General features: G+C 42.8%; 208 protein-coding genes, 1 tRNA gene, 4 pseudogenes and 1 riboswitch (2 of these 214 running past the window's edge). Of the genes and pseudogenes, 141 read left to right on the top strand and 72 right to left on the bottom strand.

The annotated features are described in order from the left end of the window. From I1A42_RS06485 to I1A42_RS06500, 4 genes are all read right to left on the bottom strand, one after another. Positions 1-905, bottom strand: partial view of an MFS transporter gene (locus tag I1A42_RS06485; protein WP_230389345.1) — the 5' portion only. Its footprint begins 292 nt before the window's first position; only the first 905 of its 1,197 coding nucleotides appear in the window; the start codon lies at positions 903-905; its stop codon lies beyond the left edge, outside the window. A 229-nt stretch (positions 906-1,134) separates the two neighbouring features. Beyond that, complete coding sequence (locus I1A42_RS06490; protein ID WP_161156068.1) at positions 1,135-1,659, bottom strand: chromate transporter; 525 nt, start codon at positions 1,657-1,659, stop codon at positions 1,135-1,137. A gap of 3 nt (positions 1,660-1,662) precedes the next feature. After that, complete coding sequence (locus I1A42_RS06495; protein WP_196122960.1) at positions 1,663-2,226, bottom strand: chromate transporter; 564 nt, start codon at positions 2,224-2,226, stop codon at positions 1,663-1,665. Between the two features lie 40 nt (positions 2,227-2,266). Next, positions 2,267-2,935, bottom strand: coding sequence for a GntR family transcriptional regulator (locus tag I1A42_RS06500; RefSeq protein ID WP_161156064.1), 669 nt, complete (start codon positions 2,933-2,935; stop codon positions 2,267-2,269). Between the two features lie 154 nt (positions 2,936-3,089). Here I1A42_RS06500 and I1A42_RS06505 point away from each other — a divergent pair, with 154 nt between their 5' ends. The 9 genes from I1A42_RS06505 (at position 3,090) to I1A42_RS06545 (ending at position 13,300) form a co-directional block, all read left to right on the top strand. Continuing rightward, on the top strand, positions 3,090-4,136 hold the full coding sequence (locus I1A42_RS06505; RefSeq protein ID WP_196122961.1) for an ABC transporter ATP-binding protein: 1,047 nt from the start codon (positions 3,090-3,092) through the stop codon (positions 4,134-4,136). Beyond that, positions 4,126-5,190 carry an ABC transporter ATP-binding protein gene (locus I1A42_RS06510; RefSeq protein WP_196122962.1) on the top strand — a complete coding sequence of 355 codons (1,065 nt, stop codon included), beginning with the start codon at positions 4,126-4,128 and terminating at the stop codon, positions 5,188-5,190. Before I1A42_RS06505 ends, I1A42_RS06510 begins: the two co-directional genes overlap by 11 nt. A gap of 36 nt (positions 5,191-5,226) precedes the next feature. Beyond that, the gene (locus I1A42_RS06515) at positions 5,227-6,732 is read left to right on the top strand and encodes an ABC transporter substrate-binding protein (RefSeq protein ID WP_230389346.1); all 1,506 of its coding nucleotides are present in this window, start codon (positions 5,227-5,229) and stop codon (positions 6,730-6,732) included. Positions 6,733-6,803: 71 nt separating this feature from the next. Further along, on the top strand, positions 6,804-7,757 hold the full coding sequence (locus I1A42_RS06520; RefSeq protein ID WP_161156058.1) for an ABC transporter permease: 954 nt from the start codon (positions 6,804-6,806) through the stop codon (positions 7,755-7,757). Next, complete coding sequence (locus tag I1A42_RS06525) at positions 7,757-8,635, top strand: ABC transporter permease (protein WP_161156056.1); 879 nt, start codon at positions 7,757-7,759, stop codon at positions 8,633-8,635. Before I1A42_RS06520 ends, I1A42_RS06525 begins: the two co-directional genes overlap by 1 nt. Before the next feature lie 15 nt (positions 8,636-8,650). Further along, on the top strand, positions 8,651-10,270 hold the full coding sequence (locus tag I1A42_RS06530) for a gamma-glutamyltransferase family protein (RefSeq protein WP_196122963.1): 1,620 nt from the start codon (positions 8,651-8,653) through the stop codon (positions 10,268-10,270). A gap of 193 nt (positions 10,271-10,463) precedes the next feature. Next, a complete protein-coding gene (locus I1A42_RS06535) occupies positions 10,464-11,387 on the top strand; it encodes a helix-turn-helix domain-containing protein (RefSeq protein ID WP_161156052.1) in 924 nt (307 codons plus the stop codon). A gap of 147 nt (positions 11,388-11,534) precedes the next feature. Continuing rightward, on the top strand, positions 11,535-12,416 hold the full coding sequence (locus I1A42_RS06540) for an arginase family protein (RefSeq protein WP_196122964.1): 882 nt from the start codon (positions 11,535-11,537) through the stop codon (positions 12,414-12,416). A 251-nt stretch (positions 12,417-12,667) separates the two neighbouring features. Next, entirely contained in the window at positions 12,668-13,300 is a 633-nt protein-coding gene (locus I1A42_RS06545) for a flavin reductase family protein (RefSeq protein WP_196122965.1), read from the top strand. 29 nt (positions 13,301-13,329) lie between these two features. Here the strand turns inward: I1A42_RS06545 and I1A42_RS06550 are convergent, their stop codons facing one another. Continuing rightward, positions 13,330-14,289, bottom strand: a complete 960-nt coding sequence (locus I1A42_RS06550; protein WP_196122966.1) for a transposase — start codon at positions 14,287-14,289, stop codon at positions 13,330-13,332. Positions 14,290-14,809: 520 nt separating this feature from the next. Here I1A42_RS06550 and I1A42_RS06555 point away from each other — a divergent pair. The 5 genes from I1A42_RS06555 to I1A42_RS06575 all read left to right on the top strand — a co-directional run bounded on the left by I1A42_RS06555 (position 14,810) and on the right by I1A42_RS06575 (position 20,511). After that, a complete protein-coding gene (locus tag I1A42_RS06555) occupies positions 14,810-15,583 on the top strand; it encodes a hypothetical protein (protein ID WP_196122967.1) in 774 nt (257 codons plus the stop codon). 441 nt (positions 15,584-16,024) lie between these two features. Then, positions 16,025-17,524 carry a sugar ABC transporter ATP-binding protein gene (locus I1A42_RS06560; protein WP_196122968.1) on the top strand — a complete coding sequence of 500 codons (1,500 nt, stop codon included), beginning with the start codon at positions 16,025-16,027 and terminating at the stop codon, positions 17,522-17,524. After that, positions 17,521-18,519 (top strand): ABC transporter permease, encoded by a 999-nt coding sequence (locus I1A42_RS06565; protein ID WP_230389347.1) that lies wholly within the window; start codon positions 17,521-17,523, stop codon positions 18,517-18,519. Before I1A42_RS06560 ends, I1A42_RS06565 begins: the two co-directional genes overlap by 4 nt. A gap of 4 nt (positions 18,520-18,523) precedes the next feature. Beyond that, the gene (locus I1A42_RS06570; RefSeq protein WP_196122969.1) at positions 18,524-19,495 is read left to right on the top strand and encodes an ABC transporter permease; all 972 of its coding nucleotides are present in this window, start codon (positions 18,524-18,526) and stop codon (positions 19,493-19,495) included. A 29-nt stretch (positions 19,496-19,524) separates the two neighbouring features. Continuing rightward, positions 19,525-20,511, top strand: a complete 987-nt coding sequence (locus tag I1A42_RS06575) for a sugar ABC transporter substrate-binding protein (protein WP_196122970.1) — start codon at positions 19,525-19,527, stop codon at positions 20,509-20,511. 80 nt (positions 20,512-20,591) lie between these two features. On the opposite strand, the gene I1A42_RS06580 is transcribed toward I1A42_RS06575, so the two are convergent. From I1A42_RS06580 to I1A42_RS06590, 3 genes are all read right to left on the bottom strand, one after another. Continuing rightward, the gene (locus I1A42_RS06580) at positions 20,592-21,521 is read right to left on the bottom strand and encodes a helix-turn-helix domain-containing protein (protein ID WP_196122971.1); all 930 of its coding nucleotides are present in this window, start codon (positions 21,519-21,521) and stop codon (positions 20,592-20,594) included. A gap of 316 nt (positions 21,522-21,837) precedes the next feature. Continuing rightward, on the bottom strand, positions 21,838-22,521 hold the full coding sequence (locus tag I1A42_RS06585; RefSeq protein WP_196122972.1) for a cyclase family protein: 684 nt from the start codon (positions 22,519-22,521) through the stop codon (positions 21,838-21,840). 57 nt (positions 22,522-22,578) lie between these two features. Beyond that, positions 22,579-23,502 (bottom strand): DMT family transporter, encoded by a 924-nt coding sequence (locus I1A42_RS06590; protein WP_196122973.1) that lies wholly within the window; start codon positions 23,500-23,502, stop codon positions 22,579-22,581. A gap of 498 nt (positions 23,503-24,000) precedes the next feature. On the opposite strand from I1A42_RS06590, the gene I1A42_RS06595 reads away from it, so the two are divergent. After that, complete coding sequence (locus I1A42_RS06595) at positions 24,001-24,951, top strand: helix-turn-helix domain-containing protein (protein ID WP_196122974.1); 951 nt, start codon at positions 24,001-24,003, stop codon at positions 24,949-24,951. Positions 24,952-25,092: 141 nt separating this feature from the next. Here I1A42_RS06595 and I1A42_RS06600 read toward each other — a convergent pair whose 3' ends face one another. Further along, on the bottom strand, positions 25,093-25,473 hold the full coding sequence (locus I1A42_RS06600; protein WP_161158405.1) for a DUF4168 domain-containing protein: 381 nt from the start codon (positions 25,471-25,473) through the stop codon (positions 25,093-25,095). A 236-nt stretch (positions 25,474-25,709) separates the two neighbouring features. On the opposite strand from I1A42_RS06600, the gene I1A42_RS06605 reads away from it, so the two are divergent. Together I1A42_RS06605 and I1A42_RS06610 are read left to right on the top strand one after the other, a co-directional pair. After that, positions 25,710-27,158 carry a sensor histidine kinase gene (locus tag I1A42_RS06605; RefSeq protein WP_196122975.1) on the top strand — a complete coding sequence of 483 codons (1,449 nt, stop codon included), beginning with the start codon at positions 25,710-25,712 and terminating at the stop codon, positions 27,156-27,158. Continuing rightward, positions 27,158-28,498 carry a sigma-54-dependent transcriptional regulator gene (locus I1A42_RS06610; protein ID WP_196122976.1) on the top strand — a complete coding sequence of 447 codons (1,341 nt, stop codon included), beginning with the start codon at positions 27,158-27,160 and terminating at the stop codon, positions 28,496-28,498. The genes I1A42_RS06605 and I1A42_RS06610 overlap by 1 nt, the downstream gene beginning before the upstream one ends. 23 nt (positions 28,499-28,521) lie before the next feature. Here I1A42_RS06610 and astA (I1A42_RS06615) read toward each other — a convergent pair whose 3' ends face one another. Beyond that, positions 28,522-29,535 carry an arginine N-succinyltransferase gene (gene astA, locus I1A42_RS06615; protein ID WP_196122977.1) on the bottom strand — a complete coding sequence of 338 codons (1,014 nt, stop codon included), beginning with the start codon at positions 29,533-29,535 and terminating at the stop codon, positions 28,522-28,524. Between the two features lie 287 nt (positions 29,536-29,822). Between astA (I1A42_RS06615) and I1A42_RS06620 the strand changes: the two genes are divergently transcribed. From I1A42_RS06620 to I1A42_RS06645, 6 genes are all read left to right on the top strand, one after another. Next, positions 29,823-31,061: an MFS transporter gene (locus I1A42_RS06620; RefSeq protein WP_196122978.1), complete on the top strand. Its 1,239-nt coding sequence runs from the start codon at positions 29,823-29,825 to the stop codon at positions 31,059-31,061. Beyond that, entirely contained in the window at positions 31,058-31,732 is a 675-nt protein-coding gene (locus I1A42_RS06625; protein WP_196122979.1) for a peptidoglycan DD-metalloendopeptidase family protein, read from the top strand. The genes I1A42_RS06620 and I1A42_RS06625 overlap by 4 nt, the downstream gene beginning before the upstream one ends. 195 nt (positions 31,733-31,927) lie before the next feature. Next, complete coding sequence (locus I1A42_RS06630; protein WP_196122980.1) at positions 31,928-32,338, top strand: ACT domain-containing protein; 411 nt, start codon at positions 31,928-31,930, stop codon at positions 32,336-32,338. 2 nt (positions 32,339-32,340) lie between these two features. Beyond that, a complete protein-coding gene (locus I1A42_RS06635; protein ID WP_196122981.1) occupies positions 32,341-32,886 on the top strand; it encodes a nucleotidyltransferase family protein in 546 nt (181 codons plus the stop codon). 182 nt (positions 32,887-33,068) lie between these two features. Further along, positions 33,069-33,144 (top strand) — tRNA-Thr (locus tag I1A42_RS06640). A gap of 153 nt (positions 33,145-33,297) precedes the next feature. After that, positions 33,298-34,548, top strand: a complete 1,251-nt coding sequence (locus I1A42_RS06645) for a DEAD/DEAH box helicase (protein ID WP_196122982.1) — start codon at positions 33,298-33,300, stop codon at positions 34,546-34,548. A gap of 93 nt (positions 34,549-34,641) precedes the next feature. Here I1A42_RS06645 and I1A42_RS06650 read toward each other — a convergent pair whose 3' ends face one another. Then, positions 34,642-35,298 (bottom strand): porin family protein, encoded by a 657-nt coding sequence (locus I1A42_RS06650; RefSeq protein WP_196122983.1) that lies wholly within the window; start codon positions 35,296-35,298, stop codon positions 34,642-34,644. A 187-nt stretch (positions 35,299-35,485) separates the two neighbouring features. Beyond that, complete coding sequence (locus tag I1A42_RS06655; protein ID WP_196122984.1) at positions 35,486-35,854, bottom strand: winged helix-turn-helix transcriptional regulator; 369 nt, start codon at positions 35,852-35,854, stop codon at positions 35,486-35,488. A 75-nt stretch (positions 35,855-35,929) separates the two neighbouring features. On the opposite strand from I1A42_RS06655, the gene I1A42_RS06660 reads away from it, so the two are divergent. Next, positions 35,930-36,682 carry an SDR family oxidoreductase gene (locus I1A42_RS06660; RefSeq protein WP_196122985.1) on the top strand — a complete coding sequence of 251 codons (753 nt, stop codon included), beginning with the start codon at positions 35,930-35,932 and terminating at the stop codon, positions 36,680-36,682. A gap of 62 nt (positions 36,683-36,744) precedes the next feature. Here the strand turns inward: I1A42_RS06660 and I1A42_RS06665 are convergent, their stop codons facing one another. Genes I1A42_RS06665 through I1A42_RS06680 form a run of 4 tightly spaced genes read right to left on the bottom strand, consistent with a single transcriptional unit; the run spans position 36,745 to position 39,260 of the window. Continuing rightward, positions 36,745-37,371, bottom strand: a complete 627-nt coding sequence (locus I1A42_RS06665) for an HvfX family Cu-binding RiPP maturation protein (RefSeq protein WP_230389348.1) — start codon at positions 37,369-37,371, stop codon at positions 36,745-36,747. A 21-nt stretch (positions 37,372-37,392) separates the two neighbouring features. Continuing rightward, positions 37,393-38,109, bottom strand: a complete 717-nt coding sequence (locus tag I1A42_RS06670; protein WP_196122986.1) for an HvfC family RiPP maturation protein — start codon at positions 38,107-38,109, stop codon at positions 37,393-37,395. Then, on the bottom strand, positions 38,087-38,950 hold the full coding sequence (locus tag I1A42_RS06675; protein ID WP_196122987.1) for an HvfB family MNIO-type RiPP peptide maturase: 864 nt from the start codon (positions 38,948-38,950) through the stop codon (positions 38,087-38,089). The genes I1A42_RS06670 and I1A42_RS06675 overlap by 23 nt, the downstream gene beginning before the upstream one ends. A 55-nt stretch (positions 38,951-39,005) precedes the next feature. Further along, complete coding sequence (locus I1A42_RS06680) at positions 39,006-39,260, bottom strand: HvfA family oxazolone/thioamide-modified RiPP metallophore (protein WP_161156507.1); 255 nt, start codon at positions 39,258-39,260, stop codon at positions 39,006-39,008. A 470-nt stretch (positions 39,261-39,730) separates the two neighbouring features. Here I1A42_RS06680 and I1A42_RS06685 point away from each other — a divergent pair, with 470 nt between their 5' ends. The 3 genes from I1A42_RS06685 (at position 39,731) to I1A42_RS06695 (ending at position 43,768) form a co-directional block, all read left to right on the top strand. Next, the gene (locus tag I1A42_RS06685) at positions 39,731-41,683 is read left to right on the top strand and encodes a PhoX family protein (RefSeq protein WP_196122988.1); all 1,953 of its coding nucleotides are present in this window, start codon (positions 39,731-39,733) and stop codon (positions 41,681-41,683) included. Between the two features lie 185 nt (positions 41,684-41,868). Continuing rightward, positions 41,869-42,681 carry a heparin lyase I family protein gene (locus I1A42_RS06690; protein WP_196122989.1) on the top strand — a complete coding sequence of 271 codons (813 nt, stop codon included), beginning with the start codon at positions 41,869-41,871 and terminating at the stop codon, positions 42,679-42,681. Positions 42,682-42,835: 154 nt separating this feature from the next. Continuing rightward, positions 42,836-43,768: a ketopantoate reductase family protein gene (locus I1A42_RS06695; protein ID WP_196122990.1), complete on the top strand. Its 933-nt coding sequence runs from the start codon at positions 42,836-42,838 to the stop codon at positions 43,766-43,768. 42 nt (positions 43,769-43,810) lie between these two features. Here the strand turns inward: I1A42_RS06695 and I1A42_RS06700 are convergent, their stop codons facing one another. Next, entirely contained in the window at positions 43,811-44,329 is a 519-nt protein-coding gene (locus I1A42_RS06700; RefSeq protein WP_196122991.1) for a ferritin-like domain-containing protein, read from the bottom strand. 239 nt (positions 44,330-44,568) lie between these two features. On the opposite strand from I1A42_RS06700, the gene I1A42_RS06705 reads away from it, so the two are divergent. The 3 genes from I1A42_RS06705 to I1A42_RS06715 all read left to right on the top strand — a co-directional run bounded on the left by I1A42_RS06705 (position 44,569) and on the right by I1A42_RS06715 (position 46,423). Continuing rightward, the gene (locus I1A42_RS06705; RefSeq protein ID WP_196122992.1) at positions 44,569-45,186 is read left to right on the top strand and encodes a LysE family translocator; all 618 of its coding nucleotides are present in this window, start codon (positions 44,569-44,571) and stop codon (positions 45,184-45,186) included. Between the two features lie 19 nt (positions 45,187-45,205). Beyond that, positions 45,206-45,808: an alpha/beta hydrolase gene (locus tag I1A42_RS06710; protein ID WP_161156520.1), complete on the top strand. Its 603-nt coding sequence runs from the start codon at positions 45,206-45,208 to the stop codon at positions 45,806-45,808. Positions 45,809-46,075: 267 nt separating this feature from the next. Continuing rightward, entirely contained in the window at positions 46,076-46,423 is a 348-nt protein-coding gene (locus tag I1A42_RS06715) for a nitroreductase (protein WP_196122993.1), read from the top strand. A gap of 14 nt (positions 46,424-46,437) precedes the next feature. On the opposite strand, the gene I1A42_RS06720 is transcribed toward I1A42_RS06715, so the two are convergent. Beyond that, positions 46,438-47,064 (bottom strand): 3'-5' exonuclease, encoded by a 627-nt coding sequence (locus I1A42_RS06720; protein WP_196122994.1) that lies wholly within the window; start codon positions 47,062-47,064, stop codon positions 46,438-46,440. 348 nt (positions 47,065-47,412) lie between these two features. On the opposite strand from I1A42_RS06720, the gene I1A42_RS06725 reads away from it, so the two are divergent. The 4 genes from I1A42_RS06725 to I1A42_RS06740 all read left to right on the top strand — a co-directional run bounded on the left by I1A42_RS06725 (position 47,413) and on the right by I1A42_RS06740 (position 52,546). Then, entirely contained in the window at positions 47,413-49,329 is a 1,917-nt protein-coding gene (locus I1A42_RS06725) for a methyl-accepting chemotaxis protein (RefSeq protein WP_196122995.1), read from the top strand. Positions 49,330-49,459: 130 nt separating this feature from the next. Beyond that, a complete protein-coding gene (locus I1A42_RS06730) occupies positions 49,460-50,305 on the top strand; it encodes a DMT family transporter (RefSeq protein WP_161156528.1) in 846 nt (281 codons plus the stop codon). 22 nt (positions 50,306-50,327) lie between these two features. Then, positions 50,328-50,897: a GNAT family N-acetyltransferase gene (locus I1A42_RS06735; protein WP_196122996.1), complete on the top strand. Its 570-nt coding sequence runs from the start codon at positions 50,328-50,330 to the stop codon at positions 50,895-50,897. A gap of 80 nt (positions 50,898-50,977) precedes the next feature. Beyond that, positions 50,978-52,546, top strand: coding sequence for an EAL domain-containing protein (locus I1A42_RS06740; protein ID WP_196122997.1), 1,569 nt, complete (start codon positions 50,978-50,980; stop codon positions 52,544-52,546). Between the two features lie 6 nt (positions 52,547-52,552). On the opposite strand, the gene I1A42_RS06745 is transcribed toward I1A42_RS06740, so the two are convergent. After that, positions 52,553-53,440, bottom strand: coding sequence for a LysR substrate-binding domain-containing protein (locus I1A42_RS06745; RefSeq protein WP_161156534.1), 888 nt, complete (start codon positions 53,438-53,440; stop codon positions 52,553-52,555). A 214-nt stretch (positions 53,441-53,654) separates the two neighbouring features. Between I1A42_RS06745 and I1A42_RS06750 the strand changes: the two genes are divergently transcribed. Genes I1A42_RS06750 through I1A42_RS06760 form a run of 3 tightly spaced genes read left to right on the top strand, consistent with a single transcriptional unit; the run spans position 53,655 to position 56,504 of the window. Next, complete coding sequence (locus tag I1A42_RS06750) at positions 53,655-55,157, top strand: UbiD family decarboxylase (RefSeq protein ID WP_196122998.1); 1,503 nt, start codon at positions 53,655-53,657, stop codon at positions 55,155-55,157. Between the two features lie 30 nt (positions 55,158-55,187). Next, a complete protein-coding gene (locus I1A42_RS06755) occupies positions 55,188-55,781 on the top strand; it encodes a UbiX family flavin prenyltransferase (RefSeq protein ID WP_161156536.1) in 594 nt (197 codons plus the stop codon). After that, positions 55,782-56,504, top strand: a complete 723-nt coding sequence (locus tag I1A42_RS06760) for a DUF554 domain-containing protein (RefSeq protein WP_161156538.1) — start codon at positions 55,782-55,784, stop codon at positions 56,502-56,504. A 75-nt stretch (positions 56,505-56,579) separates the two neighbouring features. Here the strand turns inward: I1A42_RS06760 and I1A42_RS06765 are convergent, their stop codons facing one another. Together I1A42_RS06765 and I1A42_RS06770 are read right to left on the bottom strand one after the other, a co-directional pair. Then, positions 56,580-56,741 carry a hypothetical protein gene (locus I1A42_RS06765; protein ID WP_196122999.1) on the bottom strand — a complete coding sequence of 54 codons (162 nt, stop codon included), beginning with the start codon at positions 56,739-56,741 and terminating at the stop codon, positions 56,580-56,582. Between the two features lie 36 nt (positions 56,742-56,777). Then, complete coding sequence (locus tag I1A42_RS06770) at positions 56,778-57,680, bottom strand: LysR family transcriptional regulator (protein ID WP_161156540.1); 903 nt, start codon at positions 57,678-57,680, stop codon at positions 56,778-56,780. Between the two features lie 90 nt (positions 57,681-57,770). Here I1A42_RS06770 and I1A42_RS06775 point away from each other — a divergent pair, with 90 nt between their 5' ends. After that, positions 57,771-58,553 (top strand): NAD(P)H-dependent oxidoreductase, encoded by a 783-nt coding sequence (locus I1A42_RS06775; protein WP_161156542.1) that lies wholly within the window; start codon positions 57,771-57,773, stop codon positions 58,551-58,553. A 52-nt stretch (positions 58,554-58,605) separates the two neighbouring features. On the opposite strand, the gene I1A42_RS06780 is transcribed toward I1A42_RS06775, so the two are convergent. The 4 genes from I1A42_RS06780 to I1A42_RS06795 all read right to left on the bottom strand — a co-directional run bounded on the left by I1A42_RS06780 (position 58,606) and on the right by I1A42_RS06795 (position 64,669). Next, complete coding sequence (locus I1A42_RS06780) at positions 58,606-59,928, bottom strand: glycoside hydrolase family 5 protein (protein ID WP_196123000.1); 1,323 nt, start codon at positions 59,926-59,928, stop codon at positions 58,606-58,608. 273 nt (positions 59,929-60,201) lie between these two features. Further along, on the bottom strand, positions 60,202-61,566 hold the full coding sequence (locus I1A42_RS06785; RefSeq protein WP_196123001.1) for a sensor domain-containing diguanylate cyclase: 1,365 nt from the start codon (positions 61,564-61,566) through the stop codon (positions 60,202-60,204). Between the two features lie 189 nt (positions 61,567-61,755). Then, positions 61,756-63,102, bottom strand: a complete 1,347-nt coding sequence (locus I1A42_RS06790; protein WP_161156548.1) for a sensor domain-containing diguanylate cyclase — start codon at positions 63,100-63,102, stop codon at positions 61,756-61,758. A gap of 226 nt (positions 63,103-63,328) precedes the next feature. Further along, positions 63,329-64,669, bottom strand: a complete 1,341-nt coding sequence (locus I1A42_RS06795; protein WP_196123002.1) for a sensor domain-containing diguanylate cyclase — start codon at positions 64,667-64,669, stop codon at positions 63,329-63,331. A 358-nt stretch (positions 64,670-65,027) separates the two neighbouring features. Here I1A42_RS06795 and I1A42_RS06800 point away from each other — a divergent pair, with 358 nt between their 5' ends. From I1A42_RS06800 to I1A42_RS06815, 4 genes are all read left to right on the top strand, one after another. Then, positions 65,028-65,819, top strand: a complete 792-nt coding sequence (locus tag I1A42_RS06800) for a class I SAM-dependent methyltransferase (RefSeq protein ID WP_196123003.1) — start codon at positions 65,028-65,030, stop codon at positions 65,817-65,819. A 397-nt stretch (positions 65,820-66,216) separates the two neighbouring features. After that, complete coding sequence (locus I1A42_RS06805; protein ID WP_196123004.1) at positions 66,217-66,552, top strand: hypothetical protein; 336 nt, start codon at positions 66,217-66,219, stop codon at positions 66,550-66,552. A gap of 198 nt (positions 66,553-66,750) precedes the next feature. After that, on the top strand, positions 66,751-68,016 hold the full coding sequence (gene codB, locus I1A42_RS06810; protein ID WP_196123005.1) for a cytosine permease: 1,266 nt from the start codon (positions 66,751-66,753) through the stop codon (positions 68,014-68,016). Between the two features lie 176 nt (positions 68,017-68,192). Then, positions 68,193-68,561: a hypothetical protein gene (locus tag I1A42_RS06815; protein WP_161156561.1), complete on the top strand. Its 369-nt coding sequence runs from the start codon at positions 68,193-68,195 to the stop codon at positions 68,559-68,561. Positions 68,562-68,760: 199 nt separating this feature from the next. On the opposite strand, the gene I1A42_RS06820 is transcribed toward I1A42_RS06815, so the two are convergent. After that, on the bottom strand, positions 68,761-68,979 hold the full coding sequence (locus I1A42_RS06820) for a CCE_0567 family metalloprotein (protein WP_196123006.1): 219 nt from the start codon (positions 68,977-68,979) through the stop codon (positions 68,761-68,763). A 354-nt stretch (positions 68,980-69,333) separates the two neighbouring features. Next, the gene (locus I1A42_RS06825; protein ID WP_161156565.1) at positions 69,334-69,864 is read right to left on the bottom strand and encodes an inorganic diphosphatase; all 531 of its coding nucleotides are present in this window, start codon (positions 69,862-69,864) and stop codon (positions 69,334-69,336) included. 720 nt (positions 69,865-70,584) lie between these two features. On the opposite strand from I1A42_RS06825, the gene I1A42_RS06830 reads away from it, so the two are divergent. The 3 genes from I1A42_RS06830 to I1A42_RS06840 all read left to right on the top strand — a co-directional run bounded on the left by I1A42_RS06830 (position 70,585) and on the right by I1A42_RS06840 (position 75,139). Then, entirely contained in the window at positions 70,585-72,585 is a 2,001-nt protein-coding gene (locus I1A42_RS06830; protein WP_196123007.1) for an ATP-dependent endonuclease, read from the top strand. Between the two features lie 2 nt (positions 72,586-72,587). Then, a complete protein-coding gene (locus I1A42_RS06835) occupies positions 72,588-74,354 on the top strand; it encodes a UvrD-helicase domain-containing protein (protein WP_196123008.1) in 1,767 nt (588 codons plus the stop codon). Between the two features lie 434 nt (positions 74,355-74,788). Beyond that, entirely contained in the window at positions 74,789-75,139 is a 351-nt protein-coding gene (locus tag I1A42_RS06840) for an SH3 domain-containing protein (RefSeq protein WP_230389349.1), read from the top strand. A 183-nt stretch (positions 75,140-75,322) separates the two neighbouring features. On the opposite strand, the gene I1A42_RS06845 is transcribed toward I1A42_RS06840, so the two are convergent. Beyond that, positions 75,323-75,823 carry a GNAT family N-acetyltransferase gene (locus tag I1A42_RS06845; RefSeq protein WP_196123009.1) on the bottom strand — a complete coding sequence of 167 codons (501 nt, stop codon included), beginning with the start codon at positions 75,821-75,823 and terminating at the stop codon, positions 75,323-75,325. Positions 75,824-76,247: 424 nt separating this feature from the next. Between I1A42_RS06845 and I1A42_RS06850 the strand changes: the two genes are divergently transcribed. The 9 genes from I1A42_RS06850 to I1A42_RS06890 all read left to right on the top strand — a co-directional run bounded on the left by I1A42_RS06850 (position 76,248) and on the right by I1A42_RS06890 (position 88,921). Next, a complete protein-coding gene (locus tag I1A42_RS06850) occupies positions 76,248-77,591 on the top strand; it encodes a cytochrome ubiquinol oxidase subunit I (protein WP_196123010.1) in 1,344 nt (447 codons plus the stop codon). Next, positions 77,588-78,580, top strand: coding sequence for a cytochrome d ubiquinol oxidase subunit II (locus I1A42_RS06855; protein WP_161156284.1), 993 nt, complete (start codon positions 77,588-77,590; stop codon positions 78,578-78,580). The genes I1A42_RS06850 and I1A42_RS06855 overlap by 4 nt, the downstream gene beginning before the upstream one ends. 745 nt (positions 78,581-79,325) lie before the next feature. Next, positions 79,326-80,093, top strand: a complete 768-nt coding sequence (locus I1A42_RS06860) for a substrate-binding domain-containing protein (RefSeq protein ID WP_161156285.1) — start codon at positions 79,326-79,328, stop codon at positions 80,091-80,093. Positions 80,094-80,142: 49 nt separating this feature from the next. Next, on the top strand, positions 80,143-82,125 hold the full coding sequence (locus I1A42_RS06865; RefSeq protein ID WP_196123011.1) for a methyl-accepting chemotaxis protein: 1,983 nt from the start codon (positions 80,143-80,145) through the stop codon (positions 82,123-82,125). 112 nt (positions 82,126-82,237) lie between these two features. Continuing rightward, entirely contained in the window at positions 82,238-82,720 is a 483-nt protein-coding gene (locus tag I1A42_RS06870) for a GNAT family N-acetyltransferase (RefSeq protein ID WP_161156291.1), read from the top strand. Positions 82,721-82,959: 239 nt separating this feature from the next. Next, positions 82,960-85,128: a catalase/peroxidase HPI gene (katG, locus tag I1A42_RS06875; protein ID WP_161156293.1), complete on the top strand. Its 2,169-nt coding sequence runs from the start codon at positions 82,960-82,962 to the stop codon at positions 85,126-85,128. Positions 85,129-85,339: 211 nt separating this feature from the next. After that, positions 85,340-86,578, top strand: coding sequence for a ribokinase (gene rbsK / locus I1A42_RS06880; protein WP_161156295.1), 1,239 nt, complete (start codon positions 85,340-85,342; stop codon positions 86,576-86,578). 16 nt (positions 86,579-86,594) lie between these two features. Beyond that, positions 86,595-87,527, top strand: coding sequence for a dihydrodipicolinate synthase family protein (locus I1A42_RS06885; protein ID WP_161156297.1), 933 nt, complete (start codon positions 86,595-86,597; stop codon positions 87,525-87,527). A gap of 83 nt (positions 87,528-87,610) precedes the next feature. Then, positions 87,611-88,921 carry an MFS transporter gene (locus I1A42_RS06890; RefSeq protein WP_196123012.1) on the top strand — a complete coding sequence of 437 codons (1,311 nt, stop codon included), beginning with the start codon at positions 87,611-87,613 and terminating at the stop codon, positions 88,919-88,921. Positions 88,922-89,311: 390 nt separating this feature from the next. On the opposite strand, the gene I1A42_RS06895 is transcribed toward I1A42_RS06890, so the two are convergent. Further along, positions 89,312-89,698, bottom strand: a complete 387-nt coding sequence (locus I1A42_RS06895; RefSeq protein WP_161156301.1) for a thiol-disulfide oxidoreductase DCC family protein — start codon at positions 89,696-89,698, stop codon at positions 89,312-89,314. Positions 89,699-89,899: 201 nt separating this feature from the next. On the opposite strand from I1A42_RS06895, the gene mtgA reads away from it, so the two are divergent. Then, positions 89,900-90,577, top strand: a complete 678-nt coding sequence (gene mtgA / locus I1A42_RS06900) for a monofunctional biosynthetic peptidoglycan transglycosylase (protein WP_329604826.1) — start codon at positions 89,900-89,902, stop codon at positions 90,575-90,577. 90 nt (positions 90,578-90,667) lie between these two features. Here mtgA and I1A42_RS06905 read toward each other — a convergent pair whose 3' ends face one another. Further along, positions 90,668-91,312, bottom strand: coding sequence for a DUF2628 domain-containing protein (locus I1A42_RS06905; RefSeq protein WP_161156306.1), 645 nt, complete (start codon positions 91,310-91,312; stop codon positions 90,668-90,670). Positions 91,313-91,703: 391 nt separating this feature from the next. Between I1A42_RS06905 and I1A42_RS06910 the strand changes: the two genes are divergently transcribed. The 4 genes from I1A42_RS06910 (at position 91,704) to I1A42_RS06925 (ending at position 95,635) form a co-directional block, all read left to right on the top strand. Next, positions 91,704-92,261: a sugar O-acetyltransferase gene (locus tag I1A42_RS06910; RefSeq protein ID WP_161156383.1), complete on the top strand. Its 558-nt coding sequence runs from the start codon at positions 91,704-91,706 to the stop codon at positions 92,259-92,261. 119 nt (positions 92,262-92,380) lie between these two features. Then, on the top strand, positions 92,381-93,403 hold the full coding sequence (locus I1A42_RS06915; RefSeq protein WP_161156385.1) for a sensor histidine kinase: 1,023 nt from the start codon (positions 92,381-92,383) through the stop codon (positions 93,401-93,403). Positions 93,404-93,405: 2 nt separating this feature from the next. Beyond that, positions 93,406-94,086, top strand: coding sequence for a response regulator transcription factor (locus tag I1A42_RS06920; protein ID WP_196123013.1), 681 nt, complete (start codon positions 93,406-93,408; stop codon positions 94,084-94,086). 67 nt (positions 94,087-94,153) lie between these two features. Beyond that, on the top strand, positions 94,154-95,635 hold the full coding sequence (locus tag I1A42_RS06925; RefSeq protein WP_196123014.1) for a TrkH family potassium uptake protein: 1,482 nt from the start codon (positions 94,154-94,156) through the stop codon (positions 95,633-95,635). 86 nt (positions 95,636-95,721) lie between these two features. On the opposite strand, the gene I1A42_RS06930 is transcribed toward I1A42_RS06925, so the two are convergent. Continuing rightward, positions 95,722-96,921: a CobW family GTP-binding protein gene (locus I1A42_RS06930; protein WP_196123015.1), complete on the bottom strand. Its 1,200-nt coding sequence runs from the start codon at positions 96,919-96,921 to the stop codon at positions 95,722-95,724. A gap of 250 nt (positions 96,922-97,171) precedes the next feature. Here I1A42_RS06930 and I1A42_RS06935 point away from each other — a divergent pair, with 250 nt between their 5' ends. The 11 genes from I1A42_RS06935 to I1A42_RS06985 all read left to right on the top strand — a co-directional run bounded on the left by I1A42_RS06935 (position 97,172) and on the right by I1A42_RS06985 (position 109,573). After that, positions 97,172-97,612: a hypothetical protein gene (locus I1A42_RS06935; protein ID WP_161156313.1), complete on the top strand. Its 441-nt coding sequence runs from the start codon at positions 97,172-97,174 to the stop codon at positions 97,610-97,612. Between the two features lie 68 nt (positions 97,613-97,680). Further along, on the top strand, positions 97,681-99,054 hold the full coding sequence (locus I1A42_RS06940) for a TolC family protein (RefSeq protein WP_161156315.1): 1,374 nt from the start codon (positions 97,681-97,683) through the stop codon (positions 99,052-99,054). 16 nt (positions 99,055-99,070) lie between these two features. Then, entirely contained in the window at positions 99,071-100,783 is a 1,713-nt protein-coding gene (locus tag I1A42_RS06945) for an efflux RND transporter periplasmic adaptor subunit (RefSeq protein ID WP_196123016.1), read from the top strand. Beyond that, positions 100,783-103,923, top strand: coding sequence for an efflux RND transporter permease subunit (locus tag I1A42_RS06950; RefSeq protein WP_161156319.1), 3,141 nt, complete (start codon positions 100,783-100,785; stop codon positions 103,921-103,923). The genes I1A42_RS06945 and I1A42_RS06950 overlap by 1 nt, the downstream gene beginning before the upstream one ends. Before the next feature lie 11 nt (positions 103,924-103,934). Then, positions 103,935-104,438 (top strand): cupredoxin domain-containing protein, encoded by a 504-nt coding sequence (locus I1A42_RS06955; RefSeq protein ID WP_196123017.1) that lies wholly within the window; start codon positions 103,935-103,937, stop codon positions 104,436-104,438. A 413-nt stretch (positions 104,439-104,851) separates the two neighbouring features. Beyond that, positions 104,852-106,036 carry an ROK family transcriptional regulator gene (locus tag I1A42_RS06960; RefSeq protein WP_161156322.1) on the top strand — a complete coding sequence of 395 codons (1,185 nt, stop codon included), beginning with the start codon at positions 104,852-104,854 and terminating at the stop codon, positions 106,034-106,036. Between the two features lie 120 nt (positions 106,037-106,156). Next, a complete protein-coding gene (locus I1A42_RS06965) occupies positions 106,157-106,981 on the top strand; it encodes a shikimate 5-dehydrogenase (protein WP_161156324.1) in 825 nt (274 codons plus the stop codon). 62 nt (positions 106,982-107,043) lie between these two features. Continuing rightward, entirely contained in the window at positions 107,044-107,418 is a 375-nt protein-coding gene (locus I1A42_RS06970; protein WP_196123018.1) for a nuclear transport factor 2 family protein, read from the top strand. A gap of 205 nt (positions 107,419-107,623) precedes the next feature. Then, on the top strand, positions 107,624-108,211 hold the full coding sequence (locus I1A42_RS06975; RefSeq protein WP_196123019.1) for a hypothetical protein: 588 nt from the start codon (positions 107,624-107,626) through the stop codon (positions 108,209-108,211). A gap of 237 nt (positions 108,212-108,448) precedes the next feature. Then, entirely contained in the window at positions 108,449-108,772 is a 324-nt protein-coding gene (locus I1A42_RS06980; protein WP_161156338.1) for a thioredoxin family protein, read from the top strand. Positions 108,773-108,979: 207 nt separating this feature from the next. Continuing rightward, a complete protein-coding gene (locus tag I1A42_RS06985) occupies positions 108,980-109,573 on the top strand; it encodes a TetR/AcrR family transcriptional regulator (protein ID WP_161156340.1) in 594 nt (197 codons plus the stop codon). A 157-nt stretch (positions 109,574-109,730) separates the two neighbouring features. Here the strand turns inward: I1A42_RS06985 and I1A42_RS06990 are convergent, their stop codons facing one another. Beyond that, on the bottom strand, positions 109,731-110,939 hold the full coding sequence (locus I1A42_RS06990) for an MFS transporter (protein ID WP_230389350.1): 1,209 nt from the start codon (positions 110,937-110,939) through the stop codon (positions 109,731-109,733). Positions 110,940-111,036: 97 nt separating this feature from the next. Between I1A42_RS06990 and I1A42_RS06995 the strand changes: the two genes are divergently transcribed. The 22 genes and pseudogenes from I1A42_RS06995 to I1A42_RS07105 all read left to right on the top strand — a co-directional run bounded on the left by I1A42_RS06995 (position 111,037) and on the right by I1A42_RS07105 (position 133,691). After that, a complete protein-coding gene (locus tag I1A42_RS06995) occupies positions 111,037-111,867 on the top strand; it encodes an AraC family transcriptional regulator (RefSeq protein ID WP_196123020.1) in 831 nt (276 codons plus the stop codon). 115 nt (positions 111,868-111,982) lie between these two features. Further along, on the top strand, positions 111,983-112,435 hold the full coding sequence (soxR, locus tag I1A42_RS07000; RefSeq protein WP_196123021.1) for a redox-sensitive transcriptional activator SoxR: 453 nt from the start codon (positions 111,983-111,985) through the stop codon (positions 112,433-112,435). 246 nt (positions 112,436-112,681) lie between these two features. After that, on the top strand, positions 112,682-113,548 hold the full coding sequence (locus I1A42_RS07005; RefSeq protein ID WP_196123022.1) for a GlxA family transcriptional regulator: 867 nt from the start codon (positions 112,682-112,684) through the stop codon (positions 113,546-113,548). Between the two features lie 189 nt (positions 113,549-113,737). Beyond that, a complete protein-coding gene (locus tag I1A42_RS07010; RefSeq protein WP_196123023.1) occupies positions 113,738-114,955 on the top strand; it encodes a bifunctional succinylornithine transaminase/acetylornithine transaminase in 1,218 nt (405 codons plus the stop codon). Between the two features lie 2 nt (positions 114,956-114,957). Further along, positions 114,958-115,971 (top strand): arginine N-succinyltransferase, encoded by a 1,014-nt coding sequence (locus I1A42_RS07015; RefSeq protein ID WP_196123024.1) that lies wholly within the window; start codon positions 114,958-114,960, stop codon positions 115,969-115,971. Positions 115,972-115,989: 18 nt separating this feature from the next. Further along, positions 115,990-117,024, top strand: a complete 1,035-nt coding sequence (gene astA, locus I1A42_RS07020; RefSeq protein ID WP_196123025.1) for an arginine N-succinyltransferase — start codon at positions 115,990-115,992, stop codon at positions 117,022-117,024. A gap of 3 nt (positions 117,025-117,027) precedes the next feature. After that, complete coding sequence (gene astD, locus I1A42_RS07025; RefSeq protein WP_196123026.1) at positions 117,028-118,515, top strand: succinylglutamate-semialdehyde dehydrogenase; 1,488 nt, start codon at positions 117,028-117,030, stop codon at positions 118,513-118,515. 8 nt (positions 118,516-118,523) lie between these two features. Continuing rightward, positions 118,524-119,867 carry an N-succinylarginine dihydrolase gene (gene astB / locus I1A42_RS07030; RefSeq protein WP_196123027.1) on the top strand — a complete coding sequence of 448 codons (1,344 nt, stop codon included), beginning with the start codon at positions 118,524-118,526 and terminating at the stop codon, positions 119,865-119,867. A gap of 6 nt (positions 119,868-119,873) precedes the next feature. Next, positions 119,874-120,860, top strand: a complete 987-nt coding sequence (gene astE, locus I1A42_RS07035) for a succinylglutamate desuccinylase (protein WP_196123028.1) — start codon at positions 119,874-119,876, stop codon at positions 120,858-120,860. A gap of 398 nt (positions 120,861-121,258) precedes the next feature. Beyond that, positions 121,259-121,786, top strand: coding sequence for a Crp/Fnr family transcriptional regulator (locus tag I1A42_RS07040; RefSeq protein ID WP_196123029.1), 528 nt, complete (start codon positions 121,259-121,261; stop codon positions 121,784-121,786). 70 nt (positions 121,787-121,856) lie between these two features. Further along, positions 121,857-122,456: a cysteine hydrolase gene (locus I1A42_RS07045; RefSeq protein WP_196123030.1), complete on the top strand. Its 600-nt coding sequence runs from the start codon at positions 121,857-121,859 to the stop codon at positions 122,454-122,456. A gap of 152 nt (positions 122,457-122,608) precedes the next feature. Continuing rightward, positions 122,609-123,551: pseudogene (locus I1A42_RS07050) on the top strand (alpha/beta hydrolase). A gap of 324 nt (positions 123,552-123,875) precedes the next feature. Next, positions 123,876-124,289, top strand: coding sequence for a GNAT family N-acetyltransferase (locus tag I1A42_RS07055; protein WP_329604806.1), 414 nt, complete (start codon positions 123,876-123,878; stop codon positions 124,287-124,289). A 419-nt stretch (positions 124,290-124,708) separates the two neighbouring features. Then, positions 124,709-125,264, top strand: a pseudogene (locus I1A42_RS07060) (recombinase family protein). A gap of 169 nt (positions 125,265-125,433) precedes the next feature. Further along, entirely contained in the window at positions 125,434-126,102 is a 669-nt protein-coding gene (locus I1A42_RS07065) for a hypothetical protein (protein WP_196123032.1), read from the top strand. 637 nt (positions 126,103-126,739) lie between these two features. Continuing rightward, positions 126,740-127,729 (top strand): hypothetical protein, encoded by a 990-nt coding sequence (locus I1A42_RS07070; RefSeq protein WP_196123033.1) that lies wholly within the window; start codon positions 126,740-126,742, stop codon positions 127,727-127,729. Between the two features lie 390 nt (positions 127,730-128,119). Beyond that, positions 128,120-128,269 (top strand): hypothetical protein, encoded by a 150-nt coding sequence (locus I1A42_RS07075; RefSeq protein ID WP_196123034.1) that lies wholly within the window; start codon positions 128,120-128,122, stop codon positions 128,267-128,269. Between the two features lie 65 nt (positions 128,270-128,334). After that, positions 128,335-128,877 (top strand): RBBP9/YdeN family alpha/beta hydrolase, encoded by a 543-nt coding sequence (locus tag I1A42_RS07080; protein ID WP_196123035.1) that lies wholly within the window; start codon positions 128,335-128,337, stop codon positions 128,875-128,877. Between the two features lie 374 nt (positions 128,878-129,251). Continuing rightward, a pseudogene (locus I1A42_RS24665) lies at positions 129,252-129,743 on the top strand (GlcG/HbpS family heme-binding protein). 80 nt (positions 129,744-129,823) lie between these two features. Continuing rightward, on the top strand, positions 129,824-130,021 hold the full coding sequence (locus I1A42_RS07095) for a hypothetical protein (RefSeq protein WP_161156371.1): 198 nt from the start codon (positions 129,824-129,826) through the stop codon (positions 130,019-130,021). 145 nt (positions 130,022-130,166) lie between these two features. Further along, a complete protein-coding gene (grpM, locus tag I1A42_RS07100) occupies positions 130,167-132,707 on the top strand; it encodes a glycyl radical diol dehydratase GrpM (RefSeq protein ID WP_196123037.1) in 2,541 nt (846 codons plus the stop codon). A 66-nt stretch (positions 132,708-132,773) separates the two neighbouring features. Then, complete coding sequence (locus I1A42_RS07105; RefSeq protein WP_196123038.1) at positions 132,774-133,691, top strand: glycyl-radical enzyme activating protein; 918 nt, start codon at positions 132,774-132,776, stop codon at positions 133,689-133,691. A 33-nt stretch (positions 133,692-133,724) separates the two neighbouring features. Here I1A42_RS07105 and I1A42_RS07110 read toward each other — a convergent pair whose 3' ends face one another. From I1A42_RS07110 to I1A42_RS07120, 3 genes are all read right to left on the bottom strand, one after another. Then, on the bottom strand, positions 133,725-134,774 hold the full coding sequence (locus I1A42_RS07110) for a response regulator (RefSeq protein WP_196123039.1): 1,050 nt from the start codon (positions 134,772-134,774) through the stop codon (positions 133,725-133,727). A 21-nt stretch (positions 134,775-134,795) separates the two neighbouring features. Continuing rightward, positions 134,796-136,037: a sensor histidine kinase gene (locus I1A42_RS07115; RefSeq protein ID WP_196123040.1), complete on the bottom strand. Its 1,242-nt coding sequence runs from the start codon at positions 136,035-136,037 to the stop codon at positions 134,796-134,798. Positions 136,038-136,434: 397 nt separating this feature from the next. Further along, positions 136,435-137,178: a class I SAM-dependent DNA methyltransferase gene (locus tag I1A42_RS07120; RefSeq protein WP_196123041.1), complete on the bottom strand. Its 744-nt coding sequence runs from the start codon at positions 137,176-137,178 to the stop codon at positions 136,435-136,437. Between the two features lie 178 nt (positions 137,179-137,356). Between I1A42_RS07120 and I1A42_RS07125 the strand changes: the two genes are divergently transcribed. The 11 genes and pseudogenes from I1A42_RS07125 to I1A42_RS07170 all read left to right on the top strand — a co-directional run bounded on the left by I1A42_RS07125 (position 137,357) and on the right by I1A42_RS07170 (position 146,735). After that, positions 137,357-137,512, top strand: a complete 156-nt coding sequence (locus I1A42_RS07125) for a hypothetical protein (protein WP_196123042.1) — start codon at positions 137,357-137,359, stop codon at positions 137,510-137,512. Positions 137,513-137,583: 71 nt separating this feature from the next. After that, a complete protein-coding gene (locus I1A42_RS07130) occupies positions 137,584-138,375 on the top strand; it encodes a helix-turn-helix transcriptional regulator (RefSeq protein WP_161158488.1) in 792 nt (263 codons plus the stop codon). A 98-nt stretch (positions 138,376-138,473) separates the two neighbouring features. Continuing rightward, positions 138,474-139,712 (top strand): M20 family metallo-hydrolase, encoded by a 1,239-nt coding sequence (locus I1A42_RS07135; RefSeq protein ID WP_196123043.1) that lies wholly within the window; start codon positions 138,474-138,476, stop codon positions 139,710-139,712. Further along, positions 139,709-140,614, top strand: coding sequence for a dimethylarginine dimethylaminohydrolase family protein (locus I1A42_RS07140; RefSeq protein WP_196123044.1), 906 nt, complete (start codon positions 139,709-139,711; stop codon positions 140,612-140,614). Before I1A42_RS07135 ends, I1A42_RS07140 begins: the two co-directional genes overlap by 4 nt. 42 nt (positions 140,615-140,656) lie before the next feature. After that, positions 140,657-141,460, top strand: a complete 804-nt coding sequence (locus tag I1A42_RS07145) for an ABC transporter substrate-binding protein (protein ID WP_230389351.1) — start codon at positions 140,657-140,659, stop codon at positions 141,458-141,460. A gap of 21 nt (positions 141,461-141,481) precedes the next feature. Beyond that, positions 141,482-142,132 (top strand): annotated as a pseudogene (locus I1A42_RS25425) (amino acid ABC transporter permease); the annotation flags it as partial. A 78-nt stretch (positions 142,133-142,210) separates the two neighbouring features. Further along, a complete protein-coding gene (locus I1A42_RS25430) occupies positions 142,211-143,020 on the top strand; it encodes an amino acid ABC transporter ATP-binding protein (protein ID WP_456243422.1) in 810 nt (269 codons plus the stop codon). 338 nt (positions 143,021-143,358) lie between these two features. Continuing rightward, on the top strand, positions 143,359-143,763 hold the full coding sequence (locus I1A42_RS07155; protein ID WP_202436565.1) for a Rid family hydrolase: 405 nt from the start codon (positions 143,359-143,361) through the stop codon (positions 143,761-143,763). 45 nt (positions 143,764-143,808) lie between these two features. After that, positions 143,809-144,114, top strand: coding sequence for a (2Fe-2S)-binding protein (locus I1A42_RS07160; protein WP_196123047.1), 306 nt, complete (start codon positions 143,809-143,811; stop codon positions 144,112-144,114). Next, the gene (locus I1A42_RS07165) at positions 144,107-145,501 is read left to right on the top strand and encodes an FAD-dependent oxidoreductase (RefSeq protein WP_196123048.1); all 1,395 of its coding nucleotides are present in this window, start codon (positions 144,107-144,109) and stop codon (positions 145,499-145,501) included. The genes I1A42_RS07160 and I1A42_RS07165 overlap by 8 nt, the downstream gene beginning before the upstream one ends. Positions 145,502-145,604: 103 nt before the next feature. Then, positions 145,605-146,735 carry an NAD(P)/FAD-dependent oxidoreductase gene (locus I1A42_RS07170; protein ID WP_196123049.1) on the top strand — a complete coding sequence of 377 codons (1,131 nt, stop codon included), beginning with the start codon at positions 145,605-145,607 and terminating at the stop codon, positions 146,733-146,735. A gap of 75 nt (positions 146,736-146,810) precedes the next feature. Here I1A42_RS07170 and I1A42_RS07175 read toward each other — a convergent pair whose 3' ends face one another. The 3 genes from I1A42_RS07175 to I1A42_RS07185 form a co-directional block, all read right to left on the bottom strand. After that, complete coding sequence (locus tag I1A42_RS07175; protein WP_196123050.1) at positions 146,811-147,002, bottom strand: hypothetical protein; 192 nt, start codon at positions 147,000-147,002, stop codon at positions 146,811-146,813. 34 nt (positions 147,003-147,036) lie between these two features. Continuing rightward, the gene (locus tag I1A42_RS07180; RefSeq protein WP_161158490.1) at positions 147,037-147,300 is read right to left on the bottom strand and encodes a hypothetical protein; all 264 of its coding nucleotides are present in this window, start codon (positions 147,298-147,300) and stop codon (positions 147,037-147,039) included. A gap of 246 nt (positions 147,301-147,546) precedes the next feature. Beyond that, positions 147,547-148,377 carry a CPBP family intramembrane glutamic endopeptidase gene (locus tag I1A42_RS07185; protein WP_196123051.1) on the bottom strand — a complete coding sequence of 277 codons (831 nt, stop codon included), beginning with the start codon at positions 148,375-148,377 and terminating at the stop codon, positions 147,547-147,549. A gap of 509 nt (positions 148,378-148,886) precedes the next feature. On the opposite strand from I1A42_RS07185, the gene I1A42_RS07190 reads away from it, so the two are divergent. From I1A42_RS07190 to I1A42_RS07205, 4 genes are all read left to right on the top strand, one after another. Continuing rightward, a complete protein-coding gene (locus I1A42_RS07190) occupies positions 148,887-151,961 on the top strand; it encodes a LodA/GoxA family CTQ-dependent oxidase (protein ID WP_196123052.1) in 3,075 nt (1,024 codons plus the stop codon). Positions 151,962-152,017: 56 nt separating this feature from the next. Further along, a complete protein-coding gene (locus I1A42_RS07195) occupies positions 152,018-153,142 on the top strand; it encodes an NAD(P)/FAD-dependent oxidoreductase (protein ID WP_196123053.1) in 1,125 nt (374 codons plus the stop codon). Between the two features lie 150 nt (positions 153,143-153,292). After that, entirely contained in the window at positions 153,293-153,793 is a 501-nt protein-coding gene (locus I1A42_RS07200; protein ID WP_196123054.1) for a flavodoxin family protein, read from the top strand. 215 nt (positions 153,794-154,008) lie between these two features. Then, a complete protein-coding gene (locus tag I1A42_RS07205; protein WP_196123055.1) occupies positions 154,009-155,958 on the top strand; it encodes an LTA synthase family protein in 1,950 nt (649 codons plus the stop codon). Between the two features lie 56 nt (positions 155,959-156,014). Here the strand turns inward: I1A42_RS07205 and I1A42_RS07210 are convergent, their stop codons facing one another. After that, complete coding sequence (locus I1A42_RS07210; protein WP_196123056.1) at positions 156,015-156,887, bottom strand: dimethylarginine dimethylaminohydrolase family protein; 873 nt, start codon at positions 156,885-156,887, stop codon at positions 156,015-156,017. 102 nt (positions 156,888-156,989) lie between these two features. Next, positions 156,990-157,688, bottom strand: coding sequence for a GGDEF domain-containing protein (locus tag I1A42_RS07215; RefSeq protein WP_196123057.1), 699 nt, complete (start codon positions 157,686-157,688; stop codon positions 156,990-156,992). A 585-nt stretch (positions 157,689-158,273) separates the two neighbouring features. Between I1A42_RS07215 and I1A42_RS07220 the strand changes: the two genes are divergently transcribed. The 16 genes from I1A42_RS07220 (at position 158,274) to I1A42_RS07300 (ending at position 171,946) form a co-directional block, all read left to right on the top strand. Further along, complete coding sequence (locus tag I1A42_RS07220; protein WP_196123058.1) at positions 158,274-158,720, top strand: hypothetical protein; 447 nt, start codon at positions 158,274-158,276, stop codon at positions 158,718-158,720. An 85-nt stretch (positions 158,721-158,805) separates the two neighbouring features. Continuing rightward, positions 158,806-159,834, top strand: coding sequence for a Gfo/Idh/MocA family protein (locus tag I1A42_RS07225; protein WP_196123059.1), 1,029 nt, complete (start codon positions 158,806-158,808; stop codon positions 159,832-159,834). A 208-nt stretch (positions 159,835-160,042) separates the two neighbouring features. Then, entirely contained in the window at positions 160,043-160,483 is a 441-nt protein-coding gene (locus I1A42_RS07230; protein WP_161155287.1) for a hypothetical protein, read from the top strand. Between the two features lie 172 nt (positions 160,484-160,655). After that, a complete protein-coding gene (gene treA, locus I1A42_RS07235; protein ID WP_196123060.1) occupies positions 160,656-162,341 on the top strand; it encodes an alpha,alpha-trehalase TreA in 1,686 nt (561 codons plus the stop codon). 248 nt (positions 162,342-162,589) lie between these two features. After that, complete coding sequence (locus I1A42_RS07240; RefSeq protein WP_196123061.1) at positions 162,590-163,018, top strand: gamma-glutamylcyclotransferase family protein; 429 nt, start codon at positions 162,590-162,592, stop codon at positions 163,016-163,018. A gap of 63 nt (positions 163,019-163,081) precedes the next feature. After that, positions 163,082-163,723 carry a glutathione S-transferase family protein gene (locus I1A42_RS07245; RefSeq protein WP_196123062.1) on the top strand — a complete coding sequence of 214 codons (642 nt, stop codon included), beginning with the start codon at positions 163,082-163,084 and terminating at the stop codon, positions 163,721-163,723. Between the two features lie 491 nt (positions 163,724-164,214). Beyond that, entirely contained in the window at positions 164,215-164,940 is a 726-nt protein-coding gene (locus tag I1A42_RS07255; RefSeq protein ID WP_196123063.1) for a riboflavin synthase, read from the top strand. Positions 164,941-165,111: 171 nt separating this feature from the next. Next, complete coding sequence (locus I1A42_RS07260; RefSeq protein ID WP_196123064.1) at positions 165,112-165,528, top strand: GNAT family N-acetyltransferase; 417 nt, start codon at positions 165,112-165,114, stop codon at positions 165,526-165,528. 118 nt (positions 165,529-165,646) lie between these two features. Continuing rightward, complete coding sequence (locus tag I1A42_RS07265; RefSeq protein WP_196123065.1) at positions 165,647-166,066, top strand: DUF4174 domain-containing protein; 420 nt, start codon at positions 165,647-165,649, stop codon at positions 166,064-166,066. 202 nt (positions 166,067-166,268) lie between these two features. Then, a complete protein-coding gene (locus I1A42_RS07270; RefSeq protein WP_230389352.1) occupies positions 166,269-166,787 on the top strand; it encodes a GNAT family N-acetyltransferase in 519 nt (172 codons plus the stop codon). Between the two features lie 246 nt (positions 166,788-167,033). Then, the gene (locus tag I1A42_RS07275; RefSeq protein ID WP_161155254.1) at positions 167,034-167,243 is read left to right on the top strand and encodes a hypothetical protein; all 210 of its coding nucleotides are present in this window, start codon (positions 167,034-167,036) and stop codon (positions 167,241-167,243) included. A gap of 243 nt (positions 167,244-167,486) precedes the next feature. Further along, positions 167,487-167,900, top strand: coding sequence for a GNAT family N-acetyltransferase (locus I1A42_RS07280; protein WP_161155252.1), 414 nt, complete (start codon positions 167,487-167,489; stop codon positions 167,898-167,900). 45 nt (positions 167,901-167,945) lie between these two features. Next, positions 167,946-168,575 carry a LysE family translocator gene (locus tag I1A42_RS07285; RefSeq protein WP_196123789.1) on the top strand — a complete coding sequence of 210 codons (630 nt, stop codon included), beginning with the start codon at positions 167,946-167,948 and terminating at the stop codon, positions 168,573-168,575. A 163-nt stretch (positions 168,576-168,738) separates the two neighbouring features. Continuing rightward, a complete protein-coding gene (locus I1A42_RS07290; RefSeq protein WP_196123066.1) occupies positions 168,739-169,248 on the top strand; it encodes a GNAT family N-acetyltransferase in 510 nt (169 codons plus the stop codon). Then, entirely contained in the window at positions 169,238-169,762 is a 525-nt protein-coding gene (locus I1A42_RS07295) for a GNAT family N-acetyltransferase (protein WP_196123067.1), read from the top strand. Before I1A42_RS07290 ends, I1A42_RS07295 begins: the two co-directional genes overlap by 11 nt. A gap of 438 nt (positions 169,763-170,200) precedes the next feature. Further along, positions 170,201-171,946: a SulP family inorganic anion transporter gene (locus tag I1A42_RS07300; RefSeq protein WP_196123068.1), complete on the top strand. Its 1,746-nt coding sequence runs from the start codon at positions 170,201-170,203 to the stop codon at positions 171,944-171,946. 228 nt (positions 171,947-172,174) lie between these two features. Here I1A42_RS07300 and I1A42_RS07305 read toward each other — a convergent pair whose 3' ends face one another. Continuing rightward, entirely contained in the window at positions 172,175-172,345 is a 171-nt protein-coding gene (locus I1A42_RS07305; RefSeq protein WP_196123069.1) for a hypothetical protein, read from the bottom strand. A 1-nt stretch (position 172,346) separates the two neighbouring features. Next, on the bottom strand, positions 172,347-173,957 hold the full coding sequence (locus I1A42_RS07310) for a sugar porter family MFS transporter (RefSeq protein ID WP_196123790.1): 1,611 nt from the start codon (positions 173,955-173,957) through the stop codon (positions 172,347-172,349). 836 nt (positions 173,958-174,793) lie between these two features. Between I1A42_RS07310 and I1A42_RS07315 the strand changes: the two genes are divergently transcribed. Continuing rightward, positions 174,794-175,123, top strand: a complete 330-nt coding sequence (locus I1A42_RS07315; RefSeq protein WP_161155242.1) for a hypothetical protein — start codon at positions 174,794-174,796, stop codon at positions 175,121-175,123. A 49-nt stretch (positions 175,124-175,172) separates the two neighbouring features. Next, complete coding sequence (locus I1A42_RS07320) at positions 175,173-175,793, top strand: class I SAM-dependent DNA methyltransferase (protein ID WP_196123070.1); 621 nt, start codon at positions 175,173-175,175, stop codon at positions 175,791-175,793. A 92-nt stretch (positions 175,794-175,885) separates the two neighbouring features. On the opposite strand, the gene cspE is transcribed toward I1A42_RS07320, so the two are convergent. Continuing rightward, on the bottom strand, positions 175,886-176,098 hold the full coding sequence (cspE, locus tag I1A42_RS07325; RefSeq protein WP_161155238.1) for a transcription antiterminator/RNA stability regulator CspE: 213 nt from the start codon (positions 176,096-176,098) through the stop codon (positions 175,886-175,888). 629 nt (positions 176,099-176,727) lie between these two features. Here cspE and I1A42_RS07330 point away from each other — a divergent pair. From I1A42_RS07330 to I1A42_RS07345, 4 genes are all read left to right on the top strand, one after another. Then, positions 176,728-177,174, top strand: a complete 447-nt coding sequence (locus I1A42_RS07330; RefSeq protein WP_196123071.1) for a GNAT family N-acetyltransferase — start codon at positions 176,728-176,730, stop codon at positions 177,172-177,174. A 387-nt stretch (positions 177,175-177,561) separates the two neighbouring features. Next, positions 177,562-177,756 (top strand): YqaE/Pmp3 family membrane protein, encoded by a 195-nt coding sequence (locus tag I1A42_RS07335; protein ID WP_196123072.1) that lies wholly within the window; start codon positions 177,562-177,564, stop codon positions 177,754-177,756. 557 nt (positions 177,757-178,313) lie between these two features. Beyond that, positions 178,314-178,499 carry a hypothetical protein gene (locus I1A42_RS07340; RefSeq protein WP_161155233.1) on the top strand — a complete coding sequence of 62 codons (186 nt, stop codon included), beginning with the start codon at positions 178,314-178,316 and terminating at the stop codon, positions 178,497-178,499. A gap of 380 nt (positions 178,500-178,879) precedes the next feature. Next, positions 178,880-179,998 carry an adenosylhomocysteinase gene (locus I1A42_RS07345; RefSeq protein WP_196123073.1) on the top strand — a complete coding sequence of 373 codons (1,119 nt, stop codon included), beginning with the start codon at positions 178,880-178,882 and terminating at the stop codon, positions 179,996-179,998. 36 nt (positions 179,999-180,034) lie between these two features. Here I1A42_RS07345 and I1A42_RS07350 read toward each other — a convergent pair whose 3' ends face one another. The 7 genes from I1A42_RS07350 to I1A42_RS07380 form a co-directional block, all read right to left on the bottom strand. Further along, positions 180,035-181,048 carry a HoxN/HupN/NixA family nickel/cobalt transporter gene (locus I1A42_RS07350; protein WP_329604808.1) on the bottom strand — a complete coding sequence of 338 codons (1,014 nt, stop codon included), beginning with the start codon at positions 181,046-181,048 and terminating at the stop codon, positions 180,035-180,037. Positions 181,049-181,334: 286 nt separating this feature from the next. Beyond that, on the bottom strand, positions 181,335-181,796 hold the full coding sequence (gene nikR / locus I1A42_RS07355; protein WP_196123074.1) for a nickel-responsive transcriptional regulator NikR: 462 nt from the start codon (positions 181,794-181,796) through the stop codon (positions 181,335-181,337). 17 nt (positions 181,797-181,813) lie between these two features. Further along, positions 181,814-183,178, bottom strand: coding sequence for a type III glutamate--ammonia ligase (gene glnT, locus I1A42_RS07360; RefSeq protein ID WP_196123075.1), 1,365 nt, complete (start codon positions 183,176-183,178; stop codon positions 181,814-181,816). Between the two features lie 84 nt (positions 183,179-183,262). Further along, positions 183,263-184,003 carry a creatininase family protein gene (locus tag I1A42_RS07365; RefSeq protein WP_196123076.1) on the bottom strand — a complete coding sequence of 247 codons (741 nt, stop codon included), beginning with the start codon at positions 184,001-184,003 and terminating at the stop codon, positions 183,263-183,265. 10 nt (positions 184,004-184,013) lie between these two features. Beyond that, positions 184,014-184,922, bottom strand: a complete 909-nt coding sequence (locus I1A42_RS07370) for an ABC transporter ATP-binding protein (RefSeq protein ID WP_196123077.1) — start codon at positions 184,920-184,922, stop codon at positions 184,014-184,016. Positions 184,923-184,942: 20 nt separating this feature from the next. Then, positions 184,943-185,905, bottom strand: coding sequence for an ABC transporter permease (locus I1A42_RS07375; protein ID WP_161155220.1), 963 nt, complete (start codon positions 185,903-185,905; stop codon positions 184,943-184,945). A gap of 31 nt (positions 185,906-185,936) precedes the next feature. Then, complete coding sequence (locus I1A42_RS07380; RefSeq protein WP_196123078.1) at positions 185,937-186,941, bottom strand: ABC transporter substrate-binding protein; 1,005 nt, start codon at positions 186,939-186,941, stop codon at positions 185,937-185,939. A 476-nt stretch (positions 186,942-187,417) separates the two neighbouring features. Next, positions 187,418-187,518: riboswitch (guanidine-I (ykkC/yxkD leader) on the top strand. 341 nt (positions 187,519-187,859) lie between these two features. On the opposite strand from I1A42_RS07380, the gene I1A42_RS07385 reads away from it, so the two are divergent. The 4 genes from I1A42_RS07385 to atzF all read left to right on the top strand — a co-directional run bounded on the left by I1A42_RS07385 (position 187,860) and on the right by atzF (position 194,747). Then, entirely contained in the window at positions 187,860-188,600 is a 741-nt protein-coding gene (locus I1A42_RS07385) for an urea amidolyase associated protein UAAP1 (protein ID WP_196123079.1), read from the top strand. 12 nt (positions 188,601-188,612) lie between these two features. Continuing rightward, positions 188,613-189,251, top strand: coding sequence for an urea amidolyase associated protein UAAP2 (locus I1A42_RS07390; RefSeq protein ID WP_196123080.1), 639 nt, complete (start codon positions 188,613-188,615; stop codon positions 189,249-189,251). 109 nt (positions 189,252-189,360) lie between these two features. Beyond that, a complete protein-coding gene (uca, locus tag I1A42_RS07395; protein ID WP_196123081.1) occupies positions 189,361-192,969 on the top strand; it encodes an urea carboxylase in 3,609 nt (1,202 codons plus the stop codon). Next, a complete protein-coding gene (gene atzF, locus I1A42_RS07400) occupies positions 192,969-194,747 on the top strand; it encodes an allophanate hydrolase (RefSeq protein WP_196123082.1) in 1,779 nt (592 codons plus the stop codon). Before uca ends, atzF begins: the two co-directional genes overlap by 1 nt. Positions 194,748-194,816: 69 nt before the next feature. Here atzF and I1A42_RS07405 read toward each other — a convergent pair whose 3' ends face one another. The 14 genes from I1A42_RS07405 to I1A42_RS07470 form a co-directional block, all read right to left on the bottom strand. Then, a complete protein-coding gene (locus I1A42_RS07405; protein ID WP_196123083.1) occupies positions 194,817-195,560 on the bottom strand; it encodes a 5'-nucleotidase, lipoprotein e(P4) family in 744 nt (247 codons plus the stop codon). 178 nt (positions 195,561-195,738) lie between these two features. After that, positions 195,739-196,767 carry a methyl-accepting chemotaxis protein gene (locus I1A42_RS07410; protein WP_408063525.1) on the bottom strand — a complete coding sequence of 343 codons (1,029 nt, stop codon included), beginning with the start codon at positions 196,765-196,767 and terminating at the stop codon, positions 195,739-195,741. Between the two features lie 214 nt (positions 196,768-196,981). Beyond that, on the bottom strand, positions 196,982-197,362 hold the full coding sequence (locus I1A42_RS07415) for a response regulator (protein ID WP_161155204.1): 381 nt from the start codon (positions 197,360-197,362) through the stop codon (positions 196,982-196,984). Position 197,363: 1 nt separating this feature from the next. Beyond that, positions 197,364-197,612: a hypothetical protein gene (locus I1A42_RS07420; RefSeq protein ID WP_196123085.1), complete on the bottom strand. Its 249-nt coding sequence runs from the start codon at positions 197,610-197,612 to the stop codon at positions 197,364-197,366. Beyond that, positions 197,602-199,878, bottom strand: coding sequence for a chemotaxis protein CheA (locus I1A42_RS07425; protein ID WP_196123792.1), 2,277 nt, complete (start codon positions 199,876-199,878; stop codon positions 197,602-197,604). The genes I1A42_RS07420 and I1A42_RS07425 overlap by 11 nt, the downstream gene beginning before the upstream one ends. Before the next feature lie 8 nt (positions 199,879-199,886). After that, positions 199,887-200,258: a response regulator gene (locus I1A42_RS07430; RefSeq protein WP_161155200.1), complete on the bottom strand. Its 372-nt coding sequence runs from the start codon at positions 200,256-200,258 to the stop codon at positions 199,887-199,889. Then, positions 200,255-201,103, bottom strand: coding sequence for a CheR family methyltransferase (locus I1A42_RS07435; protein WP_196123086.1), 849 nt, complete (start codon positions 201,101-201,103; stop codon positions 200,255-200,257). The genes I1A42_RS07430 and I1A42_RS07435 overlap by 4 nt, the downstream gene beginning before the upstream one ends. A gap of 10 nt (positions 201,104-201,113) precedes the next feature. Further along, a complete protein-coding gene (locus I1A42_RS07440; RefSeq protein ID WP_196123087.1) occupies positions 201,114-201,761 on the bottom strand; it encodes a HEAT repeat domain-containing protein in 648 nt (215 codons plus the stop codon). Beyond that, positions 201,748-202,833, bottom strand: coding sequence for a chemotaxis protein CheB (gene cheB, locus I1A42_RS07445; protein WP_196123088.1), 1,086 nt, complete (start codon positions 202,831-202,833; stop codon positions 201,748-201,750). Before cheB ends, I1A42_RS07440 begins: the two co-directional genes overlap by 14 nt. Positions 202,834-202,877: 44 nt before the next feature. Continuing rightward, the gene (locus tag I1A42_RS07450; RefSeq protein WP_196123089.1) at positions 202,878-204,443 is read right to left on the bottom strand and encodes a chemotaxis protein CheW; all 1,566 of its coding nucleotides are present in this window, start codon (positions 204,441-204,443) and stop codon (positions 202,878-202,880) included. Positions 204,444-204,455: 12 nt separating this feature from the next. After that, a complete protein-coding gene (locus I1A42_RS07455) occupies positions 204,456-206,369 on the bottom strand; it encodes a methyl-accepting chemotaxis protein (RefSeq protein ID WP_196123090.1) in 1,914 nt (637 codons plus the stop codon). Positions 206,370-206,669: 300 nt separating this feature from the next. Next, positions 206,670-208,088 carry a DHA2 family efflux MFS transporter permease subunit gene (locus I1A42_RS07460; protein ID WP_196123091.1) on the bottom strand — a complete coding sequence of 473 codons (1,419 nt, stop codon included), beginning with the start codon at positions 208,086-208,088 and terminating at the stop codon, positions 206,670-206,672. Position 208,089: 1 nt separating this feature from the next. Next, positions 208,090-209,046, bottom strand: coding sequence for an aldo/keto reductase (locus tag I1A42_RS07465; protein ID WP_196123092.1), 957 nt, complete (start codon positions 209,044-209,046; stop codon positions 208,090-208,092). Positions 209,047-209,179: 133 nt separating this feature from the next. Then, positions 209,180-209,974 carry an SDR family NAD(P)-dependent oxidoreductase gene (locus I1A42_RS07470; protein WP_161155184.1) on the bottom strand — a complete coding sequence of 265 codons (795 nt, stop codon included), beginning with the start codon at positions 209,972-209,974 and terminating at the stop codon, positions 209,180-209,182. Positions 209,975-210,121: 147 nt separating this feature from the next. Between I1A42_RS07470 and I1A42_RS07475 the strand changes: the two genes are divergently transcribed. Further along, complete coding sequence (locus tag I1A42_RS07475; protein WP_196123093.1) at positions 210,122-211,033, top strand: LysR family transcriptional regulator; 912 nt, start codon at positions 210,122-210,124, stop codon at positions 211,031-211,033. 129 nt (positions 211,034-211,162) lie between these two features. Here I1A42_RS07475 and I1A42_RS07480 read toward each other — a convergent pair whose 3' ends face one another. Next, on the bottom strand, positions 211,163-212,356 hold the full coding sequence (locus I1A42_RS07480) for a class I SAM-dependent methyltransferase (protein ID WP_161155180.1): 1,194 nt from the start codon (positions 212,354-212,356) through the stop codon (positions 211,163-211,165). A 418-nt stretch (positions 212,357-212,774) separates the two neighbouring features. Here I1A42_RS07480 and yccX point away from each other — a divergent pair, with 418 nt between their 5' ends. After that, entirely contained in the window at positions 212,775-213,044 is a 270-nt protein-coding gene (gene yccX / locus I1A42_RS07485) for an acylphosphatase (RefSeq protein WP_161155178.1), read from the top strand. 169 nt (positions 213,045-213,213) lie between these two features. Here yccX and I1A42_RS07490 read toward each other — a convergent pair whose 3' ends face one another. From I1A42_RS07490 to I1A42_RS07515, 6 genes are all read right to left on the bottom strand, one after another. After that, positions 213,214-213,543: a TusE/DsrC/DsvC family sulfur relay protein gene (locus tag I1A42_RS07490; RefSeq protein WP_161155176.1), complete on the bottom strand. Its 330-nt coding sequence runs from the start codon at positions 213,541-213,543 to the stop codon at positions 213,214-213,216. A gap of 150 nt (positions 213,544-213,693) precedes the next feature. After that, a complete protein-coding gene (locus I1A42_RS07495; RefSeq protein ID WP_161155174.1) occupies positions 213,694-214,356 on the bottom strand; it encodes a Bax inhibitor-1/YccA family protein in 663 nt (220 codons plus the stop codon). A 559-nt stretch (positions 214,357-214,915) separates the two neighbouring features. Beyond that, entirely contained in the window at positions 214,916-215,671 is a 756-nt protein-coding gene (locus tag I1A42_RS07500) for an amino acid ABC transporter ATP-binding protein (RefSeq protein WP_161155172.1), read from the bottom strand. 21 nt (positions 215,672-215,692) lie between these two features. After that, the gene (locus I1A42_RS07505; RefSeq protein WP_161155170.1) at positions 215,693-216,799 is read right to left on the bottom strand and encodes an amino acid ABC transporter permease; all 1,107 of its coding nucleotides are present in this window, start codon (positions 216,797-216,799) and stop codon (positions 215,693-215,695) included. A 1-nt stretch (position 216,800) separates the two neighbouring features. After that, positions 216,801-218,006: an amino acid ABC transporter permease gene (locus tag I1A42_RS07510; protein ID WP_161155168.1), complete on the bottom strand. Its 1,206-nt coding sequence runs from the start codon at positions 218,004-218,006 to the stop codon at positions 216,801-216,803. A gap of 137 nt (positions 218,007-218,143) precedes the next feature. Further along, entirely contained in the window at positions 218,144-219,175 is a 1,032-nt protein-coding gene (locus tag I1A42_RS07515) for an amino acid ABC transporter substrate-binding protein (RefSeq protein ID WP_161155166.1), read from the bottom strand. Positions 219,176-219,634: 459 nt separating this feature from the next. Between I1A42_RS07515 and I1A42_RS07520 the strand changes: the two genes are divergently transcribed. Further along, positions 219,635-220,573, top strand: a complete 939-nt coding sequence (locus I1A42_RS07520; protein WP_161155164.1) for a precorrin-2 dehydrogenase/sirohydrochlorin ferrochelatase family protein — start codon at positions 219,635-219,637, stop codon at positions 220,571-220,573. Positions 220,574-220,641: 68 nt separating this feature from the next. On the opposite strand, the gene yidA is transcribed toward I1A42_RS07520, so the two are convergent. Beyond that, positions 220,642-221,448, bottom strand: a complete 807-nt coding sequence (gene yidA / locus I1A42_RS07525; protein WP_161155162.1) for a sugar-phosphatase — start codon at positions 221,446-221,448, stop codon at positions 220,642-220,644. 342 nt (positions 221,449-221,790) lie between these two features. On the opposite strand from yidA, the gene queE reads away from it, so the two are divergent. From queE to I1A42_RS07550, 5 genes are all read left to right on the top strand, one after another. Next, positions 221,791-222,441, top strand: coding sequence for a 7-carboxy-7-deazaguanine synthase QueE (gene queE / locus I1A42_RS07530; RefSeq protein WP_196123793.1), 651 nt, complete (start codon positions 221,791-221,793; stop codon positions 222,439-222,441). A gap of 11 nt (positions 222,442-222,452) precedes the next feature. Next, positions 222,453-223,145: a 7-cyano-7-deazaguanine synthase QueC gene (gene queC, locus I1A42_RS07535; protein WP_196123094.1), complete on the top strand. Its 693-nt coding sequence runs from the start codon at positions 222,453-222,455 to the stop codon at positions 223,143-223,145. Between the two features lie 131 nt (positions 223,146-223,276). Further along, entirely contained in the window at positions 223,277-225,205 is a 1,929-nt protein-coding gene (locus tag I1A42_RS07540; RefSeq protein WP_196123095.1) for a GGDEF domain-containing protein, read from the top strand. 150 nt (positions 225,206-225,355) lie between these two features. Beyond that, positions 225,356-226,006 (top strand): glutaredoxin 2, encoded by a 651-nt coding sequence (gene grxB / locus I1A42_RS07545; protein ID WP_161155156.1) that lies wholly within the window; start codon positions 225,356-225,358, stop codon positions 226,004-226,006. A gap of 1,440 nt (positions 226,007-227,446) precedes the next feature. Beyond that, positions 227,447-230,686, top strand: the 5' portion of a protein-coding gene (locus tag I1A42_RS07550) for a non-ribosomal peptide synthetase (protein ID WP_196123096.1). The gene runs 6,192 nt beyond the window's last position; the window shows 3,240 of its 9,432 coding nt (coding positions 1-3,240); the start codon lies at positions 227,447-227,449; the stop codon falls past the right edge of the window.

Genomic DNA, 230,686 nt, shown 5'->3' on the forward strand with positions numbered 1-230,686 from the left:
AATGGTAGTAACGACCCTTGGTGTAGTGAAAACAAAATGGCAATAACGCAAAGCGTAAATAGCAACATGCCATACCGTTGCGCTTTAGAGGCTGACATCTTACTGGCAATAGAGGCCCCAATTGAGCTGGGTGCCATGATAGCTGCAAACACACATGCAGCGGCAATTGCGCTATTGGAATGCAGTTGCTCTCGCGCCATAGCAGGACCGAAAGCTTGAAAGAAACCGCCAAGCGCCCAAGTGCAAATAAAGGTACACGCTGCAATAGGAAATGCCTGTCGTGCTGTTTGGGGTAATCTAAAGTTTGGTTTAAGAGAGGAAATCGCACCTGGCCGTTTGTGCATTGTTTCTTGGGCTCGAATGCTCATTAATAAACACACGACTAGAATGATAAACGCGATAAGAAAAGGTAATTGACGTGGGAGGACACCAGCATCAAATATCACTCCCGATCCTAATCCACCGAAGGTGAGCCCAGTCATTGGCCCACAACTGATTACCGCTGGTGCAACCCAGCTAGGTACTGATTTAGCATGGTCGGCGACCCATGCTGCTAATGCAGTTGTTGCTAGGCCACAAGATAGCCCTTGTAGTAAACGACCGCCAATAAGTTGGTAAGTTGAATGTAAGTTAATGAAGAAAATAAGCGATAAAGCAGCGAGTAGCAGTGCGGTGATCGATACAACTTTTCTCCCTAAAAAATTGGACAAACGTCCAAGTAATACCAGCGCAATCACTGCCCCTAGAAAATACACCACAGAACTAAGGGATAAACCTAAGTAACTAATGTGGTCTTCGGTTTGATACACACCATATAACGGAATAGCAGTGGCTGCCGTAAAGTACGTAGCCATTAACGACAATGCAGCACTGATAAAAGAAAAAGGGGTTGTTTGATTGTTCAAAAGGGCATCCTTATCGAGCAGTGACGAGAGTGAAGCTGATTGTGCCAATGAGAATGCAATTATAAGAGTCAACCCAAACAGGAGATTGCCCAATATTCCGGAAATATTGCTTGTTGCTACATAACTGCTTTTATTGAAAATGTGAGAGGTTAGTGGCGGGCTTAATTTGGCGTTAAATAAGGAGATAGGTAAATAGCCGCAATCCATTGCTACATTGCGGCTTTTATCGTTACATCAAGATAGCGCCATAGGCTAGGCTAAAAGCAATAACCAATGTTGGGTGTATTTTAAAGCGGTTAAGCGCAAATGCTGATGCAACAAATAGAATCACAAAGTGGATCGGAAATTCAGTGAAGGCTTGGGCAAACAGTTTATAGGTAAGGGCGGCCATCAGAACCGTGACAACTGGCAGTACCCATTGGCTCATGGCTTTCACTTTGGGTGAATTACGAAATTTGTACAGGACACTGAGAGCGACAATCATAATGATCAACGTTGGGGCGACCGTTGCAATCAGCGCGATGGCAGCGCCCGGAGCACCGGCAATTTGGTAGCCGATGTAACCAGACATCTTCGTCGCTATTGGGCTTGGTAGGGCATTGCCCAATGCTAACACTTCAGAAAATTGTCCGGTTGTCATCCAGTGATAATGGCCCACCACTTGATCTTCAATGAGTGGAATTATCGCCGGTCCGCCGCCATAACCCACAATATTGGGAATAAAAAAGGCGAGAAAAATATCAAGATAAAGCATGGGTTATGATTCCGTTTCTGAAGGTTTTAATCTCGGGGATGGTTTGAATAATGCCGCCAATAGGATGGCTGCAATCACGAGTCCTGGGTGGATATGAAGTAAATCAATGAGGACAAAGGCTACTACACACATAATGCAGGTAGCGATGATACCGATCGCTTTGTAGCCTTTTTTGAAAAAATCCCAGGTCAGTTTGGTTAGCATCCACGTTACAACAGGGACGACGCCATGAGCCATGCCTGCCACCCAAGGTTTATCGCGGTATTGATTCAGTAATGATAGGCCAGCAATCATCACAATCACGAGAGGAACCATAACGGAGATCACCGCCAATAACATGCCCACATATCCACCCACCTTATAACCGATGTAGCCGGCCATTTTAGTCGCGATTGGGCCGGGTAAGGTGTTACCAATTGCCAGCACGTTCGAAAATTCATCGTCGTCCATCCACTTATAGCGATTCACGACTTCGGCGTGTACTAATGGAATCATAGTAGGGCCTCCACCAAATCCGAATATGCCAATCCGGAAAAAGGCGAGGAACAGATCGATCCAGTTTTTCATTGTCAGTGTTTTTCCTTAAACGTTCTTTTCATGATGATGGTTAAGCGACAATCGCTTTGGCGGAATGACGAATATGTTCTGCCAATACGGTCATTGCTTCTTCTTTGTTACGTTCGATAACCAGTTCTTTTAGACGGCGGTGATACTCTACGCTGGTATTGGCACTAAATTGAAAGGTCGCACTGTAGCGGCGATATCGGTCAAATTGTGCATTAAGGCTTTTCACAAAAAATAACAACCAGTTAGATTGCGAACCAGAGAGCAGGGCTTGATGAAAATCTTCATGGGCTTTATCCAGATCATCGCGGCTTTGTGGTGAAATATCACCTTGTTCATGGACTCTTTTTTCTTGTTGTGAGAGCAAATGATAAGCAGCAACGATCTCACTTTCCCACTTTAAATCACCTTTCTCAATTGCCATCTCTAACGCCATGCATTCGAGTTTAATTCGCGTGTTTGTGATGTCTTCAAAGTCAGCTTGAGACATTTCAGGAACACGAAATCCTCGCTGGCCTGAGTTAATCAATAATTGGCTTTCTGCTAAGCGTGATAAGGCTTCACGCAAAGGGCTATAGCTCACGTTATAACGTTCTTTGATCGACTCAAGCTTAATTTTTTCCCCGCTGGGATATATCCCATTAATGATGTCTTTTTTGAGGGCTTGATAGATCATTTCTGAGGTAGTTAGTGTTGTATTTTCCTCACTCATTATCGGTCACCTATAGCTTTTTCTTATTGTAAGTAGCGGATAGTATCGCAAAAATATAATTTTATACATATTAATTTAAATGTTGACCATTTTAAAAAATATCGATATTTTTGTTTTGTTAACACATAACAATGGAATTGTTACAGGAGGCGACATGGATCAGGAGCCGCTACTTGATGTTCAAGACCTGTACTTGAGTGTGCAAACACATCAGGGACAGGCACATATTTTAGATGGAGTGAGCTTTTCCTTACGAAAAGGGAAGGTGACGTGCCTCGTTGGTGAAAGTGGATGCGGTAAAAGCGTGACATCATTGACGATCATGGGGCTACAACATCCTTTAGTGAAAGCCAAAAATAAAGGGTTGTCGGCACAAGGCAGAATCATGTTTCAGCAGCAAAACCTGCTGGAATACAGTGATGAGCAGATGGAAACATTACGTGGCAATCAAATTGCGATGGTGTTTCAAGAACCAATGACATCCCTTAACCCTGTTCATACGATCGGTGAGCAATTATCCGAAGCGGTTCGCACTCATCATGCCGAACTTTCTGAGCAAGAGATCGAAGCAAAGGTGCTCAGTACGCTAGAAAAAGTACAAATTTCTGGTGCTGGACGTCTGGATGAATACCCGTTTCAGTTATCGGGAGGAATGCGTCAACGCGTTATGATCGCGATGGCACTCATTAATGACCCTAAATTGTTGATTGCCGATGAGCCTACCACCGCACTAGATGTGACCGTTCAAGCGCAAATTCTTAAACTCGTCAAAGAGTTGCAGCAAGAGCATGATGCGTCGATTCTCTTTATTACGCATGACTTAGGCGTTGTGGCCGAAGTGGCCGATGATGTTGTCGTGATGTATGGCGGCCATGTGGTCGAAAGTGGCCCGGTAGAAGAGGTTTTTCGCGATCCGCAGCATCCTTATCTTATCGGTTTACTCAATTCCATTCCTCGTATTGGTGAAAAGAAAGCCGAGTTGGAAACGATATCTGGCATGGTACCTCCTGTCACGAACATGCCGCAAGGTTGTCGGTTCAATACGCGTTGCCCGTTTGCTAACGAGCAGTGCCAGAAAAAGCCACCCCAGCATGATCATCAAAATGGTCATCAAAGCCACTGTTGGTTTACCCCACTAGAAAGCCATTTTTCGGTTGAAGATGAATACGCTCGCTCATTGGAGGCAACTCATGCCTGCTAAATCTATTTTAACCGCCAAAAAGTTAGAGAAACACTTTCCTAGTTCTGATGGTACGACGGTTCATGCAGTGAATGGTGTGAGTTTCGACGTGTATGAAGGGGAAACCTTAGCGATTGTCGGTGAATCGGGTTGTGGTAAATCGACGTTGGGGCGAATGCTACTCAGGTTACATGAACCAAGTGCTGGCGATGTTTTGTATAAAGGTGAGAGCCTGCGGGCACTTAAAAGCAAAGAGATGCGGAGTTTGCGCAAAGAGCTGCAAATGATTTTCCAAGATCCGTTTGCGTCATTAAACCCGCGTATGACGGTGTACAAAACGCTGTCTGAGCCACTTAAGTTACATCAATCATTGCATGGTAAAGCATTAGAGCAAGCGGTATTTGATTTGCTCGAATTGGTCGGATTATCAACGTTTCACGCCAATAGTTATCCGCAAGAATTCAGTGGGGGTCAGCGCCAGCGGATCGCTATTGCACGCGCCTTAGCCACTAAGCCAACGTTAATTGTGGGGGATGAGCCTGTTTCAGCATTGGATGTGTCTGTTCAAGCTCAGGTCATTAATTTAATGAATGATCTGAAGGCCAAGTTTGGTCTCACTATGATTTTGATTTCGCACGATTTATCCGTCATTGAACATATGGCCGATCGTGTCATTGTGATGTATTTGGGACAAATCGTAGAAATTGGTACAACAGAACAGGTGTTTAATCGTCCGAAGCATCCTTATACGCAAGCGTTGTTATCATCGATTCCTCATCCTGTGCCTGGGTTTAAGCAGCTAAAAACCTTAGAAGGTGAACTGCCTAATCCAAAGAATCTTCCTCAAGGGTGTTATTTCCGTTCTCGCTGCAAATTTGCTGGTATTCGCTGCGAGCAGGAGCATCCGCGTTGTGATATCGAGATCAATGCAGACCATCATGTCGCCTGTTTTCAATATCAGCAGGTACCGGAGTTTATCCCAGTGAAGCTCGAAGAACATGAATCTCATGATTATCAACTAAGACAGAAAATTTATCGGCAATTTTCCGAAGCCAAACTTGCGGCCGAATCGTAAGCAAGTCACATCAACTCATCGATATAAGGATATAGCATGAAAATGAAGAACTTGAGCCTATTGCTCTTAGCAGTGATGGCTCCACTAAGCAGTGCCTACGCAAAGGATCTGACTATAGGCATTAACTCTGATCCCGATGCGCTTGACCCAGATACCAGCAGTACCATGGTGGGCCGTGAAGTGTATACCTCTCTATTTGATAAGTTGGTTGATATCGACCAGCAACTCAACATTATTCCAATGCTCGCGACCAGTTGGGGCTGGGTGGATCACAACAAAGCGCTAGTGATGAAATTGCGTCAAGACGTAAAATTTCAGGATGGCACGCCATTTAATGCCGAAGCGGTTAAATTCAACATTGATCGTTCTATGAACCTAAAAGGCTCACGTCGTAAAGGTGAACTGAGTGTGGTTAAAAATGTGGAAGTGGTGGATGAATACACGGTCAAAATCAATCTGAAAAAACCGTTTATCCCATTGCTAGCAGCTCTAGCCGATCGTGCTGGTATGATGGTTTCACCAACGGCTGTGAAAAAAGAGGGCAAAAATTTTGCTCAACATCCGGTGGGAACTGGGCCTTATAAATTTGAATCTCGCGTTGCTCAAGACCGTATTGTCTTAGACAAATTTGACGGCTACTGGGATGCATCACATTACCACTTCGACAAAGTGACATTTCGTCCATTACCCGATTCTACTATTCGTTTAGCCAACCTCGAATCTGGACAGTTAGACATCGCGGAACGTATTGCGCCAACAGATATTGCCAAAGTAAAAAGCAACAACAAGCTGAAATTAGTTGAAGCAACCAGTATCGGTTACAACGGCATTATTTTTAACCTTGGATACGGTGTCAACAAAGATAAAGACATGGCGGTTAAAAATCCGCTGGTGCGTGAAGCGTTTGAATATGCCATTGATCGTAATGTCATTAATCAAGTGGTGTTTGCTAACCAATATATTGTTGATAACCAATGGGTAAGTACCGAAAGTGACTATCATGCGGATGGATTACCTGTGCCGACCCGTGATGTGGCTAAGGCCAAAGCACTGCTTAAAAAAGCGGGTTATGACAAAGGCGTGAGCATTGAATTAATGATCGCTAACACCTCAGAAGCTACGCAAATTGGTCAGGTCATTCAAGCGATGGCTGGAGAAGCGGGCATTAACGTCAAACTTAAAACCATGGAGTTTGCAACGTCTTTGCAAGTTGAGAATAAAGGCGATTATGAAGCTTACATTTTAGGCTGGAGTGGACGAGTTGATCCAGATGGCAACATTTACTCGTTTTACGGCGAAGGTGCGCCATTGAATGAAAATGGGTTCCACGACAAAGAAGTTCAGGGCCTATTGGATGCAGCTCGCACGGAACAAGACGTAGAAAAACGCAAAGCGGACTATGCCAAAGCAATGAAACGTGTTGCTGAGTTACGCCCTTGGTTATACCTATACCATCCAAAATGGCAGTGGGCGGTATCGTCAGATATTAAACACTTTGCGCCATTCGGTGATGGCATGCCACGTTTACGTGATGTGCAATAACCTCAATCTGTAAGTTTTAGTTTGAAATTAAGAGGAAAGGAGCTTCCTTTCCTCTTAGACAAGGAATGTCTATGCTTTCGTTCATACTCAAGCGCCTTTATACCGCAATTCCAACCTTGTTGCTGATTTCGTTGTTTATTTTTGGTCTACAAAAATTAATTCCGGGGGATCCTGCACTGATTTTGGCTGGTGAAGACCGCAGTCCTGAAGCTCTCGCATACATACGCGATATGTATCATCTGAATGAACCTTTCATTACTCAGTATTTTTACTGGATCAGTAACGCACTGACTGGGGATTTAGGCACTTCAATGAAAACCAGCCAGCCCGTGGTTGATTTATTGTTGTCCAAATTGCCTGTCACCATTGAACTGAGCCTTTTGGCCATGGCGTTTGCTCTGGTTATCAGTATTCCGATGAGTGTCATTGCGGCGGTCAAACGCAATTCCAAATGGGATATTGGCGCGAGTATTTTTGCGTTAGCGGGACAGTCCATCCCTAACTTCTGGCTAGGTTTTATGATGATTCTTTTGGTGTCAGTCAGTTGGGGATTGTTACCCGCTTCTGGTTATGTGAGTCCGCTTGAGAGTTTGTCACAGAACCTTGAAACCATGGTCATGCCAGCCTTTGTGCTAGGAACCGCGTTAGCGGCAACGCTCTTTCGCCATTCGAGAGGGGCGATGTTAGAAGTGCTTTCAGCTGATTATATTCGTACTGCACGAGCAAAAGGCGTAAAGCGTAAAACGATTTACTTAAAGCATGCATTACGTAACGCACTGATTCCGGTTGTGACACTCGCAACGATTCAGTTTGGTGAACTTTTGGGCGGCGCAGTGCTCACCGAACAGGTATTTACCATTCCTGGCTTGGGTAAATTGATTGTTGATTCGGTCTACAACCGCGATTTCCCTGTCGTCCAAGGTGTGGTGATGTTTTCCGCTCTCATGTTTATCTTAAGTAATATTTTGGCCGATGCGGCGTATTACTTATTAGATCCTAAGTTACGAATTCGGGAGGTTCACTAATGACTACGGCTGTAGTGACTACCAGACCAACCCCAACATTTTGGTCAAAACTGGCTACCAATCGTTCATGGATGAAGTTTCGTGCGAACCCCGTGGGCTGGATAGGGCTCATTGTGATTGTGGCCTTTGTGGTGATGGCGATTTGTGCGCCATGGCTTGCGCATTTTGAGCCAACGAAAACCAACTGGATGGCGGTTCGCCAAGCCCCATCGGCAACCTATTGGTTAGGCACTGATGAGATAGGGCGTGATATTTATAGTCGCTTACTCTTTGGTGCCAGAGCTTCGTTAATGGCTGGATTTTTCTCGGTCTTTATTGCGTTAATTATTGGTGTGCCACTGGGTATGATTGCCGGTTATTGTGGCGGTAAAGTCGACAGCGTAATTTCTCGCTGCACCGAAGCCATCATGGCGATGCCATCGTTAATTCTGGCTATCGCATTAGCAGCAGCGTTAGGCGCTAGTTTAACTAATGCTATGTTGGCGATCGGTATTGCGAACGTGCCGTTATTTATCCGTTTAACTCGCGGCCAAGTCATGACGGTCAAATACTTGGAATATGTAGAAGCCGCTTTCTCTGTGGGCACGTCTCACTTAGGTATCTTAGTGAAATACATTTTGCCTAACATACTCGCACCACTCTTTATTCAGGTCACTTTGTCTTTGGCAAGCGCCATTATTGCAGAGTCGAGCCTATCGTTTCTTGGATTAGGTCAGCAGCCGCCAGCGGCCAGCTGGGGCAGCATGTTAAATGCTGCAAAGGGTTTTCTTACTCAAGCTCCATGGATGGCTATTTGGCCGGGAATGGCAATCTTTGTCGTTGTACTGGCATTCAATTTATTTGGTGACGCGTTGCGTGATGCGCTCGATCCAAAGTAGTAAAAAGGATTATTTATGAAAATTCACTCAACAGATTACCCTTATGCATCGCAACGCAATGCGGTATACGGCACCAATGGCATGGTCGCAACATCGCAGCCACTTGCAGCCCAAGCTGGGATTCGGATGTTGCAAAATGGCGGTAATGCAATTGATGCGGCCATTGCCACTGCTGCGGCATTAACCGTGGTCGAGCCCACAGCGAATGGCATCGGTGGGGATGCATATGCGTTGGTTTGGATCAAAGATAAATTACACGGCTTGAATGCCAGTGGTTTATCTCCAGCATCAATAAATGTTGATGTACTAAAGGAGCAAGGCTTAACGGAAATGCCAACTTACGGTTGGACTCCAGTGACTGTGCCAGGAACGCCCTCTGCTTGGGTCGCATTAAATGAGCGTTGGGGAAAGTTAACTTTGCTTGAGTGTTTAACCCCAGCGATTGAATATGCCGAGAAGGGCTACCCAGTAAGTCCGACACTTGCGAAATATTGGCATAAAGCATTTGTAAAATTTAGCCAATTGAGAAATGAAGAAAACGGCGACGTTTATCAACAGTGGCTTAATACGTTTGCGCCAGAAGGGCGAGCTCCTAAACTGGGTGAGATTTGGCGCTCACAAGGCCATGCCAATACATTGCGGGCTATTGGTGAAAGCAATGGGGAAGATTTCTATCGCGGTGAGATAGCAAAAGCCATTGCGAAGGCAAGCAAAGCGGAAGGCGGGTTCATCTGTGAACAGGATTTACAGGAGCACAAAGTAGAGTGGGTTGAGCCGGTCAAAGCCAATTACCGTGGTTATGATATTTGGGAAATTCCACCTAATGGTCAAGGTATGATTGCCTTAATGGGATTAAATATTCTCAAACAGTTTAATGCACAAAAGCATAATGATGCAGACATGATGCACAAGCAGATTGAAGCAACAAAACTCGCGTTCGCGGATGGTCTCCATTACATTACCGATATCAATGCGATGCAAGTGGATCCGCAAGATCTATTGAGTGACGCATATTCGCAGCAGCGTGCCCAATTGATTACGGAACAAGCGCAAACTCACTGCCATGGCGACCCTAAATCAAGTGGTACGGTGTATTTGGCAACAGCCGATAATGAAGGCAACATGGTCTCCTTCATTCAAAGTAACTACATGGGCTTTGGCTCAGGTATTGTGGTTCCTGGCACTGGAATCGGATTGCAAAATCGTGGTCATACTTTCTCTTTCGATCCATCACACGCCAACTTTTTAGCACCTAAAAAACGCACTTATCACACGATCATTCCGGGTTTTATTAGCTATCAAGGGCAAGCGATTGGTCCATTTGGTGTCATGGGCGGCTTTATGCAGCCTCAGGGGCATTTGCAAGTCGCGATGAACCTGATTGATTTTAAATTGAATCCTCAATCTGCATTAGATGCCCCTCGCTGGCAGTGGATGAAGGGCAATCATGTTGAAGTGGAACAGGCAATGCCATCCCATATCATTCATGGGCTGTTGGAACGAGGCCATGAAGTGACAGTAAGCCCGGATAGTGGTGGTTTCGGTCGTGGGCAAGCCATTTTACGAGACCCTGGTAGTGCAGTTCTTGTTGGTGGCACAGAAGCCAGAACGGATGGCGCAGTCATCGCGTTTTAAAGTGTGGCTCACGCGTATTTTGCTTGATTCAATGCTCCAGTGTTACTGGGGCATTTTTTATATCTGTTCTCCACCGGAGGGAGAGGTGGGCTTTATCACTACTGTACCTTTAGTTCTTGGAACGTATATACTGGAGCAACGATTAACGGGCTAGATTGATTTGCTACATCGACTATTGGGAGGATCGAAGTGTATGGTTAAGCGTTTTTCCACACATGATATCGTTGATTCAGAACGCTTTGATTATTGGCAAGGTTTAATTAATTCAACCTATTATACGCCGACTTATAATCGACGCTTAAGCAGTGATGGCTTTGATGGATCGTTAGAAATCAAGCGATTTGGTGGTTCTCTGATTACTCGTATTAAATCGACACCGATAGAATACTGTGATTACAAACCTGATGAAAACGACAACATTCTTGTTACTCTTTCTTTTTGCGAGCACGCAATTTTGAACCAAAATGGCCAGACGCTTGAGCAAGGAGCGGGGGATATTTTGGTGTACGATAGTGCGCTACCGTTCTCCTGCCATTTCCCAACTGGGGACGATCAAATTGTAATGTCGATTCCTCGAACTCTTTTTTTGTCTCATATCAGTCAGCCGGATCGGGTGATTAACCAAGTGCTGAGTCGTCAATCGCCATTGGGCAATGTGTCAGTGTCGTTGATGGATAGCATCTGTCAAGTGAGTGAACAAGAGACGGGCATCGGCGATAAGATGATTTCATCGATGCTAACAATGCTTGATTCAGCCTACGAAGCCATTAATGAGCCCGTGTTATCTCAGAGAGCAAACCAAAAGCTCTATAAAGTGCAAAAATATCTTCTTGATAATATGGACGATGCTTCGCTCTCTCTTGAAACGATAGCCAACGACAATAACATGTCCTCGCGTACGCTGAATCGCTTGTTTGCTAAAGAGGGAACCACGGCAATGCGTTGGTTATGGCAACAACGACTTAACGCCTGTTATAAAGCATTAATGAATGCTCGTTATTCAACCATTACAGAAACGGCCTTTAGCTATGGTTTTTCCAATATGACTCATTTTAGTCGCTTATTTAAAGAAACCTACGGAGTGACGGCAAAACAGCTGGTTGAACAGCGACGTTAAACCCATGGCGCGATAAGCAAAGAGATTGTCTGTTTCAGACTAACGGATATAGATAGCTCGCTCTCATAATGGTTTCCGGATTAAAACCGTTAATCAACTAATAATATGGATGTTCAGTAGATGCTGAACATTGAGGAGTGAAGTTTTATGGCTGATACAGCACAAAAAAAACCATTACGTTTGGTTTTCCCTCAATGGCAAGGTGGTGATAATCCTCCGTACTATTTTGGTGCTCAATTATTAAACTGGTTAGCACCAACACCGAATGGCCCAGTTGAAGAAATTGCTGTTCGTGAACCAACTTCCGAAGTGCTGCAAATTGAGCAAGGTATTGTCGGCCGCTCTGTGTTACTTGAACAACTTCATGATGCACGCGCTAAAATTGAAAAACACCAACCAGATAGCATTGTGATTATCGGCGGTGACTGCTTGGTCGATCTTGCCCCATTTGCGTATTTGAACGAACGCTATGATGGTGAATTGGCCGTTCTTTGGGTAGACGCTCACCCAGATATCATGAGTAAAGAACAGTTCGAACATGCGCACGCACATGTCTTAGGCCAATTACTCGGTAATGGGGATGAAGGCTTTACTGAAGTCGTTAAGAAACCTATCAAAAGCAGTAACGTCTGCTACCTTGGTGTAAATGAACCGACTGACTGGGAAGCGGGTGAAATGGATCGTCTTGGTTTGAAAAATATTTCTCCAGAGGAATATGCCCAAAAAGGTAATCAAGCAGTCATTGATTGGTTTAAATCAACGGGGGCTAAACATCTTGCGATTCACCTCGATTTAGACGTTATCGATCCTGCGACATTCAAAGCACTATTGTTCGCTCAGCCTGATGCAGAACCGGATGCATTCGAAGGTATCGCAACGGGTAAATTGACTATTGCTCAAGTGATCAGCGCGCTCCAAGCAGTGAGCCAAGAAGCTCAAGTCGTCGGTATTGGCGTGGCTGAACACCTACCTTGGGATGCGATCGCAATGAAAAATATGTTAGCCAAATTGCCTCTTATCGGCGCATAAACCTCCTTTTTATTAAGGACAGGCACCTTTATGTGGGTTGAAATCATACAACATTAAAGGGACAGACACTTTAAGGTGTTCTAAAAATAGAAAAGGCAGTATACGGATAAAGTTGCTGCCTTTTTTGTTTCGTTGTTATCCTGTTATCACTAAGCAGTGAAAGGGAACTTGAGTCGAGTTATCGATATTTTCGCTGCATTAGTTGAAACGCTATGAAATACATTGAACTATTGCGACGTAGGAGAACGGTTATGCCATCATCTAACTATTATTATGAACCACAACAGGGCCATGGCTTAGCGCATGACCCATTCAAATCAATCATTGCACCGCGCCCGATTGGTTGGATTTCTACTCGTTCATCTCAAGGTATTGATAACCTAGCGCCATACAGTTTTTTTAATGCATTTAGCGATACACCACCCATCATTGGGTTCTCTTCGGCTGGTTGGAAAGATTCGGTAGAAAATATTAAACAAACAGGCGAGTTTTGTTGGAATATGACAACGCGTGATTTGGCGGAAAAAATGAATCAAAGCTGCGCGGCTATTCCTTCAGAAATGTCTGAGTTTGAATTCAGTGGGTTGACTCCAGTTGAATCAAAATTGGTCAATGTCCCTCGAGTAGAAGAATCTCCAGTTTCATTTGAATGCAAGTTGACCCAGCTCATCCAGCTCAATAATGCTGAGCAACAAGCGATTCCATATTGGTTAGTCTTAGGAGAGGTTATCGGTGTTCATATCAATTCTGATTTTATTGAAGATGGTGTATTCCAAACGATTAAAGCTCAACCTGTGACTCGCGCTGGTGGTCCAACGAGTTACTTTGGTATTAGTGAAGCCACGGAATTTGATCTGGTACGCCCTCAATATCCGAGCAAATAGTAAGAAAACTATTTTGATGGCAAGGTGAGTTATACGGCGAGCCCTAGTAGGCGCTTTTTATTCATGGATCGTTTGGCATTTGATAGTTTCTCTTGGCTGCCGATCCACAAATAGCCTTTTTGCTCAAGCTGAGTTGATGTGTTTAAAAAATCCATCACTTGGGCATCGAGTCGGGAAAAGATATCAGGCAGATTGCTATCTAATGTGACTGAGTCTGTTTTTGTCTGGTATTTAGCAATCCAATTAACTAACTCAAGGTAATCTCGTAAGTTATATGGAATAGCATGAGTTAGCTCTCCCTTTTGCGATGTTTTAAAAGGGCACAAGGCGGTAGGTGTCTGTACTTGCTCTTTTAGCGACGTTACACGCAGTTTTATAGATGTGTACTTTGATTGCTCTGGTGTTACTTCTATGCCAGCTCGGACAGGGTTTAAATCCACATATGCCATTGCTGCGAGTAAAGCGGTTTCATCTAAAAGCGCGTGAGATCTAAATCGACCTTCCCAAAAATGTCCGGTGCATTTATCTTCTCGGTTTGCCATCAATGCTATGGACATATTTAATTCTTTCATCATCCAACTTAGAGAAGATAATCTCTCTCGCCAAAGCTCGACAACTTTCATACAAGCCCTAAGAGCATGTTTATCCATGGGTAAACCATGTTTGAACTGAGTGATTAATGGATCAATCTTGTGCTCTGCTGACCAACGTTCAACAACCTCTAGATCTGTTAGCTTTTCGGCCTTTTCTTTATTTATGTGCACGACTAGATGATAGTGATTACTCATAACGGAATATGAACAAATATCGATGCAGTAAATATGTGCTAATTGATGAATACGTTGCTCAATCCAGTGACGACGGTGCTCATAACTTTGATTTGTAACGGGATCTTTGCCACATAGAAAAGAGCGCCGAACGCAACGCGAGACACAATGGTAGTAGGGCGTGATCGTCAGATCTATTTGTTGTTTGCGAGCAATAGTCATAATAAATCATGTATGGATAAACAGTATTTGTATCTTGATGATGCTGACCCCAATTGAACATTCTCACTATAAAAAGTTGAGACGCACTTCAACAAAAAGAGTTCAATTAGAGTGCCTGTCCTTCTTTAGGGTACATGAGATAAACTCCCGTTCTAGAAAACGCAGCAATGTCACCCATCATGGGGGGGCAATGAGATGAATAAGCAAATGAATACAAGGTTACAGAAAATAAAAAATTGAAATGCGACTAAATGGCAATTTCATTTTCCAATTTAATGATCTTAATTTTTTCTTATTGGAAGCTAAGTGATGTTTTATGAAGTTGAAATATAAATTGATTGTGATGATGCGTTTTATAACTTAAATAAATAAGGATTTATTTTTAAAAATTAATTTTTATTTAAAAAGTAAAATAATTATTTTGTGATCTATGCGCGAGAGGTACTTCTCATTTTTATAAATTATAGCAGCCATAATATGACTATAGTTGATTATAAGAAATGTAAATAAGGGGCTTTTTATGGCTACGTTTACCTTAAAAGTAAACAAAAGAGTGGTGTGGGAAGAGGAGCAACAACGTGTCAATACAACACTTTCCGCACAGTATCAATCGCATTTTCGACCACCAGAATTGTCCGCCAATGATGTAAGCCCAAATAAGGTATTACCCGTGGTTGACGCATCTATTGTTGAATTTGATCGTGATGGTTTCCCAACCAAATTGCTTGGGGTAACGGATGAATCTGGTGTCACTGACATTCGATTTGATCGTCAAGGGCCATGTCGTATTCGTATCAGTGCTCGTGGTTATACGCCGGAAGATATTGTGCTGACAACGGCTGATTTTGAAAAACAGAATAACTGCGTATCTGTTGTATTAAGAGAAATGGACATGATGGCTTACTCAGGTGGTCATGATTTGGGGATTATTACGAGTGCGTTATGGCGTAAAGCCGATGATAGTGAAGGGGCGGCGTTTGAATTTTCCGCATATGGTTATGTAAGATTCGCTCATCACTTGAAAGATTTGCTACAACAAGAATTTAAGCCCTGTTATTTAAATCCAACTCAAGAGGCAACTAACCAAAGCCACCTTTATGTTCGTCGGCATGCTGCGTTTGATCCTCAAGATATATTTTTATGTCATGGACTATCGATTCGTTTTCCACAAGTACATGTAATGGAAGTGATTAATTTATTTTCTGATAACCAAGTGGCTGAAAAATATGTTTATCTAGGGCATAAAACAGGGGATGAACACGCTGGAGAACAAGTGTTAGCAGTTCTACGTTAATACGTGATTGAACTATAAATAAATTATAAAGCTAATAGTTAAAGATATTGAAAATATTAATTTCACGCCAGTAAAGTTCAAATTATATGATGATGCTCAATCAATAGCGGCAGTGGCTTTTGTGGCCTTACTGCCGCTGTAGCTATAAAAGTCGTTTTATTTTATTGTAAATAAAAATCTGTCTATATAAATATCAGCGCCTGTCCTCATAAATAAGGTCACGTTTACCAAAGTGTCGATGCCTGTCCCCGCCAATATGGTCTGCTTTTTTTGATTTTTAGTGTCTGTCCCTATCAGTATGCCGTGGCTAACTGAGCACAAATGTTGGCTTGTAAGAGCAAGTCTGATGTTATTGAGTGTGGCTATGATGGTGTTTTGTAGTTTGGTGTGTCAGTTGTCTGGCACAGCAATAAATATGTCTAGGGAAAGAGGCATCATTTTATGGATAAAAATGACATTTTATCAGCCAGCCACATTTCAAAGCGTTACGGAGGGGTGTTTGCGTTAAAAGACGTTAGCTTCTCGTTGAAAAAAGGCGAAATTCTTGGCCTATGTGGTGAAAATGGCGCGGGTAAGAGTACGCTGGTGAAAATTCTTGGTGGGCATGTTACTCCCAATGAGGGCACTCTGACTATCGATGGCAAGACTATTGTATTCGGTAAACGTGTCGATCCCGCACTCATTACTATCGTCCATCAAGAGCTCTCTATTCTTCCTGATTTAACGGTTCTAGATAACATTACACTTGGCATTGAAGATAAAGGTTTTTTTTATCGGAGAGGCAAATGGCATGCCTTTGTTGAAGAAAAGCTTGCCGAGGTCGGTTTATCTCATATTTCGCCTAATCAGTTAGCAGGCGAATTATCACTTGCTGAGCGTCAATTAGTCGAAATTGCGCGTGGTTTAGCCAGTGGTGCTAAGGTGCTGTTACTCGATGAACCAACGGCGACTTTATCTGATGCCGAAATCAACAATGTATTTCGAATTATGCGTCGTTTAAAAGAGCATGGCGCCACTATGGTGATGATCAGTCACCGCTTAGATGAAGTGTTTGAAATTACCGACCGAGTGACGGTGTTTCGTGGTGGGGAGCATATTTTTACGGCTTCAACCAAAGATGTAACTAGTGAAGAGTTAGTTAGCGGAATGCTCGGCCATGAGGTCAAACGTGGTGAAATGCCGCCAGTTAGAAAAGTAGGAAGCCCTATTCTCGAATGTCATCAAGTCATGCGTCATGGTGACTACGGACCGTTTGATTTTCAATGTGGCAAAGGCGAAATCGTTGCACTGGTTGGTCAATTAGGCTCTGGCGCTGATACGTTTCTTAAATCATTAGCCGGTCTTGCTCCTGTTGATGGAGGAACCATTTCGTTAGCCGGCACTCAGATAGATTTAACATCGATTGCTAAAGCCGATAAACAGGCTATTTCTTACGTTCCAGAAGATCGAGCAGGTAAAGGGGCATTTCTTGAGGCACCTATTGGAATTAATCTCACTTCGCGCGCATTAGATCGATTATCAAAAAAGGATGTGTTGAATCGTAAGCAAGATTCACAATATGCCACTGAGTTAGCAACACTGTTTACTCTTGATCCCACACGTAATCATCAAGCGGTATCAACGCTGAGCGGTGGTAATCAACAAAAGGTGGTGTTAGGTAAAGCGCTTGCTACCGACCCAGAATTATTACTGCTCAATGAACCTACACGAGGTGTGGATATCGGCGCACGTGCCGATATTTATCAGCGATTACGTGACAAGGCTGATAATGGGTTGTCGATCATTTTTTATTCAACCGATTTAGAAGAAATTCTCGATTTTGCTGATCGTATCGTCACTGTATTTAAAGGCGGTATTGTTCGTAATGCACTGCGAGCAGACGTGAATCGAGAAATAATATTACAAGATATTTTCACGGGAACAGAAAGGAGCGCAGCATGAGTGACATCATGATCGCTAAATCATCAGGGACGATGAATGTTAAGTCTATGACTGCACAGTGGTTCGCGCCAACGCGCATTCAAGCAACCGCAGTACGCATTGCGACGTTATTGCTCATTGTTTACGCCGCTGTGTGTGTGCAAGGGTTTGCTTCATTACAGAATTTAAGTTCCATTATTTTTACAACAGCATCGGTTGGTATCGCTGCATGTGGTCTGGCCTTAGTGACCATTAGCGGTAACTTATTTATGCTCTCCATTGGTGCAACTACGTCGGTTGCCACCATCGTGTTTGTCAGCTTATTAAGTTTTGGTATTTTTCCTGCTGTCCTAATGACACTTGCTTTGGGAGTGGTGTTGGGATTAGTACAAGGCGGTGCCATCGGTCGTTTTAAAACTAATCCAATCATCACATCGATTGCTGCTTCGTCCGTGATTACCGGCCTAGGCAGTTGGTTTTCTGGGGGAAGAACATTAACCAGTGATGTCACTGTGCATTGGTTAGGGGTTGGCTATCTAGCTCCTGGAATCCCGAATCAAATCATTATTCTGGCTGTTATGCTGGTAGCGACAGAGTTTTTTCTATCCCGTATGCGTTTAGGTCGTGAAATTCAACTGTTGGGTACGAATGAAAACACAGCCGCGTTATCAGGATTACGAGTAAACCGTGCGGTGATGGCGGCTTATATCTTTGCCTCGGTTGCTGCAGTTATTTCTGGTATTTTGATTGCTTCACAAGCGTCACAGGGTAACTTATCGCTTGGGTCTGGTTTAGATTTTAGTGCGATTGCTGCAGTTTTAGTCGGTGGTATTGCAATCAATGGTGGACAAGGGCGCATTTACGATGCGGCCATTGGTGCTTTCTTTCTTTCAATCATCAGCAACATTTTGCTGTTACGCGGCTACTCACTTGATATCCAGTTAATGGTAAAAGGGGCTGTTGTCTTGTTCTCTGTCCTACTTGGGGCATTAATGACCCGAAAATATAGGAAGTAACCACATGAAATCATTATCGAAATGGAATCCATCGGATGTGGTTCGTCTAGCTTTGTTTATTGGCGTGCCAGTTTGTTTCTCACTGAGTAATAGCATTTATCTTTCCGGAGGCAACCTGTTTGCACTCATGCAAAGTTTCGCGCTCGTTGGGTTGGTCACTCTTGGTCTTGCATTGACCATGATTGTCGGAGAGTTCGATTTATCTGTCTCTTCAATGGTAGCTGTTGGCGGCCTAATTTTGGCTAAAACCGGTGTTGATAGCGCATGGGTTGGGGTCGGTTGTGCTGTAGCGTTTGGTGTCGTAGTCGGTATTATCAATACACTATTGGTGATAAAGCTTAAGGTTTCTTCGTTAGTTACTACGCTCGGAGTAATGATTTTACTTTCTGGTTTTGCCTACTGGATTGCAGGTGGACAGGTTGTTCCTTACTTCAATTTCGATGCGTCAGATGTGCTAGACCAGCAGATGGCCTATCTCTTTTCACCACGTATTTTAATTACGATTGTAGCCATGTTGGCGGTGTTTATCGTATTAACATTTACCCGATTAGGTCGTGATATTTACGCCACTGGGAGCCATCGTCAATCAGCAATGATGAGTGGTGCCAAAACATCAGCATCACTGTACTTTGCGTTTATCTGTTCTGGTGCCTTCTCTGCTCTTGCCGGAGCGCTCATCTCAATCAGTCTTGCAACGGGTTCGCCAACCTTGGGAAGCACATTGTTAGTGCAAGCGGCATCGGCTGCAATTTTAGGCGGCGTATCTTTAAATGGTGGTGTGGGTAAAGTAGGTAACATCGTTATCGGTGTTTTAATTCTTGCAGCGCTAAACAATGGATTAAGCCTTGCAGGAGTGAGCTCAGCAATGACGTTACTTGTGAACGGTATTGTGTTGGCTGGCGTCGTCATGATTAACGGTGAACTTGGGGATATTTTGAAAGCGAAAGCCTCTCGTTCCACACAACAAAAAGCATAATTTTTTCAGACTATATGGAGCGTAACTGAATGAAAAAATTTACAAAAATAATGGGTAAATCAATAGCTGCTGGCGGTTTGTTAGCAACAGCCATGACGATGTCTACTGCCGTACAAGCGGCACAGGATAAAAACATTATTCTGTTACAACCAACAGAAGAGTGTACGTATTGTGCAGATTACAAACGCTTTTTTGCCAAAGATGCCAAAGCCGCTGGCTTAAATTACGAAATCACTACGAGTGTGTTTGATCCATCAAACCAAGCAAACCAAGTGGAACAAGCTATTTCCAAAAAACCAGATGCAATTGTGTTGTGGCCGGTCGATGTGAATGCATTAATTCCTTCAATGCGGAAGATTAAAAAAGCGGGGATTCCTCTGGTTATCAGTGATGCGATGCCAAATGAGTATTCAAAACCGTTTTGGGATGTATACACTGGCGGTAACAGTGAGGCTATTGGCCGTGAATCAGCTAAAGCGATGGTTGCTGCATTTAAGGCGAAAGGTTATGGCGATAAAGGGCAGATCTTCGCGATTACTGGCACACCTGGTGCGCCAACCAGCTTAGGGCGTATGAAAGGATTTACCGAAGAGTTACATAAGTTGGCACCAGGAATTAAAGTTGTTGGAAAACAATCAGGTAACTGGGATCAAAACGTGTCAATGACAGCGGCATCTTCTTTCTTTACTCGCTACGGAGATAAGGTGCAGGGGGTTTATGCGGTCGAAGATTTGATGATGGCTGGGGTTATCGTCGCAGCAGAGCGCTCAGGTATTGATCCGAAGAAACTGGCATTGGTAGGCGTAGGCTGTGAAGTAACAGGCTATAACAACATCAAAAATGGTAAGCAGTTTGCGACCGTATTGTCTGATGCATACAGCGATGCAAAATATGCCGTTGATGCAGTGGTAAAACTGCTTGATGGTGTGAAGCAAGATAAATATCGCTATATTCCTAATCCAATGATTACCAATCAAAATCTTAACGAGTGTAACTTAGCTGACACTAAAGCTTAGTAATGCGTTAAAGTATAAAAGGGCGACCGTTCATTTGAACTGTCGCCCTTTTTATTGGGTAAATGATAATGAAAAATTAATTATTCGATTAACGATTTAGGTGACACACTAAAACGTTGACGAAAGCTGCGGCTAAAATGGGATAAATCCTTAAAACCAAACTGGTAAGCTGCTTCGGTCACATTCCTCACTTTTCCTAAACTGAGCGCATTATAGGCGGCTGAAAGGCGTTGAGATTGAAGCCATTGGCGAGGTGTTTCCCCTGTTTCAGCAAAGAGACGAGAGAGGGTTCGAGTCGAGATATTTTGCGCTTTTGCGATGGTGTCTAACGATAAGTTTTCATCCGCAAGATGTGCTCTTATATAAGATTTTATTTGCTCTAAGTGACTATCATTGAGGGCAGGGACTGACGTCGTACTCACCGCTTGAGTCAGGGCTGTCGTCATCATTTCTAACGCTGGTTTAATCAGCTCATCATTGACAATCAGCTCTGGCGATGTGGCAATTAAATGGCTTTCATTCACAAGCGAACGCATGAGTCGATTATAAATCGAATGAGTGGGAATGATGTTTCCTCCAATTGTATCGATATTAGCGACTTTTGCTTGAATGATCGGACGCGGAAGACGTATTAACGTTGCCTTATAGGCCTCTTTATAGCGAAAAGAATAGGGCCGACCAGAGTCATAAATTAAAATATCTCCTACAGATTGCCGAACTTGACGGCCATTTTGTTCAAAATAACCACTGCCCTCGGTCATTATTGAAACGAAGATATCATCTCGATCAATCAGGTTTAGATCAGATTTACGGCGATCATAATCAATAGCGTCTGATGTGACATCGCTGATTTCTGAACAACCAAATTCTGCCACTGATGTGGTGGCATTAAATTCGTTCAAACTAGGAATTTTACCTAAACATGGGGCGTAACATTGAAATACAACATCATTCCAATAATCAAATCGTTCTTTAGATTGAATGTTATCGGTTGAAAATATGTGGTTCATGAAACACCTCTTATGCTTAATGCCTATGCAGAAAATTAAGCAAAATTGATGCCGTTTTATTAGTGTTTTATTTGAAAATAAAATATATAACTAATTGTTTTTATTGTATTAAATAATTAATATTTTTCTATTTTGTTGTTGTGGTAATTAATGTGGTATTAATGATTGTTTTTGGTGCAAAAGATGCATTAAATTGAGGATTTATTATAAAAAGAGTAAAGTTTTGCGCTTTTTTTGTGCAGTGACTTATAGAGAAAAATAAGGATAAAAAAGCCCAAGTAGACTACTCGGGCTAAGCAATATTAACGGATCGTATTTAGTATACAGCGGCAAAAACGCGAGCTGGGAAACTCGCCATTGGTACGCGTGGTGGAACCGCAGAAAGATATGCATTCTTACCTTCAATGGCAGAGATATTGGTCATATCTTCGCAAATAACAACACCATTACTCAACAAAATGTTGTGAACAGGTATAGCGGCCCCTGGGTTGTTAATGTTGTCTACCAGTGGAGAGTCAATACCTACCAACGCAGCGCCTTGTGCGACGAGGTATTCAGCTGCTTGATTAGATAAATAAGGGCAGTTTTCACCGTAGGCTTCTGTGTTGAAATACTGAGAATGTTTGCTATTTAGAAGCACTGCGCATCCTTTTATATCTAAACCAGAAAAATCTTCAATATCGAAAAAGATGCGGTTGTCGGGTTTATTGACGACAACCACAGGAAGGTTAACCAGTTTTTCTAATGGGTAGTCACAGATTTTGTGTCCATTTGGATCTTCATGGAAGGGCGAGTCGATGTATGTACCAGAGATCCCAAAGATATTTAAACCATCAATGAGTGCGTTATTTTCGAAGCGCGGCAGGTGTTCGTACACATCAACATGACTCATCCCTGGGTAGGTTTGCATGCCGTGTTCGATTTGATGATTTAACTCAATAAACTCTTTAATCGGTGTAGGTTTAACAACTTGGGTTGTCGTGGTATCGATAACAGTCATAGTGATGTCCTTTTCAAGCAGGATAGTGCTGAGCAATCAGCTCAACACTAATTGGGTTTATAACGAGCTAGTAGAAGGTTGTCGTTTTTTGAAAAACTTCGTTATATCCACTTCAGATAAAATAATAGAAAGAATGATGATCGCCGTTGCAAATAGGCCGACAGAGGTGACGGATTGATCGTAAAACAGAGCTGCCGTGATCATAGAGGCCACTGGTACGACAGACACACAAATACCGGCCGATGCTGATGAAATCTTGGTCACGCCTTTGAAGAAAAACATATACGGAACAGCCCACACGAATACGCCGTAATAGATCATAATCGCGATATTATTGCCTGTGAGTGACGAAATGGAATAGTTTTGCAACTCAGATATCGTCATCGGTATTGAGAACACCAATCCAGTCAGGCATACGCCAGCCGCCATCGACATTGGTTTTAGTGAACACTGCAGTTTGCCAGCTAAAACAATATTTAAAGCGTTAGATAAGGTAGACAGCAGTAAAAAGATTAGACCTAGTGCCGTTGTATTACCGCTATTTCCCCCTGAAGGCAACGAGATAACGACCACACTCACAATCGCCAAAATAACGGATAAAGCGACACTAAATGTGAGTTTTTCGCGAAAAAAAAGTGTCGAAATAACGACAACGAATGCAGGAGCTGCACTGGTAATCACCGAGGCAGTGGTTGCTGAGGTGGAAGGCAAACCGTAAAGCAAAAAAACACTGTAAAGCACTGCGCCTAACAAAGAGAGTATTGCCACAATTCCCCAATCTTTCATACTGATTTTAAACCAGTTAGTTTTTTCTGATTTGATAGTAATAGGGAGTAGAAATAAAAAACCGATTGCAAAGGTAATGCTAGTGAACGTCCAAGTCGGTACTTCTTCCATTGCTTGCTGCGCAATCGGATAACTCGAACCCACCAGAACAAAACAGAGTGCCACATAAATGAGGCCGATTAATTTGCTCGACATAATTGCTTCCTTGTCTTATTGCCGCATCCTGCGGTCTGCCCATTGAAAAGTATTATCAATGATATTTTTCATGGTGATGAGCGATAAACAGTTCGCTCATCGATAAATCTAATAACTAAGGTATAACTGGACGCTACGGCGTGCTTGTCTAAAAAAGCGCGATTTTTTGACTGATTAGGAACTGATATGAGTTTTAGTGCATTTCAACATAAAATGTTAGCTTTTCAGTGCATGAACTTGGTGCGGCAATATAAATGGTTGCACCATGCTGGTTTGTTAGGTGTTTGTTTTAAATGATCCCTCATTATTATTGAACATAATATTATATTTTTTGCTTGTCTGAGAACGACAACCTGTTTTTTCAAAAGGACAGTTTTTTTGCTTAAGACACCAAAATTAAGTCGGTAAACCTATTTCTAATCTGTAGGCAGTTTAGGCACGTAACTTGCTCCCACCACATGTAGTTATGCCAAGATTGAGCAAAAGAAGGATACGAGAATGATGGATAAAAGATTTGATACTGCAGCGATCAATTTTGAACGTTGGCGTTCGATTGCTACGGATGCGATCATTCCTCTTCATTATGAATGTGATAGAGAGTCAAACTTTTCTGGTATTTTGAGTGCTCACCCAGTCGGTAAACTTCAGGTTGCCCACCTAAAAGCTTCACCTCATTCTGTGCAGCGTTCACCGCGGCTTATCCATCATGCACGTCACGATCAATTGGTGTTTAATTGGTTGCTAAACGGGCAATGTCACGTCGAGCAGGATGATAACCGTAATCGGGTTAATCAAGGTGCCATGTGGCTATGTGACGCGAGTCGTCAGTATCAATTAGAATTTCCTCAGACTTTTGATCTGGTCAGTATTGTTTTGCCCAAAGAAGGGATTAAACCGTACTTTTCAGATTTATCTCAACTGGTCTCACTTGATCTCAGTCAGCGTAGCGAAATGGCATCATTTGTTAGCGCGCATCTCCAGTTATTAACGCAAACGTCGCAGTTCAGTTCTCCCCTTGTTGTTGAAAAAGTCACCCGGCATACGATTGATTTGCTCGTGAGTTTGTTTGCTGAAACGCTTTCTGAGCAAAAACATCACTTAACCCATAGTAAAGCGAGCATTGTTGTGCGCGTTAAACAATATATTGATCACCATGCGATGGATGCGGAATTAACGGGGCAAGAAGTGGCAGATCAAATTGGTGTTTCAACACGTTACATCAATCAACTTTTGAGTGAAGAAGGGTTATCGCTAAGCCGTTTGATTTGGCACGATCGAGTGCTTAAATCGGCGGAGTTACTGCAGGATAATCAGAATACCCATCGCAGTATTTCGGATATTGCATATACCACAGGCTTTAATGATGTGGCCCATTTTAGTCGTACCTTCAAAAAGCATTTTGCGGTTACACCGTCTCAATACCGTCGCCAAATTAATAATCCGCTTTAAACAAGAAAAGCCCACTTATCTGGCACGGAAAAGTGGGCTTGATGTTTATCGATATGAACTAAATGTCATTAAGGACGTTATAAGGACAGGCACTGTTCGTTGAGGAGTCTTTTGAGAGGATAACCTCACAAAGATGACCAGTTAGCCTGCTTTCTGTAGTTGTGAAATACGCGAGCGCAGATCTTTATCCGTTTGTAGTGCGCGAGCGATCTTGTTGTAGTCTTGCACAGATAAGCCAGTGTCTTTCACCGCTTTTACCATGCTTTCATTGGCTTGTTGTTGAATTTTTTGTGCTGCATTTTGATCTTTAGTTTGGCCCAGTTTCGAAATCGCACTTTGGCGAATCGAATTTACCGATTTTTCTGCTTCAACAAAAAGCGAGAGTTCCTTATCAGAAACTTTCACATTTTGCGCTTGAGTTTGAGCCTGTGGCTGCGCTGTTTGTTGACCGGCAGCCAGTGCTGACGTTGAAACGCCTGCGCCTAGTGCGGTTACGAGTGCTACGAGCGCTAATTTACGCATGATGTGCTCCTTTCTGAAGGTTTTTCTAAATGTCCCTTACTACATAGCGAGAAGCATGCCAATTTTTCTATTTTTATTAACCTATTGTTTTATTTGAGTTATTTTTCAATGTAAATTCTAGGCTAAATTTTGTCGGATGATTTGTGTTTACTTGTGTCACCCTTTAACCTGACTTGTGTGACATAAAGATACACATAATCAAAAAGGCACAGTTAACGTGTCGCTGAGGGGGAGATTTGGCAAAACGCAGACGCTTAACGCTCACTATGCGTATGTTATTACTGGTGTTTATCCCGCTGTGGGCTCTGTCGGCAGCCTCTATAGGTATCGGTACCTATTACATGGCTGAGCAGCAGACTCGTAAGTTAAAGGATGATATTAAATTGATCGCTCGCGCGATTCGGGTGCCGATTGGCGAAGCGATTGAAAAAGGCGATCTTGAAACCGTGCAGCGCACATTAGATGCCGTGTTCTCTATTGGGCAAGTTTACGGCGCATCTGTCTATAACAAGAATGGTGAACGTATTGCCGCCGCTGGTATTGCCCGCCATGACAACGATGATAATCCTTTAGCTGAAAAAATGCTTAAAGTTGGAGAAGATGGGGATGCCTATCAACACCAAGCGGGTCGGCGTGTTTATTCTCACTTTGTTCCAATCACTGGGCCTAATGGTCAGTTGCCTACGATGGTGGAAGTGACGCGCAAAGCCAGCGACTTTTCTACCTCAGTTGATCGCATTGCGTATTGGGCATGGGGCAGTTGGGGATTAGTTGGATTGATGACGTTAGCGATCGTATTGTTCGGCTATCGGCAAGCGGTAGGTCGAGAAATGACTCGTTTAATCAATGTGATGGGGGAAGTTGGGCGTGGCAAGTTAACCCAGCGCGCAGCTGATAATGGCTCGACTGAAATGGCTAAAATCGCAAAGGCATTTAACCAAATGCTTGATGATATAGAGTCTGCCCAGCAAGAAATCAAAGCGCATCAAGCGCATGAAATCGCCCTCAATCAGCAACTTGAACGACAAGAACGGATGGCAGCATTGGGTCGTTTAGTTAGTGGTATTGCCCATGAACTTGGTGCGCCACTGAATGTGATTGACGGCCGAGCGCGCCGCTTAGCAAGATTAGATAGTGACCCGAAAGGTCAACATGAGCTAGATGCAATTCGAGGCCAAGTGGGAAGACTTACCCGTATTGTTCGCCAATTACTTGATTTCTCGCGAGGTGGATTGCAGCGAGAATGGCTAAGACTAGCCCCATTAATTGAAAGTGCGATTGAATCGGTCAACTATGAGCAGCAGAGTGCGCAGCCCAATTTTAACGTGTCTGTCCCCGAAAATATCAAAGTATATATTGACCAAGCTCGCTTTGAGTTGGTGCTGGTTAATTTGCTGCGTAATGCCTGCCAAGCGGCTCAGGCACAGGTGGGGGTGGAATATCATCACGCTGACGGCAAGTGGCAGCTTTCTATTTGGGATGATGGAGAGGGGATTAAAGGTGACATCAATCCTGAGCAGTTATTAGAACCATTTTTCACCACTAAACCCAAAGGGAAAGGAACAGGGTTAGGTTTGGCTATTGTCCATAATGTGGTGCATGACCATGGCGGAGAGATGACCTTTTCACATGCAGAACAAGGTGGGTTACAAGTCACATTGAACTTTCCCGAGGAGTTAACGTAATGAATATATTATTGATTGAAGATGATCAAGATCTTGCTGAACTCTTATATGAAGAGTTAGAAGGTGAAGGGTATAAAGTGACAGCAGTGGTATCGGTCGAAGAGGCGCTACCAAAGCTGGAACAGAATACATATGATCTGGTTATCTCAGATCTGCGGTTACCTGGGCGTAATGGCATGACATTGGTGCCCGAACTTAAAGCGCTTAACCATCCCCCAGCTATTTTACTTATTACGGCGTTCGGCTCAGTAAATCAGGCGGTACAAGCGTTAAAAGCCGGGGCGGATGACTTTCTGACCAAACCGTTTGATATGGACCACTGCCTAATGACCGTACACCGTTTATTAGATCATCGCCAATTAAAGCATCGTGCGCAAGGTGAACAATTTTGTGGCATGTTAGGGGAAAGTGCAGCGATGCAGCATTTGTTTACCAATATCAAACAAATTTCAAGAGCAGACGGTCCAGTGTTAATTTTGGGAGAAAGCGGGACGGGGAAAGAGCTGGTCGCTCGCGCTATACATCAGCAGAGTGAGCGGCACTCTGGGCCATTTTTGGCGGTTAACTGCGCAGGGATTCCCAGCGAATTATTAGAAAGTGAATTTTTTGGTCATGCCGCGGGGGCGTATACCGGGGCGCAAAAGGCGCGCCAAGGGTTACTACGCGAAGCTCAAGGAGGCACGTTGCTGTTAGATGAAATTGGTGAAATGCCACCAGCGCTACAAGCTAAATTATTGCGCGTGTTACAAGAAGGCACGATTCGTCCGGTCGGCAGTGATAAAGAAATATCGGTTGATGTGCGCATTGTTGCGGCGACGCATCGTGATTTAGAAGCCAACGTTGCTGCAGGAGACTTTCGGGAAGATCTCTTTTTCCGTTTGGAAACATTCACGCTGCAAGTTCCGCCTCTTCGCGACCGGGGCGATGATATCGCGCTGCTTGCCAGACATTTTCTTGCCAGTCAGCAGCGTGCAGGCAAAACCCAAGCGCGCCAACTTAGCCATTCAGCTTGGCAACAATTGCTGAACTATCCGTTTCCGGGCAATGTGCGTGAATTACAAAATGCCATGGAACGAGCGGCGATTTTCTGTGAAGGAGAAGAAATTTTGCCCGAGCATCTACCTAAGCGTTTACGTAGCGCTCAGGCAGACGGTCCTGTCGGCTTGTTTGATTCCTTAACATCAGGTTCTTTGCCACCGATGCAAAAGATCCAACAAGATTATGTGGACTACGTATTAGACAAAACTGAGGGCAATAAAGCGCAGGCTGCTGATATTCTCGGCGTGACTCGTCGCACCTTATACCGCTGGTTAGAGGACATGCATCCTAAAACATCTTAATTACCCGTTAAGTTTTGCAATGCCTACATTGGCAGTAGTCTAACCGCATCTCCCTGATGTATTTTTAGTGCCGCTAAAGTCTCTTGGTTAACGAACAGTGTATTGGATCCTGCGTCGTACCAAGCTTTAGTGGCGACCGCGCGAAAATCAGCAAATGATGTGTTACTAATTAAAAAATCACTGTTGCCTACTTGGCCAATGGCAACGGTGGCTCGTAGGGAGTGTTTGACTGAATTTATATTGTGTAAATCGCACTCGACAGTTGGGCCAGCATCAAAAATATCGACGTAATCACGGCATACAAATCCTTCTTTTTGCAGCATTTTTAACGCTGGAACCGTGTATTTGTGAACTTTACCAATAACTGCTTGAGCGTCTCGACTCAATAAGTTGGTGTAAATTGGCAGTTTTGGCATGAGCTCAGTAATGAAGGATTTGTCGCGGATGCCCATAAGATGATCGGCATGGGTAAATTCGATATGGAAAAAGGCATCTTGGAGCCATTTCCAAAAGGGCGATTTACCGTGTTCATCGGAGATACCGCGCATCTCCGCAATCACGGTTGGAGAGAATCGTTCAGGGTGCTCAGCCATCAATAGAAAGCGACATTTTGACATCAACTTACCATTCATTCCTTGGCGATATGCAGGGCGAAGAAAGAGCGTACAAATTTCTGAGCAACCAGCATAGTGATTGCTCAGTGTTAGTAAACGAACGACGTTTTTAATACCAAGTTTTTGGGATGAGTGAATAATTTTGCTGATGTGATAGCTATAAACGGGAACGTCTCCACCAATCGAAGCTTCAATCGCGGTGGTTCCGGCCATTTCTCCTGTCTCACTATCCACGCCAACCATCAAATAGCCTTCGCCATCGGGTTCTGTTACTGGCTTACTGAAACTTGCTACTGAGTGTTCAATACGCTCATGCAGTAAGGCTTCATCAACGGGCAGGGAAGTAAACCCATGCCCTGATTCCTCGGCACAGACGTGCAGAGTCGGGTAATCATTGTGGCGGATTGGTCTAACGACTAGCATTCCGTTGCTCTCCTATAAACACACTGGTTCAAACGCCATGAAGGCATTCCGGTAAATTGCTATTTCATATCCATATAAATTAATTAAATTTTTAAATAGATATCTTGGTTGGGTATAAGTTCATTCTGGCAAGAATTCACCGAGACAGGGTAATGAAAAATATTTATCGTCGATAAGAGATGCTAATAATGCACTTAATTGATAATAATTCTCATTTTTATTGTTTAGCTAGTAGTAATCTTTCGATTGTCTGAGTAGAATCGTCAGGTATTTTTTCGGAGCTATCCATGACTATTCAAACTATGCCAACCTTGTCTAAAAAAACGTTGTTTGTCTTATACCTCATTATCTTTTTAGGATCGGCTGGGTTTTTTATTACAATCCCAGCTTATGTCAGTCTGTTTTTAACTAATGATCACTCGATGGCGATTTCTCAATCAATGTCGCTCGAAAAACGCCGAGCGCTGTTCGGCACTGTGATGTCGGTTGCGCCATTTATTTCTATGTTTTTTACTCCCTTTATTGCGCGTTTTGCCGATCGATATAACCGTAAAGTGGTGATGGTATTATGTCTGCTTACTGGAGCCATTGGGTTTGCTATTCCGGTGTACTCAGTTATTACCGGTTCGGTTGTGCTATTGTTTACCGGTAATATGATCAACAGTATCGGTTCATCTAGCCAACCTATTGCTCAAGCGGTACTTACTGATAATAGCGGCGGTAAAACGAAAGCCACATTGATGAGCTTGGTGGCGGTAGTGATGACGGCAGCCATGTCGTTTGGTCCTGCTTTAGGGAGTAAACTATCTGCGTTATATGGCCCACAAGCACCATTTTATGCTTGTTTACTGATTGCGGTAGTATGTTTAGTGTTACTTAACTTAGTGTCATTGCCTAAACAGCAGGTTTTAACGACAGAAAATCCGTGGTCATTAGCTGCGCCACTATCGCGTAGTCAAGCTGGCTTTATTCCTTGTTTATTGATTGTATTTTTGTGTCAATTTAGCTGGAGCTCTTACTTTCAGAACATTTCATTTATCTTTCCGGAACGCTTCCACCTTGCTGTGCAGAGTAATACCTACCAATACTTTATGATGGCCATTGGCATCGTGATGATCATTTCATTATTGGCATTACCACGAATTGTCTTAAGTCGGTTCTCTTTAATTGGTTCTTTAAAAACAGTGTTACTAGGCGATGCTCTGGGAATGCTTGCACTTGCTTATGCGCCAAACTTTACTCTACATGTCATAGCGATGGTGGTGACCTCTGCGTTAGTCGCGCTCTCATTTCCTTTATATATCACTGCACTTTCTGATCGTGCGAAACATAGCGATCAAGGTTGGGCAATGGCGCTTGCCAGTACCATGGTAGGATTAGCTTGGACTTTAACCGGTTATTTAACCGCCATTCTTGTTAATGTGAATTTGACTTTGCCAACAATCGTAGCCGCGGCTGGTTACCTACTCGCCATGATTATTATTCCAACCAACCCTATTTCTGTAGGAAAAGAGGCGCAAGCATGAGTTCAACATTAGAATCCGTACTAGCTCAACATGACTTTCATTGCGTAATTCCCGAGCATTTACAACATGGAATTCCATTGGTGGTCGATCTAACACCCACTGGTGATATCTGGGATAAAGTGCGTGAAGGTGCTAATTATGTGGAAGAAATGCACAAACGAGCAAGCCAAATTGGTGCCGTGGTGAATATTGGCCGCTACGCAGAAGAGCGCATGATCTATCAAGACACAGATAACTTTGCTGGGCGTGAAGCGTGCACACTGCATATTGGTGTTGATTTGGGGATTCCCGCGGGTAATCCCGTCTTTGCGCCATTGGCGGGGGAGGTGTTGGGGTTTGCTGATCACGACACAATAGGTGACTATGGCCCGGTCGTGATTTTACGCCATAAGTTAGAAGGCCATGTGTTTTTTACATTGTATGGCCATTTAGCTCGTGCTTCTCTCACGGCTCTCAGAGTGGGGCAGCAGATAGCTCAAGGCCAACAATTCGCGACGATAGGAACGTCCGCAGAAAATGGTGGCTGGCCAACCCATTTACATTTTCAGATTGTAAAAGATATGCAGGGTTCAACCGATGATTACACCGGAGTCGTGAATCCTGAACAAGCAGATTTTTACTTATCAAACTGCCCCGATCCTAACCTAATCCTAAACATTAGTAGTATTTAATCTACGGGCTCGAGTCAGCTATTTTTAGCTTAAATAAAGCCGGATTTCAGAAGATAGCTTCTAGATCCGGTCACTTAGTTATTATCGTAATTTATATCAATAAAATTCTTTGCTATGAGAGGCTTACCCTTTAATTTTCGTAGTGGTAAAGTGGCTAAAACCACTCAGTGTCACTCGCGTAATAAGGGAGGCGTTATGTCAGGAATCACAGAGTTGGAGACGTTACTTGCTTCGATGTCACCGGAGTTATCTAAAGCTGAATGGGTATTCTGTTCGGTTACTGGGAACTTAGAAGAGTATCTCTCATTAAAACCCATTGCGACGTTTCTAGAAGCGGAAGGTTTGACGCTAATTATTCATAAATACTCTGCAATTAACGCAGGAATAGAATTCGATCGTACTTTCCGTAAAATTACCCTCAATGTTCATTCTAGTCTTGAAGCTGTTGGACTAACCGCAGTAGTGGCCACGAAACTTACTGAAGTGGGGGTGAGTGCTAACGTGATTGCGGCCTATTTTCACGATCATATTTTTGTGCCGTCAGAGCAAGCAGACAAAGCGTTGAGCGCATTACAAACACTGACTCATTGCCAAGGAGTCGCCTAGTATTGCTCAATGAAAACCTTAAAGATCAGTTCGTTGATCTTATTTGTTCTGAACCAACACTCATACAAACCGCCCAAGCCTGCGTCGATGTAGGCCTACCCAATTTTTATATTGGTGGCGGCGCATTAACTGAACTGATTTGGAATCATCAATTAGATCTGCCTTTACTCAGCCAGATAAAAGATATTGATGTCATCTATTTTGATAGTGGAGGAGACGTCTCTCAGCAGGAGTATCAAGATCAAATATCAGCTTTAGTAACCCATGGTTATGAGCTTGATGTGAAAAACCAAGCCAGAATTCATGATATGTATCTCCGCAAATTTGGGATGACAGTGCAGCCTTATCTGCGCGTTGAGCAGGGAATAGAGTCTTGGCTACCTGCCTTCGCTATCGGGTTTACTTTAAATCACCTCGGTGAAGTAGAATGCTACGCACCTTACGGTTTAAGTGACGCTTTTAATTTGGTTGTGAGACCCAATAAAACGGTGATGACTCAAGCCAGTTATGAAAAGATGGTCGCGAGTTATCAGGCGCGCTGGCCATAAGTCGCGGTGTTACCTTGGAATTGACCGCAAATCGGCGTGATGATTGCCCCATTCAAGGGTTGGATAATCAATATGTCATTTAGGATTTAAAATCCTAATTTAAATAACAATTTACTCTGATGAAACTAGTTTATATTGTCGCGATATAAGAATAAAATCAGCACGTTAAATTATGGTTATGTGCCGATTTAGCTCAGTAGGTAGAGCAACGCATTCGTAATGCGTAGGTCGTCAGTTCAACTCTGATAATCGGCACCATTCTCGCTTTATCCTCTTGCTTGATTCATCAACTATTAGAAAAATTGCACCAGAACCAAATCATCCGTATTTGTGAATTATGGCTAACATCCTTGCGGCAAATAGCATAAGATACACGCCCTTTACCATACCAAGTACAGAATCACACACGTAATGACAGATAATTCACAGCAAGCAACGTTTACCAGCCTCGGCCTAGTGTCCACTTTAGTTGAACGACTACAAGAGTTGGAATATAGCCAACCGACCCCCATTCAATCTGATGCTATCCCACATATACTTGAGGGAAGGGATCTTGTCGGAGGTGCAAATACAGGTTCGGGTAAAACGGCTGCCTTTGCTTTGCCGTTGTTGCAAAAGATCCTTGAGCAAGATGCGATGCAGACTCGTCGTGGTAATTTTGTTTCTCACTTGGTTTTAGTTCCTACTCGTGAGCTGGCATCACAGGTCGCGTATAGCATTAAATCTTACTCGTACCATCTAAGAGACAAACTTAAAACGATGGCAGTGTTTGGTGGCGTATCGGTCAACCCGCAAATGCTCGCATTACGTGGTGGTAGTGACATCATTGTTGCAACACCGGGCCGTTTGCTTGATTTGGTATCGAGTAACGCGATTAAGTTGGATCAAGTGAAAACTCTTGTGCTCGATGAAGCTGACCGTATGTTGAGCCTTGGATTCACTGAGGAACTGAATAAGATTCTGGCACTGCTACCTGCGAACAAACAGACCTTGCTGTTTTCTGCTACGTTTCCTGAAAAGGTAACGAACTTAGCTCAAAATCTGCTTAAAGACCCAGTAGATATTCAATTACAGAGTGCAGATGCAAGCACATTGGTACAGCGTGTGTTCAGTGTGAATAAAGGGCAAAAGACGGCTGTGCTGGCGCACTTAATCAAACAACATCAATGGCGCCAAACGTTGATTTTTGTGAATGCCAAAAATGGGTGTAACCATCTGGCACAAAAGCTGTCGAAACGTGGCATTACTGCCGCTGTATTTCATGGTGACCAAGGGCAGGGTGCTCGTACACGTGTACTTGAAGAGTTTAAGTCTGGTGAGATTCAAGTTCTCATCGCGACGGATATTGCCGCCCGTGGTCTGGATATAGAAAAATTGCCTGTCGTGATTAACTTTGATTTACCACGTAGCCCGGCAGATTATATGCACCGAATCGGGCGTAGTGGTCGTGCTGGTGAAGTGGGCCTCGGTATCTCGTTGATTGATTATGACGATTATCATCACTTTAAAGTGATTGAAAAGAAAAATAAATTTAAACTTGAGCGTGAGCAAGTGGAAGGTTTTGAAGTAGAAGATGATCAAAGCGAAGCTTACTTTTTGCCTATGAAACCACGCGCGAAACCTGCCGGTATAGGTAAAAAGAAGAAAAAGCGTAATCAATAAAGTAGCAGAATGATTAACTTGTTTTGGTCATTGACTGTGAAATGAATGAGAGCCCCGCTTGCTAAACCAAGCGGGGCTCTATTGTTTAATAGATTACAGCAAATACAGTGAAGCCCCGATAAAGAAGCCGTCGACAGAGCTTTTTACTGCATTATTTAGTCCACCGAAGTCTGCAAAATCAATTTCGAACGCTCGGTAACCGGCTTGAAGATCTAATTCGATTGAATCGGATTTGAACGGGTATTTCCAAGCCACTTTGTAATCGTATTGACCTTCGCTAAAAATACCCTGTGCGAAGAGGATTCCGGTCACTGCAGAGCCTATTTCCACCGCGCCAAAGACATGGCCTTTGATTTTGTCTAACGATTTCTTTTGACCACTTAAATAAGAGTGACCAAGAGCTTGTGACCAACCGCCTCCAAGGCTTAATAACCCGTAATCGGTATTAATGATGTTGTAATATAAGGAGAGATCCTGTTTATCATAATTTAATGTATTGCCATTAATCTCAGTTGTTGCGGCGCGCATGTTAGGAATAATTACGGTTTTAGGAGTATAGACAAAGCTTGCCATATAGCCTGATTCATCACCGTCTCTAGCGCCATTCACCTGATAATTTTGACGCCAGAAGTTATACTCAATTCCATCGTAGCTACCAATTATTGCTGGTGTGCCTGCGTCTGCAGCGAATGCGATGTTAGTCAAAAAAGGTGCACTCACTGCACATAAAGTAACGAGTGTTTTTTTCATAAATTTTATTTTTAAATAATAGCCAACCAAAGAGGATGAATATTACTTTGAATGGCCAGTATTTAAAATAAAATAATAAATTTAGATGTACTTATCACGATGTTTACATTTTATATATAAGTAATATTTAAAGTGAGAAAACCTTAATATTAACTTTGATCTTTAATTTAAGATGCATTTTTAATTGCTACTCATTTGATCTTTCTGATTGGGAAATCAATTGCTCCCTATGCTGAGTCATCCAGTGTGCGAGTGAATCTAGAGTGGGTTTTAAAGTTAGCCCCAAATCCGTTACACAATATTCCACTCTGGGTGGCATTTCTGGATAGACTATTCTACGAACGAGCCCCAAGTGTTCAAAAGCGCGCAATTGTTTGGTCAGTTCTTTTTGCGTAATAGGTCCTATTGCTCTTTGCAATTCACCAAAGCGAATTAAATGATTTGTTACGATTAACCGATATAGAATTGGAATCGCCCATTTACCCGAAACAATATTTACGAAGTCCACCATGGGACAAGGCGGGCGATAATTTTTATTTTTCTCTTTAGTATCCATTTGGTACCTACTATACAATTGAAACTATAGGTCTAATAATGCTCCTTTATGTACAGAAAAACAACGGGAGATGTCATGGCGTTAAGACTAGAGAATAAATATGCTTTAATAACCGGAGGTACCGCTGGTATTGGATTAGAAACGGCAAAGCAGTTCTGTTTAGAGGGGGCAACGTTTGCAATTACAGGGCGTAGTGAAAAGGGATTAGAAAAAGCAAAAGGTGAGTTAGCAAAAGACACACTACTGTTTCAAAATGATTCATCTAATATTCATCAGCAAAATCATTTGGCTGAAGAAATTAAAACAGTATTTCCAAGACTAGATATTCTTTACATCAATGCAGGTGATGTCACACACAAATTATTAGATGAATGGGATGAAGAAAGCTTTGATCGTGTGATAAATACAAATTTAAAAGGACCTTTCTTTCTTATTCGCTCACTGTTGCCATTGTTATCTGATTCAGCCTCTATCATTCTTTGTGGGAGTGTTTCTGCTCAGATAGGGTTGCCCCAGAGTAGTGTCTATTCTGCAAGTAAAGCAGCATTAATATCACTTGCTAGAACACTATCCGGTGAGCTAAAACATCTGGGAATTAGGGTTAATGCCCTAAGTCCCGGTCCTACACAGACAGATGCATTTGATAAGTTTGGTCTGCCCGAGAAAGAACAAATAGCCTTAATTAATCAAGTAAAAGAATTGGTGCCAATGAAGCGTTTGGGTACGCCACTAGAATTAGCAAAAGCCGCCGTTTTTCTAGCTTCTGACGAATCTACTTATATGCTTGGTTCCGAATTACTCATTGATGGGGGAGTAGGAAATTTATAAATATATTTGTTATGGCCAATATCTATTGGCCACTAGTCCAATCTTTTTCCGAGGCATCGTTATTACACCGTTTCATCGACGTGCTTGGTTTTGCAGTGTCTATCAACCCAGTAGTCGATGCTGACAAAGCGTCCGGCGCCTGTGAACAGCAGTGTTAACAGCATAATGAAATAGGTGGCTGCGAATTCGATGCCATTTTTTAATACCGTGAAGCTACCCGCTTGGGTTAGCCACTGATAATTGCCATGTGCCTTTAACAGGGAAATGGCTGCCGTTTTGCGCTGCTGCGCCTCTTCAATGAGGTCGGTACGCCATTCCCAAGGAACGGTGAGCTGAGTTTCTGGTAACGCATGCCAGCCATTTTCCCAGTGGGCAGTGGTTGCGGCAATGATCATTGTGATCATCAATGGAATCGTCATTATTCGTAGGCCAATTCCTAGTAACAGGGCAATACCGCCTATAAATTCGGCCGAGCCAGCCAAGATCGCCATTGCCATTGGTGCTGGTAAATGTAGGTATTCACCAAAGTAAAATGCCGTATTATCGAGGGCGTTCAATTTGTGCCAGCCCGCCAAAATGAAAATGGGGGCAAGATAGATTCGAAGTGCTAATGGACCAAGAAAATCTATATGCCTTAGTGCTTTTAGTAGGCAGTGCCAATGATGATTCAATCGATAAAACATAGTCATAGTAACCCCTAGGTTGCGTCGTTATAGCAAAACCTGCTGCTCAGTTAATTGTTCGATAACTTGTTGGCAATGATGGTAAAAGGCATCATCACAAGGTCTACCAAGTTGTACGGCGAGACGTCGCACAAGTGCTTCTTCAGTGAGTGGGCTTTCGCACAGTTCATGCAGTATCAATAATGTTGGTGCATTGGCAGAAATAAATTTAATGTCATGGGTCGCGGTTCGAAGCGCAATCAAATACGTTTCTTGTGGTGTGTCTGGTATCCAGTCCACGCATAATTGTTGTACGGGCCAAGAATATACCAAAGGGATCACTGGTTGATTGAGGGTCAGTTTACCTAACGTTGGTTCGATGGAGTCCACTTGCACCGTCTCTAGATAAAGCTCAACCCACTCATAATGTGCGAGATCCGTAAACCAAGCAGGAAGTTCATCAAGGTAATGACTTTGTTGTATGAATTCCAAAAACTGATGGGGAATATCGCGAAAGAGAGGCGATGGGCTACGCCATTCAGTAAAAAAGTGTTGGCAGAGCTGTGTCCATTGCGGTGTCGGGATTAAGCTACGGGTCACAGGAAAGCATTGGTTAATGAATCCCGCCACATTATTGTTTAGCAGATCTTTGTAGATAGCCGCACGATTATGATCAACACAAGGTGGTGGCGGGTTCGTATCATCAGCTCGCAAGTAACGACCGAAAGACAATTGAAATTCCCTAAGCGAATTTGGTGCGGACATGGTCCTCTCCTTGTCTGGCATGAGAGAAGCAAGCTTGCAGCTGCTTGATGGTATCAACCTCTTTGAGTAAGGAGGTCATTCCTGGGTAATTGAAATCGCGCTCGAGGCAAGTGGCGAGGTTGGCATCATTGATAACCGAGTACGCGTCGGCCAGCAACTGCCAGACAGGGTCAATCACATCAGCACCATGACTATCAATAATGATGCCGTCGTCTCTGGTGTAATGGCCTGCTACATGGATGTAACCCACTTTATCCAGTGGCAGTGCGTTTAGGTAAGTAAGCGGATTGAAATGGAAATTTTGGCTGTTAACGTAGATGTTATTGACATCAAGATGCAAAAAGCAACCAGACCGCTGGACGATTTCGTGAATAAACATCTCTTCTGACATCTCAGCGTTATCGGGCCTTAAATACGTTGAAGCATTTTCTATCCCTATTTGCATTCCGAGAATCTCTTGCACTTGCTGGATACGGCTTACTAACCAGTTAACTGCCTCAAAAGTGCAAGGAATCGGCAGTAAATCGTATAAATGGCCGTCATCGGTACACCAAGAAAGATGTTCGGTGTAAAAACGAATTTGATGATCGTGAATGAACTGCTTTACCTGCTGTAAAAAGGGCTTGTCAATCGGTTCTGTTCCGCCAAGGGAAAGGGATAAACCGTGGCAAACAAACGGATATCGTTCAGTAAAATAGTGCAGATCAGCGGCGAAACGCCCTCCAAGTCCTAGCCAATTTTCAGGGGCAATTTCAAAAAAGTCGACATTGGGGGGCGATTGTTTCAGATCGTGTAGCATTTCTCTGCGAAAGCCTAACCCTGCGCCTTGAAGTGTGTGCATACATGCTCCTTAGCAGTGAATGGGAGAGGAAGCCTCTCCCATGCTAGAAAATAGATTAGCTACCGCATTTTCCTTCACCGCATTTGCCTTCCATGGTTTTCTCTTCTTCCATCATCGTTGCGCCGCATTTTGCTTCACCACACTTGGCTTCGCCACATTTCGCATCCCCCATTTTTCCGTGATGAGAGGCCAGTTGATAGCCAGAATCTAGCGGTTGAACGCTAAATGGATTATCGCTAGCGATTGCTGTACCTGATGCAAGTGCCATTGATGATGTTAAAGCGATAGTAGAGAGTAGAGAGGTTTTCATAATATGTTCCTTTTAAATCATGGCTAATGTTGTTGACGGCGTTTAAGTTCCTCAAGCCGTTATTTTCTGTTTTCAATCATTAGTCGTACTCACCAGGGCAACTCTTACAGTGAAAGGTAATATTTATCGAAAATAAATCACTGAATTTTATTTTTTAATTTTAACTGATTAATAAATAGTGAATTTATTTAATGATAAGCACAAAAATTAATTATTAAATTGGCGTCGTGAAGCTATATCTCAAGTTGAATCCATGACTTTTAGTCTTAATAGAACTGCAAGATAATGTTCATATTAGACGGTTATGTTGGATTCAGGACTAACATCGTCAGGCTTATATACCTAACTGATCACAGACGCTGGTGGAGAAAAGCTTTGCAGCGGAATCATGAACCGTTGGGTATATCAATAATAAAGAAAAGACGAATGTTGGTATTCGGACTTACAGTCTTATATCAAGGAAGCGTTCAATGTCTCACGAATCTAATACAGTTGATAAAACCAATTCAGTCGATAGCAGTCGTCGTCGTATGATGCAGTTCTTAGCCGGAGCGCCTTTATTGCCTCTTGCTGGAAGTTTTTTAACCGCAGGCTGCAGTTCAACGGCTGTTGCCAGCTCCTTAGCAGCTACCAGCAGTGATGCCAAGCTTAATGCGGTGCGTTTTATATCGATGGATGCCCCGTCTCTATCTGATCCAGCTGCGATGTCGACAACGACTATCGGATCATCAATGCAACTTCGTTTTACCGATGGAACAAGCCGCGAGGTCGCGCTGGCTTACAAACCTTTCTTTATTACTGGTGATCTTGTCCCTGATGGTAAGGGTAATACGGTTGTTGCTGGTGGTTACTACGATATCAATAATCAACCGATTCTTGATCCTACGGCCAACAATCGTCAGTTCTTTTCTGATTGTCCAGATGGTTCAAGCCTATTAACGGTTGATGGTGCGCATGTTGATGGTGTGTACGGTAACCCAGTATTTGCGGTGGTTCAGTTTGAATATACGTCACAAAATGGCGCGCAAGAGGATATGTATGGCCGTTTGCCTTCGCCTATTGCAGTGTTAACACTGGATCAAAACCCTCAAACAGGTGAATTAAAACTGGTGAAATACAGTAACGTGGATACCTCGGGCGTGGGTGGTTTATGGATCACATGTGGGGCGAGTTTATCACCGTGGGGGACTCACTTATCGAGCGAAGAATATGAACCTGATGCCTCTGATCTTGATAACGCAGAATTCAAAAGTTATAGCAAACACCTGTTTGGTGATGAAAATAAAGCGAATCCCTATAACTATGGTCATTTGCCTGAAGTGACAGTCAATAAAGATGGGACTGGCTCGATGAACAAGCACTATTGCTTAGGTCGCATTTCCCATGAGTTGGTGCAGGTGATGCCGGATGAGCGCACTGTGATTATGGGAGATGATGCTACCAATGGTGGTTTGTTCATGTTCATTGCTGACCGAAAACGTGATTTGTCTTCGGGCAAATTATACGTAGCGAAATGGACTCAGGTTTCAGGTAAAGGGCCGGGTGCTGGTGATATCAGCTGGATAAAATTGGGTCATGCAACCAGCGATGAAATCAAGCAGCTGGTGGATAGCGGCCTTAAAGCCTCGGATATCATGGATATTCGCACCAAAGATCCCCATGATAATCGCTTTACTCATATCCGTTACAGCGGCAAGGATAATTGGGTGAAACTTAAACCGGGCATGGAAAAAGCTGCGGCTTATTTAGAAACGCATCGTTACGCAGCATTGGTAGGCGGTTCTTTAGGGTTTACCAAAATGGAAGGGACTACCGTCAATATCGCAGATAAAAAAGCGTATTCAGCGATGTCTTACATCTATAAAAGTATGACTGATGGTTCTACCGATATTCACGTTGAAGGGCCAAAAGCTGGCGCAGTGTTTGAGCACACTTTGCTAGGCGGGCAAAAAGACAACCACGGTCAACCGATTGATAGTGAGTGGGTTTCAACGCATATGCATGTGCCGTATAACTTAGCGGGTGAAGATTTAGCCAAACCGGATTATCTAGGTAACTTGGCTAATGCAGAGCGAATTGCGAACCCAGATAACATTAAATTCTCTGAAAAATTGCGCACACTATTTATTGGTGAAGACAGTGGCTTACACGTTAATAACTTCTTGTGGGCTTATAATGTGGATACGGGCGAGCTCTCTCGTGTGATGTCTTGCGCCGCTGGCGCTGAATCAACAGGGTTACACGCTGTGGATGAAATCAATGGCTGGACTTACATCATGAGTAACTCTCAGCACCCCGGTGATTGGGAAAGCCCACTGCATGATAAAGTCAAAGATACGCTCGACCCTTATATTCGCGCTAACTTTAAAGGTGGCTATGGTTCGATGGTCGGCTATATCACGGGCATGCCGAAATTAGCATAGTGCTGGCTTTCAGCATCAGTAAATTCATATAGGCAGCTTAGGCTGCCTTTCTTAATCTATTTTTATATTTCAGCGTTTTGTGCAGGTTACATTAAGCAAAGTAAAATCACGCTTTAGCGCACGCTTTGGTGGGTTATTGTTGCTTATGATGGCGACATTATCCGTTGAAAAGAGTTTTGTTTACCATGAGAAAATGGGCAGACACGCTTATCAAGATGCTGTTGTTCAGCGGCTTTGGGTTGGTGAGTACGAGTGTGCTGGCGAATACGGACAAGTTGACAACATGTCCTGCTCGTCATTTCCCTGGCGCAGAGACGACATTGCACACCTTCGACGCTAACCAATGGCCGTTAAAAGGCTGGTTGGTGCAAGCGCCTAATCACCGAGCCCTGCATTTAGCCAACGATCCTACCAACAAGAAGAACTCGGTGGTGCGTTTTGAACTTCGCCATGGGGAAACGTTACAGACTCGCACAGTCAATCGGCCCAGAACTGAGCTTTACGAGCAATATCGGGCGCCATTTCATCATCCGATTCAGTACCAATTCCGGGTGTTTTTCCCGAACGAATGGCATAGCGACAATGTTCGAGCGCTGATTGCTCAATGGCATGCGACGCCTGATTTACATCTTGGTGAAGTGAGTCGCAGCCCTAATTTGGCTCTAGATGTTCATGGTGACCAACTGTTGATTAAGTTGCAAACTTCTTCAGTGGCAGTGAATCACGATAACCGTACTCAAATGCAACGCAAGGTGTTGTATCGCAGCGATCCCATTAAGAAAAATCAGTGGTATCAAATGAAAGTCGATGTCAATTGGAGTTGGTCTAGCGATGGGTATGTCAAAGTGTGGATTCAACATCAACAGGTGGTGAATTATATAGGGCCGACAGCATATCAAGATTGTTTTGGTCCCTATTTCAAAATGGGCATCTATCGTCAAGATTCGCCCAATACTTTTGTGATGTATGCCGATGATTACCAAAGGAAACGGCTTTAAGGCGCAAATCACCGTCTGGAATTAAATTGAACCATTGGGATTTCTTTGGTGGCAATTTTAGTACGTTGCTGTGTTTTTCCCTCTCAGTTCATATTGTTATTGCGCCACTTTTAGTAAGGTAATAACAGAGCAAAATAATAAAAGGACAGGGAAGATGGAGATAAACAATGTCGCACTCATTGGGCTAGGGGCAATGGGCGCTTTTTTTGCACCAAGGCTTAATCAAATGCTTGGAAACGAACATTTCTGCGTGATTGCCAGTGGTGAACGAAAAACTCGATTGGAAACCCAAGGGGTGACCATCAACCAAGCCAAGGAAACATTCCGTATCGTTTCTCCCCAAAACGGGCAACCGATGGATCTTATTATCATCGCCGTGAAAGAGATGGCGCTTGAACAGGCCATGCAAGATATTGAGGCGTTTGTGGGGGAGCACACTCAAATTCTTTGTGTCATGAACGGTATCGATAGTGAAGAACGTTTAATCGCTAAATATGGTGCGCAGCGTGTACTCTATTCTTATATGCGAATCTCCATTGTGATGACGAATGGCGTGGCGAACTTTAATCCTCAAGGTGGTTGGGTTCATTTTGGTGAAGCAAAAAATACGGTTACAAGTGAACGTGTTGCCGCGATTCAGGCATTATTAAACCGTGCTGATATTCCTTATCGCACCGATGACGATATGATCAAGGGCCTGTGGTTTAAGTTTATGTGCAATGTCTCCGAGAACTTAACCTGTGCGTTGCTAGGTGTTCCCTTTGGGGCTTTTCATGTCAGTGAACATGCCAATGCGATTCGTCGTCAAGCCATGTACGAAGTTAAAGCCATTGCCAATGCGAAAGGGGTTGAACTGACTCAAGACGATATCGATCGCCAAGAGCAGACTGTGAGCAAAATTCCGTTTCCTAATAAACCTTCGACATTGCAAGATTTAGAGCAAAATAAGCGTACTGAAATTGATATGTTTGCTGGCAAGGTGTTAGAGCTTGGTGAGATGCTCAATATTACCACGCCGTTATGCTTTATGTTTTATCACGGAATCAAAGTGTTAGAAGAGAAAAATGGCAACAAATTTGCCAGTTAACCTGAGCATAGGCAGGGATATCCTCCCTGCCTGATACAGTGGCTAATAACGATTGGCATGTCGTTCAAAAGCGCTTAAGTGATTTTTGGAGGCGTTCATTAAAGCGGTAAATACCCCCTTAATATCGCTGTTTTCAGGCTTTTTCAGTAACTCAGAATTTAAAAACGACTGATACATAGCAATGTTGTCGATTTCTGCCGAAACACCGGTACTAAAGGCATTTTTAAGTGAATCTGGCACAACCACATGCTCTTTCGCTGTATCGTCTGGGATGGCAACCCCTCTTTGTTGATATAAGGAAGTTAGGCGTTCAATGTGTTTCTGTTCTGCTCTAATGATGTTAGTAAAGGGGCGTATTGCGCCGTAAGTCTGCATGATCAAGCGGTATTCTTCCTTAGCGTGATACTCATCTTGAATGGCATATTCCATCATCTGTTCCAGAGTCGGATTGGCGGTCTGTTTTGCACCTTGGGCTCCAAAGTCAGTGTTAGTGGCGAGAGCACTCATCGGCAATGTAGCCAGCGCGCTAAGTAGTAGGGTAGATGTGATGTTGTTCATCATTATGTCCTCGTCATTACGCTTTATTTAATTAGCTATTGCTAATTAAATAATAATAGGCATACGCTAAAAACTCCTGCGGCAAAGCGTAAAGACGGGTAAAACAAACCACACTAATTGTGTCAGTTCAGACATACTTTTCCATTGACCAAGGTTCGCTGAATAAAATTATTATAATTAATTGAAATTGTTTATATTTGTCGATAAGTTGAACATATAATGGCTAATCATGAGATCAAGTAATGGACTACTTAATAGCGATGGTGATTTTCGCTATCACAACATCCGTCACCCCGGGACCTAACAATATTTTGGTAATGAGCTCTGGTGTCAATTTTGGTTCTAAACGAAGTTTACCGCTTCTCACGGGGATTTGTGTTGGTTTTGCCCTTATGATTTTCCTTGTGGGAGTAGGGCTAGGACAAGTCTTTGCTTGGTTTCCAGTGCTGCACACTATCATTAAAGCATTAGGGGCATTCTATTTACTTTATCTTGCTTGGCTCATCATGACATCAAGTGGTATTGGGGATTCAAGCACTCAATCTGAGCCATTAACCTTTTTTAAAGGCGCTTTATTTCAATGGGTTAATGCTAAAGCTTGGGTCGTCGCCACAGGAGCTATTGCTGCTTTTGGGGCGGTAGGCAGCTCGGCAATCTCACAAAACTTGTTGCTTTGTAGCATTTTTCTCGTGGTTGCGTTTCCTTGTGTTGGCGTATGGCTAATGTTTGGGGTGGCTTTGAAACAATACCTAACTCTCGATCGATATCGTCGGTGGTTTAACTTTTCTATGGGTGGGTTACTGGCTCTGTCAGTGATGCCGGTATTGTATGAACTGATACAAGAATTCGATATTTTATAAAATACAGGGCTAGGAAAATATGAAGAAAATCGTGTTGGTGCATGGTTTATATATGCCCAAGAATATTATGCAGTTATTGGCGCATAGGCTGAAACCTCGTGGTTACAAGGTCCAAGTGTTCGGATATAACACGCTGCAATTTAATAAAGGGGTTGAAAAGCTTAATCAAGAAGTACAACAAGGTGGAGATGTTGTGTTTGTTGGTCATTCATTAGGTGGCTTACTCATCCGTGAGTATTTTTCACGTTATCAACCTAACTTCGTTGATCCTTGTATTGTGACACTTGGTACGCCACATAACGGAAGCCGAGTGGCACGCTATATTGAGGGTAAACTGGGGCGATTTCCTTTCAAAAACACGAGTGATGTGTTGGCTAAGGGGCTGGATACCTCATCTCAAGAACCGGATGTCGGGTGCATTGTAGGCACAATGAACATTGGGTTGGGAAATTTTATAAAGATTGGTGACGGTGATGGTGTCGTTGAGGTTACCGAAGCCATCTTACCAGAGGCGAAAGACATGATTGAGTTAAAGCTTAATCACACCTCTTTGATCTATTCCCAAAAGGTGGTCGATCAAATCGTTTCTTTTATTGAGACCCGCTCTTTTCTCAGAAAATAATTACAGGGCTGTTTGAAATATGGAAGTGAAACAGCCAACGCGGGTATGTGGTTAACTATCGCCTATCTGCATGCACCCAAGTAACCTCTGAATCCTGCATCTTGAGGTCATTTGGGTATAATCATTCGTATACCTCGATAATGCTCGCAAATTTGCTTTTCAACATCGCGCTATATTGAACTATTCGTTTGATCCTTATAAGGAATCTGACATTCATCCTTTTATTAATTATGGACATATGGATTTATATTCAAGGGAGAAGTGAGTATGGCAATAAATGAAAAAGCAGCAGGCGGCTGTCGAAGTTGTACGATGTATTTGATGCAACGGTGCTACGAACGTAAATGGTGGTTTCCTTTGTTACGTGAACCATTATTGCTTGGTATGCGGCTATTAGCGCGCTGGCATGGTATTAAGGCCCGAGATTATGTTGCTAAGAACCCAGATTGTAGTGGTTGTATCCGGTTTACTAAACGTGCTTTGCTTGAGCAATCCCCACTATTCGTAAAATTACACAGTATTATTGGCCCGCATTTTAAAGCGCTTGCTCAGTCGGCCAGTACCGAGCAAGAGCGCGAACACGCGAAAAAGAGAGCAAAACAACATATGAGCTAAGGTGCTTTTACCATTTATTGAATGGCAGTACCGAGTTTTTTAAGTAGCGGTGCAATGGCGTGTTTATTGGTTTTACTAATTTTCTGCATTAACCCCATCGTTGGGGATGGAATCCCCATCTCTTCTAACTCTCGGATCATTAAAAGCCACAAACGAGCGGTCATCTGAGAATCGGCGAGTGCTCGGTGAAAAGTGCCATCGTTTTCAATGTGTTTAAAACGAACTAAATCACCCAGTTTGTGCGTTGGAGAATCTTGAATGAGACGTCGGGCAATTAACATCGAGCAGGCAAATTGACCCAAATAAGTTGTGTTGATACGTTCGAATTCGGCATCAAGAAAGCGTTTATCAAATGAGGCATTGTGCGCGACTAAAGGACTATCACCGATAAAATCGGCAAATTCTGCCATGACTTCTTCACTGCTCGGTGCTGTACGCAGCATGTTATTGGTAATGCCTGTGTACCCTTCAATAAAAGTACTCACTCGAAATCCCGGATTCATTAATTGCTGATAGGTGTCCACCACTTGGCCATTAATGAGTTTTACTGCGCCAATTTCAATAGCGCGATCTCCCATCGTTGGCGATAGGCCCGTCGTTTCGAAGTCGAGAACAATAACGGAATGGGCGGGGTGGGGCATAACTACAATCCTACAATAAATAATTCGGTAACGATTATATCGTATACCCCAATGACCTCAAGATGTCGGGGGGATTGATTCAGCAACGCGTCTAGAGCAAGCTCATTCACGACAGTAATGCTCACTTTTTTACCACATGGTCGGGGCGATATAAAACGGCGCAATAATTGCTTAAATACAGATGAAGTATTATGCCAATATTGTTATGCAACGACCTTATTATACTGTCTCTATTGATAATGAAATTCTCAATTAAAATTGAGACTTTCGGCTAAACTTTCAGAATGACGCGTCGATACTCTAACTACGCGCAATATATTTCTTTTATGATGAACACAGGGACGAACTATGAATAAGCTAGGCCTGAAGTCTATTCTCATCATCTCCATTTTAATGTTGGTTGGCTTATCTGTTGCCATTTCCAATTACCTTTCTTATGCCAAACAAAAAGAGAACTTAACTAACCAAATTCTTAAAGCTCACAATGGGTTAGTAGCTGATCAAGCAACCTTGGTTGAACAGTTTATTAGTGAGAAAATCACTGGCTTAAAAGGGTTAGGAGAACGATTCAAGAATGCGGACTTACCAGCGAGTACACCACAAGGTTTGGTACAACTTGCCGATATTTTTGCGACAACACTGAACACGGGTAGCTCGTTTGTCGGTTTAGAACAAAGTGGTGATGCCTATTGGAACCTAGAGAGCGACAGTTGGCCCAATCATAAGTTTGAAGGTGATATTCGGACGATGGGTTATTATCAGGATGGGCGTAAAGCAGAAACGCCAGCCCTTACTGAACCTTATCCTGATGAATCGGATCCGAACATCTATTGGATCAGTATGGTGCAACGTATCAAGCAAGGTATGATTGGCGCCGACATGAAATTAGGGTTTCTTAATAAGTTGGTGGTTGATGTAGCAAAGCAGGAGTTAGCCACTGCACTGATTTTAAATTCTGATTCAACGGTACTGGCCTCATCAGCACCTAATTCAGTTAAGCCAGGTATGAAAGGCTCAGAAGTTAATTGGCTAAAACCTTTGGTTAATCAAATTGTAAGTAAAAACACCTCGATTCAAAACTTTAGCGATGGTGATGACAAAGTTCTGTTTTCTCATCAAATTAATGTTGCCAATAAACACTGGTATTTTGCGGTTATTGTCGATAAAAACAAAGTGTTCGCTAGTTTGGTTTCTGCGCGTAATGCTGCGATTATTACTACCGTAGTGCTGCTGCTGATTAGTGCTGTTGTCGCGTTGTTGGTTATTCAGGTGATTTATCGCCCCATCTTATCTTTAAAGTCTATGATTCAAGGGCTTTCTAGTGGTGACGCAGATTTAACCCAAAGACTTGATGTCACCAGCAATGATGATTTAGGCCAAATTGCGCAAAGCGTTAATGTCTTCGTCGATAAGTTGCAGTCGATGATGCAAGAGATTCGCAGCGCGACTTTAACGTTGCAAGATAACGTACAACAAATGGAGCAGTTTTCTAAAGATAACTCGGATATGCTCAATCATCACGTGATTGAGACTGAGCAAGTTGTGACTGCGATTGATGAAATGAGTGCGACTACCAGCGCAATGGCTAGTGACATTGCCAACGCAGCAAGCTTGGCCGAGCGCACCAATGAGGAAAGCTATGAATCCAGTCGTCTGGTGGCAAAATCGCAGAACAATATTGCCTCGTTAATCAGTGAAGTCGACGCCGCTTCTTTGCGAGTCAACGAAATGAATGACGAAACTAAAAATATTAATACTATCTTAGGGGTTATTGGTGATATTTCAGAACAGACCAACTTACTTGCTTTGAATGCCGCGATTGAAGCTGCGCGAGCTGGTGAGCAGGGGCGGGGTTTTTCTGTTGTGGCCGATGAAGTGCGTCAATTAGCGAACAGAACAAAAGAGAGTACCGAACAGATTGGTGTCGTGCTCAAACGTTTGGTTGCGGGTAGTAGAGAAATTGTTGCTGCGATGGAAAATACCAAAACGCAATGTGAACAAACAGCGCAAGAGGCGCAAAGCGTGCACGATGGATTGGAAACGGTCATTAATTCTGTAACGGAAATTAACGATTTAAGCAGCCAGATTGCGACCGCTGCAGAAGAACAAACCAGTGTGACACACGATGTAAGCCGTAATATGAATGCCCTTAATGAAATCGTGAATAACTTAGCGGATAATGGCGAAAAAACCTTAGCTGGGATGAAAACTGTCGCTCAGGTGAATCAGCAACTGAGCAATATTGTTCAACGTTTCAAAGTGTAATTTCACATAGATTAAGGTTAAAACATTGGCCGCTTTGTTGAATACAAAGCGGCTTTTTTCGTTATTGGTAAGCCTTAATCTTTCTTTTTAAATATAGACACTTACTTTAGCTAAGGATAATATCTTCAATATGCAATTAGTTTTGGTAATGATCGCCTTTGCTGCAAATTCAGTGTTGTGTCGTTTAGCGTTGGGTCATGGTCATATTGATGATACAAGTTTCTCACTGCTACGTGTTGTTAGCGGAGCCGCTGCGTTGCTACTGATCAATCGTTTAGTCAGTCGTCAATGGTCATTTCGGTGTGCATGGCGACATGGTTTTTTATTGGCCATTTACATTAGTGCGTTTTCTCTCGCGTATCGACACCTTGACTCTGGCATTGGTGCATTAATCCTTTTTGGTACGGTGCAAATCACCATGGTGTTACATGGCTTTTGGCGTAAAGAGCGATTAACTTGGATGAAAGCAAGTGGCATGGGATTAGCAGTGGTAGGGACGATTATTTTACTGCTACCAGGAACGAACTCTCCGCCACTGACAAGCGCATTACTTATGATGTTATCTGGCTTAGCTTGGGCGGGATTTACGATTGCAGGGCAGGGACAACGACAACCGCTATCACTGACTACCTCTAGTTTTTTGGCGGCTATTCCGTTTGTAGTGTTACCGTTTTTAGTGCAGCAATCACAATGGCATATTGATGAGCGTGGTTTAATGCTATCGGTTGCTTCGGGAGCACTTGCTTCCGCTTGCGGATATGCGCTTTGGTATCGTGTTGTGCCCAAAATAGATTCGATGACAGCCAGTACTGCGCAACTGAGCGTACCGTGTTTAGCAACCATTGGTGGTTTGATATTTTTGCATGAGCCATTAACGCTCCGAATGGTCGTATCTATGGTTACTGTACTTGTTGGGATCTTATTAATGCTTAACAGTCGCCGTGTGCGATCAACATCAATCAGCAGTAACGAATAAACTAGTATAGGGCAAAAACAATATGTATATACAGTTAGCATCGGTGGGAGATCTCGATGCTTTTTTTATCCATGTGCAAAATCAGTTTGACGATAATGGGATGAACGGATCACCACTGTTTATGCCTAATAATCGAGGCACTGCACGAGTGAATGACTCTATGCGCTTTAATTATGAATATGGGATTGGTACGTGTTACTCAGATATTGGTTGGCGAAGGGTGTGGTTAGCAAAGGATGATCATGGCAAAGTGATGGGGGATGCTGTGCTTAAGCGCGATGAATTAGAAACCAGTTCTCATCGGGTATGGTTAGGCATGGGCGTTGCACGGGAATGTCGTGGCTGCGGCGTTGGAACTGCGTTATTGAAAACCGTGATCGATTATGCAAGGCGATCAAGTAAGATTAAATGGCTGGATTTGGAAGTGCTAGCTGATAACTCATCGGCGATTCATTTATATCAAAATCAAGGGTTTGATATTGTGTGCAAGCTGGAAGATAAATATCGCATTGATGGTGAATCGATCTCTGAATATTTAATGACTAAGCACGTTGATGATGTGTTTGTTAATAGAGCTCACCAAACGAAATAAATACTAAAACGATAACACTGTGTTTTGTCTATAATTTATACGCATTTTATCTAAGAGTTTGCGTGTATATGATAATTAGGATGATTTATGAGAAATACAGCAGCCGGCAGTTAACCGCTTGTACCGTCGTATTGCTCTTTTTTATTGCTCATATCATCGCTTATTCTTTAATCACAGTGTCATCCATTCGTTCATTAGAAGAGCATGCTAAAGAAGGTAGCGAGTTAGCTTTAAATCGCATCAACTCCATTGTGGAAAGTATTTCTGAGCAGAGCAAATCGCGGCTCTATCCTTTAGCGGGTAATTGTGCAGAGTTTTCTTATGCTGCAGAGCTTTATGTACTGACTAGCCCATATGTTCGCTCAGTCAGCGTGGTGAAAGATCAACATATCAGCTGCAGTACAATCGCTGGCGTTAATGGTAACCCTTATCTCTCTGTTAATGAGCAATTACCCATCCAACTGAATTATTACGCTCAAAGTCCAGTCTTTATTCATAATGCCAGCGCTGATGTGGTGATCTTAAACATCAAGGTTAGTGACGCCCACATGTTGTTTGGTATTACGCCACAGGTGCTGTCCAATTTCTTATTTACCGATTTGGAGCATGTCCATTTTCGTCTGAATGCCGTTATCGGTGGGCATGTTCTTGATGCGAAAGCGTTGCCGAAAATGAGCGGTTATATGGATCATATGGGAATGCAAGATGTGGTTAGTAACCCATATATCGATATCTATTACTCGATTGATGGCAAAGACTTTCTCGCCAATCTGGTGGATACCAATCTTTCAACATACTTATTGTTTACCGTGGGTACGTTACTGCTGTGTATTCTGCTCTATATGTTTTGTAAAGATTTTGATTGGTTGCGCCTAGCGATTACAGAAGCTTTGTATAAAAAGCAATTTGTCCCTTATGTCCAACCACTGATTGATAGTGAAAAACGTCTGGTTGGGGTGGAAGTGTTGGTTCGGTGGCATCACCCACTGTTGGGGACCATCCCGCCAAACTTATTTATCTCCTGTGCTGAACAGAGTGGGCAAATTTCATCGATATCGCATATGTTGATGGATCGAGTTATCGCATTTTTTGAGCAATATAAAACGTCACTTCCCGAAGGATTTCATATTGGATTTAACGCCTGTGCTTTTGAACTTAACAGCCGACAATTTTATGAAGATTGCAGTCGTTTTGTTGAGCAACTTGGCGAGCATATCCATTTGGTCGTGGAAATAACCGAACGGCAAAAAATACCGCTCACTCCTGTATTTCTCGAACAATTAGAACGTTACCAAAAGTTAGGTATTGAAATCGCAGCGGATGACTTTGGTACTGAGCATTCCTCACTGGTCTATTTCAAAAAAATTGATTTCGACTATTTGAAAATTGATAAGCAGTTTGTTGATCTTATTCTCTCTGATGATCTAGATCATGCGATTATCGATAACGTGATCGATCTGAAAAGGCGCATCAATATTCCGGCTGTAGCCGAAGGTATTGAAACGATCGAGCAGTTTGATTATCTAAAAGACAAAGGGGTTGAGCTCTTTCAAGGGTATCACTTTGGTCGGCCGCAACCTCTTGATGATTTTGCGAATGAACATTTAAATAAAGTGAAACCGAAAGAGAATTTATTAGTTGATTTTTAAACGAGTTTACTCAATTAATTCACGTGTATAACGCACAAAATCCGTGACCGTTTGATTGCTACCTTCTTTTAGCCAAGCGAGGCGCAGCGATGTTGTTGCCTCAGTATCACTTAGTGGGCAATAGCGTATACCTGATAGTTGCACAGAAGCTTGAGTTTCAGGGACTAATGAAACGCCCAGTCCCATTGCGACCGAGCCTATGGCGACCGACACATCTTTTGTCAGTTCAAGTTGTTGCGGCGTAAAATCTGCTCTTTGACACGCCGCGATAGAGGACCAACCGAGCCCCACACCAGTCGGATCTTTTTGTATGAAAAAGCGCTCATTGGCGAGGTCTGGTAAGGCAATAGGACGGCCGTCTGCCAATGGATGAGATTCGGGCAGCACGGCGAGCAGGTGGCGAGTGACAAAATCAATCGATTCAAAACGGCTTTCCGCAGGGACTGGAGGTCTAACCACGCCTATATCGATTTGCCCATCAAGTAAATACTGTAACTGTTCGTTAACATCCAACTCTTCTAACGTGATATCAATCGAAGTCTTTGTGGATTTATAACCATTGATTAACCTAAGAAAAGCAGGATCTAAGATGGCTGAGCCCACATACCCAATCGATAATTGTCCTTTAAATCCTTGTTTTAAACTGCGAGCTGCCAAGCGGAACTTTTCATAATGATTTACCGCTAAACGTGCATTATCAACCAGTTGTTTCCCTTCATGGGTTAACGCGACATGGCGGCGATCTCTGATAAACAAAGGGAAGCCAAGCTCAGACTCTAAATTTTTGATATGTAAGCTCAAAGCGGGTTGAGCAATATTCATTCGAGCCGCGCTGCGGCCAAAATGGAGCTCTTCCGCTAAGGTCAAAAAAGAGCGCAGTTGGCGATAATCCATAATGAAACCTCGGGTGGCGGGTATATTTCTGTGATAACAAAATTGAATCACAGAGCGTTAATATATTATTGGTAAATTATCACAGCATTTTTAGAATGGGTAGCACTTGGTCAGGCGGGGATCATCACGGTGCTTTCTTTACCGCCTCGGATACAAGTATGGAGCGGGGTAAACACCGCTAAGTGGAAAGTAAATCAAGTAAGGAGAGGTGAAGATGTCTGATTCAAATCAACCGACCGATTTTCCCCAAGTGACTGATCTACGCAGTGCACTTAACGTGCTACGTCAATACGATAACGAAGTGATTGAAACCGATACAGAAGTTGATCCTATTGCAGAGCTATCTGGTGTGTATCGTTATGTTGGCGCGCATGGCACGGTGAAACGTCCTACCCAGCGAGGGCCGGCAATGATCTTTAATAAGGTCAAAGGTTACGATGATATGCGTGTGTTAATTGGCTTATTATCGTCCCGCCAACGTGTTGCGCGTATGTTTAATACCACGTCGGAAAATATCACTAATTACTTTCGTGAAGCGGTGAAAAAACCGATTAATCCAATTGTGGTCGGAAAAGAGAAAGCCGTGTGCCAAGAAGTGGTACACTATGCCACGGATCCTGATTTTGATATCTTAAAAATCCTACCTGCACCTACCAATACACCAGAAGATGCTGGCCCGTATTTCACATTGGGTATGTGTTATGCGAAAGACCCTGAAAATGGCGATTCGGATGTCACTATCCACCGTTTATGTGTGCAGAGTAAAGATGAAATTTCGATGTATTTTGTGCCAGGTCGTCACTTAGATACCTTCCGTCAAAAAGCGGAAGCGGCAGGAAAGCCACTTCCAATTTCGATTAGTATTGGTGTTGATCCCGCGATTGAAATTGGTGCTTGTTTTGAAGCGCCAACGACACCTCTGGGTTTTGACGAGCTCTCTGTCGCTGGTGGTTTGCGCCAACAACCGGTTGAACTAACACAATGTGTGAGCGTCGATGCGCTCGGTATTGCGAATGCGGAAATCGTGATTGAAGGTGAATTACTACCGAACGTGCGTGTACGTGAAGATCAAAACACCAATACAGGGAAAGCGATGCCAGAGTTTCCAGGTTATACCGGTGAAGCTAAAGCAGCCGTACCTGTGATTAAAGTGAAAGCGATTACGCACCGCAAACACCCAATCATGCAAACCTGTATTGGTCCGAGTGATGAACACACGAATATGGCCGGGATTCCAACAGAGGCAAGTATTTTTAATATGGTCGAACAGGCTTTACCAGGTTTACTACAAAACGTACATTGCCCATCACCAGGTACTGGTAAATACTTAGCCGTATTACAGGTGAAAAAGACTAAACCAGTGGATGAAGGACGTCAGCGCCAAGCAGCATTATTGGCATTCTCCGCATTCTCTGAGTTAAAGCATGTGATTATTGTTGATGAAGATGTAGATCCGTTTGATACAGATGATGTAATGTGGGCCATGACCACACGTTATCAAGGTGACGTAAGCACTGTTTTTATTCCGGGGGTACGTTGCCATCCACTCGATCCTTCTGCGGATCCGGCGTTTAGCCCATCGATTCGTGACCATGGGATCACTTGTAAGACGATCTTCGATTGTACAGTGCCATATGATTTGAAGGCGAACTTCAAACGCAGTGAATTTATGGAAGTAGACGTAGAACGGTTTATTCCAGGGTTCAATAAAAAATAAATTAAACAAGACATTTTAGGAGTATCGGGGATGACGAAAGATCGACTAGTCATTGGTATTAGTGGCGCTTCCGGATTTATGTATGGATTTCGTGCATTACAGATGGCAAGCAGCTTGGGCATTGAAACACACGTTGTGATGTCGCCTGCAGCAGACTTAACCAGAGAACATGAAACCGACATTTCAGCCAGCGCAATCCAAGACCTTGCCGATGTGGTTCATCCCATTGATGCAGTTGGAGCAAGCATTGCCAGCGGTTCATTTAAGACGCTAGGGATGCTCGTTGCTCCTTGTTCAATGCACACACTAGCGGCTATCGCGAATGGTGTGACAGACAATTTACTGACTCGAGCGGCGGATGTGGCTTTAAAAGAACGTCGACGCTTGGTTTTAATGGCGCGTGAAACACCGTTACATGCCGGTCATATTCGCAATATGCAGTGGGTAACGGAATCGGGTGGGATTGTATTTCCGCCGGTTCCTGCGCTTTATGCCAAACCACAATCGGTGGAAGAAATCATTGACCATAGCGTTTCAAGAGCGCTGGGCATGTTTGGGATAGAGTGTGAACAGATGCCACGCTGGGGCGAAACGATCTCCTTAGATAATGATGGGAGAGAGTAAGTGATAGTTGGTCCATATATAAACGGTGCATGTGTCTTAATTGGTGGGATTGGCGGGGCATTATTAAGCTCAAAAATGCCCGAGCGCATTCGTACTACCATGCCAGTGATTTTCGGTGGTGTCTCCATGTGTATGGGGATCATGCTGGTGATTAAAGGCGCGAATATGCCTGTCATGGTGTTATCGATAGTGCTTGGTACGTTATTTGGGGAGTTAGTCTACCTTGAAAAAGGCATTGCCAAATTAGGAAGTAAAGCCAAGGGGTTAGTCGAGCTTGTTACCCGTTCAGAACCCGGCACGAACGAATCACAAGCGGACTTTTTAAATGCATATGTGGCGATTATTGTGTTGTTTTGTGCTAGTGGCACAGGGATATTTGGTGCGATGCATGAAGGGATGACCGGTGATGCATCTGTTTTGATTGCAAAATCCTTCTTAGACTTTTTCACCGCGAGCATCTTTGCCACGACATTGGGTTATTCGGTTGCGGTCATCGCGATTCCTCAAGCGATGATACAGCTGGGTTTGGCTTATGGCGCAACGGTTATTATGCCACTGACTACACCGATGATGCAGGCTGATTTTACGGCCGCGGGTGGGGTATTAATGTTCGCTACCGGTTTTCGTATTTGCGGTATTAAGAGCTTCCCTGTAGCCAATATGCTGCCAGCATTAGTTATTGTGATGCCTATTTCATCGTTATGGACCAGTGTGTTCGGTTAATCCCATTAAGTATCAAGCAAAATGCCTCCGATGATGGAGGCATTTTTGTCGGTAACTTACGCACTGATTAGGGCACTATTTGGTGATGACGCTCTTTTTTTCACTTTCATCCACTTGCAGAGTAAATACATCCGGGCGCGCGTAGTGGCCTACCACATCAAGGTCATAACGGGCTTTAGCAATGTCACCCATATCGATTTCTGCGGTAAGCAAGCCTTCTTTATTGGTCATTGGCATAAAGCGCGCTAAAGATATGTTATTTAACGATGCAATTCAGTGGATTAAAGCAGTATTTAATACCTGATCTCTCAACCATTGGTGTGCCGGATCTGAATGTGAACGTGGGTGCCATAGCATGACCAACTCAAATGAGGGTGGTGTAAAAGGTAGTTCAATAATTTGTAGTTCGGGATCATTTGTTACCAGACGACTTGGTAACATAGCAACCAAATCCGATTGTTTAATACTATCAATCAGAAAGTAAAAATTAGGCACCGATAGAACAACGTTACGTTCAATCCCCAGCGCTTTTAGGAGTGTATCTGTTTCTCCACTAAAGCCTCCGCCGTTAGGTGAAACAATGGCATGTTTTAAGCCTGAAAACTGTTTTAGATCGATTTTGGGTCGAAGTGAGGGATGTGTTTTCCTTGCAGTCAAAACGTAATGTTCGGTTAGCAATATTCTACTCTTCAACTCTCCAAGGGAATCATCTCTTACATGAAATGCGATATCGATTTCTCCTCGTTCCAGTTGACGTACCAATTTGTCTGGAATCATATGCTTAATAGCTAATTTCGAGTGGCTTGATTGGCCAATAAGATTTTTCATTACTGGCTTGATGACTATGAATTCAGCATAATCAGCGGCGGCTATTTTCCATGTTTTGTTCTCTAATACGGGGTTAAATACTTGGTTGTTATTTAATGTCATTTCTAATGATTGTAGAGCGTTTCTTAGAGGTTGACGTAACTCTTCTGCAAGTAGAGTAGGCTTCATTCCACGTGATGATGGAATCAATAATGGATCATTAAACAGTTCCCTCAATTTAGCTAGGTGAACGCTTACTGAAGGTTGTGATAGATGTAACCTTTGTGCTGCACGAGTAACGTTGTGTTCAGTCAGTAACACGTCCAACGTCTTCAATAGATTTAAATCTGTAGTAGCAAAATTAATCATACTAATACCAAGTATTTCAGTAATTAATTTCTAATATAACAGAGAAGTTCTTAGGATAAATCATCCATCTATTGTTAGTAGGAAAATGATATGAATATCCTTATTGTGTATGCTCACCCAGCACCTGAGTCATTTAATGCCGCTTTAAAGACAGAGATAGTCTCTTACTTAGATAGTCAGGGGCATCACGTACAGATTTCGGATTTGTATGCGATGCGCTGGAAGTCTACTCTGGATGAAGGTGACATGCCGCAACGAGATTCTAGTGTTCCTTTTCACCCATCTCGAGATTCACAAATTGCCTTTGAATCGGGAACTCAAAGTAATGACATTCAGGTAGAACAAGAGAAACTCCTCTGGGCTGACGCGGTTATTTTTCAATTTCCACTCTGGTGGTTTTCTATGCCAGCCATAATGAAAGGCTGGTTTGAAAGGGTATACGCCTATGGTTTTGCCTATGGTTATGGGGAACATTCTGATGTTCATTGGGGAGACCGTTATGGTGAAGGAAATCTATCGGGGAAGCGGGCGATGTTATTAGTTACTGTTGGTGGATGGGAGAGCCATTACAGTGCAAGGGGTGTCAATGGACCGATTGAAGATATCCTTTTCCCGATTAATCACGGTATGTTGTTTTATCCTGGATTTGATGTGTTACCACCAATGGTGATTTATCGAGCGGGTAAGATGGATACTCAGCGATTTTCCAAAATAAAGTTAGAACTCCATGCTCGCTTAAATGGTTTAGATTCGATTAAGCCAATTTCATATCTGAAACAAAATGGCGGCGCCTATCGAATCCCTGAATTGACGTTGAAGGATGGGGTTAATGAGGATAAGCAGGGCTTTGATGCTCATTTGATATCAAAATAAGGAATGAAGTCGCGTAGACTTCAACGTTTACGCGACCTATTTACTATAAATTCTAAGGCTCAATCCCTAATGCGCTATTTAGCTCAAACGTATCGGTGGTCGCCCAATTTTGCCATTTGGTGGCGATGTCGTCGGCGGTATCGTTGGTGAGATCCGGGCGCGATGGCCAATAGGTTGGGTCATACCAACCCCAAAAGTTAGGAGCGGTGCCGTTAACGGCTTTATAAGAATAAGACCACATACTCCAACTGAGCCCAGCGTCATCAAATTCATTGATAGCGTATTGCCAAACCGATGACGTGGTTTGGAAGGTGTTGAATTCACCAATATAACCAGGCACATTCCAATCTTTATGATTTTCGAAGTCTTCCACTTGGTTTTCGATGCCAGCTTCAATAGTGGAGGCGCTGGTGGTGGTACCTCCATCTGAATCCCACTGATATTCGTGCATTTCATACACAATGTTGGTCCAGCCGTAATCATCGGGATCAGGCAGTTGGTCCCAGTTCCAATTACCAAACGTACCTTCAATCATGATCATGCGGTTAGGATCGGCTTCTCGAACTGCATCGTAAAACAGATCATACACACTTAGCACTTCATTAGTATCGGCAGTTGTCCAACTGGTGCTAGTATCACTGCGAACATCAGGTTCGTTTAATAAATCGAAGGCCGCTATCGTGTTATTACCTTTATAGTGGGCTGCGATTTTTTTCCAGAGCCACGCGGTCATGGTTTGGTCGTCTTCAGAATCCCATAATTCGTTGGTATCAGCTCTACCAGTGTGAGATTGCAAGCTTTGGCTACCAATCGCCCCATGCATATCAATAATCACATAGACATTATTATCGGTACACGCGTTAATAATATTATCGAGCACATCAAAGGCATCATCACGAAATCCCGATTCTGTTGGATTGTCCAAATCGAAAAATTGCCCCCACCACACAGGAATACGTACTACATTAAACCCTGCGTTGGCGATGTTCTCGATGTCACTTTCTTGAATCCATGACTCTTGATAAGTTTTCATAAGTTCGCGCTGCGTGGTGACACCAAACCGATCGTTGAGTGTTTCCATAACCGAATAGGAATCGGTAAGAGGATCGTCGTTGGCATCGACGGGGGACATATAGTTTTCTAATACAAACCAGCCACCTAGGTTAAACCCCTTGAGTTGCACGGTATCGCCATCTTCGTTAACGATGTGAGTACCACTGGTACTCAGGAGGCTTAAAGAGGAATCATTCAGTGTTGAGCTATTTTGCGAACTGATTGAATCGTCACTGCTATTGCTACTACTTCCACTTGCACTGTTGCATCCCGCGGTGGCAATGATGCTTAACAGAGACAGTGTGACTATTTTTTTATTCATTTTATAAGGTTTACATTTGTATGAATTTTAAGTCATGTAACTATACGTATACGAACAAATTTATCAATAATAATTTTGAGGTATTTCAGTTTTAAACGTATTTTGTTTATTTGAATGAGAGTGAATAAAATAGATAATGTTTATATGGGAAATACTTTTCAGTCATTATTTATTATTGTTTATATATTAAGTATTTTTCTTGGTGATAGGTGTAGTAATAATATAAGCGATCTTTTATATAACGAGGGTGATTATTATCGCGGCTGGGTTGAGTTATATCTCACATAATGGCGTTTCATAAGCCACAACTTGATTTCGCCCGCTGCGTTTAGCCTGATACATGGCGGAATCGGCTTGTTGCAACAGTTTGCTAAAGGTCACTTTTGCACAACGCGTGGTAACGCCAATACTTACTGTAAGATTAATTTCTCCTTGCTCGGTATTTAGCGGGTTTTTCTCTATGGATTGACGAATTCGCTCGCCCACTTCTATGGCTTCATTTAGAGTCACTCGAGGTAATAGGATGGCAAACTCTTCGCCCCCAATTCTGCCTAGCACATCGATGTCTCGTAAGTTTTTTTCGCACTGTTTACAAAAATGGATTAACGCCTTATCACCAATGTGATGACCATAAGTGTCATTGATCTGCTTAAAATGGTCGAGATCAAGCGCTAGGATTGAAATTGGGCGATTACGCTGTTCGTAAAGTTTAAATTGATGTTTTGCATAACTCGCAAGATAGCGCTTGTTATAGACTTTGGTTAATGGATCTGTTGTTGCAGCAATGTAGAGCTCATCTTCATATTGTGCGCGGTTTTCAGAGTCTTTTTTCAACACCAGTCGTACAATCGCTAAAGCTGCACCCAGTAGTAACAATAAAAATAATGCGATATAAGGCAGGTATACATCAATAATTTCAGTGATATGCCATGAGATCCGAGCAACCGGAACCCCATTGAGCTCATGTAAAAATATCGAACCATCATATCGTTTAGCATGGGCATTAATATAAAGTGGCGGCAAATCATATTCGTTGGCAAAACGCATGACTTCGTTCGGATCGAGCTTGCGAGAAAAGGCCAATAAACTGCTAGACAATACCTTTTGCGTTGCTTTGTCGATAAATGGATCGGCAATCATATAAAAGACGTCGCCATCGATTACTGTATAAAAGGTGTGTCCGATGAAACGTTCATCGCGTTGTTTGGCAAGTGCTAATTTGCGATTTATTGAGGGGGACTGAAAAATATCATTCACATATTTAAGCGCTTGTTTATCGATACCGCCAAGTAATTCTGCTTGATGATTAGGCTTTACCAGCGCGATAAAACTTAAGTTGTAATGCTCGGGTAAAAACTCAGTGTAGTTGAGTTTCATCCAGTCGACATCGTGCTCGATAATGGTTTTTTGATATCCTAAATTCCAACTGGTGTATTCGTAAGATAGGTCGATCATACGTAAGCTATCGTGTTTAATTGATGCCTGTACACGGCCAATCATCTCTTGTTTAGTTTGGTTATCAATTATATGAAAAAAGAATACGATCAAACAGATACTAGTAATCACCATGGAGATGATCAGCCACGATATGGTAGATACAACCGACGTAGCGCTAAAGTATTTTTGTTCGTTAATCATGCTCTAACAGCCCATCACCAAGTTCATTCGTTCAGCGCAAATTTAGGGTACGCCAGTTGGAAAGAGGCGGATTATAGAGCAAATAATCAGCAGGTCATCAAATTTTTAATGTTATTTACACAGATTTTGATTTGATTCACTATCGAAAAATTGCCCAAGAAACTTTACGAACATAACTCTATGAGTGCGTTACCCTTTGTAAGAAACAACCTGATTTCGACCCGATTCTTTAGCTTGATACATTGCTTCATCTGCTTCTCGAAGTAGATCTTCGAAACTAATGCCATTTCTTCTAGTCGTAACACCAATGCTTACTGTAATTGTGACTAGCGCTGGCCCTACATCCAATGGTGTTTTATTCAAATCAGTACGAATTCGTTCCGCGATGATAGTGGCATCTTCTAACTCTGCACCGGGTAAAATAATTGCAAATTCCTCACCACCAATGCGGCCAAAGACATCGATATCTCGTAAGTTTTTATTACAAATGTCACAAAAATGAACGAGAGCCTTATCGCCAATATGATGCCCATATGTGTCATTAATTGATTTAAAATGGTCGATATCCAACGTCAATATTGAGAGATCTTTATTGCGTTTTTCATAAAGTTTAAGTTGATGGCGAGCGTAGCTAGTGAGGTAACGTTTGTTATAGGCGTTAGTGAGAGGGTCTGTCGTCGCAGCAGAATATAATTCATCTTCATAACTTGACCGATTTTTTAAATCTGTACGTAAGACCGTGCGCACAATAAGTAAAGCAATACACAATAATCCGACCAAAAAGATCGCAAGATATGGAACATAAGAAGTGACGGTACGTGTCATATTCCATGATATAAGACTAATGGGGTCACCCATTAGATTATGAATGTAGAGGAAACCATCGAAACTTTGTGATGTATTGTCGACATATATTTTGGGTAAATCGTAATCTTTAGACAATTTTTGTAGTAAATCGTCGTCCAACTGTCTTGCGAATATGAGTATGCTGCCATCAAAGACAGCTTTCGTTTCTTCGTCAGTAAAAGGATCTGCTGACATAATGAAGGGAACACCATTAATTTTTGTTGTGAATATACGACCAATGTATTTATCACTCTTTGCATGCGCCAATTTAATTTTTAATTGTATGGATGGTGATTGCAGTATGCCTTGTGCGTATTTCTCTGCATTGGGGTTTGTACCTCCTAACACTTCTACACTTTTATCGGCTCTGATTAAAATGATTAGATCAAATTGATAGTAATCAGCAAGATAATCACGATAGGTTTTATCAATCCAATCGACATCATTTTCAACAATGGTTTTTTGATAGGCCAAGTTCCAATTAGAGTATTCATAAGACAGATCTTTCAGCCGAGCGCTCTCGTGTTTGGTCGCTGCATCTATGCGATTATGCATATCGGTTTTAGACTGATTATCTATTACTGATAGGAAAAACGTCATTAGCAAAATGCTAGCAATCATCATAGAGACGATCAGCCACGAAACGGTTGAAATAACTGAATTAGCACTAAAGTATTTTTGCTTATGCACTCTTTAAATCCATACGTAAACAGAGATTAAATAGAATACCGATCAAGGTTTGAATCTCGGTGTGCCAAAGTATAGTTGAAGAAACTGGGTCTTTTTAGAAGAGATGCAAATTACCTCAATGGAGGGAGTCGATAAATACCTCTAAAGGGTAGGTATTACAAATTGAGCACATCTTAAGTAACTGCTGAGCTCTGGGTTTTAAACGGCATTGTTTTCAAGGAAACGATTAATGTGCAACAACTCTGTTGCGGCCGCTACGTTTGGCTTGATACATGGCTTCATCAGCAGCCTTGACTAGCTCAGCAAACTCGAGGCTATCTTGATGAGTCGCGACACCGATACTCACTGTTATCGTCAATTGGCGTGTGCCAATAGTGAGTGGTTCATTGTTGATTGACTTGCGAATACGTTCTGCAACTTTACAAGCATTGTCGATATCTGCGCCTGGAAGCAGAATCGCGAACTCTTCACCACCAATTCTTCCCAGCACATCTGCACCTCTAAGATTATTACGACAAATAGTACTGAAATGAATTAACGCCGCATCGCCAACGTCATGACCGTATTGGTCGTTAATCGATTTAAAGTGATCAAGATCGAGCACCATCAACGATAAATGGCGCTTTTGCCGTTCAAAGAGCATGATCTGGTTACGAGTGTAACTGGCAAAATATCGCTTGTTGTATGTTTGGGTAAGAGGATCTGTGGTTGCAGCAGTAAAAAGTTCATCCTCATATTGTGAACGGTCCTTTTGATCCTTTTGTAAAACCGTACGAGCAATGATCAATGCGATACCCAATAACCCTAAGAGAAATAAAGTGAGGTAAGGGACAAACGCAGTCGTTCTATGGTCGATGTGCCAAGAGAGTTGGGCCACTGGTTTCCCGTCCAACTCTTTAAGATATAGGGAATCGTCGTATTTTTTTGCATCAGCATTGATGTGAAGAGCCGGGAGATGATAAGCCTTTACAAACTCTTTCAAAGATTGATTATCAATGATTCGCGCAAAAACAAGCATACTACCATCGACAATCTCTTCATTTTCTTCGGTAGTAAAAGGCTGCGCTGAAATAAAAAAGGTGACGCCATCAATATTGGTAAAGTAAGTTTTGTTTAAGGCTTGCTTATCATGTTGTTTACTCCAACCAAATAGCTGTTTAAGTGAGGGCGATTGAAGTAGCTTACTGGCATATTTCTCTGCGTTTGGAGCATTACCACCGAGTAATTCAATCTCTTCGTTGCTTTTGATTAACGCAATGACACTCATGTTGTAATGAGCAGTAAGGTAAATGGTGTATTTTTCTGTCATCCACTCAATATCGCGTTCAACAACGGTTTTTTGATAGGCTAAATCCCAGTTGGTGTACTCATAAGAAATATCAGTGTAGCGTAGGTTCTCGTGCTTAATCGAGGCGTCTACTCGGGCGGCGTCTACCGTTCTGGTTTGGTCATCAATGATATGAAAGAAGAAACTAATCAAGACGAGGCTTGAGATCATCATCGCGACAATAAGCCATGTGATCGTGGAAATAACGGAATTAGCGCTAAAGTATTTTTGTTTATGCACTCTTTAAACCATGTGTGAACAGTTATTTACAGCTACCAATCGCGTATAGCGTGTCTTTGTTTAAAGAAATATAGCTGAAATCCCTGAATGTTGAATAATTCTAATTGATAGTTTTGCAAGTGAACTTGGGAGTGGTTGTTTTGTCTTTAAATATTTAACAGATAGGGAAGCGACTAATTCGTTTTAACCACTTGATGAGATCGATTGGGACAGACTGATTTAGCTGTGTTGGTTGAGGAATTAAAGCAAATATATGTTGCTAGCCTATAAGCACTCTGATACTAATTAATCGTCACTATTTTATTGAATATAATGATTTTTTCATGACTGGCATGTTCGAACTACAAAGGAAAGGTTAATGGATGCACTGATAGAACAGTACACTGGGGCGGATGAAGATTCGCGCTTAACTCGTCAATATATTGCACAAATTGAATTTGATACCACCATGGCGAAGTTAAAACCTTATTTAAAGCCCGGTTGTTACGTGACAGAATTGGGTGCTGCGACCGGTCGTTACTCATTAACATTTGCCCAAATGGGGTTAACGACGACTGCGGTTGAACTGGTTCCAGATCAGGTTCGTATCCTTAAAGAAAAAGCGGCGCAACAGAATCTTGATTTGTCCATTTACCAAGGCAATGCTTGTGACGTGCCATTTATTGACGATCATTCGCAAGACGTATGTGTTATTTTGGGGCCGCTTTATCACATACAATCCCAAGAGCTGCGCGAACAAGCGATCGCCGAAGCCCGTCGTATTTTAAAGCCGGGCGGCATTGTTGCCGTTGCCTATATCTCACGCTTCTTCATTGCTGGCATGTTTACCCAGAAATTTCCTGAACTGGTCACGCTCGACGTTTATAGCAAATTACTCAATGAAGGCGTGGTGACCAGTGCCGAGGCTGACCGTTTCTTCCAAGTTGGCTATTTCGCTACACCTACAGAGATGGAAGAGTTAGTCGAAGGGCAGGGGTTTAAACTGGTTAGCCACATCGCCACCGATACGTTTAGTCGCTATATCGCCGATGGCATCAACCCAATGACCCCAGAGCAATACCAAGCTTGGTTTGAATATCATTTGCAAACCTGCGCTGAACCAACCCTGCTTGGCAGCAGCAATCACGGTTTAGTCATTGCTCAGTTTTAAATACGGTTTAGATTCATTATTGATTAACAGGCACCTATAACGGTGCCTGTCCTTGTTATCTGTTCCAGAGTCAACCTGTGGCATTGATTAACTGTAATAAATCTTCTTTTTATTGTGTTTCTGTCGAAGCATATGAAATGTAATAGACATAATATGAGTTATTAATAGTTTGTATTCATAACGTAAATATTTTTTATTAAAATGATTTATATTTATGTCATAATATACCAATTAACCTATATTTTTCATAATCGGTATCAATTCGGTATCAATATGATAACGCTATTAATATGTCCTACGACTGCTCTATTATTGTTAGTTTATATATTGAAATTTTTTAAATTTTTATAATGCTATATTTTAAATTGAATTTTTAATTTATAGAGAGATTTTCAGGATGAAGAGTAAACTTATTATCGGACTGGGTTTGATTTTTGGTTATATAAATAGTTCTAATGCTATCAGTATTACAATAGGTTCAGCAGAAGCTGTATGTGCTGTAAGTGTGAGTGGCACTGCGACTGGCGGAGCTACTGCAGTGTCTTTATATTTAGAACAAGACGGTACAGAGACTACATTAGTCGTGAATGATTCCATTTCTACTGACGGTACTTACGAATGGACTGGAGTTGTTTCTGGAATTAGTTCATTAGACGATGCAACAATTAAGGCAGTGACTAATCGACAAGTTTCAGCGACTTCAAATGTTAATGGGAGCTGTGTAGCAGGGTAATAACTATCTAATCTTTAAACTTAGTTTTAAACCTAATAGGACAGGCACCTATAACGGTGCCTGTTCTTGTTATCTGCACAATATTAGTTCATTTCAATGTATTTATTCCGAATATCACTCGCTAATACAGGGATTTCTTTGTTGGCATAATCCTTGTAACCATGTTGCATAATCAACCAATACGCAGGAGCGTTGAATATGCAAAAAGATACGGATTTCCCATTGAGCGAGGTACCCGATAGCCATCGTAAGGGTATGGTATCCATGGCGGTTATGTTATTGGGATTTACTTTCTACACGGCAACAATGTGGGCTGGTGGCAATATTGGCAAGGCGTTTTCATTTGATAACCTACTGTTGATTATTGTTGTAGGTAATCTCATCTTGGGGATCTATGCTGCGGCACTAGGATGGATAGCATACAAAACAGGTTTAAATACGGTGTTATTGGGCCGATACTGTTTTGGAGAAAAAGGCAGTCGGTTGTCCGATTTTATATTGGGTTTTACCCAGATTGGCTGGTACGCATGGGGTGTGGCAACCATTGCCATTGTGCTCACCACACTGCTAGAACTTGAGAAATCTTGGCAGCTTCCTTTAATGATCCTATTTGGCTTTGGTTTCTGCGTCACCGCATTTATTGGTTATCGTGCAATGGATATATTATCCAAAATATCCGTACCTTTGATGCTAATTTTTATTGCGATTAGTTTTTATCGCGGCCTAGTGGATGTTGGTGGTTTGGTCGCTCTGTTTGGTATTCAGCCGTCACCTAACATGACAATGAGTGCAGCCATTACCGTTGTTATAGGAACGTTTATTAGCGGTGCAACACAGGCCACTAACTGGAGTCGATTTGCCAAATCAGGAAGGGTGGCTGTGCTAGCAACGCTCATAGCATTCTTTATCGGCAACGGTCTGATGGTGTTTATTGGTGCGTATGGTGCATTAATTTATCAACATGCTGATATTGTGGATGTTCTAGTCGCTCAAGGCTTTCTTTTTTTAGCTATTGCTATGTTATTTACCAACTTATGGACAACCCAAGATAACACTATCTATAACTTTGCTGCCGCAGGTTGTAATTTATTACGCAGTGATAAAAGACGTACTATCACGATTGTAGGCGCGGCTATTGGCACCATATTAGCGGTATTAGGAATGTATAACTATTTGATTCCATTTCTTGTGTTGCTAGGTACTTTTATTCCTCCAATCGGGGCGGTCATTATGAGTGCCTACTGGTTTACCTACCGAGGGAAATTCCCCAAATTAGCTAGTGTCACACTGCCTGATTATAATTGGATTGGGTTAGGAGCATATGTGATTGGGTCAGGTTGTGCTTACTTTTCTCCTTGGATGCCACCATTGGTGGGGATTATAGCCGCAAGTGTCAGTTACACTTTACTGGCTCATTGTTTTTCTATCAGAGCAAGCAGCGAACAGGTACATCTGACTAACTAAGAGTTGGAACATGTAATTAACAAGGACAGGCACCTATCACGGTGCCTGTCCTTGTTAAAGGGCAACAATTTAACTGATTCCAGCTAATGTACTGAAGCGATTTTGTGTTATTGATGTAGTAATTTCCTCAAAAACGCGCATAATCCTCCACTTCAACACTTAGAGAAGATATGACCATGGCTGACTTTCAATATTACTTTCATCAACTTCCTTGTTTTAACGATAAAAATACGAAAGCAAGTACCGATCTTGGTTGGTTAACGGCTGCGATGAAAGAAGATGTTCTCGCACAAATCGCTGAGATGAGCGCGCAAGACAAACTTGAAGCCGATATTGCAGTGAACGTAACTTGCACTAAAGAAGAAGCTCGCGACTACCTTCTGCTGAATTTCTACGGTTACACAGATGAAGAGTTGGCTGACCAAATCGAAGCTGATGATGAGCAAGAAGTCGCAAACGAAATCGCTGAGTTGCTAGAAGAAGGGAACGACGCATTAGTTTTCGAACACGAAATTGCTCTACAAAGCGCGACCGAAGACGAGTAATCCTCAGAATTCAATACCCATCATAATACTGTGATGGTCTGGTTTAAGGCGTTAGCTGATGATATCGGCTAACGCCTTTTTTCATTGATAATGCCTACGTTACTAAATGAGAGTGATGCGCTGAAAGAGCCATAAAAAGACAGGCACCGAAATCGGTGCCTGTCCTTTAAAACGCGCTTAACAGTGAAAAGCCTAGCAGTTAATGATCTGCTACCGATTCGGCTTCTTTTAATTGCTGGGTAACATCGGCCCAGTGTTGGCAGGCATCGTAACAAGCTTTTGCCATAGCCGGAATTTCATCGAATGCTTGCGGTAAACGCTCTTCGACAAGATCGTGCAGTTCACCTGCGCGCTCCGATGCAATTCGCTTGGCTTTTTTGACTTGCTTGCGCAATGCCTGTAGTTCTTCTTCTTCCATGAATTGGACTCCCTGTTGAGGCTGACTTTATTTTCTACGTCATGCTTAATCGTCTAATAACCTTCAATGTTCATACCAAATAAAATCTGTTTAAAAATTAATAAGATAAAAATAATCAGTACGGATAACGGTACAAACAAGACACGAGATTGGGAGAAATGCGACAAAGTGTCGGTAGAGAAAATCGTGCAGGTTGGGAAGTTGGCAAGAGAGGCCAAAGCTACAAGGAAGAAGGAAGTAAGCAACAAGGTATAAAAAACCGCTGGCTTACAAGTAGGCCAACGGCTTTATTCTGTGCGTTAAGTAATATGTGTCTCTTAATAAAGGCGCATGTTACTTAATAGCGTCAATCAATTATTGGTCGTTCCAACGTTTGATTGATTCAGCGATTACTTCTTTCGCTTCAGCGATGTCGCCCCAGCTTTCAACAGTTGTTGTGCCAGCTTTCTTCAGATCTTTGTAGTGATTGAAGTGGAATTCGATTTGCTTGATAAGTTGTGCTGGAAGATCTTCTAGAGAGTTGATCGCGTTACCGTTGCTACGGTCGTCCGCAGGAACAACAACAACTTTGTCATCAACTTCGCCATCATCAACGAACTTCATTACGCCGATAACTTTCGCTTTTAGGAAGATACCTGTTGTTAGAGGTTCGCTAGTGATGATTAGTGCATCAAGCTCGTCGCCATCTTCATCAAGAGTTTGTGGGATGAAACCGTAGTTAGTTGGTTTCGCAAAAATCTGTGGTTCAACGCGATCAAGTTCGAACACAGCAAGCTCACGGTTCCATTCAATTTTGTGGTTGCTACCAGTTGGGATTTCTACAACTACGTTCACTAGGCCATTTTCGTAATCGCCTGGAGTTAAAATTTTATTAAAATCTGCCATTTCAGCTTCCTATATCAATGTTTCGGGGCGCATTTTAGCAGTTTTTGTTACTCAGCGGTAACGATAATCATCCACAGATGAAGCAACTGCTCATTATGAAGACACTCCAAGAAACCCTGCCAATCACAAACAACACTGCGCACCACATAACCCACTTAATATCACCAGTAAGAGGCGTGATGCTAAACGCTGTTTGCTTAAAACTGCCAATACATTAGCTCGCCTCAGCAAAAATAAGTGGTAGATCGATCAAAATGCCAGCAAAGATAGGGGACATAAAAAGCACATAGCAAGGACGTATTTTGTCCATTAAAAAGAAGGTACACCGCTAAACATAAAATTGTTAATGCAGGATACTGATTTTTAGTCACATTTATAAGAAAAAACATCCCTATCCCATATTTTTTGATAAATGCCATATGAAATAAATCCTATAAATGGTACTTATATATGCAATCAGTTGTTCTATTTGTTGTTGGTTATTCTCTTAATAGTGATGCGGTAGACTAGTTTTTAGCAAGAACTATGGAAAAAATCCTGATTGTCGTTTCGGTATAACCTGCGCAAGAGTAACGAAACTAAGTGAGGAAGATGATTTCTCGCTGACAAATACAGAACATAGCAAATAATGGCAGAGCATATCAGTATAAGAGTTCTGTATAAGAACTGTTATGTTTTCGGAATATAAGAAAGTCTGTATCTCTCGTTTAAGGAAAAAGAATGAAAATAAAAAGCGCCCGTATAAAAAACTACAGGCTTTTAAAAGATGTCTATCTAACTCTTGCTGATAGGACAACCCTCATTGTTGGGCGCAACAACGCGGGTAAGACTTCTCTTGCTGAAATATTTCGAAGTTTTCTAAGTCAGGCTGGAGCTAAAATTTGTTACGAGGATTTTAACCAGTCTTGTTTAGCAGGCTTTGAAGAGGCTTTAAATGCCTTTAAGAGCAATCCAAAAAGTGAGGATATTCGCCAACTAATACCAACGATCGAATTGGAACTTCGAATCGACTATAAGGATGATGAGGGCGATTTTGGAGCTTTAGGTGATTTCATAATTGATCTTGACGATACATTATTCGAAACTTGTGTATTGGTTTCCTACCAGTTGAAAGACGGAAAAATTAAAGAATTTTTTCAGGATTTAAATATAGAAAATCGTAAAAAATACTTTTCAGATTTACGAAGCCTTATCAACCAGTATTTCGAGCCAGCGATATATGCGATTGAACCGACTAACACAGACAATAAAGTCAGACTTGATTTTTCAGCATTTAAGCGCTTGATATTATCTGGTCTTATAAATGCTCAACGTGGCCTCGATGATGAAACACATAGTGAACGAGATGTTCTTGGTAAATCATTGGGTAACATATTTAAAAGTGCAAACAGTATTAGTGCGCCTGAGGCATTTAAAGCTAAGTCAGAAGAAATCAATAAAGTTGTTGAAGAACTGCAAGAAAAAGTCGATACCGATTTTCAGAAGAAAGTGAAATCCCTTTTGCCAACGCTCAACATATTCGGGTATCCCGGTCTGAAAGATCCAAACTTAAGTGCAGCTACAGAGTTGAATGTAAAATCACTTCTGGAGAGCAATACCAAAGTGTTTTACGAAGGTGATGACCATTTTTCTCTGCCTGAAACCTACAATGGTTTGGGTATCCGAAATTTGATTTTCATTCTCTTTCGGATCTATGAATACTTCAGAGAGTTTCAGTCACAGTCTATTCCGCCGAAAGGACATTTGATTTTCATTGAAGAACCCGAAGCACATTTGCATCCGCAAATGCAGGAAGTATTTATTCGGCAGCTTGAGGAAATAGTCGGAGAGTTTCAAAAACAACTTAATGATGGAAAATTGTGGCCAGTTCAGTTTGTGGTTAGTACGCATTCATCTCATATTGCCAATGCGGTAGATTTTAGCAAAGTGCGTTACTTTTTATCCAAGAATGGCAAAGAGACTAAGGTCAAAGATTTAGGAGTAGCGTTTAGCAGCGATGAGGTTAAAGAGGACAGGGAGTTCTTGTATAAGTATCTGACGCTAACTAAATGTGACCTCTATTTTGCGGATAGAGCAATTCTTATCGAAGGGGCAACTGAAAGAATCCTCCTACCTGAGATCATCAAAAAAGTGGATGATACGAAACTATGCAGTTTGCGCAGAAAGTATATGTCTGTGGTCGAGGTTGGCGGTGCATATGCTCATCATTTTTATAAATTCGTTGATTTCCTTGAGCTCAAGACTTTATTCATTACCGATTTGGACTCAGTAAAGAAAACCAAGGGTGAGAAGACAACAACATACCCAGCTTCCTATGTGAGTGAAGGTACACATTCAAGTAATGTAGGTCTGTCCAAGTGGTTTGGTATGGATGGGTACGCAAGTTTGGGTGATATTTATTCTAAAGCAGCAAAGTCTAAAGTTTCAGGATGTCGTAGGCTGGCATTTCAAGTCGATGAAGATGAAAAAGCCCTATGTGGGCGTAGCTTTGAAGATGCATTTATTTTAGCTAATACAAATCTGTTTGGATTAAATGGATTGGATGGTGTCGATCTGGAAAAATCAGTTTTTGAAAAAGCTAAGAAAATTGGAAATGAAAGCAAGGCTGATTTTGCTATTGAGTTTTCTATTGAAAAAACCGATTGGGTTGTACCCAAATACATTTGTGAAGGTTTGGAATGGCTGGATCGCGATAATGCAGTTAAGGGCGAGGTGGCTTAGTTATGACAGAAATAAGCCCAGCCGAGCAGGCTTCTATCGAAGCATTGGATCAGCTCAGAAACTGTATCGATAAACACCAATGTTTCCGTCTGGAAGCCGGAGCCGGTGCGGGGAAAACCTATTCTTTGATTGAGTCGATTAGGTATCTGATATCTAATCGTGCAGACGAATTTTTAGTTAATCGGCAGCAGATTGCTTGTATCACATACACAAACGTTGCAAAGAATGAAATAAAGGATAGAACGGATCATCACCCTGTTATTTTCGCAGATACAATTCACGCGTTCTGCTGGAATATACTGCAACACTACCAGATAAAGCTCCGAGAACACCTTTCTGAGCTTGGTGAAAAATGGCAACAGCGAATTGATGAGTCTGGAGGTGTTAATGATCAAACGGTCAAGTATGATCTAGGTTTTCCGGTGATTAATGAGCGAGAGATTAGCTTGCACCATGATGATGTAATCACATTGATGGCTTGTATGCTTGCATACCCCAAATTTCAGAAACTAGTAAAAAGTAAATTCCCAATAATATTCATTGATGAATATCAGGATACTAATATTAAGCTTGCGGAAAGTATTGTCACTAACCTAATCAATAATGATTCAGGTGTAGTTATCGGTTTATTCGGTGATCACTGGCAAAAAATCTATGGCTCCTCGGCTTGTGGTTTGATTTCGAGTGACAAAGGAAAAATAGTAGAAATAGGAAAGAGAGCAAACTTCCGATCGGACAAAAATATAGTCAGATGTTTAAACAGAATGAGGCCAAACCTTCCGCAAGCTGAATCAGAACCAAACTCTGAAGGAGTGATAAAAGTTTTCCATTCTAATGATTGGGTGGGGGTAAGACGTGATGGTAAAGGTGGAGGACACTGGAAGGATGATCTTCCAGAAGAGAATGTAAGAGAACATCTAGACAAAACGAAAGAATTAATGATTAGAGACGGATGGGATTTATCTCCTGATAAAACGAAAATTCTTTTCTTAACAAATAACCTTATTGCTAGTGAGCAGAGCTTTATTAATCTTTCGAATTGTTTTCGTTATACAGATGATTATCTCAAAAAAAATGACAAATACATCCAGTTTTTCCTTGAGGTATTAGAGCCAACTGCTCTTGCATATGAGAAGCGCCAATATGGTGAACTATTGCAAATCAAAAAGAAAAATCATCCGCAGTTGAAATGCCAAGCTGATAAAACTGCGTGGATGGACCGTATAGGAAAAGTAATGCATGCAAGAGCCAACTCAACTATTGGCGATATGTTGGATCTTCTGACGAAAAATAAAATACCCAGACTTCCTTCAAAAATTGAAGAGGCTGAAGAACAATATAAACAGCTTATATCAAAGCCTAATGAAGAGTTGGAAGAGAATGAATCAAAATTTGTTAAAAAGTTACATAAGTTACGCTCAGTAAAGTATTCAGAGGTCGTGAGTCTGAGTGAGTATATCGATGAAAAGACACCATTCTCAACGCAGCACGGAGTGAAAGGAGCGGAGTTTGACAATGTGCTTGTTGTTTGTGGTCGTGGCTGGAATCAATATAACTGGAACCAGTTGTTAGAGTGGATGGATGAAAGCTACCCCAAAGATAAGCAAGATACATTCGAACGAAACCGCAACTTGTTTTACGTTAGTTGTTCGAGAGGCAAGCACAATCTTTCTTTGCTATTTACACAGAAGTTATCTGCAAAATCAATTTCGGAACTTGAGCGAATATTTGGTCAAGATAACGTCTTAGGTAATCCGTTTGAAGGTTAGTATATTCTTATGAGGTTTCCTCGGCGCTTTAGATAAAACATAATAAGCAAGTATAAGTGGCGCACAGCTGACATTTTATTGGGTGTTTAACAAGCCTGCGCTACTTAAAAAGGAAATAGCAGACTTGATTTCTAGTTGGTGCTAAAAAAAGCTGAATGTCGATTTATCAATGTTTGGAATATGTGCAGCATCTAAAACACGCTCTGAGTGACAGCTCTAATTCACCACTCACCACCACCAAAAGGTCGCTCTTCAAATCGGGTTTCAGTAGCCCGGACATTTCCACTTAGATGTACATTATTGATTGCTAATTAATTATTAATTTCCTGATGCATATTGTTGAATATAAGAAACTTAACTAGAATAGTAATTAGAAAATTAACTGCTTAGGCGCTTAGTATTCTACTGTCGTAATAATCACAAAGGACATAACATTGAAATACGTTGCCAATAAGCAATACCATGATGCACCTGCTCACCCGATCAAAATCATTAAAGACGAAGTGCTTACCTTTATCCAAGAGTCTAATCCACAAGGCGATTGGCCGAATTGGATGCTGTGCCAAGGTGTCGAAAAAGAGGGCTGGGTACCGAAGCAAATTCTTCGTATTGAAGGCACTCAAGCAACCGCATTATTTGATTACGACGCTACCGAGTTCAATTTAAAAGAGGGTGAGGTGCTGATCTCTTATAGAAAAATGAATGGTTGGATCTACGGATTTAAAGAATCTAAACCGACTGTGATTGGCTGGGCGCCTTTAAACTGCTTACAACTTATCGCGTAAATGGCGCGAATCACTTCAGTGATTAACTGAGAACAGGATATTATCGAACTCGTCCTCATTTCTGCATAGGATCCATTATCCTTGTTGGCGGTGTTCGATAAGTGATGTGCACTTGGTACTACACGTTTAATGGCTAGATAAGCCGCGTGTAAGCACTGTTATAAAAGCTTTTCTTATTTCTCGTTATTGAGCCTCACCCAACAAATCGTATTCGTAAAAGACCAAATCTAACCAGGTATCGAATTTCTTCGCCGCGTTTTTAAGCGTACCAGCGTATGTAAACCCGAGCTTTTGATGTAAGGCGATACTGGCCGGGTTAGCACCATCAATTTCAGCGATCATAGTCGCAAAATCGCGCTGCTTGGCTTCGATGATAAGCGCCTCAACCAACTTAAACCCAATCCCTTTACCTTTATGATTTGGCGAAAGATAAATGCTGTGCATCACGCTGGCGCAATACGCTATATCGGGGCGAAACGGTTCAAGAGCAGCATAGCCTGCGATCTCACCTTGTTCTTCCCACACCAAAATGGGGTAATTGCCTTGAGTGAGGCGGTCGAACCAAGGTTTACGCTGATGAACTTGATAAGGAGTGTAATCATACGTGGCAGTGGTGTTCACTATCGCGTGATTATAAATCTCAACGATGGCGGGCAAGTCTTGCTCTGTCGCGTAACGAATCAATAGTGGCTCCTTAGTTATTCCATTCAGGTTATTTATAATGCGATAACATCATGATTTATGGTGAATATAACCATGCCTATCGTGTTTAGCAAGCAAAAGGCCGGAGCAGGTGTGAGTGGCGTTAGGATGTTTTCATTGCGCTTAGCCTGATTGTTGCTGTTAGTGGACTCATCCATCCTCTCTTTTCATTCTCCCTTGGTTTTTATCCCTATGATTTTTGTGTTATTTCAGATGTCATAGATTGCAATATCCCCTCACAGTTTGATTAAGAAATACATATATAGCCTCGTTACACTGTCGGCCAATTAAATTCGTAGTGTGAATATTGGATAGGTTATTTATTAATGATCGCTAATGTATTTGCTACGTACAACTCACTAAACCTAGAGCACGATGCCCGAGTGAATAGAGCGAGGACACCTTTATGCTAGAAACTCTCATACTGTCGCGGATTCAGTTTGCCGCGAACATTAGCTTTCATATTTTATTCCCGACGTTAACCATCGCATTAGGTTGGTTGTTGGTGTTTTACAAATGGCGTTTCAATCGCACCAAAGATGCGATGTGGCTGAATGTGTATTTCTTCTGGGTGAAGATTTTCGCGCTGACGTTTGCGCTGGGTGTGGTATCAGGCATCACGATGAGCTTTCAGTTTGGCACCAACTGGCCGGGCTTTATGGAGAAGGTAGGGAATGTTGCTGGGCCATTACTTGGATATGAAGTGATGACGGCATTTTTTATGGAAGCAACCTTTCTGGGCGTGATGCTGTTTGGCCGCGGGCGCGTGCCTGAATGGCTGCATAATTTAGCCACAGTGCTCGTGGCCGTTGGCACATCCATCTCGGCGTTTTGGATTTTGGTGTTAAACAGTTGGATGCACACTCCGCAAGGGCATGAAGTGATTGATGGCGTGGTGCATGTGGTGAGTTGGCGTGAAGTAATATTTAATCCGTCTCTGCCTTATCGTTTAAGCCATATGTTACTGGCATCGGGGTTAACGGCGTGTTTTGTGACCGTGGGGATTTCGGCCTATCAACTGCTTAAATCGTCGCACCACAAACCCGCACTGCGATCATTTAAGGTTGCGATTACCGCTGCGGCAGTGTTGGCGCCACTACAAATGCTGGTTGGTGATATGCACGGATTAAACACACTAGAGCATCAACCAGCCAAAATTGCAGCTATGGAAGGCGTGTGGGAAACCGAACGTGGCGCGCCGTTGCTTCTTTTTGCGGTGCCAAACGAAGAGACACGCAGTAACGACTTTGCGATTGAAGTGCCACATTTGGCGAGCTTGATATTAACCCATGATATTAACGGCGAAATTGTTGGTCTCAACGAGTTTGCGCCAGATCATCCGCCAGTCAAACCGCTGTTTTTTGGTTTTCGGATTATGGTTGGGATGGGCGTGTTAATGCTGCTCTTCAGTTGGTTTGGCACATGGAAAGTGCATCGCGGCCTAGCACTCAAACCTTTGGTACTGAGAGCCTTTGTTGTCATGACATTTTCTGGTTGGATTGCGACACTCGCCGGATGGTATGTGACCGAAGTCGGGCGGCAGCCTTGGTTGGTTTCTGGTGTATTAAGAACGGCGGATGCTGTGACTCCGGTCGCGGGCAGTTCGGTAGCGGTGACATTGGCACTGTATTTAATGATTTATGCAGCGCTGTTGTATGCGTATCTGCGCACTATCTTTTATCTCGCGAACAAATCACTCTCTGAATCGCCAGTGCCTACGTCTGACACTCAAAAGGAAACCATCGCATGAGCCAATATTTACCGGAAATTTATCTGTTGGTACTTGGGTTTACAGTATTTATGTATGCGGTGCTTGATGGCTATGATTTAGGCGTTGGGATGTTATTACCGAGCAATAATGAGCCACAGCGCGACCGCATGATTGCCTCCATCGGACCATTTTGGGATGCCAATGAAACATGGTTAGTATTAGCCGTCGGTGTGCTGTTGATTGCCTTTCCTAGCGCGCATAGCTTAATTTTGACTGAGCTCTATTTCCCAACCGCAATATTGCTGTTGGGATTAATTATGCGTGGGGTCTCGTTCGATTTCCGTGCTAAAGCAAAAGCGGACCATAAAGATCGCTGGGACGTGTGTTTTAAACTCGGCTCGTTTATTGCGGCATCGACGCAAGGGTATATGATTGGCCGTTATGTATTGGGCTTTTCAGAGCAGCCAATCGCGTATGCATTTGCTGTGTTAAGTGCGTTGTGTGTTACGGCGGCCTATATCTATATCGGCGGTGCGTGGTTAGTGCTGAAAACCGAAGGAGAGTTACAAATTCGCGCAGCGAAGTGGGCACGTAAAGCGGGCTGGGTGGCGTTGTTGGGTGTGGTTGCGGTGAGTATTGCCAATCCCTTGGTCAGTGAACAGGTGGCTGCGCGATGGTTTCAATTTCCTGCCGTACTGATGTTAGCGCCTGTCCCAGTTATCGTGATTGCATTGGTATTGGCGATTGATCGCTATTTAGTGCGAGTGCCAACGCGTGATGATTTTGGTTGCCGTTTTCCCTTCTTTGGTGTGGTGACGCTATTTGCTCTGAGCTTTTTTGGTTTGGCATACAGCTTCTTTCCGCAAGTGGTTCCGGGGCGGTTAACTGCTCAGCAAGCCGCTAGTGCGCCAGAAACTTTGGTGATTACCGGAATAGGGGTGGCTATCGTGGTGCCGATGATCTTGATGTACACCTTTGTTGTGTATCGAATCTTTAAAGGTAAAGCCTCTGAGTTAAGCTATAAATAGCGGCTTAATTACAATGAAACAAAGGCCTCAGCATACGATGCTGAGGCCTTTTTGTATTCAGTGCTAACTACAGCAACTCGGTGTGTTCTCTTAAAATGAAGGCCGCTCAATAATAAAAATAGCTAATGAAACACATTCTAATATAGTTGATTGAAATTTTTTAAATGGGATGTATATAAAATACATATATTGAGTAGTTATAACCGTTCAATACCGCTGTATTTAAATATAGCGATATGGATCATGTTTTATTAAGAAATGTGTGTAACACATCTCATATGTGCTAATAGTGATTGCCATTAAGCAATTAATATCATAGATATAGCTGTATTGATATGTTCGTCATAATGCATATGCGGCTTATCTCTAACCATCTAACCAGACGGTAAATGGAATTATCTTTGTATTATCAAGGTGCAATTTTCTTTGCAGGGATCATTTTGCTTAAAAATCGCTATATTTCTCCGTCAATTAATCGACTTAAAGTGAAATATTAATTTCAATTTGAGATTATCAACCTCATTTATCTCCTTATATAAATGAGGGGGAATTATTTATTTTGGGTTAAAAGAGTCAATGTCAAAAAAATACAATGTTCTTTATTTAATAAGGTTTATTCCGATAGCCTTTTTATTCGGTATTGCGTCTTTTCAAGCTAATGCAAAGTTCATCGCTGTTTCTGTTAGTGAACAAGATAACTATCGAAATCTAATCACAAAAAATATCGAGAAATCAGTAGATAGCCATGGTGATGATATATATCGATTCTGCTGGTGGAGATGAAGAGTTTCAATATCAGCAGATTAAAAGTTATATCGAGGCGGGCGCCGATGCCATTATTGTTTTGACCACCGGTAATTTTGAAAGGAAGCAAAAGATAGTCAAGCTGGCAAAAACTCATCCCCTCATTTTTTTGAACGTCCCCCCTGTTGAAGATTTGAGTAAGCTGCCTGCGAAAGCGATTTATGTTGGTTCGAACGAAAAAGAATCGGGCACTATGGAAATGGAAGCGTTGGCAAAGCTTGCTAGTCATCAAGGCAATGTGGCGCTTCTGATGGGTGAGGTAAACCATCCTGCGGCTAAAGTCAGAACTCAGGACGTGAAAGATGTGTTATCTCAATACCCTGATATGAAATTAGTGAAATCTGAATCGGCAAACTGGGTAAAAAACCAAGCGTATACCGTGGTCAAAAAATGGTTGGCTGATGGTGTGAATTTTAAAGTGCTCGTGGCCAATAACGATGAAATGGCGTTGGGCGGTCTCATGGCGATTAAAGATTCAGGAAAAGATCCTAAAGCATACTTCGTGGGCGGTATTAATGGCAGTAAAGATGCGCTCAGCGAAATGGAGCAGGGCAATCTCGATGTTACGGTACTTCAAGACGCGGTGGGTCAAGCGCAAACCGCTGTGAACGTCGCTTATAAAGTGATTGATAAAGAATCGGTTGAGCCTGTTGTTTGGGTCCCATTCCAGTTAATCACACCGGATAACCTTTCTAACTATCTGAAATAAATTATAAAAACTCAGTCACTGAGTGGGCTGGATGTTGAGGACGGACAGTATGTCTTTAGTACAAAGAATCATAGTGGGCTTTGCGGTTTTGCTGGTGGCCTTACTTATTTTGGTTGGGGTCAGTTATGTTTCCATCACAGGGGTTCAGAGTGATCTGAATAAAGTGATGGATGAAAGCCTGCCGATAGCGAAGAAAGCCAGTGATATTAAAATCGAGGTCGTGCAGCAATATGAGAGTGTGGTTGCTATTTTTTCTACCTCTAAGGCGGCAGAAGTTGAGGATCAGAGAAAACAATTTGTCGCGTATGGTAAGAGTATTAATGAATCGCTAAGCAGTTTGCCAAAAGACGTGATCAGAAATAACCCTGAGCTAGAATCAGAATTATCAACCATAGAAAAAGTACGCAAATCTTTTGAACATCAGGCGGATAGTCTCATAGAGATTCGTCTCAATACCATTGAAACACAAGAAAAAATCAATAAAGAAACCCGAATTCTTAGCCATGTTGACCGCCGGATAAATTATTATCTCGACAAGTATTCTTCTCGTGAAAATCTTAGTCCTGAGTTTTTATTGACGCTGGAAGGATTAGAGCGTGAGGCAAAGCAAGTTCTCAATGCATTTAATAACTATATGATTGATGGGAATACCGATAAGCTCAAAAAAGGCATGGATGGCATGGATATCGTGATTGCCCGCCGCTATGAGGAAATTAAATCTTACGATACGAACAAAGGAAAGCTGTTCAGTTTAATGCTGTTGCCTTTACTTAAGGAAATTAATGACCCTGATGGTTTGTTTCATTTATATCTCAATGAACACGACAACGATTTAAAAACTGACTTATTGCTCGATCATACCCATAAGGATATTGCGCAATTATTAGAATCTGTCAGTGCTTTTGTTGATCAGTCGCGACTCATCGTGGCTGCTGCGCAGAAAAATACCAATGAAAACTTTGGTGTGATTAAAACAACCATGTTTATCGTCAGTACCACTGCATTGCTGATAGCGATTCTAATGCCTGTATGGATGGCAACCTGGATTCGCAAAACACTGTCCCAATTTAGAGAAGTGTTACTGAACCTGACTCAGGGCAATTTGAAAGTAAGGTTTAACGACCAATCGAAAGATGAGTTTGATGAGCTGAGTGGTTATTTAAATGGGTTAGTTGATAATTTGCGACATGTGTTTACCTCACTGAATGTGTCGGCTGATGAAATGATGAATGTGGCGGATCAAAATGCTCAGATCAGTGACATGACGACCAAAGCAGTGTCGCAGCAGCGTCATTTATTGGAATCGACGGCCTCAGCCATGACAGAGATGGAAAGTTCCGTCGCAGAAGTGGCGCAGCGCGCCCACGATACGATGACCTCGGCAGAGCAGGCAGATAGCAAAGTGACCGATGTGAGTGTCAGTATCAAAAAAGCCATCGATAACATTCGCAAGCAAGCGACGCAGATTGAAGAGACCTCGAAAACGGCCATCGAATTGGACGACTATGGACGCCAAATTGATAGCATTATTGGCACGATTCAGGATATTGCGGAGCAAACCAACTTGTTAGCATTGAATGCGGCAATTGAAGCAGCGCGTGCAGGAGAACAAGGCCGCGGTTTTGCGGTGGTTGCAGATGAAGTGCGCAGTTTGGCCAGCCGGACTAAGAATTCTACTGAAGAAATCAAGAACATGATTGAAATTATGCAGCGTTTGATTCAAGCGGTTGTGGATACCATTAAAGTTAATGTGAGCAGTAATTCGAGCAATATTGCGGTGGCAGAACAAGCGGAAGTCGGCCTGACTGTGATGGGAGAAGTGATCGGTCAGATCGTTGAAATGAATATGCAAATTGCCGCTGCCACTGAGGAACAAAGCACCACTGCAAAAGATATTAGCAGAAGTGTAGTGAACATTAGCGACTCCGCTGACAAAACGGCAAGTGGCGCAGAAGAAAACGCAATATCAAGTCAAACTTTGCATAATAAAGCGGTTAAGCAGCATAAGATTATCGCGCAGTTTAGCGTTTAATTGTGCTTGTGGTTCTATTTGATTAGGTGGGTTAGGTGATGGCGTTAGGGTTTTTATCTATGCATAGTTATGCTAACGTCATTGCATATCTGTCCATGAAGTAGGAGAACCAATGAGCACAGAAATTATCATCGCGGATTATACAAAGCCAGCGCATGCCGAGGCTATTGTTTCCCTTATGGTGCAATACGCGGCTGATCCAATGGGGGGCGGTTCGACGCTTTCTAAATACGTTCAAGAAAATTTGGTCGCGGAACTGAGCCGGGTGCCGAATGCATTTTCAGTGCTGGCATTTGTTGATGGCATACCCGCTGGGTTAATTAATTGTTTGCAGGGGTTTTCTACCTTTAAATGCAAGCCGTTAATCAATATCCACGATGTGGTGGTGGGGGCTGAATTTCGCGGTCAGGGCTTGAGCCAAGGGTTATTGGCAAAAGTGGAAGAAGTGGCAAAAGAGCGCGGGTGCTGCAAATTAACACTTGAAGTGTTATCAGGAAATGATGCGGCAAAACAGACCTACCAAAAGTTCGGTTTTGCTGGATATGAACTCGACCCAGAAGCAGGACATGCGCTGTTTTGGCAAAAAGAGTTCTAACCGATTATCACGAGTTAAATGCTGAGCGAGCCTACCATGGCTCGCTTTTTTATTGGCTGAACAATACATTTAACCTATTGATTCATCAGTTTTGTCTATTAGATTAATCGCTAAACAGTATTATCCAGCGGCACTTTTCCCGAGTAGAGTGAAGGGTAACAACTAGCCCGAGGTGATCGTCTTTTACATCAAGCTAGTAAAAACGTCATCAATCATCATTACTAAAAAGGGAAGCACCAATGACGCAGCAATCGAACACGCCAAAAGGACAATGTCCTGTAATGCACGGTAGCCTAACGTCGCCAAATATGGCGAAAGAGTGGTGGCCAAAGACCCTAAATCTAGACATCTTGCATCAGCATGACCGGAAAACTAACCCACTTGATGACGGGTTCGATTACCGCCATGCCTTGAAACAGCTCGATGTTGATGCACTTAAAACAGATTTAAAACATTTGATGACCAATAGCCAAGATTGGTGGCCTGCTGATTGGGGACACTATGGTGGTTTGATGATTCGTATGGCTTGGCACTCAGCTGGCAGCTATCGTACTGCTGATGGTCGCGGAGGCGGTGCGACGGGTAACCAACGATTTGCACCTCTGAACTCATGGCCAGATAACGCCAACTTAGATAAAGCGCGTCGTTTGTTGTGGCCAATTAAGAAGAAATACGGCAATGCAATCAGTTGGGCGGATTTGATGATTCTAGCCGGCAATATGGCGTATGAATCGATGGGGCTAAAAACCTTTGGTTTTGCGTTCGGTCGTGAAGATATTTGGCATCCTGAAAAAGATACATACTGGGGCGCAGAAACGGAGTGGCTTGCAACCAGTGATGCAGAACATTCCCGTTATAGCGGTGAGCGAGATTTAGAAAACCCATTGGCGTCGGTAATGATGGGATTAATTTATGTCAACCCTGAAGGCGTGGATGGCAATCCTGATCCACTGAAAACCGCGCAAGATATGCGGGTGACGTTTGCTCGTATGGCGATGAATGATGAAGAGACGGTGGCGTTAACCGCAGGCGGACACACCGTGGGTAAATGTCATGGTAACGGTGATGCCGGTAAACTGTCGCCAGAGCCAGAAGGCGCGGCTATTGAAGATCAAGGGTTTGGTTGGATGAATCATCAAGCCCGCGGCGTGGGCCGAGATACAGTCACTAGTGGGATTGAAGGCGCTTGGACAACCAACCCAACGCAATGGGATAACGGTTATTTTGAGCTGCTATTTAAATACGATTGGGAATTGAAGAAAAGCCCAGCAGGTGCATGGCAATGGGAACCTATTGATATTGCTGAAGAAGATAAACCAGTGGATGTGGAAGACCCAAGTATTCGTCATAACCCTATTATGACTGATGCAGATATGGCTCTGAAAATGGACCCTGATTATCGCGCCATTGCTGAACGTTACTATCGTGATCCAGCGCTGTTTGCCGATGCGTTTTCTCGCGCATGGTTTAAGTTAACTCACCGTGATTTAGGGCCAAAACAGCGTTATATCGGCCCAGATGTGCCTAACGAAGAGCTGATTTGGCAAGATCCTATTCCCGCAGGTAAGCGCGATTATGACGTGGATGCGGTGAAAGAGAAAATTGCCGCAAGCGGGTTAAGTGTTGCTGAGTTAATTGCAACAGCTTGGGATAGTGCGAGAACCTTCCGTCAATCTGATTATCGTGGCGGTGCCAATGGTGCGCGCATCCGCTTAGCACCGCAAAATAACTGGGCAGGCAATGAGCCAGAGCGGTTAACTAAAGTATTGGCGGTATTAGAGCCTATCGCCGCTGGTTTTGGTATCAGTGTGGCTGATGTGATTGTTTTAGCAGGGAATGTTGGGCTTGAACAAGCGATTGCTGCTGGCGGTTTATCACTGTCTGTCCCCTTTACAGCAGGTCGTGGTGATGCGACTCAAGAGATGACCGATGTGGAATCGTTTGAGGTATTAGAGCCGCTCGCCGATGGTTTCCGTAATTGGCAAAAAGAGCATTATTCGGTTAAACCAGAAGAGTTGTTGCTTGACCGTGCTCAGTTGATGGGGCTAACGGCGCCAGAGATGACGGTATTGATTGGTGGTTTACGCGTGCTGGGTGTTAACCATGCGGGCAGTAAACATGGTGTGTTTACTGATAACGTTGGGGCTCTGTCTAACGATTTCTTCGTAAATCTAACCGATATGAACAATCGTTGGGTGCCAACTGGGCGCAATAGTTACCATATCTGCGACCGAGCCAGTGGTGATGTAAAATGGACGGCAACACGTGTGGATCTCGTGTTTGGTTCAAACTCCATCTTGCGTAACTATGCAGAATTTTATGCTCAAGATGACAACAAAGAAAAAATGGCGCGTGATTTTATTGCGGCCTGGACCAAAGTGATGAACGCCGACCGATTCGACGTGTAACACGTAGTCCTTTCAAATTTTCTCCCCTACTAAGCCGGCGAAGTCATTCGCCGGCTTTTTTATTTATATTCATAAATCCAATGAAATGAATCAAATGAATAGCATTTTTATATTTTCCGTTTCTTTCCGTTTTCCAATATAAACTCTGAGTTTTATCACGATATGATTGTGTCACTAAATTTAATCTAAATAATATCAAGAGGGGTTCAATATGTTTACGGAAGAAAGAAGAAAAATAATATTGGATATATTGGAGCAATTTAATCGTGTATCGGTGAATGAGCTTGCTAATAAGTTTGATGTTTCAAAAAAGACGATACGTAACGATCTTAATTACTTATCTTCTAAGAAAATTATTTCTCGTTGTTACGGTGGAGCTATATATTCACGTAAGAAGATGCAAAGTGAAATAATCAATAACTTCAGTAATGAAATTGACAGCATATTTAAATCCAGTGATAAATTGAAATTTAGTAATAAGAAAGGATTAACTATGGCAGGAAAAGTCTGCGTAATGGGATCTTTTAACGTAGATATTGTCGCGAAAGTCGAACGTTTTCCGAATAAAGGTGAAACGTTGAAATCTATCGACAGTATTTTAGGTCCAGGAGGTAAAGGGGCAAACCAGGCGTTAGCGGCCAGTAAAGCGGGCGCCCAAGTGCATTTTGTTTCTAAGGTCGGCAAAGATCAATTCAGTGATTTTGCCTTTAAGCACCTAGAAAATTCAGGCATTTTTTCGTTCACTCTTTATCAATCAGACACCCAATCAACCGGTAATGCGCTTATTTATGTTTCGCAAAGTGATGGCGAAAACATGATTGCGATTAATCCTGGTGCAAATCAAACAATTAGCAATGAGGAAGTGTCTGCTATTGAAGAAGAACTCACTAAATCAGATATCTTGATTGTGCAACTGGAAAATAACATTGATGCCACCGTCAATTGTCTGAAAATGGCGAATAAAAACGACATTCTTACCATCTTAAATCCAGCACCATATTCAAAAGATATCGCTCAATGTATGCCTTACGTGGATGTGATTACACCGAATGAAACCGAAGCGTATGAATTATCCGGAGTGCTAATTACCGATATCGATAGTGCTATTGAAGCGTCGAAAGTCATTCTGAATATGGGGGTGAATAAAGTGGTTATTACCCTTGGCGCTAAAGGTGTACTGGTGAATGATAACGGCAATACCACTCATGTTCCTGCTTACAATGCGGTGTGTGTTGACACCACAGGAGCTGGTGATGCGTTTAATGGCGCATTTGCTGCGGCACTGTCACAAAACTATTCCGTAATTAATGCGGCCAATTTTGCTGCTGCGTTTGCTTCTCTTGCTGTTGAGCTAGAAGGGGCGTCAGCTATGCCAGACAAAGAACAAGTCAGTATGCGTTTGACGAGCCAAACACCGTCATTTTCTCCTGCTGCTGCTTACTCACTTTAAATCTAATGAGGTGCTTATGAAAAGTATCGAAGGCATTATCCCTGTAATGCTTACTCCTTTTAATCATGATGGAAGCGTCGATTATTCATCATTGGAACATTTAGTTGATTGGTATTTAGACAAGGGTGTAGATGGTCTATTTGCTGTTTGCCAGTCAAGCGAGATGCAGTATCTAACTCTGCAAGAAAGGATCGATATTACCAAGTGTGTGGTGAATAAAGTTAACGGGAAAATCCCGGTGATGACCTCTGGCCATATTAGCGATGATTTAGAGACACAAATTAACGAACTGCAAGCCATGGCCGAATGTGGTGCCGATGTGTTGGTTTTAGTCACTAACCATCTCGACCCAGAAAATAAAGGCACTGATACCTTTATGAGTCACTTAAATGCCATTCTTGAAAAATTGCCTAGTGATTTACCGCTTGGCCTGTATGAATGTCCTGCGCCATACCGTCGTTTATTGACCGATGAAGAGTTGACCTATTGTGCTGAAAGTGGCCGATTCGTCGCGCTTAAAGATGTGAGCTGTGATTTAGCAACAGTCACTAAACGCGTGCAGTTAGTGAAAGATACTCCACTAAATATTGTGAATGCGAATGCGGCAATCGCTTATCCGGCGATGCAAGCGGGCTCGAAAGGGTTCTGCGGCGTGTTTACGAACTTCCATCCCGATCTGTATCGCTGGATATATCATGACGCGAATAAAGATCTTGCGCTGGCGGATGAGTTATCCGTCTTTCTTTCAATGAGTGCGGTGGTTGAAAACCTTGGTTATCCAAAAAATGCGAAAGAATATCACTTGATGAATAAGCTACCGACGTTTAATAGTAATTATTGTCGCGTTATTAAAGATGATGTTATTGAGAAGTTTTGGGCTCTTGATGTGTTATTAAAACAGATAAAACAAGGCTCAGATATTTACAATAATAAAATCAAAGAAATCTAATAAAAATAATATAACTCAAGGTGCCTAATATATATGGGCATCTTTACCCTACAAATATATTAACCTCTAAAATAGGTAATATTATGAAAGATACGACATCATTGCCTTTAGGAAAGGTAGGTATTACTACACCTGTTCAAACTAAAAAAAATACCATCAGCAATTACCGTTGGGGAATTATGATTCTAATTTTGGTCGCGGCAATTATTAATTATTTTGACCGGGCTAATTTGAGTATCGCCAATACCACTATCGCCAAAGAATTTGGTTTAAGCTCGACTGAAATGGGGTTGCTACTATCAGCATTTTTATGGCCTTATGCACTTGCTAACTTGCCAGCCGGGTGGCTAGTGGATAGGTTTGGACCGAAAAAAATCTTTTCCTATGGTTTAACTTTATGGTCAGCAGTGACTGTCATCGCCGGTTTTACCAGTGGCTTTGGTATGTTATACGCCACGCGTGTTCTGTTGGGCGTGGCAGAGTCTCCCTTCTTTACCACTGGGATTAAAGTGACCGACATGTGGTTCTCCGATAAAGAAAGAGGCTTTCCTACATCGATCATTAATACTGGTTCGCAAATTGCTAATGCGGTTGCGCCACCGCTATTAACTGTGTTGCTACTGACGTTAGGTTGGCGTGGAATGTTTGTAGCGATTGGTTTAATGAGCATCCCCGTTATTGTGGTATGGCTTAAGTATTTTCGTCATCCAACCACAAAAGAAATGGATGTGATTCATGCTGAAGATGATGCGCCCGCAGAGCCACAACATATGGAATCTGTAAAATGGGGTGATTTGTTCAAACAACGAAATACCTGGTTCATGATTATTGGCAACTTTTCTATTATGTTTACCATCTGGGTATATCTTACTTGGTTGCCTAGTTATTTAGAAAACAGCATGGGATTGTCTGTTCAAGAAACAGGGTGGGTTGCTGCGCTGCCATTTTTATGCGGTATTTTAGGTGTGCTTTGTGGTGGGTCGATTTCAGATTATCTTGTGCGTAAAGGGGTGAAAGCGGTAACTGCCCGTAAAGTGCCGATTGTTGCAGGTGCTGCCTTTGCCGCTTGCTCTGTTGCACCGATTGCGTTTGTACATAATTACACATTGAGTATTGCACTATTATCTCTGGGGTATTTTTTCTCTCAGTTACCGCAAGGTGCCATCTGGACATTGGCTTCTGATATTGCGCCACGTAGCCAAGTTTCATCGTTAGGCGCCATCCAAAACTTTGGTGGTTTCCTTGGTGCAGCTTGCGCTCCGATAGTAGCAGGAATGGTTCTTGATGCGACCGGTAATTTTACTGATGTATTTATTCTAGGGGCTTGTTTATTGATGATTGGCGCGATCAGTTATGCCTTTTTTGTTCGCCCAACATCGGAAAAACACGCTTAGAAACTTGCCATTTATCGAGTAGGGTGCGGAGAAACCAGCGAAGCAATTCGCTGGTTTTTTCGTTTGACGATACAGTAAGCGGCGAACAGGCTCGCTCCCCTAGGGAAGACTGGGGAAGGGGCTTACAGTAAATCCGTGGCTGAGGAGGTTACGGTGTGGATGTTTGTTGTTAACTTACTGATTCTGAGATTTATTTTTCTGAGAGATCGCTGAAGTAACCCCCTCTAAATCCCCCTGAAAGGGTGAGAACCAGATCGAGATCGCGATGAGTTTTGCTGGTCGTTGATGCAACGGTGTTCGTTGATGTTACAGCAAGTTATGAACAGGCTCCCTCCCTTTGTACATCCTACAAATCCCCCTAGAAAGGAAAGAATCATATTGAACACGCTGTTATTTCATGCACTGATTGTTGCTGCAACGAGACTTACCCGTGAGCCAATAAGAGAATTTATAGCGATTACGGGCAAATAGGAGGTAGCCTATATCTGCGATGGGTTTGATGATTGGCCAGCGTAGCGGGGCATACAGCCATCCTTTGCCCGCTAATTTCCAAGCTTGATAGGTGGCATCCAGTCCTAAATAGAGCTGCTGATTATTATCCAGTGCATGGAGAATATTGTTGGCTTTCTCTGCATCAATCATGGGGTATTGCACAAATTCATCACTATATATATCGACGATTTTTATCTGTTTTTTGCTATCGTGTTGAGTCAGCGCGGTCATTTCTTTTACACACAACGGACATGTTCCGTCAAAAAATAGCGTTAATTTAACCATATACCACTCGTAATTTGTAAACTTACTGGTTTTACGCAACAAACCATTATTCGATCAAAACAACTAAACAAGATATTGATTTAGATATTCATAATAGCAAAAGCCATAGAGTTGATTTGTCAGCAGGCTCTCTCTACATTAATGGCAGTGGATAAAAAAGGAAGTGGTGTGAAAGCTTTTATCAGACGGGTTCGACGTCGTATTAAACGTGTGTTTATTACTGCCATCGCGGTGCTACTTGGTATGCCTATCGTGTTGGTGATATTGCTTAAATTTGTTAACCCACCATTTTGGATGTGGGAAGTACACCGTACTTTGTTTCCGCCGCAAGGGTATCCGGCACACGCCAAACATCAGTGGATACCTCTGGATAAAATGTCTCCTTCATTACCTTTAGCCATGATGGCCTCTGAAGATCAGCGTTTTCCATTTCATTGGGGTATCGATGTTGATGCGTTAGTGTCGGTAATTGAAGAAAGTGGCGATGGTGGTCCCGATCGTGGCGCGAGTACGATTACACAACAAACCGCTAAAAACGTGTTTTTGTTTCCCAGCCATACCTATATTCGTAAAGCGTATGAGCTTTATATTGCTTTGTTACTTGAGCTTATTTGGGGCAAGCAGCGCATTATGGAAATGTATTTAAATGTGGTGGAATATGGCCCGGGTATTTACGGTGTGCAAGCCGCATGTGAGCACTATTTTGGTCTTTCAGCCAGTCAGGTAACGCGTCGTAAAGCCGCGCAATTGGCGGTGGTGTTGCCGAATCCATATAAAATTCACCCAACACCAATGACTGAGTATGTACAAGAGCGCGTTCATTGGGTGTTAGGCCAGATGCGCCACTTAGATACGCAAGATTATCGACGCCTTGAGTGATGAGTTAATTGATTTGGTAATCGCCAATTTATACAAAAACGCCCGTATTAATCGTTAATGCGGGCGTTGTTTTGGGATGCAGGGAAAACGCTATTCTAAATTATCTAATGCATTGCAAAGTGCTGGTTTTCCGATATAAGACAGTTCGTCATCAGTGACATAAAGCACCTTGCCACTGCAGTTCAATTTAGCAGGGAAAAAATCGGAGCTCGCCGCGTTACTATAATACTCATGAGTAGTAATAAAGGCTCCGATACCAACGTTGATGATAAATGCTCCAACGGCTAAGGTGATCATCAACGCCTTATGGTGACACCACATAGGAAATTTAGGCCACATCACTTCACCATGAGTGTGTTTGCGATACACATCGAAGTTAACATACAGCGCAGCGATAACTGATGATGTCGCGCTAAATACAATACTAGGGATAGTAATGATGGCGAGGTGCTCTATGGTAATAAGAATAGAGCTCCAGATAAAAGAAATGGCTAAGATTAGGCATGCTTTTAGTGGCATTCGATGATAAAAATAGTACAGTGGCCCTAGGAAAAATCCCCAATAATTCATTGAGATAAGTGAGCGTTCTCGAAATTTTAGTTGGCGAAACTCATTGCTACTCACAATTTCTGAGCGTGTTTTATTACTCGCATCTAGTTGCTCAAATAGTTCAAAGCGCCTTTGCCATTTCTTTGATAGTGGTTTCTTATTCGGAATCGTTATTTCTGACGTCATTTGTTTCTCTTTAATGTTGTGATGCGCAGACTGATATGCGCGTGCTAGCCAAGTGTGGTTTACAACACCGATACTTTTAATTAAGCCATGCATCTTTCATTGGTGTTTATTCGTAAGCGTACGCATTGTAGCGTTAGTAAAGAGAATATTGGGTATTGGTTAGGGGGAAATGTCGTTACCTCTCGGCAGAGATCACATTCGTGATTTAATTGGGCAATGTATAGTTACTTCTATCATCTCTACATTGAGGGCGTCTTTTCATCCCATATCCGGTTATACTAGACCGTTTTAGGCTTTGAATGCAGCCATTGTGTTTTACAAGGAATTTATGGTGTCTTATCCGTCTTTTATTGAAATCTTGCAATCTGGTGATGAGAAGCAGTGGCGCGCGATGTGTGCGGGCGAGTTGTATCTTTCAGATGAACAGACCTTAGTTGAATTACGTGCTAGAGCGGAAGATTTGTTGGATGATTACAACCAATTAAGGCATAGAGAAAGAGCGGAGCGTAAGGATATTTTACGTACCCTGTTTGGTGGCTGTGGTGAAAAGCTGTTGGTTCGTAGTCCGTTTATGTGTGATTACGGCGCGAATATTCATGTTGGGGAAAACTTTTATATGAACACTGGCGGAGTGATCCTCGATTGTGCAAAAGTCACGATTGGTGACAACTGCTTAATTGGTCCTCAAGTTGGTATTTATACTGCGGGACATCCGCTTGATTTGGCAGAGCGTGAAGTGTACGAATTTGCCAAACCGATAACCATTGGTGACGATTGTTGGATTGGAGGGCATGCCACCATTAATCCGGGTGTCACATTAGGCAATAATGTGGTGGTGGCATCGGGCAGTGTGGTGACAAAAAGCTTTCCAGATAACGTGGTGATAGCGGGTAATCCAGCCAAAATATTAAGGCATTTAGAACAACCTCATCAATACCAGAAGCCGTAACCAATGATACATACGGGTTATCGTTCTCGTGAAAATGATTTTTTACGCTTTTTTTACGCGCGGTATAAAAAGGCTTTTGATAGAGTTCACAGCACTGGTTAAGACAGATGGCAACAACAATGACATTAAAAGAGAGTACAAAGCAGATACTGTTAACGGTGTCTGTGATGTTGGGTGCTCTTGCTAGCAGTTATGGTGTGTATTTGTTGCTTGGGTCGACCATTGCAGTGTTACTGCTTTTGCAGTTAGCGGTAATGGTGATTGCGTTTCAAGCAAATGCAAAATTCGCTTATATCGCTGCAGTGGTGGAGGCTGTGTGCTTTAATTTTTTGTTTACCACGCCACAATACTCCCTGGTTATGTGGCGATTAGATGACACAATAAATGTGATTGTGTTCGTTTTGGTGGCCGTGATTACCACCCAGATGGCTGATCATTACAAGCGCCAACAAGATGCATTAAAGCAGGCGGAATTGCGCAATCGCATTTTATTGTCAGTCTCTCACGACTTGCGCACACCTTTAGCCACTATCATTGGCACGTTGAGCACATTGAAAGAGTACTCCCCACTCCTTTCTCGCATGGAAACAACAGAGCTGATTGATAGTGCTACCCAAGAAAGCCATCGTCTTCACCAGTACATCGAAAACCTTTTGCAAGCCACTAAGTTGCAGCATGGCGCGTTAATCATAAATAAAGCTGAAGAGTCTATCGTTCAGGTGATCAACCAAGTGGTGGCGCGTTTAGGTGAGCGTCAATCGCGAGTCGTGGTTCAAGTCGAATCTCATTTACCCACAGTAATGGTAAGTGCCAGCCTGATTGCTCAGGCTCTTTATAATGTGGTGGATAATGCTTTGCGTTATTCACCTATATCGTCACAGGTGTCTATTCATGCTTTCCAGAAAGGGGAGCATATTTGGGTGGATGTTAAAGATGAGGGCGCTGGTGTCTCATCTGAGCAGGCCCAGCAGATATTTGAACTGTTTTATTCTGATGCAGGATTAAAACATAACGACAGCGGATCGGGGCTGGGCCTTGCTGTTGCAAAAGGATTGATTACCGCTCATGACGGGCAAATCGAGGCAATGCCTGATAAAACAGGCAGCCTCTTTCGTATTCAATTGCCCTTAGGAGTGAATTAAGCGTGGCTTATACAGTATTAGTGGTGGATGACGAGCCGCAAATTCACACCTTTATCCGTATTTCGTTAATGGCGGAAGGTTTTGAATATATTGGCGCAGGATCGATAGGCGAAGCGTTAGAGCGCTTTCAAAGCCTAGAGCCTGATGTTGTGGTGCTCGATCTCGGATTACCGGATGGGGATGGTATGCGCTTTTTGCAGCAAGTTCGCCAAACCAGTCGTGTACCGGCATTGATCTTAACGGCTCGTGATGAAGAAGATGAAAAAATTCGGTTACTTGAAGCTGGAGCGAATGACTATTTAAGCAAGCCTTTTGGTGTGCGTGAGCTGATTGTGCGAATTAAAGTGTTAGTGCGTGATTTAGTGGAAGATGGCGCCTTGAGTGATGTGGTGCATTGTGGCCGAATTCGTTTACAGCAAAGTACGCATGAAGCCTGGCTTGATGATGATATTTTAGCGCTGACGAAAAAAGAGTTCGCTTTTATGTTGATTCTCGCCATGCATCAAAACAAGCTGGTGAAGCAGACCGATTTGCTGGAACAAATCTGGGGAGAAACTCACCGCGAAGATACGCATTACTTACGTATTTTGGTGAGCCAATTGCGGCGTAAATTAAACGATAGTGTGGATGAACAAGCGTTGCTAAAAACGGAAACCGGCCTTGGCTATCGTTTGTTAAATTAACCTGTTTTTCGCTAATGATTCACTATTGCCAACGCGTTCTTTCTCGCCATCAATAGATTGAAATACCATGAATATTCAAACCTTTTTCCGTACTCATACTCGGGTGAGTACTGTATTTCATTTATGCAGCTTTTTAATCATCATTTACAGTTTAACCATGCTGGTACCAATGGTAGTGGCGTGGCTATTTCGCGATGGTTATATCACCCCATTTTTTAATACCTTTGTGGTTTCCATGTTGATTGGGGTGATGGGTTGGAAGCTCACCAATAACAGCGAAGATAAATACCTCCAAAAACGTGATGGTTTTATGGTGGCTTGTCTGTTTTGGCTGATTTTCTCCATTATGAGTGCCATGCCTTTTTATCTCGATCAACGTTTGGATTTATCATTTACGGATGCCATGTTTGAAGGGGTTTCTGGCATTACCACTACAGGTGCCTCGGTTCTATCCAACATTGATACTTTGCCCAAGTCGATTCTTTTTTACCGAGCGCAACTTAACTTCCTTGGTGGGTTAGGGATCATTGTATTGGCGGTGGCCATCATGCCATTTCTCGGTATTGGTGGCGCACGTATTTACCAATCAGAAATGCCCGGCCCAATGAAAGAAGAGAAATTGACACCGCGCCTAGCCGATACCGCGCGTAGCATGTGGGGCTTGTATTCTTTATTGGCATTAGTGACCACCGTAGCGTATTACTTGGCGGGAATGAACTGGTTTGATGCCATTTGCCACAGTTTATCTACGGTGTCTTTGGGCGGTTTTTCGACCCATGGTGCCAGTATTGGCTATTATCACAGCTCCGCAATTGAATTGGTTGGCGGTGTGTTTTCGATCCTCGCTGCAGTGAACTTTTCACTGTATTACATCGCTATTATTCAGCGCAGTTTAAAGCCAATTTATCGCAATGCCGAATTTCAATTTATGATGCTCATTATGGCAATTGTCGTAGTGGTCTCGTGGCTGGAACTGGTGCGAACCCATACCTTTGGTGCGGGAGATGCGTTTATTCATGGCTTTTTCCAAGCGGTCTCTGTCATGACTGATAACGGGCTAGGTACGGCAGATTTCCCTAATTGGCCTGATGCGGTTGTTTTACTGATGTTAGGTGCCAGTTTCTTTGGCGGTTGTTTCGGCTCGACCTGTGGCGGGATTAAAGCGATGCGCTTTTTATTGCTTTATAAACAAGGGCGTAGTGAAATTAATCAGCTTGTTCGACCTAATGCCATTATTACCACCAAAGTCGCCGGTGAAAAAGTGAATGATCGGGTGATGCGATCGATTTGGGGCCTGTTCTTTTTATGGATTTTCTTTACCTGCTTTTTTATTTGGGGGCTGGTGGCAATTGGCCATGATTTTAAAACCGCGTACGGCACCGTTGCTGCTTGCATTAATAATATGGGGCTTGGCTGGGGTGAAACGGCAGCAGGCTTTGAACCCCTCAAAGATCCAGCGAAATGGCTAATGTGTTTAGCGATGATTTTTGGCCGATTAGAGATCTTCCCCGTACTGATTGTGTTTTCAAAATCGTTTTGGCGTTACTAAGCAGCAAATAAATAAGGTCGTTTGAATAGACAACACCGAGCAATAGTGCTCGGTGTTGTGTTTTTGGTGCAGGGCTTAATAATGCGTTAACCCTTGCGCTTGGTAACGGTTTTTGGCCAAGGGGCAGGAAATTGAGCGCCCGCTTGCCAGTCGGTGATTTCATCTTCTGTAAGAAAACAGCGTTTTAACGCTTGAGTAAAATCATCGACTTGAGAGCGATCACCAATCACGGTTAATCGGCAACGGCGGTCACCGAATCGGCCTGATTCCTGAGCAACTTTCTCGCGCAATAATGCCACTTCATTTTCAGTTAAACCATTATTCGGATCTTCAACAATCCCTGCTCGCCAATAGCTAATAAATTCTAGGCTGATACTGCCTGCCGCTTGGTTCCACAGCAGGGCTAAATCATCGCGGGTCGGTAACCAAAAGAAACCTTTACTACGGTAAATTTCTTGGCCTAAAAACTGCTGACACGTTTCCCATAATCGCTGCGGATGGAAAGGGCGGTCATCTTCAATTACCCGAGTTTCCATATTGTATGGGCGAGCACTTTCTGGCTTTGCCACAATTTCTGGTTCCAGTTCAGCAATCAACTGCTCCACACGATGAAAGTCGTAATCCGGCAGTGAAAATAGTTCTTCTAAGGCAAAATTCCCCCATTGCATGGACAGAATCGCAACGTACGGATTTAATGGGTGAATCGACTGTGCAATTTGTGACAACTTATCATTGTTGATGCGGTCGGTTTTAGTCAGCAATAGGTGGCTACAGAACATAATTTGTTCTGCCAGCAAGTTGACCGTGTTGCGCACTCCTGCTTGCAAATTGTGCTGCAGTCTCGGGATCAGTAAAGAACCAGACTGATAATCTTGGTCGAGCATCAAGCTATCAGCTAGCGTTAACACACCTTTCAGCGCAACCCGTTGGGTTTGGGTACGCAGATACTTCACTAAAGGCAGTGGATGGCTACTGCCGGAGGTTTCTATCACAATCAAGTCTGGGGTTTTATTAGCCAGCAGATCGGTGATGGCTTGATCGAGCTTTTTGATCCCTGTCGGGCTACTTAAACTATCTGCTGCGACAGTCACAAAGTTATGCTGTTCTTTGCCTACTATATCCGTGTTGGCGACGAGTACACCATCAACATCTAATTCACTCATGTCGTTAACAATCACGCTGACTGCGCGGTTTTGTTCATGTGATTGAACCAGTAGGTTTCTGAGCAAGGTGGTTTTACCTGAACCAAGAAAGCCATTTAGGATAATAATAGGGACGGTGTTCATGGGCTTTATCCAGTGTTTATCGATGTGATTTGATAGGGGATCCTAAAGACTTTAGCGATATTTACAATAGCCACGGGATTGTCAGTGCAGCATTTTTGTTAGCGATGTAACGACCTTGAACCGTCTATGTAAAAATTGAGGTTAACAACAGTAAATAGAGAAGTAATTTATAATTATTTAGCATTTCCTTGTTGACAAGAATCGAGTTTATCAACAAGAATAAATGCAATATTTCTAGGGATTTACTGAATTGTCATTTACGCTGAGTCACCGTATCGTCGTTATTCTTTGTACACTGTTCGCGCTTGCAACGGGTGGGCAGAGTATTGCGGCCGTGTTAGGCACGTATGATACAGCGACGCATTCGGCGATGGCATTTTCTTCCCACAATACAATATTAATGAGCAAGCCTGCTTCTGCGATGCATTCTCCTCGTATGAAAATGGCAACGGCATCTCATCATGACGCTTGTGCGAATCAATGTGCGGAGCAACATAAAGCAATGAGTGATCATTGTGATCACTCCATGTCACAACAGTGTGGTTCCAGCTCTTGCGGACACGTTGTTGGCGCGTTATTTGTCCATACTTTTTCAGTCATAGAACGTTTAACCACCCATGTTGCTAGTTTAACTGTGCATAAAGCGCAGCAAGGCTACCCCTCTTCATTATATCGACCTCCAATAGTTTAACCATCTCATATTACTTGTCTTTTTTGTCTTAAGCCTACTTAAGACGCAATATGTTATGGATTTATACAATGAGAAAATTCCGTCGATGGACACCTATCGTATTAGGTGTACTGTTCGCGATGCCTGTCGCTTACAGTATGGCTGCAGAGAGTACTGCTGCGTCCAAACAGCAGGCAATCTATCAATCAACCGAACAGTTAAATCGTTTGATTAATCAAGCGGTAAGCAGTGATTTTAAACGTGCAAGCATTGAGCATCAGTCGCAATCTATGCGAGAGCAAGGTATTGCTGATGCCACGTTACCTGATCCAAAAATTAAATTTGGTGCTTCAAATGTGCCGATTGACTCATGGGCATTGGATGATGAATCAATGACCAGTGTTGTGGTTGGAATTGGTCAACAATTCTCACGTGGCGATACGCTAAATTTAATGAAACAAAAGGCCAATCAACAAGCCGATGCGAGTGAATTAAGTGCTCAATTACGTTCGTTAGATATTGCTCGTAATGTTTGTCGTCTTTGGCTGCAATTGGGCTATCTCAATATTGCACTCGATAACTTAAATCAGCGTTTGTCTTTCCAACAGCAATTGGTAAAAAATAATGAAACCAATTATTCGTTAGGCAAAAAGGCGGCGCAAGATGTGCTTTCTGTTGAACTGCAAGTCACGCAAACTCAAGAAAGTATTGATGCCAATAAGCAGCTAAGAGCCCAAGTAGTCAGTCAGCTTTCCGAATGGTTTGGTGCTGAGTGGATGTCATCTAACGATCCTTCTCTCGCCTCCAATGTGGTGCAATGGCCGCGGTTACAACCGGTATTTGAGCATGTAAAACCCGGAGATAATCACGCGTTGTTTATGCAGCATCCATTAATCAAACAGGCTGAAAAGGCGATTGCTGTGCAAGAGACGGATGTGTCATTGCAACAGCAGCGCTACAAACCTCAGTTTGGTGTGGAAGTCTCTTATGGGCATCGTGATGGGAAGTTAATGGATGGTAGTAATGCTCCCGATGTGGCAAGTGCATTTGTGACCTTCGATGTCCCGATTTTTACCGATAACAAACAAGATCGTGCTGTGAATGCAGCCAAATATAAATTGGGCTCTGCAAAACTAGAACGGGATTTACTCTTGCAGCAAATTAATGCTCAGGTGAACCAACAACTGACGACTCTACAAGGGTTAGATCAACGCATTACTCGCTATCGAGATCAATTCATACCTCAATCGCATTCGCATCTGGCTGCGGTGACGAGAGCTTATGATTCCAGTACGGCCTCATTTAAAGATCTGGTCTCTGCCAATCTTGACCATCTGTCGCTAGAACTGAATTACCAAAAGCTTCTCACCGAACAGAACCAGACGAAAGCAAATTTAGCGTATTGGTTTGATGGGTTTTCGCCTGCTGCATTGGGCGATCACATCAATCACTATCAGTTTTAATTTTTGAGGTAAAACAATGAATAAGATCATAATGTCAGTGTTGGCTCTTGCGATTGGTGGCGGGTTTGGTTATGCCACTCATGCGTATTTATCGGATAGTGATGGAGCGACAGTCAAGCAAGCTGGCAACAAACAACCTTTGTATTGGGTTGCACCGATGGATCCAAAATATAAACGCGACAAGCCAGGGAAATCACCAATGGGGATGGATTTAATCCCCGTCTATGCCGATGAACAATCGCTCCAAGATAAACCCGGCACGGTCAAAATCGATCCTGCGGTGGTTAATAACTTGGGTGTAAAAACAGCGCTGGTTAGCAAAGGCGTGTTAACGCCCAAAATACATACTGTTGGGTATGTAGGGTTTGATGATAGCCAAGTATGGCAACTGAACCTGCGAGTGAGCGGCTGGGTCGAGAATACTCATGTGCATGCTATCGGTGAACAGGTCAAAAAAGGCGATGTTTTATTTTCTTTGTATTCTCCTGAATTGGTGAATGCGCAAGATGAATTGTTTAACGCTTATCGAGTTAACCGGCCCAATCTGATCAACGGAGCGCGTGAACGATTACTCGCTTTAGGGCTAGAGCGCCAGCAGATAGAACAACTGGTTAAGCAAGGAAAATCGCAGCGCGTTATTAACATTTATGCGCCTGATGACGGCATTATTGCTTCGCTAAATATACGTAACGGGAGTTACTTAACACCTGCTGCCACTGCGTTAAGCGCAGGTTCCATCGATAAAGTATGGGTAAACACTGAGATCTTTGAACGGCAGTTGCATTGGATTAAACAGGGCACACCTGCTGTGATGACTCTGGCATCTCAACCGGGAAAAACTTGGGTTGGTAAAGTGGATTACATCTATCCGATTATTGATAGTCAAACTCGCACATTACGCGTCCGTTTGGTTTTTGATAATCGTGATAAAACGTTAAAACCCAATATGTTTGCTAATGTGTCATTAGAACCGCAAACAACCGCCGAACATTTGTTGATTCCTTCTCAAGCCGTAATACGCACCAACGATATGACGCGTGTGGTACTTGCCCAAGGTGAGGGCAAATTTCGTTCTGCGCGCATAAAAATTGGCCGTGAAGCCGCGGGAAAAATAGAAGTCGTGAGTGGTTTGAGCGCCGGTGAGCGTATCGTTACTTCGGCACAATTCCTGATTGATTCTGAATCGAGCTTATCGGCTGATTTAAGTCGTATTAATTCTCCTGAAAATAAGCCAGTGGCAACAACGGTTTGGGCTAAAGGTAATATTACTAAAGTGATGCAGGCCCATCGTATGTTAACCATTCATCACCAGCCTGTAGCGCAATGGAATTGGCCAAGTATGGACATGAATTTCACCTTGGCGCAGGACGTTGATTGGCAGGCGGCTTCTGTCGGGCAATCCATTGATTTTCAGTTACATAAAACCGCAACAGGACAATATGAAATTACCCAGTATCAATTAGGGTCAATGGAAGTGGCAAAACCAGTAACGCTCGATGCGACGATCAACATGGTGATGGCTGATTTTCATATGTTAACCATTCAACATCCTGCGGTGCAATCTCTTGGTTGGAAAGCCGGAGAGATGAATTTCACGGTCAGTGACGCAATTGATTTGAGTGCATTCAAAGAAGGACAACAGGTAACGGTAACGTTGATAAAACAAGGGTCAGATTACCAGTTGAGCGATATTGCCGCTTCTCACTCTCAGCGCCGGGAGGATAAATAATGATTGGTCGAATTATTCACTGGTCGGTCAGAAATCGGCTGATGGTTATTTTGGCAACACTGGTCTTAATCGCCGGGGGCTTATACAGCGTAAAGCAAACTCCCATTGATGCTTTGCCGGATCTATCTGATGTCCAAGTTATTATCAAAACCAGTTACCCCGGTCAGGCGCCACAAGTGGTAGAAGATCAAGTGACCTATCCGTTAACAACCGCAATGCTGGCAGTTCCAGGGGCGGAAACGGTGCGGGGCTACTCGTTCTTCGGCGACTCTTATGTTTACATCATCTTTAATGACAAGACGGATATGTATTGGGCTCGCTCACGGGTATTGGAATATTTAAGTCAAGTGACCTCCAAATTACCTGCGCAAGCAAAGCCAACACTCGGGCCTGATGCAACAGGAGTGGGTTGGATTTACACCTATGCATTACAAGATAAAACCGGTAAACATGATTTAGCCGATCTACGTGCTATTCAAGATTGGTTTTTAAAATATGAATTGCAAACCGTGGATGGCGTATCGGAAATCGCGACTGTTGGCGGCATGGTTAAGCAATATCAGGTGCAAATTGATCCGGCCAAGCTGCGCGCGTACAACTTAACGCTGCAACAAGTGAATCAAGCCATAAAACGGGGCAATCAGGAAACCGGTGCGTCAGTCGTTGAAGTGGCCGAAGCCGAGCATATGGTGCGCACCAATGGGTATCTATCCAATGTTGAAGATATACGTTCCATTCCATTAAAAATGACATCATCGGGTACGCCCGTACTGTTGGGGGATGTGGCGGATATTAACATTGGTCCACAAATGCGCCGTGGGGTATCAGAACTTAATGGTGAAGGCGAAGTTGTCGGCGGCATTGTTGTGATGCGTTACGGTGAAAATGCTAGTGCGGTGATTGAGCGAGTTAAGCAAAAACTGAAAACGTTACAACGTAGCTTACCGCCTGGCGTGGAAATTGTACCTACCTATGATCGCTCCACACTCATCAACCATGCGGTAGAGAACCTTTGGCATAAGTTAGCTGAAGAATTTATAGTCGTGGCGATCGTGTGCGCTCTATTTTTATTTCATATTCGCTCTTCTCTGGTGATTGCTATCAGTTTGCCCGTGGGCATTTTAGGGGCATTTGTCATCATGCATTGGCAGGGAATTAATGCCAATATCATGTCGCTAGGGGGAATTGCTATAGCGATTGGAGCCATGGTCGATGGCGCGATAGTGATGATTGAAAACGTGCATAAGCACATCGAGCGGACCCCACTGACGAAGGAAAATCGCTGGCAAGTGATCGCGGATGCAGCAGAAGAAGTGGGGGCCCCTCTATTTTTCTCACTGCTTATTATCACGTTAAGCTTTGTGCCAGTGTTTTCCTTGCAAGGACAAGAAGGGAAAATGTTTTCGCCTCTGGCGTTTACAAAAACCTATTCTATGGCTGTCGCGGCTGGGCTGGCGATTACTTTAGTGCCTGTTTTGATGGGCTATTTTGTACGAGGAAAAATTCGTTCAGAACATAACAATCCCATCAACAAGGGCTTGATTGCTGGTTATCGTCCACTGCTTCAAGTGAGTATTTCTCACCCGAAAACCATGATTATGCTGACCATCGCGTTAATGATCTCTGCGATTTATCCAGCGACACAACTGGGTAGTGAGTTTATTCCGCCGTTGGATGAGGGCGATATCATGTATATGCCAACGACCTATCCAGGTATTTCGGTCGGTAAGGCACGCGAGTTACTGCAACAAACGAACAAGCTCATTAAAACTGTGCCAGAAGTTAAAACGGTGTGGGGCAAAGTGGGCCGAGCGGAAACGGCGACTGATCCAGCGCCTTTAACCATGGTGGAAACGACGATTCAGCTTAAACCTAAATCTGAATGGCGTAAGGGAGTCACCAGTGAGTCTTTGCGTAAAGAATTCAATCAGTTGATTCAATTCCCTGGCGTGACGAATGCTTGGGTGATGCCGATTCAAACTCGGATTGATATGTTAGCTACAGGTGTCAAAACTCCAATTGGTATTAAGATTGCTGGCTCTGATCTGAAAGTCATCCAAGATATTGGCGCTAAGCTGGAACCTATCTTAAATAGCATTCAAGGGACGACGTCTGTTTATGCTGAACGTGTTGCTGGTGGCCGCTATATTACGGTCGATATCCATCGTAAGGTGGCCGCTCGTTATGGTCTGAATATCGCAGATATTCAGCAGGTGATCGCCACTGCGATTGGTGGCACGAATGTGTCAGAAACAGTAGAGGGGTTAGAACGTTTTCCTATTAATGTCCGTTATCCGCAAGAGTATCGTGATTCGGTTGAAAAGCTGAAAGACTTACCTATTGTTACGCCGACGGGGGCGCGTATTCCTTTAGCTGATGTGGCTGCCATTCGTTATGAAGATGGACCGCCAATGATCAAAACAGAGAATGCTCGACCCAATGGCTGGGTTTACGTCGATATCGCGGGGCGTGATTTAGGATCGTATGTGAATGAAGCCAAACAAACGGTTGCTAAAAATCTTGTATTACCAACAGGCTACTCTATTTCTTGGACGGGGCAGTATGAATATTTGGAAAGGGCGAAGCAGCGGTTAAGTATCGTTGTTCCTATCACTATTGGCATCATTATGTTGCTATTGTACTTCGCTTTTAAACGCGTCGGGGAAGTGTTGGTTATTATGGCGACACTGCCCTTAGCAATGGTAGGCGGTGTGTGGTTAATGCATTTACTTAACTACAACTTCTCGGTGGCAGTGGGGGTCGGCTTTATTGCGTTAGCAGGGGTTGCTGTTGAAATTGGGGTCATCATGTTGGTTTATCTTAACCAGGCGTGGCATCGCTGCAAACTCGATGCATTAGAGCAACAGAGAATGTTAACCAATGACGATTTAATACGTTCAATTCAAGAAGGGGCAGGGCTACGTGTACGCCCGGTCATGATGACAGTATCCACCATCATTATTGGTTTAGTGCCCATCATGTATGGATCGGGTACAGGAGCGAGTGTGATGCAGCGGATCGCTGCCCCCATGATTGGTGGCATGGGATCGGCGGTGATACTGACTTTGTTAGTTATCCCGGCAATTTTCAAACTATGGAAATCACGCGAAATTACCAAGCAAACGTCGACAACAAACTGAGGGTGTAACAAATGAATAAATCTATCATGTCTTTAGTAATCTTGGGTGCGATCAGCACACCGGCTATTGCAGAGATGAACAGTCACGATCATATGAGCTCTGAAATGGGTATGGAGCATAACGCCATGAGTATGCCAAGCGTCTCTGCGGTTGGTATGCCAGCTAATGGCGCTCAACCTGATAAAGTCATTCCGGTGGTGTTATCTGATGACATGACCATTCAATTTAAAAGCTCGACACCGATAAAACCAGGCGACATCGTGCAGTTTGCGATTATGAATAAAGGCAAGCAATCACATGAATTCTCTATTGGTTCGCCAAAAGAGCAAGCCGATTATCGAGCGATGCTCAGCAGCATGCCAAATCATCATAAAACAGACGGCAGCTCGGTAGTGGTTAAACCTGGACAAGCACAGCGAATGTTGTGGCATTTTCATGGAACAACAACCGTTGAATTTGATTGTAATATGTCAGGGCATTACGGCAAAGGGATGACAAAAACATTGGTACTTTAACCCTTAATATTCAAGTAAAAGGCGCTCAGTGAGCGCCTTTTTTAGTTCAATTTCAGCGCGACTATTTGTCCCAAAAAGCTGTTATTTGTAAAAATAAATTGAACTTTGATTTTATAAAAATCAATATGGGTGTCATTAAAGCCTGTGTGTTCGGCTTTTGGATCATCTATTTGTCATTAAAAGTATGTCATTGTTGTTCGCCACACGGTTGCGGTCAGTGGGGTGAATGATGTGCCACTAGTGATACCCGTGAGTGAGAGCGATTATGTGTGAATATTTTAGTAATAAAATTACGAAGAATATAGATGTCGAATAAAAAGCAAGCAGTCATGTGATTTTGATCATTAACTTTGTGCTAATTGTAAAAATAAATGTTAATGTAATGTTGTATTTGATGTCGTAAAGTTTCAATAATGAAAAAATTAAACGGTAAGAACCGCGTCGTAGCGCTCCTCAGGAAAGAAGCTTATTCTCGAGTTGAGCTCGCTCGTGCGACCGGATTAGGTAAATCTGCTCTAACAAAAGTCACAAAAGCATTGTTTGACGAAGGTATTATTGAAGAGGCGCAAGTTGCTGTAAAACAGTCGAGCGAGCAAGGTCGTGGCCGACCAGAAACCTTATTGCAGTTGGTGCCTAATATTAAGTTTAGCCTCTGTTTCTATTTGACAAAACAGGGCGTGAGTTCTTATCTGATTGATTTTACCGGAAAGATCCATGCTGCTAATGAAGTAGATTGGCCGGTGGATCCTGCCAATCATGATATTCATGTCGCTTACTCAACGGATGTGCTGCTTAATATTGTGAAGCAAGAAGCGAACGTATTATGTGCTCAACACTCATTAACGTTAGATCAACTAGAACTGATTTCGATTGCGACTTTTGGCAAAGTGTCACAGCAAGATGGCATTGTGGTTCATAGCCAGTTTTTCCAAGATACCAACGTGAAGTTGGCGGAAATTATTGGTGAATGCTTAGGTGTTACCACCAAGATCTTTAACGTTGACTACTGCTGCGCTTTTCAGTTGCAGCAGATGTATCCGGAAAAAGAGAGCTTTATTTCGCTGTGTCTCGGCCTTGGCTTGGGACTCGGTCTCTGTTTAGATGGTCAGTTAGTGACGGGGCGTTTAGGTTCTACACTCGGGATAGGGCATGTTAATTACGAACCTAACGGAAAGAAATGCTACTGTGGAGCAAAAGGGTGTACTGAAGCCTACGTTACCAGTGATGCGATTATAGATGAAATTGAATCGCTAAGAGGCCTATCAATTTCAGGTAACGATGTGAGTGAAAAAATGCAATCTATCAAACAGTTATTGTCCAGTGGCGATGTGGCAGCCCATCGTTCGATTGAAAAGGTCAGTCAAGCGGTTGGCGATATTCTTGCCCAGTTGATGGTGACATTTGATATCAGCACTATTTTCATGAGCGGTGATACCGCGGTCTTGTTTCACTATTTAGAGCAGTATATTCGACAATATTTAACCAGCGATAAGCGTTACCAAACGTTATTGACAAAGCCCAAAATTATACGAGTTACGGATGTTAAGGCGTCTGTCGGTGGCTTAATTCAACTTACTAACAGTCAGATAGTGATTTAGTTTTATTCGAATTAAACGTAGTGGCGTCATCTTTATGATGTCACTTCAAGTAATTGCCCAACACTTTAAGGTATCTTATTGATTCTCTAATTGTTTAAACCCTTTAAAGGAGTATAGCGAATGGAAGTGGCAATAGATAAAGACTCAACGTTATGTATCTCAGTTGCGGCTCGTCCGACCAATTATGGGATGCGCTTTCACAATTATCTGTATCAAAAATTGGATCTGAATTTCGTCTACAAAGCGTTTTCGAGTAAAAGTATTGAAGATGTGATTACTGGCGTTCGGGCGTTAAACATTCGCGGTTGTTCAGTCTCGATGCCTTTTAAAGAAAGGGTTATTGCCTGTGTTGATGAATTAGATGAATCGGCGCAGGCCATTATGTCAGTCAATACTGTCGTTAACACAAACGGCTACCTTAAAGCATATAACACCGATTATATTGCGATCGTTAAACTCCTTGAACAATACCAAGTGCCAAACACGATGACCTTTGCGGTAAAGGGAAGTGGTGGTATGGCGAAAGCAGTCGTATATGGCCTCTCTAAATTGGGTTTTACCAAGGGATATATCATTTCTCGTAATCAAGAAAGTGGTGCGGCATTAGCAGAAAGTACGGGTTTTACTTGGAAAAAGGAGATGGCTGGTATTGATGCACAGTTACTGATTAATGCGACGCCACTTGGTATGCAAGGTGGCGATACCGAAGGGCAGCTGTGTTTCTCTGAACAAGATATTCAAGCTGCGAGTGTCATGTTCGATGTGGTCTCGAAACCGTTAGTCACACCCGCAATGGCATACGCTACGTCTCTGAATAAAACGGTGATTTCTGGTAGTGAAGTCTTTGCCATTCAAGCGGTCGAGCAATTTAAGCTCTATACCGGTGTGACCATCTCAGAAACGTTATTTAATCAAGCCAGAGATTATTCTCGGAGTATAGGTTAACAATTCGATCGACTTGCTCTTTTTAGTTATACTTTTATTTCAATAAGTTAATGGAGTAAATTATGACACCAAAAGACGTTGTTATCGCCTATTGGAAAGCGATGAATTCGAATGATTTCACTCAAGCAAGTGAATGGCTAGCCCCTGAATTTCAAGGCCACTGGGTGCAATCATCTGAGTTAATTGAAGGGCGCGATAATTTCGTAGCGATTAACTCCCAATATCCAGCAAATGGGCGGTGGCAATTTGTTATTCACTCCATCGTCGCCGAAAACAATACGGTCGTGACCGATGTTTCCATTACCGATAGTGTGGTTAATGATCGAGTCATTACTTTTCATACTGTTGAATATGATTTGATTGTTAAACAGGTCGAATATTTTCCAGACAATTACCCAGCGCCAGAATGGCGATCTCAATGGGTCAAGCCTCTCTAGTTTCATGCCTCAGATGTCACCACACTGAGGCATTATTCGTTTGATATACCCAAATCACTTCAGAATGCCGAATTCAGAGCGCTCTAAAAGAGCCCAGGTCAGCCCAATCATGAAAGGAGTGATTAGCCTCTTTCGACGATAAGCAATCATACGCTTAACTTTCTATTATACTTGTTAGAAATGAATGTATTAGAGGAAGTTAAAAATGAAACGGATTTTGTTATTTTGTATTCCAGTCGCTTTATCTGGATGCTCAGCGTGGCAGCAATCAGAGAACAATGCCACTAGTGACACCACTGTCACGCCTCTCGCTCAATGCCTTGGGCACACTCAACTTCCCGAAAAGCTTGCGAATCAATTTTATGCGGTGAACGACAGTAAATTATTGAATCAATCCCTTGGCGAACCAGGTAAAGGAAAGCTCTGCAATGGCGCAGTTTATCAGGCAAAACCTAAAACGAAAGTGGTGATCTATCGCGCGTGGAATAGTACCAACCCCAATAGTAAATTGGGTAGCTGGTGGGCGTTTAGCCAACCGTCTGGGTCAATTGCTAAATATCGGGAAAACTATGAGATCTGCTATCAGTGGTCACCACTCGATAAATTGGTCCGCTGCACGTTAAAACCGGGCACAAAAATCGTATTAGGAGGTGGGCAAAGCGCTGAATGCTCACAATACCTCTCTTATCCCACATCGAAAAGTCAGCAAATTTTTATTGAAGACGCGAGCAGTGCCGTCAAAGATTGCGTTGAATATACCGGTATGATGAGTTGGATTGAAGCTGAGCGGTAAGTTATCGCACAAGTATAAATATAAGTAGCAGCGTCGTTTAAGCTGCTACCTGTCAATCGGTGGGTGATTCAATATTCAACATCAAACCCAGCAGAACGCCACTCGTCTAAGCCATTTTTATACATTTTAACTTTAAAACCACGCCCGATGAGCAGGTTAACTGCATCGAGTGCCTCAAGACAGTAATAACCATTCTATTATGGATCGACTGTTCTAAAAGTAAATGGGAGACAGTCAATGACTTCAAAAGTATTAACGTTAAATGATGAAACTTATCAAGAGAATCTGAGTAAAGAGGGCACGTTTGCAGTGCGTCTTTGGGCTGAGTGGTGTATGCCATGTCGTATGATGTCACCAATCTATGAGGAAGTGGCAGACAAAATTGCGGATGAATCGCTGGTAATGGCAGAAGTCAATATTGACCAATTTCCTTCTGTCGCGGCCTCTTTAGGTGTGAGAAGTATTCCAACGGTGGTTGTGTTTAAAAATGGTAAAGAAATCAACCGTTCTGCTGGACTTCTCCCTGCACCACAATTAACCGCTCTGATTCAGAATAGCTAAATAGATTTGGGTATATGGACTTAGGGAAGTGATGCGATAGTATGCTGGGAGCGAATGTTAACAGCGAAAGAAAAAATCGTATCGTGCTTCAAATTCAGGGATGAATTGAAGAATCTTGGCGAGTTGGACACACAAATGTGGATTATGGGTTTCCCCATGATGTCTGATACGCCATAATCGCTACGTTTTTCAATAAGAGGTATCGTAATGGCTCGTACTGGACGCCCTAGAGAATTTAACCGCGAAGCTGCGGTGAAACGCGCAATGAATCTATTTTGGCAAAAAGGCTTTGAAAGTACGTCGTTAGCTGAATTACGTAAAACCTTGGGCAATCTCTCTGCTGCGAGTTTTTATTCTGCATTTGGTTCTAAACGCGAGCTCTATAAAGAGTGTTTAGAGCTGTATACCCATACTTGTGGCGAAACGCTATCACTACTGACTGACACCAGTGTGCCCGCTAAAGTTGCGATAAAAAATATGCTGGTCAAAACCATTACGTTACAAACCTCAACGCAAACACCGACGGGATGTATGGCGGTATTGTCGGGTTTGAACTGTTGTGACGACAATAAAGAGGTAGAACAACTGGCGCTATCGGTGCGCAATGATATTCGCCAAGCGCTAAAAGAGTGTATAGAACGTGGTATTCAGCAGAGTGAATGGCACCTTGATTCTAATGATGTTGAGTGTTTCGTCGTTATGATCGATACCTTTGTGAATGGCATCTCTATTCAATCTCGCGACGGCGTTGACCGCGACGCTTTATTTCGAGCCTGTGACCTGTTTTTGGAGCGATTGTAACTATCGCTCTTTAATTTTATGACCAAAGAGTGTTATGTGCTCTTAGGCAAAGAATAGGTGTAAAGATAGAGCTGTCACCCTACCATAGAAATCAATAACGTAAGATCACGATAGGTAAGGAGCCATAGAGATTGGCTCCTTTTTAGATTGGAAAGCATTAAACTTGAACTGCTTCTACGTCACTTAATTCAATACTTCTTAAACGCCCAGCCAGCGCCCCTGAAATTAACATGATCACAGATAATCCAGTGGCAATCAGGAGTACAGCCGTCCAATTGTGCGTAATGTTGTGCAGTATTCCCACTAATGTTGGGCCAGAGGCGGCTAATAAATAACCCACTCCTTGTGCCATCCCTGACAGTAAGGTGGCTTGAGTGGTGCTGCCAGTGCGAAAGCCGATAAACATATACGCTAACAGGATGACACCACCGGAACCAACGCCGAAACAGGATACCCATAACATAGCGCCGAGAGGGGCGATCCATAAACCAATCAGTCCGACCGTTAACAAGCCGCTCATTATAATGGCGATGGTGACTTGGTTTTTCATTCGGCTTACGATGGGGCCAAGAAATAACCCGGGTAGTGCTGATGCTAGTTGCATCATGCCGTGGACCGAGCCCGCCTCTAAGGTTGAGAATCCTGCATCGGTCAAAATAGTGGGGAGCCATGCCACTAGCATGTAATAAAGCAGTGAATTGATGCCCATAAATAGTGTAATTTGCCAAGCGAGCGGTGCTAACCAAATCGACCGCATAGAGCTTGGCGTTTTAATCTGTTTGGGTTGGTAAGTAGTACCGTTGAGCTGCTTACTCCAGATGACAGCGCCCAATAATGGCAAAATGACCATCGTACCCAATGCCATTTGCCATCCTCCGAGTATATCTAAAGGAACAATTGTGGCAGAAATTAGCCCAGCAGAGACGCCCATGCACAAGCCGCATAACCCTGTCATGTTCGCCACTTTGTCTGGATAGTTTTGCTTGACCAAACTGGGCAACAGCGTGTTACCCACCGCAATACCCGCTCCGGTTAGCAAGGTGCCAATATACAAACTGGATACCCAGCCTAAAGAACGCACTAGAATACCGATCATAATGGCCACGAGCGCAGTTAATAACGTGATGTTTAAACCAAATCGTTTCTCTAGCTGGGCAACAAAAGGTGAAATGACCGCAAAACAAAGGAGCGGCAGTGTTGTGAGTAACCCAGTTTGATACGATGAAAGGGAAAGCACAGATTGAATCGTATCGAGCACAGGGGCGACGCCCGTAAACGGTGCTCTTAAATTACACGCAACAAGTAATATCCCAATAAAGAGCATGATGGATGACAATGTCCGTTTGTCATTCGTATGGTTGTTCATGAAATGGTTCTCTTAGTTAATCATTGAGTTCACCTTATCATTTGTTACGTAGGATGAATTTATATAATATGACTAAAAATCGCTAAATTATGACAACATGAAATCTGATCAATACACGCTCTGTGATATCGTCGAACAGCTTGAATCTCAATCATGCAGTACGCCTGTGATTGCTATGTGGGTTGATATTGAAGATGAAAAAAGTGAAATGCCCTTGCATCAACACCAGCACGGACAGCTTGTGTATGCGTTAAAAGGCGGTGTTCGGTGTCAACTTCCTCAATCTACGTTAATTGTTCCGCCTCAGTGTGCAGTTTGGATCCCGTCGGGCGTCATGCACAGCATTCACACCACAGCCAATGCCCAAGTGTGTTATCTGTTTATCCATCCTTCAATGTCATCATTGCCTACGGCAGGGTGCACACTTTCGATTGCACCTTTGGTTCGTGAATTGATTTTGAATTTAAGTATGCAGCCTCACCAGTATTCACCTGACAGCGCGTTGGGGCGTAAGGCATTAGTATTGCTTGAAGAACTTGCACAAATGCCGATTGAACATTTATCTCTCGTTACTCCTGATGAACCGAGGTTACAAAAAATAGCCACGCATTTGTTTAATTATCCAGCGGACAGGCGCACTTTGGCTGAATGGGGCACAAAAGTGGCAATGAGTGAACGTTCACTCGCGCGGTTATTTAAACATGAAACGGGAATGACGTTTGGACGGTGGCGTCAGCAGTTACATCTTATTATTGCGATGCATCAACTCTCAAACGATAGCTCGGTACAAAGTGTCGCTGATTATCTGGGGTATCAATCTGTTACCGCGTTTATTACTATGTTTAAAAAGGCGGTAGGGAAGCCCCCTGCACAATATTTTTCATCTTTAAATCAGATGGATAACCATAATCTCGACAAAGCCAGCTAGGTGCTGTTACCCACATCATATTGATTCTGCAATTTAATGGCTTAATACTATACCTCAATAAAACTTGAGGTTACTGTGTTCTGGCAAGGTAAATAATAAGGATGGGAAAATAGTAATGGAAATGACCGTGGGTGAGGTAGCAAAGCGTGCAGGGGTCAAAGTCTCGACTTTGCATTTTTATGAGCAGAAAGGGCTGATTTCCAGTTGGCGAAACGCAGGAAATCAACGTCGGTACGATCGGCAGGTCTTACGTCGGGTTGCGGTCATTAAAGCAGCGCAAACTGTGGGATTAACCCTTGAAGAAATTGGTGATTCATTAGCGGTGTTACCTAAACACAAAGCGCCGACTCGAGAACAATGGCAGCAGATGGCAACGCATTGGCAAGCAATGCTCAATCATCGAATTCGTCAACTTGAAGCGTTAAAAAATGACCTAGATGGTTGTATTGGTTGTGGCTGCTTATCACTTGAGAGTTGTGCCATTTATAATCCGCAAGATGTTCGGGCTGAAACTTTTGCTAATAAGACATTATTAACTCATCCCGAAGAGTGGAATGATGGTATATAAGACAATCGATATATGATTTTTTATTCACGTTAAGAACATATAGTGAATTTTAAGCACAATTTTAAGCGTTTTAAATTGAAATAAAAGCATTGATTAAATGGCCTCTGTTCGTCATGCTTACCCGCAAATAATATTCAGCAAGGCTGAATGGGTGCTCATGGAAAGAAGTACGATTAGATGGTAGCAGTAAAGACAAACAGGGTAGTTATTTATTCCCAGAGGCTATGTTCTTCGTTGGCATTGGGAATGATCATTGAGCCGTTTGCACACTCTAATCGGCTTAATGAACAATGCCAGTTTGAGGTGATTCATCATCAGCAAAACGACGCTGTTACCCTAGAAAGTGTTGTGGGAGAATCAGGCTTCGATTGGATTATTTTACTGGCTGAATCTGCGCCAAATACCGAGTTATTCCGCCCCGATCTCACCTTTATTAAACGCCAACTGAAATACACAAATGCTAAGGTATTGGCGCTAGACGGTGGCGTTTACTGGCTTGCTGCCATCGGGCTCATGTCGGATAGCCCAGTGGCTGTGCATTGGCATTATAGTGAAGATTTTCAGCAGAGTTTCCCACAACAGCCGATCAGCACTCAGCTCTTTCATGATGGGCCTAATTGCATTACTTGTGTTGGGAAACTGGCCACATTAGATGCGGTGCTATGCCTGATTTCCCGCTATCAATCCGCTGAAACCATTAGAGATATCTGTGATTATCTCTGTATCGACCGAATTCGATCTCAAGAAGAGAAACAACGCTTACCTAGTTCTTTAATTGGTGGTGTTAACCAGCCTCGATTAACCATGGCGCTAGAGCTGATGGAGCAAAATATAGAAGAGCCGCTTTCGACCGATGATATTGCGGATTTGGTGCATATTTCGAGGCGTCAACTCGAACGTTTGTTTAAACAATATCTCAATACGATGCCAGCCAAGCATTATTTAGGGCTGCGACTTGAGCGTGCTAAAAAGCTGTTGCTGACTACCAATACCTCCATTGTTCAAATCGGTTTAAGTTGTGGTTTTTCGAGTGGACCGCATTTTTCTTCTTCCTATAAAGCGTTTTATCAAATTACCCCGCGTGAAGAACGTAGTCGCAAATTAAACCGATAGCGCGGATATAAAATCTATTTAATATCAGTGCCTTGCCTAAGAGCGAAACCATTCTCGCTGAAACAGCATCTTGAGGTTATTTGGGTATAAAAGCGCGAGAATCTATAAATTTGCGTCGTAATTTTGAAATGCTCTGAACAATTAACCGAGTAGTTTAATAGGGTACATTGATAAATCAGAGGCACGAAGATGAAGAACTCCATTCCCTCAAGGAAAGATTTTGACCAATACATGATCCCAGTGTATTCACCGGCACCCTTTATTCCAGTGAAGGCACATGGCTCAACCTTGTTTGATCAGAGCGGTAAAGATTACATCGACTTTGTTGGCGGTATTGCGGTTAATGCGCTGGGCCACGCCAATCCCGAATTACGTAAGGCTTTGATTGAGCAATCAGATAACCTTTGGCATACCGGTAACGGTTATACCAATGAGCCAGTTTTAACCTTGGCAAAACATCTAGTGGAAGCGACCTTTGCCGATAAAGCGTTTTTCTGTAATTCAGGCGCTGAAGCTAACGAAGCAGCGCTAAAATTAGCTCGACGTTATGCTCGCCAGAATTTCAGCGAAGATAAAAACGAAATCATTGCGTTTAACAATGCGTTCCATGGCCGTACACTGTTTACTGTGTCGACTGGCGGTCAGCCAAATTACTCGAAAGATTTTGCGCCATTACCAGGTGGCATTTCGCACTTACCTTTCAACGATCTCGAGGCGCTAAAAGCGGCGATCTCAGATAAAACAGCAGCGGTAATTGTTGAACCTATTCAGGGTGAAGGCGGCGTGATTCCTGCCACTCCTGAATTTTTACAAGGGGTGCGAGAGCTGTGTGACCAAAACAATGCCGTGCTGATCTTTGATGAAGTGCAAACGGGCGTTGGTCGTACCGGCCATTTGTATGCGTACCAAGGTTACGGTGTCACTCCTGACGTATTGTCAACGGCAAAAGCACTCGGTGGTGGTTTCCCGATTGGCGCAATCCTGACTACAGATAAGTTTGCGACTGGTCTTACGGTGGGTTCTCATGGCACAACGTATGGCGGTAATCCTCTTGCTTGTGCTGTCGCGAATGTATCGCTTAATATCATTGATTCAGAAGCGTTTCTTGCCGATGTGCGTGCGAAAGAAGCGCATTTTGTTGAAGTGCTGAAGAAGATAAATAGTGAACTCAACATGTTTAGTGACATCCGTTCAGCAGGTTTGCTGATTGGTTGTCAGTTGACTGATGAATTTGCCGGACAAGCAAAAGCCATCAGCGTTCTCGCGACTGAATATGGTGTGATGACATTGATTGCTGGCGCTAACGTGGTGCGTTTTGCCCCAGCACTTAATATTAGTGAATCAGAAATGGAAACCGGTTTGTCTCGCTTTGAGCAAGCTCTAAAGGAATATAAAACAAGGAAGTAAGCATGATAATACTGCGTCCTGCGCGTTTAAGCGACTTAGGTCAGCTTGAGCGTCTTGCGAAAGAAAGTGGCACTATGGTGTCCACTTTGCCAGATAAGAAAGAGAGCTTAGTGCGTAAAATTGAACGCTCTATCGACTCTTTTGCTCAGGACGTGGTCACTCCAGGTGAAGAGAGCTATTTCTTTGTGTTAGAAGAGTGCTTAACCGGACAAGTGGTCGGCACAGGCGCTATTAATGCGCTGTCTGGTTATCGCACTCCTTTCTATGCGTTCCGTAACGATATGCTGATTCACTCTTCTCGCGAGTTGAACGTGCATTCTCGCGTTCATGCTTTGTCGTTGACGCATGATTTAAGCGATCACTCCAATCTTTGTAGCTTTTACGTGGTCGATTCCCTACATAAAACGCTGTATCCCGCATTGGTTACACTAGGGCGCTTGCTGTACATGAGTGTCGAGTCACAGCGTTTTAGTAACGAATGGATGGCAGTATTGCCGGGGTTGTGTGATGACGCTGGCCGCGCTCCATTTTGGGAACATGTTGGGCGTAAATTTATCGGCCTAGATTATGATGAAGTGGAGTTTTTGAACGGAACCAAAGATGGCACATTTATCGCAGAACTCATGCCACATTATCCATTGTATGTCCCGCTGTTTGATGAAGAAGCGCAGCAAGCCATCGGTATGGTGCATCCTAAAGCGGAATTGCAATGTAATTTGCTTAGCGGGCAGGGCTTTGAGCCTGATAAATACGTAGAAATTTTTGACGGTGGCCCTATTCTCAGTGCCACCCATAATACCTTGAACATTTGGCAGCAACAGCGCCAAAAGAGTGTGACATTTGCAGAGGTTGCACCTGATGCACCTGCACATTTAATCGGTTTTAAAAGCGATAGTGGTTTTTCTGCCTTTATCGCGCCATGCCAAACCAGCTCTAGCCAGTTAGTGTTGGATAAATCCATTGCACAGCGGGTGGGAATAACAAACAAACAAACCGTTTGGCATGTAGAAATTTAGTTAAAAAGGATTTTAATCATGATGATTATTCGCCCAGTCAATTGGGATGATAAGGACGCATTACTCGACTTAGCCAGCAAGGCGGGCGTTGGCTTTACCTCGCTTCCTGTCGATGAAGCTCGTTTATTAAGTCGCCTAGAACGTACATTAAACACTTGGGATAAAAAAGCGCCACTGCCCGAGCAAGGCTATTTATTTGTACTAGAAGATACGACAACGCAAAAAGTTGTGGGCGTGAGTGGTATTGAAGTGGCTGTCGGACTAAATGAACCTTGGTATTCTTTCCGTCTTGGCACGTTAGTGCATGCGTCTAAAGAGCTGAATGTTTATACACAGATGCCAACCCTGTTTTTAAGTAACGATCACACCGGACACAGTGAACTGTGTACCTTATTCCTCGATGCGGACTACCGTCACAGCAAAAACGGTCAATTGCTCTCAAAATCACGCATGATGTTTATCGCTAACTTCCGTGAAGAATTTCGCGACAAAGTGTTCGCAGAAATGCGCGGTGTGTGTGATGAAAACGGTGAATCACCATTTTGGGAATCGTTGGGTCGCCATTTTTTCTCGATCGATTTTAGTGAAGCAGACTATTTGACCGGGATTGGTCAAAAAGCCTTTATCGCTGAATTAATGCCAAAGCATCCACTCTATGTCGATTTTCTAACAGAAGAGGCCAAAGCGGTGATTGGTCAGGTGCATCCGTGTACTGCACCTGCACGTAAAATTTTGGAAAGTGAAGGTTTTCGCTACACTAACTATGTCGATATCTTTGATGCTGGCCCAACGTTAGAAGCTTACGTTGAAGATTTGCGGATTGTTAAACAAAGCCAAATGCGCAAAGTTGCGATAGCTGAGCATCCTATTGTAAGTGAGCAACCTTATTTAGTAAGCAATACAGATTATCAACAATTTCGCACCACATTGATTGCGTCTCAGCCGGATGATGAGTGTATTTATCTCACGCAAGAACAGTGTGATGCACTAAAAGTGAAACCCGGGAACGAGGTGCGTGTCGCCTCTTTGTTTGCAAAACAGCCAGAGGTATAAATCATGATCAAAACTCAACCGAATGTCTTTACAAATGGTCAATGGCAAACCACAGGAACGGCGCTTTTTAGCAAAACCAATCCTGCCAATGGTGAGTTGGTGTGGCAAGGTCATGAAACAGAGAAAGCGTGTGTTGAACAAGTCGTCTCTAACGCGCGTACCGCCTTTAAAGCTTGGGCGCGCACAGCATTTGATGAGCGTGTTGCGATAGTCAAACGCTTTGCTGAGCTGGTCGCAGACAATAAACAAACTTTGGCTGAAACCATTGCCAATGAAACCGGTAAGCCGTTGTGGGAAGCGTTAACAGAAGCGCAAGCGATGGCGAATAAAGTCGCTATTTCAATCACGTCTTATCACGAGCGTACTGGTGAAAAAGTGACTGACATTGCAGGCGGAACTGCCTCACTGCGCCACCGCCCTCATGGTGTTATGGCTGTGTTTGGCCCTTACAATTTTCCGGGGCATTTACCCAATGGGCACATTGTACCTGCGCTGATTGCCGGTAATACCATTGTGTTCAAACCCAGTGAGCTGACGCCCTTTACGGCACAAAAAACCATTGAGCTTTGGGAGCAAGCCGGATTGCCAAGCGGCGTAATTAACCTTGTACAAGGTGGTAAAGATACGGGCATTGCTTTAGCCGCAAGTGCCGGCATTGATGGTTTGTTGTTTACTGGTAGTGCGAATGTTGGATATTTACTGCATGAGCAGTTTGCCACTCGTCCCGATAAAATTTTGGCGTTAGAAATGGGGGGGAACAACCCATTAGTGATTGATTCTTATGATGATACTGATGGTGTCGTGAACCTGATTATTCAATCTGCGTTTATCAGTGCAGGTCAGCGTTGCACCTGTTCACGCCGGCTACTCGTGCCGCATGGTGAACAAGGTGATGCATTAATTGCTCGTTTAGTTGACGTTACCAAACAGATTAAAGTCGGGGCGTGGACCGAAAAAGAACAGCCATTTATGGGGCCCGTCGTATCCGTGGCCGCGGCACAGCATATGCTCAATGCGCAAGATGAGCTGATTAAAAAAGGCGCGATTTCACTGGTTAAAATGGAACAGTTGGTACCAGAAACGGGCTTGTTATCACCAGCCATTCTTGATGTGACCAATGCGACCGATTTGGTTGATGAAGAGTACTTTGGTCCATTGCTCACTGTGATTCGTTACAACACGCGTGAAGAAGCGATTGATATTGCCAACAACACACGCTTTGGTCTATCTGCGGGTTTGGTCTCGAAAGATAAAGCTTTTTATGAGCAGTTCTTAATTGATGTTCGTGCGGGCATTATTAACTGGAACAAGCCGCTAACCGGTGCAGCAAGTAATGCGCCATTTGGTGGCCCAGGCGCATCGGGAAATCATCGCCCAAGTGCGTATTACGCTGCTGACTACTGCGCATGGCCAGTGGCATCGTTGGAAACTGATCACGTTGAGATGCCAGAAGCCGTTTCTCCGGGTCTGGATTTTTCAAGCAATAAGTAGGAGCGAATATGTCAGCATACGAAGTTAACTTTGATGGCTTAGTCGGTCCAACGCATAACTACGCTGGACTTTCCTTTGGGAATGTCGCCTCAACCAATAATAAAAATGTGGTCGCCAACCCTAAACTTGCGGCTTTGCAAGGGTTAGAAAAAGCGAAAGCATTAGCCGATATGGGCTTTAAACAAGGCATTCTTCCTCCGCAAGAACGCCCATGTATTGCGACGTTACGTCAAATGGGATTTAGCGGTAGTGATGCGGATGTGATTACGCAGGCGGCGACCAAAGCGCCGCGCTTATTAGCGAATGCCAGCTCTGCCTCTTCCATGTGGGTGGCCAATGCCGCAACGGTTTCGCCATCGGCAGATACGTTAGATGGAAAGGTGCATTTCACCCCGGCGAATTTAAATAACAAACTGCATCGTAGCATTGAACATGAGCAGACTGGGCGGGCGTTGGCTGCCATATTCACTGACGCGCACTACTTCGCTCATCATCCAGCTCTGCCGATGCATGAATCGCTTGGCGATGAAGGTGCCGCGAACCACAACCGTTTTAGTGCCAATCATGGTCAGAGCGGAGTGGAACTGTTTGTTTATGGTCAACACTATTTTTCTGATACACCCAAGCCCAGTCAATTCCCAGCCCGTCACAGCTTAGAGGCGAGTCAAGCCATTGCTCGTCTACATGGGTTATCAGAAAACAACACGGTATTTTTACAACAAAACCCGGATGTGATTGACCAAGGGGTGTTCCACAATGATGTTATTGCGGTCAGTAATGGCCCAGTATTTTTCCATCATCAGGATGCGTTTTTGCATCAAGCGCCTGCGTTTGATGAGATTTCTCGTAAACTGGCGCAGTATGAATGCGAATTCCATGCTATCGAAGTGCCCCGAGATCAAGTATCGATTAGCGACGCAGTGCAAACCTATCTATTTAACAGCCAGTTGCTGACTAAAGCGGATGGTTCGATGATGTTGGTGGTACCCAATGAAGCGCGTGAGCATCCGGGTGTGTGGGCGTATTTGCAAGAGTTGATCGCCACGTCTTCTTTTATTAAAGAAGTGCAAGTGTTTGATCTACGTGAAAGTATGCGCAACGGCGGCGGCCCTGCTTGTTTACGATTGCGAGTTGCCTTGCAGCAGAACGAGCTGGATGCGGTGAACCCCCATGCGTTAATGAGTGACGAAAAATATCGCCAACTTGTTGCGTGGGTAAATACACATTATCGCGACCGGTTGTCTGAGCAAGATTTGGCAGATCCTCAGCTATTATTGGAATGTCGCACTGCGTTGGATGAACTGACTCAGATTATGCAGTTAGGCTCTATTTATCCATTTCAGCTAGGGTAGGTGGTTATGGAAACATCGTTTTTAGCGCTAACACTAAAGCGTGAAATGCCAAAAAACACGGTGTTTCATGCCCATGGGTTAACCTTTCATTGGCTTAACCATGGTGTCATGGTGATTGAGCCTGCGGGAGTTGATGATTCATTGCCAAGCATTATCTTATCTGCGGGAGTACATGGTAATGAAACGGCTCCGATTGAGTTACTCGATAGCATGGTTGCCGATTTACGGTCGGGAGCGTTAAGTCTGACTAGGCCTCTATTGGTCTTATTGGGGAACCTTGATGCGATGAACCAAGGGGAGCGCTATCTTGATTACGATATGAACCGTTTGTTTTGTCAAAATCATCGCCGTTTCCCAGATGCTCGTGAATCAAAGCGTGCTGCTGAACTGGAAAAAGCGGTGATTCGTTTTGCCAATGATCAGCTAGGGCCGGTTTATCATTTTGATTTGCACACAGCGATTCGCGGATCACATCATATGCGTTTTGGTTTGTTGCCATTTGTGGAACGTGGTGAATACCCAGATGCTTTTGTCGAGCAGTTAAATGCGCTTGCTCTGGATGCGTTGGTGATTAATCATGCTCCTGCGAATACGTTTTCTTTTTTTACTAAAGATCAGCTCAATGTAGAAAGTTGTACGCTCGAACTCGGCAGTGCCAAACCGTTTGGGCACAATAACACAGCTGACTTTACGCATATTGATCAAGCGCTACGCACCATGCTCCAAGGCAAGGCTCCTTTGCAAAGCCAGCATCCCGCTCTGGTGTATCGAGTGGCCCAGCAAATTACCAAACTCAGTGACGAATTCCAGTTTTATGTCGCAGACGATGTGAAAAATTTTACGCCGTATGAGCCTGGATTTGTATTGGCTGAAGATGGTGAAACCCGGTACCAAGTGGGTAAACAAACCGAATATGTGCTGTTTCCTAATCCCAAGGTAAAGGCCGGGCTCCGCGCCGGATTGATGTTAGTACGTGAGCCGAACGAAGGTTAATAATAGTGATAAGAGGGTAGGCTTTCTTTTCTGACTCAGTCCTGCGTGAGAATTTACGCGGATATATCAGATTTCACTAAGTGATTTAAGCCAAAATAAGCGCTGGGAAATGAAGCACATTTTCCAGCGCTTTTCTCTATTCGTCCACATGATAAGAAGAATTGTCTTAGAACACTAAGATATAGAACTAGCGACTAAAGCCCGAAAATTTTTAATGATGTTTGTGCTGGTTTACGATTTGCTTAACAAGGTATTATCGAAAAAGTTAGAATTATTGCTCATGACATTTTTTTAAATTGGATCATGTATTATTTTATCTTAGGTCCAATGTTGTGTTTCTCATCTAAAGGTTAGATATGAGGTATCCCGAATACAGAGCAGTGTTAAGTGACTTAGGAATGTCTTCTGCTCAGCTTGATAACCTAATTTCCTGTTTCCGTCCAAGTTCGTTTGATAAAGATAAAACCATATTGAATATTGGTGATAAATTTGACGAAGTACTGATTCTTAGTCGGGGGGCAGTTCGTTGTTATTATTTAACGCCTGAAGGAGATGAAAGTAATAAATTATTCTTTTTTGAAGACAATATTGTTTTTCCAGTTGCTCCGATAGCACGTAACCAGCCGAGTATGTTTGGGATTGTTACTTGCGAATCGTCATTGATATTGCGTATGTCTTTTACTGAGTTTAAACAATATTTAGTGGCTATGAATATTTGGCAACCGTTTTATTTAACTTACCTTGAATGGTTGGTAGATAGCAAAGTTCAGCGGGAATACCGACTTCTTACTCTGAACAAAAATCAGTTGATCCAAAACACTATAGAAAATGAATCACAGGTAATAAACCGGATTAATGATTATCATATAGCCAGTTATTTGGGGATGAGTCCGGTAACCTATTCGCGCCTGAAACCTCATTCTTAACATTTGATAAGGCATCGCTGTCGACGATCTCTTACTCTCACCCTCAAACCATCGAGTAAGGATCGAAGATATGGATGAATTCAACTTATTTCCGGAAAAAACTGCATTGATATTGATTGAATACCAGAACGAGTGGGTGAGTGAACAAGGGTATTTACGTAATCATGTGGTTGTAGATCAGGAACAGTTTGAAGATGCTATTGAGCATTCAAAAATGATACTTTCTTTAGCGAGAAAAAAAGGATGTTCCATTATTCATGTGACATTACAACCGGATGACCATTATCTTGCTTTTGGTAAAGCTGAGTATGGTATGCGTCATGTCATTCCCAAAAAGAAAACGTGGTTAGGATTTCAAGGAGAAATACATCCAGATTTTGTACCACTTGCTCACGAGCATGTGATCACCGAAAGGGTAGGGGCTAGCGCATTCTCAGGGAGTAATCTGGATATTTATCTACGAAATAATGAGGTAGTTAATGTTGTACTAATAGGTTTTGCTACCCATGTTTGTGTTGAGTCTACACTTCGACAAGCTCACGACTTAGGTTATAACGCTTATGTTATTACTGAAGCTACAGGGGCCTTCACTATTGAACAGAAACAATATTTTAGTCGGAATGTGGTTCAACATTTTGGAAAAGAGATACGAGTTGATGATTTTGCCTGATGATAACTAACAAGGATTAGAAGTTGTAAGGGCGGCCAGTTAATGTAGATATGTCCCTTCCTATTGATCTGATACAAATAACATTCAACTGTACATATATACACTATTGGCGCACAATCATTACAATTAATGAGTATCCATTGGTGGTATAAGTGCATAACGAATTAGAACCGGGAATTAAAGAGTTAGTTGAGGACTTTATAACTAAGGGTAAGCAATGCCCTTCTGCTCTAAATATCACTAGTAGAAGGGCAGGCTACTTATCTAGCACAGTTTTATCCGGTGATAGCCCTAAAATGTTTGAAGAGTTTACAGATAAGCTTAACGGGATCGTTTTAAAAGTTTACAAACCAAATAACACAAAAGGCTTACCCATCACTATTTATTTTCATGGTGGCTGTTTTATTAGTGGAGGATTTAAAACTCACGAACAGCAATTACGACAGATTGCAAGTTCATCGGAACAGTATAGTCATTTGTATTCAATATCGTTTAGCGCCTGAAAATTGTTATCCAGCAGCGCATGATGATGTGTACAACGCAGTGCTTGCAATAAAGGAGTTTGGTAGTAAATATGGTGGCAACACAGACTGTATCCTATTCGTAGGGGATAGCGCTGGTGGTCAGTTAGCGTTAACGACATGTTTACGTTTAAAACTAAATCATAACTGGCTTCCTCAAAAGCAAATTTTAATTTATCCAATGCTAGACCCTTTCGGAAAATCTGTCAGTTACATTGAAAATGGTACTGATTACGTTATTACAGCGAATATGCTGCTTTCGGGTTTCTCGATGTACACGGCTAACTTGGAAAACGATTCGATAAGTGAGAATTCAGAGCTCAACCCTCTTGTTTGCGCAGATTTTAAAGGATTACCACCAACCTACATCATTACCGCGGAATTTGACCCTTTAAGAGATGAAGGAGAGCAGTGTTATAGACAATTACTCAATGCTGGAGTGGAAGCGTATTGTGAACGCTACTTAGGTGTTATCCACGGATTTCATCAATTATCGGGAATCAGCGCCAGTGCTAGACGCTGTCTTCGTAATATTTCCCAAGAGATAAAGCAAACAACAAAATTGTTTAGTTAATAAAGTTTATGTCGGTTATAACTGGAATAACACGTTGCTTTACTGAGTCAGCAAGAACTGAGCTGACTCATATACGCCTCGACATCATCCTGCATTCAATGCCTGATCACTTTCTTAAGTCAGTTCTTGACCTACATATACTAATAACAGATTATGAGCCTAGTTGAGTATTTATAATAGTACAGACATGTTCTGTAATTTATGAGTGGAAGGAATAATAAGGCCTATAAAACAGAATGTTGTTGCTATGACGTCTGTATTTCTGAAGATATTATAAAGGCAATGTCTGCTGAAAAGAGACTGTTAGAAGTGCAAGGAGAGTCCGTGGAATATAAAGTAGTAAATGACTTGCCTTGTGTTAACCAGTTTATGAAATTACGTGAATCGGCGGGGTGGGCTAATCCTAGTGCTGACATAGTGGAAATGAGTTTAGCCAACTCCGTATTTATTACTTCTGTTTTTTCTGGTTCAAAACTCATTGGGGTTGGGCGAATCGTAGGTGATGGAGCCATGTATTTCTATTTGCAGGACGTCGTGATTTCACCTGATTACCAAGGCAAAGGTGTTGGAACATTGGTGATGCATGAATTGGAAAAGTTTATAAGTAATAAAGCGCAACAGGGTTCCACGATCGCTTTGCTCGCTGCGTATGGCAAAGAAAGCTTTTATGAGCAGTTTGGTTACAGTAAAAGAACGGGTGAAGAGCTGGGTTTTGGTATGTGTAAGTTCATCGAATAAACGTTCTAACAATCCACTGCAATTGACGCAGTTAACACTGGCAATTGTGGTTTAAAGTTATTTGTTCGCTTCACTGCCAGCGTTGTGCGCATTAGAGTGGGGCGTTACTGAATTTAAGTCATAAATCGAAATTGTCCATCAACGTGTCAGTAAGGTTTTGGCTGGCACGAAAATGCCCCAAAATCATCCAGAACTCAATTCCAGACTACTTTCTTAAGTCAGTTATTGACCTACTTTTCGTAATGCCAGGTTATGAGTCTAGTTGAGTATTTTCAGCTAGGTAGACATGTTCTGTAACTTGTAACTTTGTGGACACTCTTCACAACTTACCTATCTAGTGTTCAATAAGTCTTTTCTATTTTAACTGAACATATACAGTAGTCTTTACCTATCTTAATGAACACTTTCAGGCATTCACTATGAAAATCGGTTATGCGCGAGTCAGTACCCAGGAACAAACGCTATCTGTTCAATTAGAGCAGCTGTAGAAAATCGGCTGTGAGAAGATTTTCCAAGCACAGGTACGCGGTAAATCCAGCGAAGACCGAGCTGAACTGAATAAGATGTTGGAGTTTGCAAGGGAAGGGGACGTTATCCACGTTACTAAGGTAGACCGTATTGCACGTAACACGATTGATGTGTTAAAGATTGCCGACCAACTCAATGAAAAAGGAGCTGGTTTGGTATTTCATGATCTGGGAGATATGGACATTAACAGCGATGTTGGCCGAGTGGTTTATACTACCATTTCTGCGTTCGCAGAGATGGAACGAAAACGAATCCTACAGCGTTGTAATGAGGGCAGGGTAGCCGATAAAGACCAAGGTAGGCACCTCACGATTTCCTAATAAGACCCTTCATGAACGCATACAGGAGCTTCACGAGAGTGGAATGAACAAGCATGCGATCAGTAAAGAGTTAGGGTGTAGTCGGACTACGGTGTATCGGGTGTTGAATTTAGCGAAATTTTATTAAAAAATATTTTTTAGATGAGTCAGAGTGGTTCAATTCGTATGTTAAAAAAATTCCTGTTATTCTTTCATTAGTTGTTATTAGTGGTTGTTCAACCCACAATGAGGCAAGTTCATCAAAGTTTTTTGTTAAAAAACCAGTAGAAAAAAAAAGATTAAATAGTAATGGGAATTTGTATTCACACACTATTGAAAAAGGTTTATATCGTCTTACTGAATATTTCAATAATGATGGTTCGTTACTTAAGAGATCATCTTATTTCCTAGACCCTGAAAAAGGAATTAATAAAAAAACAGAAAGTGGAAGACAATTAAAATTTAATGGAGATGGTTGGGTTTCTAGTTATTATTTAAAAGGTAGGAGGTATGAATTTAACAATCCAGAAGAATTAGGTTCTTTTTGGGTCAAACCTTCCAGATTAACTTACGGTGGTAGGGCTGTTCCTGCAGTAGCTGCTAATGATAAATATATGGCTATTCTTTATGGTGAAAAAAAAGCACGAACCGATCAATATCGTATTCGTTTTGCTGTTGTAAATCTTGAGGAAAATATATGTGAATTAGAAGGTTATTCTGGTGTTGCTTCTGCTAAGTTTGGTGGTGAAAGTGTAGAACTGAAAAAGAAATGTGAAACTTTTGGTATAACTTCTGCAGAAGTTTATACCCCATCAACTGATAAAGATAATACATTTGCTTTAGTTGGTTTAAGTAATAAAATTCTCCATAAAATTGATGAGTTTTATGTTGAAATTGATGGCGAAAAAATACCATTTAAAATAAAAGGAATTTCTAACTACTTGCATTCTAAAAGAGAGTTCGATACAACTTTATTTACCTATTAGTATTGAATAATTCATTAGTCGATTTTGCATATAATGAATAGGTTCAAATTACGATATTGTCCGTGACGCTCTCGCTTCGCGACAGCTTGATACCGCGCACTATGTTTACAAAAAACGTAAACATAGTGAGTTAACCTTGTGGTGAGAGTCGGGATTAAGCCGGTTGCCGTGACTACGCAAATAATGCTGCTTTGCTAAGCGCTTCGGTCATCACACGCCACTTCTTGCTCTAAACGCTTACTGGGCTAAAACACGCAAAACTTCGTTTCGCAGCCCAGAAAGCAACATCAAAACGGGCAAGGCGGCATGCGCCAGCCTCCAAAGTACAAAACTAGGTGGTGTGACCTGCCTTTGTTTAAATGTAATTGATGGATATCTGATAACTCATTTGTGCCCCATTATCATTTAAAGTAAATACTTCTTCTGAGCGTATTGCCCTACCAAAAGTCATCCAAGTTCGCATGGTAGATACCCTAAGGGATCCTTGCTCTCATCCGTAAAATATCCCTTATAAGACACATCACAAAGTTCAATAGCAAGTATTTCTATATAAGGCTGAATCTTTGATTGAGAAATGGATACAAACATCAATATTGTTTATGATTTAAGTAATTACATTAACTTATTGGTTTTTAATATGAAAACGTCTTTCTTTACTAAAATCGCAGGTATTGCTTTTACCACTAGTGTCATTGCAGGTTGTTCTGCAATTAAACACACTACAAAAGAAACACCTCATTATGATTCGACTGATGTTCACTTTAGTGAGCAATCTAAACTGTTTTTTGCTGCTAATGCGGCTATTAGCGTGCCAAAAGAAGCAAGTTTTGAACAATACAACCCATATATCAAAACCACTGACAACAGTTTATTTAGAACCCTATTTAATTCTAAATTGATGTCTTTCGGTAATTCAGCCTCAAAAATGGTTGGTGGAGGCTTACTGGTAAAAGATATGTTAGCTCTGGACTACGTTCCCAGTTGGAGGGCGAACCAACTGATCATCGCAATTCCATTTAGTGGTGATCTCGAAGGTGATGCCAACCGCTTGCATGAAAAGAAAGTAGCACTAATTAAAGCCGCTTATAAGGCAAACGGAACACCAGTTTCTTACGACCATCCAATCACAGCATCCAGTTTTAGTCAGCTTAGCCCTCACTACCTAGTTCCAACAGGTATCCCATACTGCTCTGATAAAAAGCCAACGGATTTCGACAAAGTGAGTTTTTCAGCTTCAGGCGGTTATTACGATGAAGTTTGTGCCACTGCGGTATTGAAAAGTGGAGATGTTTTAGTAGGTAACGATGATATTAAATTGCTGCCACAAGGCGATTTAATGTATTCATCAACATGGTTGCCAGATAACTTTCCAATTGAGTACCTTAAATCAGATAATCCATACACTTATCTTTATGTGGCGCCCGTTGAACTGCATGTTTCTAACGTCTACGAACACTTAAGCGAAAATCAGTTATTGAAAGCCTATGAATCTGGACGTATTTCTCTCAACCCTTATATGAAGGATCTGAAAACCGGGGAAATCATGTATTTTAATGAAAGACTCAAAGCATATCAGGAAAACTCCATTTCACTAGTTGACGATAATCTAGCGGCAAAATCGATGTAAGATTAGTGACTGGTCTTTGAATTTACGCCATGTATATATCATTACTACGAGTTAAAAATATACATGGTGTATTAGAACGATGAGGAAGCAGTTCGTGCCAGATGTTCGAGGTAAATCTGACACTTTTATGTCCAATAGTGATTTAGCGACCTTTGTTGTCACACTATTCTTTGAATAGCCACGCTCTACAGTAAAAGAAAACTTTCAAACTTTATGACCTTCGACAACAATGTCGGTTGCAAAGCGAAACGGTAAGGTTAATCTAAAGATATCGGTACTAATAATTCTTACTTACTTGTTTTATTAATTATTTTTATCATTTTAGTCACTAATAATAACAACAGAATATAATGCCATAATTGTGGTGTCAGATGCATACAGGGATTCATCATGAGACAAAAAACAGGGAATGGTAAGTATTATGCTTACGGTCTTGCAATCGGGACATTAATTGGATGGGCGATGGGGAACATGGCCTTAGGGCTCATTATCGGTACTGCATCTGGGTTAAGCCTCGATCTTGTAGCGACTTCTCGATAACCCATTGAAATACCAATGACCCGTCCAAATATGGATGGGTATATTCACCAATTAGAAGAAAAATTATGTCAGTTACAGTGATTATTTCGCCTGGATATGGCGATTCGAGCCCCGATCATTGGCAAACATGGTTAAATGAAACCTTGCCAAATAGCGTTAAAGTAGAGCAAATCAATTGGTTATCACCACAGCGTGATGAGTGGATAGACGGCGTGCAGCGCACCGTTGAAAGTGTTGAAGGGCCAATTATTTTGGTTGGTCACAGCTGTGGTTCGGTTGCCGTTACTCAGTGGGCACAACGTTATGCAGACTCGCGTGTGCTTGGCGCCATTTTGGTGGCTCCTGCTGATGTGGATGATGACTATGCCATGGAAGAGATTAAAGTACAGCGACCATTAATGCTGGCCAAATTGCCATTTCCAACGGTTGTGGTGTGCAGCGATAACGATATCCATGTTAGCGTGGAACGCGCCCACTATTTTGCTGAATGCTGGGGCAGCAAAGCGGTACACGTGCTTAATCAAGCAGGCCACATTAATGCCGACAATGGTTACGGTTCTTGGCCGCAAATGCTCGAATGGATAGAGGAATTAGCAAAAGCTTGGTGATAAGCGTTTTAGCATCACCGTTAGAGTGCGAATGAGATAGCAAAAACACCCCGGTCGGCTTGGCTGGGGTGTTTTTTTATGGGGTGATGGCCTCTTGAGCATTTACGTAATCATATTGGCTTTACTTCACTCTTTTTAATCCATCCAACGTAGGTTCCTGTGAGGTTTTTATTAGGGGATAGCACTATTTTGTCCATGTTATTTGTGAGTGCGCAAAATAGTGCTACAGGTCAACAAGTTCTGACATCTCAATCTCTATGTCGAAGTGATAGCGTAGCTAATAAAGGTATCTCTGTGTTGGCGATAAGGTTGGTGCTGCGGCACAAAAGATAGGTCCGACAGGCGATAATTCATTGAACGAAGGGGTAAAAGTCGTGAACAGCTATGATGAATTGTTCGATGCTCCAGTTGATGGAGAGGCAGTTAAACCATCTAACGAGCAAACAAAAATTTCACTGCATGACGCTATGTTATTAGGCGAATTTGCGAAACAAAAAGCGTTAGAGATGAACTTGCCTGTTGTGTTTTGTTTGATGGATGCAAGTGGCAATCAACGTTATTTCTTTAGTATGGAAAATGCGCTTTTGGTCAGTAGTTCGGTTGCGGTTAAAAAAGCGTGGACAGCAGTTGCTCTGAAAATGACGACTCAGCAACTGGCGCAAGAAATTTAACCCGGTAAGAGCCTGTATACCTTACAAAATGATCCCAGTTTATGCTGTTTTGGAGGCGGAATTCCTTTATGGAAAGGGAATGTGTTGCTCGGAGCTTTGGGGGTTAGTGGTGGCAGTGTCGAACAAGATATGACCGTCGCGCATTATGCCGTTACACAGTTTAGCCAACGTTATTACTCGCTACTACCGCAATAAAGGTGCTGGTGATATCCCGTTAAATGGGTTTAACGAGTATCACCTGAAGTCTCACGTTAACGACAAATAGGAAACACAGCATGAATGATGCAGAAATTGCCGAGGCAGTGGATCAAATACTCAGTCGTTACACTCCGCCAAAGACGACCATCAAGGCAACCACTCAGCTTGAGCGCTGCCAGGCAAATAAGCCGTTAGACCTAAAAACGATTGTGTCTCAAGCATTGGCTGAAACGTTAAAAGCGGCATCAACACCTAATGATGAGCCTAGAAAGTAAGGGGTTGCATCGTTAAGTAAAGGCCAAATCACCGGTAATTCATTGATAGAAACAAGGATCATAGCCATCACCATCGCTGCGACAGAATTCATTCACTAGATGTGTTGTGACTCACACATCTATTCACAATTTTTGGAGTAATGCTATGTTAGAGAAAGGTTTTTCTAATCCAACCGATCGCATTGTAAGACTAAAAAATACCATTCTTCGTGCGAAACCTTATGTTGAATCCGAACGTGCAGTGATTGCGACTCAAGCCTATCGTGAAAATGAACAGCGACCCGCCGTTATGCGTCGCGCCAAAGTGGTGGAAAAAATCTTTAATGAACTGCCCGTCACCATTCGTCCTGATGAATTGATCGTTGGTGCAGTGACCATCAATCCTCGTTCCACAGAAATCTGTCCAGAATTTTCATTTGATTGGGTGGAAAAAGAATTTGATACGATGGCTGATCGTATTGCTGACCCATTCATTATCGAAAAGAAGACAGCGCAAGAATTGCATGAAGCGTTCAAATATTGGCCGGGTAAAACCACCAGTGAATTGGCCGCCTCTTATATGTCTCCGGAAACACATGATGCGATGAACAATGGCGTATTTACTGTGGGAAACTACTTTTTCGGCGGCGTCGGACACGTTTGTGTCGATTACGGTAAGATTCTTAAAATCGGCTTTCAGGGTGTGATTGATGAAGTGACTCAAGCTCTGGAAAACTTAGATCGCACCAAACCCGATTACATCAAAAAACAGCAGTTCTATCAGGCGGTCATCATTAGTTATCAAGCGGCAATTGTGTTTGCACATCGGTATGCTGATGAGGCTGAACGTCTCGCACAAATCGAATCAAATCCACATCGTAAAACCGAACTCGAACAGATTGCTCAGAACTGCCGTCGCGTTCCAGAAAATGGGGCCATCACTTTTTGGGAAGCTTGCCAAGCTTTCTGGTTTGTGCAAAGCATGTTGCAAATTGAATCCAGTGGTCACTCTATCTCTCCTGGGCGTTTTGACCAATACATGTATCCTTATTTGAAAGCGGATACTTCGATTGATCCGACCTTTGCACAAGAACTAGTTGATTGCTGCTGGATCAAATTGAATGATATCAATAAAACACGTGATGAAGTGTCTGCTCAGGCCTTCGCAGGTTACGCAGTATTTCAAAATTTGATTGTTGGTGGTCAGACTGAAGATGGGTTAGATGCAACAAACCCATTGACTTACATGTGTATGGAAGCAACGGCACACGTTCGTCTGCCACAACCTTCTTTCTCCATTCGTGTATGGCAAGGCACCCCTGATGAATTCCTATTTCGCGCATGTGAATTGGTGCGATTAGGCTTGGGTGTACCAGCCATGTACAACGATGAAGTGATTATCCCAGCGCTACAAAACCGTGGTGTATCTTTATGCGATGCTCGTGATTACTGCATCATCGGCTGTGTTGAACCTCAAGCGCCACATCGTACGGAAGGATGGCATGATGCGGCGTTTTTTAACGTAGCGAAAGTATTGGAAATTACGCTAAACGGTGGTTGTGTGGGTGATAAGCAGTTAGGCCCTGTGACCAGTAAAATGACGGAATATACCAATATTGAGGATTTCTTTACGGCGTTTAAAACGCAAATGGCGTACTTTGTCCATAAATTAGTTGAAGCATGTAATAGCGTCGATATTGCACATGGTGAACGTTGTCCATTGCCGTTTCTCTCTGCCATGGTTGATGACTGTATTGGTCGTGGTAAATCTTTGCAAGAAGGTGGTGCTATTTACAATTTCACCGGGCCACAAGCTTTTGGAATTGCAGATAGTGGTGACTCTGTTTATGCCATGCAAAAACAGGTATTTGAAGAGCAAAAATTAACTATTTCAGAGCTTAAAGATGCGTTAGATGCCAATTTTGATTATCAAGGCCAACCTGAAGTAATCAGCAGAATGTCTCTTGGTGAAGAAGAGATTAACGCTCTGGTCACTCGGATTATGGATCAAAATGGACAATTATCGCCTGCAGCCGTGAAAGAAGAAGTATATCGCCAATTATCGGAAGCTCAGTCTTCTTCTACCGTCCAAGGCCGGATGTCACGTAACGAAGAAATTCGGCATATTTTGGAAAATACCCCATGCTTTGGGAATGATATCGATGCGGTCGATTATGTGGCTCGTCGATGTGCCTTGGTTTACTGTCAGGAAGTCGAAAAATACACCAACCCTCGTGGCGGTCAGTTCCAAGCAGGTATTTATCCAGTATCTGCTAACGTCTTGTTTGGTAAAGATGTCGCTGCATTGCCTGATGGACGTTTAGCAAAACAACCATTGGCTGATGGGGTGTCTCCTCGACAAGGTAAAGACATATTAGGTCCGACAGCTGCCGCCAATTCGGTCGCTAAATTAGACCACTTCATTGCGTCTAACGGTACGTTGTATAACCAGAAATTCCTGCCATCATCTCTAGCGGGTGAAAATGGGTTGCGTCACTTTAGTGGTTTGGTGCGTAGCTACTTTGATAAAAAGGGCATGCACGTACAATTTAACGTTATTAATCGGGATTTGTTGCTTGATGCACAGCGTAACCCACAAGATCATGAAGATTTAGTGGTACGTGTGGCGGGGTACAGTGCACAGTTTGTGGTGCTAGCAAAAGAAGTTCAAGACGACATCATAAGTCGTACTGAGCAAACATTCTAACCGTAAATCGCATGTTTAGGCCGCTTATAGAGCGGCCTATTTTTCAAGCCAAATAGAGCCTTTGAAATGAGTGAAGTTGATTACGATACGCAAGGTATTCTGTTCAATATCCAAAGATATTCAATCCATGATGGCCCTGGGATCCGCACCATTCCCTTTTTTAAAGGATGCCCGTTATCATGCCGTTGGTGTAGTAATCCCGAGTCACGTAAAGTTAAACCCGAACTGATGTACAACAAAATCCGTTGCGTAAGTTGCGGTAAATGCGAAGAGGTTTGCCCGCAGCAAGCTATATCTACAGATAATCCATATTTTATCGATCGTGACTTATGCGATCAGTGCGGTCTGTGCGCCAAAGCTTGCCTGACCAATGCCCTAGAAATGAAGGGTACACGCATGACGGTTGCTCAAGTGATCGATGAGCTAAAGAAAGAAGAAAACCTATTTCGTCGTGCGGGGGGAGGGATCACGCTTTCTGGCGGTGAGCCACTTACCCAACCAGAATTCGCGCGAGAACTGCTCAAAGCATGTAAAGAAAAGGGATGGCATACTGCCATTGAAACCACCGCGTTTGCGCCAAAAAAAATCATCAAAGAGATCTTCCCGTATATCGATGTTGCCCTGACGGATATAAAGGCGATCAACCCTTATGTTCATCGCGCAAACACTGGCGTCGACAATCGTATTATCTTAGAGAACCTGATTCGTATCTCGCAAATGACGCAATTGGTGGTGCGTGTTCCTGTGATTCCTGATGTGAATGATAATGTGGAAGAAATTTCTGCTATTACCGATTTTGCTAAGCTATTGAGTGGTGTTGATACACTGCATTTATTGCCTTACCACACTTATGGTGAGAATAAATACGCCTTGCTTGGGCTTAAGTATCCGATGGGAGAGACGCCGGTTGTCGCTGAAGAAAAATTAGAGCAGTTGAAAGCCTTAGTGGAGGAGCAAGGGTTTCATTGTTACATAGGCGGCTAAATCGTGATCACTAATATTGCTACGATGAAACGGCTAATGTCGGCGAGGTGCGTGCATTAGGCGATAATCTGAGGGGGCTATGCCTTGTTCCTTTTTGAAAATACGACAAAAATAGTTGGCATCTTGCCATGCTAATTCCAAGGCGATCGCGTTGATTTTTAAATCGCTAAATTGCAATAATCCACAGGCGATGTGAAGTTTACGTTGTGCTACATAATTCGATAGGCCAATCTGCTGCTTTTTTTTGAAAGCCCGGCTTAAATAGCAAGAACTCACATACGCGTGTGAAGCGATATCATCGAGGGAGAGATCGCTGAGAATGTGCCGTTCGATATGCAGCTTAGCCCGCTGTATAAAATCTTTGTTGCCTACCGTATTACCTGAAACCGCAAAAATATCATGGCTCAATTTCAGCAGTGAGAGAGTTAAATGAGAATAGAGTGCTTGGGTTAAACCGTGCCGTTCAACCTCGTGTATAAGCTCATCCAATATAGAGCAAACAGATGCGTATTGATGACCTAGGGATTTGAGATACGTATTGAGTATCTCCAGTAACTCCGTCACATTTCGGCGCGCCTCGGTACCTGCTAACGTTTGTTCATAGGCGTGATTGATATGTTGGAGGAGAAAATTGTGCCACTGAGTACAGTCGTCATTTTGTAGTAGGCTGAGTACCTCGGTTTTTAGGGCACTTGACGCGGATGTTGTCTGTTCATCAATGCCAAGAGTTCGTTTAATTGTGTCGGTTAACGTCGTTTTTTTAACAGGTTTTAACAGGTAATCTTCAACTCGAAGCGTAATCATACTGTGTAGAATATCAAAATCATCATTCGCTGTGGTAACCACGACTTTGGTCTCTGTATTTTTCGCTTTAAGATATTCAATCACTTCTTTGCCATTCGGTAGAGGAATGTTGATATCGATAAACATCATATCGATGTGTTTTAGTTCATCGATCAGCTCTATGGCTCTTTTACCTGTAGATGCTTCGTGCAATACGGCATTATCGACGCATTGCGCAATAATACGATGCAGCGATTCGAGTTCGATAGGTTCATCTTCCACAATAACAATATTGTACATAATGTCCCTCTTGATTAGGTGTTATACATTGTGCTGCTGCAAGAAGGGGAAGCGCAGTGTAATGGTGGTCCCCATCATCGGCTTATAAGGACTGGTTAATTCGAGTTTATAATTTTCGCCAAACAACAGTTTCATTCGGTTCATAATATTGTGAATGCCAATTCCTCCTTTTTGTTGGCTTCGCTCTCCTGATAAGATGGTTTTTATATTCTCAGGAGATATTCCGTCACCATTATCTTTTAATTCAATAATTACGTTGTTGCCGTCATCGGTGGCAGTGATCGTTAATTCACTGACCATTTCTCTCGGCTCTACGACATAATTAAAGAAGTTTTCAACTAGCGGTTGTAACACCAAGAAAGGACAAACGACGTTTAAATATTGGTCGGGAATATTGATAGAATAAGTAAAGCGATTGCCCATTCTTACGCTCTGAATTGACATATAACTTTTTACATAATTAATTTCTTGAGCAAGCGTAATCAAACCCTGATTATTTTTTCTCAATAAATAGCGCATCATATCTGAGAAGTCATACACCATAGCTTCTGTTCGCTTCGCCTCTTCTAAGAAGGCTAAACGCCCGATGGTATTTAAAACATTGAATAAAAAATGTGGATTAATTTGATAGGAGAGTGCTTTGAACTCCGCTTCATGGAGTGAACGCTCAATCTCCATGCGTTTACGTAATTCATTAGTCAGTTCGATTTCTTTTGCCCTGAGTTCTCGCTGAATATTCATACTATGGGCTTGCTCAACAAGGTAAGAAGCGACATTAAATAACGTATAAGCGGTAGATTCGAAACGTTCATAGGAAATACGCTGTGCTTTGTTATGTAACGAAAGCAGCTCTGGTGTTTTGGTTAAATCTTTGTTGTGATTGAGAATATAAGGAATCGGCTCCTTTGGTTCTTCATCTACGTGAACTTGTCCGGAGATAAATGCCCCTAGGTAACACCCATGAATCATAATGGGTACCGCGCATTCAACAAACCCGCAATAGCAGCGATAAACAACGGGTTTACCTGTTTTCATCGCTAATCTGCCACCGGCTTCATCACTTTGATAGCACAGCTGTTTTTGTTCCGGATTTTTACGTACATGAGTACAATATTCGCAAAAGCCACTTGGTTTAGTGACAGGGACGCCAAACTCATCGACGACCACTAAAGCAATGGTCATTGATTTACTAAAGTTATCTTGAAGGGTCTGTAGCCGATCAACATTAAGATATTCGTGTAACTTATATTGACTGTGGGTCATGAGAGCCTTCAGTATGAATTCATGGTTTATTAAAAGACTTTTGCACTATAACTAAGTCACTTTATTCAGACATTGAGAGCGTTCACACTAAAAAGAACATTATTCGGCGACATGCGCTATTGATTATTAAATTATTATATTTATTTGAATAAATTAATAAATATAAATTCCCACATAACCATATAGTCGTTTCCAAATAGTAAATTATTGTTAGCTAATGTAGATTTATTGTTAGCGCTAACCTGACATATATTGGCTATTGAGCAATGTTTGTGAATAGAAAGAAACAGCCGATTGAGGTATAGGATTATTACGATGAGTGAGCGTTACAACGAGATAGATAATATCTCGTTGTAATCGTTAGAGCGGGTAGTTGTACTCGTTGATCTGGAAAACGTTAAATCTTCACACAAGTGAAAATCGCGTTGCCAGATTTTTCACTTAACGGCAAAATCTTTTCGTAATCGTGCTCGAATTGATACACCTCGAAATAAGGTGCGAGCAGTGCTGCCATTTCGTCAAAACTCACGGCCACCATCGGATGCTCATCATGCCAAATGTGTTTTTCTTCCGCTGAGCTTTTTTCGATGCTCAGAAGTAGTGACTGTCTCTCGCCTTCACCTTTGTAGTGCCAACCCGATTGAAACGTGAATAGATGCTCATCTTGCTCTGCAGTATGTTTTACCGATAACTTATTATCGATTTTGGTTTTATCTACCACGTTAAAGCAAAACACCCCATTCGGTTTTAACGCTTTATGGACGTTCGCAATACATTCTTTGAGTTTCTCAATACCATCGTTGTAGTGAATGGAATAAAGAAAACAGGTAATTAAGTCTAACGGCTCTTCGACACTGAATTCACTCATATTTTGTTGAGTAAATATCGCCTCGGGACAACGTGTTGCAGCAATATCCAGCATCGGTTGGTTAAGGTCTAAGCCTTGGCTTGTAAAACCAAAATCGATGAAGTGACGTACGTGTGGACCTGTACCACAGGCCAGATCAAGGTGGGTATTTCCGTCATTACCAAACATTTGGTGCATTCTACGAATACAATGGCTTTGTGCTTGATAATCGATATCGACACACATGAGATCGTAGTAACCAGAGAGATCGGTATATAGTGCATTGGCGGACATAATGGCTTGGTCTTCTAGCTCATAAATTTGGGCTGGGCATAGTATACGAAGAATGCAATTTTGCGAAGTAATTCCTATCAGTTATAACGAAATTTTATTTAATTCCTAAACGAAATAAAAGAGTGTCATAAATTTTATCTAACAGGATGAATGAGTTAGCGTAATATTGAGCGAGTCAATGTGGGAGAAGAACCAAAGCAACATTGTGACAGTACGTATCATCAATGCCGTTGTGATCCTAATTGGTGATAACAAGGGTAAGGAAATTGTCGCGTTTGGTTTCTCTTTTCGTTATGTGAGTACTTGCAACGAGTACGTGTTTTATTCAGGCTAGGGATATGCTCATATCATTCTTGCCTTAACATTAAGGCTTTTATTTTCTGTATATGTGAAGTCCAAATTCTAATGGTTTATGAAATAAAAAATAACGATAACAGTTTGATTCATGGTATTGCGGACCTGATTTTAGAAATTGGTCATGATGCCTTTTTTGAAAAATTAACCTACTTACTAAGAACGGCGGCAAGCTTTGATGATTATGTCATGTTGCTTTATCACCCAACCAAGACACCAACGGTGTTGAGCTCTTCTTTTGCTACTGATGAATTAAAAGCGTGGGATAATTATTTAAAAGGTGCTTATCTGTTAAGCCCTTTCTATGATTTTTGTGCCAATCAAGGTAAAGAAGGGCTAGTCACGTTGGATGAAATTGCGCCTGATGATTTTTATCACAGTGCTTATTACAACGAGTATTTCCATTTCTCAAAGCTTATCGATGAAACCAGTTTTGCTGTACAGGGAAAAGATAATTCCACCTATCTACTTTCCTTGGGAAGAACAAAATCATTGGCTAAATTTAATCGTCGGGTGCTGGATAAATTGCGCGCGCTTTATCCGATTTTGAAATCGACGATCAAAATGCATGATGAACGAATGGCATTGCCGGAGAGGTCGTCTAACCAGAATGTAAAAGACTATGTCATCAATTTTGGTAGTGAAGTTTTAACGCCTCGCGAAAAAGACGTTATGAATTTACTAATTAGAGGTTTCTCAAGTAAAGAGGCAGCTCGTAGGTTGGGGATATCGTTTGAAACAGAGCGCGTTCATCGAAAAAACATATACAGTAAGTTAGAGATTGGCTCGCAAAAGGAGCTGCTAGCAAAGATATTCGATAATATTATGGGGGCGTCAACTTAACTCTCTTTGTTGGGTAAAGTCTATACCTCAAGTGGGTAATAGCGATTTATTTGTCTGGCCGTATGCTAGTACTAAATGATTAGCAACGGCCTAACTAGATGAATAGTCTTAGAATAAATCTCGATAGATTAGAATCCTTTCTCACACAAATGGCCACTATTGGCGCAACGTCAAAAGGTGGATGTAACCGTCAAGCCCTTACAGATTTAGATCGGCGTGGCAGAGATCTTTTTATTACATGGTGTAAGAAGATTGGTGGGCACGCTCGATTAGATGAACTTGGTAATCTTTTTGTCCGCTTTGCTGGTAAGGATAATGGATTAGATCCCATCTTTTTAGGTTCACATTTAGATACTCAGCCAACTGGTGGCAAATACGATGGTGTGTATGGTGTACTTGCTGCGTTGGAAGTGATGTATACCCTCAAGGAAAACGGAATAATATTAGCGCATCCGATTGATCTTGCAGTTTGGTGTAATGAGGAAGGGGCGCGCTTTTCACCAGCGATGGCTGGATCTGGCGTTTTTTCTGGACAGCTTGAAAAACAAGCCATTTATCATGCCAAAGATTTACAAGGGGTTTCCTATTACGATGCGTTGGTGAGTAGCCAACAATTAGGGGAGCTTCCCTGTGTAGCATTTCCTTTCTTTGCTTCTCTTGAACTTCATATCGAGCAAGGACCGATTTTGGAGTCAACCAATACGTCAATAGGAATTGTTACTGGAGTACAAGGGATGAACTGGTATGAGATTACCTTAGAAGGGAAATCCGTACATGCTGGTCCAACACCGATGCACATGCGCCAAGATCCGGTACTCGGTTTTGCTAAGCTGACGCAGGATATCTATTCTCGCGTTACTGATTATGGCGACCAAGCACGCGTGACTATCGGTACTATTCAAACCGAACCTAGTTCACCAAATACAGTGCCTGAGAACGTGACCTTTACTTTAGATTTACGTCACCCAGATCAAACGACGTTGCAATCCATGTCTGATGAAATCTTATCACTATGTAAAACTTTTCAAGCAGATTTAACGACTTACGTTCGCACGTTGTGGTTATCTCCCGCGGTTCAATTTTCCCCGCAGTGTATCGATGCTATTCAAAGTGCAACCGAACAGTTGGAGATTGATGCTCAGCCGATAGTTTCTGGAGCTGGTCACGACTCCGTGTATCTTTCTAAAGTTGGTCCGACAGGGATGATATTTATCCCTTGTAAGGACGGACTCTCTCATAACGAAGAAGAACATGCGTATCCGCAATGGATTCAAGATGGTGCCAATGTGTTACTCCATAGCCTTCTTCATCTCACCACACGAGGTAGTCAATTATGACCACATTATTTAGTCATCGAAATAGTGATGGCAATACATCCCAGTTGGAACATTGGGGTATCAGGTCTGAAACCGGCACACTAAAAGACGTGTTAGTCGGCCCCATTGATTTTTATGAATGGCGCTCTGGCAATTCAACATCACGTCGCCACTTAGGAGATGGTGTTCAGTACGATATTGATGTTGCAAAAGCCCAGTACAACGAGATGCTGGATGTGTACCAACAAGCAGACGTGCAAGTTCATTATTTGAAAGCAAATCAGCATCAACCCTACAACGTTTTTGCTCGTGATTCATCGATAATGACCCCATGGGGACCGATCATTACTCAGATGTTTAGCCCATGGCGGCGCAGTGAATGGTTAACAGTGACGGAATTTTATCTTGCGCAAAATATTCCCATCTATGATGTCGTCACTGCTGGGTCGTTTGAAGGTGGTGACTTTATGTTAATTGAACCCGGTGTTGCACTTTGTGGGTATTCCGGAGAACGAACCAGTCCCGCTGGTATCGCGCAAGTTAAAGGTTGGTTTGAGAAAGAGGGATGGGAATTTAAAGATGTAAAATTTGATCCGCACTTTCTTCATTTAGATGTGCAGTGCGTGATGGTCGCAGAGCGTCTTGCGGCTGTGTGTACTGCCGTCGTGCCAGATCATTTGCTGCAATGGCTGAAAGCAAAACATATCGACATCATTGATATTCCTTATAAAGAAGCGATGGAGTTGGGCTGCAACATTGTGTCACTGGGTGATGAACGCGTACTTATCCCCGCAGAAAGTTACACGTTGAAGGAGCAATGTCGTGCTCGTGGACTAACAGTTTTTGATCCTGATATTTCTATGATCACCAAAGGTGGTGGTGGTGTGCACTGCATGTGTCAGGCGCTTAAACGTATCGACTAATCGATATTTCTTAACAATATTGGAGAAGTAAAGCATATGGATATGACTTTTAAAACATTACAGAAACGCTCATTACAACTTATGGGGTTAAGTGTTGCTGCTATGAGTGTTCATTCACTGGCCGCACCATTAGTGAACTCAGATAACTTATCGGTCGGCATTGAAGTTGCCTATCCACCTTTTGAATCGTACCAAGGGGACAAAGTGGTTGGGTTCGATCCTGAACTAGCAACGCTGCTTGCTAATAAAATGGATATCAAACCGCATTATTTAGACACCAAGTTCACGAGTTTGATTTTGGGATTACAGAGTAATAAATTCGATGTCGTTATTTCGGGCATGTACATCCTGCCTGACCGGTTAAAAAAAGCAGATGCGATACCCTATGCGAAAACAGGCGCGCTTATTTTAACGTTAAAAGATGCTAAATACTCGCCAAAAACTGAAAAAGGTCTGTGCGGATTGCATGTTGGACTGCAACAAGGCACCACTTGGGTTCAGTCGTTGACTAAATTATCTGACAGTTATTGTGTAGCAAATGGTAAAAAGCCTATTTCGATCAGCGAGTTTCCAACTGCTCCGGAAGTTTCTCAAGCGTTAATGTCACGCAATATTGATGTTCAAGTAGAGATTGCAGGTGCTGCACATATGTTTGCGGAACGGTCTCGAGGTCGTTTAGTGATAAGTTCGCCTGACCTTATCTACCCTCAGACAATGGGAATGTACCTTAAGAAAGGCAATACCGAGTTAAAACATAAGCTTGAAGTTGCAATGGCAGAAATTAAAGCTGATGGGTCATACCAATCGCTCATTAAAAAATACGATTTAAGTCCGATTGAAAATTAATTTAAGCAGTTAGGTATTGTTATGAGTTTAGACTGGGAATATTTTGTCTCGTTATTCTTTTTGCCAGCGTTGTGGAAAGCGTGTGTAACGGTGATTACCATTAGTACGCTATCTTGGTTCATCGGACTTGTGTTGGGCTTTTTGGTAGCCTCTGCAAAAATGTCTGAGTCTCGGTGGCTATCTGTTCCTGCTAAGGGCTACATTTGGTTTTTCCGCAGTGTTCCTCTGCTGGTTGTTTTGGTCTTTGTCTACAATTTGCCGCAGTTATTTCCAGTAACACAGCCAGTGTTAGGTGTGCCGTATTTGGCGGGTTTGTTCAGTTTGGTCATTACTGAAGCAGCTTATATGGCTGAAATTCACCGCAGTGGTTTAATGTCGGTATCTAAAGGTCAACGCGAAGCAGGTAAAGCGCTCAATATTGGTGCTTTAGGCATTCAGAGATTGATTGTGATTCCGCAGGCTATTCGCATATCAATGCCTTCTTTGATTAATGAATATATCACTATCATTAAGCTGAGTTCGTTAGTTTCCGCCATTTCGTTGCCCGAGTTGTTACAGACCGGGCAACGACTGTATTCGCAAAACTTCATGGTATTAGAAACCCTCTTGGCCGTTGCAGTTTACTACGTGGCCATAGTGACGGTATTTGGTGCCGTTTTGCAGTGGATAGAAAGAAAACTTGATGTCACCAGAATTGAGGCTCAAACACTTGACGATCAACTATGTGCAGAGCTTAGGGAAAAAGCGGTCATGCCCATTACGGATAAACCAGAACTTCAAGGTTTTGGGCGACCGCCAGCGTTGCAGCTTAAATGTTTGCAAAAAGCGTATGGCAATCATGAAGTGCTTAAAGATATTAGTTTAAATATTGCAGCAGGTGAGGTGGTTAGCATTATTGGCCCATCTGGTTCGGGTAAAACCACTTTAATCAGAACGTTAAATACACTGGAATCTTTAGATAAAGGTGAAGTTATCTTATTCGGCGAGGGGTTTATCGAAGGGCAGGAAAAACGTTCTAAAAAAGATGCTCAGCAGAAAATTAAGCGCATAGGCATGGTATTTCAAAGCTTTAATCTCTTTCCGCATAAAACGATTTTGGAAAATATAATGCTGGCGCCTAAATACCACAACGAGAGTGATGAGAATTTAAATGTCAGCCGCGCGGTGTATTTATTAGATCGAGTGGGATTACTTGCCCACGCTTATAAATATCCACATCAACTATCAGGAGGCCAACAGCAGAGGGTGGCGATTGCTCGCACGTTAGCGCTTTCTCCCGATATTATTTTGTTTGATGAGCCCACATCAGCGCTGGATCCTGAAATGGTCGGCGAGGTGTTAAAAGTCATCCAAGATTTAGCTAAAGAAGGTATGACGCTCATTATAGTGACCCATGAAATGGATTTTGCACTTTCGGTTTCTGATCGGGTGGTGATGATGGAAAATGGTGTGGTCCAAGTTGATTTACCGCCATCTTCAATTCGCACTGCCCGCAGCCCATCGCATTCACTCATTCGAATGCGCGAATTTATGGGCATCACCAAACTTGGTGTTATCTAGTTAACGTAGTGAGTCGCAGCAATGATGGCCACACGTCATATACTATGACATATGGCCTCATTGCTTGCTTGGTATTTTTTCAAGCTAAATCAGCATTGTGTTCGTTACACTTTTGTCGTCCTTTCCGTTAAACACTTCTCGCGCAGTAATGTTCTCAAACATATCTTAACGCATGGGTAAGATGCTCTGTGATGAGCTTCTATGTCGCAAAAATACAATACAGGGCAGTATCTCCCACCTAGTATCGATTTAAACAATTGCGTGTTTGACATGAGTGCGCTGATGCTTTGCGTGTTGAACGACTCTCATGGATGAGCTGTACACAGATAAGGAAAGATATGATGCAACGTATTAACTATTCATCCGGTGCGCCGTTAGAAGAAATTGCCGGTTATTCTCGTATGGTGAAAGTGGGGAATCAAATTCACATTGGCGGTACGACCGCTGTTTTGCCTGACGGAACCGTGGCAGGTTCTAGTGCATTTGAACAAGCGCAATTTATCTTCGAAAAGTTCATCGGGCTATTGGCACGAGCAGAAGCTGAAGCGAAAGATGTCTACAAAATAAAAGCTTACATTACTGATATGGCTTTCGGTAAAGAGGTTGCTGAAGCCTACAGTGCTGTTTTCAAAGATGTTCGCCCTCTGTTTACTATGGTGGAAACTCCAAAACTCAATCGTCCGACACAGCTAGTTGAAATAGAGCTTGAAGCGATGCTTGGCTGCGAAGTGTGTAGCGAGTAAATCGTAAAGAAGCGAGCAATCTTCTGTAGTGATTAGGAGTTGAGTATGCTGAAAAGAATTCATGAAAAACGCCCTGGGACAGAATTCGTCACCATTACCTTTGAAGGCGAGGCTGTGCAAGTTCCTGCGGGTGAAACCGTTTTGGCCTCGGTCATGGCTGCTGGAATGGGGTATAACCGAACGTCTCCAATCAGTGGCGCTCATCGCGCAGGTTACTGCCAAATGGGTGTTTGCTTTGAATGCCTGATGGAGATTAATGGCATTCCCAATCAGCAAGCATGTAACACCATTGTTCACGAAGGTATGGTGGTGAATCGCCAGATTGGGAAAAAGGTGGCATCTAATGGATAAAATCTATGATCTCATTGTGATTGGTGCTGGCCCTAGTGGCCTTGCCGCCGCAGTGACCGCTTCTAACTTAGGTCTCGATACATTAGTCATCGATGAACAGCCAGAGCCGGGTGGGCAAATCTATCGTTCTATGGAGCGCAGCCGTCCAGAAAATATCGATACATTAGGTAAAGACTACTTTGCTGGAAAACCGCTGGTGGAGATGTTTCGGGCATCGACGGTCACTTATATGCCAAGTACGACCGTGCTTAATATTGCCAACCAATTTGAGCTTGATGTGCTTTGTAAGGGCGTCACCTATCGAGTGCGTGGAAAAAGAATGATCGTGAGCATTGGGGCTGCTGAACGCCCTGTGCCAATGAAAAACTGGACCTTGCCCGGCGTGATGGGCGCGGCGGCTGCCGATATTTTATTTAAATCGGCGGACATGGTTCCCGATGGTCCGGTTGTAATAGCAGGAAGCGGTCCGCTGCTGCTTCTTGCTGCTTGTCATTTGGTTGATAACGGCGTGCACATTGCTGCCATGGTTGAAACCGCAAGTTTTAAAGACTACCTCAAGGCGGCGCCTTTTCTTCCTCAAGCATGGCCGCGGGCAAATTACCTGCTTAAAGGGCTGCAGATGCGACTTAAACTCAAACGAGCTGACGTTCCTCTTTATATTGGCTGCCGTGAACTTGAGGTGCTAGGTGAGGAGCGAGCGGAAGGATTTCGCTTCAGTTACCGCGGCAAAACCAAGGAGATCGCAGCACAATCGGTACTTCTTCATGAAGGTGTTGTCCCTAATTTGCGCTTGAGCCAAGCCCTTAATTGCGAGCATGAATGGTATGAACCTCAGCGTTACTGGAAACCTAAGCTCGATGAGTGGGGACAAACCAGTGTCGACGGCGTATCGATTGCTGGTGATGCGTCGGGTATTGGTGGCGGACCTATTGCAGCATCAACGGGTCATCTCGCAGCCATTGATACCGCTTATAAACTTGGCAAAATTACAGACCAAGAACGAGACAGCTTAGCCTCGGAGCATCGTAAACAGCTTAAACGGGATCGCTCTATTCGTCCTTTTCTCGATCATGTTTTTCCTCCGAATCGCCAAACCCTGAATCCAGAGGATGATGACGTCTTAGTCTGCCGTTGTGAAGAAATTACCGCCGGACAAATTCGTGAAGCGATTGCGCAAGGTGCGCGTCATCCGGCTCAAATCAAGGGCAAAACTCGTTCTGGTATGGGCCCGTGTCAGGGGCGGATGTGCTCTGCCACACTTACTGAGATGATTGCGGCAAATTGTAATATCGATATCAAAGAAGTGGGAACATTGCACGTTCGCACGCCAATCAAACCTTTAAGTATCGAACAATACGCGACGATGACATTCAGCGAAAAAAGTTGATTGGCTTTAGGCGTTGATTATACGAAATAATCAAGGACGAAATTGCATTAGGAAGTGACGGGAACGGTGTATTGCTCCCGACGCATTGCAGAAGAGATAGACAATGAAAAAGAACGCAGATGTCATCATTATTGGTGCAGGTATCATAGGGTGTGCGACGGCTTATTATTTAGCGAAAAAAGGTCGGTCGGTCATTGTATTAGAGCAGGGTAAAGTCATTGGTTATGGTGGCTCGGGCCGTAATGGCGGCGGCGTTCGTCAGTCGGGGCGCGATAAACGAGAATTGCCACTGGCTATGTACGGCGTAAAACATCTGTGGCCGTCGCTTTCTGATGAGCTTGGTACCAATGTGGAATACTATCAGCAAGGAAACCTGAGATTAGGCAAAACGGATGATCATATCGATATCTTAAAAGGCTTGACTGCAACAGCGGTAGGGCAAGGATTGGATGTGAACATGATCAGTGGCGCTGACGTTCGCGAGATTTGTCCACACCTTTCTGATGAAGTGATTGGCGCCAGTTGGTGTCCATCAGATGGGCATGCAAACCCACTTAAAACTACGCTTGCTTTTCATAATGCCGCTCGTCAACGTGGCGTACAGTTTGTGACTGAACAACGGGTATTAAAACTGGGTATGGTGGGTGGTAAGGTGCGTAAAGTCGTGACTCAAAATGGAGTATTTGAAGCGGACAATATTGTCGTGGCAGCAGGCTTAGCAAGCCGGCCAATTATTCAGAGTGTGGGAATTGATGTGCCTATTTCTGCTATAGCACTCGACACATTAATTACAGATGCACAACCTCCAATGTTCTACCAAATGCTCGGTACAGCAATGGCCGATTTTTACGGCCACCAAACCACGCACGGTTCGTTTATCTTTGGTGGTGGCTCACCACTGGATTCTAGTTTAGTGAGCAGCACTTCTGATCACACACCGATTGAAGCGACTGCTGCGACGTGTCGCGGCATCATCGGCTACCTTCCTGCCTTAAAGCACGCCAAAGTGGTGCGCAGTTGGGTAGGGATTATTGATTGGTCTAAAGACAAAGTGCCTGTTATCAGTAAAGTGAATGATTTACCGGGCTTGATTCTTGGTTGTGGATTCTCTGGTCACGGTTTTGGAATTTCGCCTGCTGTTGGCACAGTATTAGCTGAGCTCGCCAACGATGAAACGCCGTCGATCGATATTAGTGATCTTGGGTATGAACGTTTTGCTGAATTAGCGGTTTAGTACTTAAGATTTTGATTTTTAATAGTATTTTATGAGCATTTACAAAGGTGAAATTTACTTTCACCTTTACTGTATTTACGCTGAATCTTTGGCATGTTTACGCCGAAAGTAGCGATAAACTCGTTCGGCGATAACACACCCTACTGCGATATCAAATATCAGAAAATAGTATTGACCCAATAGAACTATGGTCCCATAGGCAACAGATGCAGCAACAAACGAGACTAAAACTAATGCGATTCGGTCTTTAATCCATGGTAGGTTCATCAGTACTACCTTGTTTTACAGTTTGAATTGACGATTAAAATGCACTAATCGAGTTGAGAAACCAGTCTGTCGCATAAATGACAGCAACGATGGCAACAATAACGAGGATGACAATCATGGTCACCTTGGCTAAATGTTTCTTAAAGCTTGTTTTATCAAATACCTCACCTTTGGCTTCCCTGACTCTACGGTCTTCGTCAAAATGCCATTTAATGGCGAAGTAGCCACCGATGCCTAAGACAATAAGCTTAAACGCTCCAGCAAAGTACGGGAAAAAATTAGACCAACTGCCGTCCATCATCTATCTCCATCAAATTCACTCACTATTTCGCGGCCGTGTCGCGCAAAGAAGATATTCAGTGCACTTTTAAAATCAGGCTTTTTGGTGGCGCAGTCTACTGGTTGAACCGAAAATGTACAACTTCCTTTACCATGAGATGGAACTTATAGCACGCAAGTATTGTTCTACCATCAATATTGTTTAAGACATAGATAAATAAGGCATAGCTAAAGTGTGTTCTATTTACTTATTCAAACTCGTGTATTAATGAAGAGCTATCGGGTAGGTAAAACACAATAAGTGGATACAGTTAAACGCAAAATGTGCCAACACTGCGACCCATAAACGCTGTGACCAATAGAAAATCAATCCATATCCGAGACCTGTTAACGCAGCAAAGATCACCAATAGTGGGCCTCCGGCAAAGTGTGCCAACCCAAACAGAATGCTTGCGATACCAATGCCTGCGACTACCCCCAATTTATTGGCGAGCTTTTGTTGTAGGTAGCCGCGAAACAATGCTTCTTCAGCCACACAGGTAAATAGCAGGTTATTAAATGCAAAGAGCCACCACCATGCAGGTAGTGACCATTCAAATTTAAGTGCTCCTATCAACACGGCAATCGGGAGTAAGCAAAATAAAGCAATGGCGGTCAAAGCGATGGCTTTATGGTTCGGTGTTCCTCCATTACCAAGTAGCTTGGGATAAGCCAGCAACAATATAAACAATGCCAACGGTTTATCGAGGTTTAAATACATCGTAAACGGCTGGCTTTGTGGTCCTGTTATTACCTGATTAAGCACCAGTAAGTTATCAAATCCCGGGACCTTATGGATAAATAACGCTAAGCAGCAGGCAATAACTACCAAAGCACTGGGCAGTGCATAACGCGGCGCGATGCGGCTAAGCTTCCAAGTACCGACAAGTACGACCCCTACGACCAATCCGGTGGGGAGTGTAAGGCGCGAAAAGAGTATGGCTAAAATCAACGTAATCCCGAGAGAAATAAATGCGGCAATATTTTTGCGAATAAAAACGAAAACGATCGCTAAGGCGAGGGCAATCCAAACTAAAGCTGAATAATCTAAAGGCATAATCGAATTTGTAGAGTTAAATAGGGTATATGCTTAATCTATAAACCTTTTTTAACAAGAAATAAACAGTTGATTGGTGGAAGGACGTTGTAAGGTTGGATTCCAAGAGAAAATTATGTATCCGAGTTCGTAGAGCCGATTCTGGTGGTTCTGATTGTCGTTTAAGGGGGAATGTTGTTTGTTAGTTTATGTCTCACCTTGGGACGTTTTACGTCCATTAAGTATTAAATAATAACACTTAACGCTACTTGTTGTTTATTTGTGTGTCTGTTGTTATTAATTGGTGTTGATATCGATGGCAACATATGAAGCTGAAACAATCTTATGGCTTACTGTTTCTTTCATATGTAACTGTGATTTGCTTTTAATTTCACGGGGTAATTGTTCTATTGTTTATAAGCCGCTAAATCAGCATACACGTTTCACAATAATAATCTCACGATCTAACACCCATTGAAACCGTGGATTAGTTTCAATCGGCACTTACATATGTATATGGAAATTATAATATGACGAAGAAAAATGACCTGAAAAACCAACCGGGATTGGTAGATCCTCAATACTTGCAGGAAAATATTGATGTTCACCACAGTGCCAATGAGATTTCTTGTTGGACTGGAGGAAGTGACTATCAAGACGTTGAGTTAGCAACTAAACGTTTGAAGGAAATGTTCGTCGAGATGGGGCAAAAAACTCGTATTGAACGAGGTCAAATGCCAGCGCAGCGTGGCGCTTTTCGTAAGCAGCATGGCATTGTTTATGGACATTTTGATGTATTAGATGGTATTGACGATGAGTTAAAAGTGGGCATCTTTGGGCAAAAAAATCACTACGAATGTATCGTTCGTTTTTCCAGTGATGTTGCCACATCAGATCCGGATTTGAAATCAACATTAGGTGTCGGTATTAAATTGTTCGGTGTTAAGGGGCAAAAGCTGATTGGAGAGGGGAATACAGCAGACTTTATCATGCAGAATATCGATCGCTTCTTTGCAAAAGATGCGTCGCAAATGTGTGCTTTTACTACTGCTGGAGTGGTGGATCATGATTACCCAGCCTACTTGGCAAAACATGCTGACGTGCAACAAGTGCTTACAGAAATGACGAAGGAAGAAGGAAGTACTTTAAGTGCCGAATATTGGGCAATTCTGCCGTTTAAATTTGGCCATGAAAAGGTGGTAAAGTATCGATTAAGGCCTGTTGATACGTATCGTGGTGCACCAACGCAATCCAATGACTACCTTAAAGAAGATTTGGTAGCACGTTTGCAACAAGGTAGTGCGACCTTTCAATTTGAAATTCAGTTCAGAACGAATCCAGAAAAGATGCCATTGGATGATGCCCAAGTCGTATGGTCAACCAAAGAGAGCCCATATATTCCAATAGCAACTCTAACATTACCTAAACAAGATATTACTGCTATCGGTCAAGCTGAATATGGTTCTAATTTAGCATTTAATATTTGGCGAACCACTGCGGCACATGAGCCCCTGGGCAGTATTGCACACGTGCGCAAAGCGGTTTATGAAGCGAGTGCTAAAACGCGATTTCAAGCCAACGGGTTACCTATTCAAGAACCTAATCAGGTTAATTTATCCTTTGAAGGTAACACAGATGAAGAGGATGATTGTATCGTTACGGCGGGTATCTATCCTCCCATTGGTGTCATGCGTGTTGGTGGCAGTAAAGACTATTTTATTGGTCCAGAAGTTCCCAATCCATTACCACGAACCGAAGATCATGCGTATCGAGACGAGCAGGGCTTGCTAAAGCGTCAAGCTGCTAAATTTAGAATTTATGGGTTTAATGCAGCAGGCAAAGCGGTGAAAGAATTGACGATGGATAATGCTAAAATCGTCTGGCATTCACATTTAGCCAATCAAAAATCATCTTGGTACGAATTCCAAATTGCACTAGATATTCCTGAGGCAAAAAACGCAGCCCCGTCTTTGCTCCGCAATAATGATGTTGCAGACCGAAGCAAATTGTTGATCGATGGTGGTAAACAGTCAGTTAATGCGCGCAATGCCAAAAAAGGGCATGAATTTGTTGGCTATTTTATGGATCAAAAGGTCTATTTAGGAGAAATGCACACGGATGCGCAAGGTCGCTTATTAATGTTAGGTGGACATGGTGTCTCGCGTAATGTGAATGGTGATATTGCCATTACGTTTGCCAATAACTCTGGTTGGCATGATGATATTTCTGATGGCCCAGTGACGGCAGAAGTTGAGTACCAAGGTGTTCAGTTACAAGTCGATCCTGCTTGGGTGATCTGTGCGCCACCGGATTATGCACCAATGCAAAAATCTGTCCGCACAATGTGGGACTTAATGCGTTCTGTTGCAGTAAACGCTGGCATGCTTACTCGTCCTGAAAGACCATCGTTTAAAAAGGATATCCTACCTATTTTTGAACGAATGACGAATTTACAGTGGGTTAATGCCGGTTTTGCTGCTGCGTTTGGTCATAATGGAGCATTTAACTATACGACACCTGAGTGGATAGCTCGTTTAGGTAACCCATCGCTAGCCTATACAGAAATGCGTCGTACCATTTCCAATAACTTTAGGCGCTTTGGCGAGCCGGGTGCGGATGCTCCACAACTCTGGCCGTGGCTCTATGGTGATGCGATCAGTATTCCTACGACAGGCTCTGAGCGTCAACACGCGACACTATCTGAGCTGCAATTATCATTTCTAGAACAATGGGTAAAAGGTGATTTTATTGCAGATTATGTCGATCCAGAAGTGTGTCCACATGCTGCTGAACCGACTGATATCGATAACGTTCCTGTGGCCAAACAACCTGACACCTTAACACGTGCAGCAATGGAGTTTTGTTTGGCGGATGCGTTCCATCCGGGATGCGAAATGACGTGGCCAATGCGCACTGCTGATATGTATATGAAACCATTTAGGTTGAAACATTCTCCGCGGGGAATACAGGTTGATACTACGTATTACGGTGCTCAAATGAACGTGGACACGCTGACACTTGCTCAAGGTCCTCTACTAGGAGGGCAGGTTCCAGGAGGGATTACTCGGTGGATGGCGATTCCTTGGCAAACCGATACAGCAAGTTGTCGCGATGGCTATACCTCAGATTATGATCCTTATTTACCGACGTTTTGGCCAGCAAGAGTGCCGAATACCATTCTTAATGAACAGCGTTATGCAGAGTCAATCAATCCTGAATTGGACCCTCAAACCAGACTTGAAGCGTTTCATTTTAGAACTGATTGGCTTGATGACTTGCCTTTGTATGGACAAGAGGTCACCTATACAGCCCAGATTAATAGCATGATATACAACTTTAATAAATTGGCTGTGGTACAGGGGAAACCTGGAGTGGATAACGATCCGAACTTTCCAAACCAGATGCAGGTTGCTGTCACGCCTGATGTTAAAACGGACAAAGATGATGAGCTCTTATTAGTTGCTGAACTCGCGAAGAAACTAATATCAGGTGGTCAGGGAGGAGATAAAGCCCTTCCAAAACGGCCACAAAAGCGGTCACGCTTTGATTTAGGTGTGGTCGACAAGGTCACTCGATTCAATAAAGGCCTACCAAAGCTTAAATAATAAGTCAGAGGTGTGCAGTCGCTGAGGCTGGTTGCGCACCTCTTTGGGGAACGAGTGTGAATCGTATTAAAGAAGCTGACATTACCATTATTGGTGCTGGAATCGCGGGTTGTATTGCTGCACTCGCGTTATCGAAGCATTTTAATGTGGTATTGATCGATAAAAAAGAACAGTGCGGTGAAAAAGTAGGAGAGTGTTTAGCCCCTGCTGCGAGCCGAATTTTACACAAGCTGAATTTGCTCGAATCATTGTTACAAGATAATGAAAACAATGAACTGTTATTATCTTTTCATGGGGTACGTTCCTATTGGGGAAGTCATATCCCTGTGCATAATGATAATTTGCGTAACCCAGATGGATTAGGGTGGCAGCTTAATCGGGCGGGCTTTGAACACTGGTTACGTAAACAAACCACAATGTCTGGTGTAACCTGCCTTTGGCCTGCAACCATATTAGATGTTCAGCAAGGACATGACGGTTGGTTGCTTTCAATCGACCATGAATCTATTCAATACCTTCCGAGCCATTTTGTTATTGATGCCAGTGGTCGCCAATCCAAATTTGCAGCCATGCTGGGTATAAAGCGTCAAGCGCTTGATAAACATGTGAGTTATTGGGCGACGGCAGAGTGTCATCACCCTCAACAATTGGCCACCATTGCAAGTTGTGATTATGGCTGGTGGTACAGTGCAAAATTGCCAAATAATAAACGGGTATTTTCCTTGCAGACTGAGCCTCAATTAGTGTCGAAAGGTCTACAAAATAACAAAGCAGAGTATTACCAATTGGCAGCAGAACAACCTGCAATGCGAACACTGCTTCCTGACATGAAAATATTACAGTTACAAGGCATGGTGTCAGCGAATAGTGCTCGCTTACAAAAGGCGTCAGGTCGTTTTTGGGCTGCAATCGGTGATGCTGCTTTTAGTCTGGATCCTCTTTCTTCTCAGGGGATGTTTAATGGTATGGCGACAGCAATGCAGCTTAGTGATCTTCTCATTGGGAGTGACTTAAACTCAGAGATTACACAAAGTAAGATTGGAATGGAGTATCAACATCAAATCGATACTATCTGGGACCACTACCTTAAACATCGGGGATTATTTTACGGTATGGAGCAGCGATTTAAACATTCAAAATTTTGGCAACATTTAAACCGAACTGAACGAGTTGATATTTGAATTAATCACTAAGTTTAATTGCTAATAAAATTGGCAAATAACAAGAACACACGGTTATCTAAGTCACGTGTTTTTGTTCTACGAACATGATATAGATACATTTACAGGGAATATTAGTGCTAAATAAAATCAAATTATCAGGGGATGACTATGAAGGTTGCCGTAGTATTAGGTACGTCTAAGCAGGATGGTAATACGCGAAAATTGGTCGATGAGTTTGTGCAGCTGTCTGGTGCTACATTATTGGATCTCACCGATTTTGATATCAGTTTTTATGACTATTTACATGAAAATCGCGATGATCATTTTATTCCTCTGATTAAAACTCTAACGGATTATGAACACATTGTGTTTGCTTCTCCGGTTTATTGGTATTCGATGTCTGCTCAGCTCAAAGTGTTTTTTGACCGACTTTCAGATCTTCTCACGATTGAGAAGGCGTTAGGGAGAGAACTAAAAGGGAAATCCATGTCGGTATTAAGTACAGGGTATAATCAGGAAGTACCGAGTTGTTTTATTGAACCTTTTCAATTGACAGCTGAATATCTACATCTCACATTCAAAGGGTGCGAGTATCTTGCGATTCGAGATAATGCAGACTTAGCGCGTTTGCCTGTCGTTGCGACTAAGGCATTACAAAACCTTTGCTAAAATCATAGTGCAACAGGCCGTGCATGATTTACATCGTTCGATTGTGCGACGAAGCTCAGTTTCATATATATCGTTGCAATATAGGCAATATTTCATTGATTTAATTATTTTTACTCATAAAAACTCTCCTATAATTTTAAGCGTTTAATAGAGGGGGGAGTTGATGGCTCTCCTATATCACTTCGCTTGACTCATTGTTATACAGAGAATTGACTTTGAAACGATTACGCTCTTTATTTGGCCCATTGTTCCCTGTAGTGGGAACGGCTGTTGTATTGTTATGTATCTTCTCCATTTCCAGAGTTGCTTTAGGTTTATGGCAGTTTGAACGTGTTTCACAAGCTGATGGCTGGTTGAGGTTACTGATCAGTGGTTTTCGTGTTGATATCGCGTCGGTTTGTTATTTGCTTATCGTGCCAGCCTTGGTGAGTGCACTACTGTTAAGAGACCGAGGTCTCGGCTTTGTGGTTAAGTGCCTGTTGAGAATCTGGATTACCGCAGGGCTGTGGCTCGCCGTTTATATGGAAGTGGCAACACCTGCATTTATTACAGAATATGACTTACGACCTAACCGATTGTTTATTGAATACCTTATCTATCCAAAAGAAGTGTTTAGCATGCTTTGGGTGGGGTATAAGGTAGAACTCTTCATCGGCACTGTTGTGACGATTGCCGTGGTCTGGGGTGGTTGGAAGTTCAGTGGATATTTAACGCGCAATCTTGTCTATCCTAAATGGTATGTTCGCCCTGTAGTGGCTGTGGTCGCCGTAGCTTTGGGCGTAATGGGCGCTCGTTCTTCATTTGAACACCGCCCACTAAACCCTGCGATGGTCTCTTTTGCTGCTGACCCTTTGGTGAACGACTTGGTGCTTAACTCTTCTTACTCTGTGTTGTTTGCGGCAAAACAGATGGAGTCAGAGGCGAGTGCGTTTGATTACTATCCATCGATGCCAAAACAAGCAATCATTGATGAAGTTCGTTCCAATATGAATGTGGCGAATAGTGATTTTGTTTCTGATAAGCAACCATCTTTGGCTAAACACGTAGCAAGTTACCAAGGTAAACCGAAAAACATTGTGATTTTACTGCTCGAAAGTCACGGTGCTCAGTTTGTAAAATCCCTTGGTGGTGAAGATTTATCACCAAATATGGATAAATTGATCCATGAGGGTTGGGCATTTACTCGCATGTATGCCTCCGGGACTCGCTCGGTGCGCGGTATTGAAGCTGTTACAACCGGTTTTTCACCCACACCTGCTCGCTCTGTGGTTAAGTTAGGAAAAAGCCAAACGAACTTTTTCACTATTGCCGATTTGCTGAAAGGTCGTGGGTACCATACTCAATTTATCTATGGTGGTGAGAGCCACTTCGATAATATGAAATCTTTCTTCCTTGGTAACGGTTTTGTTGATATGCAAGATCAACCAACGTTCTCAAACCCTGTCTTTGTTGGTTCATGGGGAACATCTGACGAAGATTTGTATAATAAAGCGAATCAGCAGTTTACCCAGCTCAATCAGCAAGGTAAGCCATTTTTCTCATTGGTGTTTAGTTCTTCCAACCATTCACCTTTTGAATTTCCAGAAGGGCGTATTAAACACGTGAATGAACCGCGAGCGACTCGTGAGAATGCGGTTAAGTATTCGGATTACGCGTTAGGTGAGTTTATTCGCCAAGCTAAAGCGTCGCCTTACTGGAACAATACGGTATTTGTTGCAGTGGCTGACCATGACGCGAGGACCTTTGGTGATCAACCTATTCCAGTTGGTCACTTCCATATTCCGGCGGTGATTTTCGGCGGAGGCATTGCGCCTAAATTGGATAATCGTTTGGTTAGCCAAATAGATATTGCACCAACTTTACTCTCATTGGCTGGTATCAGCAGTGTGAATCCAATGATTGGGTATGATTTGACGAAGCCATTGCCAGAAAATGAGCAACGCGCCATGATGCAAAGGGATAAAAACTTTGGTTGGTTAACCGCTGACAACCAATTGGTGGTGTTACAACCCGGACAAGGGATCTCAACTTATCGCTATAACCCGACGACAGATAAGATGGTTGCAGCGCCCGTTGATGATGCGGTGACGTTACGCGCACATGCTAATGCCATGTGGGGTAGTTTGGCATTTCGTGAAAATTACTATCAAACGCAACCTAATTAGCGTTTAATTAGTCGTTAACAGGGAGTGATGTGAATCGCTCCCTTTTTATTTGAGATTTAACCGCGCACAATCGGGTTGGTCAGGCAAGTTGGGCCACCTTCACATGCCATGCATAAGGCATCTCCAGCAAAGGTTGTTACCTTAACACCGTGGGCTTCCATGACGGCTTTGGTTTTTGGAAAACCGTCAATCATAATGCAGTTGTCTGGTGACGTTGGAAGTACATTCAGATTTAGCCCGAATGAAGCGGTGAATTCATCTTCGGGAGCAATAACAAATTCAATATCAAGGTCTTTCAACATGCGCCATAGGCGCGCAGGAATTAGTGGGGGGTGAACCAAATATTTGGTTTCCGTTAGTGGGGAGATCACTGACATTAAATGTAAACAAGCGTCTTCGCCTGTCCAGTAAGGCATGTCAAATCCCAGCGCCTTGATACCGTGCGGATTTAACAGTTGATTAAGCTGCACTACACCTTCTTCGTTAGATCGAAATCCCATACCAACAAGCAGCGTGGTTTCATTTAACCAAATAGTGTCACCGCCTTCGATACAAGCATCTCCAGTGAGTTCTCCTAAGATGGGAATGCCCAGTTTTTCGAATGCGGCTTTGTGTAACTGTGGTTCTGGTGCTCGCAGTTTTTTGCCCATTTTCAACGGAATGACACCGGCTTTGGTGATGATCGAAGAGTCGCGGGTGAACATTGCATCAGCTAATCCATCGTTATTATCCTCTAACCACACAATGTCACAACCAGTGGCTTGAATCAGTTGTGCAAATTGATCGTATTGGGCTATGGCCTTTTCAGCATCAAACAGATCATTATAGTGCCAAGTTGCTTTATCTGCTTGCAGTAAACTTTTTCCTGGACGACGCATTAAAACGCGCGTCATCGGTTCTGCCATCAACTGACATCCGTAATTAGCCATGAATTCTTTCCTTAGTTTCACCTTTGTAACTTATTGAATTTAATCTATCTGTTTGGATAGATGAATACAATGGCAATCTTACTTAAGTATGGATCGAAAGTATTACTCGGTGGCAAAAGTTGAAACACTATTTCGGCCGATATGTTTGGAATGGTAAAGTGCCTGGTCTGCTCTTTTTATCACATTACTGTACTCCTCATTGGGGACAGATTTGGCTACGCCAAGACTTATGGTGACGTTCTTGGGTAAACCATAGTAAGCACGGCTAATGGCATTACGCAGTGATTCTGCCAAATAGATTGTTTGGTCAAAGGATTGGAAAAACGTGATCACCAAAAACTCTTCTCCACCGTAACGGCTTAGCAGAGCACCATGCTTTTGGGAGTGCATTTTTAATATGTTTGACACTTTTTTTAGCACGATATCCCCCACGTCGTGACCGTAGGTGTCGTTGATGTTTTTAAAATGGTCGATATCTAAAATAATAACGTTAAAGTTTTTATTTTCCGCTTCAATCCTTCGTAATGCATTGACACAATAGGATCGATTTTTTAATTGAGTTAGTCCGTCGGTTTCACTGATAAGTTGTAGTTGTCGAGAATATGAATTGGCTCGTCGTACTTCTCGTTTAAGTGCTCGGGTGTAAAGCACAACCACAGTAATTAGAATAGCGATGGAAATGAAATAGTTGATAACAAGGTCTGTTAATCGTGACATTGCGCCAGAGTAACCCAAAATTGCAGCAGGGTAATAATACTCAATAATTAATAATCCACTGGGAACCCCCAATAAAATGAGCACCACAAACGCGTTGAAAACTTTTAATTCTGAAAATACAAATACGGAATAAATTACAGCGAGATAGAGGTAGGCGAATGTTGGCCCTTGGGATCCAGCATTGAAAAACCAATTTGCTGGAATTATGAACAGGTAGTGCAGCGCTATGTATAGGATAGCCATCGACCTAAAATGGTTTTTAAACCTGGAATAATACCAGATGACGATTTGAGAAAGACCTAAAGTGATAAAGGCGATATTGAACAGGTAATAGAGATGGAGAAATAAGGTGTTAAAAAGTCCAGCAAATACATAAAAACAGAAACTCACCATAAGAAAAGTGTGGTGCACTCTATGAAACGTTGGAACATTGTCATCGCCGATCAAAAATCGGATGACTCGAGAAGGCGTCATAGAATTCAGTTTATTATTCATGTGCTAGTGTATTTATTATGGTCGTTAAGGCGGTGATGCCTACTAAATAAAACGCTCATTATAACCATTTCATTAATGGATACATCTCGTTACGGTTGAAAAAATTACTCTGTGTAACCCTGTCGTGTCTTTGATAAACTTTGCATGTTGTTCCATTAGAATACCTAACGAGCCATGATAAATAAGACTTTGTTACGCCAACAGCTTTTAGAGCTGCTCAATACTCAGCGCCAAATTGCATTTGATGCAGCCAGTAGTGCTCATGATTTGGCTACGCATGAACAGAGTAAAGCGGAAACACAATACGATACCGTCGGATTAGAAGCGGCTTATCTTGCACATGGTCAGTCGCAGCGAGTCGCTGATTGTGATGCGATGATTGCGCGTATCAAAGCCTTAGTGCTGCGAGAATTTGAGGAAGATGATGAGATTGCCGTTGGTGCAGTCATTACACTCGATGATGATTCCATGTATTGGTTGTTACCCGATTGTGGTGGAACAAAATTGAATGAGGGAAAGCTGGTGGTGGTTACGCCGCATTCCCCTTTGGGTGAGCAACTAAAAGGAGAAGGCATCGATTCTTGTTTGAAAGATGGCCGAACGATTGTTCACGTCGAATAAATTGAGGTTAATCAGTTCGATTGGCAAACTGCGTGCTAGAGGTGTAGGGTAGTAGTTTCATAATAATTCAATGGAGGAGGACTCTATGCGTATTGGTCTAGTGGGATATGGTACGGGTGGTCAGTATTTTCATGCACCATTTATTGAAGCAGCGCAAGACCTAGAGTTAACAGGTATTGTGGCACGTTCGCCAGCGAAGCTGGCTGCAATTGAACAAGACTTTCCAGATATGCCTGTCTTCGATAGTTTAACCAGCATGATCCAATCAGGAACCGTGGATGCTGTGACTATCTCTACTCCTCCAGAAACCCGGCGAGATCTAGTCCTTGAGGCCATTGAAGCGGGGCTCCATGTCGTCGCAGACAAACCATTTGCGCCTAATGCGGAAGTCGCAAAGGGGCTATTTGATGCGGCGAAGAAAAAAGGGGTGGTTTTATGTGCTTTCCATAACCGCCGTTTTGATACGGATGTTCGTACTCTGCGCAAAGCGATGGATGAGGGCAGACTTGGCAAAATTTGGCGGATGCACTCACGCCTTGATTGTGATGACCCAGATTCGTTAGAGCCCGGTCCAACCGGTGGGTTACTGCGTGATTTAGGCAGCCATGTTGTCGACCAAGCAGTGTATTTATTGGGTTCGGTTAAATCTGTTTATGCTCATATTGATGAAGTAGAGTTACCTCAAGGAACCACTAATGCCAGCTTTGTTTTAACCCTACAGCATGAGAGCGGTGCAACGTCTTATGTATCGGCGAGTAAGTTAAATCATGTGCAAATGAAAGAATTTATCGTCTATGGTGAAAAAGGCAGTATGCAATCACAAATGAGTGATGTTCAGGCTAATGCGTTATTTGCTGGTGAACGTCCCGTGAACAACATAGCGCAGTGGGGCGTAGAAGAAAAAGTACGTTGGCCAATTTTACGTACGGCTCAAGGCGATGTTGCTGTGCCATCCGAGCAGGGGGCTTACTTTGCTTACTACAATCAATTCGCCAAAGCGGTCAGCGAAGGTGCTGAATTACCCGTTCCTCCAGAGCAGGTCGTGCAAGTATTAAAGATTCTTGATGGCGCGATCATCAGTGCCAAAGAAAACCGCGTTGTTACGATCGACTAATGTTCATCGACTCGGTGCCTAGCGTAAAGTTTGGGCACCATGTTCTTCTTCCTCTCTGACTGTTTTTTCTATTTAGCGGCTGATAAAAATGACTAACAGCAAAATGTCTGTTGTCTAGATTTTGCGGTTCCTTCACTTGCCGATGACGAAAAATTCCTGAGATTAACTAGACTTAAACCCATTGTTCGACACTTTGATGGGGAAAACTATGAAATCGATAGTTTCTTTAGCTGTTTCTTTTTGTTTGTGCTTCAATTTAGTCGCTTGTGGCACCATTATTCACCCAGAGCGCAAGGGACAAGTGGATGGTAGGATTGATGTCGGAATTGCCGTATTAGATGCCATTGGGTTGCTGTTTTTCTTTATTCCTGGTGTGGTGGCGTTTGCGGTCGATTTTTCGAACGGTACTATCTATTTACCAGGGGGGCATACTTCGACGTTAACCCCACAAGAAATGGATAAGGTCGTCAAAGATGGAAAAGTGGATAAAGATGCCTTGGAACAAGTGCTTCGCGAGCGCGATCCTGAATTGGTCAGCACTGATTCTCATGATTGGCAGGTCGAGCGTGTTGATAACGAGCAATCGCTAGCGGCTCTATTTAAAACCCAGCATACAGCGTCTCAATCTGTAGCCATGGTCAATCGCTAATATCAGGTCAAAACGAAGTCAGCGCCATGCTTATGATGTCTTAAGGTGGCGCTTTCCGGTATTCTATATCCCCTAATTTATAACCTATTGTATTGTGGGGAGTGTCTAATTTCTCTACTCATGAACGTACTATCATCACTTACATTACATGCTTTTGCATAAGGAGTGATTCATGAGACAGAAAAATGAGCATGCAGACACACAGCGCCGTCAGTTTCTCAATCAGCCCACTCTGCGGGTGTTATGTATTGGGGCGGCATTGGTTTGTCATCCCTTGTTGGCTCAAAGTAAGCCAGAGCCTCCTGATGTCTTATTTGGTCAACTGTTTCAAGCCGTACAGCAGCAACAGATTTTTCCTGATCAGAAAACCTTTGCTGATGCTGTGCCCAAAGGCGTACCTAAAGATATTGTGAAAGCATGGCAACACCAAAAACAGCAACCAGGATTTGAACTCGCCACCTTTATTCAAGACCACTTTATTCTGCCTAACTCTGCTGATGGTTATGTACCGCCCGAAGGGCAAACACTACGGGCTCATATTGATACCTTGTGGCCGCAGTTAACTAGAACAACGCAAGCGGCCGGTATTTATGATTCGCTGCTTCCGCTGCCAGAGCCTTACGTGATTCCCGGTGGGCGATTTAGAGAGGTCTATTATTGGGATAGCTATTTTACGATGTTAGGGTTAGCAGAAAGTGGCCATTGGGATGTTGTACAAGAGATGGTGGATAATTTTGCTGCCGAACTCGATCGGTACGGCCTGATCCCCAATGGTAACCGTAGCTACTATTTGAGCCGTTCACAGCCGCCATTTTTTAGCTTGATGATTGACTTACTCGCAAGCCATAAAGGCGATCATATTTACGTTAAATATTTGCCGCAGCTCGTCACTGAATACAACTATTGGATGGATGGAATTGAAGAGCTTAAAAACGGAAAGGCGAATAAACGAGTGGTTAAATTGGCCGACGGTTCAGTACTTAATCGTTATTGGGATGCGCGCAATGTTCCTCGCACAGAATCTTGGCTAGATGATGTATCCACCGCCAATAAACTTGCGAGTGATATTGGTTCGGGTAATGGTGAACAGGCCAAGAAAGCGCTCTACCGTAATTTGCGTGCAGGAGCCGCATCAGGATGGGATTTTAGTTCCCGTTGGTTTAGCGACCCTCAACAATTAGTGACAATCCGAACGACCGATCTGTTACCCGTCGATTTAAATAGTTTGGTGTATCACCTACAAAAAGTCATCGCTTACGCTTATGAGTTAGATCATAAAGATGCACTCGCGCAACAGATGATCACCAATGCGAATTTGCATAAAGAGGCGATTAACCGTTATCTCTGGAATAGTTCTGCTGGTTGGTATGGCGATTACAACTGGCATGACGGAAAATTGCATGATCAGTTAACCGCAGCAACGCTATTCCCTCTCTTTTTACACGTCGCCAGTCAGCCGCAAGCAAACCAGGTTGCTCGCGCAGTAGAATCTAAGTTGTTGAACCCCGGAGGTTTAACGACCACACTTATCCATACGGGTCAGCAATGGGATGCACCTAATGGCTGGGCTCCATTGCAATGGGTGGCAGTGGAAGGTTTATCGTCTTATCAGATTGATGGTGTTGCCAAAGAGGTTGGATTACGATTTTTACGTAATGTGCAAGCCACTTACGATAAAGAACATAAGCTGGTAGAAAAATACGTTGTATCTGGAGATAAGCTAGGTGGAGGAGGCGGTGGTGAATATCCGCTGCAAGATGGTTTTGGTTGGACGAATGGCGTTACGTTAATGTTGTTAGATAAATACTGTCCAAAAAATACCGTATGTAACAGTGCTCATGATATTCCTGAACATTAAAGTGACTGTGTCGCATAACTGAGTAGGTGGAAAAGGATTCTCATTTAAAAAGAAAAGCACCCAAACTAAGCTGGTATTTTTACTCGATTTATGAGAAAAGAAGTGCATATGCTTATTATTCTAGAGCGACCGCATCGTTCACCATGCGATGCTTTTTAAGTCAGTTTATGCCCGCTCTTAGTGATAGGTTTTCCATCTAGCAGTGCCTAGCGGCCTCGCTTTTTGCTATTTGAAGTAAGGATAATTTCATGCACAAAGTGTTTGTCTTCGGGACATTAAAGGAAGGGTTTCCAAACTATAAAACGAATAAAGGTCTTCGTTACCCTGGCGAATTTAAAACACAGTATCGTTACCCATTTTATTTAGTTGGTGAGCGTCATTCACCTTGGCTGATTCTGAATAAAGGTCATGGCTATCAGGTGTCAGGTCAAGTGTTTATGGTAGATGACGCCGCGCTCGCAGAAATGGACTCTCTTGAGCGAATCCACGAAGTGGACGGATATCGCCGCATAGAAATCAATGTTATCGAACAAAATACGGGTGAAGAAGTCAACGTATACGCTTATGGAAAACCATTAGATCAGCTTTATGGAGCTGACATTCAATGTGAAGTGGCAGGGGAATATACTCTGTCTCATGCACATTTGTATCGGTCGCGGATGGCTGTCGCGTCCTAATTAATATTTACTGACAATGAGATGGCGATCTGCTCACTGATCGCTATTTTTTTAGGGAAAAATATGCAGTTATATGGAAGAAGAACGGCGTTCAACGTCCAAAAAGTGTTGTGGCTATTGGGTGAACTGGAGTTAGATTTTGAATCTATTCAAGTCGGCGGTGAGTTTGGTGGGCTTGATAAACCAGAGTTTGCTGCGCTAAATCCGATGCAAAAAGTACCCGTATTGATTGATGGTGAAAAAGTTGTATGGGAGTCGCACACCGTTTTACGTTATTTAGCCGCGCAATATGGTGGTGTGAAATGGTATGCCAATGATGCGTATCAACGTTCATTGTATGAACGTTGGATGGATTGGGCGCATTGTACTTTCCAGCCTGCTTTTATGGATCTCTTTTGGGGATATTATCGGATGCCGGAAAGTAAGCGTGATCATACGCAAATTGAGCGTGCTTTGGCTAGCTGCAAGACATGTTTAGAAAAAATTAATCAACCACTTGGTCATCACGCTTTTATCGCAGGACATCAGATTTCATTGGCCGATATTACGCTTGGAGCGATTATATTTCGTCTCGTGAACCAAGGATTAGAGATAAAATTGCCAGCGAATGTTCAGCGTTGGTATGCAGAACTAAAGCAACGCCCAGCATATCAATCGGCCATTATGTCTGATTTTTCATCGTTAAAGGCAAGAGAAGATTATTAACCTGTGCCATCACGGTTACAAATAACATCAATAAGGAATAACAATTGAAAACGATTGGTTTATTAGGCGGTATGAGCTGGGAATCTACAGTCAGTTATTATCAGGCCACTAATTTCGAGGGTACTAGCTAAAGTTTGGGTAGATTCTCACATTTAAAACATATTTTACAAAATTGTATTTCAACTTATTGTGTTGAGAAAAGAAGTAAACTTAGTTTATATTTCTATAACATTATGTTTTTTAATATAAAATTAAGCGTTTATATGAATTGATTAACCAAAAGACATAAAATGGCTAACAGTGGGTATTTTCTACGTTCTATGTTAGCTTTCTCTACTTAATATCATTAAGATGCTCATTTTAGAATTTTAAGACTTACACTTTGTATAATTAATACACAGTTACTTGAGGTGCAGAGTAGGATTGAGTCCTACGTGTTCTTTGAGAAGGGACGAAAGTTCTCAACAACAATAATAAAGGCAATATAAAATATGTTCACAGGTCTCGTGCAATCCGTGGCTAAAGTAACGGGTGTTAGCCAAGTGGATGGTGGTGTGCAATTTACGTTGCAATGTCATCACGATTTTTATCGAGGTTTATGTTTTGGTGCTGATGTGGTCATAGACGGGGTACGATTTATGGTCGTTGATTGTCTAGATAACGATAGCGCAGTATTCGAATTGTTATCCGCCGATTTTTATTCCACCACATTATGCTTATGTGATATAGGCTCTATCGTGCATGTTTCATTGGCTCAAGAGTCGCTGCAAGACGATAAGATACGCCTACTCAAAGGTGATATCGACTTTCAAGCCCAGATCATTGATGTTTCGTATCACGAGCAAAGATATAGCTTGATGCTTAGTTTTCCAGTTGCTTGGAAACGGTATATTTTTGTTGGTGGCTACCTGGCTGTCAATGGTGCTAGTGTGACGATTACTCAAGTTGATGAACAAGAAGGATGGTTTAGTGTTCATTCGGCCATGAACGGGGCTAGAGTTCCTTTGTTTGAACATAAGTTTTCGGGTGATAGTGTCAATATTGAGGTGATCCGAGGTTCAGAACAAGCGGTAAGCGCGCTTGAAGAGTCGTTAAGTGAAGTGCTCGGAGAGCTCTATCCTGCCGTTGGTAAATTGCTTAATTTACAAGGTATTGATATGAACTATTTGGCATGTCGCGCGCGAGCTAAAATGCTCGACACACTTGAAGATGCCTAATGATGACAATTAACCTTGCATCTTGAGGTTGCTTGGGTAAATCTCTCAGGTGCAAGGTTAATGTTGCTGAGCTTGTGTTAAATCGCTTATAGCTTGTAATTTGTCACTGGAACTTATCTATCTAACTCACCACATAACAGACAATGCTCAACGAATTCAACGAGAATTGTCATGAATATTACTATCGACTCAAGCCCTCAAGATCGAGATATTAATGTCATCTATCAAGGGTTATCTTCATACCATGCCACGAGTTTTCCCAATGCTCAAGAACAGAACCTAGCCTGTTATCTACGAGATGAGCAAGGTAATATTGTAGGTGGAGTGACGGGGTCACTTTTGTATACTAGCTTCTATATTAAATTTCTTTGGTTGCCTGAAACTCTACGTGGATTAGGGTATGGCCGCCAATTAATGATCGCTTTAGAAAAAACAATCATGAAACAAGGTGTAACCCATATCTTTGTGGATACCTTTTCTAATCAAGCGCCCAATTTTTATTTAAAGTTGGATTATATCGAGACAGGTCGATTGCCTCACTTCCCTATGTATGACGTTGATAGAATTTACTTTTCCAAAGCGTTGTGATTGATTACTGATCTTTCTTAGTGCGTACTATGAATACCAAACTGACGGTTTATTGCCACTTTCAATAATCTCTACCAAACTCATTATATGAGTGGAACGAATTAAGAGAGGTTAACGTATGAAGATTATCAAAGCCGTCAGTCTATTGTGTTTAGGACTTATCAGTGGTTCTGCTGTCGCCGCGCCACTCGCTGATTTGAACCAACTTCGCTGGCAGCATCGAATTATTCTAGTCGATGAAACCACACAACAAAATAATGCTCAGGCCTTACTAAAACGCTTAAACAATGATGTTGAAGACAGAGATGTGGTGTGGTTTGTGTTTCAGAAAAACCAAACCTTAACTAATTATTCTGGCACAGTGTCTGCCCAATTATTTACGCAAGCCAAAACGAGTTACGGACTAGGGAACCACTCAGTTATTCTGGTTGGTAAGGATGGTGGTGTAAAAACTCGTTTAGATTATTTGGGGTTGAAAGAATTGTTTGGTGATATTGATCGGATGCCAATGAGAATAAGTGAGATGCGACAAAAATAGCGATTTATCCAAGTGCATTTAGCTTATTTATGCAACGAAAATTTGGATAGATTTAAAATAAAGCCTTGATGTTTACATGGTAATAAAGTTTAAAAAATAGGCTCACCTCTGCCATGGTGTGTAATCCAACGTGCCATGGCTTTTTGTTTATGTTAATTTTTTCTAACTAGATATGACAATAAAGATAACGATAAGAGATGACATGATAAAAATAACAACGCCTAGATTAACAATGAGAAGTATTTTACAAGAAGATAGGACCTTGTTTTTTGATTTACACAGTGATCACAGAGTCATTGAACGTTGCTTTGATCCTATGGATGAACAAGCCATCGAGGAAAAATTTGCTGGGCGTGTGGTACCTTGGGAGTTAACGTCTGGGGATTGGTTGAGTTTAGTGATTATTGAAAATGAAACCGGAAATAAAGTGGGTATTACTGGGTTCAAGTATGAAAATAATATTGCGGAATTAGGGTATTTATTACTCCCTAAATTTTATGGTCATGGTTACTGTTCTGAAACATTAACTGAGTTATTAAATTGGGCATATGAAACCCATAAAATTAGTGACTTTAAAGCGGTAGTAACAGAAGGTAATGTGGCTTCTGAAAGTGTATTAAAAAAATGCAATTTTATTCTGGATGAGATTATTCCACAGAACTATCAAATCGGTGGTTGCTATTTTGATGACCATATTTATATTAAAAAACATACGCTATAGTCTCTCGTGAAGTTGGCTAATACCCTTGGGTTTTTAAGGGATTGATTCTTTTTTATCCTTAGTATTTAAAAGGTTTTAAAACTAACATATTGGTTATTAAATCACTTTTCCCAATATTATTTACTATCAAATGGGGTGTTCTCATTATTAAGATGCCCTTTCTTTGTCATCTATGAGATGATGATTCCAGAATTTGTGAACCATTCGTACTATAAAATAAGTAATTCATCAATAGATAACTATATTATGAAAAATAAACGACAAAGGTTGTTCTATAAAAAAATCGCGGTAGCGGTTGCGGTATTATCTGCGTTGCTCGGAATTAAGTTCACGTATGTTGAGTTTCAGCCAGGTAAGATGTCTGAGGTACCTGTAGAAACTGTTCTCGATGCCGGCAAAATTCCTACCATTAAATTGGCCGATGCGATCACCACAGATTCGCTGAATTCCAATTAACTAAGGGTATATATTTCATGTTTGATGAAGGTGTAAATACATCAAACATGAAATGTAGATTCTGCACAAACTTCCTTTCTTTTACTTGTTTTAATCATGTTCTATCGAGTGATAAAGCGCGCAAAATTGCCTTGACGCAATACAGTGATTAATGCACATTAATTTTATCTCCGCTATTTAATAGCTAGGAGTGAGTGTTATATAAATTGTTGATTAATATGTTATTAAGGAAGAGCGTAAGCCATGGCGGCACTAAGCGTAAGCAGTGATCCAGATAAACTTGATGTGTTAATGATTCACCAATATTTAACCCATAGCCAATGGGCACAAGGTATCAGCCTCGATATCGTTAAATGTTCAATAAAAAACTCCCTGTGTTTTGGTCTTTACCAAGGCGAACAACAAATTGGTTTTGCCCGTATTATTTCTGATTATGCGACGTTTGCGTATTTGGGCGATGTATTCATCCTTGAACCATATCGAGGGTTAGGTGGCTCCCATTTATTACTCGATGCCATTCTATCTCATCCAGATTTACAGGGATTAAGACGCTATTTGTTGATTACCTCAACCGCCGCTGATTTATATGCAAGATATGGATTCTCTTCTGTACCAAACCCAGAAGGTTACATGCAAATATATCAGCCTTATCAATAATTCGTAACGGGCGTTAATCAATTAAGAGGAACAAGGACAGTTATGCTGACACTTCATACGATTATTTTATTTACCATTGCCTGTTTGTCCATCAACTTGATTCCTGGGCCAGACGTTATCTACATTGTCTCGAATACAATGAAAGGTAGGATGGTTGCAGGCATGAAAGCCGCCTTAGGGCTAGGTGTTGGTTATCTATTTCATACATTAGCCGCTTGTTTGGGGTTGTCTGCTCTTATTCTCAGCTCTGCTGTCGCTTTTACTGCGGTGAAATGGCTTGGCGCGTTTTACCTTGCTTACCTTGGCGTTAAATCGTTATATGCGATGTATCGAGGGCAATCGACATTAACGATTTCTGATTCAGGTAAGTCCAGTCATAGTAATGTGTTCAAGCAAGGTGTTATTGTGAGTGTGTTAAACCCAAAAGTGGCGTTGTTCTTTTTATCTTTTTTGCCGCAATTTATTGATGTATCGACCCAAAATACTTCTGAACAACTGTTCGTTTTGGGTTTGTGGTTTAGTGTGTTGGCGACCTTGTGCAATGTGACCTACGCGGTGATGGGAAGTTGGTTATTGCGTTCATCACATGCGCAGCGTTTTTCTCGGGTGCTAGAAGGCATATCTGGTGGTTTGCTGTTGGGATTAGCCACCAAAATTGCATTCAGTGAAAAGTAACTAAGGTATATACCCAAAGGGCGAGGGTTATTCGCTCCTATGCTGTATTCGTGATTTTCAATGGAGAATGACTCTAACTTCACATCAGTGCCTTAGCTTAGTAAGAGGACTTTCTCACGGGAACAGCATCTAAAGATGACTTGGGTATATCAAAGGAATGGATATGCAAATTAGAAACGTAACAGCGACAGATATTACAGCAATTGTTGATATTTATAATCAGTATATTTTAAATACAGTAATAACCTTTGAAGAAGAAATTGTTGATGAGCAGATCATGGAAATGCGTATCGACAAAGTTTTGCAAACAGGGTTACCGTGGTTAGTTGTAGAAGAAAATGGGAAGTTATTAGGCTACGCATACGCCCACTTATGGCGTGAACGGTCCGCGTATCGTTTTTCAGTAGAGCCATCTATTTATCTCGATCCTACAGCGACAGGTAAAGGGCTAGGTAAAGCCATTTATCAAGCATTGCTTGTTCGCTTAAAGCAGTTGGGTAAACGTAATGTCATTGGTGTCGTGACGTTGCCAAATGTTGCAAGTGAGCGTTTACATGAATCTCTAGGCTTTAAAAAAGTCGGCGAATTTGAGCATGTCGGCTATAAACACGAACGCTGGCTATCTGTCGGTTACTATCAACTTACTTTCCCTGAGCATTTACATGACCATTGAATTCATAAAGATTATCGACTCACTTGATCCCTATGTTGATGACCTGCAAGTATTATTGACAGATAGTGTTAATGGCGGCGCTTCTGTAGGTTTTATTGCTCCTATTCAGCCTAGTGAATCAATCAGTTACTGGAAAGATGTTGCAGAAGATATTAAGGGAAATTCCCGCCTCCTTTGGGTTGCGGTCGAGGAGGGGAGTGTTGTTGGTGCTGTTCAGCTGTCTTTGACTTATAAACCCAATGGCAAACATAGAGGTGAGGTAGAAAAGCTCATGGTGCATACCACTATGCGAGGCAAGGGGATTGCAAAGCAGTTACTTGCGAGTTTAGAAACCTACGCGAAAGAGATAGGGCTGCGGTTATTGGTCCTAGATACCCGCTTAGGGGACGTCGCTTCGTTGTTGTATTGTAAAGTGGGGTACATAGAAGCCGGACAAATACCTGAATTTGCAAAAAGCTCTGATGGAGAGCTTGCTGCAACCGTCTATTTCTACAAGCTGTTGCCGAGTCAATAGCAACAAATCATTATCCTTAGTTCATTTCAGGGCGTAATTCTAATTATCTAGCTATACAAATGACCTCAAGATGCAGGATTCAGAGCTTCATCAACGAGCCTAGGTCAAGCTCAATCGCGGCAGGAATGGTCATTCCCTTTAACTATAGCAATACAATTTAGCGTTCAACACTAAATTGTATTGCGCGATGCTGTCTAAGTGTTTTCTGAGGAAGCAATCGAATCTTGAATCAGTCCCACGAGCATCTCAACCTTGAGCCGTTTTTTCGGATTTATTGCAGATTGATGTAAACTTGGCTCATTACCTTTACTGTCGCTAGCAATTTATCTGCCTACTTTAGCAGTGTGAGATTGTTTAGATATATTAAAGTGAAGGCCTAATTTATCGGAATTAAAGAGTCAAAGGTTAGCGGCCTTTGACTTATGCTAAGGATTTATCATGTTTTTTTCTCGTATGTTTAATCGTCACTCAGTCGCCTGGCTTAATCCTACTACGCTAAAAGACGACTTTTGGGCTGGTTTAACAGGCGCTGTATTAGTATTACCACAAGGTATTGCTTACGCTATTATTGCGGGCTTACCCCCACAAGTTGGTTTATATACCTCCATCATTTCTGGTACGTTAGCGGCTATCTTTGGTAGTTCGAAACACATGATTTCAGGGCCAACAGCGGCGTTATCTATGGTGCTCGCAACATCGCTAGCCGCATTACACAATGTGAATAATGCTTCGATATTGTCATTAGTCGCGTTGATTACGTTAATGATTGGTGTTATCCAATTAGCGCTCGCTGTATTAAAAGTAGGGCGATTGGTTGATGTTATTTCCCATACGGTTATTCAAGGATTTACTTCGGGTGCTGCTGTTTTGATTGCCGCGAGTCAATTCAAATATTTACTCGGTATCGAGGTCTCCTCTTCGCCAACATTAATCGGGTATTTATCAGCAATATGGCAAGGAATAGGGCAAACTAACATCACGGTATTATCGATTGGCGGGATTACCGTTGTGAGCGCACTTATCTGGAAACGCTATATCAAAAAGGTTCCCTATCTTTTAGGGTCAATGATCATTGGTTCAACCGTGTGTTATTTTATCGCCCCTACAACGTCAGCACCTATCCCTATGGTGACCGCTTTGTCGGGTAGTTTACCTACATTGACACTGCCTGAATTCTCATCAAGTTTACTGTCTCAATTACTTCCAGCGGCGACAGCCATTGCCTTTTTAGGGTTGATTGAAGCGGCGTCTATTTCACGTTCGATTGCTCTGCGTTCTAAGCAAAAAGTAGAGGGTAATAGGGAGTTTATTGGTCAGGGGATCTCAAATTTGGTGGGGGCTTTTTTTAGTTGTTATCCCAGCTCCGGTTCTTTCACACGCTCCGGAGGGAATTTTGATTCTGGGGCAAAAACACCCATCGCTAGTGTCATTTCCGGACTTTTTGTGCTTATCGTAATGTTGTTACTACCGGGAATGACTCAATATATTCCGATGTCTGTTATGGCTGCTGGGATCATGGTTATTGCATGGAATTTATTCGATATTAAAGGGATAGTCAGTGCAATCGGTAAAAGCCGCTCTGAGTTGCTCATTTTTGCAGGCACCTTTTTTTGTATACTGTTTATCAAATTGGAATACGCTATCTATGTGGGCATAGGGTTATCCTATTTAGTGTTTCTTTCAAACACCGTGTTACCAAAACTGACTGAAGTTGCGCCAATCGAAAGACATGGTAAACGTGAGCTCCGTAAAGTTGAACGCTATCATTTAGAGGAGTGTCCCAAGATAAAAATTTTGCGGGTAGAGGGGGCGCTTTATTTTGGGTCTACAACGTACGTACAAAATATCCTACATGAGTATGCAAAGAACGGTATTACTCACTGTATTTTGGTTATGCGCGGCGTTAATTTTATCGATTTATCCGGTGAACATTTTTTGTTAGACAATATGAACAATCCCCAAGGGGAGTGCCGCGTTTTGCCTTGCTCTTTGCTCGGCTTTGTTATCGATAATCTTAAAATTCGCGAGTTAAGTCAGGCATTCTTGGATAAACCGACCGCTGTTACGGCTGAGAATTCAATAAGGGTGGCTGTCGAAGGGGTAGATAATGAGGTGTGTAAAACGTGTACCAAACGGATATTTAACGAATGCCAATCTAAGCCAGGCCCCAAGGGACAGCCGTAACTGTCAATTCGTGATACCCAAAGACGCAGGAATGCTTGAATTGAATGGAAAAGAAAAGCCGCTGATACTGTCAGCGGCTTTTTTATACCCGGTTAGGTATTCAACACCATTTCAGATGACCTACCACCTTTTCGTTGAAGTTTCTCTACAACGCAAGGGCATCTGAAATGATACACGTTGGCAAATTGCCAGCTCTCATTGGTTAAGTGAGAGTGTTATCGTGCGTTTCTAGGCATTACGCGCAGAAACACCAATATCGTCGTGGTACGCATCAATTAACCGTTCACTGCCTTTAAAAGGATGAATGGCTTGTCCTGATTGTGCAATCCAACCTAGGACGGTAAGAGCGACTTGTTGAATCAGGTTTTTTGCTGATTTCGAGATTTTACCTACTTTCATCTTATTCTCCTGTTCTTAGACGATTATTTTGCCATCTTGGCGTATTTGAGGCAGATAGACGAGATTTTTTGTCTCGATTTAGGTGCTTCATCACATGATCTTCCATTTTTTCTAACTGAACCCCTTTGGTTTCAGGTAAGAATCGATAGATGAACCACGTTGCTAAAACCATGATGACGGCGAACATTCCCATCGGTGCTGCACCATGAAAGTGTTCGTTTAGCCATGGGTTTTCGTTTAAAACCGGGAAGACTAACCCGATCACAAAGTTACTTACCCACATTGCCGTGATTGCCAGAGACATACCTGCAGAACGCATACGGTTCGGGAAAATTTCTGAAATCACGATCCATGCTCCTAATCCCCAAGAGAAGGAGAAAAACAGCATAAATATCAGCATACCAAATAAAGTGAAATAACCACTTTGGATGGCTGCATCGCCGGTTAAACCGGCTGAGTGATACATAAAGAAGGCGGTGACCGTTAAACCTACAACAGCACCAATAGAGCCGACTTTTAATAGCGGTAAACGACCCAATTTATCCATCAGCATTGAGCCAATAACGGTACCAATTAATTGGAATACACCAATCCAGATGGTCATGAACATCGCTGTTTCGGTATTACCCGTGACTTTTTCTAATACGACTGGGGCGAAGTACATCATGACGTTAACCCCGCTTGATTGTTGAATTACCGCGACGGTACAACCAAGGAATGCGAACAACCAAAAGCGACTTTGTTTGATAAGATCTCGTGCAGATGGTTGTGAATTTTTGGATTTAGAGTCTTCCTGTAAAGATTCTTCAATCGCTTGCAGCATGTTATCTGCGTATTCTTTGCCGCCAATTTTTTTCAGAATCTTTCTTGCTTCTTTAGAGCGGTTAACCATCACTAACCATCGAGGCGATTCTGGAATAAAGAGAACAAAGATGCAGAAGGCGACACAAGGGATTACTTCTGAACCGATCATGACTCGCCAACCCATATCGGTTAACCATGCTTGTGACGCACCCTTGGCGATCATAAAGTTCACGATAAAGATAACTACTTGACCACCAACAATGGCGAAGTTTTGCATGCTCAGGGCTCGACCACGAATCTGACGTGGTGACACTTCACTCATGTACATGGGTGAGATAGCAGAGGCTAGTCCTACAGCTAGACCACCGATCATGCGGTAGATGATAAACCATGTAAACGAATCGACGAGTGACGCGCCTAAAGCGGAAATAGTAAAAAGAAGGGCGGCGATAACAAGCGCCTTTTTACGACCGACTCGGGCGGCTAATGCGCCTGAGACAAATGCACCAATGATACAACCGATTGCGACGTTTGATACTGCCCAACCCACACCAACAGAACTTAAATCAAAATAGTGTTTAATCGGGTTAATCGCACCGGAAATAACAGCGGTATCGTAACCAAATAGTAATCCACCAAGTGCAGCGACTCCGCAGATCATAATAATGTACTTAAAATTATAACTCTTCATTACAGACATAACTGACTCCTGTTTCTTTCTAGAGTTTTGGAGTAGATATCGTCTGGATGGGGGAAATGTTGCGCTATCAATGATGTTTTGTATCAAAGGTTGCGCGTGACAACACATCCAAGTATCTACTCTTCCAACCAACACTAGGAAAGGCCTAAGTGCTAGTAGAACGGATAATCAGACAGTTCTGTCAGGGCAATAAATAAGTAATCGTGTGTTGAAAAATATGCCTACAATCTTCTTTATCTGTATTGAGTGAACTACACGTTCGTGATCCCAAAACAATACTCCTTTATTGATTTTGATTGAATTACCTTAACACAAGAAATTTTGGGATACAAATTTACAAACCATAATCATTTCCTTAAATGAAATAATTTAAGCTATTTCGTGTTTGAATATTTTCTAATTTACTTTGATTTAGATTAAATTTCAATGTGCTGGTTTTAAATATAAATATGTCATGATTTTTTTCAAAATAACCATTTAAAAACAATAATTTATAATCTTTATCGGTTGTTGATTTCTTGTTGAAATAAATAGTCTAATAAGGTGAGTTTTCAGAGTGGTAAATTTATCAGTTTCGGTAGGGTTAAATTATTTTATGATTGGATATTTTGGTTATTGAAATAGGTGTTGTGATAAGGTTTTTTGAATGAAATATTAGTTAGTATCTCAGTTGTTTAGTTAGTCTGAAATGTTTTTAATTGAACGTTCATTTAATAAAAAATAATAAGAAATTTCCTCGCAAATTGTGTTGAATATTTATCTTCTAAAACAGTATGTTACTGCATATTCTTTTTGGTAATGGAAATGCAATATTGCGCCAGATTTTTGCATATAAGACGTTGTCGTATTGGTATGGTGTGGTTATTCTTTCACCACTTTAACCAAGTTTTGAAATAAGCTTTCTATGATTGATTCCAGTGATGGATGATAAAAGGAAAGATGGAATGAACCAATTACGCCTGTCTTGTTGGGGAAAAGCAGTATTACTCTCTTTATCTATAACCTCATTTTCTACTTATGCTTTTGCTCTTACCGCACCAACTGTAGATGACTTACAACCATTTTGCAGCGATAGTGACATATGGAATAATAAAGCGGTTACAGGGGGGAGAACTATATCCCCTGAGCAGTGTATGGCAGTAGCGATGCCCTGTGGTGCTCAAATCGTGCAGCAAACACAAGATCCAAGTCAGTTAAATCAGCTGCTTTATAGTTGCGTATTTAGTGCGCTAGGTGTGCAGATACCACTAGAAAGTCGTAGTGATACAGAATGATGATGGAAGGTGATGCTAAGCTGGTATATTCGATACAAGGAAAGTGTGTATGAATTCTAATGACTACTTCGATAGTTTAGCCAAAGAGTGGGATGATAATCCTCATAAAGTAGCGCGGGCTAGTGCAACTGTGCAAGCAGTTAAGCGTTTGGTGATCGATACTCACACAGTGATTGATTTTGGCTGTGGAACAGGCTTACTTGGTTTACAGCTGGCAAGTCATTTTGATCACGTTCATCTGGCTGATAGCTCTGGCAACATGTTGGATGTTGCGCGCCAAAAAATTGCACATTATAAAATCGAGAATGCTGTTGTTCATCAAATAAGCAGTCTCATTCAGTTAGATGTCAAAGCCGATGCCATTACTGTACTAATGGTGTTGCATCACATACCTGATACACAAACATTTTTTCAACATGCGTTCGATAGGTTACAACCCAGTGGGGTGTTGATTGTAGGCGATCTATTTACTGAGGATGGCTCTTTTCATCGGCATATCAAGCAATTTGATGGCCATAATGGTTTCGATACGCAACAATTGATTGATTTGGCGATAGAGTGTGGGTTTTCCGTCACTCAATGTGAACACTATTTTGATGTCGAGATTGAAGATGGAGCAGACAGACGTACTTATCCCATGTTTTTATTGGTAGCGCAGAAGCCTAAATAACAGAATGTGGGAATTAAAAGAGAAGGTACAGCTGGGGGAGTGTGAGTAGAGAATTTAATGGCGTGACCGGAGTCACGCCAAATACAACAAGCTTACAGAGGAGTAACTTCTGATGCTTGTGGGCCTTTCTGGCCTTGCTCAACGTTGAAGCTTACACGTTGGCCTTCAGCAAGAGTTTTGAAACCGTCAGAAACGATTGAACGGAAGTGTACGAATACGTCGCTGCCGCCGTTGTCTTGAGAGATAAAACCAAAACCTTTAGTTTCGTTGAACCATTTTACAGAACCAGTTACTTTCGCAGACATAGATACCTCTTTATATAGTCTAGATTGTTTACAATATAAGTCTTAATAGATGCTATTAGATGGACGATGAAGCTAAGTTGACGCAAGTGATAAACGAGGGTATCGATGAATCGCTGGGAAAGACTTGTACTAAATTTTTCATTAATAGCTCTAACTAAGAACTGAGGGCAATTATACACACAAGTCGGATGAACACTAGCGTTAAATTCTGTTTTTGAATAAAATGTTGCAAATTCTTTTTTATATTTATAAAAATCAATGAGTTAGTTTGGTATTTTTTGGCGTTTTTATGTCTATTTTTACAACAATTCTCCTTTAAATCGCGATTATTCCAACTCTTTCCATCATGCACGTTGATGACTAAGTCGGCTTTTTCGCCATCTTGTTCATTATTCATGCACTGCGTTGTCACAGTTCCTCCAACTTCGTCTTGCTAATAATTATGCAATGTGAGTCTTCCGTTAGCTAAGCGTATGTTGTAAGTTAACTTTATACCCAATTGGGTTCACTATATAGATATCGCATATAGCGGATTCCTATGAATTGGATGTTCAGATGGAGCTATAGACGACAGAGTATCAATCTCATCGATATATCCGGTCGCGCAGAATTGAGTTCATGGAGGAAATGTGCGTTTTATTCCATTCAAAATGAGTGAATATCAACATGCTTATCCCTGGTTTCGAGCAGGGTTGTTTGATGTCATTGATCAAGCGCTTGGCTGGGATGAAGAGTTTCAATATGAACGCTTTCACAAAAACTTGCCATGTCACTGGTTCTACTGGGTACGCGATGACACTGAAAATGAAGCGGTAATCTGTTATCACCATGATAAAGAGACTCTTCATTTGCATTTATTAGTGGTGCCAGAAGCGAATCAGAAGCAAGGGATCGGTTTTGAGATAATCAGCCAGTTAAAGCGCCAAGCATTTTATCTAGGAAAGTCGTTAACATTATCTTGTTTTAAAAATAATCACGCAGCGATAGCTCTGTATCGTAAGGCTGAGCTAGAAATTGTAGGAGAAGATGACCTATTTTGGGAATTCGCTTCGGTTAAACCTTCGTCTTTAAAATAGCTAACTCTACTGCACTTACTCTTTCTCTAGGTTGAACGTATTAAACGTCTACATAGCTCTAATGTTGTTTTAATCAATAGCTTAGGCAGAAAGTTGCCAGACATAATCCTGACATCTCTCACGCTCAATGCTGACATTAATAATGAGTAACATCGATATTCTCGCGCTTCCCATTGACGTTAACTCTGTTAACTAAGGCATAGCTGTCCTGTGACGTTTGCAAGCTGTAAGCCTAAGTGGTGAGAATTTTAGATTCTTACGAAGTGATTAGCGCAATGGGCTACCTCTCTCCATGAGTCAAACACCTTTGCGCTGTATGTATAGGCTCACCGTATTGATAGCCCTCGAGCATTCGAACGTACAGCGTATGCAGTAAAAGGAAATATTATGAGATTATTGCTGGCGATTTTAATCCCTTGGCTTCAGTTCTTTACCATTGGTCGTCCAATCGCAGGTATCATCTGCTTAATTTTGCAATTGTCGGTCATTGGTTGGGTCCCCGCAGCAATATGGTCGGTGTATGCCCTGAGCCAATACAACACTGATAAAAAGATCAATGATGCATTTCGCGATCATCGTTGATGAAAGTGACTAAATAGTATTGATATAAGCAACGGAAACCACTACTGAATGCTATTTAGTAGTGGTTTTGTTGTTATTGAGGAGCACTTATAATTTTGGCCGTTGATGTTTAGTACAGTGAGTAGCGCGCTTATGTTGTTGGGGGCACTTTTTCTCGTTGGGATGCTCAAGAGTGTGATGGCGAATTTATCAGCGAGAATGGTTTCGCTCTTAGGCAAATCAGTCGTTGTACTATAAAGAAGCCTGACAGTAATTTGAAATAAAATAGACATAGCGATGAATAAACCAATAATTAAGTTAATTACTTAACCTTAAATTAATTTAAAGAGGTTAATTGATGTTTTTAAATTACATTAATATAGTTTTTTGTATATCAATATTAATTCTTTAAAATCAGCGGCTTATATCATCAAAATAAAGAGTTTTTTGTTCAAAAATATACTGTTATCCAAAGTTGGTACTGGTTTTTATGTCTCAGTTATGTATAATAAACAGCGTTCAACAACAAAATTTAAAAGGAGTGTTTGTTGACCCTAAAATCAACCAAAGAGGAGTATATGGGTAATTTGAAAAATAATACGGAACAACATAACAATGCTTTAGAGCAATTTTTGATGCAATCAGAAGCTTATTTTTCTCTGTCTCGTGAAGAGATTGACGACTTAGAAGATACCACTTCTTCTGCGAACCTAGCGTTCATTCGTCGTGATAATGCGCCAGTTCAAAGCGCGCTCAATATCTAATCTGTTCCAGTCTTGAATGATAGTTACTTGAGTCATCTTTATCATTACTAGACTCGGTCACAGAGCTCCGTCGTGATTGTTTTCGACGTAGAGCAAAATTTTAAAGCTTTTCTATCACTCTATTTATTTGGCTACGCGCACAATTAATAATCAACTCAAACTGCGTACTGGTAAGCTCAACGCTTCACAATAAATAGGGTGGTTGTCCTACTCTTTCCTTCTATCTCTCCCGGTTATAAAAACCTTATCGTATCTAACGTCCATCTTAATTTCATGTCGGTGAGATCCGTTCAACTTCGACCGAACACATTGATAAGACTCTGTTTCCTGAACATTTGGGTATAGGTTATAATCTCTCAGTCAATTTTTGGGAGACTGTCATGTACAAGGATTTTACTGCTGAGCTTAACTGGACCACGTTACATATGAAGCGCACTGCTGCTGCGGTGGCTGCTTTACCTGATCTGTATGGTATTCGTTTAGCCTGCAATATGCATTTAGATTTAAAAATGATTCCACTCGTTGAAGGGCTGATTAATAAAGGGGCTCAGATCTACCTAACGACATGTAATCCAACCACAGTCCAAGATGATGTAGTGCAATACCTTGTCAGTAAAGGTGCGCAAGCATACGCTTGGCGTGATATGAGCGATGATGAATGGTCGCGCTCATTTGACTTAGCGTTGGAATGGTTACCGACTCACTTGTGTGAAATGGGGGCTGATCTAACCACTCGTTTGCATGAGCGTTTTCTTGGAAGTGAAGTAGAGGCGTCGGTTAAAGCCAGTTTGGAAGCGACAGGCTCAGGGATTAGCCGTCTTGGCGATGTTGAACCTAGTTATCCCATCTTTAATTGGGACGATTTACCCGTAAAAGAAGGGCTGCATAATCGCCATATGGTCGGCTTAACGGCTTGGCATACATTCTTTCAAACCACCCACTTAACCTTGCATGAAAAAGTGGTGATTGTCATTGGCTATGGGCTAGTCGGGCAGGGGACTGCGGAGGCGGCTAAGGCATACGGTGGTCAGGTCAAAATCGTTGAGACCAATCCAGCCCGTGCTCTGCAAGCTCAATATGATGGATGGCAGGTGATCTCCATGGCGCAAGCAACTGACGAAGGCGATGTGTTTGCTACGGCAACCGGAGCCAATAATGTGCTGAGTGCAGAGCATCTTGCCAATATGAAAGATGGTGTGTTTGTTCTGAACGTTGGACATGTTGCTAAAGAAATTGATGTCGCATTTTTGCAAGAAAATGCCACGCATCAACAACCAATGCCATTTATCAATGCATATCAGCTCTATGACAAAACCATTTATCTGTTAGCTAATGGATCGATGTTTAATTTGACGGCGGGTTTTGGTGATAGCCTAAATGCGTTTGATGTGACGTTAGCAGTCATGGCTGGTGGTATTGGCCATATTGTCGGCCAAGGATCGCAACATGCGGCAGGGCTGTACTTATTGCCAGAGTCGGCATGGATGTCGGTGCTATAACGCCTATTGTTTATAGGTGTTATAGCGTGAGATGATTTAAATCGTACCGATAGGCATCTTATGGTAGCCGCGTAAGCGGTAATTGAGTAATGAGATTAACCAGCAGGCGAGCATTAGGCCGACAATCCAAAAGCCTACGTTCCCTAAATGGTCATTGACGGTTCCAATCCAATGGCTAAATACCGAATCAGTGCCTAATTTATCGGCCAATAATCCCATGGCTTCAAATCCACCAATGAAGAGAGCGATAACAAGAGACGATGCGGTGATAGTTAGGTTGTAATAGAGCTTACGAAAAGGTTGCTCAAACGCCCATGAATAGGCTTTGACCATAACGATGTTATCTGCTGAATCGATGAGTGCCATTCCCGCTGCAAATAGGGCGGGGAAGACCATAATCGAACTTAGCGTTAACCCATTGGAAGAACCTGTGGCGGAAATGGCAAGTAAACCGACTTCGGTCGCGGTATCAAAACCCAAGCCAAATAAAAAACCAACCAGATACATTTGCCAACTGTGATTAATGAAGCGAAATAGGCGGCGGTATAAACACGTCATTAACCCTCCGCCGATCGCCGCGTCTTGGTCGAGCGATTTACCTTGCTTAACTTGCTGATATTGCTGCCACACGTCACGACAAATAAAGCCATTGATAATAGCCAGTATTAACAGAAAAAGTGCCGATACTGATGTGCCAATGGTGCCTCCAACTGATTGAAACCAATCAAGTTTATGGCTAAATTGGCTGGCGGCGATGCCAACTAAAGCTGCAGCTAAAATCACAATAGTGGAGTGACCTAGAGAGAAAAATGCACCGACACTAATCGGTTCTTTTCCTTGTTGCATCATTTTTCGTGTCACATTGTCTATGGCAGCAATATGATCTGCATCGACCGCGTGGCGTAAGCCGTAAGTCCATGCAAGCAATGCACTCCCAAGTAAGATGGAGTGACCTTGAAAGGAAATAAATGCCCACAGCCAAATAAAAACATTGAGTGCCGCAAGCCCGACTAATAAGTGGGTGGAACGAGATTTGAGCGAAATAGTCACAATAAGCACCTTAAAGCATGAATGGTGTTCAATAATTTTTGAACGATATACCCCAAAAGTGAATCACTTCTCATTGAACCTGAGTCTAAGGTTACTTGGGTATAAACCATAATAATGAAAGGGATATGGCGAAAATATACGCCGCTGATCTATAGAGTGCTACTCTCCAGTAAGAACATTTTATGCAAAAGTATGATTATTCGAACTTGTGATGATCTCGATCAACTGAGCCTAATCTGGCGTAGTAAAACGATAGGCCAAACGAACGTTTGGCCTATTATTGATGTTATTTGCTGTGTAGGGGAGGCAAGATTGCCGTTGCCTCAGCCATCAATTGCAGTTTGGCGGATATCACGCCTTTTAAGATCGAAAATTTATCGATGATGTCTTGCAGAGTATTCGCTGGCCCCTGAACCAAAATCACTTCCATGATTTTATCTTCAGTTAGATGCACGTGTAATGAGCTGATCACCTCATCAATGTGTTCGAACTGCAGATCACTCAAGCGCTTTTGTAATCCACGTGTATTGCGATCATAAAAAAGGGTAATCGTTCCAACCATGACATTGGTGCCGAGCTGAGCTTTTTGTTCAATCAATTGCTGATTGACCATGTCGCTGATGGCTTGGGAGCGGCTGCTGTAACCTCTTAGTTCCACCATATCATCTAGTTCGTTCAACACCTCAGGGTCCATAGAGACACTGATGCGACTTACAGAACTAGAGGGCTTATCGGCCTGTTGTGTCATGTAAATACCTTCAATAATTAAAACATGTCCATGTAACGTTCGCGTTCCCACTCACTGATGGTTAGATGGTACGCTTCCCATTCTAGAGTTTTGTAGCGGATAAACTCTTGTTTTAGTTCTGTGCCTAGGGTTTCTTCCACCAAAGGATCCGTTGCAAACGCTTCTACTGCATCTTGCAGCGTATGAGGAAGAAATTCAATCCCTCTATCTCTGCGTTCTGTATCATTGATTTCGTAAAGGTTATCCTCATTTGGATGGCCTGGGTCAATTTGTTCACGAATACCTTCTAAGCCGGCAGCAAGTGCTAGGCTACATGCTAGGTAAGGGTTAACCGCACCATCTGCGTTGCGCGATTCACAGCGGCCGCCTTTAAATGGCACGCGCACTGAGTTAGTGCGGTTATTAGAACCGTAGGAGTTAAATACAGGAGCCCAAGAAAATGTTGCCATTTCACCGCGACGAACCAAGCGCTTATAGCTGTTGACGGTGGGAGCAAAAGCAGCACACAGGGCGCGGCCGTGTTTCAATATGCCACCAATGAAGTGATAGCCCAGCGGTGTTAGGCCTAAACCACGAGGATCATCGGCTGGGTCACACTCAAATAGGTTTTCTTTGGTTTCAATATCATAGAGAGACATATTGAAGTGAGCGCCATTACCGGTTTTATCCGCAAAGGGTTTTGGCATCATGGTTGCAACCAAGCCTTCACCATCGGCAAAATGTTTTGCCATAAAACGGAAGAAGGTTAAGCGATCACAGGTTTCTAGTGCATCGGCGTATTTAAAATCGAATTCAAATTGACCGTTGGCGTCTTCATGATCGAACGAATACAGGTCCCAACCCAAATCGTTGATGGTGGAAGCCACTTTATCGAGCCATGAGAAATTATCAACAAAGCCTTGAATGTCATAACAAGGTTTGGTGAGATTATCGCGCTTAACAGGGACAGACACTTTGCCAGTCTGCTCATCACGATCAAGTAAGTAAATTTCACATTCAATACCTAGGTTCATGCCAAAGCCAAGTTCTTTGGCGGCCGCAAGTTGACGTTTGAGCGCAACACGGGTACTCAGTTCATACGGCTTATCTTGAAAATGCAGATCGGCAGGCATCCAAGCCAATTTAGGTTCCCATGGCAACTGAATGATTTTGCTGAGATCAGGAATGGAGACCAGCTCTTCATCGTTTGGTGCTTGCCCAAGCCCATCGAGCGCGTAGCCCGTGTAACGTTCGGAGCCTTTCATCATTTGTGGAAGGTGGTCAATAGGCACGACTTTACCTTTTTGGACGCCGTGAATATCGACATAAGCGCCAATACAATACTTCACACCTTTCTGTTTGAGGTCGTTTTGTATTGTGGTGATCTGTTCTGCTGTGTACATAGGGTATCCTTACCGATTAAGACTGACGTGATAGGTCTAGCCTGATGATAAATTTAAAGTTAGGTGAATTTTTGATAATGACTGTTAAGACGTTAACGGCGCACATTCATTGATGCCGTGTTCGACGATGGCGGTTAAATCTTCCACCATCCACGCAAAGCCTTGTTTCCCTTTGTCTAAACTTGCTTGACTTGGAAAACCGGTAACTCCATTTAAACTGGTGTGATTAACAGGATGAGCAAAGACCAAATCTTGGGTGCGGTCAGGATCATCAGCTCGGACGAAATCGTGACTGCGAACCTGCTCAGGCGCAACGGCCATCATTAATGAGGTTTCGGCATCATTAGCATGCCAATCTATGGCATCCGCATGATGGAATTGATCGACGCGAGGTGACATTTTGCCAGTGCAGGTTAAATTCACCATTAAGTCACTGTATTGTGCGCGCAGCATTTCCAGTGCGCAGCGCAAAGGCGCTTCGTTAGTGACATGACCATTGACTAAAAATAGGCGTCTAACCCCACTTTTATAAGCCCAATCACCAATTTGCTTTACCAGTTGAATAAGCATCACTGGATCAAGGGAGATGGTCCCCGGCCATTTGCTACTATGGCCTAAAGAGCAGCCATAAGGCATCGCCGGTAATACCGGGACATGCGTGCGTGTTGATACCGCGTCACATACCGTTTTGGCCACTACAGTGTCGACGCCACACGCAAGGTGAGGGCCATGTTGCTCAGTGGCACCAATCGGTAACAATGCTGCTCCATTAACGGCTTTTAATACATCGGGAATCTCTTCCCAGCTAAGTTCTGCCCAGTCCATGAGACATTCCTTAAATCACATTATCGTTGACGTTTGTGAGACGAATGATGCGTGAACTAATGTCCAGCTCGTCTTCTTCGTTTACTGGCGGATGAATAAGTTCATCCACCCGGGCGCGAGTGGCTAAGAACTCGGGAGAATTAAGTTGATCTAAAGAACGAGGGTGGGGAACGGGAACCTCAATCAATTCTTGTACTTCCCCCGGGTGTGCTTTCAAGACCAAAATGCGATCGGCAAGGAAGACCGCTTCATCGAGATCGTGAGTAATAAATAGCACCGTGATATCGATGTTTTTCCAAATATCGAGCAGGTGAGATTGCATTTTAGTGCGCGTTTGGGCGTCCAACGCGCCAAACGGTTCATCCATCAACAACATGCGAGGTTGAGTCGCGAGCGAGCGCGCAATAGCCACACGCTGCTTCATCCCCCCTGAAAGTTGGTGAGGGTAGTGATCGGCGAAAGATTCAAGGCCGACTAAATCGAGCCACATTAGTGCATCAGATTCCGCTTCCATCTTGCTTTTACCGGCCCGTTCTAAACCGAACATGACGTTTTTCTTCACCGTCAGCCATGGGAATAAGGTGTAACCTTGGAACACCATGCCGCGGTCTTGTCCTGGTCCGTCAACAGGTTTGCCATCGATAAGAATTTCGCCAGAGGTGACGGTTTCTAATCCTGCCAGCGTGCGAATCAGGCTGGATTTACCGCAACCCGATGGTCCGATCACGCAGACAAACTCACGGCGATGAATCTGAAAATTAACATTTCTTAGCGCTTCGACGGTGCCTTGATGGGATGGATAGCTTTTACATAGATCTTTGACATCTAAAATAACCGGGCGTTGCTTAATCGCATCAAAACGTGCGCGCACTTGTTCCGATTGATCCAAATAACTTGGGAGTGCTGTAGTGTTTTGCATAGTCATTCCTTGCTAGCCGATTAAGCTTTGTTAGTGACAACCCATGGGAAGAGTTTTTTGCCAAGTAAACCGAGTAAAATATCGCAGCCAAGACCGATAAAGCCGATGATGAAAATGGCAGCGAAGACATTATCGAAATGTTGGTAGCGCGCTTGCTGCGTGATATACCAAGTGATACCACTACTCGTACCGATAAGTTCGGCAACGATCAGATAAGTCCAGGCCCAACCGAGCAAAATACGTTGGTCTCGATACAAGTCAGGCAAAATCCCCGGAATGACCACTTTGGTGAGTAAATGTCGTTTCTTAGTGCCTAAAGTAAGTGCTGCCTCAAGTAGGGTGAAATCAAACTTACGCGCGGTGTTGGCAATGATCAGCACTTGTTGGAATAAGGTGCCGATAATAATGATGGTGATTTTAGGGCCATCGTAAATACCTAAGATCGCCACTGCCAATGCGCCAAAAGCAGGTGCTGGCAAGTAACGGAAAAATTCAATAAAGGGTTCGAAAAGTCGCGATATTGCGGTGTATGTGCCGCAAATAATGCCTAAAGGCACGCCGATGATGGAGGAAATGACAAATCCCCAAAAAATAATTTGAATACTATGCCAAAGGCTTTCGTGCAGCCAAGGTGCTCCCGGTTGGAGCGGTTTTTGGGTAAAACCGTGATACAAGGCTTTCGCAACTTCAATCGGGCCAGGTAAATAGACTGGGTTGGCCGGGTTTCCTTGCGGCAGTGCGAGGTGTTGCTCCGCCATGCGTTTGCTTTCATCGGCAAACAGAGATTTATCGACTAGCATCCCCACTTGGAAATAATCAACCCCACCGGGTTGTGTGACTTCCATTTTTGGATGCCAAATAAAGGGTAGGTAGCTAACGGCTGCCCAAATCAATATGGGTAGCAGGAATGAGAGGGTTCCCAATACTAACCTTTTCTTTGGATCTAACTCGGTTCTCACCGCGAACCATTGCATTTTACTCATTCCTACTACTCCATTTTATTACTGGTTGAGATTATTTAAGTGCTGCTTTAGTTAAAGAATCATCAATGTATGACGCGATTTTTTGCGGCTGTGTATACACGCCGTTGTCGACGTTAAATTTGTCGGAAATAGCAGAAGATCCGTAAAGTGACTCAAATGTGTCGCCTTTGTGCATCACTTTCATCCCTTCTTTTAGGTTAAGTAGACGGGTGCCTTTCAAAATAGGTAAATATTCTTTTGGTGTGACGCCAACACGAGCTGCCATGATTTTTACAGCGTCATCACGGGTCTTAGGATCGTTAATATAAGCGACAACTTTATTCCATACTTTCACCACTTTGAGCCAATCGGCACGGTGTTGGGCTACGCTAGCAGGGTTAACAGCAAGTGCATCGTAGATTAATCCCGGTTCATCTGCTGATGTGTAGATAGGACGTGCACCTGGGGTGTATTTCATTGATTGCCCAGAAACAGGTTGCCAAGCACCGATTGCAGAGACTTCGCCAGAGGCTAATACTTGTGGCAGTTCGTTGGTTTTTGCGTTGACGATCTGCACGTCAGATTCTTTCATGCCGTTCTGTTCTAAGCCTTTAAGGAGTAAAAGATGTTCTACAAAGCCTTTTTCTACGGCTACTTTTTTGCCTTTCAGATCTTTAATACTGCGAATGCCCGGCTTGCCGATGATCATATCGTTACCATTTGAATAGTCGGTCACCAAAATCATGCGGCTTTTTGCACCGCTGGCACCAGTAACCAGAGCATCGCCATTGGTCATCGTCACCGCATCCACTCGGCCCGCAGCGAACGCATCGATAGAGGCTGAGTAATCAAACCATTCAAAATCGACATCGACGCCAGCTTTATCAAACCAACCTTTATCAATTGCAACTTGCCATGCAACCCAGCCAGGCCAGTCGCTATAGCCAATTTTTAACGTTTCGGCTTGAGTTGCAAAGGCGGCCATCGATGCCATCACTGGAATGAGGGCCTTTAAAAGGGTGCGTTTAATTAAAGAAGGTTTCCTTACTCCAAACATAATTTTTCCTTAAATGTGAGTTTTATTAGGTTATGTTTCTTGTTGTGGTATTACTAATGTTAAAATTAGTAATACTGATATCATAAGCAATCATTGTTCCAATATGGTAATTAATTATTTAACTAATTGAATTAAATGTATTTAACTGGGTTTTATAGTATTACTGTATTTGTAATTGGTAATACTTATTGTGTTTTTTTGGTGCAGGTATGCACTGATATGAAGCGTATTGAACGAAATTAAGGGCGCAACGAGCGATGAGCTGAGTCTGTTTAATCGGGATAATGTGTCTATTAGCAACACTCATGGCTAATTTAATGAACTAATAATCATGCACTTATATTATTAATATTCAGTTTAGCTGGTATGCGATTACTGGAGTTGGCATCAAGTTTGCTAACTCTAATTCGTTGGTAGACGAGAACTGTATCTATCTTATGGTTGGTTCAGTTAGTCAAACCTATACCACAATCTGTTCAAAGGACATCTAGGGTTCCGGCTGCAAAAGCAGTGTCTGGTCCGAGAGTTGTCAACCTCTATTTATGAGGTCACACGGCGGGACAAAAGCCCGGGAGATTAACCAAGCGTGAGCTTGAGAAGTTACCCGTATGGCGAACGTCATGTGATGAAAAATAGAGGTTCTTATGCATACTATCCGTTATCTAATTAAAACAACGTTTACTTCGACAGCCAAATTATTAGTCAATGGCTGTCTATGTCTGTTTGATCCCATTTATTGGTCATTGACGACTTGCGCCACTCTTCCCGTTAAGTTCTGTCTTATTCACAGTAAATTTTGTACTGAGACGAGGCGAGTCTGCACTCAAGACATTGGTCTATCGTAATTTCTTGCGTCATTGCGTTAGGTGACAATGTCACTTTAGTCTGTGACATATTAAAGCAAAAGGAGAATGTGAAATGTCATCAAATTTTGAACCACTCTTAACCGATTTAATTCCAGGTGCTTCGCACTGGTCAATGGTGATTCCGAAAGGTCACACGTTACGTTTGAAAGACGTCGAAGGCGGCGCGAATTTAAGCGTGCTGTTTTACAATCCAAAGAATTTGTTGGAGCGCTACAACGCGCCCGATACATTGAAATGCCAGCACACCTTTAAATTAACCACTGGTAATTGCCTATATTCCGATATGGGACGTGTGTTTGCTTCTATTGTTCGTGACGACACGGGTTGGATTGATACCGTGACAGGTGTGGCGAATAAGAAAAAAGTCGCTGATAAGTGGGGCGATCGTGATTATCAACACGAGCGCAACCATTGGAAACAAAACGGTTATGACGCTTTGTTGGTGGAAGTAGCAAAATATGGGCTAGGGCAACGCGATATCGCGGCTAACCTTAATCTCTTTACCAAGGTATCGACCGACAGTGAAGGCATGATGCACTACACCCCAGAGCATAGTAAAGCAGGGGACATCATTGAGCTACGTATCGAAATGGATACTTTAGTGGTCTTTACGACATGTCCGCATCCTATGAATCCTGCCACTGACTACCCTTACAAGCCAGTTGAAGTATCGGTCGCGAAGGCCGCACCAATGCAAGAAGACGATGTATGTTTGAACTATCGACCAGAAAACCGTCGTGGTTTTGAAAACAACCGTCGTTACCATTTCACTGCAGATTTACTGACTCACTAAGGAGACCTTGTCATGATCGTTGAAAGCCAATTACACCCAGAACAAGCCGTGTGTCGTGATGTGTTGCCTGCGGGTGATTACTACCTAAAAGAAGTGAAAAAGGGTCAAACATTTCGCATCTTGGACTCAGAAGGTAACCAAGCAGCGGATACGCTGTTTTATAACGCTCGTAACACGGCTGAGCATTACAGTGCGGTCGATACCATCCGCGAGCAGGGCAATGTTTATTTGTCTACAGGGACCAAATTGTTGTCTGACCAAGGGAATGTGTTGCTAGAAATCGTTGCGGATACGTGTGGCCGTCATGACACCTTAGGCGGTGCGTGTGCCACAGAAAGCAACACAGTTCGCTATGCGATTGAGCGCAAGTGCATGCATGCTTGTCGTGACATCTGGTTGCTGGCACTCAGTGAGCATCCTGAGCTGGGTATGGACAAGCGTGACATCACTCATAACATCAATTTCTTTATGAACGTGCCTATTACTGAAGAGGGCGGCTTGACGTTTGAAGATGGCATTAGCGCTCCGGGTAAATACGTCGAAATGAAAGCTCATATGGATATTTTGGTGTTGATTTCTAACTGTCCACAGCTCAATAACCCATGTAATGCATACAATCCAACGCCAGTTGAATTACTGATCTGGGATTGAGCATCAAAGTAAATGCAAACCCCCAGCACAGGGTACGACGCGTAGGGGACGACCTCTAAAACTCACGCGAAGCGACCACCGGGACGACCCGGTCTTTGGGAACTGAATTATGTTACAAAAGGTACTGATTGCTAACCGAGGTGCGATTGCGTGCCGTATTATTCGTACGTTAAAACGAATGAACATCACGAGCGTGGCAGTGTATAGCGAGGCGGATGCACAGAGTCTGCATGTTACTGCGGCTGATGAAACCTATTCATTAGGTGAAGGTGGCGCAAGTGCGACTTATCTTGATATCGATAAAATCATAGCGATCGCGAAACAGCACGAAGTGAGCGCGATTCACCCTGGTTATGGCTTTTTAAGTGAAAACCCTGAATTTGTTGAGCGCTGCGAACAAGAAGGCTTAGTCTTTTTAGGCCCAACACCGAAGCAGATCCGTGAATTTGGCTTAAAGCATTCCGCTCGCACCATTGCGTTAAACGCGAATGTCCCACTTCTTCCTGGGACTGAACTTCTCGACAGCTGCGAGCAAGCAATAAGTGAAGCGGAAAAAATCGGTTATCCCGTCATGCTAAAAAGCACGGCTGGTGGCGGCGGTATTGGGATGCAGCGCTGTTATAGCGCGCAAGAATTAAACGCGGCTTATGATTCAGTAAAACGTCTGAGTGAAAACAATTTTAGTAATGGTGGGCTGTTCCTTGAAAAATACATTGAGGAAGCGCGTCATGTTGAAGTGCAAATTTTTGGTGATGGAGCTGGTCACGTATTAGCGATTGGCGAGCGAGATTGTTCTGCGCAACGTCGTAACCAGAAAGTGATTGAAGAGTGTCCGGCACCGCACCTTTCTGACGAAACACGTCATGCGCTGCACAATACGGCAGTGCGTCTGGCCGAAGCGGTCAATTATCGCAATGCAGGCACCGTAGAATTTATTCTCGACCAGCAAACTCATGCGTTTTATTTCTTAGAAGTGAATACCCGTCTCCAAGTCGAACATGGTGTGACAGAAGAAGTCTATGGCATTGATTTGGTTGACTGGATGGTCTCTTTGGGCGCGGGCGATTGGTATTACAATGATCATCAAGCCTTATCTGCCAATGGTCACTCCATGCAGGTGCGTTTATATGCGGAAGATGCCAATAAACAGTTTCAGCCTTGTGCCGGATTATTGTCTTATGTGCAATGGCCAACGACCCCTGGGCTACGTATTGAGCATTGGATTGAAGCGGGCGTTGAAGTGTCGCCATTTTTCGATCCGATGTTGGCGAAAGTGATTGTGCATGGCAATGACCGCCAAGATTCGCTGGACAAAATGGCCGCTGCGCTGCGCGATATCTCAATTTATGGCGTTGAGCATAACCAAGCATATTTGGCCCAGTTAATTGCCATTGACGCTGTTCAACAAGGCACTGTATTAACTCATACACTGAATGATTTTACTTACCAGCCAAGCACATTTGATGTTCTAAGCGGCGGTACACAGACAACCATTCAAGACTTTCCTGGCCGGGTTGGCTATTGGCATATCGGTGTGCCGCCTTCTGGGCCAATGGACAGTGTGAGTTTTCGTCTAGCCAATCAATTATTGGACAATGCCGGCAATTGCGCGGCATTAGAAATGATCATCTCAGGTCCAACGCTTAAATTTAACTGCGACAAACAGTTCGTTCTGACTGGGGCGATCATTGACGCCAAACTCGATGGTGAGGCGCTCACTATGGGTAAGGTCTATTTAGCCAAAGCAGGGCAGACCCTTAAACTTGGCCATATCGATAGCTCAGGTGCGCGCAGTTATCTCGCTATCGAAGGTGGCATTGAATGCCCGGAATATCTGGGCAGTCGCGCTACCTTTACCTTGGGGCTGTTTGGTGGTCACGCTGGCCGAGCCATTCGAGCTGGTGACGTGCTTCATGTGAGCTCCGAACCGATGAATCCGGAATTAGCCGAGCGCAGTACATCATTACCTGAGTTTGAAGATGAATGGCAAATCCATGTCATGTATGGCCCGCACGGCGCGCCCGATTTCTTCACTCAAGAAGACATGGATACGTTTTTTGCTGCAACGTGGAAAGTGCATTTTAACTCTAGCCGCACGGGTGTTCGTTTAGTCGGTCCTAAACCCAATTGGGCACGTGCTGATGGTGGAGAAGCCGGTTTGCATCCGTCCAATATTCACGATAATGCGTATGCAGTGGGCACCATTGATTTTACTGGTGATATGCCAGTGATTTTAGGCCCCGATGGCCCAAGTTTGGGTGGCTTTGTGTGTCCGGCGACCATTATTAAAGCGGATTTATGGAAAATGGGGCAGCTTAAAGCCGGGGATAAAGTGCACTTTATTCCGGTATCACTTGAGCAAGCCGAACAAGCTGAGCGCCAACAAAATGCGCAAATCGATGCGCTGCAATGGCAATCGACTGCACTCACCGCTGAAAAGATTACGACGCCGATTATTAAGACCATTCCTGCGTCGCGTTACGGGGAGGAAGTGGTGTATCGCCCTAGTGGTGAAGATTTCTTGTTGATTGAGTATGGTCCGCAAGTTCTCGATATTCGACTACGTTTTCGCGTGCATGCATTGATGCTTAAACTTGAAGAGATGAATATTAGTGGTATTCACGAACTGACTCCCGGGATTCGTTCTCTGCAAATTCACTTTGATAACCTGACCTTACCACGTGCTGAATTGTTGAGTCTGTTGGAAGATATTGAAGCGCAGCTTGAAGATATCGATACCATGAGTGTCCCAGCACGTATTGTGCGGTTACCGCTTTCTTGGGATGACCATGCAACGCGTTTAGCGATCCGTAAATACGATGAACTGGTACGCAAGGATGCGCCATGGTGTCCGGATAACATTGAATTTATTCGTCGAATTAACGGTCTGGATTCGGTGGATGACGTGAAGAAGATCCTCTTTGATGCCAGCTATTTAGTAATGGGACTCGGAGATGTTTACCTTGGTGCGCCAGTTGCAACGCCAATGGACCCGCGTCATCGACTCGTGACCACTAAGTACAATCCAGCCCGAACTTGGACGCCGGAAAATGCAGTGGGTATCGGTGGTGCTTATCTTTGTGTATACGGTATGGAAGGCCCTGGTGGCTATCAATTTGTTGGTCGCACCCTGCAAATGTGGAACCGTTATCGCCGCACTCAAGAATTTACTCAACCGTGGTTGCTACGCTTTTTTGACCAGATTCAATTCTACGAAGTCAGCGCTGAAGAACTGTTGGATATCCGCGAGAAACATCCACTCGGCCAATACCCACTGGAAATCGAAGAAACGACATTCTCGCTAGCCGACTACGACGCGTTGGTGGCGGAGCACAGTGAGGAAATTCATCAGTGTAAAGTCAGACAGCAAACGGCATTTGAAGCTGAGCGCCAACGTTGGATTGCCACTGGCCAAGCCGACTTTGTCGCTGAAGAAGGCGATGTCGCTGAAGATGCTGCGATGGAACTAAAAGCGGGTCAAGAAGTGGTCGAGAGCCATGTGGCTGGCAATATCTGGCAAACGCTGGTGGAAGAGGGACAGAAGGTAAACGAGGGCGACGTCATCATGGTGCTAGAAGCGATGAAGATGGAACTAGAAGTGACGGCGCCGGTGTCTGGAACGATCGATGTATTGTGTCATCAAGCTGGAGAACAAGTACATGCAGGTCAGCCACTTATCGTAATTAACACACAGCCATCAAGCGAAGGAGCAGCGTGATGACCCAAACAATTCAAACCTTACCAATAACCATCGAGCAGTTGCTTGAAGGGTATGTATCCAAAAGCATTGGTGTTCGTGATGTGCTGGTAAGTTGCTGGCAGGCGGCGCAACAAGATACCCATAATGCATGGTTGTCGTTACTAAGCGAAGCGCAACTAGAGCGTTACATTGCACAACTAGAAAGTATTGAGCCGGAAAGTCTGCCACTTTATGGTGTGCCGTTTGCGATTAAAGATAATATTGATTTGGTGGACTTACCTACCACCGCAGGGTGCGAAGCGTATCGTTACCAGCCACAAGAGAGCGCATTTGTTGTAGCACAATTGATTGCCGCTGGCGCTGTGCCATTGGGAAAAACCAATCTCGACCAATTTGCAACGGGGCTTGTAGGAACACGCAGCCCGTGGGGCGCAGCAAAAAACAGCTTTAATCCAGATTATGTGTCGGGTGGGTCGAGCTCTGGCAGCGCAGTATCCGTGGCGTTAGGACAAGTTTATTTTTCACTCGGTACAGACACGGCTGGGTCAGGCCGCGTTCCTGCTGCCTTTAATAACCTTTACGGATTGAAAGGCACTCGTGGAGCACTTAGTTGTAGCGGTGTTGTACCGGCATGTAAGAGTCTTGATTGTGTGACGATCTTTGCGCGTTCAGCGCAAGATATTGAGCATGTGTTCCCCGTTGCCTGCCAATTTGATGAACAAGATTGTTACAGCCGTGAAGTAGATAGCGATGTGCAGCCTTTAGAGAGCTTTGCGGGTTTAAAAATAGGGGTGCCAACCTGCGACCATCTCGAATTTTTCGGTAACGATGCGTATAAAAAGCAGTTTGACCTCGCCGTTGAAAAGCTCACTGAACTTGGTGCAGAAGTTGTGGCGTTTGACCTTAAACCATTTGTTGAAGCGGCTAAGTTGCTTTATCAAGGTCCGTGGGTCGCTGAGCGTTATGCTGCTATCGAGTCGTTCTTTAAGGAGCATCGCAAAGAATGTTTACCTGTGATTGAGACCATTATTGGTGGCGCAGAAGGTCTGACGGCAGTTGATACGTTCAAAGCGATTTACCAGTTACAAGCCTACCAACAGCAATGTGACGCGCTGATGGCAAATGTAGACTTGGTGATGACGCCAACAGCGGGGTCAACTTATACCATCGATGCAGTAAATGCGGATCCTATTACGCTTAATAGCAATATTGGTTACTACACTAATTTCATGAATTTGTTGGATTATACCGCAATCGCTGTACCTGCAGGGATGACAGAACAAGGGTTACCTTTCGGTGTCACACTCTTTACACGCGCTTTCACGGATACGTGGTTAATTGGCTTAGCTAAAGAGTGGCAAACTCATGCCAATTTACCATTAGGTGCGACCGGACAGTCGCTCATGCCTAAGATGGACATCATGGTATGTGGCGCTCATATGCAAGGGCTGCCGCTAAATCATCAAATGCAAAATATTGGTGGTGAGTTAAAACATAAGGTAAAAACCGCGCCCAATTATCGTTTTTATGCGTTAGCGGGCGGGCCTCCATATCGTCCAGGGTTGGTTCGTGATGACCAGCAAGGCAGCACTATCGACGTTGAAGTTTGGACGGTTAATCAAGCCGGTGTTGGTGAGTTACTTGCGCAAATCCCTCATCCATTAGGTCTTGGCAGTGTCGAGCTTGAGGATGGAACTTGGGTAACAGGATTTATCTGTGAGCCTTGTGCAACGCAAGGTGCTACCGAAATCACCCAATTCGGAAGTTGGCGTGCCTACATGGCATCAATAAACTAGGTAAGCCGCAACATAAGAAAACGGCCCGAATGGGCCGTTTTTGTGTCTATCATATCGAATATATGGATATTATTTTTCTTGCCAAGCGTTTAGTTTAGCTTTGGTCCAAGCACCATAGCTCGCGTTAGGGAAGACAATCCAATCTGCACCGAAATGCTTAGCATTTTTCTTCACTAAGTCACGATTATAGTGGGTGTCTTTTTTATTTTTAAATTGAGCAGAGACATCGGGTAGGCTGTCGCCCATTAGCATAATAATTTGATGATCTTTACTAATATTATCGCGGCGTTGCTGTTTTGATAGGCCATATAATAATACGTGATCGTCTTTAACTTGAGGTAAACCTAATTTAGTGAGGGTTTGCATCGTGTATTTTTTATTTTCATTGTAACGGTCGGAAACATAATACACGTTTACATTTTGTGAGTTTGCGTAATCAATAAAGGCTTTGGCACCCGGAATTAATGTTGGATTCCCTTTGATTTCCCAATCAGACCAGGTATCCCAACTGGTGTAGTCGTGACAGTTCTGCATATCGCGTACGAGAAGAGCAGAGTTATCTAGGATGGTTTCATCAAGATCCATTACCACCGCAAGCTTGTTGTGGTCTTTTTTCCCTTGCAAAATGGTGGCCAGACGCTGTTGCGCAAAATGGTACGTTTGCAGTTGCAATGCGGCAATTTCCGCAGATTGTTGCTGATAGCGTAGTGCCATTTCATAACTTTTTTCTTGGCAAATATCTTTTGCTTGAACACTGCTTGTTGCTGCTATTAATAGTGCAACAGCCAAAAATGATCCGTGTCGCTTTTTCATTGTAATGATTAACCTTATGAGCTGACTTAAATAGAAAAATACTCCGCGAATATGAACATAATATGTCTAATTAAAAGAAAGACTTGAAATAACACAGCGGAGTTGTTTAGAACTCTAAACAAAAAGCCACCTAATGTTAAGGTGGCTTAGTAAAAACTCTAGGTTGATCAAACAATGGCTAAAATAATTCGACTTTTGGTAGTCCATTGTCTAAAGATGAACTGGCGGAGCTCACCGCTCCAAAGCCGGCGTCGGCATAATTACAGTGCCTTTCGAAATCGTGTTTATATTCATCCGCCAACTTTCTTAGGGTTTGTGTATATTCCAGTTCTCGACTTCGTAGGTCATTTATACGCATTCCATTGAATAAGTCACCCACGAGCAGATGTTTTTCACGCATTAAGCTCTCAATGCTATCGAGTTTCTGACGAACAATGTCTTGGAACTGAGTACACGCCATACTGCCACTAATATTACGCTCCAGATCATTGGTATAGAGAATAATTTGCGTAATCTGGCTTTCGCTCAATTCACGTACTGCGCTAAAGCTTTCGCGTAAGCTCTGCACTGATTCAATCATTTGATCGGCTTTCACCGTTTGTTCACTGCTTTCCTTATTGGCATTTTCAAAGCGGGCAGTCACATCTTTGCGCAAACTCTCAATTTCTTGGCTAATTTGTGCTGTGGCTTCACTCGATCGGATTGCAAGATTACGGACTTCATCTGCAACAACAGCGAAGCCTCGGCCTGCTTCGCCGCAGCGTGCTGCTTCTATCGCCGCATTTAATGCTAACAGATTCGTTTCATTAGCAATGTTGGCAATTACATCGGTGATTTCATTCAGCCCGAGTACACGATTTAATACGTTGTTTACTTCTTCACGTTCGTGACGAATGTTATCCATCAAACTGCGAGTATTATCAGCCAAATGAGAAATAACTCGTGTGTGCTCGTCGAGCGTTTCAATCATGTTTTTAGAATCGAACTCCATATCCTTTAGATAGTGAGTGAAATTAGCCGCAGCGTCATCTAGCCCTGCGATATGAGTGAGAATATCTTCGGTCGCTTTTTGTGCGTCGCCGTTTACGTTTTCAATGTGGTCGGCGACGACGCGGTTTAGATCGCGATATTCTTCAACCCAATCACAAATAGAGGCGACCGTTTCTCGGTGTTTACACATTTCAGCTTGATGTTCATGTTTGACCATGTGAGCGTATTTTTCCGAGAAATGCAGCACCATGGTAATCATCACTGCAAAAATGAGTACGGCTGCTACGGGTAGATGCATCCAACTGGGCATGAGTGGCAGCGCATACAGTATCGCCAAAGCTGATGCTAAGCTCAGCACTATGAGTGAGACGATTAATCTAAATTTATGTTTATGATCTAACCAGTTGAATAAATAGCTACCCATACGCACCTCACGCAATACTACCCGGGAGTACTTGATTGATGACAGTTTTTAGCTGCTCGCCTGCGACAGGTTTTACGAGGTATCCTGTCGCGCCCTTCGCTCGTGCTTCATTACGTTTTTGCTGCTCTTGTTCGGTTGTCAGCACCAAAATAGGTGTAAAACGGCAAGATGGCATGGTGCGAGCTTTACCGATGAAAGTAATGCCATCCATTCTTGGCATATTAATGTCGGTAATGATGAGGTTAGGGCGACAGCCATTGTTCAATTTATTAATGGCTTCTTCACCATCGCGGGCTTTTTCAACCTTGAGTCCTAATCGAGTCAAAATCGACTCTACACTCATTAAAACTGTCGAAGAATCATCGATAATTAGTACGGTTTTGCTCATATTAATCTCCTTGAGAAACGATATCTGCAGCAACTAGCCAGCTCAATAACAATGGATCGGTTGGCAACGCCGTAATTTTGGGTTTTTCATACATAAGGGTTTGTAAAACCGATGTATGTAGATGAGAACAGCGCTTAAGATTAATACTAGAAGCAGGGGTGTTCTCTATCCACTCGAACAGTTCTTGAGCTTCCTCGACTGCAACACTATCGATCAAATGTGCTACGCGTGTCTTATATTCAATGGGCATGGCGAACGACCTCTTCAGTGTCTAATACTAATAAAACGCGCCCATCTCCCATAATCGCAGCGCCGCGATAGATAGAAAACGGTGATAACGCCCCTTCAAGTGGTTTAATAATCACATCTTGTCCTTCTTGTAATTTATCGACTGCAAGGCCCAAAATATCATCACCAACCCTCACCACTAATACGGGTTGAATATCAGGTTTGTCGGATGGCTCTCCCATTTGAAAGACATCTTTGAGGTATAAAATAGGCACGGTTTCACCGCGTAATATGAAGGTATCAAAGCTTTTGACTCGGCGAATATCTTTGGTGCGATCCACTTTTAGCGTTTGAATCACCGTTTCAATCGGAATAGCAAAAGATTGGTCTGCCAGCTCAAACATCATGACTCGAGAAATGGTCATCGAAAGAGGCAGTATCATGGTGACTTCACTGCCTTTATTCTGCTCAGAGCTGAGGCTCAATGTGCCTCCGTTACGCTCAATGGCTGAACGTACCGCATCCATTCCCACGCCGCGCCCTGACAAATCACTCACCGCTTCCGCTGTGGAGAAACCAGGTTCAAAGATGAGATTGATAACCTCTTGTTGTGACATTCGCTCTAGCTTTGCTGGATCGACCAATTTGTTTTCTAACGCCTTGGTGCGAACCCGCGACTCATCGATGCCTTTTCCGTCATCGCTGATTTTAATGATCACTGAATCGTCGTGAGTATAGGCGCTTAGGGTAATTTTACCGGTCGGATTTTTACCGTTACGAACACGCTCTTCAGGCATTTCTATGCCGTGATCAAGTGAATTGCGAATTAGGTGTACTAATGGTTCGGATAAGTCCTCAACAATGCTTTTATCTGCTTCGGTTTCTTCACCTTCAATAATGAGATCAACTTGTTTACCCAATTTTTTAGAAATATCTCGAATGAGGCGTGGGTAACGCTGGAATACAGTCGCCATTGGTACCATACGCACTTGCATGACGACGGATTGCAGATCTTCCGCAAGGCGAGAAATGACCGTTTGTTCTGATTTAATGTCTTGCGCTAGTTTGCGTACGCCAAATTCGCTTTCAGCTCGAAATGCGAGGTATTGCATCGAGTTTTTTGCGACAATTAATTCGCCGACCAAATCCATCAGCAAATCGACTTTCTCTTGGTCAACTTTCAGGGTTTTAATCTGCTTCTTTTTCGCTTTCTCAATTTGGTCATTGACCGAGGTGGAAGCGGGAATGTCGGGCGCAATTTGTTCAGTTTCAATAACGGCTCTATTGGCATCAAATGATTGAACAATTCGCTCGAACATCTTCACTAATTGCTCTGGTTCAATATCATCGTGGATAGGCTCGGGCCGATCAATAATCTGGCAGCAGAGTGATTTATATACCTTAATCACCGAACGCATTGTGCCTTGACGAATTTCGGGTGTGGATTGTTCATGACGTAGCACATTGATTTGATGCGCGACAATACGTTTGACGTATTCAACACGTTTGTCGATATCTTCTTCTACCGAATCGTCATCATGCTTAAAGCGATAGAGTTCATATTGGTTTTCTATCGGTTCTAAACTGTGGCGTAGTTCTGTCTCATCCGCGGATGTAAGCACAAAGAATGTTAACTGCGCTTGGTAAATATCAAACGGGTCCGTATCAGGGGTCAGGATGACTTTTTTCCACAGAGGGGAGCTCACGCTTTTCATCCAAGCGAGTGGGTCATCGCCAGAAAAAAAACATTGTGGATCTGGCTGATATTTGATGAGTAAACTGTTGTTGTATTGCTCTACTTGATCGAAACCATCTAACTGCTCCCGGCCTAATTTGTCTGCGAGCCAGTTGATACTCACCGTATCGAGCTCATTAGCTTGTTCTGGCTGAGGGCGATCTTCAATGGTGTTAGAACCCGAGTTAATCGCTTCGAACTGGCCTATCATGTGTTTGCTGATTTGAGCTGCGTCTTCATTGAGATGCTCTTGAGTTTCAAGTTCGTCAAGCCAAAGTAACAGCTGGTCGCAGCCGCTGAGAAACACATCGATCATGCTGCTATCGAGTGACATTTTCCCATCTCGCACTTTCTGCAGGATATCTTCCATCTTATGCGTTAAGTGGGTAAAAGATTCGATATTCTCAATCACTCCCGATGCACCTTTCACGGTGTGAATCGCGCGAAACAACTCGTTAATAATGTCGCTATTGCTCGGGCTATTTTCTAAATCAAGAAAGCTTTTGGTCGCATGTTCAATCAGTTCGCGGCTTTCATTGATAAAATTCTCCATCAATGGATTCATGACAGCCCCCCAAACATCAATGTGACGGTTTGTTGTAACTCTTCAGGATTTACTGGTTTAACAATGTACAAGTTCACTCCAACATCTAAGCTTTGTTGTAAATCGCAATCTTGCGCTTCGGTTGAAATCATAATCACTGGTGTCTCAGCAAGCTCTGGACGTGACCGTAGTTCACGTACAAGGGTAAAACCGTCCATTTTAGGCATGTTGATATCAACTAGAAACAGATCGACCGTTTGTTCTAAAGCGCGTTCTAATGCTTCAACTCCGTTGGCGGCTTCAATCACAAAGGCACCGATCTCATCTAGGAGTGCTTTGTGGTACATACGTACTGTGGAGGCGTCGTCTACGACCATCACCTTTTTCATGATACGTTCTCCTTCAGCGGTTTTATGTAACCAGTTGATTTTTTAAAACGTTTAATCTTGAACACTGATGAAATTCGACTCATGGATTCAGAGTGTCCGAGAAACAAGATCCCGCCGGGATTCAGCTGTTCATAAAACAGCTCAATCGCATTGCGCCTTGATACATCATCAAAATAAATCAGTAGGTTACGGCAAAATATGACGTCCATTTTGCCAAGCTTTTTTGCGTCGTGGCGGTTGTTTAAATTGAATTTGGTAAAGCGTACGGATTGGCGAATATCATCGCTGATTTGATACATACCATCGTCTTGCTTGACGAAATAACGATTGATCAGATCCGCAGATAAGTTTTTTACAGCTCGTGCGCTAAACAACCCTTTATGTGCTCGAGTTAGAATTTCTGTGTCAATATCTGACGCAATAATTTCAATATCGACATTGTTTAACTGTGACCAATGTTCAAGCAGATACAACACAATCGAATAGGGCTCTTCACCACTAGAGCAGGGAATCGACCATATACGCAGTAATTGATCGGGGTTGTTGGCAACCAATTCATCAAGTGTTTCGTCGACCAGAGATTCAAGTTGTGCCGTCTCGCGGAAGAAATAGGTTTCATTCACCGTTAATGAATTAATCAGAGCTTGCAGTTCTTCACCGGTTGATTGAAAACGGAGAAAGGTAAAATACCCTCGAAAGCTATGGTGATTTGTGTCAGCGATGCGTTGAACGATTCTTTTATCAACGAAGTAGCGTTTATTATCTTCAAAGAAAATACCGGTTTTTTGATAAAAGAAATCTCTAAAACGGTAGAAATCAGCTTCGGTTAATGTGACATCACTCATAACCCGCTCCTTAACTTGCTAATCGCGTGATTGCCAAGTCGCAGGCAAACTGAATGTACGCCACGTCATTAAAGCGTTGCTTAACCTGCTTTAATTCGGGCACTAGTGAGGGATCCGCTAATTGTGTCGCTCTATCAATTGCGGCACCAACAACATTGACATGGCTTTCCGTGCGTAAAATTTCTTTGATCCACACGGGCACATCCGGATGGGGGAGAAGCCCTAAAATGTCGACTGAAAAAATACGAACATCATTGTTATCACTATGGATTAAATCGCCAATATAGGGCGCTAGAAGTTCTGGGGAGTTTTGTAATAATTCAATGGCTTGGTTGCGAATGAATGGGTCCTCAGATGCCAAAAAATGAACCAGTTTTTGTACAACTTGGTCGCTTAAATGGGTTTGCAATGATGAGAACGCGACCTCTCCAAGATGAGAAGCGCCTTCTTGGTTAATGAGGTGCACAATGTCGTCAATAAGCGGCAAAATGGCGTCACTATCAAAGATATCAAGATCATGCAACGCTTCGGTGACCGTATCGGCATCGTTACTGAGCAGCCGTGGACGAATGTCGTCAATGGTGGTCAAAGGTGAAAGTTGTACATCTTCTAATGCGTCATCAACCATCAATGGTTTGTCTTGTTTAATTAACACCATAAGACACCTCCGAAGGGAAACTTTTTGCACGATGATAAAGCAAGCGCCCTAGCTCTTCTGGTGGGGCTGTAGTGACCGATGGACAACGTTTTATCAGCGATTTTGGCATGCTATCTACCACACAGCTGTGCGGTTCTTGGGCCAAAACGATGCCTCGGTCTTGGGCCACTTTTGCCATTTCCTCTGCGCCGTCATCGCCAAGACCTGTCATCATGACGCAAATTAAGCCGTCGGCTCGTAGGGAACGATGAGCGCTTTCAACCAATTTGGCGACACTAGGATGCCAAGTAAATCGGTTATCTAACGGAGTGGGGAGGGCAACAATCTTACCGTTTCGTTCGGTGACGATACAATCACGGTCGCCTTTACAGATGTATAATTGGCCTGCTTTGAGCTCAGTTGCACCAGAGATTTCATGAACTGGAATATCGAGTACTTTATCTAAGCGTTTTGCAAAGGCCTCGGTGAAACTCTCCGGCATGTGCTGGCAAACGACCACAGGCTGTGGGTAATCAGTAGGGATCTGGCGCGCAAGGCGCTCGACACAGCCCGGACCTCCCGTTGAAACACCAATAATGGTAAGACCGCGACGGTTAACCATTGCAGCAGTGCCTGGTTTCACTGGCTTAGCAGGTGGCAGCGGCTCTGAATGAGGGCTGGCATCTATTGATGTGGGGGTGACTTTGCTCGTTACCGCGTTAAGCACTTTCGATTTAATCGTGTGTTCAAGTTCATGCAGACCATTACAGACGGTTCCTCCTGGTTTACATACATAATCAACGGCACCAAGATACAATGCTTCTAATGTGACCAATGCGCCTTCTTCGGTGAGTGAAGATATCACAATAACCGGGGTCGGGCGCTCAGACATAATATGACTAAGACAGGTCATGCCATCCATATTCGGCATATTCATATCTAGAGTGATCACATCTGGTTGCCAGCTATTGAGCTTGTGTAGTGCATCAACACCATCCCGAGAGGTTTGAATTTCGGCACCCGGCAAATCACTTAAAATATCAGTAATTGTATGTCGCATTAACGCGGAATCATCGACGACCAGGATTTTCATTGCTGTCCTCCATGAGCAGTAATCATAAACATTACTAAGACAAGTTATTCTGCTTCTAGCCCTTCGGCTTCGTTGGCTGCCATGTACAGTTTGTACATTTCCGTATTACTTAGCAGTTGATCTGCGGAAAGTACGCCAATCATCCGTTTCTGATAATTAACCACTTGCTTCATTAATTGGGCTTGCTCTTCACTCAATGTCGGGGCGTATTCGAGCTGAGATTCTGGAATACGCAAGACTTCACTGACCGAATCGACAACAAAACCAGTGGATACGCGATCGTAGTTGACTACTAAAATACGTTGCCTATCGTGGCGCTCCATATCGGGAAGCTCAAAGCGTTTACGTAAATCAACAATTGGCAGCACGTTACCGCGTAGGTTTATGACGCCTTCGATGAAATCGTCAGTGCGAGGGACACGGCTAACACTGTCTGGAATTCGAATAATTTCTTGTACCGCATGAATGGAAATACCAAACTCTTCGTTATCGAGTTTGAAAATTACCAACTGTGTATCGGTACTATCCTCATCTGAATCGTAAATATCCTCTTGATCATCGATCATTTCTGCATCCTCGGGATTAGCAACATCGGCAAGCGCACCAATGGTTTCAGCGTCGAATAGCTGCGAGACTTCGACGACGCTTAACGTTCTAGCACCATCATCAAGATTACAAATCGCGGCGATGTCGGTGGAACGTCCCATCGATTTCATAATTTCAGGCACGGCATCAAACTTGGAATCATGGAGACGAATCACTTCTCGCACTGCATCAATGACAATGCCAATAGGAATTGTGATGCCTTCATTGACAAAATTCACCACTAAAACACGATGGCTTTCATTGAAATCAATTTGCGGCATGCCAAACATTGAACGCAAACTGACCAATGGCAATGTTTTGTCACGCAAGTTCATAATGCCTAAAATAGCTTTTCCTGCTTTAGGCACTTTTGTGATGGTTTCAGGAATACGAACAATCTCTTTCGTATCCTCTAGATAGAAGGCATATTCTTGAGCATCGACCATGCAACAAACGAGCTGACGCATTGAGCTGTCATCTTCGTCATCACTATCATCCAGCGCGTTGAGTCCTTGTGCCGCTGTGCCAAAGCGTTGCGAACAGCGGTCAATCTCTTCCTGCATTGAGTGGCCGATCAATTTTTGCGAATTGAGCACTTGGATGATGTTATCACCGCTATGAATCGTGTTCGTGATAAGGTCCGCATCAATGTTGCCACCGGCAGTATTGGTTTGTTTGATAGATGAAGGGTCGGGTGTTGCTACATTTAACACTCGGTCGACGGTGAAACCGACTTGCGTATTCTGAATATTCATCACAATAACGCGGGTAGCATCGGTTAATTCCACCTTCTCTTGCTCTAATACGCTGCGTAAGCACAAAACGGGGAGTATTTGTCCGCGCAGGTTTGAAAGCCCGGTTAGGTAATCTGGCGTTAGAGGAACACTAAACGTCAGAGGTTGACGAATAATTTCTTCGACCTCATTCATCGGTACAGCAAAGAACTCGTCACCCAATACAAAATTAACATATTGAGTGAGGTTTTCTTCTGTGTCCATGACAGCTTCGTGGGTTGATTCCTTCATAGACCACCTCGTTTAGAAGGATTGCAGTTCATCGGCGACAGCGGCAATGTTTTCAATTGCGCTGGCCAGTTCGTCGCTACTTGAACTTTGCTGTCTTGCTGCTGCGGAAGCTTCGTTGGCAGCTTGTGATGCTTCTTCTGCCGCTGAACCGATTTGTTCCATACCACTACGTGCATCTTGAACGGAGGTTTCGATACCTTCAGCGCTTTGCACGATCTTGGTACTTCCAGTGACAACACTGTTCATGCTCTCTTTAACTTCTTCGAGTTGTTTGGTGGTCATTGTTGCTTTATTGGCTTCTTCTAAAACATCTGAGAGAATATCGGCTAAGTCGCGACGCACGACGTTAATTTGATCTTGGATGTTTTTCACCTGGTCTTTGATTTGTTCCGCGTTTTCTGCCGCATCATTAGCAAGGTTTTGGATATCGGTAGACACCACCGCGAAACCTTTACCAAATTCGCCCGCTCGGGCTGCTTCAACTGCGCCGTTAACCGCTAACATAGCTGTTTGAATGGATACATTCGAAATCCCATCAACGATTTTATCGATTTGGCGAGAAATCTTTTCGATGTTATCCATTTCTTTGAGGTTTTCACGCGCTGCGTTGGTCGAATCTGTAATCGCAACAATCATTTCATCCACGGTATTTTTGTTGCTATCGATGCTTTCCAGCATGGACTGACAAGACTCTAAACTGGAAGATGCGCGCTCTTTGCCTAGTTTAGCGCCTTGTTCAATTTGGGTGAGGCTGGTAATGCCTTCTTCCACACTCGATGACATCACCGATGAGCCATCACTGATCTGGCGGATGGCGGACATGATCTCTGATGACGCACGGCTAATCTCTTCAATGCTTGCAGACAGTTCTTCAGCAGAAGATGCGACTTCTTCGGCTGATTTTTCCATATCGGTGGAGGTTCGTAGATCGTCAGCCAGTTCATCCAGTGATTGTGCTGCAGTGACCGCACCATCTAGCGCTAATTGCTGTTGGTCAAGCGTTTTTAAGCTCTCTTCACACGCAGCAGATTGTTCTTGAGCGGAATTAGAAACAGACTCTGCCCCCTTTAATGCCATTTGTGCGGCTGTTGACATTTCGTTCGCTGCATTAAGCAGTAAATCTGCATCGCGTACTAAATCGGACATTTCACCACGGATTTCGGTTAGCTGATTGCTGACAACTTTACCTTTCTGTACCTCTTGTTCGGCTTTTTCTGAGCTGGATTTTACGCCCTCGGATACGTTTGATGCTCCATCAGATATATCTTGGATAAGACTTTCAATATTCGCGGCATTGGTCTCGGCCTTTTCCGCGAGTGTACGTACTGTATCCGCGACGACGGCAAAGCCTTTTCCGTGTTTTCCAGCACGACCTGCTTCAATGGCTGCGTTAAGGGCGAGTAAGTTGGTTTGATCGGCAATATGGATAACTTGTTTTACCGCATCACCGATTTTTGCGGCTTGTTCGGTCAGTTCTTCCATGCGTTTTACCGAGTCGTTCTGTCTTTCGGATGAAATTTGTACGTTACTGACCATATCGGAAATCTTTTGAGCGACAGTGATGATTTCTTGTTCGACGGTGGTGATAATGGTTTTTGATTGCTGAGCGTAGGTTGCCTGCTCATCAATATATTGTCCCATTTGTGATACGGCCGATTCACTTTGTTTGGTTGCAGACGATGATTCTTCTGCGCCAACCGCAATCTGCTCCATTGATGAGCGTAGTTGGGTCATGGCTGATGAACTTTCTTCTAAACCAGCTAGCAGTTCCGCCGTTGAACTGGCGATGCGCTCTGCGGCTTGCGGCTTACGCGCTAATGTGCGAGCTTGGCGACGAAGCTCATCAGCTTCTTTTTTCGGAGCGGCAGTATTGCTGGCTGCGCGATTGCCAAAGTCTTGAGTTGATACATGCTTTTTCAGCGCCATAATAACCTCATCCATAATTAGTAAAAGCGGCAGTGTTTATCTCAAAAGTGAGAATATGGGATTAAATGTTGCATTGCTAAGTACGGAAAATTTAGACGTAATTGGACGGATTGAATGTGTCACTAAAGAGGTAAAAATTTGAGAGACAAGTTGCTTAATCTGAGAGACAAAAAATGGGAAGCCGAAGTGAGAATAAAAAAGTATAAATCTGAGAAGGGCTTACTATAAAACCACACTAAATGAACCGTTTGCTGTGGTTTTATTTCAGTCAAAAATGAATTTTATATCTTGTGAGACGATTCAGTTATTTTGTTTGCAAACTTGCGATTTTTTCTCCAAAACTGAGAAGCCTGCCCGAGGAGAAAGTAATAGTGAGTCAATGATGGCGATCAATGCTAGGGCACTTGTAAACCAAAGCGCTAAGCTAAAATCTTCGGTAACAGGGTTGGTAGAAGTGTGACCATGAAGCAAACACGCAATCGATAGAAATAATGCACCCAGCGCAATCCCTGTCCCAATGTTCATTTGTAAAAACACCGCTTGTAGAGTGTTTGCATCTCGCATTTTCTTGTCGGGCATATCGGCAAAGCTGATGGTGTTAAGTGCGGTGAATTGAATCGAACGATTCATACCACTGATAAACAATATCGCCACAATCACTAAATAAGGGGTATTAGCGGTCATTTGTGACATGGCGGCAAACCCCGCCGCTACCATTAATCCATTAATGATGAGAACATTTTTGAAACCAAATTGGTTCATGATCCAAGTGGTGGCGGGTTTAATGAATAGGTTGCCTGCAAACAACCATAACAAGAGTGTACCCGATTGAATCGGGCTGTATCCCATACCGATTTGAAAGAGCAGCGGCAGCAAAAACGGCGCGGTATTAATGGCGATACGAAACAGAGAACCACCAACGATTGAGATGCGGAATGTTTTGATGCGCAGGGGCGACAAGTTAAATAGAGGGTGGGAGCTTCGCAGTAAATAGACGGTCGTCATCACGAGCAGAATGAAGCCACCGGCTAGCAAAGAGAGTGACATATTGAGCGACACATCATCTCGGCTGCAGGCCTCTAAACCGGCCATTAAAATACCAAAGCCTAGACCACTTAAGATAAATCCTCGCGTATCAAAGCGTTGCACGGGCTCACTATGGTTGTCGACTAACATCAGGGTGGCAATTAACGCGATGGCACCCAGCGGTAAATTGAGTAAGAAAATCCAATGCCAACTCCAGTGTGTGGCAATCCATCCTCCTACAACGGGACCAATTAAAGGGGCAAATAAGGCTGGCCATGTAAGAATCGCTATCGCTTGAACGAGGCGATTTTTAGGAGTGTGACGCAGGACAACGAGTCGGCCAACGGGAACCATCATCGCTCCTCCTAACCCCTGCAATATTCTTGCGAGTGTAAATTGAGTTAAATCCGTACATAGGGAACAGAGTAGGGATGAGAGGGTGAAAATAATAATGGCCGCGCTAAAAATACGGCGCGGCCCAAATCGATCGGCCGCCCAGCCACTAATAGGAATGAATATGGTTAATGCGACAAGATACGCAGATACCCCCAGCGACAGGTGAGCGGCAGCAGTACCAAAATCTTTCGCAATAACGGGCAGCGCCGTTGTGATAACGGTGGAGTCCAGAATTTCCATAAACATGGTTCCTGCGACTAGTAGCGAGGTAGCGGTGCGGCGATCGATCTTCAACATATTACGCTTGGCCTGCTTTAGTCAAAATCGCAATTTCTTCGTTAGACAATTTCAGGTCTACGGCCTTGCGGAAGTTTTCAATATGGCTACGCTTAGTTGCACTCGCAATCGGTGCTGTGACGGCGTCTTGAGCGATTAACCATGCAATCGCGACTTGAGCCGGTTCAGCATTATGAGCTTCGGCGATCGTATCGAGCGCTTTTAAGATAGCTTGGCCTTTTGCATCGAGATATTTTGCAATGCCTTCACCACGCGCACTTTTTTTGAGATCGTCAGTGCTGCGATACTTACCAGACAAGAAACCAGATGCCAAGCTGTAGTAGGTGACTACGCCGATATTTTCTTTTAGGCACAGCGCTTGTAGTTCAGGGTTAAAACCATCTCGGTCATACAAATTGTATTCTGGTTGTAGCACTTGATAGGTAGGTAAATTATTGGCTTTAGCGACGTTTACTGTTTCACCAAGTTGAGCTGCATTGAGGTTAGAAGCGCCCACTGAACGGATTTTTCCTTCTTTCAATAACTGTTCGTAAGCTCTCAATGTTTCTTCATAAGGTGTACCTTCATCTGGCCAGTGAGAGAAGTACAGATCAACGTAATCGGTTTTTAGGCGCGCAAGAGATTCATCAATGGCTTGGATAATCCAACGTTTTGATAGGCCTTTTTTGCCTGGTTGCTCAAGATCAGAACCGACTTTGGTGAAGAGCTTAATTTTATCACGCATACCTGGGCGTGCGGCTAACCAGTTACCGATAATGGTTTCTGATTCACCGCCTTTATTACCGGGTGCCCATGAAGAATATACATCGGCGGTATCAATAGCGTTAAAGCCTTGATCGATAAAGCAGTCTAAGATGTCGAAGCTGGTTTTTTCGTCAATCGTCCAGCCAAATACGTTACCACCGAAGACGAGTGGTACGATATCAAGACCAGTTGTACCTAGTGCTGTCGTTTTCATAGAGTCCTTCCTTTTGAGTGAAGGTCAAAATGGCGATGACCACTTTGACCATTATTACTGTTAAATAATTCGCTTACGCCAAAGGTGCTGTGACTTAGCACCTATGATTTGCGCATTGTATTGGGGAGCAAGATTACACAATGTCGTCTACGACGCCGCCATCGACGCGTAAAGCTGCGCCACTGGTTGCTGACGCTTGTTCTGAGCAGACATAAACAATCATATTGGCGACTTCTTCAACACTGGCCGCGCGTTTCAATACAGAGCTAGGGCGATTTTCTGCAATGAAATCTTTAGCGATATCTTCCATTGATTGGCCTGTTTGAGCGGCTTGTTGTTCAAACATAGCGGCGAAGCCATCAGAAATGGTTGGCCCTGGAAGTACGCAGTTAAATGTAATTCCGGTGCCAGCAAAGCGTTTTGCTAATCCACGAGATAGGGAAAGCTGAGCTGTTTTTGATACGCCATAGTGAATCATATCGGCGGGAATATTGCGTGATGATTCTGAAGAGATAAAGACCACGCGTCCCCAACCTTTTTCCTGCATTTTAGGAATGAACGCACGGGATAAACGCACACCGGACATCACATTAGTTTCCCAGTATTGATTCCAGATTTCATCACTTGTGTCGTAGAAATCGAGAGCACCATAAATCCCTGCGTTGTTGACCAGAATATCGATTTCTCCTGCGCCATCGATTAATGCTTGGCAGCCCTCAGAACGACTAAGATCTGCGGGAATGCCTTGAAATGTCGCATTAGGCAGCTCACTGTGCAGCTTGTCTAAAGCTCGATTGACACTTTCTTGGCTGCGGCCATTAATGATGACCGTAGCGCCGCTTTCGCCAAGAATTTTTGCTGTGGTAAAGCCAATACCACCAGTAGATGCTGTGACTAAAGCCGTTTTGCCTTCTAACGTGATTAACATTCTAATCTCCTTTGAGCGGATGTGTTTCTGTTTCAGGGCAACGATGTACGTTACGCATCATGTTGAATTAATAGTTCTCATTGTAATCACCGATGAAGGTTGATTAAATGGACATAATTGCAATTGACTCTTTCCATAAGGTAAAAAATGAACTGGACCAACGATGTGGCGGGATTACGGGTGTTTGCCAAAATTGTTTCACTTGGCAGTATGACCAGTGCCGCTGAAGAATTAGGGTTATCGCTTGCGGCAGTATCTAAACGTTTAGCTAATTTTGAACATCGGGTTGGCGTTCAGTTAATTAACCGCAGTACACGGCAATTATCTGTGAGTGAAGAAGGGCGCACGTTATATCAGTATGCACGTAAGATTCTTGAGGAGATGGTTCGCGCAGAAGAAGCGATGTTAGAGCAGAAAGATTTAATTTCCGGCTGCTTACGCATTACGGCGCCAAAAAGTTTTGGTCAGCGGCGTTTATTACCAATAATGACTGAGTTTTGTCATCGCTACCCACACATGAAGTTTGAGCTTTACTTTAGTGATGAAGTGAAAGACCTCATTGCCGATGGGCTTGATTTAGCCATTCGCTACGGAGTGTTACCAGATTCCCGTTTAGTGGCGCGACAAATTTTACCCAATAACCGAGTGCTATGTACTGCCCCTGACTATGCAGAACGCTACGGCTTACCGAGCTCGTTAGATGAATTAGGCGAACATCGTTGTATTGCCTTGGGTAACAGTGCAGAAACGTATTGGCAATTTGATACCGGTAAGGCTGCCATTCACGGTTGTTTTCTATGCAGTGATGGGGAAATTAGCCATCAATTGGCTCTACAAGGTTTAGGCATTGCGATGAAGTCTTATTGGGATGTTGCCGATGATTTAGCGACCGGCCGATTGATTCAGGTGCTACCTCAAACAGGTATCGCTGAGGCTCCCATCAGTGTGGTGTATCCCAAACATCGGGAACTCTCTCCTCGGGTACGAGTGTTAATTGATTACATATTGGAGCAGATGAGCCACCTACAGGTGGAGTCGGGAGCTCATCAACAAACTTAATTTCTACGCTCAATCACGTTAAAAGGGAATGACGATTCCTGCCGTGATTGAGCTTGATCTAGGCTCGTTGATGAAGCTCTGAATCCTGAGGCAACAGTGACGCTGAGTCTTTAACCTACGGTGCTAATATTAGAACACTTTACAGGCAAAGCCTTTTAAGTAGAAACCTTCAGGGTAGGCGGTATCGATAGGGTGATCGGCCGCTTGTTCAAAACGTTCGACAAATTTCACACTGCGGCCAGAATCCACGGCGGCATCGGCGATGACTTTTTGAAATAGCACTTGATCCATCAAACCAGAGCAAGAGTAAGTGAGCAATGTGCCACCTGGTTTAAGAATTTGCATCGCTAGCATGTTGATATCTTTGTAGCCACGACATGCGCCGTTCAGTTGCGCTTTCGACTCTGCAAATTTTGGTGGGTCCATGACAACAACATCAAACTTGGTACCTTGATCGCGATATTCACGTAGCAATTTAAATACATCGGCGTTAAGGAAAACTGCGCGTTTTTTCGAAATATCAAATTCATTGAGCTCGGCGTTGTATTTCGCTGTATCTAATGCATGTTGTGATACATCAGCATTAATGACTCGTTTTGCGCCACCCTTCAGTGCATATAAACCAAAACCACCGGTGTATGAGAAGCAGTTAAGTACCTCTTTACCTTCAACATATTTCATCGATTGTGCGCGACTGTCTCGTTGATCCAGATAGAAACCTGTTTTGTGGCCGCCAACGATATCAACGCTGATTTTTACGCCATTCTCTTCAATCACCACTGACGCTGGTGGCTCTTCACCATGAAGTACGCCGACCGTCTCTTCTAATCCCTCTTTTTTACGTACAGCGACATCAGAGCGCTCATAAATATTGGCATTCGGGAAACAGTGCAGTAGTGCTTCAACTAGCGCTGGCTTATTAAATTCAGCGCCCGCGCTAAGTAATTGACAGACTAGGTAATCTTGATATTTATCGATGGTAATGCCGGGTAAACCATCAGATTCTGCGGCAATGAGACGATAACCAGTAAGACCATCACGCTCTATGAGTTCATCGCGTAAACGCTGCGCTTGTTCAATACGGCGAATAAAGAAAGCAGTATCAATCGCTTCTTTATCAAAGCTCCATACTCGCGCGCGAATTTGAGATTTTGGAGAGTACGCTGCTTTTGCTAACCAACGACCATCGTGACTAAATACATCGACTGTCTCTCCCAACTGTGGTTCGCCGTCTACTTTGTGAATACCACGGGAAAAGATCCAAGGATGACGGCGAAGTAAGGATTTTTCACGGCCTTTAGCCAGATAAATTGCAGGAGTCATGACGATACTCAAAAATCGATAGTTAGAAAAGGGTCGCTATTGTCGTGTAACTATTGGTGAAAAGCAAATTTGCTTTGAGATAACAGATAGAAACCCAGCGAACGTTGATTTCTCACCAATAGAGAAAATCAATAAAAATCGCATAAACATGCAGTTGACTACCATTTTATAAAACACAGCTACCACCAACTGGGTAATTCTTTATGGTTAGCTTTTTATGCTAATTATTTTACATAGTGCAACATTTTAAGTTGGATTATACTGGGTTTGATGAACGTCACAGAATGAACGAGATGCGATCTAGGTGGCGTTCCGTGTTTTACGATTTTAGTAAAATACCCTTGTTACTAGTGTGGTGAAGGTGTGCCGCTAGTGTATTAACTAACACAATATGCAGACAACAAGGAAGAACGAGACGATGACTTGTGAAAAATTTAATGTATCTGGTGTCGTCCAGGCTGTAGGTTTTCGTTATATTACAGCGCAAGAGTGCATGAAATTAGGTTTAACTGGCTATGCCAAGAACCTATTTGATGGCAGTGTTGAAGTGGTTGCCCATGGGCATCCAGAACAACTCGATGAATTATATGCATTTCTTTTAAAAGGGCCACGAACCGCCGTGGTTGAAGATGTAATTCGAGAACAAGTGGGATGTGATCAAAATTATTGCGGATTTAGAATTCTTTAACCGCTTTGGTGTTCATCAATACTGCAGTATGAAAAAACCTATCGGAGTTTGGGCTCTGATAGGTTTTGTTTTCTTTACGATCCCCCAAGTAACCCTAGATTTTGTTTCAGAGACTAAAACTTCTCGTTATGTCTGTCTCTTAAGCTCATGTAGGGACAGCAGAATCTATTTATAAACATTTTGCCGGTTTGGGTAGCCCTGCTAATTTCGTTGCTTGTTTTGCTGGCCCTTTAGGGAATAGCTTAAAGAGGTATTTGCTGTTGCCTTTTTCTTTTCCGTGCTCTTTTTCTACAGCTTTGACTAACATCCTTACCGCGGGCGATGTATTGAACTCTTCGTAGAAATGACGAACAAATAGGATAATTTCCAGATGGGCATCCGTGACTTCAAGACCTTCGTGCTCCGCGAGCACATTGATCATGCCTTCTTCCCACAATGTAAAATCTAACAGATAGCCTTCAGCATCTGTTTCAATGTCTTGACCTTGGTATTTAATCATTAGTATTTATTATCTCATCTGCGTGATGGCGATAGGGTAGCGAAGCCGCTCTGTTCGCTCAAGTGGAAATTATGCGTAATAACGCGCCCCATAAAGAAAGGCCCGAGAATTTCTTCTCGGGCCCGACTCGCTTATCTAATTATGCGCGACTTAGTCGTCGTTCATGACACCCAAAATGCTCAATAGGCTGATGAACATATTGTAGATGGATACATACAGCGTAATGGTTGCTGAAATGTAGTTATTTTCACCGCCACGAATGATTTGCTGTGTTGTCAGCATGATCGCACCTGTTGAAAACAGGATAAACAGGCCGCTCATTGCAAGGTACAACATTGGTAGGTGTAGGAAGATATTCGCTACAGTACCGATAAGTAGCACAACAAAACCTGCCATCAACATACCATTAAGGAATGAAAGGTCGCGTTTTGTTGTAAGTGCGTAAGCTGATGAACCCAAGAACGCTAGTGCAGTACCACCAAGAGCGGTTAATACCACATCACCCATACCGGCACCGACGTACATATTTAGGATTGGACCTAATGTGTAGCCTAAGAAGCCAGTGAATAGGAATGTGAAGACAAGACCCATGCCGTTGTTACGGTTCTTTTCTGTTAAAAAGAGAAGACCATAGAAACCAACTAGCATGATGATTAGGCCTGGTCGAGGAAGGTTAAACGCCATAGAGACGCCTGCCACGATCGCAGACCAAAGTAGGGTCATCGACAGTAGTGCATAGGTATTACGTAGCACCTTGTTCGTTTGCAGCGCACTACTATAGGTGCTTGAACTTGTGTACATTGACTTGTTCATATTCTTCCTCGTCAAAGGTTTACTATTTACTTTATATAGACATTGATGGGGGTAAAAGTTCACTTTTTCAAGCCATCAAGTCTAATCTTGTACAATCTAGTATGGTTATGGCAGTGAAATGGTGGCCTTAGTTATTCGGCCTTAAACTATTCACCGTTAATTCCAACGCTAAATTTATATTAATCAAAAATGGGTAACAAACGTATTGCCAAGTTGTAACACAATATGTCTTTGATTTTGAGAAAAACTCGTTCAATTCGCGACTCAGTTAAAATAGAGACGATGTAAAACGAAATCAAGGTTTCTTGCCAGTGATTTGTTACCATTTAAGTCAATCATTATAGGCGTAAATGTTAATAAAACATAGTGTTATACAATGCAACCTCAAGATGTTGCTTCAGAGAGAATCTACTCGGGCTTAGACAAGGCGTTGATCTCAAGTGATTGGTAAGAGAAGAGCACACATTGGTGCAGTTGTTTAACAGGATTATGAATTCCAATAAATAAAGCCAAGAGGAGAACCTCTTGGCTTTTGGGATGTTTCTTTACTGATTGAGCATCAGTGGTGCAAAATTTGCGACAGGAAGTTCTGAGTACGATCGGATTGTGGGTTTTCGAAGAAATCCTTTGGATTGTTTTCTTCAATAATTTCACCCGCATCCATAAAGATAACTCGGTCAGCAACTTCTTTAGCAAAGCCCATTTCGTGCGTTACACACAACATGGTCATGCCTTCTTCTGCTAATTCAACCATAACATCTAGCACTTCACGAACCATTTCTGGATCGAGAGCCGACGTTGGTTCATCAAATAACATCACTTCTGGACTCATACAAAGAGAGCGAGCAATCGCAACACGCTGTTGCTGACCACCAGATAACTGACCCGGGAATTTATCCGCTTGGTCTGGAATCTTAACGCGTTTTAGGTATTTCATCGCAATGGCTTCTGCTTCTTCTTTCGGCATTTTCTTCACCCAAATTGGCGCCAGAGTACAGTTCTCTAGTACGGTTAGGTGAGGGAAGAGGTTAAAGTGTTGGAAACACATACCCACTTCACGACGAACTAGCTCAATATTTTTTAAATCTTCAGTCAGTTCGTTGCCTGCGACAATGATTTGTCCTGCTTGGTGTTCTTCCAAGCGGTTGATACAACGGATCATTGTTGATTTACCAGAACCTGATGGGCCACAGATAACGATTTTCTCGCCTTTTGTCACATTCAGGTTGATGTTTTTCAGTACGTGGAATTCACCGTACCACTTGTTCATGTCCTTCAACTGGATCATAAATTCATTTGTATTCTGTTGCGTCATAATACGTTCCTTGAATCAAAATTATCGTTTGTGGCCGGTATTGAGTCTGTCTTCTAACCAAATCGAGTATCTCGACATGATGAAACAGAAAATCCAGAACACTAACGCGACAAAAACATAACTCTCTGTTGCAAAACCTAACCAAGATGGGTCGGTGATTGCTGCCTGGCCAACACCCAGTACGTCGAACATACCGATGATCATAACCAAGCTAGTATCTTTGAATAAGCCTAGGAAGGTGTTTACGATAGATGGAATTGTAATTTTCAGTGCCTGAGGCAAGATAATCAGTCCCATTTTCTTCCAGTAACTTAAACCTAATGCGTCTGCAGCTTCATATTGGCCTTTAGGGATCGCTTGTAAGCCACCACGAACCACTTCTGCCATATAGGCGGCACTAAATAGAGCCACGCCGATAAGAGCACGCATTAGCTTGTTCATATCGTGTCCATGCGATAAGAACAGCGGAATCATTACCGATGCCATAAATAGTACCGTGATGAGTGGCACACCACGCCATACTTCAATGTAGATAGTACTGAAGGTACGGATAATTGGCATTTTTGAGCGTCGTCCAAGTGCAAGCACGATACCGATTGGCAGTGATACGACAATACCAACTAATGCAATCACCAATGTAATCAATAAGCCACCCCATTTATGAGTTTCTACCTCAGGCAATCCAGCAAAGCCACCGGAAAGCAGGGCACCCATAATGAAGGGATAGATGAAGACAAAGAATGCAAAGATCCATTTACGACCAGGTGTTTTCTCCCAAGCTAACAAACCGATTAAGATAGCTAGAGTGGTAAAGAATACCCGCGGACGCCAAAGCTGATCGGCAGGGTAAAAGCCATACATGAACTGTTCCCAGCGCACTTTGATAAATACCCAACATGCACCATCACGCGTACAGGCATCACGAGTCGTTCCAACCCAGTCAGCACGAATGAACGCCCAGTCAACAACAGCCCAAATGCCCTTAGCTGCTAAGTAAACCAAGATTAGAGTAACGATGGTGTTGATAGGACCGTTAAATAGGTTTTTCTTTAACCAACCGATCACGCCTGTTGTGTTTTCTGGTGGCGGAAGATCAGGTTGAAATTGATGTACTTTTTGTACTTTCATCTTATCTCTCCACCAAAGCAACTTTACGGTTGTACATGTTCATTAATAATGATGTGACCAAACTCAAGACTAAGTAAACTCCCATCGTCATCGATATGATTTCAATCGCTTGACCAGTTTGGTTCATGGTGGTCCCAGCAAAGACTGACACGAGATCTGGATAACCAATCGCGGTCGCAAGTGACGAGTTCTTGGTTAAGTTTAGATATTCAGATGTCAGTGGTGGGATAATAATACGCATTGCCTGAGGAATAATGACTAACTTCAGAGTACGTTTACGCGAAAGACCCAGTGACATTGCCGCTTCAGTTTGACCATAACTCACAGCGTTGATACCTGAACGTACAATTTCAGCAATAAACGCAGCAGTATAAATGGCAAGGGCGAACCATAGAGCAACTAATTCCGGAATGATGGTGAAGCCACCACGGAAGTTAAATCCTTTTAATACTGGGTAATCAGCAGAGATAGGCATGCCTGAGATAAAGTACACAACTAAAGGAAGCGCAATGATAAGGCCAGTTGCAATCGGCCACATTGATGTTTGTTGTCCGGTCAGTTTTTGACGGTTTTTAGCCCAAACATAGGTCACGATAGTTGCGACAACACCAAAAATAAAGGCAGCAAATACATAACCACTGCCTGCTTCAAATACAGGAGCAGGAATGTATAAACCACGTACGTTTAGGAAAATACTTTCTCCCAAATGTAAACTTTGGCGTGCTGAAGGCAATGCTTGAAGTACAGCGAAATACCAAAAAAGGATCTGCAACAGTAACGGAACGTTACGGAAGATTTCGATATACACCGCTGCCAATTTGCTTACTAACCAGTTGTTCGATAGACGCGCAACACCGATAGCAAAACCAAAAATGGTAGCGAAGATAATTCCCAACACAGAAACAAGCGCTGTGTTAAGCAGACCGACGATGAAGGTGCGGCCATAAGAAAAGGTTTCGTTATAGTCTATCAGGGATAGACCAATACCAAAGCCTGCTGGTTGATCTAAGAATCCAAAACCCGTCGCGATACCACGTTCATCGAGGTTGATAAGGGCATTATTTACGATGGTGTAGATAAAGTAGACCAGTGCAACCACAGTGATGAACTGAAAAACGACTGATCGAAAGGTTGGATTATAGAGTAGATTTGAGCTTTTTGCTGAGTTAGCCGTTGGCGAACTCGCAGCACTATTATTAGGTTTCATACAGCGATAACCTCATATCCATTTTTCGATATAAAGATGACGTTAACCATCCTTGGTATACCTTTGTTGATATAAAGTAGTGGCCTACAGTGTTTACTATAAGCCACCACTCATTAATGGTTAGGTGTCAATCTCGATTAACGGATTGGTGGAGCGTACATGAAGCCGCCCGCATTCCACAGTGCGTTTACGCCACGAGCGATTTGCAATGGAGAATCTTTACCCACTGTACGGTCAAACATTTCGCCGTAGTTACCCACTTGTTTGATGATTTGGTAACCCCAATCATCACGGATACCTAAGCCTGAACCTTTAGGGCCATCAACACCTAGGATACGTTTGATGTTTGGATCGTTCGATTTCAACATTTTGTCTACGTTTTTAGACGTAATGCCGTATTCTTCTGCGTTGATTTGTGCGAACAGTGTCCATTTAGCAACGTTAAACCATTTGTCATCGCCTTGGCGAACAACAGGGCCTAGAGGTTCTTTAGAGATGATTTCAGGTAGAACCATCGCTGAACTAGGATCTGCTAGGTTAAGACGTAGTGCGTAAAGACCTGATTGGTCAGTGGTTAGTGCGTCACAACGACCAGATTCGAAACCTTTAACAGTTTGAGCAGAGGTATCGAATACCACTGATTTGTAGCTCATACCATTTTTACGGAAGTAATCAGCTAGGTTGAGTTCAGTTGTTGTACCAGATTGAACACAGATAGATGCGCCGTCTAGCTCTTTAGCACTTTTTAGACCCAGTGATTTTTTCACCATGAAGCCTTGGCCGTCATAGTAGTTAACGCCAGCAAAGTTAAGACCTAGCGCTGTATCACGTTGTAGAGTCCATGTTGTGTTACGTGAAAGAATGTCGATTTCACCAGATTGGAGTGCTGTAAAACGTTCTTTAGCGGTGAGTGGAACAAATTTCACTTTATTTTTGTCGCCCAGAACTGCAGCAGCTACTGCACGACAATAGTCAACATCGATACCTTCCCATTGGCCTTTAGCGTTAGGGTTTGAGAAACCTGGGAGACCTGTACTTACACCACAAGAGACTTCACCTTTAGCAAGTACTTTATCCAGAGTGCTTTCTTCTGCAGCAGATGCATTGATAGAGACTAACGCAGTAGAAGCGGCTATAACAGACGCAAGAAGTGTTAGTTTATTTGCCATTTGTATCCTTCCTGTATGATCCATGTATGATCAGGTTTTCCTGATGCAAGGTTCACAAATTGTTGTGTTTTAATCTTTATTTGTTTGAATTTTCAGTGATATCCGTTACTGATAAATCAAGCATTTATGCGTAGAGATAAGGTTTATACTTTCACAAATATATAATTTAAAAAGCTTTTCGGTTATTCTCTCCTTATCGCCACAGTAGTTAGAATGGCGAAATGTCATTATATTGTAAATAGTGCAAGAGATACCCAATTTGGTGCAACAGAACGGATGCTGTTAACGGCTAGTATTCATAGCGAACAGTTATCTACTGAAACAATAAATCGGAATATTTAACTAGTTTAGTTCATAATTTCAGTTGTTAATTATTTTTGATTCCTTTTTTTTTGGGTTTTGTGCACCTTTATTGGTCGAATGAATAAATCAGTCATAGATCAAGGTGAGAAACGTTAAATGCGATATTTTCCTCTGTTCCTAGATTTGAACAATAAACCCGTCTTAGTTGTTGGTGGAGGCGAGGTGGCATGCCGTAAAATCGACGCCCTGCTTAGGGCGGGCGCTATAGTAACAATAGTGTCACCAAATATCGCAACCTACCTTGAGTCTCTAGTCAATGAAGGTAAGTGTCACTGGATAAAGAATTTTTATTCATCTCAGGTGATGAATCATGAATTTATCCAGGTTTGGGCGACGACGGATAATCCGGAGCTAAATCACGAAGTATATAAAGATGCCAAAGAACGTGGCATATTAGTCAATGTTGTTGATGATCAACCTTATTGTGATTTCATTACCCCATCTATGATTGGACGAGGACAAATACAAATCGCCATCTCCAGTGGTGGTGCTTCACCAGTATTGGTCCGTAACTTACGTGAACAGATAGAAGCGGTCTTACCCAATAATTTAGGTTTGTTGGCCCAATTTGGCGCATCAAAGCGTAATTCGATTAAAGAAGCTTTGCCAAGTGTGGATCTACGCCGCCAATTTTGGGAACGATACTTCGATTTACCCCAAGTCAAACAAGCGCAAACACGAGATACGCTTGAACAAGCATATAAAGCGTTACTTAAAGAGCCCATTGAACGTAAGAGTGAGGTGCATTGGATCGAGTTTAATCATGATATTGAACTTTTGTCACTTAAAGCATTGCGTGTCATGCAACAAGCAGAGTTAGTTCTATACCCGAAAACATGCCCATTTGAATGGGTTGATTTGTGTCGGCGTGACGCAGAAAGAGAATTATTTAACGATGGGGCGCAATTAGGCCAGCGTTTGGCTGAGCTTAAACAGCAACCTGTGCGCGTGTGTATTTTTGTGCCACCAGAGACACAGGCATTTTCAATGTTACAACATGGCGATACTGTGATTGGACTCGCTTCAACTAAATAACGTCAACATCGATCAAAAAGAGGCTCTATCACTCAGAGCCTCTTTATATTACTTGGGTACAAACCTGGTTATGACAGCGCGTATTTTTCTATCGCCACTGCAACGCCATCTTCATCATTAGATAATGTAATTGCGTTGGCTGCCTGTTTCGCTTCTTCCATTGCGTTAGCCATAGCAATGCCAAGGCCTGCGTAATGGAGCATGTGTAAATCATTACCAGCATCGCCCATACTGATCACTTCTTCAGCGGAGACATTAAGGTAATCGGCTACTGCTTTTAAACCAACACCTTTATTACTATTTGGATTTAAGAATTCAAGGAAGTATGGAGCGCTTTTTACCATGGTAAATTGTTGCTGTAACTCCGCAGGCATCTGTTCTATCGCTTTAGCAAGTAACTCTGGTTCATCGATGATCATGGATTTGATAATAGGGTGATCATCTTCCAGTTGTTCAAAATCCATCTCAGTGATGGTGATGCCATTAATCTCTGCTTCAACATCCGTATAGCGACTGTTTTTTGGGGTGATCAAACCATGGATTTGGCTAAACGCGTGAGTATGTACGCCTAATTCTTTGGCCATACGAGCAATTTGCTTGGCATCTTTACCGGTAATAATATCTTGATGAATAATTTCACCAGTCCCCACGTTTTCTACAATTGATCCATTGTAATAAAGAACGAAATCGCTATCTGAGGCAATGTTAAGTTCTGCAAGTTGGTTACGGATGCCTTCGATTGGACGGCCAGAGGCGAGTACAACACGGATGCCTTGTTGTTGGGCTTTTGCAATCGCTTCTTTCGTGCGAGGAGAAATTTGCTTTTGGCTATTTAGTAGGGTGCCATCCATATCTAAAGCGATAATTTTATACATATTAGACCTAATCACAGCGCGAAAATTGAATACCAAGGATAAATGGCTCGGTCGATGAACAGAAATGTGTAGGGAATGCTCAATACTTACATTAGGGTTTCCCCTTAGATCGAGCGATGTTCAACGATTCGAGATCACGTCAACATTTCTTTAAGTTGAATGATGCTCCTATCTTACCTTGATTCGAATTGAGATGAAATGCCGTCGCAGCGCCATATAGTTAAGAAAATGGTGATAAAAAGCATGTTTAATTTGACCTCTTGCGATCCATACATTAAGGTCAGCCCCCTGCATTTTTTGTAATTGAGTTAGGCAACAATCATCGTGTATAAAATTAACGAAATGTTTGAAACGATCCAAGGTGAGGGCGTGTTTACCGGCGTGCCTGCTGTCTTTGTTCGTTTGCAAGGTTGTCCAGTGGGTTGTGCTTGGTGTGATACCAAGCAAACGTGGGATGCCACACCATCGGATGAAACCTCATTTGACATTATTCTGTCAAAGACAGCGGATAACCCAACGTGGTGCTCAGCAAGTGCTGAACAAGTTATTGCGCGCTATCGCGAGCAAGGTTATACCGCCAAGCATATTGTTATCACAGGTGGTGAGCCATGTATTTTTGATTTAAGACCATTAACGGGTGCATTTGAAGCCATTGATTGTCGTTGTCAGATTGAAACAAGTGGTACTAGTGAAGTATTAGCATCAGATAATACATGGGTTACAGTGTCACCTAAAGTGGCGATGAAAGGAAAACTTCCAGTATTGGATAGCGCGCTATTAAGAGCGAATGAGATCAAACATCCGGTCGCTACCCAAAAAGATATAGATAACCTTGAAGAGCTTATTGTTAGAGCCAACGTGCCTGCGCAAACTGTGATTGCTTTGCAACCTATTAGCCAAAAAGCGCGTGCAACTCAGTTATGTATCGATACCTGTATTGCCCGTAATTGGCGTTTATCAGTGCAGACCCACAAATATCTTAGTATTGCGTAAGGAACTAAATCATGAAAAAAGCGGTTGTTGTATTCAGTGGTGGGCAAGACTCTACAACTTGCCTAGTGCAAGCGTTGAAAGAGTTTGACGAGGTTCATGCGATTACCTTTGACTATGGTCAGCGTCATAAGCAAGAGATCCAAGTTGCACAAGATACAGCTAAGAAATTAGGCGTTGCTGCGCATAAAGTTATGGATGTTGGCTTACTCAATGAGTTAGCAATCAGCTCTCTTACTCGTGATGACATTCCTGTTTCTAATGAACTGCAAGAAAATGGATTACCGAATTCATTTGTTCCTGGCCGCAATATTCTGTTTCTAACACTGGCCGGTATCTATGCTTATCAAATTGGTGCAGACACCGTAATCACTGGTGTATGCGAAACCGATTTTTCAGGGTACCCAGATTGCCGTGATGATTTTGTGAAAGCCATGAATAGTGCCTTGGTGCAGGGAATGGATCGCGCGTTAGAAATTCGTACCCCATTGATGTGGTTGAATAAAGCAGAAACTTGGGCGTTAGCCGATCAAAATGATGCTTTAGATTTAGTACGTGAACATACGTTGACGTGTTATAACGGCATTATTGGTGATGGTTGTGGTGAATGCCCATCATGTCTGCTGCGTAAAGCTGGGTTGAACGAGTATTTAGATAACCGTGAAACAGTAATGACTTCTCTGGTTGAGAAACAGTCTTCAAACTAACTCTCTTATTTCACTCATTTTAATTAAGGTCATCTTTTTGATGACCTTTTTTCTCATTGCTCTTCTAATTCGTCGTGCTTGAATAGTTTTGTCTACACTTACTTTGTTACTGGCAATTGAGATTCCAAGCTATGCATACCATGTCTCTAGTGTTTAATGAACAAGGACGACTAATCTCATCTACGCATTCGTTTGATGATCTGTCACTACGTAATATTGATGAATTAGTCATATCGTATAGGAATCAACAACAGATAAAGTTTCCATCTCTGAAAGAAATACTGCAGAAACAATTTCGAATTGATGTATATATCGAGTTTGAGGAGCAAGTCTATTCAGGTAATGTTACCTGTGTAGCCAAAGTCGATGGACAACAAGAGTTTATTGTTAGCTTAAAGCATGCCACAGATAATAGTAGCTCACCAAATGATAAGATGATCAACATTCTTGATAGTGCCCGTATTGCAACGTGGGAATGGAACATAACTTCCGACGAACTACATGTAAATGAACTGTGGGCCAATATCTTAGGTTATTCATTAGAATCGATTGCACCAGTTACTTATAAAACCTGGCAAGACCACCTGCATCCAGATTATCGTCATCTTTTAGCACAAAAATTAAATGCTCATTACGTCGGTAAAGAGGCGTATTTTAAACTTGAATCTCCCGTTTTAAATCATGAAGGGGAGTGGATTTGGGTCAAAGACATTGGGCGAGTGGTATCGAGGTTATCCAATGGAGAACCCGAATGGGTGTTTGGTGCTCGTATTGATATCAACCGATCCAAAATGGCTCAACTAGAGCTGGAAAAGTTACAGGAGCAACTCGATGAACTAATGGCATTGTCGCCATCAGTTATTTATAAAATGGCGAGTGATAGAGACGCAAAGGTTTTGTTTGTAAGTAGTGGTGTTGAGCGTCTTTTGGGTTACTCCGCTGAGGAATTAGTCGGCAAACCCCACTGGTGGTGCTCCCATATCGCTGAAGAAGATTTGGCAGAATACCAACGGTGTACGGAATTAACTAAAGAACGTTCTTATCATCCGATTATGGACTGTGAGTATCGATTTACCAAAGCAAATGGCGAGAGCGTGTGGCTTGTGGACCGTATCCGTTATGTAGATAGTGGTGATGAACCCGCTTATTTCGTGGGGTCGGTTATTGATCTATCAGAATTTATTACTCTTAATCAGCATCTTAAAAGTCTGTCACTGCTACCTCCTGGCGTTATCTATCAATTTGAAAAAAAAGCGGATGGACACATGTCATTTCCATATGTGAGTCAAGAATTTGAACATGTTTTTGGTGTGTCTCCGAAAGTTGCTGCTGAAGATGCATTGCGGGTGTTTGAGGTAATTCACCCTGATGATGTGAAAAATATTCTTAATGTGGTTGATCAGTCATTTTTAGATATGTCTGATGCCGAATGTGAATTTAGGATAACGCGTGATGACAAAACGCAATGGTATTACTTCCAGTCTTCTCCAATACAGCAGGGAGAGGGATCGGTTTTATGGTCGGGGCAAGTGATCAATATTACCGACCGTAAGAATATGGAGCTTCAATTAGAGAAGGAATCCACAACCGATCCTTTGACTGGTACATATAACCGTCGCTTCTTGCTCAATAGAGTAAAAGAACTTAAACAACAGCATAGTGAACATGATTGGGTGTTTTCGTTAATATCTATCGATTTTGATCATTTTAAAGCGGTCAATGACGATTACGGGCATGACGGTGGTGATGCCGTACTCAAACAAACGGTAAAATGCATTAATAAAAATCTGCGTGATAAAGATGTATTTGCGAGAATGGGAGGAGAAGAGTTTGTCATCTTTCTCCCAGATACAAGCCACCAAGCTGCTCTTATCATTGCTGAACGTATAAGGCAAAAAGTGGAACATAATGTTATTCAACACCGAAAAAAAAAGATTTCGATAACGATTACTCAGGGGGTGGCATCGTCAACACAATCGGACAGTATTCAAGAACTATTAAAGATCTCCGATAGAGCCCTTTATTTGGGGAAAAAGCGAGGGAGAAACTGTGTTGTTTAAAATGTTTCATTCAAGGATACTTTGAATTAATTATTTCGTCATGAAGTGATCTTGCTCACTAGGTAAGACAGATTCTCAATAGCTATGACTCTTGTTGCGTTTCATTTGTACGCGTAAACTGGTTTCATGCTCAACAAGATAGGAATGATCATGAAACTTTTCATTTTTCACCACTGTCCATTTTGTGTAAAAGCAACCATGGCGGCAGGATACAAAAAACTCGATGTAGAATGGGTCTTTTTGCAAAATCATGATGTAGATGCTCGCATCAGCAAAGTAGGGGCAAATATGGTTCCTATACTGCAAAAACCGGATGGTAGTTATATGGGAGAAAGTCTAGATATTGTTCAGTATCTCGATAACTTTGATGGCACATCGACTATTCAACCAGCACAACAAGCCGACCAAGTTTCTCAATGGCTAAAAGAGACGGGATTTCTTGCGTCAGTGTTGCTGTATCCACGCTGGTTTAAATTGAACTTGCCTGAATTTGAGACTGCAGAAGCTCGCGCTTGGTTTACCAAAAACAAGACCGCGATGATTGATATGAGTTTTGAAGATGCGTTAGCCCACAGTGAAGAATACATCCAACAGATTAACGCGAAGCTTGAACAATTAACTTGGTTAACCTTACCGTCTTCTCGTGGCGGTCAGCTTTCATATGATGATATCAATCTTTATCCTTTCTTGCGTAACTACACGGCAGTGAAAGGTGTGCTGTTCCCAGAAAAGGTTCGTCAATACATTGATGAAGTGACCGAGCTGACTCAAGTGCCTCTTTATGATGATGTAGCGGTGTAACAGACCAATAGCATCAATGCCCCATGTTTCAAAAGCCCTTTCTAGAGCTGTCTAGAAAGGGCTTTTTGTACGATTAAGTTATAATATATGAGCTCTATTGATTTGATGTCAGGTGTTAACTTGTGCGGTGCTACACATATTCTGTAAAAGTTATTTAGCGTTACGAAATAATTAGTGGTATTATGCATCATATTGCATTTTGTCAGGCAGGGTTAACGGGAAGCGTAGTGGTACTATGAAAACTAGAAGCGTGCTGGTGTTTTCCAACGTCATGTCTATACCCAAATGATCTCAAGATGCATGATTCGAAGCTTCATCAAGGAGCTTAAGTTACGTTCAATCACGGCAAGAATGTTCATTCTCTTTCGACGTATATAAATGTTGTTCCTGAGATAATGTGACTAATATTATTATTAATAGAAATTTAATATTAGTATTAATATAGCAGTACTGTCTATTCCTCTAGAAATTAAAAATAGTAGTAATATAAAATACCAGAAATTAATAGCCATATTTAACTATTAATAATACGGTGTTTTTATTTTACCTATTATTTGTCAAATCAAAATGGTTGGAATTAACTATTATAATATATTAAATAACTCTCTATTAGTGTACTTCGTTCGTTATATTAAAGAGTTTTTTATTAATTGCATTCTTAATATACAACATATCATTCTGAGTCCTTTTTAGGGACGCAATATGTCCAAAGTATTTTGTTCCATAAATTTCACAAATTTTCATATTAAACGCCGTATTTTTGTGCCTGTAAACTTTGGGTTCAAATCTGTCAGCATTATGGTGAATATTTTTAGTTAAGTATGTTGTTCGGATTAAAATGTTAATAATGAATGTTTGGTGGGATAAAATGCTGTACAGTGGTGTCGGTTATGTATCTTAGTCGGTTTTTTTGTTTTTGGTAATGATAATCAATATCATTAAAATGTTTTATATAAACATACCTTAATATAAATTTTATTTATTCATAAATGATAAATAAATGTTAAATTTTTTGTGGAATAGCCATTTTATTTCTAGATATATCTCTAATAGTTGTAAACATTGTCCTTATTTTGGCTTGTTTTTTATTTTTTTATGACATAGAGAAAAGTATTAAAACTGGGTGTTTTTACATTCATTCATTTATTTATTGAACTAAGATCACGTTTTATTAGTAATTGTTGAATAAGTGGTTATTTGTTTATATTTATATTCTTGTTATATTCAACTTGTTTTTATTATTGGTCATTTAATTAGGAATTATTAATACCAATGAATGATATTTCTTTTTTAAGTAGAACATTAACTACCTTTTAACAGGTGATTTAATGCTATTTATTAAAACTTGTTAAACATCGAAACCTCTTAAAAGAGGTGAGATATTTTTTGCCCGAAGAAAATAAATTTAAATCTAAATCTATAGAAACCAGTGGTGGATCTATGTTTGATAATGACAGTCCGCAAGAGACTAAAAGCAGTCCTTCGTTTCAATCCTTACCTTTGTCTAGTGCTCAGCAAGGGATTTGGTTTGCTCAACAAGTAAACCCAGATGCAGCAAGTCATGTATTTAAAATTGCTGAATATTTTGACATTAATGGTGTTGTTGATACCTCAGCACTTGAACAAGCTATTCGACAAACTGTTTCTGAAGCACAAGCTTACCAAGTGACAATCCATGAAGTAGAGGACGAGTGTTTCCAAACGTGTTCTTTACACCCGGATTGGCACTTGCCGATATTAGATATGAGTGGTGATGAATCGCCGTTCACTTCTGCTTTGGAATGGATGCAAAGAGATATCGATACTCCAATGGATTTGTCGTCTGGACCTCTTTTTTCCTTTGCAATCATTAAATTAGATTCATCTAGAACCTGCCTCTATCAATGCGTGCACCACATCATCAATGATGGGTTAGGAGGGCATTTATTTATTGATCGTGTGCTGTCTCTTTACAATGCCGCGATTGATAATACCCAAAGTGCCGGCCATGCTACTTTTGGTACTTTACAAGAAGTACAGCAAGCAGAGCTGCACTACCTGGAATCAGAACGATTTAGTAAAGATAAAGATTTTTGGGTTAATAAATATCAGCAACGTGCCAATTCAGTGAGTTTATCTGGTAAAACAGCTGCTTGCCTGAGCGTCTATCGTTATCAAAACTACCTTTCAACTAAACTTACCTCACAATTACGTGATTTAGCGTCGCGTTACCACGTCACATTACCTCAGCTATTAGTTTCATTACTTGGGGGGTATCTTTATCGCATGACTGGCCAGGAATCTATGTTAGTAGGATTCCCTGTTTCTGGTCGTCGCAATAAAGCATTACGCTCTACACCTACAATGGCCGTTAATGTTGTGCCTGTAGAACTTAATTTCTCACCTGAAACAACTCTGGAACAGAGTTTATCAGCTATCAAACGCGATCTTTTTGGCGCCCTAAAACACCAAGATTATCGTAGTGAGGCTCTTAAAGCGGAGTTGGGGTTATTTAACGAACAACACCCATTATTTTCTACGTTAATCAACATTGTTCCGTTTAAAGAGCAAATTGCATTTGGGCAAGCTCCTGCGACAGTCCATAACCTCTCTACTGGTCCGACAGATGATCTCTCTATCACTCTTTATGAACGTGGACTTGATGGCGGGTTAGAACTTTCGTTAGCTGCTAACACGGCACTCTACAGTGACGATGAAGTCGATGCGCACGGTAAACGCATGGTGCATTTTTTAGCGGCAGCTGTCGCCAATGCAAACGGAAATATTCATCAATTAGACATCGCACTTCCTAGCGAAAAACAATCGATTTTACAGCATTTTAACGACACAAAAACGCCATTTTCTGCGCAAAGTGGCCTACATGAACTGATTGAACAACAAGTTAATTTTCATCCTAATGCGCCAGCGCTAGATTTTAATGGCGCCGTTATGAGTTATGCTCAGCTCAATCAAAAAGCGAATCAGCTTGCACATTGGCTACAAGATCACGGCGTACAAGCAACAGACAGAGTCGCTATATCATTACCGCGTAATTGTGAGCTTATTGTTGCGGTATTGGCAACGTTAAAAGTGGGTGCAACCTATGTACCGATGGATCCTAACTACCCACTTGAACGCCGTTTGTACATGGTTAAAGATTGTCAGCCTAAGGTCATTCTGACTCTCAGCTCTTCAGATTTGTTCACGCAATCGTTTTCCTCTGCGACGTTAGTTGTCGATTTTGAAGAAGCCTTACAAGAATCACAGTCATTATCCAACGGCAATCTATCGATGGGTGAGTTTGACTCACAACAGTTGGCATATCTCATTTACACGTCTGGTTCTACTGGTCATCCCAAAGGCGTGATGTTATCGCATCGCAATGCGTGTAACTTGGTCGAATGGGCAATTAGTGAATACGGGCCAAAACTGTTTTCTCGTACACTATTTTCGACGTCGCTTAACTTCGATTTGTCAGTTTATGAAATTTTCTCAACCTTAAGCTGCGGTGGATGTCTTGTTATTGTTGAAAATGCGTTGAGTTTGCTTGAGAAGGAATACGATCTTACTCTGATCAATACTGTGCCGTCAGCCTTGAGTGCGTTAGTCGATGGTAAGGCGATTCCATCATCAGTACAGGTAGTTAATGTTGCTGGTGAGCCTCTTAAAAAAGAGCTCGCGCAACGCTTCTTTGAGCTAACCCCAATCCCGTCCCTATGCAATCTGTATGCACCTTCAGAAACGACCACGTATTCAACATTTGTCCGTATGTACCGAGGTCAGCCGTTTGCCCCACATATTGGTAAGCCGTTAAATAATACCCAAGTGTATATTTTGGATGCCCAACAAAAGCTGTTGCCTCCTGGGGTGATTGGCGAAATTTATATCGGTGGTGAAGGGGTTGCACAGGGCTATATTAATTTAGCTGCCATGACCGAAGAGCGCTTTGTTTCCGATCCCTTTGCCAATGATGGCAAGGCCAAAATGTATAAAACGGGGGATTTGGGGCGTTGGACAACTGATGGCAATATTGAATTTTTAGGGCGTAACGATTTCCAAGTAAAAATTCGCGGTTTCCGTATTGAACTGGGAGAGATTGAATCGACGTTGCTCAGTCATCCAGCCGTTGATAATGCCGTTGTCGTTGCCCAGGAAGATGTGAATGGTCAGCCTCAGTTGGTGGCTTATTACACATTAACTAAAGCGGTGAACGTCGAGCAATTGATTGAATTTGTTAGCCAGCCGTTAGCCGATTATATGGTGCCCGCCGCTATGGTTGCCTTGGACACCATGCCATTAACGCAAAACGGTAAGGTTGACAGAAAAGCATTACCCGCTCCAAATGCAAGTGCTTTTGTTAGTACTCAATATGTGGAGCCAAAAGGCGAGAATGAGCAACGATTAGCGTCAATTTGGCAGCAATTGATCGGAATTGAAAAAATCAGTCGTAACGACAATTTCTTCCAAATTGGTGGCCATTCACTACTGGCCGCACGTTTGATTTCTCGGTTACGCTCAGAGTTTGGCACTGAACTGTCTCTAGCGCAGATTTTTAATCATCCCACCTTGAAAGCAATGGCAAAGATCTTGGTTCAGTCTTCAGTAGTTTCCCAGCTACCCGATATTGTACCGACGCATGAAGGGGATACATATCCACTGACCTTTGCCCAAAAAGGTTTATGGTTACTTGAGCAGCTAGAT

Origin of the sequence: Vibrio nitrifigilis (assembly GCF_015686695.1) — a bacterium.
In the GTDB taxonomy this organism is placed as follows: Bacteria; Pseudomonadota; Gammaproteobacteria; order Enterobacterales; family Vibrionaceae; genus Vibrio; species Vibrio nitrifigilis.

Bases quoted from the DNA above. Each gene is read 5' to 3' on its own strand.
- I1A42_RS06490 (WP_161156068.1), bottom strand. From the start codon at position 1,659: ATGCTTTATCTTGATATTTTTCTCGCCTTTTTTATTCCCAATATTGTG.
- I1A42_RS06495 (WP_196122960.1), bottom strand. From the start codon at position 2,226: ATGAAAAACTGGATCGATCTGTTCCTCGCCTTTTTCCGGATTGGCATA.
- I1A42_RS06500 (WP_161156064.1), bottom strand. From the start codon at position 2,935: ATGAGTGAGGAAAATACAACACTAACTACCTCAGAAATGATCTATCAA.
- I1A42_RS06505 (WP_196122961.1), top strand. From the start codon at position 3,090: ATGGATCAGGAGCCGCTACTTGATGTTCAAGACCTGTACTTGAGTGTG.
- I1A42_RS06510 (WP_196122962.1), top strand. From the start codon at position 4,126: ATGCCTGCTAAATCTATTTTAACCGCCAAAAAGTTAGAGAAACACTTT.
- I1A42_RS06515 (WP_230389346.1), top strand. From the start codon at position 5,227: ATGAAAATGAAGAACTTGAGCCTATTGCTCTTAGCAGTGATGGCTCCA.
- I1A42_RS06520 (WP_161156058.1), top strand. From the start codon at position 6,804: ATGCTTTCGTTCATACTCAAGCGCCTTTATACCGCAATTCCAACCTTG.
- I1A42_RS06525 (WP_161156056.1), top strand. From the start codon at position 7,757: ATGACTACGGCTGTAGTGACTACCAGACCAACCCCAACATTTTGGTCA.
- I1A42_RS06530 (WP_196122963.1), top strand. From the start codon at position 8,651: ATGAAAATTCACTCAACAGATTACCCTTATGCATCGCAACGCAATGCG.
- I1A42_RS06535 (WP_161156052.1), top strand. From the start codon at position 10,464: ATGGTTAAGCGTTTTTCCACACATGATATCGTTGATTCAGAACGCTTT.
- I1A42_RS06540 (WP_196122964.1), top strand. From the start codon at position 11,535: ATGGCTGATACAGCACAAAAAAAACCATTACGTTTGGTTTTCCCTCAA.
- I1A42_RS06545 (WP_196122965.1), top strand. From the start codon at position 12,668: ATGCCATCATCTAACTATTATTATGAACCACAACAGGGCCATGGCTTA.
- I1A42_RS06550 (WP_196122966.1), bottom strand. From the start codon at position 14,289: ATGACTATTGCTCGCAAACAACAAATAGATCTGACGATCACGCCCTAC.
- I1A42_RS06555 (WP_196122967.1), top strand. From the start codon at position 14,810: ATGGCTACGTTTACCTTAAAAGTAAACAAAAGAGTGGTGTGGGAAGAG.
- I1A42_RS06560 (WP_196122968.1), top strand. From the start codon at position 16,025: ATGGATAAAAATGACATTTTATCAGCCAGCCACATTTCAAAGCGTTAC.
- I1A42_RS06565 (WP_230389347.1), top strand. From the start codon at position 17,521: ATGAGTGACATCATGATCGCTAAATCATCAGGGACGATGAATGTTAAG.
- I1A42_RS06570 (WP_196122969.1), top strand. From the start codon at position 18,524: ATGAAATCATTATCGAAATGGAATCCATCGGATGTGGTTCGTCTAGCT.
- I1A42_RS06575 (WP_196122970.1), top strand. From the start codon at position 19,525: ATGAAAAAATTTACAAAAATAATGGGTAAATCAATAGCTGCTGGCGGT.
- I1A42_RS06580 (WP_196122971.1), bottom strand. From the start codon at position 21,521: ATGAACCACATATTTTCAACCGATAACATTCAATCTAAAGAACGATTT.
- I1A42_RS06585 (WP_196122972.1), bottom strand. From the start codon at position 22,521: ATGACTGTTATCGATACCACGACAACCCAAGTTGTTAAACCTACACCG.
- I1A42_RS06590 (WP_196122973.1), bottom strand. From the start codon at position 23,502: ATGTCGAGCAAATTAATCGGCCTCATTTATGTGGCACTCTGTTTTGTT.
- I1A42_RS06595 (WP_196122974.1), top strand. From the start codon at position 24,001: ATGATGGATAAAAGATTTGATACTGCAGCGATCAATTTTGAACGTTGG.
- I1A42_RS06600 (WP_161158405.1), bottom strand. From the start codon at position 25,473: ATGCGTAAATTAGCGCTCGTAGCACTCGTAACCGCACTAGGCGCAGGC.
- I1A42_RS06610 (WP_196122976.1), top strand. From the start codon at position 27,158: ATGAATATATTATTGATTGAAGATGATCAAGATCTTGCTGAACTCTTA.
- astA (WP_196122977.1), bottom strand. From the start codon at position 29,535: ATGCTAGTCGTTAGACCAATCCGCCACAATGATTACCCGACTCTGCAC.
- I1A42_RS06620 (WP_196122978.1), top strand. From the start codon at position 29,823: ATGACTATTCAAACTATGCCAACCTTGTCTAAAAAAACGTTGTTTGTC.
- I1A42_RS06625 (WP_196122979.1), top strand. From the start codon at position 31,058: ATGAGTTCAACATTAGAATCCGTACTAGCTCAACATGACTTTCATTGC.
- I1A42_RS06630 (WP_196122980.1), top strand. From the start codon at position 31,928: ATGTCAGGAATCACAGAGTTGGAGACGTTACTTGCTTCGATGTCACCG.
- I1A42_RS06645 (WP_196122982.1), top strand. From the start codon at position 33,298: ATGACAGATAATTCACAGCAAGCAACGTTTACCAGCCTCGGCCTAGTG.
- I1A42_RS06650 (WP_196122983.1), bottom strand. From the start codon at position 35,298: ATGAAAAAAACACTCGTTACTTTATGTGCAGTGAGTGCACCTTTTTTG.
- I1A42_RS06655 (WP_196122984.1), bottom strand. From the start codon at position 35,854: ATGGATACTAAAGAGAAAAATAAAAATTATCGCCCGCCTTGTCCCATG.
- I1A42_RS06660 (WP_196122985.1), top strand. From the start codon at position 35,930: ATGGCGTTAAGACTAGAGAATAAATATGCTTTAATAACCGGAGGTACC.
- I1A42_RS06665 (WP_230389348.1), bottom strand. From the start codon at position 37,371: ATGACTATGTTTTATCGATTGAATCATCATTGGCACTGCCTACTAAAA.
- I1A42_RS06670 (WP_196122986.1), bottom strand. From the start codon at position 38,109: ATGTCCGCACCAAATTCGCTTAGGGAATTTCAATTGTCTTTCGGTCGT.
- I1A42_RS06675 (WP_196122987.1), bottom strand. From the start codon at position 38,950: ATGCACACACTTCAAGGCGCAGGGTTAGGCTTTCGCAGAGAAATGCTA.
- I1A42_RS06680 (WP_161156507.1), bottom strand. From the start codon at position 39,260: ATGAAAACCTCTCTACTCTCTACTATCGCTTTAACATCATCAATGGCA.
- I1A42_RS06685 (WP_196122988.1), top strand. From the start codon at position 39,731: ATGTCTCACGAATCTAATACAGTTGATAAAACCAATTCAGTCGATAGC.
- I1A42_RS06690 (WP_196122989.1), top strand. From the start codon at position 41,869: ATGAGAAAATGGGCAGACACGCTTATCAAGATGCTGTTGTTCAGCGGC.
- I1A42_RS06695 (WP_196122990.1), top strand. From the start codon at position 42,836: ATGGAGATAAACAATGTCGCACTCATTGGGCTAGGGGCAATGGGCGCT.
- I1A42_RS06700 (WP_196122991.1), bottom strand. From the start codon at position 44,329: ATGATGAACAACATCACATCTACCCTACTACTTAGCGCGCTGGCTACA.
- I1A42_RS06705 (WP_196122992.1), top strand. From the start codon at position 44,569: ATGGACTACTTAATAGCGATGGTGATTTTCGCTATCACAACATCCGTC.
- I1A42_RS06710 (WP_161156520.1), top strand. From the start codon at position 45,206: ATGAAGAAAATCGTGTTGGTGCATGGTTTATATATGCCCAAGAATATT.
- I1A42_RS06715 (WP_196122993.1), top strand. From the start codon at position 46,076: ATGGCAATAAATGAAAAAGCAGCAGGCGGCTGTCGAAGTTGTACGATG.
- I1A42_RS06720 (WP_196122994.1), bottom strand. From the start codon at position 47,064: ATGCCCCACCCCGCCCATTCCGTTATTGTTCTCGACTTCGAAACGACG.
- I1A42_RS06725 (WP_196122995.1), top strand. From the start codon at position 47,413: ATGAATAAGCTAGGCCTGAAGTCTATTCTCATCATCTCCATTTTAATG.
- I1A42_RS06730 (WP_161156528.1), top strand. From the start codon at position 49,460: ATGCAATTAGTTTTGGTAATGATCGCCTTTGCTGCAAATTCAGTGTTG.
- I1A42_RS06735 (WP_196122996.1), top strand. From the start codon at position 50,328: ATGTATATACAGTTAGCATCGGTGGGAGATCTCGATGCTTTTTTTATC.
- I1A42_RS06740 (WP_196122997.1), top strand. From the start codon at position 50,978: ATGATTTATGAGAAATACAGCAGCCGGCAGTTAACCGCTTGTACCGTC.
- I1A42_RS06745 (WP_161156534.1), bottom strand. From the start codon at position 53,440: ATGGATTATCGCCAACTGCGCTCTTTTTTGACCTTAGCGGAAGAGCTC.
- I1A42_RS06750 (WP_196122998.1), top strand. From the start codon at position 53,655: ATGTCTGATTCAAATCAACCGACCGATTTTCCCCAAGTGACTGATCTA.
- I1A42_RS06755 (WP_161156536.1), top strand. From the start codon at position 55,188: ATGACGAAAGATCGACTAGTCATTGGTATTAGTGGCGCTTCCGGATTT.
- I1A42_RS06765 (WP_196122999.1), bottom strand. From the start codon at position 56,741: ATGCCAATGACCAATAAAGAAGGCTTGCTTACCGCAGAAATCGATATG.
- I1A42_RS06770 (WP_161156540.1), bottom strand. From the start codon at position 57,680: ATGATTAATTTTGCTACTACAGATTTAAATCTATTGAAGACGTTGGAC.
- I1A42_RS06775 (WP_161156542.1), top strand. From the start codon at position 57,771: ATGAATATCCTTATTGTGTATGCTCACCCAGCACCTGAGTCATTTAAT.
- I1A42_RS06780 (WP_196123000.1), bottom strand. From the start codon at position 59,928: ATGAATAAAAAAATAGTCACACTGTCTCTGTTAAGCATCATTGCCACC.
- I1A42_RS06785 (WP_196123001.1), bottom strand. From the start codon at position 61,566: ATGATTAACGAACAAAAATACTTTAGCGCTACGTCGGTTGTATCTACC.
- I1A42_RS06800 (WP_196123003.1), top strand. From the start codon at position 65,028: ATGGATGCACTGATAGAACAGTACACTGGGGCGGATGAAGATTCGCGC.
- I1A42_RS06805 (WP_196123004.1), top strand. From the start codon at position 66,217: ATGAAGAGTAAACTTATTATCGGACTGGGTTTGATTTTTGGTTATATA.
- codB (WP_196123005.1), top strand. From the start codon at position 66,751: ATGCAAAAAGATACGGATTTCCCATTGAGCGAGGTACCCGATAGCCAT.
- I1A42_RS06815 (WP_161156561.1), top strand. From the start codon at position 68,193: ATGGCTGACTTTCAATATTACTTTCATCAACTTCCTTGTTTTAACGAT.
- I1A42_RS06820 (WP_196123006.1), bottom strand. From the start codon at position 68,979: ATGGAAGAAGAAGAACTACAGGCATTGCGCAAGCAAGTCAAAAAAGCC.
- I1A42_RS06825 (WP_161156565.1), bottom strand. From the start codon at position 69,864: ATGGCAGATTTTAATAAAATTTTAACTCCAGGCGATTACGAAAATGGC.
- I1A42_RS06830 (WP_196123007.1), top strand. From the start codon at position 70,585: ATGAAAATAAAAAGCGCCCGTATAAAAAACTACAGGCTTTTAAAAGAT.
- I1A42_RS06835 (WP_196123008.1), top strand. From the start codon at position 72,588: ATGACAGAAATAAGCCCAGCCGAGCAGGCTTCTATCGAAGCATTGGAT.
- I1A42_RS06850 (WP_196123010.1), top strand. From the start codon at position 76,248: ATGCTAGAAACTCTCATACTGTCGCGGATTCAGTTTGCCGCGAACATT.
- I1A42_RS06855 (WP_161156284.1), top strand. From the start codon at position 77,588: ATGAGCCAATATTTACCGGAAATTTATCTGTTGGTACTTGGGTTTACA.
- I1A42_RS06860 (WP_161156285.1), top strand. From the start codon at position 79,326: ATGGTGATGATATATATCGATTCTGCTGGTGGAGATGAAGAGTTTCAA.
- I1A42_RS06865 (WP_196123011.1), top strand. From the start codon at position 80,143: ATGTCTTTAGTACAAAGAATCATAGTGGGCTTTGCGGTTTTGCTGGTG.
- I1A42_RS06870 (WP_161156291.1), top strand. From the start codon at position 82,238: ATGAGCACAGAAATTATCATCGCGGATTATACAAAGCCAGCGCATGCC.
- katG (WP_161156293.1), top strand. From the start codon at position 82,960: ATGACGCAGCAATCGAACACGCCAAAAGGACAATGTCCTGTAATGCAC.
- rbsK (WP_161156295.1), top strand. From the start codon at position 85,340: ATGTTTACGGAAGAAAGAAGAAAAATAATATTGGATATATTGGAGCAA.
- I1A42_RS06885 (WP_161156297.1), top strand. From the start codon at position 86,595: ATGAAAAGTATCGAAGGCATTATCCCTGTAATGCTTACTCCTTTTAAT.
- I1A42_RS06890 (WP_196123012.1), top strand. From the start codon at position 87,611: ATGAAAGATACGACATCATTGCCTTTAGGAAAGGTAGGTATTACTACA.
- I1A42_RS06895 (WP_161156301.1), bottom strand. From the start codon at position 89,698: ATGGTTAAATTAACGCTATTTTTTGACGGAACATGTCCGTTGTGTGTA.
- I1A42_RS06905 (WP_161156306.1), bottom strand. From the start codon at position 91,312: ATGACGTCAGAAATAACGATTCCGAATAAGAAACCACTATCAAAGAAA.
- I1A42_RS06910 (WP_161156383.1), top strand. From the start codon at position 91,704: ATGTGTGCGGGCGAGTTGTATCTTTCAGATGAACAGACCTTAGTTGAA.
- I1A42_RS06915 (WP_161156385.1), top strand. From the start codon at position 92,381: ATGACATTAAAAGAGAGTACAAAGCAGATACTGTTAACGGTGTCTGTG.
- I1A42_RS06925 (WP_196123014.1), top strand. From the start codon at position 94,154: ATGAATATTCAAACCTTTTTCCGTACTCATACTCGGGTGAGTACTGTA.
- I1A42_RS06930 (WP_196123015.1), bottom strand. From the start codon at position 96,921: ATGAACACCGTCCCTATTATTATCCTAAATGGCTTTCTTGGTTCAGGT.
- I1A42_RS06940 (WP_161156315.1), top strand. From the start codon at position 97,681: ATGAGAAAATTCCGTCGATGGACACCTATCGTATTAGGTGTACTGTTC.
- I1A42_RS06945 (WP_196123016.1), top strand. From the start codon at position 99,071: ATGAATAAGATCATAATGTCAGTGTTGGCTCTTGCGATTGGTGGCGGG.
- I1A42_RS06950 (WP_161156319.1), top strand. From the start codon at position 100,783: ATGATTGGTCGAATTATTCACTGGTCGGTCAGAAATCGGCTGATGGTT.
- I1A42_RS06955 (WP_196123017.1), top strand. From the start codon at position 103,935: ATGAATAAATCTATCATGTCTTTAGTAATCTTGGGTGCGATCAGCACA.
- I1A42_RS06960 (WP_161156322.1), top strand. From the start codon at position 104,852: ATGAAAAAATTAAACGGTAAGAACCGCGTCGTAGCGCTCCTCAGGAAA.
- I1A42_RS06965 (WP_161156324.1), top strand. From the start codon at position 106,157: ATGGAAGTGGCAATAGATAAAGACTCAACGTTATGTATCTCAGTTGCG.
- I1A42_RS06970 (WP_196123018.1), top strand. From the start codon at position 107,044: ATGACACCAAAAGACGTTGTTATCGCCTATTGGAAAGCGATGAATTCG.
- I1A42_RS06975 (WP_196123019.1), top strand. From the start codon at position 107,624: ATGAAACGGATTTTGTTATTTTGTATTCCAGTCGCTTTATCTGGATGC.
- I1A42_RS06980 (WP_161156338.1), top strand. From the start codon at position 108,449: ATGACTTCAAAAGTATTAACGTTAAATGATGAAACTTATCAAGAGAAT.
- I1A42_RS06985 (WP_161156340.1), top strand. From the start codon at position 108,980: ATGGCTCGTACTGGACGCCCTAGAGAATTTAACCGCGAAGCTGCGGTG.
- I1A42_RS06990 (WP_230389350.1), bottom strand. From the start codon at position 110,939: ATGAACAACCATACGAATGACAAACGGACATTGTCATCCATCATGCTC.
- I1A42_RS06995 (WP_196123020.1), top strand. From the start codon at position 111,037: ATGAAATCTGATCAATACACGCTCTGTGATATCGTCGAACAGCTTGAA.
- soxR (WP_196123021.1), top strand. From the start codon at position 111,983: ATGGAAATGACCGTGGGTGAGGTAGCAAAGCGTGCAGGGGTCAAAGTC.
- I1A42_RS07005 (WP_196123022.1), top strand. From the start codon at position 112,682: ATGATCATTGAGCCGTTTGCACACTCTAATCGGCTTAATGAACAATGC.
- I1A42_RS07010 (WP_196123023.1), top strand. From the start codon at position 113,738: ATGAAGAACTCCATTCCCTCAAGGAAAGATTTTGACCAATACATGATC.
- I1A42_RS07015 (WP_196123024.1), top strand. From the start codon at position 114,958: ATGATAATACTGCGTCCTGCGCGTTTAAGCGACTTAGGTCAGCTTGAG.
- astA (WP_196123025.1), top strand. From the start codon at position 115,990: ATGATGATTATTCGCCCAGTCAATTGGGATGATAAGGACGCATTACTC.
- astD (WP_196123026.1), top strand. From the start codon at position 117,028: ATGATCAAAACTCAACCGAATGTCTTTACAAATGGTCAATGGCAAACC.
- astB (WP_196123027.1), top strand. From the start codon at position 118,524: ATGTCAGCATACGAAGTTAACTTTGATGGCTTAGTCGGTCCAACGCAT.
- astE (WP_196123028.1), top strand. From the start codon at position 119,874: ATGGAAACATCGTTTTTAGCGCTAACACTAAAGCGTGAAATGCCAAAA.
- I1A42_RS07040 (WP_196123029.1), top strand. From the start codon at position 121,259: ATGTCTTCTGCTCAGCTTGATAACCTAATTTCCTGTTTCCGTCCAAGT.
- I1A42_RS07045 (WP_196123030.1), top strand. From the start codon at position 121,857: ATGGATGAATTCAACTTATTTCCGGAAAAAACTGCATTGATATTGATT.
- I1A42_RS07070 (WP_196123033.1), top strand. From the start codon at position 126,740: ATGAAAACGTCTTTCTTTACTAAAATCGCAGGTATTGCTTTTACCACT.
- I1A42_RS07075 (WP_196123034.1), top strand. From the start codon at position 128,120: ATGAGACAAAAAACAGGGAATGGTAAGTATTATGCTTACGGTCTTGCA.
- I1A42_RS07080 (WP_196123035.1), top strand. From the start codon at position 128,335: ATGTCAGTTACAGTGATTATTTCGCCTGGATATGGCGATTCGAGCCCC.
- I1A42_RS07095 (WP_161156371.1), top strand. From the start codon at position 129,824: ATGAATGATGCAGAAATTGCCGAGGCAGTGGATCAAATACTCAGTCGT.
- grpM (WP_196123037.1), top strand. From the start codon at position 130,167: ATGTTAGAGAAAGGTTTTTCTAATCCAACCGATCGCATTGTAAGACTA.
- I1A42_RS07105 (WP_196123038.1), top strand. From the start codon at position 132,774: ATGAGTGAAGTTGATTACGATACGCAAGGTATTCTGTTCAATATCCAA.
- I1A42_RS07110 (WP_196123039.1), bottom strand. From the start codon at position 134,774: ATGTACAATATTGTTATTGTGGAAGATGAACCTATCGAACTCGAATCG.
- I1A42_RS07115 (WP_196123040.1), bottom strand. From the start codon at position 136,037: ATGACCCACAGTCAATATAAGTTACACGAATATCTTAATGTTGATCGG.
- I1A42_RS07120 (WP_196123041.1), bottom strand. From the start codon at position 137,178: ATGTCCGCCAATGCACTATATACCGATCTCTCTGGTTACTACGATCTC.
- I1A42_RS07125 (WP_196123042.1), top strand. From the start codon at position 137,357: ATGTGGGAGAAGAACCAAAGCAACATTGTGACAGTACGTATCATCAAT.
- I1A42_RS07130 (WP_161158488.1), top strand. From the start codon at position 137,584: ATGGTTTATGAAATAAAAAATAACGATAACAGTTTGATTCATGGTATT.
- I1A42_RS07135 (WP_196123043.1), top strand. From the start codon at position 138,474: ATGAATAGTCTTAGAATAAATCTCGATAGATTAGAATCCTTTCTCACA.
- I1A42_RS07140 (WP_196123044.1), top strand. From the start codon at position 139,709: ATGACCACATTATTTAGTCATCGAAATAGTGATGGCAATACATCCCAG.
- I1A42_RS07145 (WP_230389351.1), top strand. From the start codon at position 140,657: ATGACTTTTAAAACATTACAGAAACGCTCATTACAACTTATGGGGTTA.
- I1A42_RS25430 (WP_456243422.1), top strand. From the start codon at position 142,211: ATGCCCATTACGGATAAACCAGAACTTCAAGGTTTTGGGCGACCGCCA.
- I1A42_RS07155 (WP_202436565.1), top strand. From the start codon at position 143,359: ATGATGCAACGTATTAACTATTCATCCGGTGCGCCGTTAGAAGAAATT.
- I1A42_RS07160 (WP_196123047.1), top strand. From the start codon at position 143,809: ATGCTGAAAAGAATTCATGAAAAACGCCCTGGGACAGAATTCGTCACC.
- I1A42_RS07165 (WP_196123048.1), top strand. From the start codon at position 144,107: ATGGATAAAATCTATGATCTCATTGTGATTGGTGCTGGCCCTAGTGGC.
- I1A42_RS07170 (WP_196123049.1), top strand. From the start codon at position 145,605: ATGAAAAAGAACGCAGATGTCATCATTATTGGTGCAGGTATCATAGGG.
- I1A42_RS07175 (WP_196123050.1), bottom strand. From the start codon at position 147,002: ATGAACCTACCATGGATTAAAGACCGAATCGCATTAGTTTTAGTCTCG.
- I1A42_RS07180 (WP_161158490.1), bottom strand. From the start codon at position 147,300: ATGGACGGCAGTTGGTCTAATTTTTTCCCGTACTTTGCTGGAGCGTTT.
- I1A42_RS07185 (WP_196123051.1), bottom strand. From the start codon at position 148,377: ATGCCTTTAGATTATTCAGCTTTAGTTTGGATTGCCCTCGCCTTAGCG.
- I1A42_RS07190 (WP_196123052.1), top strand. From the start codon at position 148,887: ATGACGAAGAAAAATGACCTGAAAAACCAACCGGGATTGGTAGATCCT.
- I1A42_RS07200 (WP_196123054.1), top strand. From the start codon at position 153,293: ATGAAGGTTGCCGTAGTATTAGGTACGTCTAAGCAGGATGGTAATACG.
- I1A42_RS07210 (WP_196123056.1), bottom strand. From the start codon at position 156,887: ATGGCTAATTACGGATGTCAGTTGATGGCAGAACCGATGACGCGCGTT.
- I1A42_RS07220 (WP_196123058.1), top strand. From the start codon at position 158,274: ATGATAAATAAGACTTTGTTACGCCAACAGCTTTTAGAGCTGCTCAAT.
- I1A42_RS07225 (WP_196123059.1), top strand. From the start codon at position 158,806: ATGCGTATTGGTCTAGTGGGATATGGTACGGGTGGTCAGTATTTTCAT.
- I1A42_RS07230 (WP_161155287.1), top strand. From the start codon at position 160,043: ATGAAATCGATAGTTTCTTTAGCTGTTTCTTTTTGTTTGTGCTTCAAT.
- treA (WP_196123060.1), top strand. From the start codon at position 160,656: ATGAGACAGAAAAATGAGCATGCAGACACACAGCGCCGTCAGTTTCTC.
- I1A42_RS07240 (WP_196123061.1), top strand. From the start codon at position 162,590: ATGCACAAAGTGTTTGTCTTCGGGACATTAAAGGAAGGGTTTCCAAAC.
- I1A42_RS07245 (WP_196123062.1), top strand. From the start codon at position 163,082: ATGCAGTTATATGGAAGAAGAACGGCGTTCAACGTCCAAAAAGTGTTG.
- I1A42_RS07255 (WP_196123063.1), top strand. From the start codon at position 164,215: ATGTTCACAGGTCTCGTGCAATCCGTGGCTAAAGTAACGGGTGTTAGC.
- I1A42_RS07260 (WP_196123064.1), top strand. From the start codon at position 165,112: ATGAATATTACTATCGACTCAAGCCCTCAAGATCGAGATATTAATGTC.
- I1A42_RS07265 (WP_196123065.1), top strand. From the start codon at position 165,647: ATGAAGATTATCAAAGCCGTCAGTCTATTGTGTTTAGGACTTATCAGT.
- I1A42_RS07270 (WP_230389352.1), top strand. From the start codon at position 166,269: ATGATAAAAATAACAACGCCTAGATTAACAATGAGAAGTATTTTACAA.
- I1A42_RS07275 (WP_161155254.1), top strand. From the start codon at position 167,034: ATGAAAAATAAACGACAAAGGTTGTTCTATAAAAAAATCGCGGTAGCG.
- I1A42_RS07280 (WP_161155252.1), top strand. From the start codon at position 167,487: ATGGCGGCACTAAGCGTAAGCAGTGATCCAGATAAACTTGATGTGTTA.
- I1A42_RS07290 (WP_196123066.1), top strand. From the start codon at position 168,739: ATGCAAATTAGAAACGTAACAGCGACAGATATTACAGCAATTGTTGAT.
- I1A42_RS07295 (WP_196123067.1), top strand. From the start codon at position 169,238: ATGACCATTGAATTCATAAAGATTATCGACTCACTTGATCCCTATGTT.
- I1A42_RS07300 (WP_196123068.1), top strand. From the start codon at position 170,201: ATGTTTTTTTCTCGTATGTTTAATCGTCACTCAGTCGCCTGGCTTAAT.
- I1A42_RS07305 (WP_196123069.1), bottom strand. From the start codon at position 172,345: ATGAAAGTAGGTAAAATCTCGAAATCAGCAAAAAACCTGATTCAACAA.
- I1A42_RS07310 (WP_196123790.1), bottom strand. From the start codon at position 173,957: ATGTGTTGTCACGCGCAACCTTTGATACAAAACATCATTGATAGCGCA.
- I1A42_RS07315 (WP_161155242.1), top strand. From the start codon at position 174,794: ATGAACCAATTACGCCTGTCTTGTTGGGGAAAAGCAGTATTACTCTCT.
- I1A42_RS07320 (WP_196123070.1), top strand. From the start codon at position 175,173: ATGAATTCTAATGACTACTTCGATAGTTTAGCCAAAGAGTGGGATGAT.
- cspE (WP_161155238.1), bottom strand. From the start codon at position 176,098: ATGTCTGCGAAAGTAACTGGTTCTGTAAAATGGTTCAACGAAACTAAA.
- I1A42_RS07335 (WP_196123072.1), top strand. From the start codon at position 177,562: ATGAGATTATTGCTGGCGATTTTAATCCCTTGGCTTCAGTTCTTTACC.
- I1A42_RS07340 (WP_161155233.1), top strand. From the start codon at position 178,314: ATGGGTAATTTGAAAAATAATACGGAACAACATAACAATGCTTTAGAG.
- I1A42_RS07345 (WP_196123073.1), top strand. From the start codon at position 178,880: ATGTACAAGGATTTTACTGCTGAGCTTAACTGGACCACGTTACATATG.
- nikR (WP_196123074.1), bottom strand. From the start codon at position 181,796: ATGACACAACAGGCCGATAAGCCCTCTAGTTCTGTAAGTCGCATCAGT.
- glnT (WP_196123075.1), bottom strand. From the start codon at position 183,178: ATGTACACAGCAGAACAGATCACCACAATACAAAACGACCTCAAACAG.
- I1A42_RS07365 (WP_196123076.1), bottom strand. From the start codon at position 184,003: ATGGACTGGGCAGAACTTAGCTGGGAAGAGATTCCCGATGTATTAAAA.
- I1A42_RS07370 (WP_196123077.1), bottom strand. From the start codon at position 184,922: ATGCAAAACACTACAGCACTCCCAAGTTATTTGGATCAATCGGAACAA.
- I1A42_RS07375 (WP_161155220.1), bottom strand. From the start codon at position 185,905: ATGAGTAAAATGCAATGGTTCGCGGTGAGAACCGAGTTAGATCCAAAG.
- I1A42_RS07380 (WP_196123078.1), bottom strand. From the start codon at position 186,941: ATGTTTGGAGTAAGGAAACCTTCTTTAATTAAACGCACCCTTTTAAAG.
- I1A42_RS07385 (WP_196123079.1), top strand. From the start codon at position 187,860: ATGTCATCAAATTTTGAACCACTCTTAACCGATTTAATTCCAGGTGCT.
- I1A42_RS07390 (WP_196123080.1), top strand. From the start codon at position 188,613: ATGATCGTTGAAAGCCAATTACACCCAGAACAAGCCGTGTGTCGTGAT.
- uca (WP_196123081.1), top strand. From the start codon at position 189,361: ATGTTACAAAAGGTACTGATTGCTAACCGAGGTGCGATTGCGTGCCGT.
- atzF (WP_196123082.1), top strand. From the start codon at position 192,969: ATGACCCAAACAATTCAAACCTTACCAATAACCATCGAGCAGTTGCTT.
- I1A42_RS07405 (WP_196123083.1), bottom strand. From the start codon at position 195,560: ATGAAAAAGCGACACGGATCATTTTTGGCTGTTGCACTATTAATAGCA.
- I1A42_RS07410 (WP_408063525.1), bottom strand. From the start codon at position 196,767: ATGGTCAAACATGAACATCAAGCTGAAATGTGTAAACACCGAGAAACG.
- I1A42_RS07415 (WP_161155204.1), bottom strand. From the start codon at position 197,362: ATGAGCAAAACCGTACTAATTATCGATGATTCTTCGACAGTTTTAATG.
- I1A42_RS07420 (WP_196123085.1), bottom strand. From the start codon at position 197,612: ATGCCCATTGAATATAAGACACGCGTAGCACATTTGATCGATAGTGTT.
- I1A42_RS07425 (WP_196123792.1), bottom strand. From the start codon at position 199,878: ATGGAGAATTTTATCAATGAAAGCCGCGAACTGATTGAACATGCGACC.
- I1A42_RS07430 (WP_161155200.1), bottom strand. From the start codon at position 200,258: ATGAAAAAGGTGATGGTCGTAGACGACGCCTCCACAGTACGTATGTAC.
- I1A42_RS07435 (WP_196123086.1), bottom strand. From the start codon at position 201,103: ATGAGTGATGTCACATTAACCGAAGCTGATTTCTACCGTTTTAGAGAT.
- I1A42_RS07440 (WP_196123087.1), bottom strand. From the start codon at position 201,761: ATGGTGTTAATTAAACAAGACAAACCATTGATGGTTGATGACGCATTA.
- cheB (WP_196123088.1), bottom strand. From the start codon at position 202,833: ATGAAAATCCTGGTCGTCGATGATTCCGCGTTAATGCGACATACAATT.
- I1A42_RS07450 (WP_196123089.1), bottom strand. From the start codon at position 204,443: ATGAAGGAATCAACCCACGAAGCTGTCATGGACACAGAAGAAAACCTC.
- I1A42_RS07455 (WP_196123090.1), bottom strand. From the start codon at position 206,369: ATGGCGCTGAAAAAGCATGTATCAACTCAAGACTTTGGCAATCGCGCA.
- I1A42_RS07460 (WP_196123091.1), bottom strand. From the start codon at position 208,088: ATGTTGAAGATCGATCGCCGCACCGCTACCTCGCTACTAGTCGCAGGA.
- I1A42_RS07465 (WP_196123092.1), bottom strand. From the start codon at position 209,046: ATGAAAACGACAGCACTAGGTACAACTGGTCTTGATATCGTACCACTC.
- I1A42_RS07470 (WP_161155184.1), bottom strand. From the start codon at position 209,974: ATGTTAATCACGTTAGAAGGCAAAACGGCTTTAGTCACAGCATCTACT.
- I1A42_RS07475 (WP_196123093.1), top strand. From the start codon at position 210,122: ATGAACTGGACCAACGATGTGGCGGGATTACGGGTGTTTGCCAAAATT.
- I1A42_RS07480 (WP_161155180.1), bottom strand. From the start codon at position 212,356: ATGACTCCTGCAATTTATCTGGCTAAAGGCCGTGAAAAATCCTTACTT.
- yccX (WP_161155178.1), top strand. From the start codon at position 212,775: ATGACTTGTGAAAAATTTAATGTATCTGGTGTCGTCCAGGCTGTAGGT.
- I1A42_RS07490 (WP_161155176.1), bottom strand. From the start codon at position 213,543: ATGATTAAATACCAAGGTCAAGACATTGAAACAGATGCTGAAGGCTAT.
- I1A42_RS07495 (WP_161155174.1), bottom strand. From the start codon at position 214,356: ATGAACAAGTCAATGTACACAAGTTCAAGCACCTATAGTAGTGCGCTG.
- I1A42_RS07500 (WP_161155172.1), bottom strand. From the start codon at position 215,671: ATGACGCAACAGAATACAAATGAATTTATGATCCAGTTGAAGGACATG.
- I1A42_RS07505 (WP_161155170.1), bottom strand. From the start codon at position 216,799: ATGAAAGTACAAAAAGTACATCAATTTCAACCTGATCTTCCGCCACCA.
- I1A42_RS07510 (WP_161155168.1), bottom strand. From the start codon at position 218,006: ATGAAACCTAATAATAGTGCTGCGAGTTCGCCAACGGCTAACTCAGCA.
- I1A42_RS07515 (WP_161155166.1), bottom strand. From the start codon at position 219,175: ATGGCAAATAAACTAACACTTCTTGCGTCTGTTATAGCCGCTTCTACT.
- I1A42_RS07520 (WP_161155164.1), top strand. From the start codon at position 219,635: ATGCGATATTTTCCTCTGTTCCTAGATTTGAACAATAAACCCGTCTTA.
- yidA (WP_161155162.1), bottom strand. From the start codon at position 221,448: ATGTATAAAATTATCGCTTTAGATATGGATGGCACCCTACTAAATAGC.
- queE (WP_196123793.1), top strand. From the start codon at position 221,791: ATGTTTGAAACGATCCAAGGTGAGGGCGTGTTTACCGGCGTGCCTGCT.
- queC (WP_196123094.1), top strand. From the start codon at position 222,453: ATGAAAAAAGCGGTTGTTGTATTCAGTGGTGGGCAAGACTCTACAACT.
- I1A42_RS07540 (WP_196123095.1), top strand. From the start codon at position 223,277: ATGCATACCATGTCTCTAGTGTTTAATGAACAAGGACGACTAATCTCA.
- grxB (WP_161155156.1), top strand. From the start codon at position 225,356: ATGAAACTTTTCATTTTTCACCACTGTCCATTTTGTGTAAAAGCAACC.